Genomic DNA, 174470 nt, shown 5'->3' on the forward strand with positions numbered 1-174470 from the left:
AGTTGGCAGGAACAGAAGCGTTGGTCGGTCGGTTTCATAAGGTCGGAAAAGATCAAAGGACCGCAGCTGGCTGGTATCGAATCATTGCATATATAGGCTTCCTCGCAACGGCCATATATATGGCATATACAGTATATGTCACTCAACAAGGCGGATATAATGGCACTTTGCTAGAAGCAATGATCGCCAAATCTCAATTGGCGCTATTTCTTCTCATTCCGTCGACTTTTCTCGCAATTGAGCTGCGCCGATTAAACCGAAGCCAAGCTCGCTTACAAGAACTTGAGTTGCTTATCTCAGCTTTTGGTCCTTTCGTTGACGATCTGCCAACAGAAGAAAAGAATAGGCTGAAGCAAACTATGGCACCTGTCTTTTTTAAAGCAGACAGCTCGAAACCCGACACAGAGCCATCGATAACAGATGAACAAGTCAAGCTATTCAAAGAGATATTCAAAATTGGGAAATCTTAAGGCGAACGCATTGTTGATCCCGAAATCGTAACCCAACATCCCGCGCGCAAGCCGGTGGGTATCGCTCCGCTCAACCCACCCTACGCATACATCTCAAAACTTCCCCTTCAGCTCCACCGTAAAAATCGGCCCGAACGCGCGGGAATATTCCTCCGTGCGCACCAGGGGGCCGTTGCGGTCGCCAGCATAGACGCGGCGCCAGTAGGTGTCCTTCTGGTTGGTGAGGTTGCCGAGGGCCACCGTGCCGGTCATGCCGGCGATGTCCTTATGCTCCAGATAGGCCATCAGGAAGGGCGGCTCATTGCCCGAGAGCTGTGTGTCGGAAAGCTGATAGAACGGCTCCTGCTTGAAGCCTTCCAGCACCATGCCCCAGGCAATATCCGTATTCGGAACGTCCTGGCGCAGCTCGATATTATAGTCCCAGATCAGGTGGCCATTGATCGAGCGGCGGATGCCGGTCACCGGATCGTCGGCTTCCGTATCATAATACCGTCCCTTGGCGGTGATCTCGGCGCCGGTGAAACCCAGCTTTGAGAGCTTCAGCGTCGATTCGGTTTCCACCGCATAAGCCTTGGCGCTGTCGATATTGCCCGGCCCCGCCCCCTGCCCGATCGGCACCTGGTCGATCACATCTTCAAGGTCCACATAGATGAAGCGTATGGTGGACGCGCCCCATTCGCCGAAATTCTTCTGCGCCTCCAGCGTATAGCGCCAGGATTGGTTGGGCACGATATTCTGGTTGCCGGACTGGCCATTGCCGAGGTCAAGGTCCACCGAGGAAATGAAGTCATAGAAATTGAGCTGGCCCACGCGCCGCTCCACCTTGCCCACCAGTTTCAGCGTATCGCTCTGCTGCCAGGAAAGGCTGGCAATGCCCTTGGGCCGGGTAAAGCTGCGCTTGTTTTCCGCGTCGCCGGTCTGTTCGAGCTCGGAATATTCCATCCCGCCGGAAATCTGCAGATTGAGCTTGGGGGTGAGTTGGCGCCCATGGGTGAGGATCACCTCGCCCCGGCGTTCCTCCACGCGGCTGTTGGCAAGGTGCAGCGGCACCGGCAGCAGCGGTCCGCCGCCCACGGCCTCTTCCAGCGCGGTTTCGGCCTCCAGGAAGTTGAACGCGCCCTCGGCGGAAATCTGCCAGTCGCGCCCCTTCCCCGTCTGCAGGGCATATTCGCTGCGCAGGATGTATTCGCCCTCGTCAACGCTCTGCTCGAAATTGGACGCATACTGACCAGACCCGTCGAGCCCGCCCATCAGGAACCAGTCTACAAACGGGCTGTGCTCATGCCGCACCAGGCCGATCAGCTTCAACCGGCCCGGCCCGAAACCGAATTCATAGTCCCCGCCGATCTCGGCGTTCCATTCGTCTTCGGACCCCTTGAAGAGGCGCCGCCCCTCCACCCCGCCCAGCGGATAGGTCTTGGAAATCTGCTTGCGGTCCACTTCCCACACGCCGAGCTTGGCGTTGAGATTGGCAATGTCTCCGCTCGCCGGCTTCCAGGAAAGCGACCCGGCGAGCGACACGTCCTCGATCACGCGGGTGAAATCCTCCCGGCGCTGTTCCAGAAGGTTGCCCTGCCCGTCCTGAATGAGGCGCCAGCCCGCGTCGCCCGCCCGTTGCGGCGCGCTGCGCCCTTCCACGCTCCAGCTCAGCGCGCCCTGGCTGCCTGCCAGCGTCACCGTGCCTTCGTTCAGCGAGGGCGGCAGGTTTTCCCGCAGGCGGATCTTGTAGCGCCAGGTGCCGTCCATCGTGCCTTCGCCGTCTGTGATCACGTTGACCACCTTGCCGGTCAGGCCCGGAATATCGGTCTGCGTCCCGTCCAGCACTTCGATGCGCACCACCCGGGCTGCCGCGATCCGGCCGAGTTCAGCTTCGGCCCCGTTCGCCTTGGCAGAGACGCGCTGGCCGTTGATCAGCACATTGCCGCGCGCCTGGCCAAAGCCGCGATTGCCGCTGTCATCGCGGATGATCGCAAAGCCCGGAATACGCCGCACCATGTCCAGCGCCGTCACCGCGCCATATTGGGCAAAATCCGCCGGCACATATTCGGAACGGATCGTTCCGTTTGTGGCGGCGGAGCTGGCATCCGGCACGACGTCCACCGCCGTATCGGCGCCCGCAGGCCCCATCAGCGCCATCACGGCAAGGCTTCCCATCAGCAGCGGTTTCATCGGCATTGGCATTTCCTCCACACTCTCCGAGCAGGCCTGCTTGACAGCGCCGCTCAAATGTCATTTCCGTTTTTCGGTATCGATTTCTCGATCTTCAATAAGATTGAGGCGTGGTCTCACAAGACTACAGATGTAGTCAATAGCTATTTCGATGCGCTCTTGAGGGTCATTCGCACAGGATTGGCCCGCCCTCTGGCGGCCGGGGCGCCCGAACGCCCTGTTTTCAGGGCAATCGGCCGCCGCCCTGCCCGCCCCGCGCCCAAACATGATATTTCGGTAATCCGCCGCAAAACCGCCCCGCCCCCGCCTGACAGCCGCCGCGCCCCGCGTCTTAAGTCGGTGTTCACCGTGTCAGGCCATGAACTAGGCGGGCGCGCGGCAGTAAGCGGCAGAAGGAATTTCCCCATGAAACGGCCCATGAAACGGGTAGCAGTGATCTATGGCGGCTGGTCTTCGGAACGCCCCGTCTCCTTGTCCTCCGGCCAGCAGATGGCCGCTGCCGCCCGCAAGGCCGGCTATGACGTCACCGAGATCGATGTCACCCGCGACCTCGCCGCCCAGCTTGCGCAGGCCAAGCCCGATGCCGTCCTCAACGGCCTGCATGGCCCCTGGGGCGAGGATGGCTGCGTGCAGGGCGTGCTGGAGGTGATGGGCATCCCCTACTCCCATTCCGGCGTGCTCGCCTCGGCCCTCGCCATGGACAAGCTCAAATCCAAAACCGTCTATCGCGGCGCCGGTCTTGATGTGGCCGCCGACAAGCGCGTCACCCGCGCAGAGGCCGCCGCCGCCCATGCCCTGCCCCCGCCCTATGTCATCAAGCCAGTGAACGAAGGCTCGAGCTTCGGCGTGCTGATCGTGCGCGAGGGCGCCAACGGCCCGCCCCAGGAGCTGACCGGCCCGAACTGGCGCTATGGCGACTATCTGATGGCGGAAGAATACATCCCCGGCCGCGAGCTGACCGTCGCCGTCCTCGGAGACCGCGCGCTCGCTGTCACCGAGATCACGACCTTAAGGGACTATTACGACTTTGATGCAAAATACGCGGCTGGTGGATCAAGGCATGTGATCCCGGCAGAGCTGCCCGCGCAGATAACGAAAGCGGCAATGGACGCCGCGCTCGTTGCGCATCAGGCCCTTGGCTGCCGCGGAGCGACACGGTCTGACTTCCGCTATGATGAAGAGAAGGACCGGCTCGTGATCCTCGAGACAAATACCCAGCCCGGCATGACGCCGACCTCGCTCGTCCCCGAGCAGGCCGCGCATGTGGGCATGGCATTCGAGGACCTCGTCGCCTGGATGATCGAGGACGCCTCATGCCAAAGATAGAGCGTAACCAGACCGTTCCCGGCCGCCGCCGCGCGCCGCCCGCCACGATCATCGATGAGACCACGGGCGAGGAAGTGCGCGTTTCGTCGGTGATTTTCGGCATCGTGCTGCTGGTCGCCATCCTTGTCGCCACCGCCGCCTGGATGGGCGGGTCGATGTCGCAGATCGGCTCGCGCTTTGGCGGCTTCATGGATGACACCGCCCGCCTTGCCGGCGTGGACGTGCGCTCGGTCTCGGTAATCGGGCTCGAGCTCAACCCGGCGCTGGCCGATGAAGTGCGCGCCGCCGCGATGATCGAGCCGGGCGAGAACATGTTCCGCGCCGACCCCTATGTCATCCGCCGCCGCGTCGAATCCACCAAGAAAGTCCTGAACGTCCGTGTACACCGCCTCTGGCCCGGCCAGGTGGTGATCCTCGCCGAAGCCGCCGAGCCCGTCGCCCTCTGGCATGACGGGCGCGACTGGAAAGTCGTCGATGGCCTCGGCCGCATCCTGCCGGATGCAAAGGCCGAAGATCATGGCGACCTGCTGCGCCTTGCCGGTCTCGGCGCGCCCGCCGCCGCGCCCCAGCTCACCCGCGCCCTCGCTTCGTCTCCTGACATCAGCGACCGCGTGGCCGTCGCCACCCGCGTCGGCGAGCGCCGCTGGGACATGCGTTTCGTCAGTGGGGTGACGGTTCGCCTGCCCGAAGACGAAGCGCTCGAGCCCGCCCTCGACCGCCTCGCCAAGCTGCAGGTGCGCACCGCCCTCACCCAGCGCCCGCTGGAAATGATCGACCTGCGCTCGCGCAGCCGCGTCTATCTGCGCGCCACCAAGGAAGCCCAGCTCGCCCATCCCCTCACCCCGGCCGGCGAGCGCACCTGATGGCAAACCTGTCGGCCAAACGCCTCGCCCGCCTCCAGAACCAGCGCGCCGGCACCGTCGCTGCCCTCGATATCGGCTGCTCGAAAACCACCTGCCTGATCGGCCGCCCGGATGGCTCCGGCCCGCGCCGCATCCAGATCCTCGGCGGCGGGCGCCAGCAGACGCGCGGCTTCAACGGCTCCGGCATCACCGACATGGAAGGCCTCGAGCGCACCATCCGGGTTGCCGTCGAAGATGCCGAGCGCGAAGCGGGTGAACCGATCAGCGAAGTCATCCTCGGCGTCAGCGGCCCGCAAGTCACCTCCTGCCTTGTCGAAGCCCAGATCGAGCCGGGCGGGCGCGCCGTCACCTCCCGCGATGTGCGCCGCCTGCATGCCCAGGCCATGGCCCGCGTGCCGCAGAAGAATTCGGATATCCTCGCCGCCTGGCCGGTGGTCTACACGATTGACCGCGCCGCCGGCCGCGTGCGCCAGCCCGTCGGCATGATTGCCGGCACGCTGCATGTCCGCATGGCGGTGATCACCGCGCCCAAAACCATCGTCCGCAATCTCGTCGAATGTGTCGGCCGCGCCCATCTCGGCGTCACCAAGCTTGTCCCCTCCTCCATCGCGTCCGGCCTTGGCACGCTGATCGAGGACGAGTTGGAAAACGGCACCATCTGCATTGATATGGGCGCCGGCATCACCGCCGTTTCGGTCTTCCTCAACGGCGCCCCGGCCTGGCTTGGCCTCGTGCCGGTCGGCGGCCAGCATGTCACCGCAGACCTCGCCCAGGGCCTTGGCACCACCTTCGCCGCTGCCGAGCGGATCAAGACCGTCTTTGGCACCGCAGACCTTGAAGGCCCCGGCCTGGCAGAGCGCGTGGAAGCGGCCCGCCTTGGCGATGATGGCCGCCTGCATGCCACGCGCACCGAGCGCGGCGAGATCGCCCGCATCATCGCCCCGCGCATCGAGGAAACCTTCGAACTGGTCGCCCAGATCCTGGAGACCAGCGATGTCCGCAAGGTGCTCCCCCACCGCGTCGTTCTGACCGGCGGGGCCAGCCAGCTTCCCGGCATCCGCGAAGTTGCCAGCCGCTATCTGCGCGCGCCCGTGCGGCTCGGCAAACCGGTGATTTCTGAGTTTCTCGGCGAGACACTGGCAACACCGGCTTTCTCCACCGCATCCGGCCTGATACTCTATCCCGAGTTGGGGTATGCAGATGCGGCGCGGGCTGGCGTGGCATCAACAGAGGATGCTGCCGGATCGGGCACCTGGGTGAATGCCGCACTGCGCTGGCTGAAGGAAAATTTCTAGCGGAATTTCCCTGAAAAGTTTCTGGCGCTATCCACATTCACTTAAGCGTTTTTTAGCCCCGCCACGCGATGGTGGTCGCTGATATGGCCCGGCTGGACGCGAGATTGTGAGAATAGGCACTCGATGACTCAAGAACTCAGACCCAAAATCGTCGTTTTTGGCGTAGGCGGTGCCGGTGGCAACGCGGTCAACAACATGATTGAGGCAAACCTGCAGGGTGTGGAGTTTGTCGTTGCCAACACCGACGCTCAGGCCCTTGCCCGGTCGCAGGCCGAATTGCAGCTCCAGCTGGGCCTGGAGACCACCGGCGGTCTCGGCGCTGGCGCGCGTCCCGAAATCGGCGCCCGCGCGGCTGAAGAATCGCTCGAGGAAATCCGCCTCCACCTGGAAGGCGCCCATATGGTGTTCATCGCCGCCGGCATGGGCGGGGGCACCGGCACCGGCGCAGCCCCCGTCATCGCCCGCGCGGCCCAGGAACTTGGCATCCTCACCATCGCCGTGGTCACCAAGCCCTTCGGCTTTGAAGGCAGCCACCGGATGAAGCTCGCCGAGGAAGGCCTCGCGCGCATCCGCAGCCATGTCGATACGATGATCGTGGTGCCCAACCAGAACCTCTTCCGCATCGCCAATGACCGCACGACCTTCGCCGACGCCTTCCGCATGGCCGATGACGTGCTCTACAATGGCGTGCGCGGCATCACCGACCTGATCGTCATGCCGGGTCTCATCAACCTCGACTTTGCAGACGTCGGCGCCATCATGCGCGGCATGGGCACCGCCCTGATGGGCATGGGCGAAGCCAGCGGCGAAGGCCGCGCGCTGGAAGCGGCCCGCCGCGCCATCGACAATCCCCTGCTCGATGATGTCACGATCCGCGGCGCCAAGGGCGTGCTGATCAACATCACCGGCGGCTATGACATGACCCTGTTCGAGCTGGACGAGGCCGCCAACGAGATCCGCCGCGAGGCCGATCCTGAAGCCAACATCATCATCGGCTCGGCCTTCGATACCGCGCTGGAAGGCACGATCCGCGTCTCCGTGGTTGCCGCCGGCCTGGATGAAGCTGCCCGCCGCCTGCCCGCTGCCCAGCCGGCCACCGCCAGCGTGCGCCAGCCCATCGCGGCCCCGGTCGAGGAAGCCCCCGCCCAGCCCGAGCCTGAGCCGATGCTCGCCGAGCCGGAAATCGAAGACATGCTGGAAACGGTGGCAGAGACGGCCGCCGCCGAAGAGGCCCCCACCCCGGCCAGCAACGCAGAAGACGACGACCGCCCGGTCGTCATCACCCGGCCCCAGCCGGCCACGCGCGCCGTGATCATCGATGACACCGCCGATGCCTCCGATGAGGACGAGGCTGTCACGCCGATGCCGTCGGTCTTCTCCAGCCGCAAGGACGCGCCCTCTGCCGACAGGCCGGCCCGCGAAGCGCCCTCGGCCGGCTTTGCCAACCTCTTCGGCTGGCGCCGCCCCACACCCCAGGGCCAGAACGACACGGCCGATGTTCCGGCGGTGCCCAGCCAGATCGTCACCTCGCCGGACGACCATCCCAAGCCGGCGCCGTTTGACGATGCCGATCTTGAAATCCCGGCCTTCCTGCGCCGGTCGGCCAACAACTGATCTGCCTTCCGAATGTGGCCAGCGCGCGCCCGGACCTCGTCCGGGCGTGTCCGTATTTGTCCGGAAGTGTCCGGATTTGTCCCTTATCTGTCCGAAACTGTCCCGGTGTGTCCCTTCGGTGACAGCTTTTGTAACAGAAATGTCCGTTTATTTTCAGCGTACTAGAACCAACACCCGCCCCATTTTGTAACAACACGCAATATCCCGTGTTTTGATGCTGGCCCCCTCCCTTGCCAAATGAATTCCGAAGGCTGCGCCAGGTGCAGCCGCAGTTCAGGTTGTTGGTTCAATGGTTGATATGCAACACACCCTCGCCAAGGCTGTCAGCTGCGCCGGTGTCGGCGTGCACAGCGGCGTGCGGGCGCGCCTCACCCTGAAACCGGCCCCCACCGGCACCGGCATCGTCTTCGTCCGCACCGATGTGCCAAACGGCACCGGCACCGTGCCCGCCCATGCCGAAACCGTCACCGACACCCAGCTCGGCACCACGATCAGCAATGAACACGGCGTTTCCGTCGCCGTCGTCGAACACCTGCTGGCCGCCATCGCCGGCCTCGGCATCGACAATCTCATCGTCGAGATCGACGCCCAGGAAGTGCCGATCATGGACGGCTCCTCCTCGGTCTTCTACGAGTTGATGATGCTCGCCGGCCTCAAGGCCCAGGGCGCCCTGCGCCGCCGTATCCGCGTGCTGGAACGCGTCGAAGTGGCCGATGGCCCCAAGCGCGCCTCCCTCTCCCCGGTCGCCGATGACAGCCTCACCATGCGCGCCCGCATCGAATACACCGACCCCACAATCGGCGTGCAGCAGATGGCCCTGCGCCTCCTGCCTGGCAGCTTCGCCCGCGATCTCGCCTTCGCCCGCACCTTCGGCTTCGCCCGCGATGTCGACATGCTGCGCGCCATGGGCCTGGCCCGCGGCGGCTCGCTCGAAAACGCCGTGGTGATCGACGATAACGGCATCATGAACCCGGAAGGCCTGCGTGTGGAGGATGAGTTCATCCGCCACAAGATGCTCGACGCTGTGGGCGATCTGATGCTTGCCGGCGCCCCGATTGCCGGCGCCTATGACGCCGTCCAGCCCGGCCATGGCATCAATAACAAGCTGGTGCGCGCCCTGCTCGCCAATCCCTCGGCCTGGTGCTGGGAAGACGCCGGCACTTCCGCCAGCGTGACAGAAGACGTCCGCGCCGCCGTCTGAGCTTTCACCGGATGGCTCTGGCGCTGCCTGCGCCTCAGGCCTGCCCGCTGATCCCGCCATTGGCCGCAGGCCGTGCAGGCTCCGTCCCACTGGCAGCTTCAACCTCACTGTCCGGGTCGGGCCCGCCTGACAGCGTCCGCATCAGCGCCATAAGATGGCTGCGCACGCGGTCGTCCTCGATCCGGGAAAAGTTGCGCACCAGTTCGATCACCGCCCGTGACGAGCTGCCCGGCTCATCTGCCGCCTCGGCCGCGCCAAAGAACCAGCCGGGCAAAACCTCCAGCACTTCGGCAATCTGGGCCAGCCGCCCGGCGCTGATCCGGTTGGCACCGGTCTCGTATTTTTGGATCTGCTGATAGGATATGCCGAGAGCATCGGCCACCTGGTCCTGCGTCAGCCCCAGCAATATCCGCCGCCGGCGCATGCGCTCGCCCACCTGACGGTCCACCTGGTTTGCATCACTCAGTTTGATCGGTCTCATGGAGTTTACCTGACTGCGCCATAGGTTGCGGTTGACCCACCCGAAAACCGGGTTCCGGCGCGTAAAGAAGAACCCTTATACCCGGGGAGCTAGTCCGCAACACCCTTAAGACAAGGCCGCCCTTCCCTGCCGCATGCGCGCAGATGACAAACGGTCTTGGAAACCCCGCACAATCCGGGCTAATCAAGCTGACGAAACGTTCTGAGAGCGCGAGGCCGCACCGCATGTCGAAACTGACGCCCCTTCCCCTCGTGATTCTTGCCAGCGCCCTTGTGGTGACGGCGTGCGCCTCGAGCCGCCGCAATCCCGAGCTTGCCTATGTCGAGCGCCCGGTGGAGCAGCTCTACAATCAGGGCACCGACCGGCTGGACCGCCGCGATTACACCCGCGCCAAGCTGTTCTTCGAGGAAGTCGAGCGCCAGCACCCCTATTCGGAATGGGCCCGCCGCGCGATGGTGATGTCGGCCTATGCCTCCTATCGCTCGCGCGATTACACCACCTCCATCTCCGGCGCGCAGCGGTACCTCTCGCTCCATCCGGGCGGCTCGGAAGCTGAATACGCTTATTACCTGATCGCTCTGAACTATTTCGACCAGATCACCGATGTCGGCCGCGACCAGGCGACCACCGAAAGCGCACGCAACGCCTTTCTGGAGGTCATCCGCCGCTATCCCGACAGCGAGTATGCCCGCGACGCCCGGGTCAAGCTCGACATGGTCAACGACCAGCTCGCCGGTAAGGAAATGACCATCGGCCGCTGGTATCTGCGCTCCAACCAGACGCTGGCCGCCGTCAACCGCTTCCGCCGCGTGGTCACCGAATATCAGACCACCTCTCACGCCGAGGAAGCGCTCCACCGCCTCGTTGAAGCCTATCTCACCCTCGGCCTGCGCGATCAGGCGCTCGCCGCCGGCGCCACGCTCGGCCACAACTATCCGGGCAGCGACTGGTACAAGATGAGCTACCAGCTGCTGACGAATGAGGGGCTCAACCCCGAGACCGTCGACGAGACCACCCGCCGGTCCTTCCTTCAGCGGCTGATCCCCGGCGGCAAGTAACCGCCGGGCCGCCGGCCCGTCAGGCCTCGCCGATCAGGGCGAGCCAGTCGTCTTCCGTCATCACCGTCAGGCCAAGCTGCTCGGCCTTGGCCAGCTTTGAACCAGCGCCGGGCCCGGCGATGACGATATCCGTCTTGGCCGACACCGACCCGGCGACCTTTGCGCCCAGCGCGCTCGCCCGCGCCTTCGCCTCGTCGCGTGTCATCTTCTCCAGCGTGCCGGTGAACACCACTGTCTTGCCCGCCACCGGGCTGTCGGTCGCGGCGGGTACTTCGTCCTCCACCTCGACTTCCTGAAGCAGCGCGGCGAGCATCTCGCGGTTATGCGGCTCGCCCTCGAACGCCATCAGCGCGCGGGCCGCCGCCTGGCCGATGCCGTCAATGCCGATCAGCTCATTGTAAGCCTCGCTGCCCACGCCGCCCTCTTCGGCCGCCCTCACCGCCGCCCAGAAGCTCTGCCAGCTGAGGAAACTGCGCGCAAACTGGGAAGAGGTCGTCTGCCCCACATAGCGGATGCCAAGGCCATTGAGGAAGCGCGCGAATGCCACCTTCCGGCGCGCATCAATCGCGCTGTAAAGCTTCTTCGCAGAGGCCGCGCCAAAGCCTTCCCATTCCTCCAGTGGCGGCAGGCCGGCAGCTTCGATATTCGTCTTCAAGCGGAATATATCCTGCGGCGCCTTCAGCACGCCCTTTTCGAAGAACAGCGCCACCTGTTTCTCGCCCAGCCCGTCAATATCCAGCGCCTTGCGGGACACGAAATGTTTCAGCCGCTCCACCGCCTGGGCCGGACAGATGAGCCCGCCGGTGCAGCGCCGGCGCACATCCTCGCGGCCTGCATCATCGATCTCGCGCACCGCCGCCGAGCCGCAGACCGGGCACGTGTCCGGCATTGTCCAGACCGGCCCCTGCCCGGCTTCCACCACGCGCAACACCTGCGGGATCACATCGCCCGCCCGCTGTACCTCCACCCGGTCGCCCGGCTTCACCCCAAGGCGCGCGATCTCGTCCTCATTGTGCAACGTGGCATTGGAGACCACCACGCCCCCGACCGTCACCGGCTCCAGCCGCGCCACCGGCGTCAGCGAACCGGTCCGCCCCACCTGAATATCGATGCCGAGCAGCCGCGTAACCGCCTTTTCAGCCGGAAACTTGTGGGCAATCGCCCAGCGCGGCGCGCGGCTGACAAAGCCGAGCCGCTGCTGCCAGTCCAGCCGGTCCACCTTGTAGACCACCCCGTCAATATCATATTCAAGGCCCGCGCGTTCGGCCTCGATTTCGGTATAATAGGAGAGGACTTCCTCAACCGTCTCGATACGGATCATACGCGGATTGGTAACAAATCCCCAATCGGCAAAAGCGCCAACCGCCTCAAACTGTGTCTCCGCAAAAGGCGCGCTCGCCGCCGCCCAGGCATAGGCAAAGAAACGCAAGGGCCGCGCCTTGGTAATCTCCACGTCCAGCTGACGCAGGCTGCCGGCCGCCGCATTGCGCGGATTGGCGAAGGTCTTGCGCCCGGCCGCCTCTTCGCGCACATTCAGCGCGGCAAAGTCGGACTTGGCCATATACACTTCGCCCCGGATCTCGATGCTATCCGGCCAGCCTGAACCTTTCAGCTTTGCCGGTATATCCTTCAGGGTACGGGCATTCTTGGTCACGTCCTCGCCCGTCTGCCCGTCCCCGCGCGTTGCCGCGCGCATCAGCTTGCCCTTCTCATAGGTGAGGCTGAGCGAGAGGCCGTCAATCTTGGGCTCGGCGGTAAAGGCCACCACCTCTTCGGCCGGCAGCCCGAGAAAGCGGCGGATGCGGGCGGCAAAGTCGGCCACATCTTCATCCGTGAACGCATTGTCGAGCGAGAGCATCGGCGCACTGTGGCGGGCCTTGGCAAAGCCGTCGCCTGCCTCGGCGCCCACCCGCTCGGTCGGGGAATCCTCGCGCTTGAGCTCCGGGAAACGCGCTTCGATGGCAAGGTTGCGCTGGCGCAGGGCGTCATAGTCGGCGTCGGTCAGCTCCGGCGCGTCATTCTGGTAATAGGCCGCATCCGCATCCGCGATCGCCCTGGCGAGGCGTTCCAGCTCTGCGGCCGCTTCTGCCGGCGTCAGCGCCTCGACCGGTTTTTCCGCGCTCATGCATCCTCCATCAGCCTCCCTGCCGCCGCGCGCGCCTCATCGGTGATTTCCGCGCCCGACAGCATGCGGGCAATTTCTTCCCGCCGTCCGCACGCGTCTAGCAAGCTGAGCTGGGTCTCGCCAGCCTCCGGAAGCTTCTCGATCAGCCAGTGATTGTCCCCGGCGGCGGCCACCTGCGGGCTGTGGGTCACGGCAAATACCTGCCGCGTGCGCGCCAGATGCTCGAACCGCTCGCCAATGGCGGCGGCGACCGCCCCGCCCACGCCCTGATCGGCCTCGTCAAAGATCAGCGTGCCCGCGCTGCCGGCCTCGGCGAGCGCGCATTTCAGCGCCAGCGACACCCGCGCCAGCTCCCCGCCCGAGGCCACCTTGCGCAGCGCGCCAAAGCCCGCGCCCGGATTGGTCTCGGCCTCAAATTCCACCCGTTCGGCCCCGGCCGCGCCAGCTTCCTCCTCGGCGAGTGGCACCAGCGCCACCCGGATCGTCGCCCGGCCGAGCTTCAGCGGTTTGAGCTCCGCCGCAATCGCCGCTTCCAGCCGCCCGGCGGCGCCCTTGCGCGCCTGCGTCAGCCGGTGGGCCGCGCCATGCCAGCGGGCCCGCGCCGCGTTTTCCGCCGCCTCGGCCGCCTTGAGGCCGGCGTCGCCCGCCTCCACCAGGTCGAGCCGCCCGCGCAGTGCCTCCAGCCGGGCCGGCAACAGCTCTGCCTCCCCGCCATATTTCCGCGCCGCCGCGCGCAGCGCAAAGAGGCGCGCCTCCACCGCGTCGAGATCCCCCGACGCTTCGGGCAGCGCCGCCAGCCGCGCCACGGCGAGTTCTGCCTCGCGCACCTCGATCAGCGCCCGCTCGATCGCCTCGGCGGCGGCCCGCGCGGTTTCGGCCAGCTGGCCCTCCCCGCTTTCAAAGCCCGGCAACCGGCAGATCCGCTCGGCCGCCCGCGCCGCCTTGCCGAGCGCGGTTTCAGACCCGCCCTTGGCGAGCGCCTCTTCAGCCTCGGCAACCGCTTCCTGGATACGCTCGGCCTGCATCAGGCGCATCCGCTCCTCGGCCAGCCTTTCGGCCTCGCCCGCCTGCGGCGCCAGGCGTTCCAGCTCCTCGACCGATGCCATCAGCCATTCGCGCGCCTCCCGCGCCGCGTCCTGCTCCGCCTTCAGCCGCGCCCGCTCGGCCCGCGCGGCGTCCAGCGCCTGCCAGGCGGCGGCGCATTCGGCCAGCAGCGCCTCATTGCCGGCAAACTGGTCCAGCAGCCGGCGATGGGAGGATGGCCGCATCAGGCTGGACGCCGCATGCTGCCCATGGATCTCCACCAGCAGGTCGCCCGCCTCGGCCAGCAGCGACGCGCTCACCGGCTGGTCATTGATGAAGCCGCGCGCGGGCCCCTGCGCCCGCACCACGCGTTTCAGCGTCAGCGTCTCGCCCGCCTGCGCCGCCACGCCCTGCCCGGTCAGCAGCGCCCAGACCGGATGATCTCGCGCCACCTCAAACTCGGCCGCAACGCTCGCCTGCCCGGCGCCCGCGCGGATCACGCCCCGGTCAGCCGGCCCGCCGAGGGCAAGCGCAATGGCGTCAAGAATGATGGATTTGCCCGCGCCGGTTTCCCCGGTCAGGGCGGTGAAGCCTTCCCCCGGCGAAAGATCGAGCCGGGAAATAAGCACGAAATCACGGATAGAGACTGAGAGCAGCATGAAGGGGCTGATACCACGAGAACAAAATGAGAACAACCAGAATCATGGGCTTGCGCGCAGAGGCCACTTCGCCCCATCTTCGGCCCCGGCGCTGCGGGGCGCATCAGGAGGCGGGGTGCAGATAAGGCGCGCGCAGATCATGGCAGGCTTCAAGGGCGCGGGGCTCGCCATCGTCGCGCTCCTCATCCTCTGCTTCTGGTATCTGGGCGCGGCCTGGCTGTCGGGAAAACTGCCGCTCGGCGGGCGGGCCCAGGCCGAGGAGCCGGGCGCGCCGGTCACCTATCTCTGCGAAGCGCCCTTCCACACCGACATCGCCCTCCCCCTCCACGACCCCCTGTTCGACTGGGCCGCCGAATTGAAAGACGAGCTGCCTGCCTGGCTGCCGCCGGACACCTACGTCCTCTTCGGCTGGGGCGACTTGGTCTTCTTCACGCGCGTGCTGCAGCCCGAGGACATGACCCCCGGCCGCGTCCTCAGCGCGCTTGCCGGGCTGAACGAGACCGCCGTGCGCATCGTGCCGGTGGATGGCGGCTCGGTGGACGAGTTCTGCGCGCCCATTCAGGTCGACAGTGAAGGCCGCGCCGCCCTGATCGCGCATATCCGCGAGACCTTCGAGCGGGACAGTGCCGGCGAGCTGCAGATGATCCCGACGCCGGTGCCGGGCGAAATCCTGGTCCGTGCCCGGGGCCGCTACAGCATGTTCAACACCTGCAACCAGTGGACAGCCGCCGCCCTCGGCAAGGCCGGCCTGCCGCGCGCCCTCTTCGCCCCCTTCGCATGGAACGTTACGTCACCCTTGCAAGCCCGGCTGGAGACGGATACCGAGGAGGTAACTCTATACAACTAGATTAATGGGAGGAGTTAGAATGATTGGTCCGAATGGCCGCCCCTGTCCGGAATGGTTCGCCAAGCCCCAGCTCGGCATCTTCATCCACTGGGGCATGTTCACCATCCCCGCCTGGGCCCCGCGCGGCCGCGCCATCCACGAGCTTCATGGCGACGACTATTATATGAGCGCGGTGATGACCCCCTATTCGGAATGGTATGACAATGCCGTCCGCGTCGAAGGCAGCGAAACGCGCAAACGCCATCTGGAGCTTTACGGAGACAAACCGTACAAGGACTTCTTCCCCGAATTCGATGCCCAGTCGCAGAAGTTCAATGCCGATGAATGGGCCGATTTCTTCGTCGAATGCGGCGCCACCCATTGCGTCTTCGTCACCAAGCATCATGACGGCCTCTGCCTCTGGCCGACGGAAGTTGAAAACCCCCACCGCCCCGGCTGGCATACAGAGCGCGACTTTGTCGGTGAGCTCGCTGATGCCGTGCGCGCCCGCGGCCTGCGCTTTGGCCTTTATTATTCCGGCGGCCTCGACTGGACCTTCCGCGACACGCCGATTGCCAATCTCGGAGACATGTTCGCCTGCGTCCCCACCGAGCAGGATTACCGCGACTATGCCCTCGCCCAGGCGAAAGAACTGATCGATCGCTACAAGCCCTCGATCTTCTGGAACGACATCGCCTGGCCCAATGGCGAGGATGTGCCTGTGCTGCTGGACTATTATTACAAGGCCGTGCCCGATGGCGTCACCAATGACCGCTGGCTCGGCGCGCACGACTTCTTCAATTCCCTGCGCCATGACGAAACCCGCAAGGGCTTCAACGACATGATGAAGGAACGCTCCGCCGGCGGCGCGCAGGAAGAAACCCCCGCGCCGTATGCGGATTATCGCTGCGTCGAATTCGGCCTCGGCGTCGTGCCCAGGGAACACAAATGGGAGGCCTGCCGCGGCCTCGGCCTCGGCTTTGGCTACAACTCGGCGGAAATCCCGGAAGACTATATGACCAGCGGCGAGGTGATCGCCCTCTATAAGGACGTCACCTCAAAGCGCGGCAACCTGCTGATCAATATCGGCCCCCTCGCCGATGGCACGATCCCGGACCTGCAGAAAGCCCCGCTGCGCGCATTGGGTCAGTATCTGAAGGGCTGACGGCGGCGGGCTTAGCCCGCCCGCTCCACCACATCGGCCACCGGCCGGCGCCGCGCGCCGTGCCGGCCCTTGAAGCGCACCTTCTGGCCCACCCGCACATGCGCCCGCCCCGGCGCCAGCCGGAACTGCACCGGGCTTTTCACGCGGTCACACCGGATAAGGCCCACGGCCCTCTGCCGGTCGAGATGGATCACATTGCCTGACACCCATTCGTCCGGGTCCAGGTCTGGCGCGCGGGCCGGGCCGGACGCTACCTGCGCCAGCATCACCATGGCCGGGCCATCCGACAGCGCCCCCGTCACAGCCCCCTCTGCCGCCAGCGGCCCCTTCGCCCCGCGCCCGCCCGCCAGCCGCGCCACCAACACAACCGCCAGAACCAGGATCAGCGCCCCCGCCAGCCCCACCACGAGCATCCGCGCCGTCTCATCCCACGCCGCCGGCAACAGCGATGTCACCGGCCTCAGTATTTCCTGAATATCCAAGTCTGCCTCCCTCAAGCCCCAACAAGGATTAGATCGCCGCCCGCCCCCGCCAAGCACCGCCGCAATTTTCCGCAATCGGAACCTTCCCGCTGCCTGAATTTTGGGCAGCTTGTTCGCGCCCATTGCCGGGCAAACAAAAACGCCCCAGCCTTGCGGGCCGGGGCGTCTGGGTCTCGTCTGTGGCGGCGAAATCAGATCTTCGCGCAGGCTTTCTTCAGCCAGTCTTTCACCTCGCCGTCGAGCTTGCGGCCGAGCAGTTTCAGAACGCGCTTGTGATAGTCGTTCACATATTTGCGCTCCTCCTTCGTCAGCATCTTCACATCGATCAGGTCACGGGCCAGCGGCGCAAAGGTCAGGCATTCAAAGCCGAGCATCGCAATCTCCCCGCCCGGAATATCCTCCGCAGGCGTCACATATTGCAGATTCTCGATGCGGATGCCGTATTCCCCGGCCTTGTAGAAGCCCGGCTCGTTGGAAACGATCATCCCCGGCATCAGCGGCACCGGGTTCCACGGCTTGGCAATCCGGTGGGGCCCTTCATGCACGCCGAGATAAACCCCCACGCCATGGCCGGTGCCATGCTGATAGTCGAGCCCCGCCTGCCACAGCGCATGGCGCGCCAGTACGTCCAGATGCGTCCCCGTGGTGCCCGGCGGAAAGCGCACGGTCGCCAGCGCAATATGCCCCTTCAGCACGCGGGTATAGTTCGCGCGCATTTCCTCCGTAGGCGTCCCGATCGGCACGGTGCGCGTCACATCCGTCGTCCCGTCAAGATACTGGCCGCCCGAATCGATCAGGAACAGAGAGCCGCGCGCCAGCTTCCGGTCAGAGGCCGTGGAAACGCGGTAATGCGGCAGCGCGCCATTCGGCCCCGCCCCGGAGATCGACGGGAAGGAGAGATCGTTGAGATTGCCGAGTTCCTCGCGAAAGGCTTCCAGCTTCACCACCGCGTCAATCTCGGTCACCTCCCCGCTCTGCGCCTCGGTGTCGAGCCAGTGGAGGAAGCGCGTCAGCGCCACCCCGTCGCGGATATGCGCCGCCGTCGTGCCCTTGATCTCCGCTTCATTCTTGCACGCCCGCGGCAGTGCCACCGGGTCGCGCTGGCGCAGGATGGTGGCGCCCGCCTCCTTCAGCGCATCAAAGAACCAGGCCGAAGCCACATCCGGATCAAGGCTCACCGTCTTGCCCGAAAGGCCTTTAAGTCCCTCGTCCAGCTTGCTCAGCGGGCGGAGCGTTACCCGGTTGCCAAGGTGCCGGCGCAGCGCCGCGTCGGTCTTCTCCTCATCGATGAACAGCTCTGCCGATCCATCCGCCTTGAGGATCGCCCGCCCCAGCGGCAGCGGCGTACAGCTTACGTCCCCGCCCCGGATGTTGAATGCCCAGGCAAGCGAGGCCGGCGAAGTCAGCACCGCCGCATCCGCCCCGTCGCGGGCGAGCTGCGCGCCAACCGCTTCCAGCTTGTCGGTATGCGCCACGCCCGCATGCTTGACAGCCTGCGGAACAACTTTTGCCATCGGCTGGGGCGGGCGGTCTTTCCAGGCCGCATCAATCGGGTTCTCGGTCACCGCCACCAGCTCGGCCCCGGCCTTCGCTGCGGCCGCTGCCAGCGCGGCCACATCGTTCGGGCTCATCAGGCGCGGGTCATACCCCACCTTCTTGCCCTTCAGGCTCTGCTGCGCCAGCCAGCCAAACGCGCCGGGGTCGGGAATGCCCACCACCTCGAACAGCGCCGGGTCCGTCTGGTCGCCGGCCTGCAGCGTGTAGCGTCCGTCGGCAAACAGCACCGCCCTGTCGGTAAACACGAAGGCGGAGCCGAACGAGCCGGTAAACCCGCTCACCCAGGCCAGGCGCTCATTCGCGTCGGGCAGGTATTCGTTCTGATATTCATCGTCATGGGGCACGTAGAGGCCATCAAGGCCCTGGCGTGCGAGTTCACGGCGAAGCAGCGGAAGATGGGCCCGGCCGTCCTGCGGCCCACCCTTGATGTCGAATGTCTGTCTCATGCCCCTTCATAGCGCCAACTGGCGCTGCCGGAAAGCAAGCAAGCTATGCAAATAAGCATGGAAAAACGTCACATTCCATACTGTTTTGTTTAGCTCGCACCCTATATAGGCCGCACACAAACATTGCTGCGCCGCAGCAAAATGATAATTAACAAGGTATTAAAATGAAAACCGAAATTAACCTCTCGCCGTCGGCCGATATGGTGATCGAGAGCGTCCTGCGCCCGGCAATGGACACCCAGGCTGCGCCCGCCGCAGCGCCTGCCGCGCATGAAAGCGCCCGCGACGCCCTCGTCCGCCTCAACATCCTGGCCCGCCGCCAGCAACGCTGGGATCGCCGCGCCGCCCGCGCCTGATCCGTCCTTATTCGCCTGCCGCTCCACACCCTCCCATCGGGGGCGGCAGCTGAAGATCGCCCGGCCAGGCGTCCTCCCCCCACGCGCCGGCGCGATCCCCTCCCCGCCCATCCCTCCCCAGGGATGGGCCGGAGGGCCAAGGGGGCTCTTCTAAAATTGGATTGGGGCCGAACCCCTCACCCCTTCTTCCGGAACACCAGCGTTGACCAGCCGTCGCGCTTGATGCGTTTCTGGAAGAGGAGGTTGTGCCCCTCATAGGCAGCGCGCACCGGCCCGGCCTGATGATGCAGCAGCCCCGAAAGGATGATCGTCGCCCCCGGCGCCGACAGCCGCTCGATCTCGCCGGCAAGGCCGATCAGCGGCTTCATCAGGATATTGGCAAATACCGTATCATAGGGGCCTGCCTGCCGGATCGCCGGATTGTTGGCGCCTGCCACATGATGCACGAAGAAACGGCTCACCTGGTTCTTCTTCGCATTCTCGCGCGCCACGAATACCGAGTCCCGGTCAATGTCGCTGCAGGACGCCATCTCCGCGCCGACTTTCAGCGCCGCAATCGCCAGCACGCCCGATCCCGTGCCGAGATCCAGCACGCGCCCCGGCTTGCGATAGCGCCGCGCCTGCGCCAGTGCCAGGAGGCAGCCCAGCGTCGTGCCATGATGGCCCGTGCCGAAGGCAGGGCCCGCTTCGATCAGTACAGAGATTTTCCCGGGCGAGGACTGGGCCAGCGCATGGCTGCCCGCCACCACGAACGGCCCGGCATTCACCGGCGGCAGCCCTTCCAGCGACAGCGTCACCCAGTCGCGCTCGACAATCTCCTCGATCCGCGCGGTCAGCTCCGGGGCGGCCGCCTCGATGAGGGCGACGCATTCTTCGGCCTCTTCCATCGTTTCGCAGAAGGCGTCGATCCGCCAGGCGCCGCGCGCATCTTCCTTGGCATCGACCGCGCCTGCGGGCGAAGGGTCCGCCCAGGCGAGCGCGTCCCATGCCGTTTCCACTGGCCCCCGCGGGCCTCTTGCCGTGATCTGGTACATGGCGGCGCGCTTAGCAGGCCGCCCCCGCCTTGGGAAGCGGGCAAGGCGCGCCGCGCGGGCCCCATCCTAACAAAGTTTAACACAACCTCTGCGGGCCCGCGGCGTTGTAACGGGACAGCAACCCCAAAAGGAGACGATCCATGCCGACACCCTCCGGCCATACCAGCGCCATTCCCGCAAGCCGCACCATCGGCACCTCCGTCTACAACACTGCCGGCGACAAGATCGGCAAGGTCGAAGACGTGATGCTCGACAAGATGGACAATTCCATTCTCTACGCCGTTGTCGGCTTCGGCGGCTTCCTGGGCATGGGCGAGAAATACCATCCGGTTCCGTGGTCCACGCTGGACTACAGCAAGGAGAAGGATGGCTATGTCGTGCCCTTCACCAAGGAGCAGCTGGAAGCGGCCCCGGCCGATTCCATCGACGAGCTGACCAAGAATGACGGCCACGCCGCGCGCGACGCCGCCTACAACTACTACAAGGTCCAGCCCTACTGGCTCTGATCCCCTGCCAGTAAAGCCTGGACAAGAAGGCGGTGGCTTCGGCCGCCGCCTTTTCGTTTGGGGAGTCCCCCGGACTCAGAAAATTACCGTTTTTCGATAAAAACTACTGGAAACGCCCCCACCGGTTCCTATATGATAATCGATAAGACAGCAGAGGAGCCGAGCAATGGCCTTCACCACCGAAGACATGATCCTGATCGAGCAGCGCGCCGCCAATGAGAAGAAGAGCGCCGGCGCCGCCTATCTGCTCTGGTTCTTCCTGGGCTGGATCTCGGCGCACCGCTTCTATCTCGGCAAGCCGGTCACGGCGATCCTGCAGATCGTCAGCTATTTCTTCCTGATCGGCTTTGTCTGGTGGGTGCTGGACCTCTTCCTCATCCCGGCGATCATCGACCAGAAGATGGACGCCGCCCGCTCCGACGCCGCCTGGGCCATCCGCCGCAGCCGCTACGCCTGACACTTGAACACCCCGGCGGCTGCCCTCCTCCCACAGCCGCCCCCAAGGCCCCGAAGCGCTCCCCCGCTCCGGGGCCTTCTCGTTTCACCGCCCCCGTCAGGGCACGGCTATCTGCAAGGAAAACCTGTCTTCCGCCCCGAGCGTGTCGGTGATGACCATCACGCGGTCCCCATCCCCGGAAAAGAAGACCCGGCGCGGGTATCCGCGGGCAGTGCCCACCGACAGCGGCACATGCTCCATCTCAAGGACGCCTTCGCGTTCGAGCCCGGTATCGGAATAATAGACAACCTTGCCGGCGATCGAGGGGTCGGACTGCGATATGTTCACCGCAAGCGCCCAGACACCCCGTTGCGAAGAATGTTCGGCCCACATCAACTGCATGTCCCCATCGACAGCCTGGATAAACACCATGTCTGTCGCCGGATCGTCAGAGGAATGGAACAGTTCCGCCCGCCGCGATATCATGACCGCCCCGTCTTCCCTGAACCAGGGCGGCCCCTCGACATCGCGCAGTTCCGGTTGCGGCATGCTTCCGACAAAGGAGATGGGCGAGGTCGTCAGATCCCATCTGTCAAACTGGAACCTCCCGGACCGGCGCGTCGCCGTGTACAGACGGTCTCCATTGGGATGCATCCGCGTGTCATCTCCGCGCGTCGCCCATCCTGCCTGCACCTCCGTGCCAGCGTCCATGTCCACCGAGACAATCGCGTTCCAGACCCCATATTCATTCGGCATATGGGCAACGCCGCGGCGATCGAGCACAATATCGCCAAAGCTGGTCGATATCTGCTGGGTCGCAATCACCGCCGCCGTTTCCAGATCAATCCGGCTGATCAAGCCCGTATGGGCCACATAAGCCTGCCGCCCGTCAAAGGACAGCCCGATCCGGTACCCTTCCCTGGACAACGGCACACGCGCCTCCCCCAGCCCGTCCAGCCGCAGGATGCGCAGCTCGCGCCGGTCCGGCGAAAAGTATGTGAACAGATCAAGGGCTTTGGAATACTCTCCATCCTCGGCTATCCCGTCGAGGCGAAAGACCACCGGCTTTCCCGGCGCAGCCACATTCACGGTTATCTGCTGAGGCACGCCGGTGCGCACTCCATCATCGGCGTTCATCGAGAAGACATAGGTTCCCGCCACCGCTGGTGTAAAGTTCAGCGCGGCGCTTCTCATGTCGGCAATCACCAGAGAACTTGCAGCCGGCTGGCTGACGATTGTCCATGCAAATTGCAGGGGCCGGCCCTCAGGGTCGAAACTATCGCCCGCATCCAGCCGGATGCTTTCCCCCACCCGGCCTGCGGAATATTTCTGCAGGGTCAGCACGGGAGGAAGGTTCATCCCGCTGGGGCTGGGAAGGGAGTATTTCAGAATGTAATAGGCCTGCGGCTGCGTCAGGTCATCCTGCGCCAGGATATAGCTTTCGTCGCTCGCCTGATCGGACCAGACATATTTGGCATAGAGTTGCCGGCCCTGCGCGCCGCCGATGCGCGGCATCGGCAGGACACTGGCAGGCTTACCACCCCCGGCGCCGAACAGGCTCGCCTGCGTGGCGAGACCGTTCGCATCCCCGGTCAGAACGCTCCAGTAGTTCGTAAACTGATTATAGGAAGCGTTCGTGATGTTGACAGCATCAATCATCGCCAGGAAGCGCATGTCGGTGGCCGGGTCCGAACTGCTCTCAACAATGACGCCGCATGCCGTCAGGATCGATCTCCCGTCGCCAGCCAGCCATTTGTTTCCGCAGAAACTATACTGCCCGTGATAGGGCGAATCCCGCACGCCCAAAAAATGCCCGGCACTCACACTGATACGCCGGATATCGTCGGGAAAAAAACTCCGGTCATCGACCGAGTAAAGCCCCTCTCCGGAAGGGTGCATCTTCAATTGGGACCCCCGGAAAATACTCGTCAGGTCTGACTTCAGCCCCGAAGGACTGATGGATATCACCTTGCGGAAAATATCGCCTTCTGACTGGACAGCATAAACATACCCATCGTCCGCAATGCTGATATTGGCGGAAGCCCCATATGCCGGAAGGGTCCACACGATCTCGTAGGAAGACAGGTCAACAACACTGATCGATGTCTCATGGCCAATTGCAGCGAGGTGTCCGTTCGGCGAAACCGCAATCGAAAGGCCCGGCAGGGGAAGGCTGGTAACAGCCGCTTCCCGCCCCCCTCTCAGCACCATGAGCGATCTCTCGTGCAGAGCTGCGACAACTCCCTCACCCGCTGACCCGGCGACCATCCGGAACGGCGCGTTCAGTGGCCGGATGGTATACAAGCTTGCCTGGATAGGCCCGGTCGTTGCCGTCGTGACGGCATATCCGTCACTTACGGAAACCTCGAATGTGTATTCGCCCTCGGCGTCGAACTCTATCGGCACCACGGCGCCCTCAAAGCTCGTCTGAAGGGCCGAGGCAGAAGGCGCACTTGTCAGCCGCCAGGAATAAGTGAGCAAATGGCCATTTACGTCATTTGAACCACTGGCATCCAGCAGCACCTCTTCCCGGATGGCAGGCATCGCCTCAGAGGCAACCACAGACACCACCGGCGCATCATTGGTCAGCGTTACCGTTACCGTGTCGGCGTTCTCCGCGCCCGCCGGATCCACCACGCGGAGACGGATGACATAGTCGCCCGGAGCCATGGCCATAAGGCGCGCGATCGGCACGCTCTCGCCGCTGATCGTGGCATTGGCCCCTGCCGGCTGGGACACGATGGACCAGACATAGGAAAGCGGATTGCCATCGGGATCGGTGCTGGCGCTGCCGTCGATCTGATAGCCGGCCGGAAGGATGGCGGCCGTGAAGTCCGGTCCGGCAGCGGCGACAGGTGGGCGGTTGGCAGGTGGCGGCGTGCTGCCGCCGCCTCCATTTCCGCCGCCGCCCGGCGCGCTTCCGGTGCCGCCACCGCCGCCCCCGCCTCCACATGCAGCCAACAGGAAACCGAGCGCAGCAATCGCTGCCGCAATACCAACCCGCACAGAAAGCCCCTCTTTTAGATTGCGGCATCCTCCCCAATAGTTGCCGGTGCCGCAACCCCAAATTTGTGAAAGTATCGTGGCAACACACTGGTGGAATTGAAAAAATTAATCATTCCCCGGCGAGGCGAACTTTCCGGTGCCCGCACCCCAGAATTGCCGCAGCCGCCCTCATCGGCTGCTTGATCCGGGCCCGGAAGACTTTGAGTGAGGCGCGCAGGACTTGACGAGTTATTTTCAATATCGTAGAAATATTATCAATAAACGGAAGGAAATGCAGATGTCAGATTATGCGCGCGGCAAGGGCGTCTCCAGCGCCGTCACCTATGTGGACCCCAATGCCGCTTTCCGCTGGCTGGAAGACGCCTTCGGCTTTGAGCCGGTGATGGTCATCCTGGATGAGAATGAGCGCATCGCCCATTCGGAGATGGTCTTTGGCAACGGCCTCATCATGGTCGGCGGCGAATGGTCGGAAAATCATCGCAGCCCGAAAAGCCTCTCCGGCGTCAACACCCAGTCTGTCCACTTGCAGCTTGGCGATGGCGAAGACATCGATGCCCATTGCGCCCGCGCGCAAAAGGCCGGGGCCGAAATCCTTCAGATGCCGGACGATCAGTTCTACGGCGACCGTACCTATCGCGCCCGCGACCTTGAAGGCCATATCTGGACCTTCGGCGTCACCGTGAAAAAGCTGAGCCCGGCCGAATGGGACAAGGCCTCCGGCGGCAGCCTTCACACCCGGACGCGCCTGTGAGCAAGCCCGCCCGCCTCGATACCGTCTTCGCTGCCCTCGCCGATCCAGGCCGCCGCCGCGCGGTGGAACTGCTGGGGCAGAAGCCGCGCAGCGCCGGCGAGCTGGCCAGCGCCCTCGGCCTGGCCGCCCCCGCCATGAGCCGCCATCTGCGCCTCCTCAAACAGGCCGGCCTTGCGCAGGAAACCCATCCGGAATTTGATGCCCGTGTACGGATCTATTCCCTGAAGGAGGGCGCCATGGCCGATCTGAAGCTCTGGCTGGCAGAGACCGAAGCCCTCTGGACCGGCCAGCTCACCGCCTTCAAGGCGCATGTCGAAGCCAGGGCAAAGGCACCGAAAAAGCCGTGAGCGCCGTGATCGTCTCTCTCCGCGTGCCTGCCCGCCCGGAGGAGGCCTTTGACATCTTCACCGGAGAGATTGCCGCCTGGTGGCAACCCTCCGCCCTCTTCCAGCTCACCCCGCGCGGCGATGGCACGCTGAGCTTTGAGGGGGAGACCCGCCTCATCACCACCCTGCCCAATGGCAAGGTGTTCGAGATCGGCCGCGTCACCGCCTGGCAGCGCGGCGCGCGCCTCGCCTTCTCCTGGCGCCAGGCGACCTTTGCGCCAGATCAGCTCACCCATGTCGACATCCGCTTCGAGGCGGCCGGCGAAGACACCCGCGTCACGGTCACCCATCGCGGCTGGGACGCCATCCCGCAGGACCATGTCGCCCGCCACGGCTTTCCCCTCGCCGCCGCCCAGATGCGCTTGGCCGAATACTGGCGCGCCCAGCTCGCCGCCTTCAGCCAGGTCCGTAGATCGCCCTGAAGTGATCCCACAGCGCAGCCCGCGTCGTGTTGAACCCCTCCACCACCAGCGCGTCATCGGCGGCCACAGAATCGGGCGCTGCCTCATCGATGAAGATGTGCGACGTCGGGATCGCCCAGCCGGGCGCGTCCAGCGTTCCGGCACAGAGGATGACAAGGCCGGGCGCCACATCCGGCCCATGCCACAGCCGCGCGCCGCAATGCCGGCAGCGATAGATCGAGATCTGATTGCCACTGCCCCCGGTGCGCCGGAAAAGGTCGAGCTGCCCAGCGGTCACCTCAAACCCGGCCTTGGCCACATGCAGGTAAACGGCGACCGGTCCCCCCGAAAGGCGCTGGCAATCCCTGCAATGGCAGGCATTCACCGCCATCGGCCGCGCGCTCACCCGGTAGCGCGCCCGGCCGCAATGGCACCCGCCTTCCAGCGGCAGCGGAGGCAAAGGCGGGCGGGCAACAGCAATCCGTTTCATGCCCCAAATCCTGCCCTCCGCCCCGCCCGCAGGCAAGCCGGGCCTCTGCATGGCTCCCTTTCCCGGAAATCCCCCGGCAATTGACGCGGGCCGCCCCCTCGCCGACAGTTGCACGCATGAAACGCGCTCTTTTTGCCTCCGCCGCCCTTTTCTGTGCCGCCTGTGTCACGGCCAGTCCGGTTTTGTCCAAAACTGTCCCGGAATTGACCGGGCCTGTCCCTGGCTGGCGCGCAGTTGACCCGGAAAATCTCATCCTTGTCACGCTGGAAACCGGCACCGTGGCGATCGAGCTTTTCCCTGAAGCGGCCCCCGCCCATGCCGCCCAGATCCGCGAAGCCGTCCGCGAAGGCTTCTATGACGGGGAGTATTTCTACCGCGTGGTCGAAGGCCATGTCGCCCAGGCCGGCCGCGAATTCGACATGGCCATCGCCGCCTGGCCCACCCTGCCCTTTGAGGCCGAACGCGAAGCCTCTGCCGAGGGCTTTGCCCCGCAGGGCAGTGCAGACCTTTACGCGCAAGAAGTTGGCCACAGACAAGGCTTTGCGGTTGGCCGGGAGGGGGATAGCGAATGGCTTCTCAACTGCCCCGGCGCCCTCGGCATGGCCCGCGACACAGATCCCGCCAGCGGCTCCACCGAGCTCTTCATTCCCCTCCAGCCGCGCCGCTATCTTGACCGCAACTACACCGTCTTCGGCCGGGTGATCGACGGGATGGAGTTCATCCACCGCCTGCCCCGCGTTGATCCGGCCACGGAAGAAGAAACCAACGCCCTGATGGGCGAAGACGCCGAGCTTGCCCACCAGATCAGCCAGTATCGCCGCTCGAAACTGGCGGATAACCAGATCCAGTCCGCCCGGATGGCCGCAGATATCCCCGTGGACAGCCGCCCGGCGTATGACGTCATGATGACGCCCTCTGCCGAATGGGAAGCCCTCAAAACCTCCAAGCGCGACTATGCCGGCATCCCCGCCCTCGCCTATACTCCGCCCAAGGTGCTGGACGTCTGCTCGCTGCCGGTGCCTGCTCGGCGGGCGGGCGAGTGATGCAAGGATGGGCATTGCCCGGCCTGAAGCCAACCTTACGCATTTATAATCTGGCGCGAATCCATCCGGAAACAGAGCACTAGCGCGCGGCTTCTCCTGCCGGGCGAACCGGCGGCCCGCTCCCGTCTTGCCAGTCTCGCCGGGCCATAGTTTCGTTTTGCTTCGGGTGCCCCGGACTGCCGGTCCGGGCGGGTGGGTTTTGCGCTGCGCCAGGGGGCGCTGCAATGGCTTCGAGAGGCAGGGCGTGTGAGCATGGCGTTCGAGGGAAAGTCGCAGGGCGAAAGCCGCCCCGCCGAGACCGAAGGCAAGACCCAGACCGGGCGGCGCTGCTTTGTCATCCTCCCCTATCCGGCCGGGGAAGAGGCAGCCGCCGGGCCGGATTTCGACGCGGTCTATGAAGACCTTATCCGCCCCGTTATCGAGGACCTCAACCTCGACATCATCCGTGCCGACCGGGTGAGCCGGTCCGGCCTCATCCACAAGGAGATGATCGAAAACCTGCTGGAAGCCGACGTTGTGATCGCCGATGTCACGCTCGGCTCGCCGGATGTGTTCTTCGAACTCGGCATCCGCCAGACCGCGCGGCGGGCAGGCACGGTGATCCTGCGCCATGCCAAAAGCGCCGTGCCGCTGCCCATCTCCGGCATGCGGGCGCTCGACTATGATCTGGACGCGCGCGGGGGCATCTCGCGCCAGCAGGTGATCGAGGATTGCCGCATCCTCCTGCGCACGCATGTGAAGAACAGCCTCGACAATCCGAGCACGGACAGCCTCGTCCACACGCTGATGCCGGGCATGGAAGTCTCCCTGCCCGGCCGCCTCATTCCGGAGCGGCGCTACATCTCCTACCGCGTCGGCCCGCAGGGGCCCAAACCCTCGAAGCTGATCGAGCTTGTCACCGGGGACCTGGCCGACATTGACGACATGGATGTGTGGGTGAACCCGGAAAACACCCGGATGGAATTCGGCCGCCTGCACGAAGCCTCCATCTCCGCCACCATCCGCTATCTGGGCAGCCGGCGCGACCGGCACGGCTTTGTGCGCGACGACATGATCGCCCGCCTGCTGGCCCAGCGCGCGGGCGGCCATCAGCTGCGCACGGGGGTGGAGCCGGCCACCGCGCTGGTCACCGAAGCGGGCATGCTGCGGAAGACCAACAAGGTGCGCCTCCTCGTCCACACCGCCGCGTATCAGGGCGAGCCGGGGCGCGGCTACCGGCTGATCGGGGCCTATCGCAAATGCGTCAGCAATGCGCTGGCCGCCATCGACGCGGAAAACCGCCGCTTCGGCATGAGCCCCAAGCGCGCGCTGAAATCGGTGCTGTTCCCCCTTCTGGGCACACGCAGCGGCGGGGAAAGCCCGCATGAACGCGCGCAAGGCCTGATCCAGACCGCCCAGCAATACCTGCTCAACTGGCCCGATTCCCGGATCGAGCGGGTGGCCTTCCTCTGCCACACCCAGGCCGATCTCGACCTTGCCCAGGCCGCCCTCTACCGCATCGGCCTGCGCGCGGTTGCCGTGCCGAGAGGCGCGCGCTAGGCAGGCGGGGCGGGTCTTTTTTGTGGGATTCGCGGGGGTGCGGCAGATGCACATCTTGCGGTATTAACCCATTTAAAACACTATATGTGGTGTGTTGAGTGTCCGAACCGGCCGGATTCGCCGGCCTTAACCGACCTGATGAATGGAGCCTGCCCCATGGCAAACGTAAGCAATGATCGCCCCGGCCTGCTGACGCCGAGCCTTGCCTACAAGCCCTTCCGCTATCCCTGGGCGTATGAGTTCTGGAAGAAGCAGCAGCAGGTCCACTGGATGCCCGAGGAAGTGCCCCTCGGCGAGGACTGCAAGGACTGGGCCGTGAAGCTCTCGGACGCCGAGCGCAACCTGCTGACCCAGATCTTCCGCTTCTTCACCCAGTCGGATGTCGAAGTCGGCGCCAACTATATGGAACACTACATGCCGCTGTTCAAACCGGTGGAAGTGTCCATGATGCTGTCGTCCTTCTCCAACATGGAGACGATCCACATCGCGGCCTATGCCCTGCTGCTGGAAACCATCGGCATGCCGGATTCGGAATTCTCCGCCTTCATGGAATACAAGGAGATGGCCGCCAAGCACGACTATCTCGGCCAGTTCGACACCAAGACCGATGAAGACATCGCCGTCTCGATGGCCGTGTTCGGCGCCTTCACCGAAGGGCTGCAGCTGTTTGCCAGCTTCGCCATGCTGATGAACTTCCCGCGCTTCAACAAGATGAAGGGCATGGGCCAGATCGTCACCTGGTCGATCCGCGACGAGAGCCTGCACTGCGAAGGCATGATCAAGCTGTTCCACACCTTCTGCGCCGAGACCGGCGTGATGAATGATGCCCTGCGCGAGCGTATCCGCGAATGCTGCCGCACGGTGGTGAGCCTGGAAGACAAGTTCATCGAACTCGCCTTCGAGATGGGCCCGGTGGAAGGCATGACGGCGGACGACATCAAATCCTATATCCGCTACATCGCCGACTGGCGCCTCAATCAGCTCAAGCTCGAACCGATCTACGGTATTGCCAAACACCCGCTGCCCTGGCTGACCGAGATCCTCAACGGGGTCGAGCATGCCAACTTCTTCGAGCAGCGCGCGACGGAATACTCCAAAGGCGCCACCAAGGGCGACTGGCACGGCGATGACGGCGTCTGGAGCCGCTTCGACCAACGCCGGAAGACCGCAGAGAACGTGCCGGCGGAGTGAAACCGGAAAGAATTGAGAGAAGGTCCCGGATAGCAGCTGCGCTGCTTCCGGGATGACATCCTCTTTTGATCCCGCTCGAAAAAACCCGTGTCATCCCGGCCAAGGCCACGCAGTGGCCGCAGAGCCGGGACCTGCTCTCCAAAATTCGCGCGCCTTCTCAACAAGGTCCCGGATCACTGCTTCGCAGTGTCCGGGATGACACGGGCCATGCAGGCCCCGCCCGACACAAGATCACCATACAGATCAATCCAGCCGGGATTGAATTTGCCGATCAGCTCATCCTTCCAGGGGCGGCGCCAGCGTTTGAGGCGCTTTTCGAAGTTCAGCGCATCGTCCACCTCGGCAAAATCCTCGAACCAGACGAGGCGGTGGATATGGTGTTTCTTTGTATGCCCACTGAAGGCTCCGCGGCGATGCTGGGACACGCGCCCGAGGAGATCACTGGTGACACCCACATAAAGCGCGCCGTCCTTTTTTGAGGCGAGGATGTAGACCCAATAGTTTTTCATATGCGCCCCCCCACATAAAAGAACATAACATGAACATTATTCTACGTCAACCCTCTCCCGTGTCATCCCGGACGGCCCAGAGGGCCGATCCGGGACCCTGTTGAGAGGGAGCACAGAGATTGAGAGAAGGTCCCGGATCACCGCTTTGCGGTGTCCGGGATGACACGAGGGGGTGGTGGGGATGACACGCGATACTCTCCGCGCCGTTTAAAGCCCTTTGCCCTTCTGCCCCTGCCCCGCTAAGGTCCGGCGATCCATGAGCGCAGACGATTCCTCCACAGGCGATGATGCCACGGGCGCCCTCTTTGGGGGCGGGGAGGCGCCTGCGCGCGGCAAGGCCTATGAGGTGCTGGCGCGGAAGTATCGCCCGCGGCGCTTCGAGGACCTGATCGGCCAGGAAGCGATGGTGCGGACGCTTTCGAACGCGTTCGAGACGGGCCGCATCGCGCATGGCTTCATGCTGACGGGCGTGCGCGGGGTGGGCAAGACGACCACGGCGCGCCTCCTGGCCCGGGCCCTCAACTATGAGCCGAAGGCCGATGCCAAGGGGAAGAAGGGCAAGGCTTCAGGCCCGAGTATCCACCTCGACCCGCCCGGCGAGCATTGCGACGCGATCATGGCGAGCCGGCACCCGGATGTGCTGGAGCTTGACGCGGCCTCGCGCACCGGCGTGGCGGATATGCGCGACCTGCTGGATTCGGCCCGGTATGGGCCTGTGTCGGCGCGCTACAAGGTCTATATCATCGACGAAGTTCACATGCTGTCGAATGCGAGCTTCAACGCGCTGCTGAAGACGCTGGAAGAACCCCCGCCGCATCTGAAGTTCATCTTCGCGACGACGGAAATCCGCAAGGTGCCGGTGACGGTGCTGTCGCGCTGCCAGCGGTTTGATCTCAAACGCCTCGATAGCGCGGAGCTGGCAACCCATCTGGGCAATGTGGCCCGCAATGAAGGGGCGAATGTTTCTGAAGAAGCCCTTGCGCTGATTGCGCGGGCGGCCGAAGGCTCTGTGCGCGACGGGCTTTCCCTGCTGGACCAGGGCATTGTTCAGACCACGGATGGCGAGGAAGTTTCGGGCGCCGCCGTGCGCGCGATGTTGGGCCTGGGCGACCGGGCGCGCCTTCTGGACGCGGTGGAGAAGGCGGTTTCGGGCGACGCCAAGGGCGCGCTGGCCGAAGTGCGCGAGCAGGTGGCGAGCGGGGCAGACCCGGCGGTGATCCTCAAGGACATCCTTGATATTGCGGCCGATATTTCCGTGGCGCAGGCGACCGGAGACGACTGGACCCCGGCCGGGCCGGCCGACTGGGCAAACCGCACGAAGGCGCTGGCCCAGCGCCTGACCCCGGCGCAGGCGGCGCGCAACTGGCAGCTGCTGCTGTCGGGCTATGGCGACCTGCAGGTGGCGCCGGACCCGGCCACGGCGCTGAACATGGTGATCCTGCGGCTGGCGGCCGCCTCCACCCTGCCCTCGCCCGAAGAGGCCGCGCGGATGATTGCCGAGGGGGCCCGGCCGCCGGGAAAGGATAGCCCGCCCCTTAAGGCCCCGCCGCAGGTGCCCGGCGGGATACACAGCTTTGCCGACATGATTGCGATGATGGACGCGGCACGCGAGGTGGCGTTGCAGGTGGATACCGAACGGTTCGTGCGGCCATCGAGCTTTGAGCCGGGGCGGCTGGCCTGCGCGCTGGCGCCGGGGGCACCGGCGGGCCTGCTGGGGCGGCTGAAAACCTTCCTCGAAAGCTATAGCGATCTCGACTGGACCGTGGAGGAAGCCGAGACCGATGCTGAATCCATGCGCGAGCGGGAACGGCGGGAGAAGGCCGAGCGGATCGAGGCGGCGATGCAGCATCCGCTGGTGGCGGCAACCCTTTCGGCGATCCCCGGCGCGGTGATCCTGGATGTGGGCCAGATGCCGCCGCCGCTTGAAATCGAGCCCTCGCAGGACGATGTGGCCAGTAACGTTATTCCTCTCAAAACCCGCCGGCCGGCCTGACGGAGACAAGATCCCATGAAAGACCTCGCCCAGATCATGCAGCAAGCCCAGGCCATGCAGGCCAAGATGGCCGAAGTGCAGCAGAAGATCGAGAATACCGAAGCGGACGGCGTGGCGGGGGCCGGCCTTGTGCGCGTGAAGCTGCGCGGCAAGGGGGAGATGGTGTCGGTGACCATCGACCGGAGCCTGATGGGGGACGATCCGGAAATCGTGGAAGACCTGATCAAGGCCGCCCATTCCGACGCCCGCAAGCGCCTCGACCAGGCAATGGAAGAGGCGATGAAATCAGCCACGGCCGGCTTCGGCGGCCTGCTGCCGGGGTTCAAGCTGCCGTTTTAGCGCGGTCTGGCTCCAACTGCCATATATCCTATCAAATCAAGGAGGCGGGGGAGGACGCAAACCGGCCGGTCCCCGTTACGCCTCCCCAATTACTGCAGCTAACGGAGTTAAGAGCTGTATTGAATATATTTTTGCCAGAAGAAGTGCGCAGATTGGATAACGTCTTCACTGGCTTTTTTTGCGATGAGATAATCGCTGAGTGCTGCCCAGCTTTGCGGCTGCGGAAAATCCTTATCTCTTTCCACTGACCAAACGAAGCGCTCGTGTTTCTCTCTCCAAGCGCAGCGAGTTTTTACATATTGCCTAAAAGTTTGCATGCCCTTCTCCTTTTTGTTGAAGGCACGAGAGAATTGAAGCATCGCGCCCGCTCTTGGAACGCACCGGAAAATTCCCAAATTCATAAGGCGTCATGATCCGAATGAGGCGCCGAGGCTGTAAGTCCCGGGCCAAATGTTCGTCACGCTCGATGGCCGGCAGGCCATCTGAGCGCCCAGCTCCTTTTCTCTCCGCTGGAAGCAACGGCGCTGGCAGGAGATGGGCCCTCAGATGCGCTTTGCGCATCGAGGGTGACGAAGGACAGAGGCTGCGCATCTTCCGGGATGACACGGAGCGCGAAGTGCGCGAGGAAAACGGCCATGTCACAGCGTTCTGCCGGTCCTGAGCTTCTTCGACTGATTGATCTGATTGCCAAGCTGCCGGGCCTGGGGCCGCGGTCGGCGCGGCGCGTGGCGCTGCATCTGCTGAAGCGGAATGACACGCTGCTGAAGCCGCTGGCCGAGGCGATGGCCGAAGCGGGCGCGAAGATCCAGAAATGCACGGTCTGCGGCAATTATGACACCGTGCAGCCCTGCGCCGTATGCCAGATGCCGGGGCGGGACGAGGGCGTGATCTGTGTGGTGGAGGATGTGCCAGACCTGTGGGCGCTGGAACGCGGGGGCGCGTTCCGCGGGCGCTATCATGTTCTGGGCGGGACGCTCTCGGCCATTGACGGGATCGGGCCGGAAGACCTGGGCATTGCAAGCCTTGTGGCACGGATCGATGCGGGGGGCATCCGCGAGGTGATCCTGGCGCTGAACGCGACGGTGGATGGTCAGACCACGGCACATTATGTGGCCGACCTGCTGGCCGGGAAAGGCGTGGATGTGACGCGGCTCGCGCACGGGGTTCCCGTGGGCGGTGAGCTGGATCATCTCGATGATGGAACATTGGCGGCGGCGCTGCGCGCGCGGCGCGGGCTTTAGCCGGTATCAAGCCGCATCTGCAGCAGGGCGCCGTCAACGAGGCCCTGCACCTGGCCCAGCAGGCGGAAATTCACGGCATTGTCACTGGCCGCGCGGGCCGCGTCATAGCCCCGGCGCGACAGGATTTTTTCAGGGTAAGGTGCCAGCAGCCGGCGCATCCGCAGAATGTTCGCCTCCGGATCAAGGAAGACCGTTTCCAGCGCCCGCAGGCGGCGAACGAGCCGCGCGCTGGGCAGCAGCGTATCTTCGGTGGGGGGCGGCGCGGCGGCAGCGGCAGGATGGGGCGTAGACGGAGGAGCTGCCTTGCGGCCAATGCGGACGCGCGCGGCAGGCTCAGTCAGGCGGAACAGCGGGGCGCGGGCGCGGCCCGAGGCGGGCGCTGAAGGCGCGGCGGGCCCTGCAGCGGGGCGTGCTTTTGGCGGGACGGACGGAGCGACCAGCGCGCCGCGCGCGGCGGCAATGAGGAAGAGGGCGCGGCGCACCATGGCTTCGATGAAGGTCAGCTCGGCGGCGACCGCCTCATGCGCGGGCCGGGGCAGAAAAACCGTGAAGCCGAACCGGCCAAGGCCGAGGCGCGGGACCAGCGTGACCGCCAGCATCTCTGCCGCAACCTGGGCAAAGCGAATAAGGCTGATGGCCATGGGGGCGAAGACGGCGCGCATGGGGGAGAGTTTAAAGCCAGGCACGGGCGTGTTGGATAAGACGGGGGCGCGGGAGGGGAAAAGCTGTTTCCGGTCAGGGCGTTGGCCGGGCAGAAACCTGCGGGTTTGGGCGCGCCTGTCCCTCATTCGGGGGGTGACAGAACGCGGACAAATCCGGACAGTTTTGGACAGGCCCGGACACTCCATGGACAAATCCGGACAGTTTCGGACAAATCCGGACAGTTCCGGACACGCCGGGACAGGGCCCGGCGCCCCCCTCCCCTGATCCGGGGATTGGCGGGGGCGCGGGATGTGGCAGGAGAGAGGCAGGCAGGGCGCATATCAGGGGAGCCATCATGAAGGCAGGGGTGAAGCTGATGGGCGCGGCGCTGGCCGCCAGCCTGGCCAGCGCGGCAGCGACGGCGACGGCCCAAGGCGCGGGCTGGAATGTGATGCCCTACATCAGCAGCCTCTATGAGGAATGCCTCGACAGCGCGCTGAGGGATGACACGCCGGACATGCAGCTGGTGATCTGTGAGGACAATCTGGCGGCGCTGGAGGCGGTGGAGACCGACCTTGCCGGCTGGGCCCCGGTTTCCGCCGAGATGAACCATCTGCACTATGCCATGGCCCTGCTGCTGGACAGTGTGGGCGAGGCCAATGCCCTTCTGGCGGGCGACGCGCTGAGCCAGACGCGGTGTGGCTATGTCGAGACGGCGCTGACGCGGATGACGCAGATTGCGCCGGAACTGAGCGCGCAGGACGACGCGGATTTCTATGGCGTGATCCATCGCGGCTTTGAGGACAAGGCGCGGATGTGCCGGATGCGCTGGGGCGCGCCGGAGAGAGCCCCGGTCCTTCCCGAGGAGTGAGGCTTCAGAAGATTATCTGCCGGCGGATCACTGATCCAGATCAGGAAACTTGTCTCGCAGGTTGACCGTCATGCGGCTGAGGAAGTCTGCATTCTTGTCAGCGTCACTGCCGCGCGTGGCGGGGGCAGCGCGGCTGAAGGCGGCGGCATGGGCGAGCGCGGCGCGGGCATGTTTGCGGGCCTCACCGGGGCGGAACTCGTTGGCATAGGCGGCGCGGTTGAAATAGGCCGCCAGCGCCCAGTCGAAATAGGCCGCCCGCTTCGGGCAGGCCGCCTGCAGGCGCAGGAGGCGGGCGGAGATGGCGCCCACCGCGCCCGGAGCGGTAGACGCCCCGGAGAGGCCGCGGGCCTCATATTCCACGCCGCTGCCGCGATTTGCCGTATAGGGATAGGCGGCCAGCGGGGCCTCTTCGGCAAAGATCGGGTGGACCCGTTCCCTGCCGGGCGTGGTGGCGAGAATGGCGAGTTGCGGGATGATGACCGATTCCAGCGCCGTGAAGACCGGGCCGTAGAGATAGAGTTTCACCTCTGCGCCATCCCCGCCGGTGACGGCGGTGCCGGTGCCGCTGTCGAACGTGTGGTCGGTGCGCAGGGCCGCGTCATAGGCCTTGCTGAAGAGGGTGAGCTGGGTGTCTGGATCTTCCACGGCGCCGGCGAGGGAGACGAACAGGAGGGCGGCGAGGCCCTGAATGTCGCTGCTGCCGGGACAGCGGGTGGCGGCGATTTCGGCCGTCTCATAGACCTTTTCAAGGGCGGTCGGGACGCCAAGCTCGATCGCGGCGTGCATGTTGAAGACGATCTGGGCGGCGTTTTCGGGGCAGGCGATGGTCTCGGCGGCGCCCTCCCCGGCTTCGGCAAGCGCCGGGGCGGCGGCCAGGCTGAACAGGGCGGCGGCAAGGCGCGCGCGAATCATGGGGCATCTTCCAGATGGGTGCCGCCCGATTGTGGCGGGGGAACCGGGCCCCCGCCAGCCCCTGTACCGGGGGGCGGATTTCAACGCCTGTTCAAAGATTGGGCAGGTTTGCCTGCCCCCGTGGCAATGAGCAGTGAACAACGGTGATTTTGTTCAGAAGCGGGCCGGTTGTCATTGCTTTGTCGCACCTGCGAGGTAATTGTTGCAATGCAGCATGAGCTGGGCCGCTCCGGTCAAGGCCATGGCGCGAGGCACCCCGTCCACCGGGACCCCGCCCCATACCGGAGCAGGATAAGCCCCCGGACGCGCTGCGGGAGGAGTTTTCCTGCCGGCGCGCCCGGCGCTAACTCTGAAGGACTGATCCAATGCTGAAAGCTACCTCGATGATCCTGGCCGCTGCCATGGCTCTCACCCCCGTTGCTGCTGCAGAGTCGCTGAAGGAAGTGACCCTGAAGATGGACTATGATCCGGCCCTGCTGACCACCGAAGCCGGCGTCGAAACGCTGGTTTCCCAGCTTGAAAGCAAGGCCCGCAAGCTCTGCTCGCAGCGCGTGCCGGCGCTCGGCGCCATCTATGTGGACGCCGATTGCTCCGCTTCCCTCGTGAAGGCCGCCGTGCAGCAGATCCATGCTGACCAGGCCAGCAGCGTTGAACTGGCACCCACCTTCCAGCGCCTGGCCGCTGTGGACTACGCGCTCGCCAACTGAGCCCCCCGATTTTCCGGAACAACGCCAGACCAATGTTTCCTCCCGGTCCGCGGCGTTGGAGGGGCCATCTGAGGCCAAGGGTGGCCCCTCACTCCGGCTTTGCCTGAGACCATGACTGAGACTTGACCTGAACGCAGGCCGCCCGGCTTTCACGCCGGGATTGCGCCTTTCTCCACTTTGCTCTTGACGCAGCGTCAGGCTTCCCTAGCGCAAGGCATGGGCAGCGAGGGGCTGCCTGCTTCCGGAACCGGGCCCGCAGAGCCCGGCCGGACACGGCCCGCAGAGGCGGGCTGCAAAGCTGGAGGAGGAATGACATGATTTCCATGAATACCGGGCCATACCGCCTGTCGCTGGCCACGCTGCTGGCGGCGCCGCTGGTCTATGGCCTGTTCTTGGCGGCCAATGCGCTGATCACGGTGCGCGAGGTGACCCTGGTGGTGAGCCCGCAGCGGGTGCTGGAAAGGGTGACGCCGGAGATTACCGAGCCGGGCAAACCCCGCACCAAGCAGAGGCCCGTGCCCCTGGAGGCGGCGCAGAAGCCCCCGCCGCCGCCGCGCCCGGCTGTGGCGAGCGAGGGCCTCGTTCCCACCGGCCCGGTCTGGGGCGGGGAGGCGCCGGAGCGGTTTGACGTTGGCAAGATCAGCTTCGGCGCGATCTCTGCCAGCCCGATTGACGGGCGGGAGCTGGTGGCGGTGCGCCCGCCGGTGCCCACGATCCCGGCCGCCGCCGTATCGCGCGGAATTTCAGGCAGCTGCAACGTGACCTTTGACGTGGATACGGCCGGGCGGCCGCAGAATGTGGCGGCGCAGTGTACGGATAATGTGTTCCGGGCCGAAGCCGAACGGGCCGTGCGGCGGGCGGAATTCCTCCCCGCCATCCGCAACGGCCAGCCCGTGATCCAGAAGAATGCGGTCTACCCGATCGAATTCATCGTGGAGTGACGGGCTGCCGGGGCGGGCCTGCCCTGCCCCGGCCCTGCGGCTTTGCCCCACCCTGCCGGTGTTGACCCCATGGGCAACGCCGCCAATATTGCGCCGGGGTCGACAAGCGGGGCCAACCCATGGGTTTTGTATCAAGACGGGCCGGCTTTCTGGCGATGCTGTGCGCGCTGGCGCTGATGCCGGCGGCCGCGCAGGCGGCGGGCGCGGAGCGTGCCGCGCTGGAAGCCGGATGCGGCGCGGGCGATGGCGAGGCTTGCCTGACGCTGGGCCACATATTTGCGCGCGACGAGGACGCAGAACGGGCGCTGGCGCTTTACCGGGAGGCCTGCGCGCTGGAAAGCGGCGCGGGATGCCATGCGGCCGGCGCGCTTCTCTATGCCGGGCGGGGGGCGGCGGCAGATATTCCGGGAGCGGTGGATCTGTTCGCGCAGGGCTGCGGCCTTGGCGACGGCGATGCCTGCCTGCGCCTTGCCGGCGAGCTGGAATTTCCCGACTTTGGCGAACCTGACAGCGAGGGCGCTCTGGCCGCCTATACCCGCGCCTGCGAGGCCGGGAAGCCGGAGGGCTGCGAGCGGGCGGGCATCGAGGCGGCGCCCGCGCCCGTGGAAGCCGCCGGCGCGCCGGTGGCCCCTGCCGATGCAGACAAGGACGCCGCCGTGATCGTGACGGCCTATACGCTGCCTGCGGAGGATGAGGCGCCAGCAAGGGGCGGCCCGAGCTTTGCAGCAGAGGCCCTGCCCGACCTTGATTTCGGGGCGGCGATTGCCGGGCCTGATGATCTGGCCGAGGGCGAGGAGATGACGGCGGCAGATGAGGCGGCCGGGGATGTTCAGCCCTCGGAGGAAGACCTGGCGCTGGCCGAGGAGCGGAGGGGCATGGCGGACGCCTGCGGGCGGGGCGATCTGGAAGCGTGCGAGATCTTTGCTGCCTGGCTGCGCGATGGTACGGGCGGAGAGGCAGACCCGGTGCGCGCACGGCGGATATTCTCCGTGATCTGCACCGAAGGGTCAGTCAAGGGATGCTATGAGCTGGCCTGGATGATGTATGATGCCGGGCAGGAAGCCGAGGCGAGCCCGCTGGAGCTTTCGCGCGCGCGGTTTCTGTTTTCCGAAACCTGCAAGGCTGGGGTGATCGAAGCCTGCCTGCAGGCGGGCGACCTGCGCCGGGAGGGCATTGGCGGCCGTGTGGATGAGGCGGGCGCCGGGCGGCTCTATGCGGTAGCGTGCGACGGGGGGCTGGAGCCAGCCTGCACGCTCGCCGCCAGCATGGCGCTGCCTCTGAAGGAGACCGCCACGCCGGAGGAAGCGGACAATGAGGCGGCGGCCCCTTCAGAGGACGATCTGGCTGCGGACGAGGCCGAGGCGACCGAAAGCGATCCTGTTTCCGGCTGAGGGCGAATTATTCGCTGGTGGGCGTCTGGTCTTTCTGGCGCGTCTTGCCGACGCCCACGACCATGCCGAGGCCGAGCAGCGTGACGGCGCCGACGAGAATCCAGGTGAGCGCGACGCCCAGAAGGAACGCGCCATAGGCAAGGCCGCCGATGAACAGCAGAAAGCCGATCAGATAAATCGCAAAAGATGACATGACGAACTCCAGACTCCTTATGATCAGGAGTCAAACGGCTGCCGGGGCCGTTGGTTCCTTTGGGGGTCCAAAGGAGCCTGGCGGGCGGCGCTTGACGGCAGCGCCTGCCGGGATACACTTTCCCCCGGAGGTGGCGCGCATGAACCGCTTGACGTTACTGATCGCCGCAGGCCTGGTGATGGCGGGCTGCACCACGCGGGTGGCCCCTGACCCTGAGCTGGCGGCGGTCTGCCCCGTGCCGGCAATGCCCCTGGTTTTTCCGCACCCGTCCTATCCCGAACACGAGGCCGAAAATGGCTATGAGGATCGCTGCACGGTGCGCTTTGATGTCGATGCGGCGGGCACGCCGGTAAATCTGGCGGCGCGCTGCACCTACAAGGCCTTTGCCGAGTCCGCCGAAGCGGCGATGCAGGAAGCGCGGTTTGACCCGGCGCTTTCCAAGACCCTCCCTCCCGGCGCCCAGTGCGCGGGCTTCAACTTCGAATACAGCCTGGAGCCTCAGCCAGAGGCATTCTGACCGGAAGAAGGACGGCATAAAAAAGCCCTCCCCGGCTGGAGAGGGCTGTTTTGGAGAGAGGGTCCCGGATCAGCGCGGTACGCTTTCCGGGATGACACGGGCGGATCAGGCGTCGGCGCTCTGTTTGGAGCGGCGCTTGCGCTCGTTGGGGTCGAGGTAGATTTTCCGCAGGCGGATGTTTTTCGGGGTGACCTCGACGAGTTCATCATCCGCGATGTAGGCGAGGGATTTTTCCAGCGTCATCATCAGCGGCGGGGTCAGGCGGACGGCTTCGTCCGAGCCCGAGGCGCGCATGTTGGTGAGCTTCTTGCCCTTGAGGACGTTCACTTCCAGATCGTTGTCGCGGTTGTGTTCGCCGACGATCATGCCGCCATACACCTTGTCGCCGGGATGGATCATCATCGGGCCACGGTCTTCCAGGTTCCAGAGGGCGAAGGCGACGGCTTCGCCCTGCTCCATGGCGATCAGCACGCCGGTGTGGCGGCCCTGGATCTTGCCCTTGTGGGGGGCGTATTCGTGGAAGATGCGGTTCATGATGGCGGTGCCGCGGGTATCCGACAGAAGCTCGCCCTGATAGCCGATCAGGCCGCGCGTCGGCGCGTGGAAGACAAGGCGCGTGCGGCCGACGCCCGAGGGGCGCATGTCGAGCATCTCGGCTTTGCGCTCATTCATCTTCTGGACGACGATGCCGGAATGTTCGTCATCCACATCGATGATGACTTCCTCGACCGGCTCGAGCTTTTCGCCATTCGGGCCTTCCTGCATGACGACCTGCGGGCGGGCGACGCCGAGCTCGAAGCCTTCGCGGCGCATCGTCTCGATCAGGACGGAGAGCTGAAGCTCGCCGCGGCCGGAAACGGTGAAGGCCTCGGCATCAGTGGCGCGCTCGACTTTCAGGGCGACGTTGCCTTCGGCTTCCTTCTGCAGGCGGTCCCAGATCATCCGGGAGGTGACTTTGGTGCCTTCGGTGCCGGCCAGCGGCGAATCATTGACGCGGAAGGTCATCGAGATGGTCGGCGGGTCGATCGGCTGGGCGGCCAGCGGCTCGGTGACCGAGGGGTCGCAGAAGGTGTCGGCGACGTTGGCCTTGGTCATGCCAGCGAGCGAGACGATGTCGCCTGCGGAGGCTTCGTCTACCGGCACGCGGTCAAGGCCGCGGAAGGCGAGGACTTTGGAGATGCGGCCCTGCTCGACGAGGCCGCCTTCGCGGTTCAGCACCTTGATCGACTGGTTCGGCTTGATCGAGCCTGACAGGATGCGGCCCGTCAGGATGCGGCCGAGGAAGGGGTCTGCCGAGATGGTGGTGGCGAGGAAGCGGAACGGGCCTTCGGCCACTTTCGGCGTCGGGACGTGATCGACCACCAGCTGGAACAGCTCGTCCATGTTGGCGGTGGGCGTTTCATATTGCTTGGACATCCAGCCCATCTTGCCCGAGCCATAGAGGACGGGGAAATCGAGCTGTTCGTCGGTGGCGTCGAGATTGGCGAAGAGGTCGAACACTTCGTTGAGCACTTCGTCCACGCGGCGCTCGGCCTTATCGACCTTGTTGACGGCCACGATGGGGCGCAGGCCGACTTTCAGGGCTTTGGAGACCACAAACTTGGTCTGCGGCATGGGGCCTTCAGCCGAATCGACGAGCACGATCACGCCGTCCACCATGTCGAGGATACGCTCCACTTCCCCGCCGAAGTCGGCGTGGCCGGGGGTGTCGACGATGTTGATGCGGTAGCCGTTCCATTCGACCGAGGTGGTCTTGGCGAGGATGGTGATGCCCCGCTCTTTTTCCAGATCGTTGGAGTCCATCATCCGCTCGGCCGTCTTTTCGTTGGCGCGGAAGGTTCCGGACTGTTTCAGGAGTTCGTCAACGAGCGTGGTCTTGCCATGGTCAACGTGGGCGATGATGGCAATGTTGCGCATCTTTTCGAGCGGCGTGGTCATAAGTATAGGCTTTCCGGCGGGCGGCGTTCGGGAGGAAAACGGGCGCTGTCTGGTGGATTTGGGCGCCCCCTAGCAGACATGCGGCGTTTTGCATATGCCGAAGCGGCAGGTTTTGATGGGGCCGATGCAGCCCGAAGCGGGTCTTGACGGGGCCGCCGGGGACCGGCAGCAGGGGGAGCATGAGCCCGCCGCTGACCTCTGCCCCCCTGCTCGCCGGTATTTCCGGGCTAAGCCATGGTTTCTTCGGGCGGCGCGGCGGGGTTTCCGGCGGGATTTATGACAGCCTGAACTCCGGCGAGGGATCGGCGGACGATCCGCGCAATATTGCCGAGAACCGGGCGCGGATCAGCGCGGCCATCGGGGCAAAATGGCTGCTTTCCTGCTATCAGGTGCATTCGCCCGGCGTGGTGCGGGTGACCGCGCCCTGGGATGAGCGCCCGCAGGCCGACGCGATGGTGACCGACCGGCCGGGGCTGGGGCTCTGCATCCTTTCGGCAGACTGCACCCCAGTCCTTTTTGCGGACCCAGATGCGGGCATCATTGGCGCGGCCCATGCCGGCTGGAAGGGCGCCATTGCGGGCGTTCTGCTGCGCACGCTGGAGGAGATGGAAGCCCTGGGCGCCAGGCGCGAGCGCATCCGCGCGGCGATTGGCCCGACGATCCAGCAGGCAAGCTATGAGGTGGGCCCGGAATTCCGCGATCAGTTTCTGAGCCAGGACGCGGGCAGCGACGACCTGTTCATTCCCGGCAAGGGCGACCGGTTTCACTTCGACCTGCCGGGCTTCTGCCAGCGCCAGCTGATCACCGCCGGGGCGGGCGAGGTGTTCAATCTCGGCCATGACACCTGCGCGATGGAGGAGACCTACTTTTCCAACCGGCGGCGCAACCTGCGCGGCGAACCTGATTATGGGCGGAATGCTTCGGCGATTGTCATTCTGCCCTGATATACTGCGGATTCCAGAATCCTGTGGCTTGCGACTCGGGCCGCCCTGTTACAAAAGCGTCGCGAACCCCGCCCGGTCAGAGAGAGCCCTCCCATGAAGCTGATTTCCTGCAACGCAAACCGGCCTCTGTCCGATGCCATCGCCGACTATCTGGACATGCGGCTGACCCGCTCGGAGGTCAAAACCTTCGCCGACCAGGAAATCTTCGTCCGGATTGATGAGAATGTGCGCGGGGAGGACGTGTTCGTCATCCAGTCGACCTCCTACCCGGCGAACGACAATCTGATGCAGCTGTTGATCATGATGGACGCGCTGCGCCGCGCCTCGGCCCGGCGCATCACCGCCGTGATCCCCTATTTCGGCTATGCAAGGCAGGACCGCAAAACCGATGGCCGCACGCCGATTTCGGCAAAGCTCGTGGCAAACCTGATCTCGACCGCCGGGGCTGACCGCGTGCTGACCGTTGATCTGCATGCCGGGCAGATCCAGGGCTTCTTCGACATTCCGACCGACAACCTCTTCGGCGGGCCGGTGATGGTGGACGACATCAAGGAACGCTACGGCAAGGAGAAGATCATCGTGGTCTCGCCCGATGTGGGCGGCGTGGTGCGGGCGCGGTCCCTCGCCAAGCGGCTGGACGATGCGGATCTGGCGATTGTCGACAAGCGCCGGCCAGAAGCGGGCAAGTCCGAAGTGATGAACATCATCGGCGATGTGAAAGGTTGCCGCTGCATCATGCTGGACGACATGTGCGACTCAGGCGGCACGCTGGCCAACGCCGCCGCCGCGCTGAAGGAGCATGGGGCAAGCTCTGTCTCCGCCTATGTGACGCATGGCGTGCTTTCCGGCAGCGCCGTCAGCCGGATCGAGAATTCGGTGCTGGACGAGCTGGTGATGACCGACACCATCCAGCCCTCGGAAGAGGCGCTGAAGTCCAAGAATATCCGTGTGCTGCCGATTTCGCCCCTGCTGGGCGAAGCGATCCGCCGGATTGCGAATGAGGAAAGCGTGTCGAAGCTGTTCGACCGCTAGCCAAGGCCGCCCGCGCGCAGGGCGCGGGCTTTGCCAGGACCTTCAGGCCGGATTACGCCGTGGCACGGGCCAGGGCGCAATGGGACCAGAGCTCTGACAGGGCCTGGACGAGGTCTTCTATATCGGCATCGGTATGGACCGGGGACGGCGTGATGCGCAGGCGCTCTGTGCCTTTCGGAACCGTGGGATAGTTGATCGGCTGAACATAGATGCCGTAGCGCTCCATCAGCCAGTCCGAGATCATCTTGCACTTGACCGGATCGCCGACCATCACCGGGACGATATGGCTGGGGTTTTCCATCGCCGGGATGCCGATTTCGCGCAGGCGGCGGCGGACCTTGCGCACCCGGTCCTGCTGCTGCAGCCGCTCCCAGCTGGAAACCTTCAGATGGCGGATCGATGCCTGGGCGCCAGCAGCGATGTGCGGGGGCAGCGCGGTGGTGAAGATGAAACCGGAGGCAAAGCTGCGGACGAAATCGACAACCGCCGCCGAGCCGGCGATATAGCCGCCCACAACGCCGAAAGCCTTGCCGAGCGTGCCTTCAATGATGGTGAGCCGGTCCATCAGGCCTTCACGCTCGGCAACGCCCCCACCGCGGGGACCATAAAGGCCAACCGCGTGGACTTCATCGAGATAGGTCATCGCGCCATATTCATCGGCAATGTCGCAGAACTCCGCTATCGGAGCGATGTCGCCGTCCATGGAATAGACGCTCTCGAAGGCGATCAGCTTGGGCACGTCCGGGTCGAGCGCGTCGAGCTTGCGGCGCAGGTCTTCCGGGTCGTTGTGGCGGAAGACCTTGCAGGTGGCGCGGCTGTGGCGGATGCCTTCGATCATCGAGGCGTGGTTGAGCGCGTCCGACAGGATGATGAGGCCAGGTATCCTGGCGCCGAGCGTGCCGAGGGTGGCCCAGTTGGAGACATAGCCGGAGGTGAAGAGAAGCGCAGCTTCCTTGCCGTGGAGGTCTGCCAGCTCCTGCTCGAGCAGGACATGGTAATGGTTGGTGCCGGAGATGTTCCGTGTGCCGCCGGCGCCCGCGCCGCAGTTTTCCAGAACCTCATGCATGGCCGAAAGCACTTCGGGATGCTGGCCCATGCCGAGATAATCGTTCGAGCACCAGACCTTGACGGGTTCTTCCCCGCGCTCGCCGCGGAACACGGCCTTGGGGAAAGCCCCCTTCTCGCGCTCGATATTGGCGAAGACCCGGTAATTGCCTTCCTGGCGCAGAGCGTCGAGCTCACTTTGGAAATGTGCTTCGAAATCCATGGGTTATCCCCTCCACTTCTCTTTGTTTTCTGTGCGTGTGTGTGCGTGTTCGTGAACGGAAGGCTTGATGGCCCACCCCCACAGCGATGGGTCCCGCAGGGGCAGGACAAGAGCCCAATGCTCGATCAGGGCAAGGACGGTAATGGCGGTGAGCAGGAGGAAACCAGCCGATTCGAAACTGCCCGGCGCATGGCCAAAGGCTTTCAGCGCCAGCCAGGCCGAAGCGCTGGTGATGACGATGACGGCGGCCGCAAAGACCGAGCCGGGCGCCCGGCGGCTGAAATAGGTTTTGAGATAATCCAGATGCCGCGGCATGAACTGGTCTGTGATATTCGGCGCGCCGGAGAAGACGACCAGCTTGGCACAGATGCGCGCGCCCCAGAGCACGAGATATACCCAGAAAGCAAACTGATTGGCCGCGCCCCAGCTGATCACACCGAGAATGACCGCGTGGACGGCAATGGCAATCTCGTGATGAAGGACGGTGGCAAAGGCGGCGCGGAACCGGGCCATGCCGGTGAGCCCTTCCGGGCAGGCCGCGCGCGAGGAGCCGGTGAGGAAGCCGGTGAGGAACATCACCTCATGCCAGGCCCAGAGCAGCAGCCCCGCGCCAAAGCCGAGATAGGCGGCCTCTACGCTCGTCTGATCGCGCAGGGCGATGACCAGCAGGGTGGCGCCCGCCAGCACGGCGGTGGCGCCCCAGGCCGTCCAGACATGTGTGCGGCGGGGCAGACCGATCAGGAAGAAGATCGCGCCCGTGCTCAGCCACCAGGCGAGCGCCGCAAATATAACCGGGGGCAGATAATCCCACATCCGCGCGCTACCAGACCGGCTGAAGCCGGACTTTTTCCGGCAGCGTGTTTTTCCGGACCGGAAGGAAATACAGCTTCAGGAAAGTTGCGCCCGCCGCAAGAGCGAGGCCTTTTGAATGTATCCAGCCAAGGACGCCGCGGCCTTTCACTTCGTCAATCCTGTCTGCAAGGGTGCGCAAGCGCTCAAGCCCCCTGCGGAAAGCCGGGGCTTCAATGTCGATCTCGACCGGGAAAACCTGGCGGGCGATCTCATTGGTGAGGCCGAAGACCTTGTAATCGTACTCTGTCGGGTCAACGCCCAAAGCGGCGTGGAAGGCGGGCCGGCGATGGTCGCGGACATACATGGTGGCGTAGACAGCCAGCAGGAAGAAGCGGATCCAGTAGAGGTTTCCGCCCTTCAGGAGGGTGGGGTCTGCCCGCATGATGAGGGCGAAGGCCTCGCCATGGCGGAACTCGTCATTGCACCACTGTTCGAACCATTTGAAGATCGGGTGGAAGCGCAGTTCGGGATGCTTCTCCAGCTGGCGGAAGATGGTGATGTAGCGGGCATAACCGATCTTCTCGGAGAGATAGACCGAGTAGAGAATGTATTTCGGCTTGAAGAAGGTGTATTTCTTCTTGCGCGTCAGGAAGCCGAGATCGACGCCGATACCGAAATCCTTGAGGACGAAATTGATGAATCCGGCATGGCGGGCTTCGTCGCGGCTGAGATATTTGAAGAGGGCGGCCATGTCCGGATTGCTGACCTGGCGGGTGATCTCGCGGTAGAGCACGCAACCTGAGAATTCAGACGTCAGGGAACTGACGAGAAAATCGACAAACTCTGTGCGCAGCTCCCGCGGGAGGGTGTCGAGGATATTGTCGAACTCGGTGGTGCGCTTGAAATGGGAGCGGTTGGGATCAGCCGCCATCTCGGCAATCAGCGCGTCCCACTCCTCGCGGACGGGGGAGATGTCCATCGCGTCGATGGCGTCAAAGTCCGTCGTGTAGAAACGCGGGCTGAGCATGGTTTCCTGGAGGGCCAGGGAGTTGGTGTCGAAGGCGCGCGGGGGCGCCTCAAGGGCGCGCATCTCATCGGCGGTCAGTGTGGCGTCCATAGTGGTCATCGGTCAGACCCTCCCATCGCTGAAGCTCACTTCGTAAAGTTCGGTGAGCAGAAACATGGCGTGCAGGCGGGTCAGCGCCCGCTCGATAAAATTGGCGCGCGTGAGCGTGGCGACGCGGCGCAGGACGAGGCGCTCGCCGAACGGTACGGAGACGGGCGCGCCGTGGACATAGACGCGGTCACCGATGCCGGGCTGAAGGCCGCCATCGAGTTCGACATGCGCTTCCAGGGAATCAAAAGTGTGCTCGATGCGGAGCGTACACGGAACAGTCAGCTTGCGGGGGATCATCGCGCGGCCCTCCCCTCTTCGAAGAGGCGGGCAAATTCGGCAACATTATCCTTGCCGAAGGCGTCGAGGCTGATCCACTGGCCGGTGGCGGGATCTTCCAGGATGAAGCGGCCATTGCCGGTAAGGTGAAGGGAAAAGGGCGGGCCCGCGCCGATGCCATCCCGGGCGCGGTCCAGCGCCAGGGACCGCAGCGATGTGCGCACGAAGCCGCCGGTTTCCGGCGCCCATGTGTGGACGACTGCCCCGGTATCGGCATCAATCGCGAGGATTTCCCCGCCTTCGCCATCCACAAACTGGAAGGAAAGCGTATCGACGGTGAGCGGGCGCCAGTCAGACGTGTGGGTCGAGCCGGTGAGCCGGACCACGGACACACCCAGCAGGGCGAACACGACCAGGGCGGCGCAGGCCATCAGCAGGGCCCTGGGCGGGCGGCTGTCATGAGCGTGCGGGACGGCGGGCGCGGCTGGGGCGGGCATGATCAAACTCCTTAGGACAGGCTGGGGGCGGCTGCCGGTGGCAGGGAGGGGGCGGCTTTTTCGCGCGCCGGGATGGCGCTGATGCTGACCCGGTCTGGCGCATAGGTGGCGATGGCACCGGCGAGCACGCGGGACACGGCCGTCACATCCTTGAGGCAGCGCAGGACAGGGCGCGGACGGGAAAAGCGCAGCGGCCGGGCATGGGGCCAGAGGCGCAGATAGCTGAGGCCACCGGAGGCGGACAGGACCAGCTGGACATCGCCCTTGACGCGGCCATGACGCTGGAAGTCTGCCGAGGTGATCTTTTCAAATGGCAGGTTCACATATTTGCGGATGGCGACGCCGTAGCGGAGCACGACGCGGCGCGAGGTGATCGTATAGACCGTCGAGCGGGCCATGGCCCAGGCCAGGAGGAGGATCAGCCCCCCGCCGATGGCGAGCCCCATGAGCGAGCTGATCAGTATACCGGCAATCTCGCCCGGCGCCCCGGCCGAAGCCGCATTGGTGGCGCGCCAGGCGCCCACGGCGAGGAAATAGGCGAAGACGAAGCGGATATGGAAGACATGAATGGCGAAGGCGGCAATGTCCGGGCTGCCCTGCCAGAGGAGGCGTTCGCCTTCCGGCAGTTTCTCGGGAAGGCCGCGGACGGGCTCGCCCTTCTCGTCTTCTTCATCATGAAAGCCGATCATAGCAGGGGCTCCAGGCGTTGGGGCGTGGCGTAGAGCGTGCCGGCGCCGTAATAGGCGCTGACCATGTCTTCTTCCAGCCGGGTGATCTGGTCGGGATTGCGCAGTTTGGGAACGTCCGCAAAGTGGACGGCCTTGATGGCTTCCACCTCCACGCGGCGGCGGCTTTTCGAGATGTTGCAGAACGGCACCGGCAGGAGCACGCGCTCGCCCGTACCTGTCAGCGTAACCTCGAAATAGCGGATGATCGCTTCGGCCCGGTCAACCCAGAGATCTGTCACCGTGCCGGCCGTGACGCGGTCGAGGCCGACGACGGGAAGGCCGCGCGGATCCAGGTCTTTCCCGGAGACGGTATATTCCGGGTGGAGACGATAGGGCTCGATCCGGTTGGAGCCGTCCCAGTTGAGGTCGGGCTCGTCCAGACGCTGGGCGTAAGAGCCGGGGCCGACGGCCGAGGTCATCGGATCGCCCTCAGGCTCCATCGGCGCGCCCGGCCAGGGAGCCGTGCGGCGCAGGGGATGGGCGCGGGTATCGGCCGGGCCATAGCTCATCTCGATCGAGCCTCGGCCATTGGGGAGGTTGAAGGTTTTCTTCGGCGGGAAGAAGAAGATGCCGGCGCCCTCGGAGCGGCCGGTGGTGTCTTCCTCCAGCGGGTAGCCTTCTCGCGCGCCTTCGCGGAGCAGATAGTAGATCAGGATGAAAAAGAAGATCGTGAACGCCCAGAGGCAGACATCCACGAGATCTACGCCATTTACGAATTCACCACGGAATAACATGAGCGGTCTCCTTCAATGGACGGGTCAGCCTGGATAGGCTGCCAGACCAAACTTTGTGGCTTGGGGTGTGGAACTGGTGAGAGAATGGCGGGCGAGCGGGCCAACCACAGCGAGAGTTGCAAACAGGAGGAAAATTTCGAGCACATAGACCGTGGTGTAACCCGCGGCCGGACCGGCGAAGGCGGGGCCAAGATGGCCCTCCGCCCCCAGACGGTTGATGATGTCACGCAGCGCGCCGCCGAGGGAGACGGCAACACCGGTGGCCGTGGCCGTCACCGCGCCCCAGGCGCCCAGCGCAATGCCGCTTTCATGGCGCCGGGCAATGGCCATCATGGCTGTCAGCGTGCCGACGGAAAAAAGACCGCCGCCAAAACCGATCAGGAAGGCCCCCATAAGGAACACGCCCATGACACCCATGGGTTCCGCCAGGATGATCAACGCGAAGGCGGCAATGCCCGCAACCGCGCCGAGGCCGGCAAGCCGGTGGGGCTCCCCTCCCCGGCTGAGCTGGCGGGAGCAGAGCGCAAAACCGAGCAGCGCGCCCAGCGCCCAGAGGGCCGTGAGCCGGGTGGTTTCCGACACGGTCATGGCGAGCATTTCAGCGCCGTAGGGCTCCAGCAGCACGTCCTGCATGCTGAAGGCGGCGACGCCGAGGCCGGAGGCGGCCAGAAGGCGGGCGGTGGTGGCATCGGCAACGAGGCGGCGCCAGGTTTCGCCGAAAGCGGGGCGCACGCGGGCGGGGTCTGTCAGCGCGCGGTTGCGGGTTTCCTGTTTCCAGAGGGCGATCAGATTGAGCGCCATCGTGACGACGCCGGCGCCCTGGATCACCTGGATCAGGATCATGGTATTGAAATCATGCAGCAGCCAGCCGAAGACGATGGAGCTGACCAGCATGCCGAAGAGCAGCATGATATAAAGAAGCGCGACCACGCGGGGGCGGGTTTCATCCGTAGCCAGATCGCTGGCCAGGGCGAGACCGGCGGTCTGGGTGATGTGGATGCCGGCGCCGACTAGGAGGAAGGCAAGCGCGGCGCCTGCCGGGCCGACCCAGGCCGGGCCGGTGCTATCCCCCGAGAGGAGGATCAGCGCGAAGGGCATCAGGGCGAGGCCGCCGAACTGGAACATCGAGCCGAACCAGATATACGGGCCGCGCCGCCAGCCGAGGACGGATTTGTGCATGTCCGAGCGGTGGCCAATCAGGGCGCGCAGCGGCGCGAACACCAGCGGCAGCGCCACCATGAGCGCCACCAGCCAGGCGGGCATGCCGAGCTCGACGATCATGACGCGGTTGAGGGTGCCGGTGAGCAGCACCATGGCCATGCCCACCGACACCTGGAACAGGGAGAGCCGCAGCAGCCGGCCGAGCGGAAGCGTGTCGCTCGCCGCATCGGCAAAGGGCAGGAAGCGGCTGCCAACCGCTGTCCAGACCTCTGAAATGGGGCGGCGCTGGGGCTTCATGCGCGCACGACCTCCATGGCTTCGGAGAAATAGAACCCCGAACTGATGCGCTGGCGGCGGGCCACGCGGAAGGCGCCGCCCGAGGCGCGCTCGATGCGGCGGGCGAGGCTGGCGCCGGAAACGGGAATGATGGCCGGGGCGCGGTCTGACCGGGGGAAAAGCTTGCCAGCCGCATGCATGGCGCTGAGCAGCGCGGTGCGGGGGGCATGGGTGAGGATCAGGCTGCGCCGGATGCGCGGCAGGATGCGCGAGACCATCGCTTCCATATCGGCTTCTTCATAATGGATCATGGAATCGAGGGCGACGGCATGATCGAAGACGCCAAGGTCAGGATGGGTCATGTCCCCTACCCGCCAGGTGATGCGCGGTATGAGCTGGGGATCGGCGAGGCGGTTTGCGGCGATCTCCACGAGCGGGCCGGCGATGTCGATGGCGAGGACTTCTGCCCCCCGGCCCGCAGCGGCGACCGAGAAGGTGCCCGTGCCGCAGCCCGCATCGAGCACGGTTCGGCCGGTCAGGTCTTCGGGGAGCCAGGAGAGGATGGTTTCGTGCATCGCCTCACGCCCCGCCCGCACGGCGGCGCGGATGCCGCTGACAGGGGCGGCGGAGGTGAGCTTTTCCCAGGCAGCCGCAGCGGTGTCGCCGAAATAGGTCTGCAGCTCCATGCGCCGGGTGTGGTAGGCAGTATCCATCAGTCAAACCCCAGAAAATCGAAAATTTCGCGGTCCTTCATCGGGATCGCATCGACAGGATCGCTGCCCAGCCAGAGCGCGGCAGCCAGGCGCAGATATTCTTCCTGCACGGCGGCAAGCTCCGGCGAGGCATCCATCTCGAAGATGGTGGACTTCTTCAGGCGCGAGCGGCGGATGACATCAAGGTCCGGGAAGTGGGCGATGCGGCGCATGCCGGTGGCGTTGCAATAGCGGTCGATCTCGTCGGTTGCCTTGCTGCGGTTGGCGATGACGCCGCCGAGGCGGACAGCATAATTCTGGGACTTGGCCCGGATGGCGGCCATGATGCGGTTCATTGCGAAGATCGAGTCGAAATCATTTGCCGTCACGATCAGGCCGCGTTCGGCATGCTGGAGCGGGGAGGCAAAGCCGCCGCAGACCACATCGCCGAGCACATCGAAGATGACCACATCGGTGTCTTCCAGAAGGCGATGCTCTTTCAGGAGCTTGACCGTCTGCCCGACGACATAGCCGCCGCAGCCTGTGCCCGCCGGCGGGCCGCCGGCCTCGACACACATGACGCCGTTATAGCCTTGAAAGACAAAATCTTCCGTACGCAGCTCTTCGGAATGGAACTCGACCGATTCGAGCACATCAATGACCGTCGGCATCAGGCGCTTGGTCAGCGTGAAGGTGGAATCATGCTTGGGATCGCAGCCGATCTGCAGCACGCGCTTGCCGATCTTGGAGAAGGCCGCCGAGAGATTTGACGAGGTGGTGGATTTTCCGATGCCGCCTTTTCCGTAGACGGCAAATATCTTGGCATGGCCCGTATCGAACCGGGCATCGAGCTTTACCTGCACGCTCCCCTCGCCGTCTTGATGGCGGGCACCGGGCCTGTTGAGGGTGAGTGAGGTCATGCGGCGGCTCCTTGTGCGGGGAAAATCCCCTCGAGGCGGTCTTCGATTTCTGCGCTGGCGGCATGGAGCGCGGCGAGCGTCTCCGGGTCCGGCGCCCAGTAATTGCGTTCCGACGCCTCGATGAGGCGCCCGGCCACCTTTGCGGTGGCGGCGGGATTGAGTTCCATGAGACGGCGGCGCAGCGCTTCATCCAGCACGAAGGTCTGCGTCATTTCCTGGTAAACCCAGGAGGCAACCTGACCTGTGGTGGCCGACCAGCCCATTGTATTGGTGACCTGGGATTCGATCTGGCGGACGCCCTCATAACCGTGGCGCAGCATGCCTTCATACCATTTCGGGTTCAGCGTGCGCGTGCGCGTTTCGAGCGAGACCTGTTCTGCCAGCGTACGGACGATGCCATCGCCGCGCGTCTGGTCGCCGACATAGACTTTGAGTTCTTCGCCCCGCGCGCGGGTGGCGGCGCGGGTTATGCCGCCCAGCGTATCGAAATAGTGGTCAATGGTTGTGAGGCCCGTCTCGACCGATTCGAGGTTCTGATAGGCAAGCTCCACGTCTTCCAGCAGGCTGCGGAAAACATCCGGCTGGGCGGTGGGGATGCCATTGCGGCCATAGGCGAAGCATTTGCGGTGGGAATAGGTGTCTGCGAGTTCGTCTTCCTTGTCCCAGGCGCCGGACGTGACCAGCATGTTCACATTGGCGCCATAGGCGCCTTCGGCATTGGAGAAGACGCGCAGAGCGGCGGTTTCAAGATCCACGCCGAAGCGCTGCTGGCAGGCGAGCGCATGCGCGCGGAGGAAGTTCTGCTCCAGAGGCTCGTCCGCGCTGGCAGCCGCGAAGGCGGCTTCCGCCAGCATGCGCACCTGAAGGGGTAGAAGATCGCGGAAGATGCCAGACAGCGTGACCATGACATCAATGCGGGGGCGGCCGAGGGTTTCAAGCGGCACCAGCTCGGCCCCGCAGAGCCGGCCATAGGAGTCAAACCGGGGGGCCGCGCCCATCAGCGCCATGGCCTGGGCGATCTGGGCGCCTTCGCTTTTCAGATTGTCCGTACCCCACAGAACCATGGCCATGGCAGACGGAAGCGCGCCGGTATCGGAGACGTGACGGGCGAGGAGCCTGTCTGCCTGGCGGCGGCCATCGGCGAGCGCAAAGGCGCTGGGCAGGCGGAAGGGATCAAAGCCATGAATGTTGCGCCCGGCGGGCAGGATTTCGGGTGTGCGGATAAGATCGCCGCCCGGCACAGGCGGGATATAGCCCGCCTCCAGCGCATGCAGGAGGGCGGGCAGCTCATGATCTTCCGTCATCAGGCGGCGGGCGCGGGAAAGACGGGCAAGCCCAGGATGGGCGGGGTCGATGCAGAAACGCTGCGCAATGGCGGCGGGCGCCTCTCCCTCGGCGATGGCGCGGATAACCGGCTCGCTCAGCGCGGTTTCCCCCGGCCCTTCCGGCATGGCGGACAGCAGGCCCTGCATCGCGGCCCGGTCTGGCGCCCGCCCGGCCACATGCAGGCCTTCGGGAATGAGCGCGCCTTCAATCTCCATGAGCCGGAGACGGATCTTTTCAATAGCTGCCTGCGGCGCCGGTGCGGGTGTCTCGCCGGCAAGGTCCAGCTCTGCGGCAAGGCTGAAGATCAGCGCTTCGAGATCGGCGCGCTCAGTCTCCCGGTCCGGCGCGAGTTGGCGCCAGCGGTTGATCGTATCGGAGAGATCCGACAGGCCCTTATAGAGGCCGGCCTCGGCGACGGGCGGCGTGAGATAGCTGACGATGGTGGCATTGCCGCGGCGCTTGGCGATGGCGGCTTCGGAGGGGTTGTTGGCGGCGTAGAAATAGATGTTCGGCAGATTGCCGATCAGATAATCGGGCCAGCAGCTGCCGGAGAGGCCCGCCTGCTTTCCGGGCATGAATTCCAGGGCGCCATGGGTGCCAAAGTGGACGACAGCATCGGCTGCGAAATCTTCCCGCAGCCAGGTATAATAGGCGGCAAAGGCGTGCGTAGGGGCGAAGGCCTTCTCGAAGAGGAGCCGCATCGGGTCGCCCTCATAGCCAAAGCCTGGCTGGAGACCGACAAACACGTTTCCAAACCGCGCCCCGAGAACCAGGAGGGAGCGGCCATCCGTCAACTGACGGCCAGGCGCGGGGCCCCACTGGGCTTCAATCTCGGCCAGGCGCGCTTCACGGCGGACATGGCTTGCGACAGGAATGTGGACCGCGACATTGGCATCGGTTCCATACTGTTCCCGGTTTCCCTCCAGCAGCGCGTCGCGCAGCGCGTCCACGCTGGGCGGAACGTCGACGCGGTAGCCATCGCGCGCCATGCCGGCGAGCAGGTTGTGCAGCGACTCAAACACGGCAAGATGCGCGGCGGTTCCTGCGGCGCCCGAATTGGGAGGAAAGTTGAAGAGCGTGATGGCGACCTGGCGATCGGCAGCCGGCTTCCGCTTCAGCGCGGCCAGCCTGGCGGCCCGGGCCGCCAGCATCCCTGCCCTTTCGGGGCATGCCTGCATCCTGCGGCCATTCTCGGCAAACTGGCAGTTGCGGCTGCATCCGGTGCACTGCGTGCCGTGATCGGCGCGCCCGCCGATGACGATGGACCCCGTGGCGCCATCAAGCTCCGGAAGGGCGACCATCATGGTGGTTTCAACGGGGGTGAGCCCTTTGGGATTGGCGCCCCAGTCTGACAGGGACTGAAACTCCGAGGCGGCGGCGCAGATATACGGCACGTCCAGTGCCTTGAGCGTGTCGACGGCGGCCTCCGCATCATTGAAGGCAGGCCCGCCGACGAGGGAGAAGCCGGTGAGCGAGACCAGAACGTCAATCGCCGGGCGGTCGCCTTTCATGAAATAGCGCCGGATGGCGCTGCGCGCGTCCAGCCCGCTGGCGAAGGCGGGAATGACGCGCAGCCCCTGCGCCTCCATCGCCGCGATGACGCCGTCATAATGGGCCGTGTCGCCTGATGTGATGTAGGAGCGCATGACCAGAAGGCCGACGGTAGGCTGACCGGCCGGCGCTTTCGGCAAGGCTTCCAGCCGCTCGGCAATGCGGGGCGAGATGCGGGGATGGTAAAGCCCGGTTTCGGCGTATTCTTCCGGCGGCTGAGGATTGAGGGTGCCGCGCAGATGCGCGCGGGGGCCGGCGGCGTAGCGGTCAATGAGGTAGCGGACGGCATTGACGATGTTCGTTTCCGACCCGGCAAGCCAGTATTGCATCGTCAGGAAATAGGAACGGACATCCTGGGCCACGCCGGGGATGAAGCGCAGGATCTTGGGCAGGCGGCGCAAGGTGCGCAGCTGCTTCTCGCCGGCTTTGGCCTTATCTCCGGACCCACGCAGACGCTTCATCAGCGCGATGGGGCCAGAGGCGGGCTTTGACATGTCGAACCGGTCAAGCCGCGTGAGCTGGACGACTTCAGCCGCAGACATGCAGCCGACAATCGCGTCGCAGGCCGGCCGCCGGGCCAGAAGGTCCGGCATGATGGCGCGGATATGGTCCTCAAGGAACAGCATCGAGGCGAGGATGAAATCGGCAGAGGCGATATCGTCCCTGGCCGCCTGCAGGGCGCCGGGCTTGCGGTCCCACTCCGAGGCAGCGTGGAAAGCGAGCTTCAGGCCCGGGATCTGGCGGCGCAGCACGTCTTCGGCGCGGGTTATCGCGGCGCCAAGATGGGAATCCAGCGAGATGATCACGACACGGACTTGTGTCTGGTTCCGGGGGGCGCCACTATCGGCCATAACGCGCCTTTGCATCGTAAAGGATGTCGAGGGTGACGGTGTCGAGCATCTGATCCCGGGCAAAGGCTTCGGTATTGCGCCGGGCCTTGCCGCGCACGAAGAATGGGATCTTCTTCAGTTCGTTTTCCGCGTCATGGGTCCAGACGAGGGTGGGAACACCCACTTCCAGCGCAGCTGGCGCGGTTTCCTGCGGCACCGCCGCATGGCCACCCAGATGGGACGCGCCGGCTTCATCATGAAATTCGAAATCATCCCGGAACATGCCGAGAAGATGTTCCTCCAGCCCCATCAGCAGCGGATGCACCCATGTGTCGAAGAGGACATTGGCGCCCTCAAACCCCATCTGCGGGGCGTAGCGGGCGGGGAAATCCTGCACATGGACCGGCGCGGAGATGACGGCGCAGGGAATGCCGAGCCGCTTGGCGATATGGCGCTCCATCTGCGTGCCGAGGATGAGTTCGGGCTGCAGCGCCGTAATGGCCGCTTCCACTTCCAGATAGTCATCCGTAATCAGAGCTTCCACGCCATGAGCAGCGGCAGCTTCGCGGACCGGGCGGGCAAATTCACGGCTGTAAGTGCCGATCCCCACGACCGTGAAAGCAAGTTCTTCCGCCGCCACCCGGGCGGCGGCGATGGCGTGGGTGGCGTCCCCGAACACGAAGACGCGCTTGCCGGTGAGGTAGTTGGAATCCACCGAGCGCGACCACCAGGGGAGATTGCTCAAATAGTCCGACAGGTCGGGCGCCGGAACACCCGCGAGCGCGCAGACTTCGGCGACAAAGTCTTCCGTTGCGCCCACACCAATCGGAATGGTGCGGGTGTAGGGCTGGCCGAACTCTTTCTCCAGATAGCGCGCGGCGGCTTCGGCGATTTCCGGATAGAGGACGACATTGAAATCAGCCACGGGCAGGAATTGCAACTCGGACGGCGAGGCGCCCAGCGGGGCGACGATGTTCACGGCAATGCCGCAATGGGCAAGAAGACCCGTGATCTCGCGCACATCATCCCGGTGGCGGAAGCCGAGCGCCGTGGGCCCGAGAATGTTGCAGACTGGCCGGCCGGCGCCGTTCTTCTTGGGCCGCAGCGACGGCTGGGCCAGCCCCCTGACCAGCCGGTAAAAGGTTTCCGACGCGCCCCAGTTTTCCTTCTTGGAATAGGAGGGCAGCTCCAGCGGAATGACCGGCACATCAAGGCCAAGCGTGCGGGCAAGGCCGCCGGGATCATCCTGGATCAACTCTGCGGTGCAGGAGGCCCCGACAATGATCGCTTCGGGCTGGAAACGCTCGACCGCATCGACGGCGGCGCGCTTGAATATCTCGGCCGTATCGCTGCCAAGATCCCGGGCCTCGAAGGTTGTGTAGGTGACCGGCGGGCGCTGACCGCGCCGTTCGATCATTGTGAAGAGAAGATCTGCATACGTATCGCCCTGCGGCGCGTGGAGGATGTAGTGCAGGCCGGTCATCGCGGTGGCGACGCGCATGGCGCCGATATGCGGCGGGCCTTCATAGGTCCAGACTGTAAGCTGCATCAGACCGCGAGCCTCCCCTTCCGCATCAGGGGCCGGGCGATCAGCTCGGCGAGATCGCCTGCCTGGTCGTAGCCCTGAATGGGTGTGAATACGAGTTCGATCGACCATTTGGTGGTCAGGCCTTCCCGCTCGAGCGGATTGGCGAGGCCCATGCCGCAGACCGATACGTCTGGCCGCGCAGCGCGGCAGCGGTCCATCTGGCGGTCGACATCCTGCCCTTCGCTGAGCTGGACATCCGCGCCGAGCAGGTCGAGCTCAGGCTTCATATGCGAGGCGTGAAGATAAGGGGTGCCGACTTCGCAGATTTCCATGCCCGCCTCGCGCGACAGGAACCGTGCCAGCGGAATCTCGATCTGTGAATCAGGGAAGCAGAAAAGCGATTTGCCAGACAGCAATGGCAGATAGCGCTGAAGACTGCGGGTGGCGCGGGCACGCGGCATATCGGTGACCGCCGCAAAGCGCGCGGCACTGACACCCCAGGCATCTGCCGCCGCCTTCAGCCAGGCGGTGGTGCCTTCAGCCCCCAGAGGGAATGGCGCGGGCAGATGCACGGCGCCCCGGTCTTCCAGGGCGCGTGCGGTATCCTTCAGCCAGGGCTGCGCCAGGAGGAAGCGTGTGCCAGGGCCCACGGCGGGCATCTCGCCAGCCTTGCGGCCCGGCAGGAAGCTGACATTTGCAATGCCAAGCTGCTCAAGCAGCCTGCAAAACTGGTCTTCCACGACATCGGCCAGCGCGCCGGCAATCAGCAGCGAAGGCGCGCCGGGAAGCGTTTCCGGCAGGCTGGGCACAAGGGCCGCCAGGCAGGCATCTTCCCCTTGCGTGAAGGTCGTTTCGATGCCGCTGCCGGAGAAATTCAGGATACGCACATGCGGCGCGTGTACCTGAGAGAGCCGCTCGGCAGCGCGGCCAAGGTCGAGCTTGATGACCTCCGAAGGACAGGACCCGACGAGGAAGAGCAGGCGGATGTCCGGCCGGCGCTCCAGCAGGCGCGCCACGGTGCGGGCGAGTTCCTCATTCATGTCGGCCATGCCGGCCAGATCGCGCTCTTCAATGATGGCAGTGGCAAATCGCGGCTCGGCAAAGATCATCACGCCCGCCGCCGACTGCATGAGATGGGCGCAGGTGCGCGAGCCGACGATGAGGAAGAAGGCATCCTGGATCTTGCGGTGGAGCCACATGATCGAGGTGAGCCCGCAGAAAACCTCCCGCTGCCCCCGTTCGCGCAGCACAGGCACAGACGCAGGCAAGTCACCAGGGCGCATCGCCCCTGCGCGCGGGAGGAGGGTCGTCATGACGCCGCCTCCATTCTGGCGACAGGCTCAAGGCGCGCCAGCCGGAGCTTCCAGAGGAATTGTCCAGCATTGATGACGTAAACGAGATAGCCCGCGAGTGCGACCCAAAGCTGGGTTTCAGGCGACCCCATCCGGCCGAGCAGCATCACGATGTAGGCCGTATGCAGAGCAATGACGATCATGGAGACGGCATCTTCCCAGAAGAAAGCCGGAGCAAAGAGATGCTGTCCGAAGACTTCTTTCTCCCAGATCGCGCCAGTGATCATGATGGCGTAGAGGCAGAATGTCTTCAGAACCACGGAGGCCGTCGCCATGGCGAGACCGCTGCCGGTGAGGAAATAATAGGCCACCAGACCCGTGCTGCAGAGGAAAACAAGAAACTGTATCGGCGCAAGGATGGCCTGAACCAGGGTCCAGCGTGAGGCGTCGCGGCGCAGGCGTTGTTCGCGCGTATAAATCGCCACACTCCTCCCCTGTCTGATGGGTTGTTTCAACATGGCGCTCTGAACCGCCGCTCCCATTCCCTGTTTATCGGAAGAACATATCAGCGAGCGGCAGAGTGTCAACGAACGTTTACGTCAATTTGAATTTACAAGTTCGCGCTTTACAGATCGCTCAATAAGAGAGAGAATGAGATGCAAGCCAAAGCGGAGCTGGAAGTTCCGTCTGGTCGAGGACTATAATGCCCTGCGGACCCAAGTACGCGCCAACTGAAACGCCAAGAACACAAGTCAGGGCGCGCCTGCCAACTGCCTCCCCGGGTCTCGCTTCCTCCCCAGCGCGCGCTCGTTCTGGAATGATCGAGCAGAAATTCAAAAAATGTTTCTACACGGACGGTTCGTGTGGTTTCAACTCGAAGGATGTTCAGAAGCGGCGATCACAAGCCCGCACTGCCCGTCCATTATTGGGAGGCACAAGTGTCATTGGAACGCGACAGGGAGAGCACCACCGGAAACTCCGGAGGCAAGGAACTCGCCAGCTTCGGTAACCTGATAAATTACTGGGCGCAGGGCCCGGGAGGCCAATCGGTGCGGGCTGAGCAGGTGTTCACCGCCATACAGGCGGAGATCATCCCGAGGCTCGTCCTCGCCAGGCAGAGTTATCAACGAACCCGCCCTGCCCCTTCGCTCTTACCCCACCCCATTTCGGACGCCGACAGGGAAGTGTTCCTTGAGCATGTGCTGCAGGGCGGCGCCGCCGAAGCCGCGGCGCTGGCCAGGGGGCTCATTGCGCGCGGCACACCTGTGGAGTCCGTCTTTGTCGATCTTCTGGCATGGTCTGCGCGGCGGCTCGGCGAATACTGGACTGAAGACCTCGCCACCTTCACCGACGTGACCATCGCCCTCTGCCGCCTGCACGAGATCCTTCATCAGGTCAGCGAGGCGAGCGCGCCCTCTTCAAAACAGGCGGCGCTCTCAGCCAACTCCATCCTGGTCAGCAGCGCGCCGGGCGATCAGCACGTGTTTGGGGCACTCATGGTCGCCGAAAGCTTCCGCCGTGACGGCTGGTTCGTGCGCTGCGAACCGGGGAGCGACGCGGATACGCTGCGCACGGCGGTGGCCAGGGAATCGTTCAATGTCGTGGGGCTGTCCTGTGCGTGCGACCGGGACCGGTCGGACCTTTCGGACACGATCCGGACACTCCGTACAAATTCCATCAATCCGGAAACCATCATTATGGTTGGCGGACGCCTGTTTTCCGAACATCCCGAGCTAGCCGGAGAGGTGGGCGCCGATCTGCTGGCTTATGACGGGGCATCGGCGGTTGAATTGGCACGGAATAGGTTGGCAAACACGAAGGGTGACTGCTAAGGGCTTATACAACCGTAATTTCAGCTTCTGGAAAAAGACATGGAAGCCACGTCGGACCAATCCCCAACCAGACTGCCTTTTAGAGACGCAGAAGACAGCTTTTCGGGCCTGGATGCCGATACTATTGCCGCTTTGGTGGTCAATGCTTCCGACATTGCCCTTATCATCGAAGACGGCCGAATCAGGGATGCATCGGTATCCCTTGAGGACCTTCGCCGGTCCGGCGTCGTGGAAAGCTGGATCGGCAAGGAATGGGCCGATACGGTCACGGTGGAAAGCCGCCCCAAGATTTCAGCGCTCCTGAGCGGCCAGGGCTCTCAGCCCTCCCAGCCCGCCCGCCAGGTGAACCATCCGACCGGGGGCACCAAGGAACTGCCGATTGCCTATCGCACCGTTGCCACCAAGCAGGGCAACCGGATGATCGCCCTTGGCCGGGATCTGCGGACGGCGGCCGAGCTGCAGCAACGCCTTCTCAAGGTGCAGCAGGAGCTTGAGCATGATTATGCCCTGATGCGCCAGGCGGAGGCGCGGTATCGCACAATTTTCCAGGCCGTCAGCGAGGCGATCCTGATCGTGGATGCCGACCGGTTGACCGTCGAGGACGCCAATCCAGCCGCCGCAACCCAATTGCAGATCAGCCTTGAAGATATCGCCCAGGGCTCGCTGACCAGCCTGTTTGATCCCTCCAGCGCCCGCGCCCTGGAACGCATGATCGCGCAAGCCGCCGTGAACGGACAAGCCAGCTGTACGACCGTGACCGGACGCAAGGGCGAAAAACTCAAAGTGCTCGCCGACACCTTCCGGCAGAACCGCGAGATCCGGGTGATCTGCCGCATTCTGGACCGGAAGACCAATACGATCATTCCGGAAATGGCGGGCGCGCCCCTGCTCAGCATTCTGGAAGACCTTCCCGACGGCTTTGTCGTTGCCGATGGCGACCTGCGGATCATCACGGCCAACAAGGCCTTCATCAACATGACGCAGCTGATGAGCCGGTCTGCGATTTCCGGCGCGCGGCTTGCCGATTATCTCGGCCGGTCGACGACCGATCTGAACGTCCTGGTCTCCGCAATCCGGACAAACGGGTCAGCGCGCAATTTCGCCACCCTCGTGCGGGACCGGTTCGGGACCGAGGAGGAAGTTGAGGTGTCGGCCGTCAATTCAGGCGAAGACGGGCGCGCGCTTTACGGATTTTCGATCCGCAATGTCGGACGCCGGCTGAATACGGAGCCGCCGATCCGGGAAGAACTGCCCAAATCGGTTGAACATCTCACGAGCCTGGTTGGCCGGATGCCGCTCAAGGACATTGTGCGGGATTCAACCGCCCTGATCGAGCGGCTCTGCATCGAAGCGGCGCTTCGTCTGACCGATGACAACCGCGCCTCGGCAGCCGAAATCCTCGGCCTGAGCCGCCAGGGGCTTTACTCAAAGCTGAACCGGTTCGGCTTCGAGGACAAAGAATAATCTGATCTGATTTTGTCAAATCGAGTTGACACTATTGAGTGTCAATCTTACGATTTCTCATGGTCAGGATGCCTGCAACCGCCGTTGGAAACCGACTGCCGCAACCCGCTGCAGTTCTGGAACTCTTCAAGCCTGTCACCTGGTTTGCGGCGATGTGGGCCTATATGTGCGGCGCTGTTTCGAGCGGCCAGCCCCTCCCGGGAAATCTTCACCTGCTGCTGGGCGGCATGTTGCTGGCGGGCCCCATGGTCTGCGCCTCCAGCCAGGCGGTCAATGACTGGTTTGACCGGCATGTCGATGCGATCAATGAACCCGGCCGGCCAATCCCCTCCGGCCGCATACCGGGACAATGGGGCCTCTATCTCGCTATCCTCTGGTCCGCGCTGTCATTGCTGCTGGGACTGGCGCTTGGCTTCTGGGCATTCATGGCGACGGTTGCCGCCGTTTTCCTGGCCTGGGCCTACAGCGCCCCGCCGCTGCGCCTGAAGCTCAATGGCTGGTGGGGAAATGCAGCTGTCGGCTTTTCCTATGAAGGCATAGCCTGGCTGACCGGGGCCGCCGTGATGCTGGGAGGCCTGCCGAACGGTTTCATTTTCTTCCTCGCCATCAGCTATTCGATTGGCGCCCACGGGATCATGACCCTCAATGATTTCAAATCCATCGAGGGCGATCAGCAGATGGGGGTTCGCTCACTGCCCGTACAGCTCGGACCGGCACGTGCCGCAAGGCTTGCCTGTGTCATGATGGCCATACCTCAGATGGCAGTAATCCTTATGCTGATTATTCTGGGCAAGCCGGTGCATGCCGGTATCATTACCGGTCTTCTGGGCGCGCAGGTCTGGCTGATGGGAGCCCTGCTGGCCGACCCGCGCGGCAAGGCTATCTGGTACAGCTCCACAGGGGTCACGCTTTACGTGCTCGGCATGCTGGTCAGCGCCCTTGCCATTGCCCCCTGGAGCCTTTCATGACCGCAGCCCTGCCTGCATCAAACTTCGGCTGGTTTGGCATTTTCCGGCTGGGGCTTGTGCAGACTTCTCTTGGCGCGATTGTCATCCTCATGACATCCACCCTCAACCGGGTGATGGTGGTCGAGCTTGGCCTGGCCGCCGCCATTCCTGGCCTGCTGGTCGGCCTGCACTATGCTGTGCAGCTCTCCCGCCCCCGCTGGGGCTTTGGCGCCGATACCGGGGGGCGGCGGTCTCCCTGGATCCTTGGCGGGATGAGCGTCCTGGCAGCCGGCGCGGTTCTGGCATCGATCTCGGCGGCGCTCATGCAGACAAGCCTTGCCGCCGGACTTGCCCTTTCCCTGCTCGCCTTTGGGCTGATAGGGGTGGGTGTGGGCGCCGCAGGCACGAACCTGCTTGCCCTGCTTGCCATCCGCACGCCGCCAGAACGCAAAGCGGCCGCCGCCGCCATTGTCTGGATCATGATGATCGCTGGCTTCATTCTGACCGCCGGCATTGGCGGGCAGTTGCTGAAACCCTTCACCTTCGAACGGCTGATCCTCGTGACTGCAGGCACCGGCATGTTGGCAGTGACCCTCACGGGCCTGGCTCTGTTCCGGCTCGAACCTGCAGCGCCGGCGCGCCCGGCCTCCCCTTCCCCAGAGCCCCGGTCAATCGATTTCCGGGCGGCCTTGGCGGAGATATGGGATGAGCCCGAAGCGCGGCGGTTTACGGTGTTCGTTTTCGTGTCGATGCTGGCCTACAGCGCGCAGGACCTGATCCTGGAGCCCTTCGCCGGGATCGTGCACGGATACAGCGCCGGCGGCTCCACCCAACTTGCTGGCATACAGAATATCGGCACCCTGATTGGCATGATCGCTGTGGCGCTGGCCGGAACGCTGGCTGGCAAGTCCCGCCCCGGCTTCATGCGCGCCTGGACGATCGGTGGGTGCCTGGCCTCGGCGGCAAGCCTTCTGGCCATGGCCATCGGAACCCAGACGCTCGGCGCCAGTTGGCCCCTCCTGCCAAACATTCTCGCCCTTGGCGTGGCCAATGGCGTTTTTGCCGTATCCGCCATCGGATCCATGATGACGCTGGCCAGCACGGGGCGCGCATCCCGGGAGGGCACAAGGATGGGCCTGTGGGGCGCCTCGCAGGCCATCGCCTTCGGCCTCGGGGGACTTGCCGGGGCGGTGTCGCTTGATGTTGCGCGCCTGATCTTTGCAGACGCTGTTTCGGCGTTTTCGATTGTGTTTGCGGTCGAAGGCGCGCTGTTCGTAGCGGCGGCCGGCCTGGCTGCGCGCCTGACCTATGGATCTCGTGATACCTCGCGGGTGCCCCTGCTTCCGGCAGGCGAATTCCGGCTGGCTGAAGGGAGAAAGTCATGAGCCCGGCATACCTGGAGACGCCGCACATTTTTGATGCGGTCATTGTGGGCGGCGGGCCTGCGGGCGCGACGGCGGCGCATGATCTGGCATCGGCCGGGCGCAGCGTGCTGCTGCTGGATAAATCCGGCCGTATCAAACCCTGTGGCGGCGCCATCCCGCCGCGCCTGATCGAGGATTTCGACATTCCCGCAAGCCTGCTTGTGGCGCGGGCAAGCCATGCCCGGATGATCGCGCCTTCTGGCCGGAGCGTGGATATGGCCGTGCAGGGCGGGACCGTGGGCATGGTGGACCGTGAGCATTTCGATGAATGGCTGCGGGAACGCGCGGCGCAGGCCGGGGCGCAGCGCCGGGACGGCTTCTTCACCCGCTTTCTGCGCGATGAAGACGGCGTCGCGGTTGTCGAATATGAGCCCAAGGAGGGCGGCGCGGCTTTACGCGTGCGGGCACGTTGCGTGATCGGCGCAGACGGCGCGCGCTCCCGCGTCGCGGCCCAGGCCATTCCGGGCGGCGGCGAGACACGCTGTGTCTTTGCCTATCATGAAATCATCCGTTCACCCCAGCCGGGTGAAAACGGCTTTGATCCGGATCGCTGCGAGATTTATTATCAGGGCCATCTGTCGCCTGATTTCTATGCCTGGATCTTCCCTCATGGGGATACGGCCAGTGTGGGCGTCGGCAGCGCGCGGAAGGGATTTTCCCTGCGTGACGCCATCCGTACCCTGCGCAAGGAAACCGGGCTGGAGGGAGCCCAGCTCATCCGGAAGGAAGGCGCGCCGATACCGCTCAAACCTCTCAAGCGCTGGGATAATGGCCGGGATGTCATCCTCGCCGGGGACGCCGCAGGGTGCGTCGCGCCAGCCTCTGGAGAGGGCATCTATTATGCCATGCTCGGCGGGCGGGAAGCGGCCAGTTCGGTGAAGGAATTTCTGGAAACCAACAATGCCCGCGCGCTGGCCGGAACCCGCAAGAGATACATGAAGGCGCATGGCCGGGTGTTCATGATCCTGGGGATCATGCAGCATTTCTGGTATCGCTCCGACAAGCGCCGGGAGGGATTTGTGGCCATGTGCAATGACCGCGATGTCCAGCGGTTGACCTGGGACGCCTATCTCAACAAGCGGTTGAGCAAGCCGGACCACATGGCACACCTGCGGATATTCCTGAAGGACACCGCACATCTGCTCGGCCTTTCGCCAAGCCGGCCCAGGGAATCGTGAGCCTCGCAAAGCATCGCTGGCGGCCTCTTCTGATTGCGGCGGGCGCAGCGCTTCCCACAGCTTTTGCCGGCGGATCCATGACGAAGATCGACGCCTGGTACCGGGGACTTGAAAAGTCTTCTCTCAATCCGCCTGACTGGGTGTTCGCACCGGCCTGGACCCTCATCTACACGCTGGCTGCCCTTGCCGCAGCGGCGGGATGGCTCAATTACAAGGTTGTTGAACTCAACGGACCCTTCGGCGCAGGATCATGACGATCACCCCCGCTCATATCGATCTGATCATTCTTGCCGTAGGCGGAGAGTTTCTGCTGTTGGCCTGGCTGCTCCTGCGGGCGGGGGCGCGCAGCTGGATCTTGCCGGCCTTCTGGTTTCTGGCGAGCGGCGCCCTCCTGATGGGCGCGCTTCGATTGGCACTTGCCGGCAGCAGCAGCGGTGTGATCGCCCTTCCCCTGCTGGGCAGCCTTGTCACACATCTGCTGCTCATCCATGCGGCCTGGCAGCGCATAAAAAAGGCCAGGCCCTGTGAGCGGACCTGGCCAAGTTTGGGATAGCTGAGAGGTTTCAGCTACTTAGAAGCGCGCAAAGCCATTCTCCGCGCCCCACAGGAACCAGTTATCAACAACCGTTCCGGTGAGCAGTACGCCGATCCCGCCGGTGATCGGGCAAAGGATGGCAAACCACCAGGCCCAGCGGTGGATCGACTCCATCGAGGCATTGAAGCCCATCGTCCAGCGCCAGAACAGCGCGGCCCGCTCCGAGGCTGTCCCCCGGTCCGTGATCTGCTCGATCTCACGCTCACCGCCATACCGGCCAACCGCCAGAATGGTTGCCGCGTGCATCGCGAACAGAAGCGCTGACCCGTAGAGGAACGCAATCGAGAGCATGTGGAAGGGATTGTAGAAAAAGTTCCCGTAGAGCAGGGACAGATTGTTCGTCCAGTCCAGATGCGAGAATATCCCGAAGGGCACCGCCTCCGACCAGCTTCCCATCATCACGGGACGGATGAAGCCGCAGACCAGGTAAAGCCAGATGGCTGCGGCAAAGCCCCAGCAGATATGGGTTCCCAGGCCAAGCTGGATCGCGCGCCGGTAAGATCGCACCCACCAGAGAATGATGGAAGACGTCAGGAAGAAACCCGCCATCAGCCACCATCCGCCTTCATGCAGGGGCATGAAGAGGGTGAGTCCATGTTCCGGAAGAGGCTGATCAAGTGACAGCCAGGGCAGCTGGCCAAAAAACTTGATCGGATCCCATCCCACACTGGCCCACATGTTGAGACCGATGATCTCGATCGCGATGAACCCGCACAGAAGCGAGGCAATGCCCGACCAGCCGAGATAGAGAGGCCCGATCTGCGCATCCCCAATCCGCCCCAGAAGGTGGCTTGTCGACGTGATGCGATAGCGCGGCTCGTCTCCGGGGCCCTCAACCACACCGTAGTCGATATGGCCGCGGACCTGGGTTTGGGTGAAAATATTCTGATAGTCTGTCATCGGACTGGACCTTTACATGCGCCAGATCGGGAAGTTCTTCCACGCATTCCACCAGTCGATCCAGGAGCCCTCATAGAAGGGGCCGGAAATGACAATGCAGATCGCGCTCCATATACCCGCCGAAAGGGCAAGGAAGAGGCCCACGCGGTGGATGCCGAGGGTGCCCACCGAATAGCCGATGAAGTCGCGGAAGAACGCGTTCTCGTGCTCGGGGGTTTTGACGGTTTTTCCGCGGCCGGGATTGGTGGCCGACAGGACGAGACCGCCATGCAGGGCCAGAGCGAGTGTGGTTGTGAAGAAGAAGGTGATCGCCACCATATGGGCGGGATTGTAGTGAAAGTTTCCGTAGGCATAGCCCGTGTTGGAAACCCAATCGAGATGGCTCATGATGCCATAAGGAAACCCATGACCCCACGCCCCCATCAAGAAGGGCCGTATGACCACCAGTGTCACATAGGCAAATATTGCCACGCCAAAGGCAATCGGAACGTGCAGACCCATGCCGAGCTTCCGTGATATTTCGACTTCACGCAGGGCCCAGGAAACAAATGCGCCGATGGCGCAGATCGTTACGATTTGCCAGATACCCCCGTCCGCCATCGGAGCAAGTTGCAACCCATACTCTATGGGTGGCGGATCAATGCTGATAAGCCAGGGGTTCCAAGTGTCCTCCATCGAAGCACCAAGGAAGATCAGGGCTGTTCCCAGGAAGGCGAAGAAAGCGGCAGTTACGCCGAAGAATCCGACATAGAAGGGGCCGATCCAGAAATCGAACAGATCTCCTCCGAGCAGCGTTCCGCCGCGGATCCGGTACTTTCGTTCAAAATTTAGTAGCGCCATGTTGCAGCTCCATCCTCCGGCGCCGCCCGCTATGCTGCTGCGGACTTCAACGCCCCAACTCGAATTGCAAGTGTATTCCGGGCGGATGGTCAGCCACCCGCCCGGAACGCTGTCAGGCTTGCTGAACCGGGGCTTCGACTGTCAGCTCTGCCACAGCTGTCGGCGCAGTGCCGAGCCAGTTGAAGCGGGGTGAACTGAGCAGAATGAAGTGAATCAGCAGCGCGAGCACGAAAAGAAAAACAGATAGAGCCACCAGCACGCGCCGGGGATCGAAAAGGAGCCAAAGTCTCCACATGTCTCAGTCCTCCTATCCTTTGAGACTTACGAATGATGTCGCAAGTCTCAGCCCATCTTCAATCATGGCATATCCGCCGGGTCCGGGGATCCAGGGTCGCCATGACCAGACCAGGGCGTGAGCCACAATTGCAATCAGTGTAAAGAGCAGGAAGCTCATTACAAAGATCTTGTGGAACTCTTGGGCCTCGGATGCCGTCAACCCTGTCAGCGACCCAGTCCTTTCATTTGTATTTTCGGCCATTCACAATCTCCGTTCATGGTCCTAGGTCAATGACCGCAGCAGCACCCTGCCGCGGCCCAATTGACGCCCGGTTTTCCGGAACGCCAAAAGCTCTTCAATTCCACTCAACACGCTCCGCTAACGGAACACGTAAAACCATGGAACGATGCTGTGGGTCAAATCAGATGCCTCGGCGACAACTGACATCCCTCTGCGGCGTTCATTGCCAGGGCTTCCAGGAAAGACTCGTCCTGCGAGCGCGGTGAGCAGGAGAACAGGAAACAGAAGGCGCTTCATGAAGGCCATGCTGCGTTTGTCGCGTTCCCGCCAGTCCAGTATGTCTGCGCTGCGAATTTCCATGATGTTCATCTCCTCCTTGAGCCAGGCGCCTGTATTCAGGCCGCCCTTCCCCTTTCAATTTCCAACACTGTGCGGGTAACAAGATCTGCCGTAACCCGGCCTTCGGCGTGTTTGGCTGCGGCCGCCTCCGCATGATCCCTGATCCGTTTGGCGGCCGATATCCGTGTCAGGACGGATTGGCGCTCCAGATAGTGATCCAGGGCTTCGCTGGCCTGATCATCCCAGACAACCTGCGCCGCCATGACGCGCGCCGGCGTCGCATCAGCCATGTCGAGACTGGTTCCCAGCGGCAGGATATTGAACAGCGCGTCAAACAGGGCATTGCAATATTCCTGAACGATGTAGACCGCCCCGGAATATCCCATGAAGGGCGTGCCCGTATGCCGGCGTATCAGCGCCCCTGGAAAGGACGCCGGAACCCAGACCGATTTGGCGCCGACTTCCTGAAGATACATTCGTTCATTGTAGCTGCCGAACACGACGAGCGGAGGCGCCGCATGAATGGCCGCGCGCACTTCATCATTGTTTGTCTTCTGACCGGCCGATCGGGTGAACCCGAAAGCGCAGCTGATGCCGAGATCATTCTCCAGGAAATTACGAAGGCCCTTGGCATGCGTCTCATTGGCCACAATGCCGAAACTTGCCGTGGCAAAGAAATCCTGGGTAACTGACCGCCAGAGATCCCAGAGCGGCTTCAGGGTTGAATGCTTTTCCGCTTCAATGAAGGGCTCCGGATCAAGCCCCGTCAGCTCGCCGAGTGTCCGGAGGAAACGCGTCGTGGAGTGTAGGCCGACCGGGGCCTGCAGATAAGGCGTTTCCAGCGCTTCGCAGAGCGCGCGGCCAAACTCCCGGTACATACAGATATTGACGTCTGCATTCAGGAGATTTCGCACTTCGGACACGTGGGCGCCCAGCGGAAAGACCAGATTGACCTCTGCCCCAATGCCTTCGACGAGCCGGCGGATTTCGGCGAGGTCGGAAGCAAGGTTGAACATCCCGTAGGACGGGCCGATGATGTTGACCCGGGGCTTTGCGCCCTCTTTCCGCGCAGGCTTCTTCGGATTGCGGCCTTTGGTCTGGGCGAACTCTGTCCACAGCCAGAGGAGCGCGCGATCCGCGCTCTGCCACTGATCCTCATCAATTGTGCGCGGAAGGAAGCGCTGGATGTTGGACCCTTCCGGCGTCACCCCGCCCCCGATCATCTCTGCGATGGATCCGGTGACCACGACCGCCGGCAAGGCTGGATCCAGCACCGCGCGCGCCCGCTTCATGGCCGCCTCGGTGCCATGCTGACCAAGTTCTTCTTCGCCGAGCCCGGTAACGACGATTGGCAGCTCATGCGGCGGCAGAGCATCCGTATAGTGAAGAACCGACGTTACCGGCAGGTTCTCGCATCCGACGGGTCCGTCGATGACAACCTGAAGGCCCTTGATGGCGGTGAACACATACACCGCGCCCCAATAGCCCCCTGCCCGATCATGATCCTGTATCAACATCCTGTGGGTGCCTCCAGATTGGCAGCCTGGCGCGCACGCGCCGCCAGTTTGCGGTTCTGATGGGCGCGGAACTCGGCATGGGCTGCAGGCTTTCCCTGCCAGATGCCTGCGGTATCGCCTGTGCCGACGCCTTCGAAGAAGGACTTCATCTCGTCAAAGCGCGCCTGTCCCGCGATGGCTGAATTGACCACGTCTGCCAGAGAGCCCGCGCCTGCAGGCCCCATCAGGGGGCGCGCGGAAATGAGATTGGTGAAGTAGAGCGCCGGAACAGCCGCTTCCTTGGCCTTCTGCACAATGGGCGTCGTGCCGATGGCCAGATCGGGGCGGAACTCGTGGAATGCGGCAAGGTCCTGTTCAAGCGAGGCCCGGAACTGGATGTGTACGCCTTTTGCCTCAAGCCATTCGCGGTCTGGGTCTGACCAGCGCGTCCTGGGGAGGGCCGTGCCGACATAGCGGACATCCGCGCCGCTCTCGATCAACAGCCGCGCCACGAGAAGCTCGGAACCTTCGTATCCGGAAAGTGTAATCCGCCCCCGGATCGGCTTGGACGCAACCGCGCCAGCGATGATACGCCCGAACATGTTGCGGGCAGCGTCAATCCTGGAGGCGGGCACGCCTGCGGCTTCCCCGATGGATTTGAGCCAGGCATCCGTGCCTTCAGCGCCCACCGGCGCGGAGCCTACAATTGGCCTGCCAGCGGCCTCGAACTCCCGAATGGAGGCTGTATAGAAGGGATGGATCGCCGCAACCACGGCGCCATCAAGCGCAGTGTAAAGCTCGCGCCATTCGCGCGTTGGCACCACGGCGCCGGCGGCAAGCCCCAGAGGCTCAAGCAGGCGGCCGATCACAACCGGGTCTGCCGGAAACATTTCCCCCAGAAGCGTGACCTTGGGCAGGTTGGCGGTATCGCCGGATGCCCGCCGGACGGGACCCGCCTCAGCCTCCTTCCGGGCGTAGGACAGCATCGCTGCTGCCAGAACGTCCTTTGCCTCAGCGTGCGTGGGCACACCAAAGCCCGGCACATCTATGCCGATGATGCGGACGCCGTTGATTTCATCCGGCAACAGACGGAGCGGAACCCCGGATGCTGTCGGCACACAGAGATTTGTTATCACGATGGTGTCGTATTTCTCGGGATCTGCGGTTTTCTCGACGGCTTCCTTGATGTCTTCGAACAGCTTTCCCGTGACCAGGGTTTCGGAGTTGAAGGGGACGTATCCGACCGATCGTTTGGCGCCATAGAAATGCGACGTGAATGTCAGACCATACACACAGCAGGCCGATCCCGACAGAATTGTCGCCGTCCGGCGCATACGCAGGCCAACCCGCAGCGAGCCAAAGGCCGGGCACATGCTTTGAGGCTGGTCGTGCGGCCCCTGGGGATAATCCCTCGCATATCCGTCGAGCAATTCGCTGTTGCCAGCCGCTGCCGCGGCCTTGCGCAATTCGTCCTTACCCGCATGACATCCGGAGGCTTCCGCCGGCGCCGATGCTGGTTCAGCAGGGGCCACCTTCGGCGGCGCCGCGCGGTCCCGGTTCTGGAGAAGTGTCACACGCTGGCCGGCCATGGAAATCAAAGCTCCTCGTAGATGACTTCGAGGGAGCGTTTCTCAACGAGCTCCACCCCACACATGTCAGCGAATGTCGCGGGCTCAAGAATGATGTCGCCGCCGGTGTCCTTGGAGGAAAACAGCGACAGCAGGCCATCCTGTACCAGCGGCGCAGGCCTGTTGGGCACGGAGGTTCCGATATTCTCCGCCAGCTCTGAGAAAAGCGCGCCCCAGGGAGACGAAGCCGTGCCGACAATCTGGTAGTTGGCAGACTTGCGGCGAATGTCTTCATTGGCCGGAATTGTTGCGAGCACCGGGATCCCGACAGCGTTGGCAAAGGCCGCCGCCTCCCCCGTTCCGTCATCCCGGTTGATGACCATGCCGGCCACGCCGACATTGCCGCCCATCTTGCGGAAATATTCGACGGCGGAGCAAACATTATTGGCCACATAAAGCGATTGCAGATCGTTCGATCCCACGACGATCACCTTCTGGCACATGTCCCGCGCGATCGGCAGGCCAAAGCCCCCGCAGACGACATCTCCCAGGAAATCGAGCAGCACATAGTCAAAATCCCAGTCATGAAAGCCGAGCTTCTCGAGCAGTTCGAATCCGTGAATGATGCCCCGTCCGCCGCAGCCCCGGCCCACTTCGGGGCCGCCCAACTCCATCGCGAACACACCATTCCGCTTGAAGCAGACATCGCCAATGGTGACTTCCTCACCTGCAAGCTTCTTCTTTGAAGATGTTTCGATGATGGTGGGGCAAGCCTTGCCGCCGAAAAGGAGCGAGGTTGTGTCCGACTTCGGATCGCAGCCAATGAGCAGGACGCGCTTGCCCTGTTCGGCCATCATGCAGCTGAGATTGGCGAGGGTGAAACTCTTGCCGATGCCGCCCTTTCCATAGATCGCTATGATCTGTGTTTCTTTCCGGACGGGCCCGGATACTACTTCTTCCGGCTCGATGGCCGCCTCGGCGCGCAATGCATCATCATACGTGTCCTGAGTATTATGAAGTGTGAACCGGATATCATCAGCCATGGAAACCATCCCAATTAAGTATCATCTTGAGGCAAGCCGGATCAGAGAACGCCGTGCGATAGGCTTCCCCTGCATCTTCAGCCGCCAGGCTATGGGTAATCAGTCCTGCGAGAGAGAGCGAACCCTCCGACACGAGGGACAAGACCGCCACGAGATCTTCCGGCCGCCATTCTGCGGCAATCCGCAGGCGCATTTCCTTCATGAAGGCTGCCGGAAACGCAAATGAAGGCCGCTCAGCGTAGAAGCCGGCCAGAACAATCTCAGCTCCGCGCGCGCAATGGGGCAATACCTTGTCGATGATGAGCGCATCGCCGCTGAGATCGCAGACGGATCGATAGGTGCGGCACGGATCATCTTCAGGCGAGATCACATTATAGGGCGCGGGTTGCCGGCGGGCCGGATTGGTTTCCCAAACCACAGGCCGGTCACCCCCGAGCGCAATTACGATCCGAGCCGCAAGACGGCCAAGGACGCCGTGCCCCACAATAAGGTCCGGCAGCCCCTGCCCCGCAACGGCGTGATGGGCCGTTGCCGCCAGCGCAAGCAGAACGCCCTCGCGGGGATCAGCCAGATGCACCGTATGCGCCCGGCTTCCCGCCGTGATCAGATGAGAGGCGGCGCCTCCAAAAAGCCCGCTGGCCGCACGAAAGCAGCGCGCGCCTGGAACAAACACGATCTCGCCGATCCGATCGGGCGCGTCCGGCGCACAAATGATCCGTCCGATCGCCTCATAGCCCGGCACCAGTGGATAAGAAAGACCGGGAAAGGGCGGCATGTCGCCTGACCACATCAGACGCTCAGTACCGGTACTAATTCCCGACCAGAAAACTTCCACAGCCACATCGCCGGCTTCCAGCGCTTCCAGTTCCAGGCGGGCAAGGCGTACCGACCGGTTGCCATCGAACAGCACAGCCTGGGCACATCCGGGAGGCTTCATCCGCGCGTCCAGAGACACTGCCGATGCGGGCTGAGCGGGACGGAACCCGCGAGAGTCGAAGACGCCCGTTTCCATATGTGTAACTTTAGTTGGACATATTAAAGTGTCAATCTTAATTTACGAAAACCGAGATTGACACTCGGGCTGGCCCGGCGAAAGCCGCGTCACCGCGCCTCGATCGCGCACGTCAACAGGGGCGCGCGCGTCCGCCTTGTGACGATTTTCGTGAACCCTGCCCGGCGCAGCATGGCGGTGATTTCGTCAGACGTCCTTGGCCGGCCGCGGCCCATTGCCCAGAGATACATGCCGAAATATGCGTCCCCCATCCTTGCTGCGCCGCGCGCATTGGCCATGGGTTCGGCCAGCACCAGGCGCCCAGACGGCGCCAGGGCCGCCCGGATATTGCGCAAAAGGCGCTCTGCAGGCTCATCATCATGATCATGCAGCACACGGATCAGTGTGATCAGATCTGCTCCGTGCGGCAGGGGCGCGGCGTGAAAATCAAGACCAAATGTTTCCAGGCGTTCCTCCAGAGGACTGCCCTTGAACCTTTGCCTCGCCTGCACCACGACTTGTGGAAGGTCTGCGAGGCGAAGCGCCAGATGGGGGAAGCGTGTTCCCGCTCTCTCGAGAAAAGCGCCTGCGCCACCCCCCACATCCATCAGGCATTTGCTGCGTCCCATCCTGGCGACCCGGATCACTTCAGCCCCGATCAGCGCCTGGGTTTCCGCCATCAGGGCGGAGTACGCACCCGCCGAGTCCGGCTCAGCTTCAGCGCGATACGCCCAGAACTGTCCAAGCTCTGTTTCCGCGGTCCGCAGGCGCAATCGGCCCATAATGTCTTCAAGGTCGCGGTAGAGGACCTGATGATGACGGATCATCGCAAAGACCGAAGGGTTGCCGAGGAGCGCCGCCCCCATTTCTCCGATCGCGAACCGGCCATCAGATTGCCTGCGCAGGAGCTTGAGCGATGCGGCTGCCAACATCAATCGTTCAGAACCAGGCACGCCGAGACCTGATGCCTCGGAAAATTCTTCGGCTGAAAAGGCGCCTTCGCAGGCCCGCCGGATCAGGCCCGTTTCCACCGCAGCCGCAAGGATCTGGGAATAAACAAATCCCGCCACAAGATCGAAGCTTTCAGCCGCCTTGCGGTTCGCCACAGGCCGGGTGAGCGGATTGCTGACGGCAAAGGCCTGAAAGGCCGGATCGGCAATCAGACGGTTTTTCCAGGCGGCCAGCCGGTCCGACACACTCATCCCGGCCTCCCTGGTCCCGTCGCAGCTCAGGCGACGCGCTGCATCAGGCTCTTGGGGACCAGCCTTGCCGCCTGCGCGGCCACGATCTGCCTGAGGAAGGGAGCGCCCGCACAATCAGGAACAGCGGCAGCGGCGGCCTCAACCGATTGGCTGAAGAGCCCGAAAGCGCCCTCAAGCCCGAAGGCTTCGACCGCGCTCGGCCGGCTGTGAGCCTGGTCCTGCCCCGCCGGTTTGCCCAGAACATCTTCACCGAGCAGCACATCGCGCAGATCATCGGCGATCTGATAAGCTTCGCCCAGACGGATGCCAAGCCCGCGCCAGCGGGCGGGGTCTGCCCCTGCCGAGGCGGCACCCGACATGGTCGCGGCAACAAACAGCGCCGCTGTCTTGGCCTGATGATAGGCGGTCAGATTGATAACTGGTTCGCTTTCCCAGGCCTGGCCGGCAACGATCCCGCGGGGCGATCCCGTCATTTCGGCAAGGATGCGGCACAGCTGCAGGCAGGCCAGCGGATTGCGGGCGCCCTCCCTGACAAGGGTTTCAAACGCCATCACAATCAGCGCGTCTCCGGCAAGGATCGCCATCGGCTCGCCGAATGCTGCGTGCACGGAAGGATTTCCGCGCCTCAGCTCGGCGGCGTCGAATGCCGGAAGATCGTCATGAACCAGAGAGCCGCAATGCATGAGTTCGATGGCAGCGCCCGCCGCAGCGGCAAGCGGCAGACAGTCCGCCTCACCACAGGCGGCGGCGACCGCAACACATAGCCGGGGGCGCACCCTGGCCCCGCCGGGAAAAACCGCATGATGAATGGCTTTAGCCAGCAAGGGCGGGGCTTCACCCGTGGAGGCAAGGCTTACCGAACGCTCAAGCACCCATTCGATCAAAGCATCTGTATCCATGAGCGGCCTCCATATGTCATAGTACCTTGTCATATTGATGTGTCAATTTATATTGACGCCCATGGAGCACTGAATGACCGGGCTGACCCAAGGCATCGCCGCAGCAGGATCAGGTCTGTTTGACCGGAGCGTTCCGCCGAAAGGGTATGCCTGGTGGTATATCGATGCCATCAGTGATGATGGCGAGTTTGCCCTGACCCTGATCGTCTTTGTCGGCAGCGTGTTCTCTCCCTATTATGCCTGGTCCGGACGGAATGATCCGCTCAACCACTGCGCCGTGAACGTTGCGTTATATGGCCGGCGCCACCGGCGCTGGGCGATGACGGAACGCGGCCGCCGCCGGGTCCGTCTCGGTCCGGATGAAATCGCGATCGGCCCGAGCCACGTTCACTGGGACGGAACGAGCCTTACCGCAAACCTGCGCGAAACCGGCATGCCCCTGCCCCACGCCGTCAGAGGCAGGGTGCGCCTGACGCCCAGGGTCATGAATGATCGCTTCTTCGCCATTGACCGGGCCGGAGCCCATCAATGGCGGCCTGTAGCGCCGATGGCCGATGTGGAGGTGAATTTTGACGCGCCGGCCCTTTCCTGGCGGGGCACCGGCTATTTTGACATGAATTTCGGAGACGCCCCTCTCGAAGACGCTTTCCGTTACTGGGACTGGTCGCGCCTTCATCAGAAAAACGGGATCACTTCGCTGAGCTATACGGCCGATCTTCGCTCGGGCGAGCAGACAAGCCATGCGCTCCGCTTTCATCCTGACGGGCGGCTCGAAACTGCCACGCACCCACCGCCTACCGATCTTGGAGCAACGCGCATCTTCGGTATCCGCCGGCGAACGCATGCGCTCGACACCTCCCCCATGACCCTGGGCGCAACCCTGGAAGATACGCCCTTCTACAGCCGCTCCACTCTCAGTACACGGATAGATGGGCAATGGGCGTCCGGCGTCCATGAAAGCCTCGATGCTGACCGTCTGCGCAAGACGCTCGTCAAGCTGATGCTGCCTTTCCGGATGCCGAGACGCGCCTGAACCCGGCTGGCCTAGTCAGGCATTTCGGCAGACCGCGCCGCCTCTTCGGCGGCCCTCGTCTTCTTGATGGCTTTGTCTGTTTGCCACAATTCCCACAGGCCCCAGGCAATGGCGGCCCCGCTGAAAACGACGAGTTCCAACAGGAAAAGGGCGTGAAACTCCGGCATGGGATCCGCCCTATTCCATCACCGATCCGGTTTCCCGGCGGCGTTCCATCTGCAGGAAAAGATCCATCACCCACGGCCATCCGGCCAGGCCGTCCACCACCGGGCGGCCAGGAAGGGGGCGGCGGGCGACCGCCTCAATGAGGAAAAGGCCTGCCCTGTCTGTCTCGAACGAGCCGGCACCGGCCGGTTTCAGAGTGAGGGCGCGCAAGGCAAGTTGCAGCTTCCGGTTCTTGGAAACGGCCGCGCGCTGGCTGACGGAGTCAAACTCCTGGGCGGCGATCACCCGGCCAATATCCTGATAAATCAGGGCAGCTGCACGGATCGCGGCCCGGCAGTCCGGACGCAGATAGTCTGTCCCCGCAAGACCGGAGATATAGAATGTATCGGCGGCCCGAAGGAGCCTCCGCACCAAGGCCCGGATCGTCGGGTCCGCTGTCTCCGCCGCCAGGATAGCCGCCCGCGAGATGCCGGCCTGCATGAGCCAGTCTTCCGGAAGATAGCAGCGCCCTGCCCTTGCATCCTCGCCAACATCGCGCGCGATATTGGTCAGTTGCATGGCAATGCCGAGGTCTATGGCGCGGGCAAGCGCCACAGGCCGCCGCTCGCCCATCACCAGCGCCATCATCACGCCAACTGTGCCGGCGACCCGGACGGCATAGGCTTTCAGATCCTCGAAGGACTGATAGACCCGGCCCTCCGCATCCCAGGCAAAACCTTCCAGCAGAGCCTCAGGCACCGCGCGGGGAATCGCATACTGGCCGATAACCCAGGTAAACATCCGGTCCACAGGATTGTTCTCCGGCCGCCGGGCATAGGCGCCTGCAAGACGGCGCCGCAGGATGGCAAGAGCCGCCTGCGGATTGCCGCCTTCATCGATCCTGTCGTCGGCGACCCGGCAGAACGCATAAAGCGCCCGCGCGCCCTGGCGAACATCGGCAGGCAATATCAGGGAAGCGGCATGAAAACTCTTAGACCCCTCGCGGATCAGCCGGGCACATTCTGCAACATCTCCGGAAGCGGGCAGGTGATCAGGCTCATCGGGCAGCGAGTGTGTCCACATGGTTTGACATTAAGACCTGTCTGAATGATTTTCGCAAGCGCGATGCGAAGACAGGTGATCATAATCGGCGCAGGCGCCGGCGGGCTGGCGGCCGCAATCCGCCTGTCCGCCGCCGGATTTTCCGTCACCCTGCTGGAACGTCATGGCCATGCCGGCGGCAAGATGCGGCGGGTTCAGGCGGGACCCGCCCAGATTTCCAATGGCCCAACGGTTCTCACCTGGCGCCATATCGCCGAGGATCTGCTGCGCCAGGGCGGGGCCCTGCCCACAGACGAGCCGCTGTTTCTTCCCTGCGAGCGGCTTGCGCGGCACGCATGGCTGGACGGCACGCAACTCGATCTTTTTCCGGATCCGGACGAGTCGCGCCGCGCCATATGCGACGCTTTCGGCCAGAAGGAGGCCGAAGGCTTCCGGCGCTATTGCGAAGCGATCCATTTCATGACGGACACCTTGCGGGACAGTTTCATGCTGGCCCCGAAGCCAGACCCGGTTTCCCTCGCTCGCCGCATGGGGCTGCATAATCCTGCCGCGCTGCTGGCGACGCGGCCTTTCAGCCGGCTGGCAAGCGAGCTCAGATCCTTCTTCAACGATCCCCGGCTGATCCAGCTGTTTGGCAGATATGCCACCTATGTAGGCTCGTCGCCCTTTCTGGCGCCCGCAACGCTGATGGTCATCAGCCGGGTTGAGCAGGAAGGTGTTGCCATCGTGCGCGGGGGCATGCCGGCTTTGGCGGGCGCTCTGCTTGCGGCCGCCGAAAGGCTCGGCACGGTTTTCCGTCCGGACACGTCTGTTCGCTGCATTCTGACAGACGGTGGCCGGACAACCGGCGTGCAGCTCGCCGATGGCGAGAGGCTTTCCGCAGATATCGTCCTCTTCAATGGCGACGCTGCAGCATTGAGCGCCTCCCTGCTGGGCAGCGCGGTCCGGAAGGCTGCCCCGCCCCTGCCCCGGAACCGGCGCTCTCTTTCGGCCATAACCCTGTGCGCCCACGCCCAGACCAGAGGATTTCCGCTGGACTATCACACCGTGCTCTTCGGCAATGACTATGCAGACGAGTTCAATGCCGTTTTCCAGCGCCGCAGGATTACCGCTGAGCCGACAGTCTATATCTGCGCTGAGGACCGTGCCGGCGGTGTACCATCTGAAAAGGAGCGCCTCTTCTGCCTGATCAACGCCCCGGCTGATGGGGATTTGAAGGCCCCCTGGTTTGACGCCGATGAATATCCCGGCTGGCTTGCCGGCTATCTCGGCAGGTTCGGGCTGGAGGTGGAGTTTTCCCGGGGCGCGACGGTCCTGACCCGCCCGGAAGAGTTCGCCCATGATTTTCCGGGCGCTGGCGGCGCGCTCTATGGCGCGGTCAATCATGGGCCGTTCGACAGTTTCCGGCGGCCCGCTTCCCGGTCTCCGGTCAGAGGGCTTTATCTCGCGGGCGGCTCTGCCCATCCGGGCGCAGGTGTGCCCATGGCGCTTGTGTCGGGCATGCTTGCCGCAGACGCCATCTGTCAGGATACGGATAGAGCCGCGCCGGGCTGATAGGCGGCTGCATCGGGCAGGAGGTCAGCGACAATCTTGGCTGAAGACAACACCCCCGGCAGCCCTGCCCCCGGGTGAGTGCCCGCCCCGACCAGATAGAGCCCGCTGGCCTCTTCACTGAGATTGTGGGGGCGGAACCAGGCGCTCTGGAACAGTTTCGGCTCAAGCGAGAACCCTGCCCCCAGGGGAGAAAGGTAGCGTGTTTCAAAATCGGCAGGGGTCACGAAATGCGAGGAGATAATCTCCGCGCCGAGCCCGGGAAGAACGGTGTCTTCAAGTCTGCGCTGAACCCGTTGCCGGTAGGCTTCGCCTTCGCGCGCCCAGTCGGTTCCCGATGCGAGATTGGGAACCGGGCTCAGCACATAGAAGGCGTCGTGGCCCGGCGGGGCAAGCGACGGATCGCTCGCAGTCGGGCGATGCAGGTACAGGCTGCAATCATCGGCAACCGTCTTGCGGATGAAGATATCGTCGAGCAGCCCCCGATATCGCGGGCCCATCAGAATGGTGTGATGGCCAACCGTTTCAAACCGGCGGCGCGTGCCGAAATACCAGACGAACAGGCCCATTGAATAATCCGCAGCCGCAATCTTGCGATCGGTCCAGCGCTTTCGCGGCGCCTCTGACATAAGCCGGCCATAGGTCCAGCCTGGATCGGCATTGGAGACAACGATATCGGCCTCCAGGCTTTCACCGCTTGCCAGTTTCACGCCGCAGGCTTTTCCGTTCTTCGTCAGGATTGTCTCGACTTCGGCGCCGCAGCGTATTTCGCCGCCATTTTCCCGAAGCACCCGCACAAGCCCGCGGATCAGCGACCCCATACCGCCCTCGGCATAATGGACGCCGAATTGCCGCTCCAGATGCGCGATCAGGCAGTAATAGGCCGTCGTGGTGAAAGGGTTTCCGCCAACCAGCAGGGGATGATAGCTGAACACCGTCTTGAGATGGGGATGCTTGAAATAGCGGGATACCATTCCGTAGACGGACCGGTATCCTTCCAGCCGCACAAGGTCTGCCATGGCTGCGGCTGTAAACGGAATGGAATGGAACGGTTTGTCGGCCAGCGCCTCGAATGCCACCGAATAGATGCCCGCGCTTTTCTGCAGGAAGCGCTGGTAGCCATCCACATCTTCCGGTGAAATCCGGGCGACTTCGGCAAGCATGGCGGCCGGGTCGCCGCTGTAGCGGAACACTTCGCCATCGGCAAAACGGATCGTGTAGAAGGGATCGCACGGCCGGAGAGTGGCATCGTCGGAAAGTTTCGCGCCTGCGGATGCCCACAACTCTTCGAGCATGAAAGGCGCCGTGATGATCGTGGGCCCGGCATCAAAGGTGAACCCGTCCTGCCGGAAAACCGAGGCCCTGCCGCCAGGGGCATCCAGCCGTTCGAGCACGGTGACCCTGTATCCCTTCCCGGCAAGGCGGACGGCAGCGGCCAGCCCGCCGAAGCCGCTGCCGATGACAACCACCCGGGGAGCGCCCGTCGCAGGGCCTTCAAAGCTCCGGAAATCAGATCCGTCCATTGGAGTTTTTCCCGCCCTTCATGGAGTAACCGTTGGAGTTTTTTTGTCCTCGCGCCCGGCCAGTTCGCGCCGCGTTCGCCAGACACCATAAACCGCCAGACCCAACGCGACCGGCACCGCCAGACCCATTGCAAACTTGGGGTCTACAGCCACGCCCAGCGCCGCCAGCCCCCCTGTAAAATACCCGACCACTCCCACCATGTAATACGTGATCGCCGCCACCGAGAGGCCTTCAACCGTCTGCTGAAGACGCAACTGCAGCTCCGCCCGCGTGTTCATGCTTTCCAGAATCTGCCGGTTCTGCAGCTGCAACGCCTTGTCCACCTTGGCAGACAGAAGCTGGGCAGCGCGGTCGACGCGTTCGGACAGGGCTGATTGCCGGTTTGATATCGAAATGCAGGTTTCCATCGCCGGCGCGAGGCGGCGCTCGGTAAACTCGTGGAAAGTCTGCATGTCTGCGAGGCGCACTTCCCTGAGTTCGCCAATGCGCCGCTGGACCAGGGCATAATACGCGGCGGCGGCCCCAAACCGGAACTGGGTCTGGGTGTGGCTTTTTTCGATGGCGGCCTCCAGCGCGGTAAGGCGGTTGAGAAGGCGGGCTTCATCATCTGTGCCAGCGAGCGTCATGGCGTCAGTGATTTGCGACAGTTCTGCCTCCCAGGCGGACAGTTTAGGGACCAGCGCCTGCGCGACCGGCAAAGCCAGCAGAGCCATGATACGGTAGGTTTCGATCTCCAGAAGCCGTTGCACGATGCGCCCTGCATGCCACGGCGTCATGTTCCGGTTCAGCAGCAGAAATCGTGAAAAACCATCTGCATGCAAACGGAAATCCGTAATGGTTACGCCCGCGTCTCCGGCAATTGCTGCGCCGATGAGCGCATTTGCACTGAAATACTGTTCAGAAAGGGCGCCGGGCGCGGGTATTTCGCCTTCGGCGGGAAGGAGGGCCGCATGGGTTGCCACGATAAGCTCCCCTGGAAGGGATTTGAGCCAGTCGGCCGGCGCCGCGCTGATTGCCGAGGGAGAAAACGCGTCGCCATTCCTGGCCGGCACAATAAAGGTATACCGGGTGAACTCCGTATGCCGTTCCCAGATCAGCCGGAAATCTTTCAGGTCAACGCTGTAATGCTTGACCCCGGGCCCAGGCGGTGTTGCCCCGTAGCGGCGCGTCAATTCGGCGACGACCTGCTGATCCTTGTCGGAATAGGGCCAGCTTGTTGTCAGCGCGATACAGGACAGCTTGACCCCTCCGATGAGCGGCTCCGGCGGACGGGCGTGCACCTCGTTGCTGAGATGGAAACGCTGCTCATGGTTTTCCGGAAGCGGTATCATGCCCGGGCTCTTTTTCCCTCGAACTGACGATCTCCGATCAGGGCGAGGAGTGCCTCGAAAATGCGTTCGGGATCTTCTTCATGGGCTAGATGCCCCAGCCCTGTCAGTGGCAGATGGTGAACGCCCTTATAGCGGCTGGCAAACTCCGCTGCCTCGGCTGGCGAGACTGCCTGATCAAGATCACCGGTCATCAGCGCAAGCGGGTACGGCGCGCGGCGGATGTCTCGGTCTATGTCCGACACGTCCCAACCCGCCATCATCCGCAGCGTTCCCCGCACATGTGCGGGATTTGCAAACAGCTTTGCGTAGATGCCAAGATACGGTTCTGACGGGGTCGATCCTGTCGACCGGATCAACCTCGCTATGCGGTCCCGGTCACAGGCGCGGCGCGCAATCAACCTTGCCATCAGGGGGCTGACGGTCATGGCTCTGGCAATAAACGGCCCAGCAAGGCCTGCCATTCCACCAAGTGGGCGCAGGGCGGCATTGAGCCCGATAACGTAAGCGGGCGGCTGCGCCAGATTTGCGGCCAGCCGGATCGCGATCGCCGCCCCGGCTGAGTGCCCGATGAGGATATCTGGCTGAAAGCCGGTCTGGCCGATAAGCTGGCTCAGCCCGGCGGCCATTCCCGGCAGCGATGTCTCTGCCGCCTCCGTGGCGCGCGTGAAGGCATGGCCGGGCAAATCCGCAGCCAGAACATCACATCTGGCCGCAAGCAGCGGGAACAACCCCGCCCAGGAATGGGTTGAGGCGCCGGTTCCGTGGATCAGCAGAACCCTTGGACCTGCGCCCGCCCGCTGAATGTGCCAGCGGCAGGCGCCAGCATCCACAAACCGGCTGAACCGCCGGTTGGGCCAGTTTGCGCCGTCCGTATCCCAGACAAGAGATGGGGTCATTCAGCGGCCCTCAACTCAGCAGCGTTTGCCTGACAGTGTCGGAAACCGACTTCCCGTCAGCAAACGGCAATGGACGATAGACCGCTCCCATTTCGTCGCTCAGACGCCGCGCGTCAGCGTTGGGGCGGCGTGACGTATCCAGAAACAGGATGGGCAGGTGTGCACCTTTGAGCCGGCGCGCCATCCGGCTGGCGTCCGCGCCGCCCCCTTCGCGCCCCCCGGCCCCATCCAGCCCGACATTGGCCTGGCCATCTGACAGGAAAACAATATAGGGGCTGCGCCGCCTGCGGAGTTCCTGCTCGCTCATTACCTGCGCGGCGGAGATACCCGCTGCCAGCGGCGTGCCGCCGCCGCCGGGAAGCCCGGCGAGCGAGCGTTTGACGCGCGTGAGGGAGCGTGTCGGCGGGAGCAGAACTTCCGCCGACTGACGGCGGAAAGCGAGAACCGCAACAGATTCGCGGCGCGCATAACAGCCGCCGAGCAGAAACTCCACCGCGCCTTTGGCTTCGGCAAGGCGGTTCATTGCGGTGGACCCGGACGCATCCACCGCAAAGATGACTACCGCTTCAGACCTGTGCCGGAATCGCTTCAGCCGGAAATCCGCCGCCCGGATGGCAATCGGCGCGCCGCCTTCCCGGCGCGGCCTGATCTTCTGCCAGGGCGCCGCGGCCCTCAAGGTCGCGATCAGGTCAAGGCGTCCCTGCCGCCGGGGGTCGCCTGCGCGGGCATCGATCCTCGACCCACGCTGCCAGGAGTCCACCATTTCCCCGGATTTGCCACTCGCCACTTCACCCTTCATTCGTTTACGGACTTTTTTGCCCCTGGCCGCAGCGTCAATCTGCGCCGAAAAGCGGGCTGCTGCGACAACGAGTTCTGCCAAATCGTCTACAGACTGACCATCCCGGCCCTTGTCCTGCCCCTTGGCCTCATCGGGAGGCGGCTGGGGTGGCTGGTCCATTTCCATTTGCGGCGCGGCACGCGCACCAAGCACGAGGCTTGCTGCCAGCTCGGCATGGGCCTCCTGCACGCAAGGCTCGCCGGAAAGCGCTGCAAGGCCGCGCATGCTTGCGCATGCGAATGCCAACACTCGCGGATCGCCAATGCCGAGCGTCTCGCACGCCACTGCCATCGCTTCAATGAATGGGTCGGGCAAATCCACACCCGGCGCGCGGGCCCTGGCCTCACAGATATCCTTTGCAGAGAAGAGAGGCGCCCATTGCGCCGGAAGAAAAGCGCCTGGCAGGCGGAAGGCAATCCGGGCATTCAGGATCTCTGGCACCGCTTCACTCGCATCGGCTGGATCCGAAAGCAGGAGCGCGGCGAAGGTTGAGGGTGTACTGCAGGACACCCCCTCTCGCTCTGTCATGACTATGGAGCAATCAAGGGCCCGGCTGATCTGAGCAGCGGTCTGGCGCGGCAGGCGCTCCGCCATCGGAATAACGAGGCAGCGGCCATCAGCGGCCGAAAGCAGCCCCGGCTGGATCACCGGCCTGCCCACTGACAGTGTGGCGGCAAGGTCGAGACCGCCCAGGAGCGCATCATCCGAAATGCCGGGCGGCAGACGAACCGCGCGCCCGCCGCCCGTCATCCAGCCAGAGAGTTGCTGAGTGAGATGGGCGCTTGCGTCCGGCGACGCCGCCTCGACGAGAACGCCGCCCAGCCGGGACGGCATAAGCGCCGCAAGGGCCAGCATATAATCTGCCCGGCGGACCATCTCGGCTTGCAATGCGGCCAGCGATTCCCGGCAGAGCCCTTTTTCAGGAACGGGAGCGCCGGCGGAGATCATGAGACGAGAACTTCGGTCATCGCCCGCTCGACCCTGACGGACGCATCCGTGTCGTCGAGCGGATCCTTGCGCAAGCGGTGACGAAGAGCAGACACCGCAACGGACCGCAGGGCAGCTTCGGTGACCGTATCTTCCCCATCCAGCGCTGCGCGGGCCCGCGCGGCGCGAAGCAGCGTCAACTCCCCTCGCAGCCCGTCTGCGCCCAGCTTGCAGCAAAGCTCGACCGCCTTTTCGAGAACGGCTTCGGGCACTTCGACCCGGCCCATGGCGCCACGCGCCTGGACAATCCGGGCACGAAGCTCCTCTGTCGCCTCCGCCCAATCCTCTACAAAATCATCCGGGTTGCGCTCATAGGCGTCTCTTCGCCGGACGATCTCGATACGTTCCTTCACTTCAGCGGATGTCCGCACATCCACGCAAAGGCCAAACCGGTCCAGAAGCTGCGGGCGCAGATCCCCCTCCTCCGGATTGCCACTGCCGACCAGCACAAATTTGGCAGGATGCCGGACGCTCAGCCCTTCGCGCTCCACCACATTTTCCCCTGACGCAGCCACATCCAGAAGAAGGTCGACAAGATGGTCGTCCAGCAGATTGACTTCATCGATATAGAGGAAGCCGCGATGCGCCCGCGCCAGCAGTCCGGGTTCGAACTGCTTTTCGCCATGGCCTAGTGCGCGTTCAAGGTCGAGCGCGCCGGTGACACGGTCTTCCGTTGCACCGAGAGGCAGGTCCACCACGGGCGCGGTCATCCGGCAGGTCGCCCTGCGGCCTGGCTTGGAGCAGGCTTCGCACATTCCGTTGCGTGCGCCGGGCGCACAATTGAAGCGGCACCCTTTCACGACATCAATGGCAGGCAGCAACTCTGCAAGAGCGCGGATGGCGGTAGATTTTCCCGTACCCCTGTCACCGAGCGCCAGCACACCGCCGATCGACGGCTCGATGGCCGCCATGATGAGCGCGTCCTTCAACGCCTGCTGGCCTACAATGGCAGCGAAGGGAAACAAGGTCACGAGCCCGCCTTTCGTCAATCCAGATTGACACCAGCGTACGTCAAGTTTTGAAACAAAGAAAGCCGCCTGACGGGATCAGGCGGCTTTAATTTTTCCAGCTTGATCGGATTATAAGGCGTCAGGTCGGATTTTTGAGATAGGCAATCACGTCTGCACGGTCTTGAGGGTTACGCAGTCCGGGGAATGCCATGATGGTTCCTGGAATGTAGGCCTGCGGATTTTCCAGATACTCGAACAGGTTTTCCTCTGTCCACACGACATCAGAATTCTGGTTTGCCGCAGAGTATTTGAACCCCGGAATGGTGCCAGACTCGCGCCCTACAATCTGGTAGAGAGAGGGGCCAACATTATTGCGACCCTCCTGGACGGCGTGGCAGGTCATGCACTGGGCGAAGACGCGCTTGCCCTTGACCGGATCACCGGTATACGCCGCGTAACCTGTAGCCCCCGCAGCAGGCACTGCCGCTTCCGTGGTCTCAGGCGCCGCTTCCGGAGCCGCTTCAGCCGGTGCGGGGTCAACAGCGGCAGGCTCGGCCGGGGCCGTTTCCGCCGGGGTGGCAGCCGGGGCTGCCGCAGGCGCGGGTGTTCCCGTATCCGATCCACCGCAAGCCGCAAGAATGACTGCCAGGCCGCCCAAAGCCGGGACCGTCAGTCTACGTATTAAAAGGCGCATTTCGTTCCTCCGTTATTTCCTCATTACCAATGAGAACTAGGTTGCTCTGTTCTGCCGCCAAGAAGATGCTGGCAATTAAATGCGATCCCTCCAGAAGCGAAGCGCGTCTGCATGGCGATGCAGGTAGTGGCGCAGCCAGACAGCGTACCGATCGGGCCGGACGCGGGCGTCCTCCTCCAGCGCGTCCAGCGTCACCCAATCAATATCCTCGATCTCGTCTGTGTTGGGATTTGGCGGCGCAGAAGTGCGCCCAAAAAACAGGTGGGGAATCTCATTTTCAATCATCTGATTGTCGAGCCGGGCGGTGTAGCGGCTCTTGAACCCGTAAACCAAGCGCACCTTGAGGCCCGTTTCTTCAGTGAGCCTGCGTCCTGCAGCCTTCGCCGTCGGCTCTCCCGGCCTGGGGTGACCGCAGCAGCTGTTCGCCCACTTGCCGGCAGAATGATATTTGCCGGACGCACGCTTCTGGATAAGGCACTCTCCGGATGAATTGAAGACGAAGATCGAGAAGGCCCGGTGGAGCAAGCCATCCTCGTGGATCTGAAGCTTTCCACCATGGCTGAAGGCCCGATCGGCTTCATCGACGAGAATTACTTGTTCAGCCTGGTCGTTCATCAGAACGTTCTCCGGAACGTTTTGATGAACATGTTCATTGACACCATAAAGTGTCAATTGGTTTTTACTATTCGACCGTCCAACCGCGTGGCGTGCGGCGGGCTTCCAGCGTAATGGCGCTCTCGGCCATTGCCGATGCTCTCGAAGGGTTGCCCCGGCGCGCCGCAGTGAGCCGCATGGCGATGGCAGCCGCCGCCAGGGTGATGCCGGCAATCGCCGTGACCAGGGCCACAAGGCCTGCCACCAGCACCAGCATCAGCCCCGCAAGCACCTGAACGGTGAGGGCAACGCCCACCCGCAAGGCGGCGAGCAGGCTGGCAATGGGATCAGAAGGGGCGCGTGTCTGTACCATGTATGTCACTTTCACCCTTCAAGATGGCGCGATGATGGCGGAGCGTCAACGCTGGTGAGGCAATCTGTGTGCCAACCGGGGCAGCAGGGCTAATCCTGGCGCACCAGCAGTCCTCGTTCGGCCCGGATCTGCGCATAAGCCGCCGTGATCGCCGCCGCCTTGGCATGCACGCTGGTCTCAAATTCCCTCGGCGCGCCCTTCTGGACGATCAGGTCCGGATGGTGGTCTGCCATCAGGCGGCGATAGGCCGAGCGGATCACCGGAAATTCAGCGTCATGGGGCACGCCCAGGACATGATAGGGATCGTCCCGGTCCGGCCCCAGATGGCTGGCGCGGATGCGTCGGAAGGTGGCTTCGTTGAAGCCGAAGGCATCCGACACCGTACGCAGATAGGTCATCTCCGGCTGGGTGATAACGCCGTCAGCGCCCGCGATCTGGAACAGGCCATCGAGCACGCCTTCCAGCAGGCATGGCCGGTGGCTGTAGCGCCGGCCAATGCGGCGCGCATAGGATTCGTAGCCCTTGACCGTCTGCCGGGCGAGATTGAACACGCGGCGGACATTCTCCGCCTCTTCCGGCGGGGCACGGAAGACGCGGGCAAAGACCATGATTTCCTGATCGGTGACATGGCCATCGGCCATCGCCATCTTGGCACCGAGGCCGACGACCGCAGCCGTGAAGCCGACATCATTAGGATCTGGCGCGCAGCCGTCTGGGCCCGGCTCCGGGTCGGGATCAGGTCCGTGGTCGAACAACCGGCGACCGCTATCGAGAAGAGTGGTCCATAAGCTCATGAGCAACCTTGAGTATAGCAGCCCTTCCCCGGACTTGGACAGAGACCGTTTCTGACAAGAGCGTGAAGTAAACTCATGCATCCCCCGGTATACGGGCACCGCTGGAGATGGTTGCACGCGGGCAGATCATTAAAGTTCGGTCATCAAGTGAGCCATTTCATATACGGCTCCGTATACGAAATCAGCTGAGGAAGACTTCAGCGCGACTTTTCCAACTGACAGGACCGACGACCCATGAAGATGTTTGCCTCCGCAGCCGCTGCTGCCCTTCTGATCGCCCTTCCCGCCGCCGCGCATAATCATGGCGACAAGCCCGCCGCCGAAAAGGCGGAGAAGGCCGAGTATGCCAAAGCGAAATCCGACATCGTGGACACCGCCGCAGCTGCCGGTTCCTTCACCACCCTGCTGGCCGCCGCCGAAGCCGCCGGACTGGTGGACGCGCTGAAGGGTGAAGGCCCGCTGACCGTGTTTGCCCCGACCGATGAAGCCTTCGCGAAACTGCCAGAAGGCACGGTCGCCTCCCTGCTGCTGCCGGAGAACAAGGACCAGCTGGCCGGTATCCTCAAGCTGCACGTGATTGCGGGCAAGGTGAAATCGAAAGATCTCGCTGGTCAGCAGATCGAGGCAGAGACGCTGAACGGCACCGTCTCGATTGACGGGACCGACGGCGTGACCGTGAACGGCGCGAAGGTGATTTCCGCCGACATCAAAGCCTCCAACGGCATCATTCATGTGATCGACACGGTTCTGCTGCCGGCAGGCTGATCTCCCCCTTCCTCCCAAACCCCTAACCTCGCCTGGGCAGCCCTTCTGCTGCTCAGGCCTTTTTTTGCCGGGACCGGGCCGGACGAAAATTAACCATTTTGAAAGAATCCCGGCTTGCTCCGGGAACGAATCTTTCCGCGCGCCGTTTGATCTTCATCGAACAGAAAAATCCACCCCGTGCTTGCCGGAGGATTGAAGATGAAGACCTTTGCCGCCGCTGCCCTTGCCGCGCTGATGATCAGCCCGGCCGCCTTTGCCGACGCTGACCAGGCCGCGCCCGCCAGCGCCAGCCTGCAGCTTGGCGCTGCCCGCGCCGTGGCCGCCATGCCGGCTCCCAAGGGAGAGCGCGCGCTGGAGAAGGCATCGAAAACCGGCCGTTTCAACACGCTGATGGCGGCGATTGATGCCGCCGGCGTCCGCGATGATCTGGGGCAGATGGGCACCTACACCTTCTTTGCACCGACCGACGCAGCCTTCGAGAAACTACCCCCCGGCGCGATGGAGCGCCTGATGCGGCCGGAGAACCGGGACCAGCTGATCAGCCTGCTGCGTATGCATGTGGTGGCGGGCGAAGAACTGACGGCTGAGCGGATGCGCGGCCTGCAGATCACCGCAGAAACGCTGAACGGCCCGGTCGCGATTGACGGAACCGATCCTCAGACCGGTGTGTGGGTCAATGCCGTAACCGTCAGCGGACCGGATATTCGCGGGGCTGACGGGGTGTTTTTGGGCATCGACACGCTGCTGCTGCCCGCAGGGTGACCGGCGCCCATCCGCCGGCGGCCGGGAGGCATTAAAGCTTGGTCATATCGGGGAACCTGAAGGCGGCTCATCCGTCTTTAGCACAACATGTTCAATTCAGTTTCTCAGCCAACGCCCGGAAAGGCGCGATCCATGAAGAGCCTTCTTCCGCTTGGTGCAGCCTTCCTCCTTTTGACGCTGCCTGTGATGGCGGCGCCGCAGACAGAGGGCGAGGCGCCCGCGCAGGAGCGCGCGAGCATAGGTAATCAGCCCACGAATGATCTGATTGATGTGGCCAACCATAGCGGCGCCTTCCGCACGCTGATGGAAGCCGCCGCTGCGGCCGGGATTGAAGACGACCTGCGCGGAGAAGGCCCGCACACGATCTTTGCGCCGACCGATGCGGCCTTTGCCAAACTGCCCGCCGGCACAGTTGACCGGCTGATGGAGCCGGAAAATCGCGGCGAGCTGGTGAGCCTTATCCGGATGCACGTGATTGCCGGGGAAAAGCTGACGACGGCCGATCTTGCCGGGCAGCAGCTGACGGCGCAGACGCTGAATGGCCCGCTGGCGATTGATGCCTCCGACGCGATCACAGGCGTCCGCGTCAATGATGCCTCCGTGACGCTGACCGATATTGAAGCTTCGAATGGCGTGATCCACGCCATCGATACCGTTCTCCTGCCGGCCAACTAGGCTGAAGGGAGAGTACCCCCGTGTGTGGGCCCCGTCTGGAATTCAACTCCAGGCGGGGCTTGGTCGGAAGGGCTCAGTCTGCTGCCGTTGTGGTGTCAGACACGATCTGCCACTCGCCGCCGGCCTTGCGCAGGACAAGCGTGTAAAGGCCCCAGGGCTGTTTGCCCTGCCAGTCGAGCTGCCATTTGCCATGGGCGATGGCAGCGTCGGCCGAGAGAATTTCGATTTCGTGATCGCTGGTGGTCAGCGTGCCCATTTCGGCGCCCGTGCCATAGCGCGCCTTGTAGCGGGCGAGCGTTTCATCCCAGCCGCGCGTGATATTGCCGCCCGAGGCAAAGCGCAGGTCCGGCGAGCGCAGATAGCCGGCCATGAAGCCTTCGATGTCGCCCCGGTTCCAGGCGGTGTCCTGGGCTTCGAGCAAGGCGAGGATGGCGGCTTCATCATCAGCGCGGGCCGCCGGGCTGACACCGGAGGTGGCGCAGGCGGCGAGCAGCAGAAACGCCGCGCCCGCCAGCACGCCAGAAAATGCGCCTGAAAGTCTAGTTGGTACGCTGAGGATCATGGTCATGCGCCGGGCTTTCCAGTTCCTCGGTGGGCTGCTCGTCCGTATTCCCGTAGCTGGCAGGTTGCGGGGCGGGCTCCTGATAGGCTGCCTGCTGCGCAGCGGTGTCTTCCTCAGGGCCCGGATCAAAGGCGGCGGGCGTGAGGTCTGCAACCTCGTCTTCCTCATACACCTCTTCTTCCTTCTTGCGGCCAAGGCCGAAGAGGCCGCCCTTGCCGGCCGGTTTTTCCTTCTCCGCCTTCTCCGCCTTCTCTGCCCGGCGGCGACCCAGCGGCCCGCGCGCATCGGCATGGCGGTCATACTGCATGGAGTAATATTCCCAGGCAGTCATCGTCAGCGGGCGCGGGGTCAGCGCCAGCCCGTAAAGGCGCAGGCGCTCAACCACCTCATCGCGCAGATGCATGCCGGGGAAGGCATCGGCGCGGAAATTCTTCGCCTTCATCCAATCACGCACCGACCAGCTGCGCACCCGGCCAATTTCGGCGGGCAGCGCGCCCTTGTGGACTTCCCAGATATAGAGCGCCGCGATGCCGTTGATGGCAGCGTCCATCGCATCGTCCAGCTCGGTCTCCGGCGCCCTGCCCTGGGCGAGGACGGCGCGCAGGCCAAGCTTGCGGGCCTCCATCTCCTGATAGGTGGAGCCGAGCACGGCAATGCCGTTGCGGTTTGTGTTGATCAGGGACCGGTTGACCCCATCGAGCTGCGGGCTGCGGATCGGCAGCAGCACATCCGGGCCGACGCCGGGATGGTGGGCGACCTGCGACAGCTCGCTGATCATCCGCTGCAGGTTGATGCGCAGCTCATGGGCAACCCCTTCCAGCGCCGAAGCGCGGCCAGCGCTCGCCTCTTCTCGCATGCGCCAGAGATTCCAGGCCACAAGCGTCAACAGGGCGATGGCCAGGGCCAGGCCCCCGGTCAGGAAAGTATAAAATTGTGCTTCGCTCATTCTGAGTCCCCCTGCGACTAGGCCCGAAAGGGGCAGCGCGCGCCGGGCAAGCGCCAAGCGTTACCAAGTTCTAAACGCCGAGCGCGCGGCCTGCAATCGCCTGCAGCTTATCAATCATGACAGGATCCCGTAGCTGCGGCGCCGTGATCAGGGCAGAATCCAGACAGGTTTCAATGCCCTGCGGCGAAGGTGTACGTGGCGTACCGTTCAGACGGCCGGCCAGCTCCAGGATGGCGCGCCGGGCAAGCACGGTATTCTGCGCCATGATTTCAAGTACATCGGTGACCGTGACGGCCTCGGTATCGGCGCGCCAGCAGTCATAATCGGTGACCATGGCGAGGGTGGCGTAGGGCAGCTCGGCTTCCCGCGCGAGCTTGGCTTCGGGCATGTTGGTCATGCCGATCACATCGCAGCCCCATTGCCTGTAAAGGCGGCTTTCAGCGCGGGAGGAAAAGTGCGGGCCTTCCATGGCGAGATACGTGCCGCCGCGATGCACGGTGCCGCCAGCCGCTTCCATGGCATCGGCTGCCAGGGCCGACAGGCGGGCGCAGACCGGCTCTGCCATCGAGACATGCGCCACAAGGCCCGCGCCAAAGAAGCTGGAGGCGCGGGAAACCGTGCGGTCAATGAACTGGTCCACGGCGACTGTGTGGCCCGGCGCATAAGCCTCCTGCAGGGAGCCGCAGGCGGAGATCGAGAGGATGTCGGTGACACCGGCCATCTTCAGCGCGGCGATATTGGCGCGGTAGGGCACGTCACTGGGCGACAGCCTGTGGCCGCGGCCATGGCGCGGCAGGAAGACAAGCTCCACCCCGCCGATCCGGCCGGAGACGAGGCTGTCGGACGGGGCGCCCCAGGACGTTTTGACCTCTGTTTCGCGCCGGTCTTCCAGCCCCTCCAGCGCATAGAGGCCGGAGCCGCCGATAATCCCGAGTTTCCAGCCGCTCATGCCGCGCTCCCCTGCCCTCAGAACCATCTCCGCATGCCGATGGGCGGTGGCGAGCGGGGGTTGGGCGTTGTCAGCTCAACATCCGGCGCCAGGAGGTAGCCAAGACCGGCATAGAAGTCGATCAGGCGCGGCTGGTCCGCGCGGATGGCAAGCTGGGCGCCTGCCAGGGCCTGCGCCCGGCCCATTTCTTCGAGCGCCTCGAGGATCCGCGCGCCATAGCCGCGCCCGGTGAATTCCGGCAGGATACCGATGCGTTTGACTTCCATCCAGCGCCCCTGCCCCTGCGGGCCGGGCACGGGAACCCAGCGGCCTGACCCGATGGGTATCTCCCCTGCCTCGAGGATCACGGCGCCGCCTTTGGCGATCTGGGCGGCGACGGTTTCGGGCGTTTCGCGGAAGACCGTGGATTCGGCCGAAACCCGGCCTGTCCAGATGCGGCGCGTCAACGCCTCAACGAGAAAGCCATCCGAAGGGGTGGCCCTGCGGATGGCTATCGGTAGGTTCATGCTGGACGGGTGAGGCTAGTGCTCAACCTTCCGCCAGATCTGCTTGTAGGAGAACCACAGCAGCGTGCTGAGGATCAGCAGGAAGACCATGGTGCCAAGGCCCGTGCGCTTGCGCGCCTCAAGCTTGGGCTCAGCCGCCCATGCCAGGAACTGGGCTACGTCATAGGCCATCTGCGAGGTCGTGGCTTCAGTACCATCGGTATATTCAACCCGGCCATCGGGCAGCTGTGGCCCCATCGCCAGGAAACCGCCCGGCGGTCTGTGGCGCGGATCGCCCTGGAAGTTGGGGGTCGTGTCACCGGCCATGTAGGGGTTGTAATACTGTCCGGCAGGCTGGATCAGATAGGCCGGGCCGTGATCAGGCTTGTAGCTGCCGAGCTTTTCGAACTTCGACATGTCGATAACGGTCTGGTAGATCGTCTCGCCATTCTCTTCGGTGATGAGGTCTTCATACAGCGAGAAGTCCGGATAGCCGGTCATCAGGCTGTAGATATAATCAGCCCCATAGTGCCGGGCCTTGACCATCACCGAAAGATCCGGCGGCAGGGCGCCGCCATTGGCCGCGCGGGCGGCCGCATCGTTCGGGAAGGGCGAGCGGAAACGGTCTGCCGGCATGGCCGGGCGGAACTCGTATTCGCCTGCCTCATTGGGCTCGGCATTCATGACTTCGTTCTCGGCCGCCAGCGCCTTCACGAACGGGTTGTCGTTCGGGTTGGGATATGCCGGATCGTAGAACGGGCCGCCGGGCTCACCAAGGTTGCGGTAGCTCAGCAGTTTCATGCCGTGGCAGCTGGAACAGACCTGTTTGTAGACCTGATAGCCGCGCTGGACGGACGCCTTGTCATACTGACCCGTGACGCCTTCGAACGGCCAGCCCGCTTCAGGGCCGTGCGGGTGCTTGGCGCCACCTGCGGCATGGGCGAGGCCCGCAAAGGCCAGGCCAGCAAGACCGGCAGCGAGGATGCGGAAGGTTTTCATGTTCTTTCTTTCCCCAGCTTGCATCTTACTCAGCCGGCACCGCGTTGCCCGTATCCTTGGACTTACGCTTGAGCACGGATTTATGGATCGATTCGGGCAGAGCCTTCGGCTTCTCGGTCAGGCCGATGAAGAACAGGGCCACAAAATAGCCGAAGTACAGGAATGTCAGGATCAGCGACAGGTGGCGGAAGGCGAAGGTCGGTGCCGGAACAGCCGAGAGGCTGGGGTTGGCACCGGCCGGCAGGCTGGCCATGAAGGCCTTTGCCTGCTCGAAGGCTTCTTCCCCGCCTTTATAGCTGGCCGTCGCAGGGGCGCCTTCGACCGTATAGCTGACCACGAGGCTCGGATCGCCCTGCAGGGCCGGGATCACCGCGTCATCCGGGTTCGCTGCGCCGCACCAGCCGAGCAGGAAGCAGACCACGACAAAGCCGAAGAAGAACTGACGGGCCACCGGACGGTAGCGCATCGATTTGACCTTCGACGTGTCGAGCCAGGGCAGCACGAAGAGGACGGCAATGGCGGCGAACATGAAGATCACGCCGAGCAGTTTCGCGTCGATCGGGCCGAGGTCGAAGGTGATGGCGCGCAGGATCGCGTAGAAGGGCAGAAGATACCATTCAGGCACGATATGGGCCGGCGTCACCAGGGCGTTGGCCTCGATATAGTTGTCGGCATGGCCCAGAACGCCCGGGGCATAGAAGACGAAGACAGCGAACATGATCAGGAAGATCACAATGCCGAAGGCATCCTTCACCGTGTAGTACGGGTGGAAGGGCACGGTGTCTTTCTCGACTTCCTTCACCTCAACACCGGTCGGGTTGGTGTTGCCGGGAACGTGCAGCGCCCAGACGTGCAGGACGACAGCGCCGGCGATCATGAAGGGCAGGAGATAGTGCAGCGAGAAGAAACGCTGCAGCGTCTGGTTGCCGATCGAGGGACCGCCCATCAGCCAGGTCTGGATGCTTTCGCCGACCAGCGGGATGGCACCGAAGAGGCCGGTGATCACGTTCGAGCCGTGATAGGACATCTGGCCCCAGGGAAGCATGTAGCCGAGGAAGGCGGTGGCCATCATCAGCAGGTAGATCACGCAGCCGATGATCCAGAGCACTTCGCGCGGCGCCTTGTAGGACCCGTAATAGAGGCCGCGGAACATGTGGATGTAGACCGCGAGGAAAAACATCGAGGCGCCGTTGGCGTGGATGTACCGCAGGAGCCAGCCATAGGGCACGTCGCGCATGATGCGCTCGACCGAAGCGAAGGCGCCATCGACGCTGGCTTCGTAGTGCATGGCCAGGATGACGCCGGTGATGATCTGGATGGCAAGGCAGACAGCCAGGATCGCGCCAAAGATGTACCAGTAGTTCAGGTTTTTCGGCGTCGGGAAATTGATCATCGTGTCATTCGCGAAGCGAATGATCGGAAGACGGGTATCAAGCCAGCGCTCAAAGGCTGAGTTCGGCTTGTAGGTAGACTCATGTCCGCTCATCTAAAGGTATCCTTCTCAGAGGGAGATGTTGACGACCGAGTCGGAGACCCAGCGATAATTGGGAACCGGAAGATTCTTCGGCGCAGGACCTTTGCGGATGCGGCCGGAAGTATCGTAGTGCGAGCCGTGGCAGGGGCAGTACCAGCCGCCATAATCACCCGTATTGCCCTGAGAGGGGCCAACGGGCACGCAGCCAAGGTGGGTGCAGGAGCCGGAGGTGACGAGGATCGCCTTGTTCAGCGTGCCATCGCCTTTCGGACGAAGACGGGCTTCATCCGACTCTGGGTCCGGCAGGATCGAGATGTTGACCGATTCGGCGGCAGAGATTTCAGCCGGCGTGCGGTGGCGCACAAAGAACGGCTTGCCGCCGATCAGGATGCGGATCTCGCCGCCCAGCGGAACCTTGGATACGTCGACGTCCAGCGCCGAAGCCGCGCGCGTGTCAGCGGCCGGATTCCACTGGTCCACCAGCGTCCAGGCGAACATGGCGGCACCGCCGAGGGCTACTGAACCTGTGGCGATATGAATAAAGTTGCGGCGGTCTTCATCGACCGCCTCGGCGTGGGTCTCTGTCGTCACGTTTCTATCCGTCCCTGGTGCGTGGCGTTAGCCGCTGTCTTTACTAAAGCTGCGCGGGCCGCACATTGCGGCAAGTGGGCGCGGGGCGCGGCAGAAACGGCGCGTCCTGCCCCCAGTTGGGTGAGGGCGTTACCGCCGTTCCGCCCCTGTGACAACTGGGGACTTGCGAGGCAAAGGCCTAAAGCGCAACAGTTTGGCATGATCAGCGACACTCAGACTGCCGAGTTTACGGCGCGCAAGGCGCGGGCAAGCGCCTGGTTCCGCGCCCTTCAGGAAGATATCATTGCCCGCTTCGAGGCGATTGAAGACGCTGCCCTGCCCCCACTTTATCGCGGGGAAGCGGGGCGATTCGAATTGAAGCCCTGGCGCCGGGGCGATGGCAGCGAAGACCTGGGCGGGGGCCGGATGGGCCTGATGCGCGGGAAAGTGTTCGAAAAGGTGGGGGTGCACTTCTCCGAAGTGCACGGGACTTTTTCGGAAGCCTTTGCCGCCCAGATACCGGGGGCGGACAAGTCTGGCGGGCAATTCTGGGCAAGCGGGATTTCGCTGATTGCCCACCCCCTGAACCCGCGCGTGCCAGCCGCGCACATGAACACGCGAATGCTGGTGACCAGTGAAGCCTGGTTTGGCGGGGGCGGCGACCTTAACCCACTCCTCGCCTATCAGCGCGATCAGAGCTTTGAAGATACGGTGGATTTTCATGCCGCAATGAAAGCGGCCTGCGATACCCATCCCGGCGCCGATTACGCGCATATGAAAGACTATTGCGATACCTATTTCCACCTGCCCCATCGCAACGAGCCGCGGGGCACCGGCGGCATCTTCTATGACCGGTTCAATACCGGCGACTGGGAGGCCGATTTCGCCTTCACCCAGGAAGTCGGCCGGAAATTTGCCGATATCTATCCAGCCCTCGTCCGCCGGCGCATGAGTGAAGCCTGGAGCGAGGCCGAGCGGGAGGCTCAGCTGATCCAGCGCGGGCGGTATGTGGAGTACAATCTGCTCTATGACCGGGGCACGACCTTTGGCCTGAAGACCGGTGGGAATATCGAGAGCATTCTCTCATCCATGCCGCCGGTGGTGAAATGGCCCTGAAAAATCAGACTTTTTCGCAAGACCGGCGGAGCCAGGCGGCGTAGACTTCTTCGGTGATTTCGCTGGCGGCCAGCTGCAGCGTGTAGGCCAGACGCTCTGCCATCGGCGCGGCCATCTTCCAGCCATTGGCCTCCAGGAAAAGCAGCGCGGCGAGGAAGCCGATGCGCTTGTTGCCATCCAGGAAGGGGTGGTTCTTGATGAGGCCGCCCGCATAGAGCGAGGCGAGCGTGAAGAGATCCGTCTCGCCATAGGACCAGGCATTCAGCGGCCGGGCCACGGCGCTTTCAAGCAAGCCGGGATCGCGCGTGCCAGGAAGCCCGCCATGCAGCTCAATCTGCCGGTCGTGTAGACGCACCAACAGATCCAGCGGCAGCCAAACGGGCTCGCTCATTTCGCCAGCGCCCGCAGGACCTCGCGGTTCTCCTCCATGATCCGCTCGGCCATCTGCATCAGCTTGTCGACCTCTTCATCGGAGATGGAGAGCTTCACGCCGGTTTCAGTGGGAACGACATCCAGCGTGTCGCCCTCTTTCACCTTCAGCTGGTCCAGCACTTCCTTGGGCAGCACGACGCCGAGAGAGTTGCCGATCTTGCGGATTTTCAGCTTGGTCATGGGGGCCTCCTGATGGAATAACATGCGTTATAACATGGGGGCGCATTTCTGGGAACCAGGGGCGCCCGGCGCGGTCATCTGGCAGCCAATTCCGGACACCTAATGGACACTTCCGGACAGTTTCGGACATTCCCGGACAAAACCGGACACGCCCCGCGTCACTTCAGGCGCGAGAGGAGGTCTTCGCGGGACAGGCGGAAGCCGGATGCGATCCAGGCCTCTTCCAGGGTGTGGAGCCGCTTGCCGATGTCGGGGCCCTTGAGCCCGGCGGCGAGGGCATCATCGCCGCCGATGGGGAAGACCGGGCGCGTCCACGCGGACTTGTCCTGCAGGATTGGGGCGAGCTTGTCCTCTCCCCCGCTGGCCGCCTCGATCAGGGCGCGGTCGAGCACGGCCTGGGGGGTGAAACGGTAGAAGGCTTCCCGCCGGGCGCTCTGGCCGAGGCCGAGCATGTGGCCGAGGGCTGGATCGGCCCAGGCGTGAAGCCGGGCGGCTTCCTGATTGGAGAGGCGCAGGGCGCTGGCCGCCTCCGACATGTTGCTTGGGCGGCGGGGCAGCATCGCCATCAGGCGCTGCATCGGATCTGCGGCCAAGCCATGGGCGGCCTCGACTTCGATCAGCCCCGGCAGAAAGGCCGCTGTGGCGCCCGGCAGGAGGATGCCCATCACGCCGGCCTCTTCCATCGCCATCAGGGCGGTTGACGGGTCGGGGGCCGCGAGGGTGCGCTTCAGCTCCTTCCAGATCCGTTCGGCGGCAATCTTCTTCAGGCCTTCGCGCTGGCGGGCGCAGGCCGCCTGACCGGCCTCGTCAATGCCGGCGCCGTACCAGGCATTGAAGCGGTAGAAGCGCAGGATGCGCAGATAGTCCTCGATCAGGCGCTGATCGGCCTCGCCGATGAAGATGACGCGCCCGGCGATGGCGTCCTCGATCGAGCCGGGGACGACTTCGTAAAGCTGCCCCTCCGGCCCGGCATAGATGGCGTTCATACGGAAATCGCGGCGGGCGGCATCCTCTGCCCAGTCTTGCGTGAAGGCGACCACGGCGCGGCGGCCATCGGTTTCGACATCCCGGCGCAGGGTGGTGACCTCGATGGGCACGCCCTTGTAGAAGGCGGTGACGGTGCCGTGTTCGATGCCGGTGGGGATGACGCGGATACCGGCAGCCTCCAGCGCGGAAACGGTTTCAGGCGGTGTCAGCTGGGTGGCGATATCGACATCATCAGCAGGCAGGCCGCGCAGCGTGTTGCGCACCGACCCGCCGACATAGCGCGAGGCGTCTTTGCGGGCCGCTTCCAAAGCGGCCATCACGGCCCGGCTTGACGGCGCCTCCAGCCAGTCTGCCGTGATCCGCTCAGCTCGGGTCATCGGCAGGCGGGGTCTCGGCGGGCTTTGCCGGAGGGGTGAGGCGTCCGCGCTGCAGACCGACATCTTCGGTATGGCGCTCGCACGGATAGGTGCGCTGGGGGATCAGCTGGCCGTTTTCAAAACGCGCAGGCTCCACACACATGTCACGCTCGCGCGGCTCCAGCGCGATCAGCACGAACCAGGCGATGGTGGCCAGGCCGAGGCCGATGGCGAACAGCATCTGGATTGGCCATTTGCGCTTGCCAGCCTCTTCGGCCGAGCGGGTCGCAAGCGTGTAGATGCCGAACACGAGGAAAGGCAGCGAGAATATGAAGACTTCAAACAGCAGGCGTCCGGCCATGTCGGTGCTTTTCCCCGCAACTCTTCCAAGGCTTACATAAGGCGCTGAAGGAGTTTGAGAAACCCTGAAGGGGGCGGCGGGGCCGGCATAAGGCGCTCAACGGCGCTCAATTTCGTGCCGCGCCGCTTCCACCAGAAAGGCAGACCGGGTCAGGCCACGCTCGCGGGCAGCCGCATCAATGGCCTTCAACATGCCTTTGTCGAGGCTGATATTGGCGCTGACCTGACGGGCTTCGTTTTCGATGAAGGGGACAGAAATAAGATAGCCGCCTTGCAATATCGCCCGCCGGATATCCGGGTCCGCAGTCATTTCAGCTGCGGAACGCGCGAGCGGCGCAACGCCGCCTTCCAGATGCAGGGCCAGCGCTTCAATGGCGTTTTTCATGATGTCTTCTTCAACGTCAGCAGCGGAGAAGCAGCCGGGAACATCGGGAAAGGTAATGCCGAAGGCAGAGCCTTCCTCTTTTTCCACGAGGGCGAGATAGCGCTTCATATGTCATTCTCCTCTAGCCATCCTGCCGCTCTGGCGATGGCACGGGCCGTGCCTGTCGGCAGGTCTTTCTTTGGGTGCGGCACCGTCAGGGTCTGGCCGTCTTTCGTAAACTGATGGTGGGAGCCGCTGGTCCGGGCGAGTGTCCAGCCCTCTTTTTGAAGGCGCTGGAGAATTTTCCGGCTGTTGCGCTCTATCCCCATGCGCAGAATATTGCGCATAGAGAGTCAAAAATCAACTATTTTGCGCAATTATATGCGCAAAATGATCAGTCACTTTCGTAGAGGGTCTGGTAGAGGCGGCGGATGATGCCGGCGGTGACGCCCCAGATACGGTAGCCATTATACGGCATCTCGTAATATTCGCGGTGGATGCCTTTGTAGAAGGCCGTGCCGGTCTGGTAGCTCTTGGGGTTCATCAGGAGTTCGAGCGGCGTCTCGAAGATGGCGGCAACCTCGCCCGGCTCTGCAACGGGCACGAAATCATGCGGCAGCAGGCCAACGACCGGGGTGATGCGGTAGCGCGTGCCGGTGATGTAAGGCGAGGCCTTGCCCAGTACATCGACCTCTTCGCGCCGGGCGCCGACTTCTTCTTCGGCCTCGCGCAGGGCGGCGGCCACTTCATCCAGATCAATCGGGTCCACCTTGCCGCCGGGCAGCGCGACCTGGCCGGCATGGTCTGCCATCGTGGTGGGGCGCAGGGTGAGGAGCGCGGTGGGGCCTTCCTTGCGCGGGATGACGCCGAAGAGGACAGCGGCCGGGCGGATGATGGCGACTTCCTCGGGTGTGAGGAAATCCATGTCGCCCATTTCGCTGAGGCGCCCCTGCCCCGCAGGCGGGTCGAGCTTGGCGGTGACGCGCTCTACAAAGTCATCAAGGTTGCGAAAGGACATCGGGGGCCTATGCCGCAGGACCGAGCGGAAAGAAAACCCCTTTGCTCCAGACGCCGAGCAGGTTCTCGTTGTCCGGGGCGGGCTCGGCCAGCTCTACCAGCTCATAGAACACAGGCCGCGCGATCTTGGCCTCGAGGCGGCCGCGCACGAGGACGTAAGGCGCAGGCTCGCCCGTTTCGGGGTGTGTTTCGACGCGGATGGGGCGGTCCGGCCCGGCAATGCTTACGTCGCCCACCGTGGTGACGAAGCCGATTTCCTGCTGCCGGCCCGGCGTGCCCAGCACATCCATGCGGCCGGCCAGGAAGGGCGCGTCTTCGACATGCACGATCACTTTTTCGTATGGCGTGACGAGGAAAGTCTGCCCATCGCCGTCCTTGCGCAGGATGCGGGCGAAGAGTTTGACGAGGCTGGCGCGCTTGATTTCGCCGCCTTCATGCCACCAGCTGCCATCGGCGCGGATTTCCATGCCGATATCCTTCACCCCGGCGGGATTCCATGTCTCCACAGGGGGTAACTCAGCACCAAACTTGCCTTCCGGCAGGATGGCCTTAAGCGTTTCCTCAACGCTCAGAATTGTGCCGGGACTGGATGTCACATCTTTCTCCGCCAAAATGACGCCTTAGACATAGGGCTGATAGCCAGAGACGTGAAGCCGGAGGCACCTCTACACATGGCCGATACCACAGTGAACACCGAAAGCCCCGTAGCCGACGCAGAGGCCGCCGCCGAAGCCCTGGGCCGGGTGAAGGCCGAGATCGGCAAGGCCGTGTTTGGCCAGGAGAAGGTGGTGGAGCTGTCGCTCGCCGCCGTGCTGGCCGGCGGGCATGCCCTGCTGATCGGCGCGCCGGGCCTCGCCAAGACGCGGCTGGTAGAGGCGATGGGCACCGCGCTGGGCCTGGCCAATCAGCGCATCCAGTTCACGCCTGACCTCATGCCGTCTGACATTCTCGGCTCCGAAGTGCTGGACGAGAGCCCTTCGGGCGAGCGCAGCTTCCGCTTCATCAAGGGGCCGGTGTTTACCCAGCTTCTGATGGCCGACGAGATCAACCGCGCCTCGCCCCGCACCCAGTCTGCGCTGCTTCAGGCGATGCAGGAGAAGCATGTAACCGTGGCCGGCGCCCGGCACGATCTGCCCGCGCCCTTCCATGTGCTGGCCACCCAGAACCCGATCGAGCAGGAGGGCACCTATCCCCTGCCCGAAGCCCAGTTGGACCGGTTCCTGCTGAAGGTGGACGTCGCCTATCCTGACCTCGACACCGAGCGGCGCATCCTGATCGAAACGACCCGCGGGGGCGAGGCGCCGGTGAAGGCGGCGCTGAACGCCGCCGAGCTTCTGAAGATCCAAGCGCTGGTGCGCCAGATGCCGGTGGGCGAGAAGCTGGTGGCGACGATCCTGACGCTGATCCGCGAGGCGCGGCCGGAGCAGACATCGGATGCGCGCGTGAAGCGGCTGGTCGATTGGGGGCCATCGCCGCGGGCCGGACAGGCGCTGATGCTGGCGGCACGCGCGCGGGCGCTGCTGCGCGGGCGGCTTGCCCCGTCGATGGAGGATATTGAGGCGCTGGCTGATCCCTGCCTCGGGCACCGGATGGCGATGCGCTATGACCCGACCGGGGACGCGCCGAAACTCAGTGAGCTGATCAATGATCTGGTGAGGAAGGCTGCATGAGCTTTCGTTTTGCTGCGGGGGCCATCGCGGTTCTTGCGGCATCTTGCAGCGCCACGCCACCGTTCCCGGAGGCAGCGCCGGCGGTAAGCCGTACCGACGCCATTGCCTGCAACGCCGTTCTCCTCAGAGCGGCCAATGAAGCCGACGCTCTGGCCGAACGGCGAGTGGAGCGGATGATGGTGATGCGGTTTGCCTCCTCTGAAGCTATGCAGGCCTATGAAGACGAAACACGCCGCCTGCGCCTTGCTGCGCTGCGTATGGGAGCCGCAATAGTGGACATTTCCAATGCCGCAGGCATGGAGCCCGATTATCGCTATGCGCCCGCCCATGCGATGGATGAAGAGAGCGTGTGGAGCTTGATAAAATCAGGCGATGCTTGCGCGTCAGAGCTTTTGAAATGACCCCTGCCGCCGACCTTCGCGCAGAGGCCGAGAGCCTGGCCCGGCAATTGCCGGGGCTGAACTTCAGGGCGGAAGCTTCTGAGGCCGCGCATATCGGCTCGGCCGGGCGGCGGCGCGCGGGGACGGGCGAGAATTTCTGGCAGTATCGCCGCTTTACCCAGGAAGACGCGCCGGGTCGGATCCACTGGCGCCGCTCGGCCAAGGGCACTGATCTTTATGTGCGCGAGAGCGAGCTGGAGACGGCGCGCACGGTCTTGTTCTGGGTAGATGACGCGCCGGGCTTTCGCTGGAAGGGCGCGGGCGACCTGCGCACCAAGGCGGAAGAAGCCACCCTCCTGATGCTGACGATGGCGATATTGATGTCCAAGGATGGCGAGCGGATTGGCGCGCTCGGCTCTGGCCGGACACCCAGCTTTGGCAAGCGCGCGGTGGACCGGCTGCTGGACGATCTCTCGCGCGGCACCAAGGGGCAGTTTCCGCCCCCACCCAAGGCGAGCGCGACGATGGTGGTGGCGTCTGACTTTTATGATCCGCCCTCTGAATGGCAGGCACGGCTGGGGCCGCTTGCCGGGCGCTGCCCCGAGGGCGTGCTGCTGGCGGTGTCGGCTCCGGTAGAGATTGCGTTTCCCTTTGAGGGGCGCACGAAACTCTCCCGACCCGGCAGCGGCGAGGAGCGCATTCTTGGCCGGGCCGAGACGATGCGCGAGGAATATATGCGCCGGTTTACCGAGCAGCGCGAAGCCCTTTCCAGCCTTGCCGCGCGGATGGGCTGGGCGCTGGTGACGCATGTGACCGGCAGCCCCGCGCTGTCCGGTGCCTCGCGCCTGAAGGCGGAGATTGAACGCTTCGGAGTGGCGCGGTGATGAGCAGAATATCTTCTGCCAAAGCCCCCTCTCCCTTTAGGGAGATGGGGTTGGGGGTGAGGGAGACGCAACGCTTCCCCATCACGCGACAGGTGTCGTTCTTTCCGAACGATTCGCGCAGAACCGCGCCGTCGCGCCCCCTCACCCCTACCCCTCTCCCCCAAGGGAGAGGGGATGAAGGACGGGTGGCCGCACCATGACAGCCATCGGACCTTTCCTGCTGGGCGCGCCGCTGGCGCTGTTTGCGCTGCTGGCGCTGCCGCTGATCTGGTGGGTGCTGCGGGCGACGCCGCCCGCGCCGAAGGAGGCCGAGCTTCCCTCGCTGCGCCTGCTGGAGGGGGCAGAGCCGGTGGAAGAGACGCCGGCACGCACGCCCTGGTGGGTATGGCTGATCCGTACACTGGCGGTGATTGCGGCGATCCTCGGCCTCTCCCAACCGGTCTGGGCGCCGGGGGCGCGGACGACCGAGACCGGCGGCGGGCCGCTGCTGATCGTGATCGACAATGGCTGGGCCTCTGCGCCGCGCTGGAGCGAACTGACCAATGCGGCGAGCGCCACGCTCGACGCGGGCGACCGCGACGGGGCGGTGCATCTCTTGCTGACCGCGCCGCGCCAGCTGAATGTGGACCCGGCCGAGCGCCTTTCCCGCGCCGACATGGCCAAGCGCCTCGCGAGCCTTGATCCCCAACCCTGGGCAACCGACCGGGCCGATGCCCTTGCCCAGCTGGATGCCTCAAAACTTGTTCCGGCACGGATATTCTATGCCAGTGACGGGCTGGAGACTGAAGGTGGCGCGGCGTTTGCGGCAGCGCTGGCCGCGCGCGCGCCGCTGACCGTGTTTGCCGCCCCACCCGAAGGCCCGGCCGTGATCACCGGGCTTTCAGCGCAGACCGATGCGGTGACCGTGCGCCTGGCGCGGGCGGGCACGCAGGGCAGCGCGCGGGCCTTTGTCTCGGCGCTGACGCAGGACGGCTCGGCGCTTGCCTCTGCCGAGGCGGTGTTTGCCGACGGCGAACGGGAGGCCGAGGCGCAGTTTTCCATTCCCGCCGCCGCCCTCGCCCGGATCGCGCGCTTTAATGTAACCGGGCGGGCGGGCGCGGGCACGGTATGGCTCTGGGATTCGGCCGAACGCACCCGCCGGGTTGGCATCGTCGACACCGGCACGGCGGCCCAGCCGCTGCTCTCCGACATGCATTATATCCGCAAGGCGCTGGAGCCATTCGCTTCGATCTCCACCGGGGATATCGAGACGCTGGTGGCGACGGCGCCGGACGCGATCATTCTTTCCGATGTCGGACAGATCCCGAAGGCTGATACCGAGCGGCTGACGCAGTGGGTGGAAAATGGCGGGGCGCTGATCCGCTTTGCCGGGCCACGCCTTGCCGCGCAGGGGGATGATCTCCTGCCGGTGGTGCTGCGCCGGTCTTCCCGCGCTATTGGCGGCGCGCTCGCCTGGGAGGAGCCGCAGGGCCTCGCCCCCTTCCCCGAGACTTCGCCCTTTGCAGGCCTGCCCGTGCCGGGCGACGTACGCGTGCGCCAGCAGGTGCTGGCGCGGCCCGAGCCTGACCTGGCGCGCAAGACCTGGGCGCGGCTGACTGATGGCTCCCCCCTCGTCAGCGCCGACAGCCGGGGCGACGGGACGCTGATCCTCTTCCACATCACCGCCGGGCCGGACTGGGGGGATCTCGCCTATTCCGGCGTGTTCGAACAGATGCTGCGCCGGGCCATCGCCGCCGGGCGCGGCGAAGCAGTGGAGGATGGCGACGGCACCTATATGCCTCAGCTTTCACTCGACGGATTTGGCCGTCTGACGCGGGCGAGCCCGAATGCCGCGCCGGTCAAGGCTTCCGAATTTGCCGGGTTGAAGCCCTCCGAAATCCATCCGCCGGGACTTTACCAGGGACCTTCCGGATCGCGCGCGCTGAACATTGGCGCAGGCGCCGCGCCGCGCCTGATGACGCAATGGCCAGCCTCGGCACGCCTGCTAGGGGACGCCGAAGCGCGCTCCCTGCGCCTCGCCGGGCCGATGCTGGCGATTGCGGCGGGCCTGCTGGCGCTGGACCTGTTCATTGCATTGTTCGTGGCCGGACGGCTGCGCGGGCTGACCCGCCGGGGCAAGGCGGCGGCCAAGACGACGGGTGGCGCGGCCGGCGCGCTGATCCTGGCTTTTGCCTTCCTGCCGGGCGATCCGGCCGAGGCGCAAGGCTATGAGTTGCGCCCGGATGGCAGCTATCGCGCGATCCCTTCACCCTCGACCCGCGTGGTACCCCTGCCCGCCGGCAAGGCGAGCCAGAAGGAAATCGAGGCGGCGCTCACGATGCGGTTTGGCTATGTCGAGACCGGCGACCGCGCGCTGAACGAGCGCACGCGGGCAGGCCTGCGCGGGCTTTCCAACATTCTCAACATGCGCACCTCGGTGGAGCCGGCAGAGCCACATGCGCTGAACCTGGAAACCGACGCGCTGGAGCTTTATCCACTGATCTTCTTCGTGGTGCCGGAAAATGCCGCGCCCCTGTCAGACCGGGCGGTGACGCGGCTCAACGCCTATCTGCGCGCAGGCGGGGCGCTGGTGATCGATACGCGGGCGGGCGGCGACCCGGCCGCGCAGACGGATGTTTCCCGGCTGGAAACCCTGCTGGCAGGCCTCGACGCGCCGCAGCTGCAGACCGTGCCGGACAATCATGTGCTTTCCCGCAGCTTCTATCTGATCAAGGATTATCCGGGCCGGTTTGCCGGACGGCGGCTCTGGATCGAGAAGACGGGCGAGCCCGGCGCCACGCGCGGCGACGGCGTCTCGCGCCTGTTCATTGGCGATGCTGACTGGGTGTCTGCCTGGGCCGTGGATGAGAATGGCCGCGACCTTTATTCCGTTGACGGAGGGCCCCAGCAGCGCGAGACCGCGCGGCGCTTTGGCGTCAACCTCGTGATGTATGTTCTGACCGGAAGCTACAAGGACGACCAGGTTCACATTCCCGCGCTGCTGCAGCGCCTGGGCGAGCCGCAGAATGGCACGCCCGAGCCACGCCTGCCCGGCCGCGTGCTGGATGGGGGGCCGCAATGACCGAAGCGGTGCGCCTCAGCCTTGAGCCTTTCCTGGGCTGGCCCCTGATCTGGGCGCTAATCGCGCTGACGGTGGCGGCATGGACGGCGTATTTTTTCCTGCGCGGGCGGGCCTGGCTGACGCGGGCGGTGGGCCTGCTGGTCGTATCCGCCGCCCTGCTCAACCCCACGCTGGTGCATGAGGAGCGTGAGCCGCTGCCGTCTGTGGCCGCGCTGATCCTCGACAAGTCCGAAAGCATGCAGTTTGGCGAGCGTGACCGGGCGGCGGCCGCTGCTTACGAAGCGCTGAAGGCAAAGCTCGCCGAGGATACGAGCCTGGAAGTGCGCACGCTGGAGACGAGCCCCGGCGACGATGGCACCTATCTTTATGGCGCGCTGGAAGGTCTGATGGCGGACGTTCCGCGCGACCGGATTGCCGGGGCGATCCTGGTGACAGATGGCCAGGTGCATGACCTGCCCGACCCGGCGCGCGTGGAAGCAATCATCGGCCCGCTGCACGGCGTGATCGCGGGGGACGAGGATCTGGGCGACCGGCGGATCGAGATCGTCAATGCGCCGAATTTCGGCATTGTGGGCGAGACAGCGACCCTGATCGTACGCGCTGAAGACCCGCGCGGCGGCACGATGGACCTCTCTGTTTCACTCAATGGTGGGGCGCCCGAGCGCGTGCGCGTGGAGGCGGGCAAGGATACGCCGGTGCCCATCGAGATCGAGCGGCGGGGCGAGAACATCGTCGTGATCGAGGCACCGCCCGGCCCGGAGGAGCTGACGCTGGCCAACAACCGCGCGGCCACCTCCATCGCCGGCGTGCGCGACCGGCTGCGGGTGCTGCTAGTGACGGGCAAGCCCAACCAGGCAGGGCGCGTGTGGCGCGACCTTCTGAAATCCGATCCGTCCGTGGACCTCGTTCACTTCACCATTCTGCGCCCGCCCTTCAAGGTGGATTATGCGCGGCCTGACGAACTGGCTCTGATCGAGTTTCCGACCGAGGAACTGTTCGAGCAGAAGCTCGCCGAGTTCGATCTCATCATCTTCGACCAGTATGAGCGCCAGGGCGTCATCACGCAGGCCTATCTTGCCAACATGTCCCGCTACGTGGCCGATGGGGGCGCGCTACTGATCGTGGCGGGGGAGCAGTTTGCCGGGCCGGCAAGCCTTGCGCGCTCGCCGCTCGCTTCCGTGCTGCCCGCCTCCCCCACCGGCGTGATCCGCACCGGCGAGTTCGTGCCGCAGCTGACAGGGCCGGGCAAACGCCATGCCGTGACCGCGCCGCTGGACGGGCAGCAATGGGGCGGCTGGATGCGCTATATCGAGGCCAATGCCGTGGGCGGCGATGTGCTGATGAGCGGGCCGGACGGGCGGCCACTGCTGATTGTTGACCGCGTGTCGAAGGGGCGCGTGGGGATGCTGATGTCTGACCAGATCTGGCTGTGGGCGAGCGGGCATGATGGCGGCGGGCCGTTTGCCGAGCTGATCCGCCGCGTGGTTCACTGGATGATGAAGGAGCCGGAGCTGGAAGAGCGCCGGCTGGCCCTGACCATCGAGGCCGGTGAAGCCAAGATCGAGCTGCGCACGCTGCTGGACGCGGCCCCGCCGCTGGAGGTGCAGACGCCGGAGGGCGAGGTGCTGACCCCGCGCTGGCGCGCGGCCGGGCCGGGGACGTTTACCGCCGAAGCGCCGGTCGAGGAGCTGGGCATCTACCGCGCGCGCTCGGGCGGGCTGGAGGCGATTGCACTGAGCGGGCCGGAAAACCCGAAGGAATATGCCAATCTCGAATCCACCACGGCGCTGATCGCGCCGGTGGCCGCGGCAACCGGCGGGGGCGTGTTCCGGCTGAATGAGGCGGGCACGAACATTCCCGACATTCGCCGGGTTGGGCCTCGTGGCAATGCCGCCGGAAACAACTGGCTGGGCCTGCGTGAGCGGGGGGCGTATGCTGTGCGCTCCTCCACCAGCCAGGGGCTGGTGCCGGGCATTCTGGCGGCGGGCCTCTTGGTGATCTTCCTGCTGCTGGCCTGGCGGCGCGAGGGGCGCTGAGGCCCCTTCTCTGCTCTAGGGCGGAAGCGCTGCGCCTGCCTGCTTCATCCGCTGGCGGACCATCCAGATGAGGATCAGCGGCGGGATGGCGGCCAGCGGGCTCAGCGAGAAATAAAGAGCAAAGCCGCCCATGGAGGAGCCGGACACACCCTGCAGCGCGGTGACCCCGAGCCCGGCAAAGCCGCCGAGGAAACCGCTGAGCAGAGACATCAGCGAGGAAAGCAGGGCGAATTGCGCGGCGGTGGCGATGGGATTGGTCAGGCGGCTGGCCCAGGCGACGATGGCCGCCATGGCGAGGCCGCCGCTGAAGCCTTCCACCACAGTGACACCCGCCCAGATGAGCTTCGAGCCGCCCGACAGGGCAAGGATGCAGAAACCGAGATTGGACAGCGCCGCGAGCGTGACGCCGATGGCCATGGCCGCCACCGTGCCAAAACGCAGGCCGATGAGCCCTGCGGCCACCACCCCGCCCAGCGTGGCGGGAAAGCCGATGGCGGTGCGCATGCCGGCAATCTCGGCGGTGGAAAAGCCAAGGTCTATATAAAGGGGCCCAACCATCGGGACGATCAAGCCATCGGGCAGGAAGAACAGAGCAATCAGCGGCAGGAAGACATAGAGGTTGCGGCCATGATCCTGCCAGAAAACCTTCACGGGACGGACGAGCGCGCCGCCGACAGACGCAAGGCCCGTCATCGGCTCGAAATGGCGCGGTTTCTGGGGCTCGCGCGCCAGCAGAAGCGCTGACAGGCCTGCGATGCCGCCGAGCGAGGCAAAGGCATATGCCATCTGCCAGCCGACGATGCCGGAGGCGGCCAACAGCGGCACATTGCCGAGGAAATAGCCCGAACGCAGGCCGAGGATATAGGCCGAGGCCATCAGATCCTGCTCTTCATCCCGCGCGCTTTCGATGCGCCAGGCATCGACCGCAATGTCCTGCGTGGCGGCGGCAAAGGAAGTGAGCATGGCAAAGCCGGCAAACACCGCGAGCCCGCCGGAGGGCCCGGTGAACGCCATGCCGAGAATGCCGAGGGTGACGAAGATCTGCCCAAGGAGCATCCAGGAGCGGCGATGGCCGAGCCGCTTACCGATGATGGGCAGCCGGATCCAGTCCACAAAGGGCGCCCAGAGGAATTTGGCGGAGACGAAAATTCCGACCCAGCCCATGAAGCCGATGGCGGTGAGCGCGATGCCTTCCTGCCGGAGCCAGTAGCCGAGCGTGACCCCGACCATCACCGGCGGCATGCCCGTGGCAATGCCGAAGACCATCGCGATGGCGACCTTCGGCTGGCGGAGTGATCCCAGAACTTCGCGCAGGCCGGCCTGTGGCCGTACCGGCTCGTCCTGGCCGGTCACAATGTCGGCCATACTTCCTCCCGAAGCGCAGCCGGCCAGCCCCTCGCCTCATGGGCGGGCGAGGTTTTTATGTGCGGTCTTTTGCGCTGGAGAAGAGTGTGTCAGCGGCTTTGAAAGCCTGCAAGCAGAAATCAGGGCGCCGTGACGAGGCCTTCGAGCAGGCTGGCATCACCTGCCAGATCGCGGATCATGACGCGCGACGGGTCCTGAGGGCCGGGGAAAGTCAGGCGGCCGCGCGGGGCGACGGTGAAGCCAACCTTGCCGAAGAGGCTGTGGGCACCGATCAGAATCGCAGCCGGCCAGCCAGCTTGCCTGCCGGCCTCGAGCGCGGCTTCGGTAATCTTCAGGCTGAGGAAGCTGCCGCGATAGGCCGGGTCCACGGCGACCGGGCCATAGAACAGCGCCGGCATGCGCGCGGGCCCGACGACCAGTGGCCAGACGCGGCAAACGCCGATCACTTTACCGTTGTCGAGGGCAACACGGTTCACCTCCGGCAGCGAGTGGGAATACTCGCGCAGGCGCTCTGCCGTCTTGGCAAAGTGGCCAGGGCCGAAGGTGACATCGAAGAGGGCTTCGATCGCCTCGGCATGCTGGCTGGGGGTTTCCGGTACAATCTCGATCATGGCGGCGCGCTCTAGGGCGCATTTGCCCGCCCCGCAAGCGCCTTGGTGTGAACGCCCGCCTGCCTTTGGTTTACGCCGGGCGGAAGCGCGCGTCGCGGTTCTCCAGAAGGGCGTAGGCGACATGTGCCTTCAGCGCTTCGGTCACGGCGACGGGGTCTCCGGCCAGCACCTCCGGCGGAATGGTCTCGCCAAAGGTCATCCGGAAACGGGCGCCGCGCTTGTTGAGGAGTTCGTTGAAGAGGGTGATGTCGCGCAGCTCGCCCGAGAGCTGAGAGAAAAGGTAGAAAAGATCGGAATTGCGCGCATCGAGATTGAGCGGGATGACCGGGGCGCCCTGCTTGCGGGCGAGGGCGACCACGGTGGGAAACCACGCCTTCTCGATCATCTGGCTCCCTTCCCTCCGCGCGAGCCGGCCGGAGGGGAAGATGACGACGCATTTCTCCTCGGCAAAGGCGGCGGCCGCGCGCTTCAGGGTTTCGCGTGTCTTGGCGGGCGAGCGTTTCTCCGCCACCCATTCGACCGGGATGATGACATCCTCAAAGCGCGGATTGACCCTTATCGCGTCCGCATTGGCGAAAAAGACGATATCCTGGCGCTTCTGTTTCAGGAGATCCCAGACGGCGATGCCGTCGGCGAGGCCGGTGGGATGATTCGCGGCAATGATGCAGCGGCCCTGCTGCGGCAGGCGGTCGAGGCCATCGGCGGAAATATTGAACGCCAATTGTTTTGAAAGCCGGTCAAAACTTTCTCTTCCCGTCAGCTGAACGAGCTCATCGGCCATCCGGCGGGCCTTTCCGTAACCCAGGATAGAATAAAGCAGCGGCCGGGCCACCGGCCAGGCCGGGCTGGCGCGCAGGCGGGGGCAGCGTTCCTGGATCAGCACATCGACGATATGCGTGTCATTGCGCCCTGCTTCGGGCAGAAATGCCGATTGTGCAGCAGGCGCAACAGGATGGGGGACCGGTTCGTCCGTCATAGAGCGTGAGTTTCCTTCCACCCCAAATAGGTGTGCGGGAAGCATAGAGCCGCCCGGCGAAATCGGAAAGATGGAGGTTTTTCGCGGTCGCCAGCCCTGAAATCCATCGGAATTTCAATACTTCGGAAAGTTTCGCTTTACCAAGACGCAAGACGAGCGTGGCATTGTGAACATCAGACGGGCAGCGGCTTAACACCTCTTACCCCGCTGCCATTCAAAAACATCCAATGGGGTTGAGTTTCATGAAGGTGCTTTGGATCGAAGATCACGAGCCGGTGCGTACGATGCTGGCGCATGCAGCCGACAAGGCCGCGCGCGCGCGTATTCCGGTGGATCTTGTCATGGCGGAAGGCCTGCTGGCCGCTGAGCGCCGCCTGCGCCTTGAGCGCTTTGATCTCGTGATCGTCGATCTGCAGCTGCCGGAAACCGGCGATGATGTGGATATGGCGGTCGCCCGCGTGGCCAATATGGGCAAGCACCGGATCGCGGTTGCCTCTTCCCGGCCGGAGCGCGACGAGGTGGTGTCTTCGGCAGCCCGCTGCGGCGCCAACATCCACCCGCAGGCGGTCTTCAAGGCGGGCCTCAACTTCAACCGCTTCATCCAGCGCCCTGAATCCTTCGAGGATTTCCTGCTGGAACTGATGCCGGCGGCCGGCGCGCGCAGCACCGTTCGCGCCGCCTGACGCGGCTGGGCGCTTGCCGCCCCATGGCCAGACTTGCTAAGCCGCCCGAAGGCCCTTCGGGCGGTTTTTACATCTGTTGGGAAAGACAAGCGGCGCATGGCAGACATCTTTTCCTACCCGGCCACACTGTCACTGATCGTGCTCAACGTGTTTGCCAGCCTGATTGCGCTGCGCAGCCCGGCCTTCAACGCGCAGAACATCCTGTGGGTCGGCCCGATGCGCGACCAGGGGGAATGGCACCGGCTGATCAGCTCGGGTTTCCTGCATGTGAACGGGTTTCACCTCTTCATCAACATGTACGGCCTCTACATGTTCGGCCCGGTGATCGAGCATGTGCTGGGGGGCGTGAACTTCCTGATCATCTATCTGGCCGCGCTGATCGGCGGCAGCGTCTGGGCCTATCTGTGGAACCGGTCCAATCCGGAATACCGCGCGGCGGGCGCTTCGGGCGCGCTATCGGGTATCATCCTGGCCTTCTGCATGATCGCGCCCTTCTCCACCCTCTTGTTTCTGTTCATCATTCCGATGTGGGGCATCGTGTTTGGCGTGGCCTTCGTGGTGCTGAGCTATATCTTCTCGCAGCGGGCCGACCGGATCATTGGCCATGAGGCGCATCTGGGTGGGGCGGTGGTGGGCATCGTGACAACCCTGCTGGTGGCGCCGGAAGTGTGGACGCGCTTCATGGCGCAGGTCGCCCAGAAGTTCGGCTGAAGGCGGCAGGGCAATGGGCGGTGTGCGCGCGAAGTATGAGGCGAAGGTGGCGAGCGGCGCGCTGTCGGTAGACCCCGCGCAGGCCGAGGCCGCCAATATCCTGGACGAGTTGGCAGCGCGCCTGGCCAATCCGCCAAAATCCGGCCTGTTTTCAAAGCCTCAGCCGATCCGCGGGGTGTATCTCTGGGGCGGCGTGGGCCGGGGCAAATCCATGCTGATGGACCTGTTCTTCGGCGAGGCCGTGACCCGGCCCAAGCGCCGGGTGCATTTCCATGAGTTCATGGCGCAGGTGCATGAGCGCCTCGGCATCTGGCGCAAGATGACGGACGCGGAGAAGAAGCGTTCGCCCTGGCGGGTGAAATCGGCCGGGGATGACCCGATCCCGCCGGTGGCCAAGCAGATTGCGGCAGAGGCGAAGCTGCTGTGCTTTGACGAGTTTCAGGTGACGCAGATTGCCGATGCGATGATCCTGGGGCGGCTGTTCGATCAGCTGTTCCAGAGGAATGTGACGGTGGTGGCGACGTCCAACCGCCACCCGGACGAGCTTTACAAGGATGGCATCAACCGACAGCTTTTCCTTCCTTTTATCAAGGAGTTGAAGGAGCGCTGCGCGGTGCTGGAGCTGGTATCGGCGCGCGATTACCGGCTGGACCGGCTGGTGGAGGCGCCCGTCTGGTATGCTCCGCTGAACGCCGCCAGCGCCGCCGCGCTGGACAAGGCCTGGGACCGGCTGACGCTGGGGGCCGAGCCGCAGCATTGCGTGCTGACGGTGAAGGGCCGCAAGCTGGAGGTGAGCCGCGAGGCCGCCGGGGTGGCGCGGTTTACCTTCGAGGAGCTGTGCGCGCGGCCGCTGGGCCCGATCGACTACCTTGCAATTGCTGGGACTTTTCACACGGTGATTCTGGAGGGCATCCCCCTGCTCTCTCCGGACAAGCGGAATGAGGCGATGCGCTTCATCAGCCTGATCGACGCCCTCTACGAGGCGAAGGTGAAGCTGGTGGCGAGCGCGGAGGCAGAGCCGGGCGCGCTTTACCCCGAAGGGGACGGAGCGTTTGAATTCGAGCGGACGGCGAGCCGGCTTTTTGAGATGAGATCGAAAGATTATTTAAGCCTCGAACGCCAGGATGTTGATCTGAGCTGAATGCTTTGAAAAACAAGGACATTTTTGGGACTTTCCGGGACCGGGGCGGGACAGGCCGTGACACCGGATGGACAAATCCGGACAGTTTTGGACAAATCCGGACACTTCCGGCACGGTGATGGCCACAACTTGCACTGCGCGGACGGTTTCTTACATTCCCTTCAGGACCGGCCCCAAAGTGCCCGGCCCGGAGCAGACAACACGAAGGTGTGAACCCGGCGGGAAACCCTTGGCCGGCCCTCTTCCACATGCCTGCCGCAATTCCTATTTATGCATCTGCGCGATGAATGAATTGCGCGCGCCTGGAGGCGACGCCGCCGCTGAGCGGGGCTAAGGTTTCAGGTGAGCCCCAAGGATGGGAACAGGCCGCCGCTCAAGGACGGGGCCGGTTCCGAGAAGGAGGAATGAACATGGCGAATGCGAACGCAAAAAGCTCCGTTGCCCTCAGCCCCGAACAGGGCATGAGCCGGTATCTGAGCGAAATCCGCAAATTCCCGATGCTCGAGAAGAATGAGGAATTCATGCTGGCGCGCCGGTGGCGCGACCATGAAGACACCGAAGCGGCCGAGAAGATGGTGACCTCCCACCTGCGCCTGGTGGCGAAGATTGCCATGGGCTATCGCGGCTATGGCCTGCCGATGGCCGAGGTGATTTCCGAAGGGAACGTCGGCCTGATGCAGGCGGTGAAGAAATTCGATCCCGACAAGGGCTTCCGCCTCGCCACCTATGCGATGTGGTGGATCCGCGCGGCCATTCAGGAATACATCCTGCGCAGCTGGAGCCTGGTGAAACTCGGCACCACGGCCGCGCAGAAGAAGCTGTTCTTCAACCTGCGCCGCCTGAAGGGCGAGATGCAGGCGCTGGAAGAAGGCGACCTGAAGCCCGAACAGGCCCGGCTGATCGCCGAGAAGCTGAACGTCACCGAAGACGAAGTGTATTCGATGAACGGGCGGATGAGCGGCTCTGACGCCTCGCTGAACGTGCCGATGGGCGCGGACGGCGACATGGAATGGCAGGACTGGCTCGCCGATGACGAGCCGGGCACGGCTGAAACCTTCGCCAACCGCCAGGAACTCGACGCGCGGATGGACCTGCTGACGCAGGCGATGGAAGACCTTTCCGAGCGCGAGCGCCACATCCTGACCGAGCGGCGCCTGATCGACGAGCCCAAGACGCTGGAAGAGCTGTCGGAGCAGTACAATGTCAGCCGCGAGCGCATCCGGCAGATTGAAGTGCGCGCCTTCGAGAAGCTGCAGAAGGCGATGAAGCGGATGGCCAAGGAACAGGGCCTGCCTGTGGGGGCGTGACCGGCGCTTTCCTTTTTGGAGATTGTCTGAAGCCGCGCCTCCTCAAAAGGGGCGCGGCTTTCCAATTGGGTTGAACTTTCCCTTGAAGTGACATATATGTCATGCACATGCTTAGGAGATTAGGGGCATAGCCCCGCCGCGTTCACGATGGTTATGCGGGGTCTCTGATGCGGACAGAACATTATGTGGATGAAGACGGCGAAGACCAGTTCGGCAAATCAGTTGATGCGCTTTCATCCCGTGCAAGACGGCGCGTATTGGCTGCCATCGAGCGGATGGAGGACGGCAATTTCGGCGACTGGAAATCACTGGGCGGCCAGTTGCGGGAGCACCGGATACACGCTGAAGGCGGGCTGAGAGTTTATTACGCCATCCAGAATGACGAAATTATCCTTCTGCTGATTTCGGGCATGAAACGTTCGCAGGACAGAGACATCAGGATCGCGAGAGAAAGGCTGTCGGATCATGAAAACAGACAAAAATAGAATTGCCCCTTCCCGCGCTCATCTGGACTATCTGCGCGAGCTCTATGCCAATGATGAGGAAGCAATCGGCATGCTTGCCTATGCCCTGGAACAGATCGCGGCCGGGCAGGACGAAGAAGGCAAATATGCCCTTCGCAGCCTCATCAAGGGTCGACTCGGATTTGAAGAACTCTCGCGCCGCACGGAAATCCCGGCGCGCAGCCTCAACCGTATGCTCTCAAGCGAGGGCAACCCTTCGCTCTCGAACCTCTCCCTGATCATCCGGCAGTTGCACGCCGAGCTGGGCGTTGAACCCAACTGGACCCTCACCGCGGCAGCCTGACGGGCTTCCCCCCGGAACCTCTCTCCCTGCTCCGGCGTTGATCGGGAAAGGGAAAGAGGTTTCACAATGTCATTCAAGCTTGTCATTCCGTTTCTGGCCGCCGCGCTTGGCGCGGGAAGTTTTGCGTTTGCCGACCCGCCCCACCGGCACGGCCATGACCTTCCCCCCGGCCTTGCCAAGCAGGGGAAGATACCGCCCGGCCATGCCAAGAAGATGTGGCGCAAGGGCGAGTATCTGCCCGTGCATTACCGCGAAGTGTATGTGCGCGATTACCGCTATTACGACCTGCGAGAGCCGCCGCGCGGCTACCGCTGGGTGCATGTGGATCAGGACGCCTATCTCGTGGAGATTGCCAGCGGCCTGATTGCCGAAGCGCTGGTCAACGCGCTGTCCAACTGAGGCGGACGCCCCCAATCCTGGCGGGCGCGCCCCGCCGGGAACCGGAGACGGGACAAGCGCGTTGCCTCTTTCAGAAGAGGAGCTCAAGACCATGTTTGTCCGCCCCATGATCATTCTGCTGGCTGGCGCCGTGGGCGGAACGCCTGCCATGATGGCCGAGCCGCCCGCGGCAGGCGACGCCGGCGCGCCGGAAGAATTGGCCAGCGCGCTTCCCGGCGGCGACGATTTCGACCAGGGCGACCCGCCGCTGATCAGCCGCGACCGCAGCCTGATGTGGGGCAAGGGACAGCGCCTGCCGCCTCAATTCCGCCAGGCCGAATTCAGGGACTGGAAATCCTACCATCTCACGCCGCCGCCCGAAGGCTATCGCTGGGTGCGCGTGGATCGCGGGGCTTACCGCGTGGATATGCGCGATGGCTATATTGCCGAAGCGGTGTTTGGCCTGCCCGGCGGCTGAAGTGGCGGGGCGGCGCTATTCATCCGCCCGCGCATCCTGCATCGTGAAATCATCGACATACCAGGCGCCGCGCTGGCGGACCCAGACGACTTCGACCAACCGCTGAACATTATTCAGGAAATCTGCTTGGGCGAGGCAGGTGACGAAGTCCCCTTCCTGTTCCTCCGTGCCGCGATAGGAATGGGCGGTACAGCCCGGCTTTGTGATGAAGAGGGCGCCGCCGGTTTCAGCAATCTGGGCATTGAGGCGGGCAAGCGCTTCGGGGGAGAGCCGGGCACCTTCTGCCAGGCGGGGATCGCCCGCCGGCGCGAAGCCGCCCTCCGCCGTGACCGAGAGGATCAGGGCGCGGGTCGGCTCCACCCGCTCCAGAGAGCTGGCGAGGAGGCCGCCGAACAGCCAGGCGCAGCCGGCAAACATCAGGACCATCAGACCAAGGAATACCAGGGCCGTTATTTTCAGCACCCTGGGAAAGCGCACGGGCGGCCGGCGAAGACGGTGGAAGACTTCCGGCTTCGGACGATCCGGCAGGCTCATTGCGGCGCGGGCTCAGGCGCTTCTTCGCCCGCCTCGATCCGGTCGAGCTTTTCGGCCTTGTCGATCAGCACTGTATTATCGCTGAAATGGGTCTGGAAATCGAGGAGTTTCCAGGTCTCGTCCTCCCGCACCCAGCGCACGGCGATGGTGACGGGGGAGAGCTCTGCCTTTGCTGCAAGCGTGCAGTTGGCGAAGGTGCCCGACTGGGCAGGATCGGAATGCGCGCTGCTGACAATGTTGCAGGCGGCGGGGGTGAATTCCGACACCTTGCCGAACTGTTTCATGAACCGGTTCAGCGAATCGAGCGAGGCCTGATCGACCCCGGCGCGGCGGGCATAGACCGGATCATCCGCAGGCGGCAGACCTTCGGCCATGAAGCGCTGGGCGAGCATCTCTGTGGCGGCGTTGCGGGCGGTGACGGCCTTGTAAAGATCGATGCCGCCCTTGACGCAGCTGCCCAGAACATAGAGGAGCAGCGCGCCGCCGCCGATGATCCACCAGAGCCGGCGCGACTTGCGCGGGGCTGGCGTTTGCTCATAAGGCTGCGTAGCGTCCGGCTCCGACATTTTCCCCGCTCCGTAAGGTTGCCCGAGAGACAAGCAGATGAAGCCCGAACAGGCAATACGCATTGAGCGCCCCGATGACCCGCGCGTGGAAGCCTATGTCTCGATCCGCGAGCGCGACCTGACGGGCGGGCATGGCGGGCGGTTTATCGTTGAGGGCAAGGTGACGCTTGAGACGCTGCTGCGGCGGGGCCGGTTTGAAGTGGAAAGTCTCTTCCTGTGCGAGACGCGGCTGGGGCCGCTTCGCGATCTCCTGGCGGAAGTGCCGGAAGGCGTGCCGGTGTATGTGGCCGCGCAGGGCGTGATGGACGCGGTGGCGGGGTTTCCGATGCACCGGGGGGTGCTGGCGTGTGGACGCAAGGGGGCGAGTGTTCCGCCTGCGGAGTTTCTGACCTCGCGCGCATGCGGGTCTCTATCCTTCGACTTCGCTCAGGATGAGCCCCGCTGTTCGACGTTGTTATTGCTGTCAGAGCTTTCCAATCATGACAATGTGGGGGCGTGTTTCCGCAATGCGGCGGCGTTTGGGGCGGACGCTGTGCTGCTCGACGGCGCGTCCTGCGATCCGCTTTACCGCAAGGCGATCCGGGTGTCTTCCGGGGCGGCGCTGTGGCTGCCTTTTGCGCAAGGTGGCACGGGGGCCGGGCTGATCGCGGCGGCGGAGGCGGCCGGGCATGAGGTGTGGGCGCTGACGCCGCGCCGGGATGCCGAGCCCCTGCCCGCGCTCAAGGTGCCCCCGCGCGTGGCGCTGCTGATGGGGGCTGAAGGGCCCGGCCTGCCAGCGGAGATGATCGCGCGGGCGCGGCCGGTGCGTATTCCGATGACGGAGGGGTTTGACAGCGTGAATGTGGCGACGGCGGCGGCGATTGCGCTTAGCTCTGTGTTTGCGGGGCGGGGGTGAAGCTGACCTAGCTCATGGTGAGCGAAGTCGAACCATGGGCGAGCGTGGGGAGCCCGCTCTATCCTTCGACTTCGCTCAGGATGAGCTCAAATGCGGAGCGCCCCACAAGCAAGGCGCAGGCGCAGCGGCGCTGAGCCCGAAGGGCTCAGCAACAGCCGCGATCCCGGCTCAATCGGCGGCGGAGCCGCCTTTGGCCGGGATGACAGTTTTTAAGGAATTAAAAAACCCTTGGCCGTTCGTTGCGGTCTACGTGGAGGCCGCATTCGGTTTTCTGCTGGCCGGCCCAGCGGCCGGAGCGGGGATCGCTGGGGTCGGCGGCCGGTTTGGTGCAGGGCCAGCAGCCGATGGAGGGGTAGCCCTGCGAGACCAGCGGGTGGCGGGGCAGATCTTTTTCGGCGAGGTATGCGTCGACATCCGCCTGCGTCCAGCTGGCGAGCGGGTTTACCTTGTAGCGGCCATCGGCATATTCAAATACCGGCAGGCTCATCCGGGCGCCGCCATGGAAGCGTTTGCGGCCCGTGATCCAGGCGCCGAAGCCTTCCAGCGCGGGTTCCAGCGGGCGCACCTTGCGCAGGGCGCAGCAGGCGTCGGCATCGGTTTTCCAGAGCATGTTCTTCGGATCGAGCACCTTGCGCTCGGTCTCGGAAGGGGTGATCTCGCGCACGCCGGTGAGGCCGAGGCGGGCGATCACCTCGTCCTTATAGTCCAGCGTCTGGGGGAAATGCATGCCGGTGTCGATGAAGACGATCGGCAACGAGGGGTCGACCTCGGCAATGAGGGCGAGCATGACGACGCTTTCGGCGCCAAAGCTGGACACATAGGTCAGCTCGCCGGGCCATTCACGGGCAATCGCGGCCCGAAGGATATCCTGCGCAGAGGCCTGGCGCAGCTCGCTGTTGAGGCGCGCGAGCCGGGCTTTGGGCTCTTCTGGGATCTCGGTTTCAAAGGCCATGGGCCGGGGCCCTTCCTGCGGGTCAGCTGCGTCTGCGGAAGGCCGGGACCGACGGGTCTGCTGCGGGCTGGTAAACCACGCTGTATTCGTTCAAGGCTTCCACCACTTCAGATAGGCCAGCGCGGCGGGTCTCGTAAGCATCGAACCCTGAACGGTGCATGTAGAATATCTGATCCCTCAGCACATGGCCGACCGCGCGCAGCTCTCCGTCATACTGATAGCGGCGGCGCAGGAGCTGGGCATGGCTGTAGCCGCGCCCGTCGGTGTAGCGGGGGAAATCGACCTCGATGAGGGAAAGCTCCCCTAGATAAGGCTCCAGATCCTCGGCCTTGTCGGCAGGGGCAAGGCGCACGCCATCGGGCAGCGGGCCGTTCTCCTGCCCCTGTTTCAGGGCGAGGAAGCGGCCAAGGCTGACAGAAAACTTGCCCGTTTCCGGCAGGGCTTCGCCATTAGCCACGAAGGTCCACTCATTGGCGATCTCTGCGCCGTTCTTAATCAGCGGCATAGAGCGCCTCCTGGAAGGGCTGGTGGCCGAGGCGTTCCAGCGTGTCGATGAACTTCTCGTCCCTGGACGTGCGCTGGGCGCGGTAGAATTCCACGACGCGGTGGATGGCGCCGGGCACTTCTTCAGCTTTCAGGCCAGGGCCAACGATATTGCCGAGGGCGGCTTTCTCGTCTGCGCGGCCGCCGAGGAGGATCTGGTAGAATTCCTCGCCCTTCTTGTCGACGCCGAGGATGCCGATATGGCCGACATGGTGGTGGCCGCAGGCATTGATGCAGCCGGACACGTTGATGTGCAGGCGGCCGATATCTTCCTCATAGGCGGGGTCTGCGAAGAGTTTCGAGACTTCCAGCGAGACCGGGATCGAGCGGGCATTGGCGAGGTTGCAATAGTCGAGGCCGGGGCAGACGATCATGTCGGTGATGCGGCTTTCGTTTGCCGTGCCGAGGCCGGCGGCATCGAGGGCAGCGTAGATTTCCGGCAGATCATCCAGCGCCACATGCGGCAGGATCAGGTTCTGCGCATGGCTGACGCGGATATCTCCGTGGCCGTACTTTTCGGCCAGGTCTGCGACGAGTTCCATCTGCGTGTCGGTCGCGTCGCCCGGCGCCACGCCCTGCGGCTTCAGGCTGACGGTGACGGAGGCATAGCCGGGCGCCTTGTGGGGGTGCAGGTTTACCCGCGTCCAGCGCGCGAAGGCCGGGTCTGCAGCTTTGGCGGCCTCCAGGCGTTCGGAGACGGCGGGTTTGGCGGCGAGCTTCGGCGGGGCGAAATAGGCATGGATGCGGGCGATTTCGTCCGCCGTCAGCGCAATCTTTTCGTGCGGGCGCTGGGCGGCGTATTCTTCCTCGACCTGACGGATGTATTCGGCTTCGCCGAGCTCGGTGACGAGGATCTTGATGCGAGCCTTGTACTTGTTATCGCGGCGGCCATAGCGGTTATAGACCCGCATGACGGCTTCCAGATAGTCGAGGATCTCGCTTTCCGGCACGAAGGGATTGACCAGCGTGGCGATGACGGGCGTGCGCCCCTGCCCGCCGCCGACCCAGACTTCAAAGCCGGTGACGCCGTTCTTCTGCAGGATATGCAGGCCGACATCATGCACGCGGATGGCGGCGCGGTCATGCTCGGCCGCGGTGACGGCGATCTTGAACTTGCGCGGCAGGGCGGCAAATTCGGGATGGAAGGTGGACCACTGGCGGATGATCTCGCACCAGGGGCGCGGGTCGAGGAGTTCATCCTGCGCGGCGCCGGCGAAATGATCCGTAGTCGTATTGCGGATGCAGTTGCCCGAGGTCTGGATGGCGTGCATCTCGACCTCGGCGAGCTTTTCCAGGACGTCCGGAATGTCTTTCAGGGCGACCCAGTTGAACTGGATGTTCTGGCGGGTGGTGAAGTGGCCAAAGCCGCGGTCATAATCGCGGGCAACCTCTGCCAGGCGGCGGAGCTGGACGGGGCTGAGTTGGCCATAGGGAATGGCGATGCGCAGCATGTAGGCGTGGAGCTGGAGGTAGACGCCGTTCTGCAGGCGCAGCGGCTTGAACTCGTCTTCCAGAAGCTCTCCGGAGAGGCGGCGGGCCACCTGGCCGCGAAACTGGGCGACGCGCTCGGCAACGATGCGGGCGTCGAACTGGTCATATCTATACATCAGACTAACAACTCCTGCGCATGGGGGATGCCCAGCGCGACTTCTGTTCTCTGCACCCAGTTTGCGACAGCCGGATAAAGGCGCAAGTCAAAGCCGCCCTCATGCGCGACGCGCGTATAGGCGACAAGGGCGATATCGGCGACCGAAAGCGCGTTTCCTGCAAACCAATCGCGGGCTGTGAGACGCTGTTCCATGACGGCGAGCGCGTTGTTGCCGCGCACCAACAAAGCGGGGTCGATCTCGGTGTCGGATTTTTTCAGATAGTGTTTCTGGAAGCGGCGCACGGCGATGGCGGTTTCATGGGAATACTGTTCCCAGAAGAGCCAGCTCATCGCTTCGGCGCGCGCAAACGCGTCAGCCGGGATAAGGCTGGAACCTTCGGCCAGATAGAGCATGATGGCGTTCGACTGGGGCAGAACGCGGCCATCGGCCCAGCGCGCCACAGGCACCTGGCCGGCGGGGTTCATGGCGAGGAAATCGGGCGTGCGGGTTTCACCCTTCACCACATCGATATCCACCCAGGTATAGGGAATGCCGAGCAGGCCGGCGGTCCATTTGGGTTTCAGGCAATTGCCGGAGACGGGATCTCCGTAGAGGGTGAACCCGCCGAGATCAGAGGCTGACATCAGACGGTTTCCTGCGTGCTTCCGGACGTGGCGAGGCCGCCAGCGGAGAACTGCGCGCGCAGCGATTCGCGCAGGGTTTCCCGGCCGGTGATGGCGCCTTCTGCGGTGACTTCCATGAAATAGGGATCGGTGACGAGACCTTCCTGCTTCAGCGCGCTGGCGAGCGCGGCTTCCGCCGCGTCGCCCGTGAAGACGCCGAGCTGGGTGATATCCTCCGTCCACGATCCATCGGCCTTCAGCCAGACGGTTCGGCCGGTGGCGGTTTCCCAGGCGGTGATGGATTTGGGGGTTTCGGGCTTAAGCTTGGGGCGAACGGAAGTCATGCGGCGGACTCCTTGAAGGTGTGCTGGCGGGCGTCCGGGCTGAACCAGGCGAGGCCGGAGGCTTCGGTGACGATGGAGGCGATGCGGCCCTGCTCTGCAGGAAGGCCGGCAACCTCGCCGATGATCAGCAGCGCCGGGCCGGTGATGCCTTCTTCCTCGACCAGGAATGGCAGCTCAGCCAGCGTGCCGAAGACGCGCAGCTCGTCAGCCCGCGTGCCATTCTCGATGACGGCGACGGGTGTGGTGGGCGCGCGGCCGGCGGCGATGAGTTTTTCGGCAATTGCCGGGGCGGTATCGACGCCCATGAAGACCACAACTGTCTGCGCCGGGCGCGCGAGGGCCTGCCAGTCCAGATCGGGCACGCCGCCTGCCTTGGCATGGCCGGTGACGAAGGTGAGCGTCTGGGCATGGTCGCGGTGGGTGAGCGGCACACCCGCAGAGGCGGCACATCCGAGGGCGGAGGAAATGCCCGGCACCACATGCACCTCGATGCCTTCGGCGCGGACGGCTTCCAGCTCTTCCCCGCCCCTTCCGAAGATGAACGGGTCCCCGCCCTTGAGGCGCACGACGCGCAGCCCTTCGCGGGCAGAGGTGATGAGACGCTCATGGATTTCGGTCTGCGGGACGGAATGATCGCCCTTCGACTTGCCGACCGGCACGCGGGCGGCGTCGCGCCGGATAAGGGAGATGATCTCCGGGCTGACGAGGCGGTCATAATAGACCACATCGGCTTCCTGGATGAGGCGCAGGGCCTTCATCGTCAGCAGCTCCGGATCGCCGGGGCCCGCGCCAACGATATGCACCACGCCGCGCGCGCGGCCAGAAGCGCGGGCCTGCTGGCGCAGCAGGGCTTCGGCGCGCTCAAGGTCTCCGGCATAGGCAGCCTCTGCGGCGGGACCGGAGAGGGCGCGCTCCCAATAGCGGCGGCGGGCGGATTTGTCGGGGATGGCCTCGGCCACAAAGCCGCGCAGCGAGCGAGCGAGCGCGGCGAGGTCTCCGATACGCTGGGGCAGCAGCGCTTCGAGCTTGGCACGGATCGCCTTGGCGAGTACCGGCGCAGCGCCGCCCGAGCCGATGGCGGCGACGATCTCGCCCCGGTCAAGGATCGAAGGAACCGTGAAATCGCAATCCTCGGGATGGTCGACGACATTGGCCGGGATATTGCGGGCGCGGGCGGCGGCGAGGGCCTCGGCCCGGTGGGCGGGGTTTTCTTCGGCGATGAGGGCGAGGCGGGCGCCTTCAAGGGCAGCGGCGGTCTGGCTGCGCGGGAGGGTGTCCACCCAGCTGTCAAACTCGGCCGCCAGCCCGGCCTCGTCAAAGCCGCCGACAAGCACGGCCTCAGCGCCCGAGGCATGGAACAGGCGCAGCTTGCGCGCCGCTTCCTCACCGCCGCCAAAGACGACGATCCGGGCACCTTCAAGGTTAAAGAAGGCCGGGAACTGGCGCATGGGCGCTATCTTTCTTATTAGTGACACTACAAGGACGGATATAGAAAACCTCCTTGACGCTTCAGACGCAACGGGCAACCCCTACAGCGATCATTTAGAGAAACTATTCATGTCTGACGCCTCCGATCGCCTTCCCCCACTCAACGCGCTGCGCGCTTTCGAGGCAGCTGCGCGCCGCCTGTCCTTCACCCAGGCGGCCGAGGAGCTGAACGTTACGCCCGGCGCGATTTCCCAGCAGATCCGCCAGCTGGAGGACTTTGCCGGCACGCCGCTGTTCAAGCGTACGGGGCGTTCCGTTCTGCTGACCGACGCGGCGCAGGCGAGCCTGCCGCTGGTGCGTGAGGCGTTCGAGCGGATTGCCGAAGCCGGCCGCGTGATGCAGGCCCCTGCCCGCAAGGGGCGGGTGATGATTTCCTCTGCCCCCTCCTTTGCCGCCAAATGGCTGGCCCCGCGCCTGGAGCGGTTCCAGCAGCAGAATGAAGGCATCGAAGCCTGGATTTCAGCCGACATGTCGCTGACCGACTTCAACACCGCCGATGCCGACATCGCCATCCGCTATGGCCGGGGCAATTATGAGGGGCTGAAATCGGAAAAGCTGCTCGACGAGATGGTGCTGCCGGTCTGCTCGCCGCGCCTGCTGGAAGGGCCGAACGCCATCCGCAAGCCCGAGGACCTGCTCCATCACACGCTGCTGCATGACGAAAGCTCCGAGAATGACCCCTCCTGCCCCGACTGGGCAAGCTGGCTGCGCGCGCATGGCGTCAGCGGCGTGGACGGCAACCGGGGGCCGCGCTTCAATCAGGGCATTCTGGTGATCGAGTCGGCCGCCGCCGGCCGGGGCGTGGCGCTCGCCAAGCAGGCGATTGCCGCAGCAGACCTCGAAGCGGGGCGCCTGGTGGCGCCATTTGCCAACGGGTCGATCCCGATTGATTTTGGCTATTGGCTGGTCTGGCCAAAGGGGCGCCACCTCTCGCCGGATGTGCGCGCCTTCATCAAATGGATCAAGGAAGAAGCCGCCGGGACAGAAGTGGTCGGCGTTTAGGCTTCCGGCCTAGAGCGCGGCGTCCAGCATCAGGAAAGCGGCAAGGCGCGGGCTGGCATTGCGGCTGGTGCTCTGGGTCTGCTCCAGCGCCGCGAGCGCGTCGGCACGCTCAAAGCGCACGAATTGTTTGGCCATGTCCATCAGGCGCGGATCCCCGCGCAGGCGCTGGACGACCCGGTCAAACTGCTTGCCGCCCTGCTCGATAGTCGCGGCGTGGCGATCCTTCTCGCCGCGCTGGGCCGCTTCGGCGATACGGCGCTTGGCTTTCGGCTTGAAGGCATCCGACAGCGGAATGCCGGAATTCTGCAGGCGCTCCACCACCGCTTCAGCAATCGTTTCCCGGTCTGCCTGCGGCGGGGCCTGATCCTTGCTGATATCGGAGATGATTTCGCGCCAGGGCGCCGGGCCGCTGCCATTGCTGTGGCTGTGGCTGTGGCCGTTGCCGTTGTGGCCGTTGTAACCGCCTGAACCATTGCTGCCGCCATTGGAGGACGGGGTGGGCGCATAATCCGACGCGCGGCGGCGCGGGGGTTCGGGCGGGGTATCATCATGCCGGCGGCGCAGGGTGACCGGCGGGGGATCCTCATTGCGGGCGGGCGATGCCGGCGCGGGCCGGGCCGAGATGGCCGGCAGAGGATCGAGAATGTCGTGATCTCCCCCCGCACGCGCTGCGGCGATCATGGCCTCGGCACTTGCCTCGAACAGATCGTCATCGACGCTGGGGCGCGAGGGCGCTGCCGGCGGCGTCATCGCGCTATTTCCGTAGGCGGAGGGACGCGGGGATTGGGCGGGCCCATTCTGGAAGGGCTGGGCCTGCTGGAAAGGCTGAGGCTGCTGGGGCGCAGAAATCGGCGTACGGACGGCTGGCGGCGTCAGCGGCGCGGAAGCGGCGGCAGACCCAGCGGGCATATAGGGCCCGGCCAGACGGTCGAGCGCTTCGCTTTCAAGACGGGCGGCAAGGCCGGCGGCGCGCAGGGCATAGGCCGCCTGCTCGCCGGTTTCGCGCAGCTTGGTCAGCGAGCGGGCGGCTTCTTCGGCGGCGGCGCGGGTGGCCGCATTGATTTCGGCATTGGCATGGCGGGCGCCCTCGATGGCCGAGGAAACCGCATTCTTCAGCGCGTCGCCCGTGGTGGCGGCGGCGGCGGCGGCCACTTCGCTGGCGCGGACGGCCGCGTCCACCGTGCGGCGGGAATGTTCGAGCTTGTCCTCGACGCGGCTGATCGAGAAGGTCAGCGCTTCGGTGCGGCCGGAGGCGTCGCGCGCCAGATCGTCGAGCGATTCCATGCGGCGGGTGAGTTCTTCCCCGGCATGGTGCATGGCGATGAGGCGCTGCTCCAGCGCGGCATCGGCACGGCCGACTTCCTCGCTGGCGGTGCGCGCGGCGGTGACCATCAATTGCGCCTGGCGCGGAATGGCTTCGTTCATGGCGGTGACCTGCGCGCGCAGATCCCGCGCCAGGGTTTCGAGCGCATGACGCTCCTCACCCAGACGTTCTGCCAGGTCGCGCGCATTGTCTGCCGCCGCATAGGAAACAGATTCAAGCCGCAGCCGCTCATCCCCGATCTCGCCCGCCATCGCCTTCATGGCAGAGAGGGCGTGGGCCATCGCATGGTCGATCTCGGCGGCGGACTGTTTCATCTGTTCGGCAAAGGTGATGCCTTCATGGCCCGCTTCCCGGGCCGGGGCCATCAGGCGCGCAGCCGCTTCCAGCACCAGCGCATTGGCCGCTGCCGCCCGGCGATTGGCGCGGGCCATCTGGCCGGCCGCCACCATCAGCAGGGCGGGGATGACGGCGCCAATGGCCGCCGCGACGATCAGGGCGGGATGATACTGGCTGACGAAACCGATGCCGCCCAGCCCGATCAGGGCGGCGCCGAGACCGGCGAGCCAGAGAAAGGCCGAGACATAAGCGAGCGTGACCATCCAGCCGCCACCATGTTGCGCAGTTTCAAAATTCTGCGAGGCCTCGTGTCGGACGAGGTCGTCCCGGCCGGACCGGCGCGCAGAGGGGGCTTCCGTCATATTATCTGTATAACCCGCCTTACGGGTTCCTGCGAGTGCTGATTGCACGCCGGCGGAGGGCTAATGCCCTGTTTTTTCGAGTCAGGGCAGCAGGAAGAGGGTTACCGATGAGTCACCCTTGTCCTCAGGTGCCTTTTCGGGGGTCTGCGGAGCAAACTGCAGGCCGATCAGAGCGAAGATCGCGGCCAGCACAAGATTGCGGACGAAAATCAGAAATTCGGTCATGATCGTAAAACCCAAAGGCGCGTGGCCGTTTTTACCCTTGCGGCGCTATTATCAGAAACAGGCCGGCCCGGCAATCCGCCGGGGTTGAAAGAATCTTTCTGACGAGACGGGGTTAACGCCCTGCTAACCGCGCCAGATCAGGCTTGCCCGGCCCATAGGAGCCCCTGATGCCCGCCGACACTCCCCTGCCCGTTCTGGACCTCGATCACCTGGCCGCCATGACGGGGAATGATACCGCCCTCTCACTGGAAGTGATCGGCATCTTCCGGGAACAGGCCCAGCTCTGGTCGCGCCTGCTGGACCCGATGAGCGAGGCAAGGCAGTGGGCCGACGCGGCCCATACGCTGAAAGGTGCGAGCCTCAGCATCGGCGCATTGAAGCTGGCAGCGGCCTGCGAGCGGGCAGAAAAGGCCGGCCGGGGCGAGACCGCGCCCAGCAAGGCGCATGCCTCGGTGCTGCTCAGCGATGTGAAGGAAGCCCTTGGCGAGACGCTGGAAGCGGCCGCCCGCGCTGCTTACGACTTGGCCTCTGCAGCCAGGCGCAGCGCGTCATAGCTTTCAAACTCATAGGCAATGCAACGGTCGATCAGCGTGCGCCAGACAGGCTCCGCTATCGCCGGAGAAAGGCCGTGTTTTGCGCATTCAGCCTTCACCTTGGCGATCACATCCTCGATCCTTGCCCGGTCATGCACGGCCGCACGGGCGCCCTTGATGCGGGCGGCAGCGTCCATCATTGACTGGCGCTCAGCCAGGATCTCAACCAGCAGGCGGTCGATCCGGTCGACCTCATAGCGGACATCCGCCATCGTCTCTGCGGTGTCGGATGTGTGCTTGCGTGCGTCGGAAGTATAGGTCGTCATGCGGCCTCTCAGCTCTTTCGCCCTGCCCTATATGGGCATCGGCCCCGCCGCAAGGGAACGGGGCGCTGCGCCGCAGCTTCAGGCCTTGAGTTTTGGCAGCCCGGTTTCCGCCCTCAGCCGCGCGATCATGGCGGGCACGTTGCGCCCCGCGATATAGCCCCAGGGGGTCTGGAAGGCGGTCGCCCCGATGGCCGAAAGGTGGGGTTTCAGACGCACCTTGTCCCGGAAGAGGGTCAGCAGCACGGCGAAATTATTGTGGGCAAAGCCCGCTTCGGCAAAGGACAGCTCCGGCCCGGCGGTGAAACGTTGCCGGAACTGGTCATCCAGTCCGGCAATCTCGGCCCGCAAGGCATCGGACTTCACCTTTTCGCGGAAGGCGGCGACTTCGGCCTCATTGTCATTCATGGCGGTCTGGTAGAGCCATTCCTCGATCCAGGCGCGGGCCTTCAGCGCCAGGAAGGACGCGTTCGGCGCCCCGTCCATGGCATTTTCCGCCGCCGCGTGCATTTCCCCGACGCTGCCATGCCATTTGGGGGCGAGATAATTCATCCGGGCCAGCTCGGCGAGCACGTTGGCCTCGCCCGTGGCGCGCAGGTCTGCCGTGGCCGCTTCAAAGCCGCCCGCCGGGGCGCCGGTCAGCATCATGGCGCGGAAGCGGAAGCCGTGCAGCGCGCTGTCACCGGGCGTGGCTTGGGCAGCTGCCTCCAGCAGGTCTTCGGCCACGGCGGCCATCTCGGCCATGTCCGTCACCTGGGCATCGCTGGTGCGGTCTGCGGTGGCAAAGCCGCGCAGCCGGTGGGCCCAGACATAGTGCAGGCCGCCGGCAAGCGCATAGAGCGCGGGATGGCCGCTGAGCGGGGGCAGCGGCGCGCCGATCTCCGAGACCTGCCCCAGCCCGTCGAGGAAATGCAGCCGGTCTGCCGGGGCAAGCCCGGCATAAAGCTCCGCCAGCTCCCGCCCCTTCCCGGCCTCCAGCAGGGCAAGGCTCGGCAGGACATGCCGGTTGCCCTCGGTCAGATCGAACGCGGCTTTCTTCTTCCCGAACAGTCCGAGCACGGGCCTAGCTGCCCGGTTGCAGCTTGTCCTGCGTCCTGGTGTCGAAGTCGCTGGCGTCATGGCGTTCCCAGAGCTGGGATTCCGGCTTGCCGAAGGTGCGGTTGACCATCCGGCCGCGCTGCACGGCGGGGCGTTCGGCAATCTGCTTCGTCCAGCGCTGGACGTTCTTGTAGCTCTCCACTTCGAGGAATTCGCCCGCCTCGTAGAGGATGCCCAGCGCGAGGGCGCCATACCAGGGCCAGATCGCCATGTCGGCAATCGTGTATTCGTCGCCCGCCATATATTCATGCGCGGCGAGGTGGCGGTCGAGCACGTCCATCTGGCGCTTGGCTTCCATGGCATAACGGTCGATGGCGTACTGGATCTTGACCGGGGCGTAGGCATAGAAATGGCCAAAGCCGCCGCCCAGGAAAGGCGCCGATCCCATCTGCCAGAACAGCCAGCTGAGGGCCTCCGCACGCTTGGGATACGCCTTCGGCAGGAAGGCGCCGAACTTCTCGGCCAGGTACATCAGGATCGCGCCGGACTCGAACACGCGCACGCCCGCCTCGGTGGAACGATCAAACAGCGCCGGGATCTTGGAGTTGGGGTTGATGTCGACAAAGCCCGACGAGAACTGGTCGCCATTGCCGATATTGATCAGCCAGGCGTCATACTCGGCGCCCGAATAGCCGAGCGCCAGCAGCTCCTCGAGCATCACAGTGACTTTGACGCCATTGGGCGTGCCGAGCGAATAGAGCTGCAGCGGGTGCTTGCCGACGGGCAGGGCCTTCTCATGCGTCGGCCCGGCGATCGGGCGGTTGATGTTGGCGAACCGGCCGCCCGCATCCTTGTTCCAGGTCCAGACTTTGGGCGGGATATAATCTGAATCGCTCATGGCGGTCCTCCGGTGGGATCTTTGTCTTGTTCTTCCAAGGTCATGTTTAAACGGCATTTTACAAGGCCGAAACCTTCAAGCGCGCGATCAACCCTTGCCGGCACCGGCAAAAGGCCATACGAGGGGGAGCTGTTTCGTAACTAACGGAGTTTCATATGAGCCATCCCCGCCCGTCCCTGGCGCTTTCGGGCGCGTTTACGGAAGACCATGCCAAGGCCTATGATACCCAGTTCTCCGCGCTGAGCGGAATTCAGGCCTGTCTCCACCTTCTGACCGATGCCTATCTCAGCCAATTGCCGGAAGACGCGCGCATTCTGGTGGCCGGGGCGGGCACGGGCGCCGAAGTACGCTACCTTGCCCCGCGCCATCCCGGCTGGCGCTTCACGCTGGTGGACCCCTCCGCGCCGATGCTGGCCATTGCCCGCCGCCATGCCGAGGCTGAAGGCTTTGCAGAGCGCTGCAGCTTTCACGAGGCCTATGTTTCGGAAACGCCGCTGGAAGCCCATGACGGCGCCACCAGCCTGCTCGTGTCCCATTTCCTCACCGATGCAAGCGCCCGCCAATCCTATTTCGCAGACATCGCCGCCCGCCTGAAACCGGGCGCACGCTTCATCAATGTTGATCTGAGCACGGATAATGATGGCCCCACCTTCGAAAAGATCATGGGCCTCTGGACGGATATCTTCCGCCTTGCGGGGCAGACGGAGGAAAGCCGGGCCAATTATCGCAAAGCGTATGGCAAGCAGTTTGCCGCCCATGGGCCCGGCGAGGTCGCCCAAATGATTGAGGCGGGAGGCTTCACGCCCCCCGCCCCGGTATTTCAGGCCGCGCTGATCCGCGGCTGGACGGCGACGCGCGCCTAGACTTCCAGCAGCATCCGCTCGGGATCTTCCAGCGCCTCTTTCACGCGGACGAGGAAGGTCACCGCTTCCTTGCCGTCGACGATGCGGTGGTCATAGCTGAGGGCAAGGTACATCATCGGCTTGATGACGATCTGGCCATTGCGGACAATCGGGCGGTCCTCGATGCGGTGCATGCCCAGCACGCCGGACTGCGGCGGGTTGAGGATCGGGGTCGACATCAGCGAGCCATAGATGCCGCCGTTGGAGATGGTGAAGGTGCCGCCCTGCAGGTCGCCGATGGTGAGGGCGCCGTCACGGGCTTTCTTGCCGAGATCGGCAATGCCCTTCTCGATGGCGGCCAGCGACATCTCGTCAACACCGCGCAGAACGGGCGTGACGAGGCCCTTCTCCGTGCCGACGGCGACGCTGATGTCGTAATAGTTCTTGTAGATGATGTCCTGGCCATCAATCTCGGCATTGACTGCCGGAACTTCCTTCAGCGCGTTGGCCACTGCCTTCACGAAGAAGCTCATGAAGCCGAGCTTGATGCCGTGGCGGGCCACGAACACATCCTGATACTTCTTGCGCACATCCATGATGGCCGACATGTCGACATCATTGAATGTCGTCAGCATCGCGGCCGTATCCTGGGCTTCCTTCAGGCGGCGGGCGATGGTCTGACGCAGACGCGTCATCCGTACACGTTCTTCACGGGGGCCAGTTTCGCGCGGCGGCTTTGCAGCGGTGTCGGACATGGTCGAGGAGCTTGCTTTCGGTTGATTGACGTAAGCCAGGGCATCAGCCTTGGTGGCGCGGCCATCGCGGCCCGTGCCGGGAATTTCGGACGGGCTGACGCCGGCCTCGGTGGAAATGCGGCGCACGGACGGTGACACCGGGCGGTCGCCCGTGGCGGCGGGTTGAGCCGCCGCTTTCGGGGCTTCAGCCTTGGCCGGCGCCTCGGCAGCCTTTGCCGGGGCCGCGCCGGAGGCGCCGATCCGGGCAATGACGGAACCGGGAGTGACCGAGTCGCCTTCCTTCACCAGCCATTCGAGGATAACCCCGTCAGCCGGCGCGGGCACTTCCAGCGCCACCTTGTCGGTTTCGATCTCGGCGATGGTCTCGTCTTTCTTGACACTGTCGCCGACCTTCTTGGTGAAGCTGGCGATCGTGCCCTCGGCAACGCTCTCCCCCATCACCGGAACTTTGACATCCGTGGCCGCGCCGCCAGAGGCAGCGGCGGCAGGCTTGGGTTCCGCCTTGGATTCGGCCTTTGCCGGCTCCTTGGCCGGGGCGGGCTTGGACACGGACGCGCCCCCCGCATTCAGCCGGCCGAGCACCGCGCCGATATTCACGGTATCGCCTGCCTTGGCGACGATCTCCGACAACACGCCGTCTTCAGAGGCCGAGACCTCGACGGATACCTTGTCGGTTTCAAGTTCGACGAGGACTTCGTCCTTCTTCACCGCGTCACCCGCCGATTTCAGCCATTGGCCGACGGTGGCTTCGGTAACGCTTTCGCCGAGTGTGGGAACAACGATGTCTGTCATGTGTCGTGTCCGTCTCTTCTTATGGATTATCAGGGAGAAACGATCCGGTCATCGACCGGGTCGGGCGAGAGGGCTGTCTTGATCAGGTTGGCCTGTTCGGCCTGGTGCTTGGACAGGAGGCCCGTTGCCGTTGCCGCAGACGGCGGGCGGCCGGCATATTTCGGGCGCGGCTGCTTGTAGCCGGCCTGCGCGGCGCACCATTCGATCTCGTCACGGATGAAGGTCCAGCCGCCCATATTGCGCGGCTCTTCCTGGCACCAGACAAGCTCGGCCTGCGGGAAGCGCTTCAGTTCGGTGATCAGCGACTTGCGCGGCACCGGATAGAACTGCTCGACGCGCAGCAGGTAGACATCGTCCTGGCCGGAGGCTTCGCGGGCCTCGAACAGGTCGTAATACACCTTGCCCGAACACAGCACGACGCGGCGCACCTTGTTGTCCTTGGCGAGTTTCACCTTGCCTTCGCGGCCGGGCGTTTCGGCGTCATCCCAGAGGATGCGGTGGAAGGTGGACTTGGTGTTCATGTCGTCCAGCGTCGAGGTGGCCAGCTTGTGGCGCAGCAGCGATTTGGGCGTCATGATGACCAGGGGTTTGCGGAACTCGCGGTGAATCTGGCGGCGCAGGGCGTGGAAATAGTTCGCCGGGGTCGTCAGGTTGCACACCTGCATGTTGTCTTCGGCGCACATCTGCAGGAAGCGCTCGAGGCGGGCTGAGGAATGCTCCGGGCCCTGACCTTCATAGCCATGCGGCAGAAGGACAACCAGACCCGACATGCGCAGCCATTTGCGCTCTGCCGAGGAGATGAACTGGTCATAATAGACCTGCGCGCCGTTTGCGAAGTCGCCGAACTGGGCTTCCCAGCAGGTCAGCGTGTTCGGATCGGTCAGCGAGTAGCCGTATTCGTAGCCGAGCACGGCTTCCTCGGAGAGGAGCGAGTCGATGACCTCATACGGCGCCTGGCCGTCGCGGATATGGTTGAGCAGGGTCACGCGGTCGCCGGTCGTCTGGTCGACGAGATGGCTGTGGCGCTGCACGAAGGTGCCGCGGCCACAGTCCTGGCCGGAGAGACGCACCGGGAAGCCTTCGTCCAGCAGGCTGGCGAAGGCCAGATGCTCGGCGCCGCCCCAGTCGATGTCCTTGCCGGTTTCGTAGCTCTCGCGGCGGCGGGCGATCACGCGCTCCACCGTCTTGTGAACGTCCACGCTTTCCGGAATGCGCGTGATGGCGTCGCCAAGTTCCTTCAGGCGCGTCTTGGACACGCCGGTCTTGCCGCGGCGGTCATCGTCCAGCGGCAGGCCGAAGCCCGACCATTGGCCTTCCAGCCAGTCTGCCTTGTTGGTTTTCAGCGTCTTGCCGGCCTCGAAGGCGCGGTCGAGGAAATCCTCGAACTCCTTCACCTGCGCGTCGACATCGGCTGCCGTCAGCAGGCCTTCAGACACGAGGCGCTGAGCATAGATTTCGCGCGTGGACGGACGATCCTTGATGACGCGGTACATCACCGGCTGCGTCATCGTCGGGTCATCGCCCTCATTGTGGCCGAAGCGGCGGTAGCAGAACATGTCGATGACGACATCTTTTGCAAACTTCTGCCGGTATTCGGTGGCCACCTTTGCGGCATAGACAACCGCTTCAGGATCATCGCCGTTCACATGGAAGATCGGCGCCTGCACCATCAGCGCCACATCCGACGGATAGGGCGAGGAGCGCGAATACATCGGGCTGGTGGTGAAGCCGATCTGGTTGTTGACGATGAAGTGGATCGTGCCGCCGGTGCGGTAGCCCTGCAGGCCCGACAGGGCGAAGCATTCGGCCACGACGCCCTGCCCTGCGAAGGCAGCGTCCCCGTGCAGCAGCAGGGGCAGCTTGTGCGAGCGGTCGAGCTTGCCGGTCTGGCGCGATTCCATGAACTGCTTGGCGCGCGTGCGGCCGAGCACGACCGGGTTCACCGCTTCAAGGTGGGACGGGTTCGGGTTCATGGTGAGGTGGACGACATTGCCGTCAAACTCACGGTCAGACGAGGCGCCGAGGTGGTATTTCACGTCGCCCGAGCCGAACTCGCCGGCCCCTTGTGTCGAGCCGCCCTGGAATTCGTGGAAGATCTTCTCGTAGCCCTTGCCCATCACGGCCGCGAGCATGTTGAGACGGCCCCGGTGGGGCATGCCGACGACGATCTCGTTGACGCCGAGGGCGCCGCCGCGCTTGATGATCTGCTCCAGCGCCGGAACGGCCGCCTCGCCGCCATCCAGGCCGAACCGTTTGGTGCCGGGATAACGCTTGTGCAGGAAGCGCTCGAAGCTTTCCGCTTCGATCAGCTTGCGGAGGATTGCCAGCTTGCCCTCGCGGGTGAAGGCAACGCCCTTGTCGGGCCCTTCGATCCGCTCCTGCAGCCAGGCTTTCTCTTCCGGGTCGGAAATGTGCATGAACTCGATGCCGAGCGTCGAGCAGTAGGTGCGCCGCAGGATGTCCAGCATCTGCGCCGGAGTGGCGTGCTCGAGGCCGAGATAGCCGTCGATATAGATGCTGCGGTTCATGTCTTCGGGGCCGAAGCCATAGCTGGCCGGGTCAAGCTCGGGCTGGTCGCCGAAGCCGGAAAGGCCGAGCGGATCGAGCTGGGCGGCCAGGTGGCCCCGAATCCGGTAGGCGCGGATCATCATCAGGGCCTTGATCGAGTCCGTCACCGCGCGGGTGACTTCCTCGGCGCCCAGCGCGGGGCTGGCGGTTTTGATCTTCTTTTCGAGCTTGGGCTCGATCAGCGCCCAGTTGCCGTCAAAGGCGGCAATCTGCTCGCTGGCGGCCGGGCGCGGCCAGTCATTGCGTTTCCAGCTGGCGCCCTTCGCGTTCTGGGTGGCGCTTGCAGCTTCATCGCCGAGTTCAGCGAAAAAGGCGCGCCAGCTCTCAGGCACGGAATTGGGGTCTTTGGCGTAAGCCGCCTGCATCTGTTCCAGCCAGTGGGCAGAGCCCCCGTACAGGAACGCAGTATCCAGCATTGCCGCATTGCCCGTGCTGCGGGGACCATTCACCGGGCTGCCATCGTCGGCCATTTAATGTCCATCCTTCCAGAGTTGCCGCCCCCGGCGACTGATATAGGGACGGACCGTACCCCCTGCCCCTACGTGAAGCAGGTTATGCTGCAACGCCCGCCCCAGGAATACGCCGGGAGCGGGCGTCACGAATCTATAACACTATAAGGTCTTTCTAACCCTTTAGCACCTCGACAAGTGTGGTGCCGAGACGGGCCGGGCTGGGGCTGACGCGGATGCCCGCCGCCTCCATCGCCGCGATCTTCGACTCTGCATCGCCCTTGCCGCCGGAAACGATCGCGCCGGCATGGCCCATGGTGCGGCCAGGAGGCGCTGTGCGGCCCGCGATAAAGCCGGCCATCGGCTTCTTGCGGCCCTTCTTGGCCTCGTCGATCAGGAACTGAGCGGCTTCTTCTTCGGCAGAACCGCCGATTTCGCCGATCATGATGATCGATTTGGTTTCATCGTCGGCCAGGAACATTTCCAGGATGTCGATGAATTCGGTGCCCTTGACCGGGTCGCCGCCGATACCGACCGCGGTGGTCTGGCCAAGGCCAGCATTCGTGGTCTGGAACACGGCTTCATAGGTCAGCGTGCCCGAGCGCGAGACGATACCCACCGAGCCCTTCTTGAAGATGGAGCCCGGCATGATGCCGATCTTGCACTCATTGGCCGTGATGAGGCCGGGGCAGTTGGGCCCGATGAGGCGCGACTTGGACTTGTTGAGCTTCGCCTTGACGCGAACCATGTCCATCACCGGAACGCCCTCGGTGATGCAGACGATCAGCGGGATCTCTGCGTCGATGGCTTCCTCGATGGCGGCAGCTGCGCCAGCCGGCGGAACATAGACCACAGACGCGGTGGCGCCGGTCTTTTCCTTGCCTTCGGCGACGGACGCGAAGATCGGGAGTTCCTGGCCGTTATCGGCCTTCCACATCTCGCCACCCTTCTTGGGGTGAATGCCGCCCACCATCTGGGTGCCGAAATAGGCCAGCGCCTGATTGGTGTGGAACGAGCCGGTGTTGCCGGTCATGCCCTGTGTCAGGACTTTCGTGTTCTTGTCGATCAGAATGGACATGGAACTTAACCCCGCACCGCTTTGACAATTTTCTGGGCTGCATCGTCGAGATCGTCGGCCGGAATGACGTTCAGGCCGCTCTCGCGGATGATCTTCTTGCCGAGATCGACGTTGGTGCCTTCAAGGCGAACCACCAGCGGAACCGACAGGTTCGTTTCCTTCACGGCTGCGATCACGCCTTCGGCGATGACATCGCATTTCATGATGCCGCCGAAGATGTTCACGAGGATGCCCTTCACGTTGGGGTCCTTCATGATGATCTTGAAGGCGGCCGCCACCTTCTCCTTGCCGGCGCCGCCGCCAACGTCACAGAAGTTGGCCGGCTCCTCGCCGTAGAGCTTGATGATGTCCATGGTCGCCATGGCCAGGCCTGCGCCGTTGACCATGCAGCCGATGGTGCCGTCGAGGGCGATATAGGCAAGATCCCATTCAGCCGCTTCGAGTTCCTTGGCGTCCTGTTCGGTTTCGTCCTTCAGGGCCTGAACGTCGGGATGGCGGAACAGCGCGTTGCCGTCGAACGAGACTTTCGCGTCGAGCACGCGCAGATGGCCGTCCTTCATGACGATCAGCGGGTTCACTTCCAGCATCGCCATGTCTTTCTCGACAAAGGCTTTGTAGAGGATCGGGAAGAGTTTGAGGCCATCTTCTGCTGCCGTGCCGGTCAGCTTCAGGGCGTCGTTGATCTTGGCCGAATCAGCTGCGGTCACGCCGGTCAGCGGATCGATGCCGAGGGTCAGGATCTTCTCAGGGGTCTCATGGGCGACCTCTTCGATGTCCATGCCGCCTTCGGTGGAGACAACGAACGAAACTTTCGAGGTGGAGCGGTCAACCAGGATCGAGAGGTAGAGTTCCTTCTCGATGTCGGCGCCATCTTCGATGTAGAGGCGGTTGACCTGCTTGCCGGCGGCAGAGGTCTGGGCGGTGACGAGGTGACGCCCAAGCATCGCTTCGGCATGCTTTTTCACGTCTTCCTTGTTGAAGGCGAGGCGGACGCCGCCTTTTTCACCGGCTTCCGGCTCGATGAATTTGCCCTTGCCGCGGCCACCTGCGTGGATCTGGCTTTTCACGACCCAGAGCGGGCCGGGGAGCGTGTCGATTGCCTTCTGCACATCGGCGAGCGAGAGCACAGGCACGCCTTCTGCCACAGGCGCCCCGAAGGATTTGAGCAGCGCCTTGGCCTGGTATTCATGGATGTTCATGGAGTGGTTTCCCTGTCCGGCCTCACGGCCCGCCAGCATTCCGCCGGTTACCGTTTCCGTTCCTCTTTGACAGGGCGGCTATATACACGCCTGAAATGATGCTGCAACAGGCTGAGTACCAAGTCGCGTACTTAGCTTTGCTCTCCTTCCGTGGGGTCACGGGGCATGATTTCAACGCTCGCCAGCGGGCTGGGCAGGATGGGGCCACGCTCCCCTGCCGGGGGAGACTCGGCCGGGGCGCGCTGGCGAACCCGCACGATCATGTAGAGCGCCAGCAGGCCCAGCATTACGCCGGCAAACCCAAAGAGCCCGACCGCGCCCGCCAGCCGCATCACGACACCGGAAATCAGCGGCCCTGCAATCGATCCGGCGGCCCAGACAAATAACAGGCCCGACATCACCTGCGGCACCTGTCCCTGCGGGGTGCGGTCAATCGCATGGGACACGCAGATGCCGTAGAAACAGAGCGCCCCTGCCCCCCAGACACCGATCAGCACCAGCACGCCGGTTTCGCCGATCACCGCGCCGAAGACGGCAATCAGGATGGCCGCCGCCCCGGCTATGCCGGTCAGCCCCGCGACAACCAGCCGCCGGTCGATGATGTCGGAGAGACGCCCGGCCGGCCATTGCACGATCAGGCCGCCGATCCAGGCGATGGCAATGGCGATGGCGGCCGCGGCCGTGCCTCCGCCTGCCAGCTCGAACTTCTCGAAATAGACCGGCAGCAGCGCCAGCGTGCCGGTATTGACGAGCCCGGCGCCAACCACCCCGATGACGGCGGCGGGCGCAATGTCGAACAACTGGCCGAGCGGCATGGCTTTCCGGTCTGGCGGCGGGGGCTCTTTCAGCTTTGTCAGGCAGGTTGGCACCAGCGCCAGCGCCAGGAACAGGCCCGCCCAGATATACGACCGGCTGTCGAGCGGGGAGAGCCCCGCCAGAAAGAACGGCCCGACGATCAGCGAGAGCTTGGCGGCGGTGTGATAAACGCCCATCACATTTCCGCGAGACCGGGCGGGCACCGCCTCCCCCAGCCAGCTTTCGATGCTGGTGAACATGTAGGCAAACGCCACGCCCTGCAGCACGCGGATCAGCGCCCAGAACGGCGCCTCCTGGATCAGGGCCAGCGAGAGAATGCCCGCCGCGCTGACCCCCGCCCCGGCCGCGAAGAGACGGATATTGCCGACCAGGGCGAGCGCCCGCGGCGAGGTCCACGCCCCCAGCATGAAGCCGGCCGCATTCATCGCCGCAACAAATCCGATCAGCGAGGCATCAACCCCCAGCTGCTCAAGGCCGAGCGGCGTCAGGATGCCGGTCAGCCCGCCCGCCAGCTGCAGGATCATCACCGACAGGATCAGCGCAAGAACGGAGCGGGTGTCGGTCATGGCCTCGTCTCGGCGGGCCGGGCAGCGGCGCGCGTCTTACTCTCCGGCGGCACCCCGGAATGGCGCAACCACTTCATTCACGGTGTCGCCGGTGTCGCTCTTGATGGCAAGACGGACCGTACCGCTTTCCCAATCAATTTCGATGGCGCCGAAATTGTTGGGGGCATAGCCCGGCCCGATCTGCGCGCGGTCCACCTCATCAGAGGTATCCCGCATCGAGACATTCATCGAGGAGGCGGTGATCTCGTAGGCGGGATAAGGCAGCGCGGCGTCGTCCTTGTAGAGGAAAGCCGTGTGCCGGTCGCCGGAAACGAACACGACGCCTTCAGCCTCGGTTTCGGCAATCAGACGGTAGAGCCGCTCCTGCTCTGCGGGCAGGCGCGACCAGGCCTCAAAGCCATGGCCGTCAGTCGTCATCACCTGGATCGAGGAAACGATGAGGCGCAGGTCAGCCTCTTCCTGAAGCTGGTTTTCCAGCCAGGTCCACTGGTCATTGCCCAGCATGTCCTGCCCTTCAGAAGAAGACGGAACGTACCGCTCCTTACCTTTGGCGCCCCATTCGTCGGTGGGTTCCAGCGGCGAGCGGAAGAAACGGGTGTCCAGCATGATGATCTGGACGCGCTGACCTTCAGGGCCAAAGCTGCGGGCGTAATAGGTGCCCGGCCAGGCGCCGACATCCTGATTCTCAAGACCCCAGAAGCGTTCATGAATCCGCTCGGCCAGGCGGCGGAACGGGAACTCGCGGCCCGCATCATTGGCGCCGTAATCATGATCGTCCCAGGCCACCATCATCGGGTGCTTTGCGCGCAGGGCCAGGAATTCGGGGCGCGCGGCCAGATCGCTGAAGCTCTCGCGCAGCTCATCCAGGGTCGCCTGATTGCTGATATAGGCCCGCCCGTCCATGTCGCCGTAGACATTGTCGCCGATCATCAGGAAGAGGTCGGCGTCCTGCGCGGCGACGGTCGACATCGCAGTCCCGTCCGGCGTCTCTTCATTGAAGCAGGAGCCGACAAGGATGCGGGTGAGCACATCCTGATCGCCGGGCAGCGGGAGACCTCTGGGCGCGCGGGGGAAGAAGTCATCCGGCAGCGTGCGATAGTAGAATTCCAGTGCAGCTTCGGCGCTGGCGGGAGACAGGAGTTCGTCCGGCAGAACCGCTACCTGACCGGTGACCAATCCGGCAGCAGGCGCCGGCGCCGGGGTTTGACACGACGCCAGCGCCAGGATGGCGGCTGGAATGACCGAAAGTGTTCGAAACTGTCCCATTTTGTCCTCCTGATGACCCTCGGAGGAACTGTAACGGCGCTTTGTGACAGGTTTAAAGCCCCGATTGCCTCACACGGCAAAGAACAGATGCCACATCAGTCTTCCGGGCAGGAAGCTGAACAATCCGGCCACCACAAGCCCTCCGACGAAGAGGCCGGTCATTTCCTTACGGTGTTTGGAAATGTTCTTCCGCCGCGCCGCAGCCAGCCCCATGGGCAGCACGATCATCGTCCAAGCCGACAGGGCATGGATGAGGCTGAACCCGCCCGGATTGATGCTCTGCAGGAAGAAGGAGCTGATCGCCGTGATCGCCATGGCCGCCACCCAGACATAGCCAAGCGTGCGATGCATGGCCCGCCCCTTCACCCCTGCCAGCAAGACGCAACCGATGGCGAAAGCCAGTAAGGCTCCGCCCACATGCGCCTGCAGCACCAGCGGGGATTGCAGCAGCGGTGCCAGATCCACCCGGACCCTGACCGGCCCCTCCCCTTGGAGCATCACATGGCTGAGCCCCCAATAGACGCCCAGCGCAATGGCAAAGACGATCTTGTTGGGGTGGCGCTGGCGCAACCGGCGAAGCGGGTTCTCGCGTTGGGCGGCGGCGATCGAAATCATGGTGTTGGGCTCCAGAAGCAGAATGTTTGGGTTGGATCAGGGCCGCCGGGCATGCCCCTCTGGCTCTGATGCCACCAATCTGCCGCCCCTCGCTGGCGCCGCCACAGCGCGTGCGTGTCCGGTCTGGAATCCTTCGTGAAATGCAGCCAAAACAACTCACGAAGCGCGAAATGCGAGGGGATTTTCGGTTGGGAAACGCGGGTGACTGGACACGGCGCCTCCGGGAGATCGGCATATATGCCGTGATCGGCGCGTTCCTGACGATCATCAGCCCCTATAACGCTTCGGGGAGCCTGCCGCTCTGGGCGGCCTATCTGTACTGGACCGGCCTTGTCCTCACCGGCGGCCTCTCTGCTGAGACGACGCGGACCGTCATGGAACGATCTGGCCAGAAGGTTCCGGTGCCGGCCATGATGGCGATCATGTCGGTGACATCCGCCCTGGCGGTCACGGCCATGATCATCCTCCTGGAAGCCGTGATCTCGGGCCGGGCTATTCCGCCGGGCTATCTGCCCCGCCTGTTTGGCCTGGTCTGGGTCCTCGCGGCAGCGGTGACCGCTGTGGGCTTCATGATCGAGCGCACGGTGCTGGCACCGGTGACTGAGCCAGTGAAGGGCGCCAGCCCCGAGGAAACCTTCCTCTCCCGTCTGCCGGTAAAGTATCGAACGGCAAAACTTTATGCCGTCAGCGCGGAGGATCATTACCTGCGCATCCATACCAGCCATGGCGAGGAGCTGATCCTTATGCGGCTGGCCGACGCCATGCGCGAACTGGCTGGGGCAGATGGCCTGCAGGTTCACCGGTCCTGGTGGGTGGCGAAGGATGGCGTGCGCGACACCCGCAAACTGGGTGGCAAGCTGAGCCTGGTGCTTCTTTCAGGCAAGGAAGCCCCCGTCTCACGAACGTTTCAGGCGGAGGTAAAGGCGGCCGGCCTTGCCGCCTGACCCTACATCGTGACGCCGGTGACCGGCTCGCTCGACACGAGCAGCTGTTTCACGAACTCTATATGGCTGCGCAGGCGGTAGAGATCGTCGGTGTAGGACAGCGGCACTTCCAGCTTTCCCACCTCGATCTGCAGACGCTCGAGCTGTTTCTCGACGCTGAGCCGGGCCGCGCCCTTCGGCAGCGCCCTGCCCTGCGCCTCAAGTTCCCGCAGATCCTTGTACCACACGTAAATCTTCCGGCGTACGCGCCAGCGATAGATGGGCGGAGCAGCCCGCACCAGCGGGAAGGCCAGCGTCAGCAGCGGGATGGCCAGCACCCAGGCCCGGTCAAGAAAATTCGCCACGCTGAACGGGAAATACCGGCGCAGGAATGACGGGCCATCCTGATAATAGCGGGCGACCTGCTTGCTGACCGGCAGATCCACATTCGTCATGTTCGGAAACTGGCCGCCCTTGTTGAAGAGGCTCGGCTCGGAATGGATCAGCATCGCGGTATCCAGCAAGACTGCTTCAATGGCCGGGTGAATGTCCTTGTGAACCGTCAACTGCGCAATGGCTGCCACCAGGGGCACGTCTTCGGAGGGGATGTCGGCGCCGACATCGATCACTCCGCGGATCAGCGTTACCGCCGAGAGGGACTCTTCTCGCCGGGCCAGCGCTTCGGCCCGGTCGAAGGGGAGAAGCCGCACCTCTGCGGACCGCATCAGCGCCTGGATATAGGCAGCCCCCGGGGAGGCTGCAAAGGCGGCCGCGTCGATCTCGCCAGCGAAAAGCGCCGCCTGGGAATCCGTGCTGCCGAGCGACTGGCGCGCCGCCTCTGGCCAGACACCGCCATATTGCTGCTGGATCGACTGCGCGAGGGCCCGCGTACCAGAGCCTTCCGCCCCGATCGACAGGCGCGCATCGCGCAGATCCCCGAAACTTTCGGCCGGGTAATCGGCGCGGACGAATACCCAGAAGGGCTCTTCGAAAATGCCGCCCGCCGAACGCAAAAGTTCGGCATCCTTGCTGTTGGCAAGGCCGCCCTGGACGATGGCGATATCCACCTCTCCGGCTTCCAGCATCCGCAGATTGTCGATGGAGCCCTGGGTATCGATGAGGTGGACCTCAATCCCCTGTTCTTCGAGCAGGCGCTGATATCGTTCGGCATAGGCGTAATAGGCCCCGCCAGGGGCGCCGGCAGCAAAGCGGATGGATTTGGGCGGGGCGGGATCCATCGCCGACAGCGCCCAGATGAAGCCGATCAGCGCCACGGCGATCAATGGGCCGTAGATTTTCCAGAAGTCCCTGCCCGGCATTCGTCGTCCTGTCCCGCTCATGCTGACACCCCTGTTCCAGCAGGCGTCATTAGAACCGGCAACGCCGCGAGTGCAACTGCCGAAGCGGTCAAAGCCACGCTTCCGGCCTGGGATCAGGCCTTGTGATAGGGCGTGCCGGCAAGGATCGTCAGGGCCCGGTAGATCTGTTCGGCCAGCATCGCGCGCACCAGCCGGTGGGGCCATGTCTGCACGCCGAAGGCCAGCGTCTGCGGCGCGGCCGTGCGCACCTCCGGCGAATAGCCTTCAGCACCGCCGATCAGGAAACAGGCGTCGCGCATCCCATCGTCTCGCCAGCGGGACAGGCGGGAAGCAAAGGCATCGGATGTGAGGTTCTCCCCGCCCTCGTCCAGGCGGATGATGCGCGCGCCTTCGGGGATACGGGCAAGCAGGCGGGCGCCTTCGGCTTCCATGCCGCCGCCGCTGGCGACTTCGGCTTCTTCGGGACCGCGGAATCCAAGACCGCGCGCCATGGCAGAGGCGCGGCGGAGATAATCATCGGTGAGGTCGCGCTCCGGCCCGTCCTTCAGACGGCCGACGCCGAGTATCTGGAGGCGCATGCCTCAGGCCGGGCTGGCGCGGTGGACCGGCTTGTCGGAAACCCAGATCTTCTCGAGATTGTAGAATTCACGCACTTCAGGACGGAACAGGTGGACGATCACGTCGCCGGTATCGATCAGCACCCAGTCAGCATTGGGCATGCCTTCGACGCTGGGTTTGCGCCCGGTGAGCTTTTTCACTTCCTCGGCGACATGCGTTGCCAGCGCCGCCACATGGCGGCCCGACCGGCCAGAGGCGATGATCATGAAATCGGCGAGAGAGGATTTGCCCTGAAGTTCGACCAGGATCAGGTCTTCAGCTTTATCGTCTTCAAGGACTTTGCAAAGCGCATCAGCGACCGATCTGATCTCTTCGATCGTAACGCTTTTCGGGGGCTGTGCGCGGGATGTGGCGGATGACAGGGCAAGGGCTCCTTTGGCTACTGGGCCTTGAAACTATCATGCAAGGCCGGTTTCAACCAGCAAAAAGCCCATAGGGACCGATCAGGACAGCTATCCGCCCGCCTGCCCGCCTCTCAAGGCTTGCAGCCTCGTTCAGCAGGGATACAGGGAATTAAATATAGTTTGCCGGAAAATCGCCGTATCTTTCGGCAATGTAATCGGAAAATTCCGCCGCCATTCTCAGGAACCCTCATATGCGTGCCCCTTTCCTCCTTCTTCCGCTGATTGCCCTTCTCCCGCTTTCCAATTGCGCGGTGGCCGCTGTCGGGGCCGTGGGCGCTGCCGGCTTTGCAGCCTCAAAGGACCAGACGGTCGGGCAGACCATCGATGACATCGGCGCCTCCAACGAGATCAAGGCCCGCCTCTTGTCGGAAAGTTCCAGCCGGTTCGGTGAGGTGGCCGTGGAAGTCTCCGGTGGCCTGGTGCTGCTGACAGGCCGGGTTTATTCGGCCGAAGACCGCACCCGCGCCGAAGGCATCGCCTGGACATCGGTTTACACCCAGGATGTCGCCAATGAACTGGCCATCGAGCAGCCGGGCGGCTTCTTCGCCAATGTTGCCGATGAGCTCATCAGCGCCAGGGTCCGCTCGCGCCTGATCGGCTCCAGCACGGTGAAGAGCATCAACGTCAATGTCGAAACCTATAATGGCGTAGTCTACCTGATGGGCATCGCCCGCTCTCCGGAGGAACTGCGCAGGGCCGCGGAGGAAGCAAGTGTGGTTGGCGGGGTGAAACAGGTGGTTTCCTATATGCGGCTGGTCGAGGACAACCGCCGCCCTGCTGCGCCGACGACGCAGATGCCCGTTTCTCCTTCTCCCTCTTACCAACCGGTGCCGGACACGTCATATGACAGCCAGGCGCTGCCGGAACTCCGCGGCGCAAGCTATTGAGCCGGAAGCGGGCGCAGGGGCTCAACGCCCCTGCCCCTCCTTCCGGGAACACCGGAAGGGACTGACGCGTGACGCTTCGCATTGCCATCCAGATGGACCCGCTGGAGCGGGTCAATATCGACGGGGATACAACCTTTGCCCTCGCCGAAGTGGCGCAGGCGCGCGGCGCGAAGATGTTCGTCTATGGTCCCGGCGACCTTTCTTTCCGCGAAGGCCGGGTAATCGCCTGGGCGCGGCCGGCAAAGGTTCAGCGCGTGCGCGAGACGCCGGGTATCTTCGGGGCCCACCAGAAAATCGACATTGCGCGTGACGTGGATGTCGTCCTGATGCGTCAGGATCCGCCTTTTGACATGGCCTACATAACGGCCTGCCACCTTCTGGAAATGGTCACCAACCAGACGCTGGTGGTCAATGATCCGGCCGGAGTGCGCTCCAGCCCGGAGAAGATCTTCCCGCTGCTGTTCCCGGAAATCATGCCGCCGACGCTGGTGAGCCGTGACCGGCAGGTGATCGACGCTTTCCGCGAAGAATACCGGGATATCATCGTCAAGCCGCTCTATGGCCATGGCGGCGCCGGCGTCTTCCGCCTCAAATATGATGATTCCAACCTCGACTCCCTGCTGGAGCTGTTCTTCTCCCGCTCGCCCGAACCGGTGATGGTGCAGGCTTTCCTGCCTGCGGTTTCTGAAGGCGACAAGCGCATCATCCTGATCGATGGGGAACCGGTGGGCGCCATCAACCGGCGGCCAAAGACCGGACAGGTCCGGTCAAACCTGGTCGTCGGCGGGACCGCTGCAGCCACCGAGCTTTCCGGCGCGGACCGGAATATCTGCGAAGCCATCGGGCCGGAATTGCGCCGCCGGGGGCTGACGCTGACCGGTATCGATGTGATCGGGGGGCGCCTCACTGAGGTCAACGTCACCTCGCCCACTGGCTTGCAGGCCCTCAAGCGGCTGTCAGGCATTGATGCGGCTGCCAAATTCTGGGACGTTGTGCAGGCAAAGCTTGCTGCCGGCTGACGCCTGCGCCATTTACGGAGAATGATCATGAAACCGCTGACCGCCGCGCTTCTCTTCTCCTTCGCCCTTGCTGGCACTGCCTGCTCGGACCCGGCAAAGTCCTCAGCTGAGGCAACCCCGGCCGCGCCCGTGGAAGGGGAAACACTTCCCATCGACACCGCCACGGCAAGCGCCGGGAGCGAGCTCAGCGGCACGCTGAACCTCAATATCGGCCAGCCGCAGGACAGCGGAACGCGCCTGCTCGGATCCGGCGGCCTTGGCGGCTCCGGTCAGGGCAGCACCGTGCTGGGCGCGGGCGGACTTGGCGGCGGCAATTTTGGCGAGAGCCTCGATCTCGGCATCAATCTCGATGAACTCGCAGATCCCTCAGCCCCACTGGCTGATCCTACCCTGCCCATCAAACCTTCCGATGAAGACGAGATCGTCCGCCTGCCCAACTGAGCGCGGACTACCCGCCCCGGCTGAGTTCCTTCAGGCGATAAACAAGCTGCAGGGCCTCACGCGGCGTAAGGTTGTCCGGATCGGCTGCCGCCAGCGCTTCAATCACCGCTGAGCTTTCCTCGGAAAACTCCGGGGCCGGATCTTCGGCGACCATGGCAAAGAGCGGCAGGCTTTCTGCGGCCGCAGGGCCTGCCTCCAGCTTCTTCAGGATTTGGCCTGCGCGCGTCACCGCCGAGCGCGGCAAGCCGGCAAGCCGCGCCACCTGCACGCCATAGGAGCGGTCAGCCGGGCCGGGCTGAACCTCATGCAGGACGATCAGTTCCTGCTTCCATTCGCGCGCCTTGAGCGAGGCATTCGCCGCTGCAGGCAGGCGCCCGGCAAGGTCTGTCAGCTCATGATAATGGGTGGCGAAGATGGCGCGGCATCTGTTCGTATCGTGAAGATGTTCGGCCGCCGCCCAGGCAATGGCGAGGCCGTCCCAGGTGGCCGTGCCCCGGCCTACCTCATCGAGGATAACAAAGCTTTCCGGCGTTGCCTGATTGAGGATCGCTGCGGTCTCGACCATTTCCACCATGAAGGTAGACCGGCCACGGGCGAGATCGTCCGAAGCGCCCACGCGGGAGAAGACCCGGTCGGCGAGGCCCAGCCGCAGCGAGGCGGCGGGAACAAAGGCTCCTGCCTGCGCCAGGATCACCGCGAGCGCCGACTGGCGCAGATAGGTCGATTTACCCGCCATGTTCGGGCCGGTAACCAGCAGGAAGCGGGCGCCTTCATTTCCGTCCGCATCCAGAACAAGATCATTTGCGGTAAAACCCTTGCCTTCCCGGCGCAGCGCCGCTTCGACCACCGGATGGCGCAAACCCTTCGCCTCGAAGACCGGGCGGGGATCAAGCTGCGGACGCACCGCGCCAACCTCTGCGGCCCACACAGCATGGCTGGCTGCTACATCGAGTTCGGCCAGCGCAGCGGCGATGATCGCCAACGGGCCGGCAAGCTCCTCTACTTTGCGGCAGAAGGACTCAAACAGTGCTATCTCGCGCGCCCTGGCTTCATCTTCGGCCCGGCTGATGCGGCCGGCCAGATCGGCAAGCTCATGCGTGGAAAAGCGCACGGCGCCTGCCATTGTCTGGCGATGGATGAAGTCTGACGAGAGCGGCGCGCGCAGCATCGGATCGGCCTTGGCCGCCGGCACCTCGATGAAATAGCCCAGCACATTGTTGAATTTGACCTTCAGCGCAGAAATGCCCGTCTGGTCAGCATACTTCGCCTGCAGCTCCGCAATCACCCGGCGGCTGCCATCCCTCAGGGCACGGACTTCATCCAGCCCCGCGTCCCAGCCCTCAGCGATGAAGCCGCCATCACGCGCCAGCATCGGCGGCGCTTCAGTCAGCGCGCGCAGCAGGTCTTCGGCAAACGCCCACACCGAGGGCGCGCCCGTGAGGCCCAGCGTCTCTGCCACATCGGCCAGACGCGGGGGCAGCCCCTGCCCCAGGACCGCCGCCGCCTCAGCGCCCGAGAGCACAGCCTTGGAAATCGCCAGAAGATCACGCGGGCCACCGCGCCCGAGGCTGAGGCGCATCACGGCGCGCTCAAGATCAGGGGCCGCCTTCAGCCGGGTGCGGACATCTTCGAGCAGGCCAGTATCGCCAAGCAGGTGGGAAACGGCATCATAGCGGGCTGTGATCTCCGCGATGCTTCTGGAAGGGCGCGCAAGCCGGGCGGCAAGCAGGCGCGCGCCGGGCGCTGTCACCGTCCGGTCAATCACCGCCAGCAGCGTGCCTTCGCGCCCGCCGCTGATGCTGCGGTCGATCTCAAGGCTGGCCCGTGTGGCCGGGTCGATCAGCAGGAGGCCGCCCGCATCGGGCCGGCGCGGGGCGCGCAGGCGGATCGGCGCACCGGCCTGGGTCAGTTTAACGTAATCAAGCAGCAGCCCGGCAGCCGCTAGCTCCACCCGGCTGAACTCACCGAGGGAATCGAGCGCAGCAATCCCGAACACTTCCTTGAGTAAGGCTTCGCCGGTTTTGGCGCTCGCCGCGCGGCCGGGACGTTCGGTAATCGGCGCGCTCAGAAACCCGCGCGCTTCCAGAATGAGCGGACGGTCGGCATCTTCCTGCGCAATCACCAGCTCGCTCAGCGGCCAGGCAAGCAGCGCCTCGCCCAGCCGCGCTGCCGGGATGGCGGTCAGATCAAACGCGCCGGTTGAGACATCACAGACGGCGAGGGCCGCCTCCCCCGTTCCGGCAAAGGCAATTGCCGCCAGCGCCTGCCCCTGCCTGGCGGGCAAGAGAGCATCCTCGGTCAGCGTGCCGGGCGTCACGATCCGCACAACGCCGCGCTGGACGATGGATTTGGAGCCGCGCTTCTTCGCCTCTGCCGGAGTTTCGATCTGCTCGCAGACCGCCACCCGGCATCCGCCCTTGATCAGCCGGGCGAGATAGCCCTCTGCCGCGTGATAGGGCACGCCCGCCATCGGAATGGGCTTGCCGTCATGTTCGCCGCGCGCTGTCAGGGTGATGTCCAGGATACGGGCTGCCTCTACGGCATCGTCGAAGAACAGCTCGTAGAAATCGCCCATGCGGAAGAACAGCAGCGCATCGGGATGCTGTGCCTTGATCGACAGATACTGCGCCATGAAGGGCGTCGGTTCTGCGGCGGCGGGAGGACGGGCGGTGTCTGGCATGGCGCGGCAAGCTAGCCCGCATCCAGCAGATTCGCAAAGCAGTGCGGCACCTGCGCACGCCATTTCACTGTTGGCAGGGGCCCCGGGGCGGCCTAGACGGGGACTGATAGAGACAACAACAACAAAACAACCGTCCGAGCGAACCTGAGATGACCACGCAGCGCCCGAGCTTCACTGACCAGGAAGCCCTTGATTTCCACTCCCACCCGACGGCCGGCAAGATCTCCATGATCCCGACCAAGCCGATGGGGACCCAGCGCGACCTCTCGCTCGCCTACAGTCCCGGCGTGGCCATCCCCGTGCTCGCCATCGCGGAGAACGCTGACAGGGCTTATGATTACACCTCCAAGGGCAACCTTGTGGCGGTGATCTCCAATGGCACGGCAATCCTCGGGCTCGGCAATCTGGGGCCGATGGCCTCAAAGCCGGTGATGGAAGGAAAGTCTGTTCTTTTCAAACGCTTCGCAGATATCGACAGTTTTGACGTTGAAGTTGACACAACAGATGTTGAGGACTTCATCCGCACGGTGCGCAATATCGGCGCGACCTGGGGCGGCATCAACCTGGAGGACATCTCCTCCCCCGCCTGCTTCATCATCGAGAGCCGCCTGCGCGACGAACTCGATATTCCGGTCTTCCATGACGACCAGCACGGCACGGCCATCATCGCCGCTGCCGGCCTGATCAATGCCTGCCACATTACCGGGCGCGAGCTGAAGGACGTGAAGGTTGCGGTTTCCGGCGCGGGCGCCGCCGGCCTGTCGGTCGCCGGCCTCATCCGCCATCTGGGCGTGAAGCGCGAAAACATCCTGATCTGCGACACGGGCGGCGTGGTCTATGAAGGCCGCACCGAAAAGATGGACCAGTTCAAATCTGCCTTCGCGGTCAAGACTGCGAAGCGGACCCTGGCTGAAGCCATGGACGGCGCCGATGTGTTCCTCGGCCTCTCGGTCAAGGGCGCGGTGACCAAGGACATGGTCAAGTCGATGGCGAAAGACCCGATCATCTTCGCCATGGCCAATCCCGACCCGGAAATCACACCGGAAGAAATCAAATCCGTCCGCAGCGATGCCATCATCGCCACCGGTCGCTCCGACTATCCCAACCAGGTCAACAACGTTCTGGGCTTTCCTTATATTTTCCGCGGCGCCCTGGATGTGCGCGCCCGCGGCATCAATGAGGAAATGAAGGTCGCCTGCGCCCGCGCGCTGGCAGAGCTGGCCCGCGAGGACGTGCCCGATGAAGTGGCCGCCGCTTATCATGGCGCGCGCCCCAGCTTTGGCCGCGAATACATCATTCCGAGCCCGTTCGATCCGCGCCTGATCAGCTTCATTCCGCCCTTCGTGGCGCAGGCCGCGATGGATACGGGCGTGGCCCGCAAGCCGATTGCCGACATGGACGCCTATCGCCGCAGCCTCGTGCGCCGGGCTGACCCATCGGCGGCCTTCCTGCAGGGGGTCCAGGCCCGCGCCCGCGAGACCCAGCGCCGCATCGTGTTTGCCGAAGGCGAAGAGCCCGCCGTTGTGCGCGCCGCTTTCAGCTTCAAGAACCAGGGTCTTGGCCATCCGATCCTGATCGGCCGCGAAGCCCAGGTGGAGCGGGCGATGGAGCAGATGGGCATCCCCCTCGGCTCACTCGACATCATCAATGCCCGCCTTTCGGACAAGAACCCGATCTATGTGGACATGCTGTATGCCCGCCTGCAGCGGCAGGGCTATCTCAAACGGGATGTTCAGCGCCTCGTGAACCAGGACCGGAACGTGTTCGGCAGCTGCATGCTGAAGAATGGGGATGCTGACGGCATGGTGACGGGCGTGACCCGGAATTACGATGCCGCCCTGAAAGACGCTATGCTGGTGCTGGACCCGATCGGTGGCCAGGCCGTTATCGGCATGTCGATGGTGATCAATCTCGGCAAGACGATCTTCATTGCCGACACCAGCGTGCATGAACTGCCCGATGGGCCGACGCTGGCCAATATTGCGCTGGAGGCGGCCCGCGCGGTGCGCGGACTTGGCTTCACCCCGCGCGTTGCCTTCCTCTCCTACTCCACCTTCGGCAACCCGATGGGCGAGCGCGGAGACCGCGTGCGCGAGGCCGTTGCCATCCTTGATCAGTGCAAGGACGTTGATTTCGAATATGAGGGCGACGTCAATGCCGATGTGGCGATGAACCCGCATCACCGGCTGATCTACCCCTTCTCGCGCCTCAGCGGCCCGGCCAATGTGCTGGTCATGCCGGCCATCCACTCCGCCTCGATTGCAACCAACCTGCTCGAAGCGATGAGCCGGGCCACCGTGATCGGCCCGATGCTGTTCGGTCTGGAAAAGCCCGTGCAGATCGCCTCGCTGGGCGCCACGGTCGGCGACATCGTGGACCTTGCCACCATCGCCGCCTACGATACCGACCGCGTCTAAGCGCCGGAGAATTCAGACTATCAGGCTCCGGTCTCGCTCAGCGGGACCGGAGTTTTCTGTCTGGCCATGCGCAGCCATTCGAGGAGGGACAGCACAACCGCGACCCCGCCGAGCCAGAAGGTAACGATGAACACGGTATAATATCCGTGGCGCTCGATCATTTCGCCCAGCCAGGGCCGCCCCAGCGTGCCGATCAGCATGGTCAGCGAGCCGAGCAGCGCATATTGAACGGCAGCAAAGCGCGGGTTCACAACCGATGTGAGGTAAGCCACAACCGCAACGCTGGCAAAGCCGCCAGCGATGTTTTCGCCCCCGATCGCCAGCATCAGTCGCGCCATCCGGGCGCCTGCCTCGGCGCCCTGCCCTTCCGGAGAGATCGACGCGGCCCAACCGGCAAACACCCGGATCGGATCTGCGAGCCTTGTCCATTCCAAGAAGGCATCAATTGCCATGCCGCCGCGCGCAAGGTCTGCGAAGAGAAGATTGGTGGCTGCGGCCAGAACAGCGCCGATCACCAAGACGGGCATGCGCCCGATGAGGCTGATGATAACGACGCCGATGGCTGCGCCCGCCATTGTCATCAGAACGCCAAAGAATTTCGAGGCCACCGCAACATCTGCCATCGTGTGGCCGATCGCTCCATAGTCCGTACCGAGATAGAAAGGATAAGCAAACGCCCCCCAGACCGCGTCGGCAAACCGGTAGGTCAGCGCCAGCAGCAGCACCAGAAGCGCGCCCCAGCCGAGACGGCCGATCATTTCCATCAGCGGGTCAAAGATGGCCCGGAAGAGGGAATGCACGACACGTACTGCCCGGCTGTCTCCGGCCTTGTCAGGCACGGCAATGCCCGGCGTGCGCCCATGGCGCCACAGAAGGTAAGCGGCCAAGGTGGCTGGCACCATAACCGTCAGGATCACGATAATCGGCCCCTGCTCGCGAACAAACGCGCTGCCACTGGGTGGGGGCACCTGGGTGAGCGAGGCAAAAACATGCCAGGCAATCATAAGGATGGCGAGGCCCCATCCAGCCGCTACAAAAACCGTGAAGATACGCAAGGGCTTTTCCGGCACCGTCGCCTGAAAGCTTTCACGCGCCTCAGCGGGCTTGCCCGAAAGCTCTGGCTCCGGCGCAATGAACGTTCCGGAAATTGCCAGCACCATCATCAACGCGATCAGGCCATAGACCATCTGCCAGCCGATATACTCGGCCAGCAGCAGCGCCATGAAACCGGTAATGAAAGTCGAGGCGCGATAGCCGAACTGGTAGAGCGCGGCCATCAGATCCTTGTCTTCATCGCTGCGCGCGACCTCGATGCGCCAGGCGTCGAGCACCGTGTCATGCGTCGCCGAAAGCAGCGCCACGCCAAGGGCAACCAGCGCGATCAGGCCAATCTGGCTCGCCGGATTGGAAAAGGGCAGGATCAACAGCAGGACCGCAATCGGCACCTGCAGCGAAATCAGCCAGGTGCGCCGGGGGCCAAGAAACGGCTTGGGATGGCGCGCCACCTGAAAGGCAGGCGACCAGAGATATTTGAACGCATACCCAAGCGTGATGAGTGACAGTGTGCCGATGGTTGAAGGCGTCACACCCTCCACCGTCAGCCAGGCATTCAGCGTGCCAAGTACCGCGCCAAAAGGCAGGCCGGCGGCCAGCGAAAGGAGCAGCATCGCCGCCATGCGCCGGTCGTTCAGGGCCCGCAGCGCGCGGATGAAACGCGGCGGCTTCTTGGCCTCAGCCGCCAATACGGTCTCTGTCATGCGGCCCCCGCAACGGCGCCGGAGCGGCCTGTCCAGCGCAGGGCCAGACGGCGCAGGGCTTCCGCGTCTAGTGGCTTGGCAGCGACGCCGTCGGCGCCTGCGTCTCGCGCCCGGCGCTCGATATCGGGATTGATCTCGGCAGAAACCGCGATGATCGGCCCGGGGAACCCCTCGGCGCGCAAACGGCGCATCGCTTCAAACCCATCCATGACCGGCATTCGCAGATCCATCAGCACAAGGTCTGGCTCCATCCTGGCGGCAGCCTCAAGCGCTTCGCTGCCCGTTGCCGCAACTGTTACGGTAAATCCGGCCGATTCCAAGGCACGGCGCGCAATCAGGGCGTTTACAGGATTGTCATCTGCGATCAGCACGCGGCCCGCCCCGGCGATAGCTTCCTGCTCCTCCACCGCATCTGCGCCGGACCGCGCCAGCAGGATGCGTTCGGCCACCGACCCCATACGCAGCGGGCGGACAAGCCAGCCGACGCAGCCAAGGGCGCGGAAGCGGGCGATGGCACCCCTGTCTTCCGGGCGCAACACGACCAGGGAAGCCGCCCGCCGCGCGAGCGCGGCAACGATCCCTTCGGGAAGGTCGGCCCCGACGAGCAGGACATCGATCCCCTCTGGCAGGGGCGCCGCGCCGGTATCGACGAGAAACACCTCGGCGCCCATCGCGGCCAGGCTGGTGCAGAGAGCCAGGCTCGTCGCGGGGGGCACTCCGGCAAGCCCGACCCGGCCCCCGATCACCGGCAGCGGCTCCAACGGTGCCGCCCCAGACCTTTGCAATGGAAGGAAGACGCTGAACCGCGCCCCCTCCCCCAGCGCAGAGACGACTTCAATGCGCCCGCCCAGAAGGTCTGTCAGGCGCTTGACGATGGCGAGGCCAAGGCCAACCCCCCCATCGCGATACGCGTCCCCGGCGGCAGTCTGCCGGAAAGCTTCGAATAGGCGTGCCTGATCGGCCGGCGAAATGCCCGGCCCGGTATCGCGGATATGAAAGGCGAGCCCGCCGGGCACGATCTCCGCATCGACCAGCACCGCGCCGCGCGTGGTGAACTTCAGCGCATTGCCGACAAGATTGAACAGTATCTGCCGGATGCGGCCCGCATCCCCCAGAAACCCCGGCATCGGCGAGGGCAGAGACCGCACCGCCAGATCGAGCCCGGCCGCATGAGCGCGCGGGCTCAGCAGTTCGACCACCTCCCCGCAGAGGCGCGCCGGGCAGAAAGCCTCCGCCTCGATCTCGACGGCGGATGCGTCCAGCCGGGCATAGTCGAGCACATTGTTGAGGAGATCGAGCAGCCGCGCGCCGGAAAGCCGGATGGTCTCGGCATATTCTCGTTGCGCGGGCGAAAGCTCGGTCTCCAGCAGCAGGGAGACCGTGCCCAGAATGCCATTGAGCGGCGTGCGGATTTCATGGCTCGCCGTGGCGAGGAATGTCTGTTCCGGCGTCTCGGCGCCGTCCGGGCGGGGCGTATCCTGGGTCATGGGCCGGCAGCCTAACGGAAAGCCTTAAGCAGAGGCTTAACCGTCTCTCTCTTCTGAAACCTATCTGGCAAGCGCGCCGGCGCCCGGCTGGGACGCCTCCGCCACCGGGCGGTGCCGGTAGCTGAGCGCTTCAGCGAGGTGTACGCGGCGGACGCCGTCTACCCCATCCAGATCGGCAATCGTCCGCGCCACTTTCAGGACGCGGGTGTAGCCGCGCGCGGTCAGCCGCAGCTTTTCCGACGCCTCCGACAGGAGCGCGGCGCCCGCAGTATCCGGCATTACAGCCTTGTCCAGCGCCCCGGCCGGAATATCGGCATTGACCGGGCGCAGCGTCTCACCGAGGCCGCCAAGACGCTCCGCCTGTACCGCCCGCGCCTGCGCCACGCGCACGCGCACCTCCGCCGAACCTTCAGCGGGCGCCGGCAAGGCAAGGTCCATCGCCGTAACCGGCGGGGTTTCATAGAAGAGGTCCACCCGGTCGAGGAAAGGCCCGGAAATCCGCGCCTGATAATCGGCCGCGCAACGGGGCCCGCGCGAACAGGCCGCCGCGCCGGGTCCGCCCCCGCACCGGCAGGGGTTCATTGCGGCAATCAGCTGAAACCGCGCCGGATAGCGCACATGGCGGTTGGCCCGCGCGATCATCGCTTCGCCCGCCTCCAGTGGCTGGCGCAGGCTGTCGAGCACCTGGGAGGAAAATTCCGGCAGCTCGTCCAGAAACAGGACACCGTGATGGGCGAGCGACACCTCGCCCGGCTTGGCACGGATGCCGCCGCCGACCAGCGCCGCCATCGAGGCTGAATGATGCGGCGCCCGGAACGGCCGGGCACGTGACAGCGCCCCGCGCTGCAGGAGGCCGGCAATCGACTGGATCTGCGAAACTTCCAACAGCTCCCGCGCAGACAGCGGCGGCAGGAGCCCCGGCAAACGCTGGGCCAGCATCGACTTGCCGGACCCCGGCGGGCCGCAGAAGAGAAGATTATGCCCCCCGGCGGCTGCAATCTCCAGCACGCGCTTGGCCCCTTCCTGCCCCTTTACATCGCGCAGGTCCGGGCCGGAAACCTCTTCCTCCAGCTCTCCCTTTTCAGGCGGGCGCAGCACCGCGCGGCCGGAGAAATGATTGATGAGGGCAATGAGGCTGGGTGCAGGGAGAATGTCGCCGCCCGACCAAGCCGCCTCTGCCCCGCCTGCTGCCGGGCAGATGAGGCTGAGCCCCATCGCTTCGGCCGCCATCGCGGCGGGCAGCACACCGGCAGTTACCCCGAGACGCCCATCCAGTGACAGCTCCCCCATCGCGGCGTAACGTGCCAGCTGATCCTGCGGGATCACCCCAAGGATCGCCAGCAGGGCGAGGGCAATGGCAAGATCATAATGGCTGCCCTCCTTCGGAAGGTCGGCCGGCGCGAGGTTCACGATTACACGTTTTGGCGGCAGCGCCAGGCCAAGCGCCATCAAGGCGGCGCGCACCCGCTCCCGGCTTTCGCCGACCGCCTTGTCCGGCAGGCCGACCACATGAAAAGCCGGATTGCCGCCCACCAGCTGGACCTGGACATCGACCGGCTGGGCCTCAACGCCCTCGAATGCAAAGGTTGTTACCCGGCAAACCATCCCGCGCGCCCCTTCTCCCAACTTGGAAAAGGTTAACACGATGATACGAACAAAGAAAGAACAAATTTAACCCGCCAGCGCAGCGCCCTCAACCGCGCCGAGCGCGGCGCGGAGCACGTCGAGCCCCGCCCCCTTCTTCACGCCCTGCTCCGAGAGGATGCGCCGCCATTGGCGCGCCCCGGGCTGGCCGGCAAACAGGCCGAGCATATGCCGTGTCATCGCATGCAGGCTGACGCCTTCCGCGAGGCGCGCGGCGATATAGGGCTCGTAGGCCCGTACCGCGTCTCCCGGCGCCAGGGGCGCGCCCTCACCGAACAGCGCCGCATCCACCTCTCCCAGAAGGCCCGGCGTCTGATAAGCCGCCCGGCCGAGCATGACGCCATCGAACACCTTGGCGTGCTCCCGGCACTGATCAATCGTCGAAATACCGCCATTGAGAATAATGACCAGCTCAGGCCGCGCCGCCTTCAGCTCTGCCACGAGACCATAGTCCAGCGGAGGAACCTCCCGGTTCTCCTTCGGGCTCAGCCCCTTCAGCCAGGCCTTGCGTGCATGTACGGTGAACACGGAGCATCCGGCCGCCGAGACCTTGTCGACAAAGGTAAACAGTGTTTCGCGCGCGGGTAGATCATCAATCGCGATCCGGTTCTTGACTGTCACGGGAATCGAAACCGCGCCGCGCATCGCCGCCACACACTCGGCCACCAGATCGGGCTCTGCCATAAGGCAGGCGCCAAACGCGCCCGATTGCACGCGCTCGGACGGACAGCCACAATTGAGGTTCACCTCATCATAGCCAAAGTCCTCGGCAATCCGCGCCGCTTCAGCCAGCTTGCCCGGCTCCGACCCGCCCAACTGGAGGACAAGAGGGTGTTCAACCTCACTATAACCGATCAGCCGCTCCCGGTCCCCATGGATCACAGCGTCCGCCGTCACCATTTCCGTCCACAGCAGGGCGCGCTTCGTCAGCGTGCGATGGAACGCCCGGCAATGCCGGTCGGTCCAGTCCATCATCGGAGCGACTGAGAATCTATAGTCTTGTTTTTTCAACATTTTTTATGTACTATCAAGGGACTAAAGCACGAACATGTGCAGTCTGTGTGCACCGATTTGCACCCTTTTGTACCGGATTTGATCTGTCTGTGCACATGGAGCGCACATAAATGTCGAGCATTTTTAGACTTCCAAAGGGTGATTGGCGCGCCCAGGTGAGACGCAAGGGTCGATATGTCTCCCAGAGCTTTGTGCGCCGCAAGGATGCTGAAGAATGGGCGCTCAAGATGGAGCGCCGGGTCGACCGGGGTGAAAGCGTCTCGAAGAACATCCCGGATGATCTCTCGACCTTCTCTCACCTGATCGACCTGCACATCGCAGACATGCTGGAAGTCGGCAAGGCATTGCGCCGGTCCAAGACCTACACGCTCGAAAAGCTGAAGGAGAAAATTGGTACTGTCAGGTTCGACCTTCTCGACCGTGAACGGATCATCCAGTTCGCGCGTGAGCGCCGCGCCGAGGGCGCAGGTCCGCCCACCATTTCGGCTGATATCTCTTATATCAAGACCATCCTCATCCACGCCTCGGCGGTCCACGGCATATCTGTCAGCCCCGAGCAGGTTGACCTTGCACGCGTCGCCCTGAAACGGCTCGGCCTTGTCGGCAAGGCGCAGGAGCGCGACCGAAGGCCAACGCAGGAGGAGATTGACCAGCTCATTGCATACTTTGATAGCAACTCCCGGCAGAAGTCTCCGATGTCACGGCTTGTGAAGTTCGCGGTCGCGACGGCGATGCGCCAGTCGGAGATCTGTTCCATCGAATGGCCTGACATGGACGAACGCCGACGCACGGTGACCGTCCGTGACCGCAAGGATCCGCGTAACAAGGACGGCAATGACCAGCGCGTACCGCTCGTTGACCTGACCGGATATGATGCCTGGGAGTTATTGATGGAGCAGCGCCGGAGCACGACGAACAAGGGACGTATCTTCCCCTACAATCCCCGCTCCATAGGGACTGCGTTCCACCGGGCCTGCATGGAACTTGGGATTGAAGACCTTCACTTCCATGACCTTCGCCATGAAGGCACCAGCCGCCTCTTCGAGGCCGGGTTGCAGATTGAGCAGGTTGCCCTCGTCACCGGTCACAAGGACTGGAAGATGCTGAAGCGCTACACCCACCTCTCCCCCGACACGATTGTTCGCATAGCCCGGGACAGGAAATTGGGATGACATGTGCCTGGATATGCCGCTCGTGCGTAGCTCCGAAAGTCATTTGTCTATAAATATAATGACAAATTTCGAAATTAGTCTATATTTTTATAGACATAAAAACTATATTCGTCTATATATAAGTAGACAATATCGTCGAAACCGTCTGCATATATATAGACAAATGAGCGTCAAAGACACGGCCCGCCGCCAGATTGCCCGCAAGATCAGCGAGTCAGCGCGCAATCCCGCAAACACATTGAGAACCCCGCCTGGGGGCTGGATTGCCAATGTTCGCAAAGCCCTCGGCATGTCCGGAACGCAGCTGGGCAAACGGCTTTCCCTGACACGTGGGCGCATTTCGCAAGCCGAGCTTGCCGAAGCCGAGGGAGGCGTGACGCTCCGCACGATGCAGGACATGGCGGAAGCCATGGGCTGCCGATTTGTCTATGCAATTGTCCCGGCGAGCGGCGAGTTGGATGACCTCATCGAAGCTCAGGCTCGCCGAAAGGCGACCAGGATCGTCAGCCGGGCCGCGACACATATGGCCCTTGAACAGCAATCGCTTAGTGCGGAGCAGAACAAGGCTGAGATTGATCGGCTCACCCGCGCGCTCGTTGCCGATCCCCCTTCTCACTTCTGGGACTAGCCATGAACGGGATCATGGATGAACCCGAAGGCGCGACGCCGCTCGATCCGGATGAACTGGAAGGTTTGAGACAGAAGCACATCACCACGCGTGGAGAGCTGAACGAACTCGAACAGGCCAATATCGAAACCGGGCTGCTCTGGCTCGCCGGCAGGCGCCAGACCGCAATCCTGACAGACGAGTTCCTGCGGGAGCTGCACAGGCGCCTGTTCGGCGATGTCTGGCGCTGGGCGGGCACCTACCGGCTGCGTGAGAAGAACATTGGGATCGATCCGCGCTTGATCAGCGTTCAGGTCCGCCAACTCCTGGGAAACGCGCAGTATTGGGCGGAAAACAAAGTCTATGCACCATTGGAAGCTGCCGCCCGGCTCCACCACGAACTTGTCAGGATCCATCCGTTCCCAAACGGAAATGGCCGTCACGCGCGCATCAGCGCAGACATTTTCCTCGCTGAGGCATTTGATCATCCGCCGGTCGACTGGGCGCGTGGCGCCGACTTAGCGAACAACAGTGCAAGGCGCACCGCATACATCGCTGCGCTGCGAGCAGCGGATGCGAATGATTTTGATCCCATACTGAACTTTGTGAATGCCTCGATGTGATGACGCAAAGTGGTAGCGTCCGGCGATATCCATCTCCGTTGATTCTGGTCACGGTATCCATGTTCACAACGGCAGGTGTTCACACCACCGAGGCTTTAATCCCATCCGGAGGAAAGTTCAGTGGCAGGCCGCGACATCGAGCAACTCATCGCGTTGGGCATCCTGCAAAAAGACGAAGCTGGCGGGCGCAGCACATCCTACTCGCCAGGCGCAGAATAGAGATCCTCCCGATGCCGCTCATCCAAAGACAGAATCAAGGTTGACGATTCTTGAAGCGGCGTTCATTCCGCCGCCTCCACATAGCAAGGCGGCATGAACGCCGCGAGCAGGATGGCTTTGCGGCAGCTAGCACTACCTGGAGCGCGCGCAATCAATCGGCGCTGAGTACTGACGGCTTGCTTCGCCTCAGACCTTTGCCTTGTTCAGCTCACGGAGAAATGGACTGCGGCACCACTATTTTTTCCGGAGCCGAACCCCATGCGCATCGCCGTTCGTGAACTCGATGCCTTCTTTGGCGAAAGCCTTGGTGATTGCGCTCAAGGTCGAAACCTTTGTCGCATCCAGACTACCTTCCATCCTCTCCAAGCGTTTGATCGTCTCGACGGACAGCTCCGCCCGTCTGGCGAGTTCCGACTGACTCCAGTTGAGCATCGCTCGGGCAGCTCGCAATTGCGCAGGGATCATAACTACCCTTTTTATGTCTTTTGTTGCACTATTTAGGTTGACACTTTCAGGGCGTTTCATTACCCATAAAGTGTAACGCCATTGCTAACAGATTCTGGTCGCGCGGACCAGTTTTCATGCACGCCTTCGGTTGTGCACGAAGTCATCGCCGACCGGGCTGACCGCACGATCAGACAGGCAGCCGCAAGCGCACGTTTTATCCGCCCGAGTGCTGCTCGGTTTTAAATGATGACTGCCAAAAGTTCGCAGGAGAATTCAGATGGCAAGGAAAGCATTGAACAAGGCCCAAGAGCCGCCGGAGCCAGCCAGAACATTCGACGACATCAGCTCAGACGCCGGGGATGCCCTGATTGATCTTAGCGGAGCACTGACGGCCGGCAGGGCCCTGGTGGACCTCACACTTGCTGATGGGGGCTCCGCAGATGCTCCTGTTCTCTACAAGAGACTGAACGCCTTGGAGTTCGTGCTGCGCCAAGCAGGTCGTGCAGAAGACATCCTGTGGGTCGCTATCGACAAAATGAGCATGTCATTCGAAGAGAAGTAGTGTGACCACGTTTCTCAAATCGCTCAGTAGTCACTCTCCAGAATTGATGAATGGCGCATCGCAAACGCAGTCACCTTCTGATCACAATAACTAATCTCCATCAACTCTACCCCCAGCTTTGTGCAGATCCTTTACGCGAAGGCGCCAACACATTTGGAAGAAACGGCACCGGTTGCTTGGACCAATCCTAGGGTCAGCTCGATCCTGACGCGGGCCGATAGGCGAGCAATCGAAGGGCGTTCCCTACCACCAGAAGAGTAGAACCTTCATGCACGAACACAGCAGGGCCGATCCCAAGGCCCAGCAATGTAGCCGGAATGAGCACCGCAACGATACCAAGGCTCACCCAGAGGTTCTGCCTTATAATTCGCCGCGTCGAACGACTAAGCCCCACAGCAAAAGGCAAGGTGCGCAAGTCGTCTCCCATGAGTGCCACATCCGCCGTTTCGAGAGCAACGTCCGATCCTGCCGCCCCCATCGCGATGCCGACTGTTGCATTCGCCATCGCCGGCGCGTCATTGACGCCGTCTCCCACCATCGCCACACCGCGACCTGCTGAGAGCTCTGCAATCTTTCGGACCTTGTCTTCTGGCATCATGTCGCCAAATGCCACGTCCAACCCGACATGTTTGGCAACCGTATCGGCAACAGCCTGATTGTCGCCGGAAATCATCATCATACGGGAAACACCCAACTGCCGAAGCTGCTCAATGACAGGCCCAGCTTCCGGTCTCGGCGTATCCATCAGGCCGATCGCTCCAAGGAAGCGTTCCGCCTTGAGAACGACCATCATGGTTTGCCCTTTTGCCACCATATCGGCCACATCTGCGGCCAGTTTTGACGGCATCTCGGGCGTATCAATGCCATCAAACATCGAAGGCTTGCCAATGATAACAGTCTCGCCGTTGACCGACGCCGATACGCCGCGTCCGGTAAGGCTCTCAAACTTTTCGGCAGTGAAAGGCCTGCTACCTAGGCGCTTCTCCGCATCACGTGCAATTGCGCGGGCCAGCGGATGATCACTCAGAGCTTCGACGGCGAGCGCTATCCCGAGCAGCTCGTCTTCAGAAACACGCTCATTGAGAGTGATATCCACCAACCGAGGCCGTCCCTCAGTAAGCGTGCCGGTCTTGTCGAAAGCGATGGCATCCAGAGCGCCAAGCGACTCCAAGGGTGCGCCGCCTTTCACAAGCACACCGCCGCGAGCGGCGCGCGCCACTCCGCTCAGAACCGCACTGGGTGTCGCGATTGCCAAGGCACACGGACTGGCGGCAACCAGAACGGCCATCGACCGATAGAAGCTCTCGCTGAAGCTTTCATCAAATACGAGCCAGCTGAATGAAACGACCAATGCCAGCAGTATTACAGCCGGCACGAAGATCTTCTCGAACTTTTTTGTAAAACTCTGAGTAGGTGACTGCCGGGTTTCAGCCTCACTCACCAATTTTACAACACGGGCCAGCGCTGTCTCGCTTGCCAGACGCGTCACCTTGATTTCAAGACTGCCGGATCCGTTGATCGAGCCGGCATAAACCCGGTGTTCAGACGGGACATTGTCGGAATTTTGTTCCGCAACCGGAATAGGTCTCTTGTCGACGGGAACACTCTCACCTGTTATTGGCGCCTGATCGACGCTGCTCTCTCCGGCAATGACGACTCCGTCCGCAGCCAATCGCTCATTGGAGCGCACGATCACGATGTCGCCCAGACCCAGCCTTGCGACCGGGATTTCTTCCTCACGGCCAGCACGTCTAATACGCGCCGTCTCAGGAGCGAGTTTTGCCAGAGCTGTAATCGCGTTGCGCGCACGGCTCATTGCATAATTCTCAAGCGAATGCCCGATACTGAACAGGAAGAGAAGCAAAGCACCCTCTGCCCACTCCCCCAGCAGGGCGGCACCAGTTGCAGCAACAAGCATCAGAAAGTCTATTTCGAACTGCCCCTTCACGAGCTTTCCGACGACTTCCCGGAGAGCGTAGTAGCCTCCAAAAAAATAGGCCATGACATAGCATGTCAGGCTGAACATTTCCCCAGAACCGGCGAACACCTTGGGCACAATCCAGCCCACCAGGAGCAACACGCCGCACGCAAGTGAAAACACCAGCTCAGCGCGCCCGGCCAACAAGCCATTGAAAAAATCGCTGTGAGCGTGATCATCGTTGTGTGAACTAGACATTCTCATTCTCCGCTAGGCCCCGCGGGTCGCCCTTCTGGGACACTCCGTACTCTGAACGCTTCTCTTGCCACCAGATCTCCTTAACCTAGTGGCCGCCGTGCGCTTCGCCATGCCCGATTTCAATGTCACTGCACCGCACACGCGCGCGCTCCTGGCCTTCTGAATTCCTGGTCGTGAAAACCGTGTCACTGAGTTTCACAACCTCCAAACTGATCGCAGGTTTTGACTCCCCGGAGGCCGTGAGGGGAAGATCATTGTGCGTCATCGTCAACGTGCTGCCGTCCATGGCCCAAACTCCAAGCGAATGCAGATCTCCGCTTTCTGAGGTGAAGATCGCGACCACACCGTCAGACATGAACAGCGTGAGAGGGCCACGTGCACAATTAGCAATATCATCGCCGCCAACCCATACGCCGACAGGTGAGGAAGCAGGCTGAGCCTGCGCCGCCAGAGGTGCGAAGCCTGTACCGAGAAGTGCAAACATGTATGCGAGTTTCATAGTGCCATTGTCTCCTGATTGATGAGCCCCAGCTGAATGAATACAGATCGGGCCAGCTGAACACTTGAGATGCAGACAGGCCGGAAGCGACTTTGCTACCGGCCTGCCGCCATGTGAAAGTTTACTCCTCCAGCCCCTCTGATCTGTACCGCATCGTCCTTGAAGCAAACGTCGGCAGGACAATCAGAGTGAGCAGTGTTGCTGTAATTAGGCCGCCGATCACAACGGTTGCGAGAGGTTTCTGGACCTCAGCGCCAGCACCGTGTGCAATGGCCATCGGGATAAACCCGACAATAGCGACCATGGCTGTTGTCAGCACCGCCCGAAGTCTGCTGGATGCCCCCTCAAGCGCCGCCTCCATTGGAGACTGGCCTTCCTGCAACCTTTCCCGGATTGCCTGCATCAGTACGAGACCATTGAGGGTCGCAACACCCGACACCGCAATGAATCCGACTGCAGCAGAGACCGAAAATGGCATTCCACGCAGCCAAAGTGCCAAGGCTCCCCCAACAAGAGCCAATGGGACACAAGCGAAGACAAGGCCGGCCTCGCGGAACGAGCCCAGTGCCATGAACAGCAGTACACCGATCATGACAAACACTGCAGGTGTCACTACACTGAGCCTTTGCTCCGCACGCTTCAGGTTTTCAAACTGGCCACCCCATTGAATGGAGTAGCCGGCAGGCAAAGTGACAGCCTCGGCAACCTTGGCCTGTGCCTCGGTCACAAAGCCACCCAGATCCCTGCCTCGAACGTTGGACTGGACCACCATACGGCGGCTGCCATTGTTGCGGCTGATCTGATTCTGACCCTCGGCCACCTGAATATTGGCGACGGATGACAAAGGCACCACAACGCCGCTTGCCGTGACAATTGGCAGGGACGCCAGGACTGCAGGGTCGTTGCGGTCGTTTTCCGAGAGACGAACCATCACGTCAAAACGCCGGTCTCCTTCGAAGATCTGACCTGCCTCACCTCCGCCAACTGCAATGCTAACGACCTCGCTGACGTCGGCTGCTGAGAGACCAAAATTGGCTGCAGCAAACCGATCCACTGAGATCGTAAGTGTGGGCATGCCTGACGCCTGCTCAACCCGCACATCAGCTGAACCATTTATAGACCGCAGTACGGCGGCCACCTGGTCTGCAGAGCGTTGCAGCTGCGCAAAATCATCGCCGTAAACGAGAACGGCGAGGTCCGTGCGCACACCCGAAATGAGCTCATTAAACCTCAGCTCAATCGGCTGACTGAACTCATAGGCATTGCCAAGCTGTTGGGAGGCTGCCTTGTCGATTCGCTCAATCAGCTCCTCTTTGGGCAGCTTCGGATCCGGCCACTCCTTCCGGTCCTTCAGCTTGATTACCGCGTCGGAGATATTGGGAGGCATTGGATCAATAGCCGCCTCAGCCGTACCCGTACGTGCAAATACGGTTTCAACTTCCGGCATTTCCAAGATGGCACGCTCAAGAGCGGTCTGCATGATCTTCGATTGCTCGAGAGACGTCGATGGAACGCGCAGAGCCTGCATGGCGATGTCACCTTCGTCCAGGGTCGGGATAAATTCCCTGCCCAGGCTCATGAACGCAGTGGCGCCCACAGCGAGAGCGGCAATCGCCGCGACAAACACTGTCACGGGCCGATCAACCGTCTGCCGTATCACCGGCACTATGCCCCTGCGAGCAATGCGGATGAGGAAGGTTTCATGCTCTTCGGCTTCACCCTGCGCGTTGATGTGAACGTTCTTCGGCTCCCGCACCATCAAAGCTGTCATTGCGGGCACGAAGGTGAAGGAGAAGATGAAGGCACCGACGAGGGCGAGCATGACTGTCGCACCCATCGGAATGAACGTCTTGCCTTCCACGCCTTCCAGCATGAGCAGTGGTGTAAAGACCAGAAGAATGATGATCTGGCCGAACGCTGCCGGTTTGATCATCTTGCGTGCAGCCGCGCCAGCGACCTCCAGGCGTTCCCTGGCCTTGAGAGTACGTCCCAGCTCTACTCGTTTCTGACCAAGCATCAGGAGCGTATTCTCGACAACGACAACAGCGCCATCGACAAGCAGACCGAAATCCAAAGCCCCGAGGCTCATGAGATTTCCGCTTATGCCGAACTTGTTCATCCCGATGACCGCAAAGAGAAAGCTGATCGGGATCATCAGAGCTGTAATTGTTGCTGCACGGATGTTTCCGAGGAGCAGAAACAGGACCGCGATGACCAGAAGCGCACCTTCGGTAAGGTTCTTCGCGACCGTACTGATAGTAGAGTTCACAAGAACACTGCGGTCCAGAACGGGCTCAGCCACAATACCCGGTGGCAGGCTGGCGCCAACTTCCTCCAGCTTCTGTGCCGCCGCCTGAGCCACTGTCCGGCTGTTGCCACCAGCAATCATGAGGGCGGTGCCGACAACGGCCTCGTGACCATCATGGCTGGCAGCGCCGAGTCGAGGAGCCTGACCAACAGCGACGGTTGCGACATCAGCGACGCGGATAACCAATCCGTTGCGATTGGCTACTGGAGCCTGGGCAAGGTCTTCAGTCGTATATGCAAGCGCATTGCTGCGTACCGTCAACGCCTCCCCTGCTCTCTGGATGAACCCGGCACCGGATTGGGTATTGGCCCGCTCGAGAGCCTGTACCAGTTCAGCAAAACTCAGTCCGTAGCTGGCAAGTCGCGCAGCATCCGGCTGTACGGCATACTCCTTGACATAGCCTCCATTGACATCAACCCCGGCAAGGCCCTTTGCCGTGCGCATGCGCGGCGTGATGATCCAATCCTGTACGGTGCGCAGGTAAGTCGCGCGGTCGAGTTCAGTCGCAAGACGATCACCCTCCGGCGTCAGGTAGGCACCGTCCGATTGCCAACCCGGCTGCCCGGGTTCTGCAAGCTTGCGCCCAGTTTCCTTCTCAAAATCGACTGTCCACATCAGGACTTCGCCGAGCCCCGTCGTGATGGGCGAAAGAGCAGGCTCCACACCTTCAGGCAAGCTTTCCCTTGCCTGTGTCATGCGCTCGGATACCTGCTGGCGCGCAAAGTAGATATCGGTCTGGTCGGTGAATATTACCGTGACCTGACTAAACCCGTTCCGAGTGAGAGAGCGAGTGCTCTCAAGGCCGGGAATTCCAGCCATCGCCGTTTCCAGAGGGAAGGTTACCTGCCGCTCCATCTGTTCAGGCGCGAGCGCCGGAGCGACCGTATTGATCTGAACCTGCCGGTTGGTGATATCCGGGACAGCATCAATTGGGAGGCGCAGGAGTTCAGACAATCCGAACCCGGCGACCATAAGCGTGATGAGTACGACGAACCAGCGGAACTGGACCGACGCCTCAATGAGGGATTTGAACATCGGTATCTCCTAGTGTGCGTGGTCCGCCTCGCCTTTGGCGAGTTCGGCCTTGAGAAGGAAAGCATTCTTGCCGGCAATTTTCTCACTGCCGGTAAGTCCCTTGACGATCTCGGTTCGGCCACTGGCCTGACGACCGAGAAGGACCGGAACTGCCTTGAAGCCTTCTTTGGTTTGCACAAATACTGCAGAACTACCGTTCACGGTCTGCACGGCGTCGCTGGGAACAAGAATACCCCCATCACTGCCCCCGGTGACTATCGACCCGGTCACAGGTGACCCGGAAGGAAGCAGCTTGCCCCCCTCTGCACGTGCGCGAACAATAGCAGCACCGCTCTGTCCTGCTCCCGCGTCGGCGGCAATGCCGGTCACAGTCGCATTGAATTCACCGGCAGGACCAGTGACCCGCATCGTGGATCCGACCTTCGCAGAGCTGACGAGCAACGGAGGCGCACTGAATACGAGTTCAACGCGCTCCGGATTGGTCACCTCGGCAACAACGCTGCCCTGTGCAAGAAAGCCACCTGGCCCCACCTGAACAGAACTGACCACGCCCGAAATGGGGCTGACAATCCGCAGTCGCCCGGATGCGTCCGGCTTTCCCGCTGCTGCCGCGCGCGCTTCAGCCGCCCGCGCTACCGCGTCAGCACTTGCCGACTCCGCTGTGAGCGCTTCGACTTCCTGACGCGCAACAATGCCCTGATCGTAGAGGTTCTGGCTACGTTGAAGCGCCTGGCGTGACGCCTGTGCCAAGGCACGCGCGGCATCTACGTCTGCTCTTACGGCGGCGGCATCACCACTGATGACGATCACCAGAGGCTGCCCCGCCTTGACAGAGTCCCCCGGCGCAACAAGCACGCGCTCAATCAATCCATTTACAGACGCGCCAACCGCCGCCCTTGCATCAATCATCGGGGTTACCCGGCCGGAAAGACGAGTTTCTGCGCCCCCACCAAGCGAGATGGATACGACTTCAATCCCGGCAGCCTGCATTTGGGCTGGCGTCAGGTGAACAGCGCCTTCCTCATCGCCCTCCTCCCCCTCAGCATGACCATGGCCGTCATCCTCCGCCTTTTCTGCAGGCTCAGGTTTTTCGTCGTGGTCATGGTCATCATGGTCGTCGTGAGCGTCTGCGTTTTTGTCGGCTGCAACAGCGCCAGCACTCTTCTTTCCTTCGCCATCATGGTCATGATCGTGCTCGTGTTCATCCTTGGCAGGACTGTCCTGCGTCACTGCGGAAGCGTCCTGACCGGAACCGCATGCCGCGACACTCCCGAGAAGCACCACGGCGGCTGCCGCGCTCATCAGGAAGTACTTGTTGGTGAAACCTGCTGGTTTGGTCATTTTTGATCCCCTTCAAATGGAGTGCGCCCTTCAAGTCGGGCAAGGTCTATTTCTGCGCCAGCGCGGGCAAGACGGGCATCAACCGCCGCCGTCCGCGCACTGATGAGTGCTGACCGCGATGTAAGGAGTTCGAGTTGCGAAATGCGACCGGACTCAAAGCCAATCCGGGAAAGCTGGTAGGCTTCTTCTGCGGACGCGACCCCGGCATCTGCGGCGGAGACACGGCTGGCGGAAGCTTTTAGCCTGGCAACGGCTGCTCCCTGCTGGGCGCGAACATCCTGTCGTGCTGCTTCGAGCCGAGCTTCCGTTGCTCGCAATTCCGCTTGGGCAGCCTGAATGTTCCCACGGTTTTGATCAAAGAATGGAAGTGGCAAACTGAAGCCAAGCGTGAACGATGTTGCATCATCCATTTGCGAACGGCGAACACCGACATTCGCCGTTACGTCGGGGCGACCGAGCGAGCGCTCGACCCTTATACGCCGCTCTGCTGCCAGCCGTTCCGCTTCGGCAGCCTTGATTGCCGGCGCTTGCTCATTGGACGGAGCAGTCAAGACTTCCGTCCGATCAAGAAGGCTATCGGCTACAGCGGTCACCGGAGAGGACAGCATGGCCATGACCGTCAAACTCACAAAGGCTGCATCCATATCTGCACGCGCTTCATCAAGCGTTGCCCGTGCCGATGCAGCCTCCGCTTCGGCCTGAACCGCGCGGAGCCGAGGCTGGCGCCCCTCCTCCACCTGAGCGAGCGATGCGTTGGTGTCTGCGAGCGTAAGTTCCAAGGCCTCTTCAGCGAGCTGGAAACGGCGCTGCGCGGCCTCGGCCTCGGCATAGACTGTTGCGAGCCGTCCGACAGCGTCTGTAACAGCAAGATCGCGCCGGACAGCTGCTGCATCCGCTTCAGCCCGCGCCGCGCCAATACGAACGCCGCGACGATTCCAGAGCTCAAGATCCTGCGACACCGAAAGGGTTGTTTCTGCGTTGCTGAACCCGGAGTAAAGCCCGGACCCGAGCACGTTCTCCGTCTCTATCCCGATGATAGGGTTTGGGCGCGCGCGCGCCTGCAAGACACGTGCACTGGCAGCGTCCTCCAGCGCAGCCGCTTCACGGCTGGCTGGGGCCTGCTCTATCTGCTCAACGAGCTGCGCGAACGGCGGAGCCGGTTCAGCCCATGCGGGCCCCATGGTTGCGGCCATCAGGCCCGCCCATGCACAGCTCACCGCGAGGCGCGGTGGCCGCATAATTTTGAATGACATGAAATTCTATTCCCAGAAAGTTGACACGAGAAGACAGCGCCGCACATCGCAGCGCAGCAATCGCGTCAGGCTCTGGGGGGCCTCTCAAGGCCATCTGGTACAAAGTGTGACCAGCTACCTGCGTACCCAATTCTGGGCATTCCTGCGTCCACAATCAGAAGCGCAAATGCAGTATCACTATCAACACGCCAAGCCATGTTGGTGTGGCTATGACCGTGGTTGCAAAGACCGTGCTTCGCCTCGCTGTCACCATGAACGCGAATGCCAGCATCCGCCCTTTCATCGGCAACCACTGCATGTGCCTGCTGGCCACCTGACACAGCTTCGGAAGAACACGCCAAGGCATCGGCTGCCGGTGCAATCACCAGGGTAGCCGCAATCATGACAATAAGAGCCATGAAAATGTTGGGCATTTTATCGAAGAACGCCATGTTCCCGATGACCTTCACAAAGACGAGTATATCGGATGTAGCACTTCATTGGTTAGCTTTCAATTTAACCGATCTGCTTCAATTCCGCACAATCAATTCATTGTCAGAGACTGGCATCTGATTGCTTACGCTTCATCTATGCGGCCTCCGTGGCGCCGTCCGAACCATCGTCCCACTTTCGCGACACACCGCTCGTAGGCATCCCCGTGTGCTGCCGTCAAAGCCTCCTCCTCGATACGGACTTGCATCATTGTCAAAGTCCAACCGGCCGCCAGGACTGCTGCGGACATAACTGTGGGGCTCCAAAGAAGTAGCGCGATCAATGCCAAGAGCAGCCCAACGAAAACCGGGTTGCGCGACCAGCTAAACAAGCCATGCGTCACGAGTTTGCCGAGCCCCTCTTCGGGCACGCCCACACGCCATGACGTTCCCATCTGCGTCTGAGCGATAGCAACAATTGCTACAGCCACAGCGAACAACACGGCAGAAAGCCATCTGACAGGTGCGGAAGAGGCCCAGTCCGCTCGTCCAAGTACGTCTTCCCAGTGCGGGACCTGCCAAGCAATTGTTGCAAGAACCAATGCGGAAATCACTGTGATCCGCCAAATCCGCTCCGCGACACCTTGGATCTCCGCATGGCGGCCAAAGCTGTAGGCATCATGGCCGGTATGACGCTTAACTGTCCTAAGCCGCAGCGCTGACATTCCGATGATCAGCATCAACCCTGCAATTGGAATCCATGACGGGGGCATTCGAGAACTCACGATTGAACGCCGCCGTCCTAAATCCTCCAGTAACTAGAGGATCAAGCGCTATTTGTAGTTTTTCCTCAAGTCGTTTCACACGAGTATTATGCTAATTCATGCTGGGGCTTTCTCGCGAACTCTCAATTGCGGATGCAGAATAGCTGCGCCATATCCCTAGCCTTGCAGATATCTGCAATCGTCGAATTCTGGTCAATCGCTGCCAAGGGAGTTGGCCGATGTTCACCATTGGTGAAGCTGCTCGGAAGACAGGGCTCAAGGTGCCAACGATCCGATTTTATGAGCAGGAAGGCCTTATCAAGCCACCGGCGCGGACAGAAAGCGGGCGCAGAGTGTACTCTGATCGTGACTTGCGCCGCCTGTCCTTTGTTCGGCACGCTCGCAAACTCGGCTTCGAGTTACCCGATATCCGTTCTCTCCTGAACCTAGCTGACCATCCCGAGCGCCCCTGCCATGATGCAGATCGTCTGGCACAGCAAAACCTCGAAGCCGTACGTCAACGGATAGAACAACTTCGAGCGCTTGAGCACGAACTAACTCGAATGGTGAGCTCCTGTGCTGGCGGCACCTCTGCGGATTGTCAAATCATTGAGTCGCTGAACGATCACACTCTCTGCTCTCGCGACCACGCTTGACGCGTCGTTGTCTCCGGACATGATTCTGGAACTCAGCCCGCCAGATCGTCCGATTGGGATAGAGTTCCAAAGCAGCTCAACAGAACTGATGCACTGGGACGATATCTTGCCGCGGCTCACCCACCTTTGCGCCCTGTAGGGCGTACTACCTCCACGCTCGCTCGCAGCACCACTTCTCAGGTCACGATGGAGTGGTCGTCACGAACGGCATCTGCATACCTCTCCTGCGTTACGCAGTACCCGCCCGCCTGCCGCAGATACGCTGAATCACAAAACCATGAAGAGCACAGCCCCCCGCCCGCTTAGAAGATGGATACACCGTCAATGCAGAACAAAGTCAGGTAGCGTTCGTCGGCACCCCCAAAAGGGATGGCGCCAGCCGAAGCTGCAGCAAATGCTACGGGATGCGCAAAACCCGGCGTCTCGAAGCCGTACAACGGGCGCCGAAAAATCGATGTGCAGACAAGGCGTTACCCAAGGGGTGGCGCCATTGCTTTTATCTTGCCCTACCGGGTCCGCCACCAACCCTGTTGCCGCTTACTGCACCGCATTGCGCGAACTTGCGGCGTCGCACATTTCTAAACGTCTGTAGGCCGCTGGAATCCATCGCCCTATTCTCAGACAATTGCTGACAGAAACACAATCATCAATCAGCTGAAGTGTGAGGCGCCCAAGGACTGCTAAAGCTCCTTCAAAGGGCAAAGTTTGCACAAGGAAT

Annotated in this window: 174 protein-coding genes; 68 read left to right on the forward strand and 106 right to left on the reverse strand. The window is 63.6% G+C overall.

All coding sequences use genetic code 11. The features are described 5' to 3' along the window. Positions 1-470 (forward strand): hypothetical protein (locus tag C0456_RS04640; protein WP_291048870.1); only part of this gene is annotated, 470 nt, incomplete at its 5' end. A 93-nt stretch (positions 471-563) separates the two neighbouring features. Here the strand turns inward: C0456_RS04640 and C0456_RS04645 are convergent. After that, positions 564-2645: a TonB-dependent siderophore receptor gene (locus tag C0456_RS04645; RefSeq protein ID WP_291048872.1), complete on the reverse strand. Its 2082-nt coding sequence runs from the start codon at positions 2643-2645 to the stop codon at positions 564-566. 411 nt (positions 2646-3056) lie between these two features. On the opposite strand from C0456_RS04645, the gene C0456_RS04650 reads away from it, so the two are divergent. The 5 genes from C0456_RS04650 (at position 3057) to lpxC (ending at position 8938) form a co-directional block, all read left to right on the forward strand. Further along, on the forward strand, positions 3057-3965 hold the full coding sequence (locus tag C0456_RS04650; protein WP_291048874.1) for a D-alanine--D-alanine ligase: 909 nt from the start codon (positions 3057-3059) through the stop codon (positions 3963-3965). Continuing rightward, positions 3953-4828: a cell division protein FtsQ/DivIB gene (locus C0456_RS04655; RefSeq protein ID WP_291048876.1), complete on the forward strand. Its 876-nt coding sequence runs from the start codon at positions 3953-3955 to the stop codon at positions 4826-4828. The genes C0456_RS04650 and C0456_RS04655 overlap by 13 nt, the downstream gene beginning before the upstream one ends. Then, positions 4828-6123, forward strand: coding sequence for a cell division protein FtsA (gene ftsA, locus C0456_RS04660; protein ID WP_291048878.1), 1296 nt, complete (start codon positions 4828-4830; stop codon positions 6121-6123). Before C0456_RS04655 ends, ftsA begins: the two co-directional genes overlap by 1 nt. 123 nt (positions 6124-6246) lie before the next feature. After that, entirely contained in the window at positions 6247-7737 is a 1491-nt protein-coding gene (gene ftsZ, locus C0456_RS04665; RefSeq protein WP_291048880.1) for a cell division protein FtsZ, read from the forward strand. Between the two features lie 289 nt (positions 7738-8026). Next, positions 8027-8938 carry a UDP-3-O-acyl-N-acetylglucosamine deacetylase gene (lpxC, locus tag C0456_RS04670; protein ID WP_291048883.1) on the forward strand — a complete coding sequence of 304 codons (912 nt, stop codon included), beginning with the start codon at positions 8027-8029 and terminating at the stop codon, positions 8936-8938. Between the two features lie 34 nt (positions 8939-8972). On the opposite strand, the gene C0456_RS04675 is transcribed toward lpxC, so the two are convergent. Further along, entirely contained in the window at positions 8973-9419 is a 447-nt protein-coding gene (locus C0456_RS04675) for a helix-turn-helix domain-containing protein (RefSeq protein ID WP_291048885.1), read from the reverse strand. Positions 9420-9643: 224 nt separating this feature from the next. On the opposite strand from C0456_RS04675, the gene C0456_RS04680 reads away from it, so the two are divergent. Further along, entirely contained in the window at positions 9644-10477 is an 834-nt protein-coding gene (locus tag C0456_RS04680) for an outer membrane protein assembly factor BamD (RefSeq protein ID WP_291048887.1), read from the forward strand. A gap of 19 nt (positions 10478-10496) precedes the next feature. Here C0456_RS04680 and ligA read toward each other — a convergent pair whose 3' ends face one another. Together ligA and C0456_RS04690 are read right to left on the reverse strand one after the other, a co-directional pair. Further along, positions 10497-12602 (reverse strand): NAD-dependent DNA ligase LigA, encoded by a 2106-nt coding sequence (gene ligA, locus C0456_RS04685; protein ID WP_291048890.1) that lies wholly within the window; start codon positions 12600-12602, stop codon positions 10497-10499. Continuing rightward, positions 12599-14284 carry a DNA repair protein RecN gene (locus tag C0456_RS04690; protein WP_291048892.1) on the reverse strand — a complete coding sequence of 562 codons (1686 nt, stop codon included), beginning with the start codon at positions 14282-14284 and terminating at the stop codon, positions 12599-12601. Before C0456_RS04690 ends, ligA begins: the two co-directional genes overlap by 4 nt. A gap of 115 nt (positions 14285-14399) precedes the next feature. On the opposite strand from C0456_RS04690, the gene C0456_RS04695 reads away from it, so the two are divergent. Continuing rightward, on the forward strand, positions 14400-15131 hold the full coding sequence (locus C0456_RS04695) for a DUF2459 domain-containing protein (protein ID WP_291048894.1): 732 nt from the start codon (positions 14400-14402) through the stop codon (positions 15129-15131). A 19-nt stretch (positions 15132-15150) separates the two neighbouring features. Next, a complete protein-coding gene (locus tag C0456_RS04700; RefSeq protein WP_291048896.1) occupies positions 15151-16275 on the forward strand; it encodes an alpha-L-fucosidase in 1125 nt (374 codons plus the stop codon). A gap of 11 nt (positions 16276-16286) precedes the next feature. On the opposite strand, the gene C0456_RS04705 is transcribed toward C0456_RS04700, so the two are convergent. Then, complete coding sequence (locus tag C0456_RS04705) at positions 16287-16730, reverse strand: hypothetical protein (RefSeq protein WP_291048899.1); 444 nt, start codon at positions 16728-16730, stop codon at positions 16287-16289. A gap of 218 nt (positions 16731-16948) precedes the next feature. Continuing rightward, the gene (locus C0456_RS04710) at positions 16949-18760 is read right to left on the reverse strand and encodes an aminopeptidase P family protein (RefSeq protein ID WP_291048901.1); all 1812 of its coding nucleotides are present in this window, start codon (positions 18758-18760) and stop codon (positions 16949-16951) included. Positions 18761-18924: 164 nt separating this feature from the next. Between C0456_RS04710 and C0456_RS04715 the strand changes: the two genes are divergently transcribed. Further along, positions 18925-19116 (forward strand): hypothetical protein, encoded by a 192-nt coding sequence (locus C0456_RS04715; protein ID WP_291048903.1) that lies wholly within the window; start codon positions 18925-18927, stop codon positions 19114-19116. 176 nt (positions 19117-19292) lie between these two features. On the opposite strand, the gene C0456_RS04720 is transcribed toward C0456_RS04715, so the two are convergent. Then, positions 19293-20114, reverse strand: coding sequence for a 50S ribosomal protein L11 methyltransferase (locus tag C0456_RS04720; protein ID WP_291048906.1), 822 nt, complete (start codon positions 20112-20114; stop codon positions 19293-19295). A gap of 176 nt (positions 20115-20290) precedes the next feature. Between C0456_RS04720 and C0456_RS04725 the strand changes: the two genes are divergently transcribed. Both C0456_RS04725 and C0456_RS04730 read left to right on the forward strand, forming a co-directional pair. Next, positions 20291-20656, forward strand: a complete 366-nt coding sequence (locus C0456_RS04725) for a PRC-barrel domain-containing protein (protein ID WP_291048909.1) — start codon at positions 20291-20293, stop codon at positions 20654-20656. Positions 20657-20822: 166 nt separating this feature from the next. After that, entirely contained in the window at positions 20823-21113 is a 291-nt protein-coding gene (locus C0456_RS04730) for a TM2 domain-containing protein (RefSeq protein WP_291048911.1), read from the forward strand. A gap of 96 nt (positions 21114-21209) precedes the next feature. On the opposite strand, the gene C0456_RS04735 is transcribed toward C0456_RS04730, so the two are convergent. Continuing rightward, positions 21210-24098: a hypothetical protein gene (locus C0456_RS04735; protein ID WP_291048914.1), complete on the reverse strand. Its 2889-nt coding sequence runs from the start codon at positions 24096-24098 to the stop codon at positions 21210-21212. A 277-nt stretch (positions 24099-24375) separates the two neighbouring features. Between C0456_RS04735 and C0456_RS04740 the strand changes: the two genes are divergently transcribed. From C0456_RS04740 to C0456_RS04750, 3 genes are read left to right on the forward strand one after another with little or no spacing between them, the layout of a single operon-like run. Then, the gene (locus C0456_RS04740; RefSeq protein ID WP_291048917.1) at positions 24376-24849 is read left to right on the forward strand and encodes a VOC family protein; all 474 of its coding nucleotides are present in this window, start codon (positions 24376-24378) and stop codon (positions 24847-24849) included. After that, positions 24846-25196 carry a helix-turn-helix transcriptional regulator gene (locus tag C0456_RS04745; protein ID WP_291048920.1) on the forward strand — a complete coding sequence of 117 codons (351 nt, stop codon included), beginning with the start codon at positions 24846-24848 and terminating at the stop codon, positions 25194-25196. Before C0456_RS04740 ends, C0456_RS04745 begins: the two co-directional genes overlap by 4 nt. Then, positions 25193-25657 (forward strand): SRPBCC domain-containing protein, encoded by a 465-nt coding sequence (locus C0456_RS04750; protein WP_291048922.1) that lies wholly within the window; start codon positions 25193-25195, stop codon positions 25655-25657. The genes C0456_RS04745 and C0456_RS04750 overlap by 4 nt, the downstream gene beginning before the upstream one ends. Here C0456_RS04750 and C0456_RS04755 read toward each other — a convergent pair. Beyond that, positions 25632-26126, reverse strand: coding sequence for a GFA family protein (locus C0456_RS04755; protein WP_291048925.1), 495 nt, complete (start codon positions 26124-26126; stop codon positions 25632-25634). The two genes, C0456_RS04750 and C0456_RS04755, sit on opposite strands and share 26 nt — an antisense overlap. 203 nt (positions 26127-26329) lie before the next feature. On the opposite strand from C0456_RS04755, the gene C0456_RS04760 reads away from it, so the two are divergent. The 3 genes from C0456_RS04760 to C0456_RS04770 all read left to right on the forward strand — a co-directional run bounded on the left by C0456_RS04760 (position 26330) and on the right by C0456_RS04770 (position 29899). Next, positions 26330-27169 carry a peptidylprolyl isomerase gene (locus C0456_RS04760; RefSeq protein WP_291048928.1) on the forward strand — a complete coding sequence of 280 codons (840 nt, stop codon included), beginning with the start codon at positions 26330-26332 and terminating at the stop codon, positions 27167-27169. 252 nt (positions 27170-27421) lie between these two features. Beyond that, complete coding sequence (locus C0456_RS04765) at positions 27422-28708, forward strand: hypothetical protein (protein WP_291048931.1); 1287 nt, start codon at positions 27422-27424, stop codon at positions 28706-28708. Between the two features lie 156 nt (positions 28709-28864). Then, positions 28865-29899 (forward strand): ribonucleotide-diphosphate reductase subunit beta, encoded by a 1035-nt coding sequence (locus tag C0456_RS04770; RefSeq protein ID WP_291048934.1) that lies wholly within the window; start codon positions 28865-28867, stop codon positions 29897-29899. 173 nt (positions 29900-30072) lie between these two features. Here the strand turns inward: C0456_RS04770 and C0456_RS04775 are convergent, their stop codons facing one another. Next, a complete protein-coding gene (locus C0456_RS04775; RefSeq protein ID WP_291048937.1) occupies positions 30073-30408 on the reverse strand; it encodes a GIY-YIG nuclease family protein in 336 nt (111 codons plus the stop codon). Between the two features lie 256 nt (positions 30409-30664). On the opposite strand from C0456_RS04775, the gene C0456_RS04780 reads away from it, so the two are divergent. Together C0456_RS04780 and C0456_RS04785 are read left to right on the forward strand one after the other, a co-directional pair. Continuing rightward, complete coding sequence (locus C0456_RS04780) at positions 30665-32401, forward strand: DNA polymerase III subunit gamma/tau (protein WP_291048940.1); 1737 nt, start codon at positions 30665-30667, stop codon at positions 32399-32401. A gap of 15 nt (positions 32402-32416) precedes the next feature. Continuing rightward, complete coding sequence (locus tag C0456_RS04785; protein ID WP_291048943.1) at positions 32417-32740, forward strand: YbaB/EbfC family nucleoid-associated protein; 324 nt, start codon at positions 32417-32419, stop codon at positions 32738-32740. Between the two features lie 107 nt (positions 32741-32847). Here the strand turns inward: C0456_RS04785 and C0456_RS04790 are convergent, their stop codons facing one another. Next, positions 32848-33099: a hypothetical protein gene (locus tag C0456_RS04790; RefSeq protein WP_291048945.1), complete on the reverse strand. Its 252-nt coding sequence runs from the start codon at positions 33097-33099 to the stop codon at positions 32848-32850. 276 nt (positions 33100-33375) lie between these two features. On the opposite strand from C0456_RS04790, the gene recR reads away from it, so the two are divergent. Beyond that, positions 33376-33981: a recombination mediator RecR gene (gene recR / locus C0456_RS04795; protein WP_291048947.1), complete on the forward strand. Its 606-nt coding sequence runs from the start codon at positions 33376-33378 to the stop codon at positions 33979-33981. Here recR and C0456_RS04800 read toward each other — a convergent pair. Then, complete coding sequence (locus tag C0456_RS04800) at positions 33978-34622, reverse strand: hypothetical protein (RefSeq protein WP_291048949.1); 645 nt, start codon at positions 34620-34622, stop codon at positions 33978-33980. The genes recR and C0456_RS04800 overlap by 4 nt on opposite strands. A 356-nt stretch (positions 34623-34978) precedes the next feature. On the opposite strand from C0456_RS04800, the gene C0456_RS04805 reads away from it, so the two are divergent. Beyond that, a complete protein-coding gene (locus C0456_RS04805; protein WP_291048951.1) occupies positions 34979-35494 on the forward strand; it encodes a hypothetical protein in 516 nt (171 codons plus the stop codon). Between the two features lie 27 nt (positions 35495-35521). On the opposite strand, the gene C0456_RS04810 is transcribed toward C0456_RS04805, so the two are convergent. Then, on the reverse strand, positions 35522-36406 hold the full coding sequence (locus C0456_RS04810) for a hypothetical protein (RefSeq protein WP_291048953.1): 885 nt from the start codon (positions 36404-36406) through the stop codon (positions 35522-35524). 365 nt (positions 36407-36771) lie between these two features. Here C0456_RS04810 and C0456_RS04815 point away from each other — a divergent pair, with 365 nt between their 5' ends. The 3 genes from C0456_RS04815 (at position 36772) to C0456_RS04825 (ending at position 39445) form a co-directional block, all read left to right on the forward strand. Next, positions 36772-37113 carry a UrcA family protein gene (locus C0456_RS04815; protein WP_291048956.1) on the forward strand — a complete coding sequence of 114 codons (342 nt, stop codon included), beginning with the start codon at positions 36772-36774 and terminating at the stop codon, positions 37111-37113. Between the two features lie 314 nt (positions 37114-37427). Then, entirely contained in the window at positions 37428-38054 is a 627-nt protein-coding gene (locus tag C0456_RS04820; RefSeq protein WP_291048966.1) for an energy transducer TonB, read from the forward strand. A 119-nt stretch (positions 38055-38173) separates the two neighbouring features. Continuing rightward, positions 38174-39445 carry a hypothetical protein gene (locus tag C0456_RS04825; protein WP_291048969.1) on the forward strand — a complete coding sequence of 424 codons (1272 nt, stop codon included), beginning with the start codon at positions 38174-38176 and terminating at the stop codon, positions 39443-39445. Between the two features lie 7 nt (positions 39446-39452). On the opposite strand, the gene C0456_RS04830 is transcribed toward C0456_RS04825, so the two are convergent. After that, on the reverse strand, positions 39453-39638 hold the full coding sequence (locus C0456_RS04830) for a hypothetical protein (protein ID WP_291048972.1): 186 nt from the start codon (positions 39636-39638) through the stop codon (positions 39453-39455). Between the two features lie 139 nt (positions 39639-39777). Here C0456_RS04830 and C0456_RS04835 point away from each other — a divergent pair, with 139 nt between their 5' ends. Next, positions 39778-40155 (forward strand): TonB family protein, encoded by a 378-nt coding sequence (locus tag C0456_RS04835; protein WP_291048975.1) that lies wholly within the window; start codon positions 39778-39780, stop codon positions 40153-40155. Between the two features lie 105 nt (positions 40156-40260). On the opposite strand, the gene typA is transcribed toward C0456_RS04835, so the two are convergent. Next, on the reverse strand, positions 40261-42093 hold the full coding sequence (gene typA, locus C0456_RS04840) for a translational GTPase TypA (RefSeq protein WP_291048978.1): 1833 nt from the start codon (positions 42091-42093) through the stop codon (positions 40261-40263). Positions 42094-42272: 179 nt separating this feature from the next. On the opposite strand from typA, the gene pgeF reads away from it, so the two are divergent. Together pgeF and C0456_RS04850 are read left to right on the forward strand one after the other, a co-directional pair. Beyond that, positions 42273-43037, forward strand: a complete 765-nt coding sequence (gene pgeF, locus C0456_RS04845) for a peptidoglycan editing factor PgeF (protein WP_291048980.1) — start codon at positions 42273-42275, stop codon at positions 43035-43037. A gap of 93 nt (positions 43038-43130) precedes the next feature. Beyond that, a complete protein-coding gene (locus C0456_RS04850) occupies positions 43131-44069 on the forward strand; it encodes a ribose-phosphate pyrophosphokinase (protein ID WP_291048987.1) in 939 nt (312 codons plus the stop codon). A 52-nt stretch (positions 44070-44121) separates the two neighbouring features. On the opposite strand, the gene hemA is transcribed toward C0456_RS04850, so the two are convergent. The 14 genes from hemA to bchF are packed head-to-tail and all read right to left on the reverse strand — an operon-like array spanning position 44122 to position 59574. Then, positions 44122-45336 carry a 5-aminolevulinate synthase gene (gene hemA / locus C0456_RS04855; RefSeq protein ID WP_291048990.1) on the reverse strand — a complete coding sequence of 405 codons (1215 nt, stop codon included), beginning with the start codon at positions 45334-45336 and terminating at the stop codon, positions 44122-44124. A gap of 3 nt (positions 45337-45339) precedes the next feature. Then, positions 45340-46149, reverse strand: coding sequence for a putative photosynthetic complex assembly protein PuhE (puhE, locus tag C0456_RS04860; RefSeq protein ID WP_291048997.1), 810 nt, complete (start codon positions 46147-46149; stop codon positions 45340-45342). 7 nt (positions 46150-46156) lie between these two features. Next, positions 46157-47218, reverse strand: coding sequence for a magnesium-protoporphyrin IX monomethyl ester (oxidative) cyclase (gene acsF, locus C0456_RS04865; protein WP_367179211.1), 1062 nt, complete (start codon positions 47216-47218; stop codon positions 46157-46159). A 39-nt stretch (positions 47219-47257) separates the two neighbouring features. Further along, positions 47258-47542, reverse strand: coding sequence for a hypothetical protein (locus tag C0456_RS04870; RefSeq protein ID WP_291049012.1), 285 nt, complete (start codon positions 47540-47542; stop codon positions 47258-47260). Continuing rightward, positions 47539-48018, reverse strand: a complete 480-nt coding sequence (gene puhC, locus C0456_RS04875) for a photosynthetic complex assembly protein PuhC (protein WP_291049014.1) — start codon at positions 48016-48018, stop codon at positions 47539-47541. The genes C0456_RS04870 and puhC overlap by 4 nt, the downstream gene beginning before the upstream one ends. Before the next feature lie 11 nt (positions 48019-48029). Then, entirely contained in the window at positions 48030-48707 is a 678-nt protein-coding gene (gene puhB, locus C0456_RS04880) for a photosynthetic complex putative assembly protein PuhB (protein WP_291049016.1), read from the reverse strand. Further along, positions 48704-49480 (reverse strand): photosynthetic reaction center subunit H, encoded by a 777-nt coding sequence (gene puhA / locus C0456_RS04885; protein WP_291049019.1) that lies wholly within the window; start codon positions 49478-49480, stop codon positions 48704-48706. Before puhA ends, puhB begins: the two co-directional genes overlap by 4 nt. A gap of 24 nt (positions 49481-49504) precedes the next feature. Beyond that, positions 49505-50938, reverse strand: coding sequence for a BCD family MFS transporter (locus C0456_RS04890; RefSeq protein WP_291049021.1), 1434 nt, complete (start codon positions 50936-50938; stop codon positions 49505-49507). Further along, complete coding sequence (gene bchM, locus C0456_RS04895; RefSeq protein ID WP_291049023.1) at positions 50935-51630, reverse strand: magnesium protoporphyrin IX methyltransferase; 696 nt, start codon at positions 51628-51630, stop codon at positions 50935-50937. Before bchM ends, C0456_RS04890 begins: the two co-directional genes overlap by 4 nt. Then, a complete protein-coding gene (gene bchL / locus C0456_RS04900) occupies positions 51630-52529 on the reverse strand; it encodes a ferredoxin:protochlorophyllide reductase (ATP-dependent) iron-sulfur ATP-binding protein (protein WP_291049025.1) in 900 nt (299 codons plus the stop codon). Before bchL ends, bchM begins: the two co-directional genes overlap by 1 nt. Then, a complete protein-coding gene (locus tag C0456_RS04905) occupies positions 52526-56257 on the reverse strand; it encodes a magnesium chelatase subunit H (RefSeq protein ID WP_291049027.1) in 3732 nt (1243 codons plus the stop codon). Before C0456_RS04905 ends, bchL begins: the two co-directional genes overlap by 4 nt. Continuing rightward, positions 56247-57785 carry a ferredoxin:protochlorophyllide reductase (ATP-dependent) subunit B gene (gene bchB, locus C0456_RS04910; protein WP_291049029.1) on the reverse strand — a complete coding sequence of 513 codons (1539 nt, stop codon included), beginning with the start codon at positions 57783-57785 and terminating at the stop codon, positions 56247-56249. The genes C0456_RS04905 and bchB overlap by 11 nt, the downstream gene beginning before the upstream one ends. Beyond that, the gene (locus C0456_RS04915; RefSeq protein WP_367179212.1) at positions 57785-59047 is read right to left on the reverse strand and encodes a ferredoxin:protochlorophyllide reductase (ATP-dependent) subunit N; all 1263 of its coding nucleotides are present in this window, start codon (positions 59045-59047) and stop codon (positions 57785-57787) included. Before C0456_RS04915 ends, bchB begins: the two co-directional genes overlap by 1 nt. Before the next feature lie 26 nt (positions 59048-59073). Then, positions 59074-59574 carry a 2-vinyl bacteriochlorophyllide hydratase gene (gene bchF, locus C0456_RS04920; RefSeq protein ID WP_367179210.1) on the reverse strand — a complete coding sequence of 167 codons (501 nt, stop codon included), beginning with the start codon at positions 59572-59574 and terminating at the stop codon, positions 59074-59076. Between the two features lie 420 nt (positions 59575-59994). Between bchF and C0456_RS04925 the strand changes: the two genes are divergently transcribed. From C0456_RS04925 to C0456_RS04955, 7 genes are all read left to right on the forward strand, one after another. Then, positions 59995-60888, forward strand: a complete 894-nt coding sequence (locus tag C0456_RS04925) for a B12-binding domain-containing protein (protein WP_291049035.1) — start codon at positions 59995-59997, stop codon at positions 60886-60888. 39 nt (positions 60889-60927) lie between these two features. Continuing rightward, entirely contained in the window at positions 60928-62352 is a 1425-nt protein-coding gene (gene ppsR / locus C0456_RS04930) for a transcriptional regulator PpsR (protein WP_291049038.1), read from the forward strand. Between the two features lie 68 nt (positions 62353-62420). Further along, positions 62421-63320, forward strand: coding sequence for a chlorophyll synthase ChlG (gene chlG, locus C0456_RS04935; protein ID WP_291049041.1), 900 nt, complete (start codon positions 62421-62423; stop codon positions 63318-63320). After that, complete coding sequence (locus C0456_RS04940) at positions 63317-64684, forward strand: BCD family MFS transporter (RefSeq protein WP_291049043.1); 1368 nt, start codon at positions 63317-63319, stop codon at positions 64682-64684. The genes chlG and C0456_RS04940 overlap by 4 nt, the downstream gene beginning before the upstream one ends. Further along, on the forward strand, positions 64681-65901 hold the full coding sequence (locus C0456_RS04945; RefSeq protein WP_291049045.1) for a geranylgeranyl diphosphate reductase: 1221 nt from the start codon (positions 64681-64683) through the stop codon (positions 65899-65901). Before C0456_RS04940 ends, C0456_RS04945 begins: the two co-directional genes overlap by 4 nt. Next, positions 65898-66155 (forward strand): tryptophan-rich sensory protein, encoded by a 258-nt coding sequence (locus C0456_RS04950; protein WP_291049047.1) that lies wholly within the window; start codon positions 65898-65900, stop codon positions 66153-66155. The genes C0456_RS04945 and C0456_RS04950 overlap by 4 nt, the downstream gene beginning before the upstream one ends. After that, positions 66152-66454 carry a hypothetical protein gene (locus C0456_RS04955; RefSeq protein ID WP_291049049.1) on the forward strand — a complete coding sequence of 101 codons (303 nt, stop codon included), beginning with the start codon at positions 66152-66154 and terminating at the stop codon, positions 66452-66454. The genes C0456_RS04950 and C0456_RS04955 overlap by 4 nt, the downstream gene beginning before the upstream one ends. 18 nt (positions 66455-66472) lie before the next feature. Here C0456_RS04955 and pufM read toward each other — a convergent pair whose 3' ends face one another. The 11 genes from pufM to C0456_RS05010 all read right to left on the reverse strand — a co-directional run bounded on the left by pufM (position 66473) and on the right by C0456_RS05010 (position 76291). Next, entirely contained in the window at positions 66473-67396 is a 924-nt protein-coding gene (gene pufM / locus C0456_RS04960; RefSeq protein WP_291049051.1) for a photosynthetic reaction center subunit M, read from the reverse strand. A 12-nt stretch (positions 67397-67408) separates the two neighbouring features. Beyond that, complete coding sequence (gene pufL / locus C0456_RS04965) at positions 67409-68236, reverse strand: photosynthetic reaction center subunit L (RefSeq protein ID WP_291049053.1); 828 nt, start codon at positions 68234-68236, stop codon at positions 67409-67411. A gap of 112 nt (positions 68237-68348) precedes the next feature. Continuing rightward, positions 68349-68531, reverse strand: coding sequence for a light-harvesting antenna LH1, alpha subunit (pufA, locus tag C0456_RS04970; protein WP_291049055.1), 183 nt, complete (start codon positions 68529-68531; stop codon positions 68349-68351). Positions 68532-68543: 12 nt separating this feature from the next. Next, positions 68544-68774, reverse strand: a complete 231-nt coding sequence (gene pufB, locus C0456_RS04975; RefSeq protein WP_291049057.1) for a light-harvesting antenna LH1, beta subunit — start codon at positions 68772-68774, stop codon at positions 68544-68546. 117 nt (positions 68775-68891) lie between these two features. Next, the gene (locus C0456_RS04980; protein WP_291049060.1) at positions 68892-69113 is read right to left on the reverse strand and encodes a hypothetical protein; all 222 of its coding nucleotides are present in this window, start codon (positions 69111-69113) and stop codon (positions 68892-68894) included. Between the two features lie 35 nt (positions 69114-69148). Then, positions 69149-70609, reverse strand: coding sequence for a chlorophyllide a reductase subunit Z (bchZ, locus tag C0456_RS04985; protein ID WP_291049062.1), 1461 nt, complete (start codon positions 70607-70609; stop codon positions 69149-69151). Further along, a complete protein-coding gene (bchY, locus tag C0456_RS04990; protein WP_291049066.1) occupies positions 70603-72177 on the reverse strand; it encodes a chlorophyllide a reductase subunit Y in 1575 nt (524 codons plus the stop codon). The genes bchZ and bchY overlap by 7 nt, the downstream gene beginning before the upstream one ends. A gap of 5 nt (positions 72178-72182) precedes the next feature. Continuing rightward, the gene (locus C0456_RS04995) at positions 72183-73199 is read right to left on the reverse strand and encodes a chlorophyllide a reductase iron protein subunit X (RefSeq protein ID WP_291049070.1); all 1017 of its coding nucleotides are present in this window, start codon (positions 73197-73199) and stop codon (positions 72183-72185) included. After that, complete coding sequence (gene bchC, locus C0456_RS05000; RefSeq protein ID WP_291049073.1) at positions 73192-74211, reverse strand: chlorophyll synthesis pathway protein BchC; 1020 nt, start codon at positions 74209-74211, stop codon at positions 73192-73194. The genes C0456_RS04995 and bchC overlap by 8 nt, the downstream gene beginning before the upstream one ends. Before the next feature lie 89 nt (positions 74212-74300). Continuing rightward, positions 74301-75392, reverse strand: a complete 1092-nt coding sequence (locus tag C0456_RS05005; protein WP_291049076.1) for a methyltransferase — start codon at positions 75390-75392, stop codon at positions 74301-74303. A 26-nt stretch (positions 75393-75418) separates the two neighbouring features. Then, positions 75419-76291, reverse strand: a complete 873-nt coding sequence (locus C0456_RS05010) for a polyprenyl synthetase family protein (protein WP_291049083.1) — start codon at positions 76289-76291, stop codon at positions 75419-75421. Positions 76292-76364: 73 nt separating this feature from the next. Between C0456_RS05010 and C0456_RS05015 the strand changes: the two genes are divergently transcribed. Continuing rightward, positions 76365-77324: a carotenoid 1,2-hydratase gene (locus tag C0456_RS05015; protein ID WP_291049085.1), complete on the forward strand. Its 960-nt coding sequence runs from the start codon at positions 76365-76367 to the stop codon at positions 77322-77324. 11 nt (positions 77325-77335) lie between these two features. On the opposite strand, the gene C0456_RS05020 is transcribed toward C0456_RS05015, so the two are convergent. Beyond that, complete coding sequence (locus C0456_RS05020) at positions 77336-77491, reverse strand: hypothetical protein (RefSeq protein ID WP_291049087.1); 156 nt, start codon at positions 77489-77491, stop codon at positions 77336-77338. 10 nt (positions 77492-77501) lie between these two features. Next, entirely contained in the window at positions 77502-78551 is a 1050-nt protein-coding gene (locus C0456_RS05025; protein ID WP_291049089.1) for a phytoene/squalene synthase family protein, read from the reverse strand. A gap of 24 nt (positions 78552-78575) precedes the next feature. Between C0456_RS05025 and C0456_RS05030 the strand changes: the two genes are divergently transcribed. Further along, on the forward strand, positions 78576-80084 hold the full coding sequence (locus C0456_RS05030; protein WP_291049092.1) for an FAD-dependent oxidoreductase: 1509 nt from the start codon (positions 78576-78578) through the stop codon (positions 80082-80084). Here the strand turns inward: C0456_RS05030 and C0456_RS05035 are convergent. The 9 genes from C0456_RS05035 to C0456_RS05075 all read right to left on the reverse strand — a co-directional run bounded on the left by C0456_RS05035 (position 80054) and on the right by C0456_RS05075 (position 89062). Continuing rightward, positions 80054-81604: a phytoene desaturase gene (locus tag C0456_RS05035; RefSeq protein ID WP_291049094.1), complete on the reverse strand. Its 1551-nt coding sequence runs from the start codon at positions 81602-81604 to the stop codon at positions 80054-80056. The two genes, C0456_RS05030 and C0456_RS05035, sit on opposite strands and share 31 nt — an antisense overlap. Before the next feature lie 18 nt (positions 81605-81622). Continuing rightward, positions 81623-82936, reverse strand: a complete 1314-nt coding sequence (locus tag C0456_RS05040; RefSeq protein WP_291049096.1) for a DUF3422 family protein — start codon at positions 82934-82936, stop codon at positions 81623-81625. Beyond that, complete coding sequence (bchO, locus tag C0456_RS05045) at positions 82933-83832, reverse strand: alpha/beta fold hydrolase BchO (RefSeq protein ID WP_291049099.1); 900 nt, start codon at positions 83830-83832, stop codon at positions 82933-82935. Before bchO ends, C0456_RS05040 begins: the two co-directional genes overlap by 4 nt. Positions 83833-83842: 10 nt before the next feature. Further along, on the reverse strand, positions 83843-85618 hold the full coding sequence (locus C0456_RS05050; protein WP_291049102.1) for a VWA domain-containing protein: 1776 nt from the start codon (positions 85616-85618) through the stop codon (positions 83843-83845). Next, a complete protein-coding gene (gene bchI, locus C0456_RS05055) occupies positions 85615-86628 on the reverse strand; it encodes a magnesium chelatase ATPase subunit I (protein ID WP_291049104.1) in 1014 nt (337 codons plus the stop codon). Before bchI ends, C0456_RS05050 begins: the two co-directional genes overlap by 4 nt. A 118-nt stretch (positions 86629-86746) precedes the next feature. Continuing rightward, entirely contained in the window at positions 86747-87301 is a 555-nt protein-coding gene (locus C0456_RS05060) for a cytochrome c family protein (RefSeq protein WP_291049107.1), read from the reverse strand. A 75-nt stretch (positions 87302-87376) separates the two neighbouring features. Next, on the reverse strand, positions 87377-87916 hold the full coding sequence (idi, locus tag C0456_RS05065) for an isopentenyl-diphosphate Delta-isomerase (RefSeq protein ID WP_291049110.1): 540 nt from the start codon (positions 87914-87916) through the stop codon (positions 87377-87379). Positions 87917-87983: 67 nt separating this feature from the next. After that, positions 87984-88268: a hypothetical protein gene (locus C0456_RS05070; RefSeq protein ID WP_291049112.1), complete on the reverse strand. Its 285-nt coding sequence runs from the start codon at positions 88266-88268 to the stop codon at positions 87984-87986. Between the two features lie 89 nt (positions 88269-88357). Beyond that, positions 88358-89062, reverse strand: a complete 705-nt coding sequence (locus tag C0456_RS05075) for a molecular chaperone DjiA (protein WP_291049115.1) — start codon at positions 89060-89062, stop codon at positions 88358-88360. A 234-nt stretch (positions 89063-89296) separates the two neighbouring features. Between C0456_RS05075 and C0456_RS05080 the strand changes: the two genes are divergently transcribed. The 3 genes from C0456_RS05080 to C0456_RS05090 all read left to right on the forward strand — a co-directional run bounded on the left by C0456_RS05080 (position 89297) and on the right by C0456_RS05090 (position 91264). Beyond that, positions 89297-89827: a fasciclin domain-containing protein gene (locus C0456_RS05080; protein ID WP_291049118.1), complete on the forward strand. Its 531-nt coding sequence runs from the start codon at positions 89297-89299 to the stop codon at positions 89825-89827. A gap of 198 nt (positions 89828-90025) precedes the next feature. Beyond that, the gene (locus tag C0456_RS05085) at positions 90026-90589 is read left to right on the forward strand and encodes a fasciclin domain-containing protein (protein ID WP_291049121.1); all 564 of its coding nucleotides are present in this window, start codon (positions 90026-90028) and stop codon (positions 90587-90589) included. 132 nt (positions 90590-90721) lie between these two features. After that, positions 90722-91264 carry a fasciclin domain-containing protein gene (locus C0456_RS05090; protein WP_291049124.1) on the forward strand — a complete coding sequence of 181 codons (543 nt, stop codon included), beginning with the start codon at positions 90722-90724 and terminating at the stop codon, positions 91262-91264. A gap of 73 nt (positions 91265-91337) precedes the next feature. On the opposite strand, the gene C0456_RS05095 is transcribed toward C0456_RS05090, so the two are convergent. From C0456_RS05095 to petA, 7 genes are all read right to left on the reverse strand, one after another. Further along, positions 91338-91832 carry a nuclear transport factor 2 family protein gene (locus C0456_RS05095; RefSeq protein ID WP_291049126.1) on the reverse strand — a complete coding sequence of 165 codons (495 nt, stop codon included), beginning with the start codon at positions 91830-91832 and terminating at the stop codon, positions 91338-91340. After that, complete coding sequence (locus C0456_RS05100) at positions 91804-92772, reverse strand: hypothetical protein (RefSeq protein WP_291049129.1); 969 nt, start codon at positions 92770-92772, stop codon at positions 91804-91806. The genes C0456_RS05095 and C0456_RS05100 overlap by 29 nt, the downstream gene beginning before the upstream one ends. Before the next feature lie 70 nt (positions 92773-92842). Beyond that, a complete protein-coding gene (mtnP, locus tag C0456_RS05105) occupies positions 92843-93721 on the reverse strand; it encodes an S-methyl-5'-thioadenosine phosphorylase (protein WP_291049131.1) in 879 nt (292 codons plus the stop codon). A 17-nt stretch (positions 93722-93738) separates the two neighbouring features. After that, positions 93739-94227, reverse strand: a complete 489-nt coding sequence (locus C0456_RS05110) for a GNAT family N-acetyltransferase (RefSeq protein WP_291049134.1) — start codon at positions 94225-94227, stop codon at positions 93739-93741. Positions 94228-94242: 15 nt separating this feature from the next. After that, positions 94243-95205, reverse strand: a complete 963-nt coding sequence (locus C0456_RS05115) for a cytochrome c1 (RefSeq protein WP_291049137.1) — start codon at positions 95203-95205, stop codon at positions 94243-94245. Between the two features lie 25 nt (positions 95206-95230). Further along, on the reverse strand, positions 95231-96691 hold the full coding sequence (locus C0456_RS05120; RefSeq protein WP_291049139.1) for a cytochrome b N-terminal domain-containing protein: 1461 nt from the start codon (positions 96689-96691) through the stop codon (positions 95231-95233). A 15-nt stretch (positions 96692-96706) separates the two neighbouring features. Next, on the reverse strand, positions 96707-97270 hold the full coding sequence (petA, locus tag C0456_RS05125; RefSeq protein WP_291049141.1) for a ubiquinol-cytochrome c reductase iron-sulfur subunit: 564 nt from the start codon (positions 97268-97270) through the stop codon (positions 96707-96709). A 198-nt stretch (positions 97271-97468) separates the two neighbouring features. Here petA and hemF point away from each other — a divergent pair, with 198 nt between their 5' ends. Next, positions 97469-98365, forward strand: a complete 897-nt coding sequence (hemF, locus tag C0456_RS05130) for an oxygen-dependent coproporphyrinogen oxidase (protein ID WP_291049143.1) — start codon at positions 97469-97471, stop codon at positions 98363-98365. A 4-nt stretch (positions 98366-98369) separates the two neighbouring features. On the opposite strand, the gene C0456_RS05135 is transcribed toward hemF, so the two are convergent. The 8 genes from C0456_RS05135 to C0456_RS05170 form a co-directional block, all read right to left on the reverse strand. Then, positions 98370-98756, reverse strand: a complete 387-nt coding sequence (locus tag C0456_RS05135; RefSeq protein WP_291049145.1) for a type II toxin-antitoxin system death-on-curing family toxin — start codon at positions 98754-98756, stop codon at positions 98370-98372. After that, positions 98753-98977, reverse strand: coding sequence for an AbrB/MazE/SpoVT family DNA-binding domain-containing protein (locus tag C0456_RS05140; RefSeq protein WP_162546045.1), 225 nt, complete (start codon positions 98975-98977; stop codon positions 98753-98755). Before C0456_RS05140 ends, C0456_RS05135 begins: the two co-directional genes overlap by 4 nt. Positions 98978-99135: 158 nt before the next feature. Next, the gene (locus C0456_RS05145; RefSeq protein ID WP_291049147.1) at positions 99136-100341 is read right to left on the reverse strand and encodes a CCA tRNA nucleotidyltransferase; all 1206 of its coding nucleotides are present in this window, start codon (positions 100339-100341) and stop codon (positions 99136-99138) included. Beyond that, the gene (locus C0456_RS05150; protein WP_291049150.1) at positions 100328-100681 is read right to left on the reverse strand and encodes a DUF6111 family protein; all 354 of its coding nucleotides are present in this window, start codon (positions 100679-100681) and stop codon (positions 100328-100330) included. Before C0456_RS05150 ends, C0456_RS05145 begins: the two co-directional genes overlap by 14 nt. Positions 100682-100777: 96 nt before the next feature. Next, positions 100778-101173: a type II toxin-antitoxin system HicB family antitoxin gene (locus C0456_RS05155; protein ID WP_291049152.1), complete on the reverse strand. Its 396-nt coding sequence runs from the start codon at positions 101171-101173 to the stop codon at positions 100778-100780. Further along, entirely contained in the window at positions 101170-101391 is a 222-nt protein-coding gene (locus C0456_RS05160; RefSeq protein WP_291049154.1) for a type II toxin-antitoxin system HicA family toxin, read from the reverse strand. The genes C0456_RS05155 and C0456_RS05160 overlap by 4 nt, the downstream gene beginning before the upstream one ends. Positions 101392-101438: 47 nt before the next feature. Further along, on the reverse strand, positions 101439-102062 hold the full coding sequence (locus tag C0456_RS05165; protein ID WP_291049156.1) for a CoA pyrophosphatase: 624 nt from the start codon (positions 102060-102062) through the stop codon (positions 101439-101441). A 7-nt stretch (positions 102063-102069) separates the two neighbouring features. Continuing rightward, positions 102070-102657, reverse strand: a complete 588-nt coding sequence (locus tag C0456_RS05170) for a DUF1285 domain-containing protein (protein ID WP_291049158.1) — start codon at positions 102655-102657, stop codon at positions 102070-102072. Between the two features lie 75 nt (positions 102658-102732). Between C0456_RS05170 and C0456_RS05175 the strand changes: the two genes are divergently transcribed. The 5 genes from C0456_RS05175 (at position 102733) to C0456_RS05195 (ending at position 110092) form a co-directional block, all read left to right on the forward strand. Continuing rightward, the gene (locus C0456_RS05175; protein ID WP_291049161.1) at positions 102733-103731 is read left to right on the forward strand and encodes a MoxR family ATPase; all 999 of its coding nucleotides are present in this window, start codon (positions 102733-102735) and stop codon (positions 103729-103731) included. Then, complete coding sequence (locus C0456_RS05180) at positions 103728-104132, forward strand: hypothetical protein (RefSeq protein ID WP_291049163.1); 405 nt, start codon at positions 103728-103730, stop codon at positions 104130-104132. The genes C0456_RS05175 and C0456_RS05180 overlap by 4 nt, the downstream gene beginning before the upstream one ends. Continuing rightward, positions 104129-104995, forward strand: coding sequence for a DUF58 domain-containing protein (locus tag C0456_RS05185; RefSeq protein WP_291049165.1), 867 nt, complete (start codon positions 104129-104131; stop codon positions 104993-104995). The genes C0456_RS05180 and C0456_RS05185 overlap by 4 nt, the downstream gene beginning before the upstream one ends. Before the next feature lie 196 nt (positions 104996-105191). Continuing rightward, positions 105192-108056, forward strand: a complete 2865-nt coding sequence (locus C0456_RS05190) for a DUF4159 domain-containing protein (protein ID WP_291049167.1) — start codon at positions 105192-105194, stop codon at positions 108054-108056. After that, positions 108053-110092: a hypothetical protein gene (locus C0456_RS05195; protein ID WP_291049170.1), complete on the forward strand. Its 2040-nt coding sequence runs from the start codon at positions 108053-108055 to the stop codon at positions 110090-110092. The genes C0456_RS05190 and C0456_RS05195 overlap by 4 nt, the downstream gene beginning before the upstream one ends. A gap of 15 nt (positions 110093-110107) precedes the next feature. Here the strand turns inward: C0456_RS05195 and C0456_RS05200 are convergent, their stop codons facing one another. From C0456_RS05200 to C0456_RS05210, 3 genes are all read right to left on the reverse strand, one after another. Beyond that, on the reverse strand, positions 110108-111457 hold the full coding sequence (locus tag C0456_RS05200) for an MFS transporter (protein WP_291049173.1): 1350 nt from the start codon (positions 111455-111457) through the stop codon (positions 110108-110110). Positions 111458-111576: 119 nt separating this feature from the next. Then, entirely contained in the window at positions 111577-112068 is a 492-nt protein-coding gene (locus C0456_RS05205; protein WP_291049176.1) for a GNAT family N-acetyltransferase, read from the reverse strand. A 70-nt stretch (positions 112069-112138) separates the two neighbouring features. After that, positions 112139-113044 (reverse strand): GNAT family N-acetyltransferase, encoded by a 906-nt coding sequence (locus C0456_RS05210; RefSeq protein WP_291049178.1) that lies wholly within the window; start codon positions 113042-113044, stop codon positions 112139-112141. A gap of 242 nt (positions 113045-113286) precedes the next feature. Here C0456_RS05210 and C0456_RS05215 point away from each other — a divergent pair, with 242 nt between their 5' ends. From C0456_RS05215 to C0456_RS05250, 8 genes are all read left to right on the forward strand, one after another. Next, complete coding sequence (locus tag C0456_RS05215; protein ID WP_291049180.1) at positions 113287-113727, forward strand: response regulator; 441 nt, start codon at positions 113287-113289, stop codon at positions 113725-113727. Between the two features lie 96 nt (positions 113728-113823). Then, positions 113824-114438, forward strand: a complete 615-nt coding sequence (locus C0456_RS05220; protein WP_291049182.1) for a rhomboid family intramembrane serine protease — start codon at positions 113824-113826, stop codon at positions 114436-114438. Between the two features lie 13 nt (positions 114439-114451). Then, entirely contained in the window at positions 114452-115579 is a 1128-nt protein-coding gene (gene zapE, locus C0456_RS05225) for a cell division protein ZapE (RefSeq protein ID WP_291049185.1), read from the forward strand. Positions 115580-115989: 410 nt separating this feature from the next. After that, positions 115990-116886 (forward strand): RNA polymerase sigma factor RpoH, encoded by an 897-nt coding sequence (gene rpoH, locus C0456_RS05230; protein ID WP_291049187.1) that lies wholly within the window; start codon positions 115990-115992, stop codon positions 116884-116886. Positions 116887-117053: 167 nt separating this feature from the next. Then, positions 117054-117371 (forward strand): type II toxin-antitoxin system RelE/ParE family toxin, encoded by a 318-nt coding sequence (locus C0456_RS05235; RefSeq protein WP_291049189.1) that lies wholly within the window; start codon positions 117054-117056, stop codon positions 117369-117371. Then, a complete protein-coding gene (locus C0456_RS05240; RefSeq protein WP_291049191.1) occupies positions 117352-117693 on the forward strand; it encodes a hypothetical protein in 342 nt (113 codons plus the stop codon). Before C0456_RS05235 ends, C0456_RS05240 begins: the two co-directional genes overlap by 20 nt. Positions 117694-117759: 66 nt before the next feature. Continuing rightward, a complete protein-coding gene (locus tag C0456_RS05245) occupies positions 117760-118092 on the forward strand; it encodes an RcnB family protein (RefSeq protein ID WP_291049193.1) in 333 nt (110 codons plus the stop codon). A gap of 91 nt (positions 118093-118183) precedes the next feature. Beyond that, the gene (locus tag C0456_RS05250; RefSeq protein WP_291049196.1) at positions 118184-118549 is read left to right on the forward strand and encodes an RcnB family protein; all 366 of its coding nucleotides are present in this window, start codon (positions 118184-118186) and stop codon (positions 118547-118549) included. 15 nt (positions 118550-118564) lie between these two features. Here the strand turns inward: C0456_RS05250 and C0456_RS05255 are convergent, their stop codons facing one another. Both C0456_RS05255 and C0456_RS05260 read right to left on the reverse strand, forming a co-directional pair. Then, positions 118565-119083: a hypothetical protein gene (locus C0456_RS05255; RefSeq protein ID WP_291049198.1), complete on the reverse strand. Its 519-nt coding sequence runs from the start codon at positions 119081-119083 to the stop codon at positions 118565-118567. Continuing rightward, complete coding sequence (locus C0456_RS05260) at positions 119080-119649, reverse strand: hypothetical protein (RefSeq protein ID WP_291049200.1); 570 nt, start codon at positions 119647-119649, stop codon at positions 119080-119082. Before C0456_RS05260 ends, C0456_RS05255 begins: the two co-directional genes overlap by 4 nt. A 37-nt stretch (positions 119650-119686) precedes the next feature. Between C0456_RS05260 and C0456_RS05265 the strand changes: the two genes are divergently transcribed. Next, positions 119687-120544, forward strand: coding sequence for an RNA methyltransferase (locus C0456_RS05265; protein WP_291049203.1), 858 nt, complete (start codon positions 119687-119689; stop codon positions 120542-120544). A gap of 217 nt (positions 120545-120761) precedes the next feature. Here C0456_RS05265 and C0456_RS05270 read toward each other — a convergent pair whose 3' ends face one another. The 6 genes from C0456_RS05270 to cysG are packed head-to-tail and all read right to left on the reverse strand — an operon-like array spanning position 120762 to position 126043. Further along, positions 120762-121496 carry a phosphoadenylyl-sulfate reductase gene (locus tag C0456_RS05270; protein ID WP_291049205.1) on the reverse strand — a complete coding sequence of 245 codons (735 nt, stop codon included), beginning with the start codon at positions 121494-121496 and terminating at the stop codon, positions 120762-120764. 22 nt (positions 121497-121518) lie between these two features. After that, positions 121519-122001 (reverse strand): DUF934 domain-containing protein, encoded by a 483-nt coding sequence (locus tag C0456_RS05275; RefSeq protein ID WP_291049207.1) that lies wholly within the window; start codon positions 121999-122001, stop codon positions 121519-121521. After that, positions 121988-123646, reverse strand: coding sequence for a nitrite/sulfite reductase (locus C0456_RS05280; RefSeq protein ID WP_291049210.1), 1659 nt, complete (start codon positions 123644-123646; stop codon positions 121988-121990). The genes C0456_RS05275 and C0456_RS05280 overlap by 14 nt, the downstream gene beginning before the upstream one ends. After that, on the reverse strand, positions 123646-124272 hold the full coding sequence (locus C0456_RS05285; RefSeq protein ID WP_291049213.1) for a glutathione S-transferase family protein: 627 nt from the start codon (positions 124270-124272) through the stop codon (positions 123646-123648). The genes C0456_RS05280 and C0456_RS05285 overlap by 1 nt, the downstream gene beginning before the upstream one ends. Next, entirely contained in the window at positions 124272-124595 is a 324-nt protein-coding gene (locus C0456_RS05290) for a DUF2849 domain-containing protein (protein ID WP_291049215.1), read from the reverse strand. Before C0456_RS05290 ends, C0456_RS05285 begins: the two co-directional genes overlap by 1 nt. After that, positions 124592-126043, reverse strand: a complete 1452-nt coding sequence (gene cysG / locus C0456_RS05295) for a siroheme synthase CysG (protein ID WP_291049217.1) — start codon at positions 126041-126043, stop codon at positions 124592-124594. The genes C0456_RS05290 and cysG overlap by 4 nt, the downstream gene beginning before the upstream one ends. Positions 126044-126152: 109 nt before the next feature. Between cysG and gcvA the strand changes: the two genes are divergently transcribed. Next, a complete protein-coding gene (gene gcvA, locus C0456_RS05300) occupies positions 126153-127085 on the forward strand; it encodes a transcriptional regulator GcvA (protein ID WP_291049219.1) in 933 nt (310 codons plus the stop codon). Between the two features lie 9 nt (positions 127086-127094). On the opposite strand, the gene C0456_RS05305 is transcribed toward gcvA, so the two are convergent. Together C0456_RS05305 and C0456_RS05310 are read right to left on the reverse strand one after the other, a co-directional pair. After that, positions 127095-129107, reverse strand: a complete 2013-nt coding sequence (locus tag C0456_RS05305; RefSeq protein WP_291049222.1) for a hypothetical protein — start codon at positions 129105-129107, stop codon at positions 127095-127097. An 81-nt stretch (positions 129108-129188) separates the two neighbouring features. Continuing rightward, complete coding sequence (locus C0456_RS05310; RefSeq protein ID WP_291049225.1) at positions 129189-129332, reverse strand: hypothetical protein; 144 nt, start codon at positions 129330-129332, stop codon at positions 129189-129191. A gap of 167 nt (positions 129333-129499) precedes the next feature. Between C0456_RS05310 and C0456_RS05315 the strand changes: the two genes are divergently transcribed. Beyond that, positions 129500-129886: an Hpt domain-containing protein gene (locus C0456_RS05315; protein ID WP_291049228.1), complete on the forward strand. Its 387-nt coding sequence runs from the start codon at positions 129500-129502 to the stop codon at positions 129884-129886. On the opposite strand, the gene C0456_RS05320 is transcribed toward C0456_RS05315, so the two are convergent. The 3 genes from C0456_RS05320 to yghU form a co-directional block, all read right to left on the reverse strand. After that, positions 129847-130191 carry a chorismate mutase gene (locus C0456_RS05320; RefSeq protein ID WP_291049230.1) on the reverse strand — a complete coding sequence of 115 codons (345 nt, stop codon included), beginning with the start codon at positions 130189-130191 and terminating at the stop codon, positions 129847-129849. The two genes, C0456_RS05315 and C0456_RS05320, sit on opposite strands and share 40 nt — an antisense overlap. Before the next feature lie 78 nt (positions 130192-130269). Then, positions 130270-131247 (reverse strand): hypothetical protein, encoded by a 978-nt coding sequence (locus tag C0456_RS05325; RefSeq protein ID WP_291049234.1) that lies wholly within the window; start codon positions 131245-131247, stop codon positions 130270-130272. 4 nt (positions 131248-131251) lie between these two features. Then, entirely contained in the window at positions 131252-132124 is an 873-nt protein-coding gene (yghU, locus tag C0456_RS05330; protein WP_291049237.1) for a glutathione-dependent disulfide-bond oxidoreductase, read from the reverse strand. A 155-nt stretch (positions 132125-132279) separates the two neighbouring features. On the opposite strand from yghU, the gene C0456_RS05335 reads away from it, so the two are divergent. Continuing rightward, positions 132280-132987 (forward strand): class I SAM-dependent methyltransferase, encoded by a 708-nt coding sequence (locus tag C0456_RS05335; protein ID WP_291049240.1) that lies wholly within the window; start codon positions 132280-132282, stop codon positions 132985-132987. On the opposite strand, the gene odhB is transcribed toward C0456_RS05335, so the two are convergent. The 7 genes from odhB to C0456_RS05370 all read right to left on the reverse strand — a co-directional run bounded on the left by odhB (position 132984) and on the right by C0456_RS05370 (position 143070). Next, positions 132984-134513 carry a 2-oxoglutarate dehydrogenase complex dihydrolipoyllysine-residue succinyltransferase gene (gene odhB / locus C0456_RS05340; RefSeq protein ID WP_291049243.1) on the reverse strand — a complete coding sequence of 510 codons (1530 nt, stop codon included), beginning with the start codon at positions 134511-134513 and terminating at the stop codon, positions 132984-132986. The two genes, C0456_RS05335 and odhB, sit on opposite strands and share 4 nt — an antisense overlap. 29 nt (positions 134514-134542) lie before the next feature. Continuing rightward, the gene (locus C0456_RS05345) at positions 134543-137551 is read right to left on the reverse strand and encodes a 2-oxoglutarate dehydrogenase E1 component (RefSeq protein WP_291049245.1); all 3009 of its coding nucleotides are present in this window, start codon (positions 137549-137551) and stop codon (positions 134543-134545) included. A 154-nt stretch (positions 137552-137705) separates the two neighbouring features. Continuing rightward, a complete protein-coding gene (gene sucD / locus C0456_RS05350; protein ID WP_291049247.1) occupies positions 137706-138608 on the reverse strand; it encodes a succinate--CoA ligase subunit alpha in 903 nt (300 codons plus the stop codon). Between the two features lie 5 nt (positions 138609-138613). Then, positions 138614-139807: an ADP-forming succinate--CoA ligase subunit beta gene (gene sucC, locus C0456_RS05355; RefSeq protein WP_291049249.1), complete on the reverse strand. Its 1194-nt coding sequence runs from the start codon at positions 139805-139807 to the stop codon at positions 138614-138616. Between the two features lie 131 nt (positions 139808-139938). After that, on the reverse strand, positions 139939-141189 hold the full coding sequence (locus tag C0456_RS05360) for an MFS transporter (RefSeq protein ID WP_291049251.1): 1251 nt from the start codon (positions 141187-141189) through the stop codon (positions 139939-139941). Between the two features lie 36 nt (positions 141190-141225). Then, positions 141226-142455 carry an alkaline phosphatase D family protein gene (locus C0456_RS05365; RefSeq protein ID WP_291049253.1) on the reverse strand — a complete coding sequence of 410 codons (1230 nt, stop codon included), beginning with the start codon at positions 142453-142455 and terminating at the stop codon, positions 141226-141228. 69 nt (positions 142456-142524) lie between these two features. Next, positions 142525-143070: a DUF2306 domain-containing protein gene (locus C0456_RS05370; protein ID WP_291049255.1), complete on the reverse strand. Its 546-nt coding sequence runs from the start codon at positions 143068-143070 to the stop codon at positions 142525-142527. Between the two features lie 170 nt (positions 143071-143240). Here C0456_RS05370 and C0456_RS05375 point away from each other — a divergent pair, with 170 nt between their 5' ends. Next, on the forward strand, positions 143241-144014 hold the full coding sequence (locus tag C0456_RS05375) for a LytTR family DNA-binding domain-containing protein (protein WP_291049257.1): 774 nt from the start codon (positions 143241-143243) through the stop codon (positions 144012-144014). 2 nt (positions 144015-144016) lie between these two features. Here the strand turns inward: C0456_RS05375 and C0456_RS05380 are convergent, their stop codons facing one another. The 3 genes from C0456_RS05380 to rsfS form a co-directional block, all read right to left on the reverse strand. Further along, a complete protein-coding gene (locus C0456_RS05380; protein WP_291049259.1) occupies positions 144017-145333 on the reverse strand; it encodes a TAXI family TRAP transporter solute-binding subunit in 1317 nt (438 codons plus the stop codon). A 92-nt stretch (positions 145334-145425) separates the two neighbouring features. Then, complete coding sequence (gene rlmH, locus C0456_RS05385) at positions 145426-145890, reverse strand: 23S rRNA (pseudouridine(1915)-N(3))-methyltransferase RlmH (RefSeq protein ID WP_291049261.1); 465 nt, start codon at positions 145888-145890, stop codon at positions 145426-145428. 3 nt (positions 145891-145893) lie between these two features. Next, positions 145894-146247, reverse strand: a complete 354-nt coding sequence (rsfS, locus tag C0456_RS05390; protein ID WP_367179213.1) for a ribosome silencing factor — start codon at positions 146245-146247, stop codon at positions 145894-145896. Positions 146248-146525: 278 nt separating this feature from the next. Here rsfS and C0456_RS05395 point away from each other — a divergent pair, with 278 nt between their 5' ends. The 3 genes from C0456_RS05395 (at position 146526) to C0456_RS05405 (ending at position 148681) form a co-directional block, all read left to right on the forward strand. Beyond that, on the forward strand, positions 146526-147221 hold the full coding sequence (locus C0456_RS05395) for a BON domain-containing protein (protein WP_291049264.1): 696 nt from the start codon (positions 146526-146528) through the stop codon (positions 147219-147221). Between the two features lie 68 nt (positions 147222-147289). Continuing rightward, the gene (gshB, locus tag C0456_RS05400; RefSeq protein ID WP_291049266.1) at positions 147290-148240 is read left to right on the forward strand and encodes a glutathione synthase; all 951 of its coding nucleotides are present in this window, start codon (positions 147290-147292) and stop codon (positions 148238-148240) included. Between the two features lie 27 nt (positions 148241-148267). Continuing rightward, a complete protein-coding gene (locus C0456_RS05405) occupies positions 148268-148681 on the forward strand; it encodes a hypothetical protein (protein ID WP_291049268.1) in 414 nt (137 codons plus the stop codon). 7 nt (positions 148682-148688) lie between these two features. Here the strand turns inward: C0456_RS05405 and mutS are convergent, their stop codons facing one another. After that, positions 148689-151361 (reverse strand): DNA mismatch repair protein MutS, encoded by a 2673-nt coding sequence (gene mutS / locus C0456_RS05410; RefSeq protein WP_291049270.1) that lies wholly within the window; start codon positions 151359-151361, stop codon positions 148689-148691. A 149-nt stretch (positions 151362-151510) separates the two neighbouring features. Here mutS and C0456_RS05415 point away from each other — a divergent pair, with 149 nt between their 5' ends. Next, positions 151511-153778 (forward strand): NADP-dependent malic enzyme, encoded by a 2268-nt coding sequence (locus tag C0456_RS05415; protein ID WP_291049272.1) that lies wholly within the window; start codon positions 151511-151513, stop codon positions 153776-153778. Between the two features lie 20 nt (positions 153779-153798). On the opposite strand, the gene C0456_RS05420 is transcribed toward C0456_RS05415, so the two are convergent. The 4 genes from C0456_RS05420 to dusA all read right to left on the reverse strand — a co-directional run bounded on the left by C0456_RS05420 (position 153799) and on the right by dusA (position 159680). After that, entirely contained in the window at positions 153799-155535 is a 1737-nt protein-coding gene (locus C0456_RS05420) for a hypothetical protein (protein WP_291049274.1), read from the reverse strand. Further along, positions 155532-157022, reverse strand: a complete 1491-nt coding sequence (locus tag C0456_RS05425; RefSeq protein ID WP_291049276.1) for an ATP-binding protein — start codon at positions 157020-157022, stop codon at positions 155532-155534. Before C0456_RS05425 ends, C0456_RS05420 begins: the two co-directional genes overlap by 4 nt. A 60-nt stretch (positions 157023-157082) precedes the next feature. Further along, a complete protein-coding gene (locus tag C0456_RS05430) occupies positions 157083-158627 on the reverse strand; it encodes a YifB family Mg chelatase-like AAA ATPase (RefSeq protein WP_291049277.1) in 1545 nt (514 codons plus the stop codon). 66 nt (positions 158628-158693) lie between these two features. Next, positions 158694-159680, reverse strand: coding sequence for a tRNA dihydrouridine(20/20a) synthase DusA (gene dusA, locus C0456_RS05435; protein ID WP_291049278.1), 987 nt, complete (start codon positions 159678-159680; stop codon positions 158694-158696). Positions 159681-159790: 110 nt separating this feature from the next. Here dusA and C0456_RS05440 point away from each other — a divergent pair, with 110 nt between their 5' ends. The 3 genes from C0456_RS05440 (at position 159791) to C0456_RS05450 (ending at position 162082) form a co-directional block, all read left to right on the forward strand. After that, on the forward strand, positions 159791-160852 hold the full coding sequence (locus C0456_RS05440; RefSeq protein WP_035598934.1) for a site-specific integrase: 1062 nt from the start codon (positions 159791-159793) through the stop codon (positions 160850-160852). A 163-nt stretch (positions 160853-161015) separates the two neighbouring features. Then, positions 161016-161480 (forward strand): mobile mystery protein A, encoded by a 465-nt coding sequence (locus C0456_RS05445; protein ID WP_035598932.1) that lies wholly within the window; start codon positions 161016-161018, stop codon positions 161478-161480. A 14-nt stretch (positions 161481-161494) separates the two neighbouring features. Beyond that, on the forward strand, positions 161495-162082 hold the full coding sequence (locus C0456_RS05450; protein ID WP_291049285.1) for a mobile mystery protein B: 588 nt from the start codon (positions 161495-161497) through the stop codon (positions 162080-162082). 453 nt (positions 162083-162535) lie between these two features. Here the strand turns inward: C0456_RS05450 and C0456_RS05455 are convergent, their stop codons facing one another. Beyond that, positions 162536-162826 (reverse strand): helix-turn-helix transcriptional regulator, encoded by a 291-nt coding sequence (locus tag C0456_RS05455; protein ID WP_241767906.1) that lies wholly within the window; start codon positions 162824-162826, stop codon positions 162536-162538. 199 nt (positions 162827-163025) lie between these two features. On the opposite strand from C0456_RS05455, the gene C0456_RS05460 reads away from it, so the two are divergent. Further along, positions 163026-163310: a hypothetical protein gene (locus C0456_RS05460; protein ID WP_035598924.1), complete on the forward strand. Its 285-nt coding sequence runs from the start codon at positions 163026-163028 to the stop codon at positions 163308-163310. A gap of 193 nt (positions 163311-163503) precedes the next feature. On the opposite strand, the gene C0456_RS05465 is transcribed toward C0456_RS05460, so the two are convergent. The 7 genes from C0456_RS05465 to C0456_RS05495 form a co-directional block, all read right to left on the reverse strand. Then, positions 163504-165492, reverse strand: a complete 1989-nt coding sequence (locus C0456_RS05465; RefSeq protein WP_035598921.1) for a heavy metal translocating P-type ATPase — start codon at positions 165490-165492, stop codon at positions 163504-163506. A 79-nt stretch (positions 165493-165571) separates the two neighbouring features. Beyond that, a complete protein-coding gene (locus C0456_RS05470; protein WP_035598918.1) occupies positions 165572-165985 on the reverse strand; it encodes a hypothetical protein in 414 nt (137 codons plus the stop codon). 121 nt (positions 165986-166106) lie between these two features. Then, entirely contained in the window at positions 166107-169328 is a 3222-nt protein-coding gene (locus C0456_RS05475; protein ID WP_291049292.1) for a CusA/CzcA family heavy metal efflux RND transporter, read from the reverse strand. 9 nt (positions 169329-169337) lie between these two features. Further along, positions 169338-170669 carry an efflux RND transporter periplasmic adaptor subunit gene (locus C0456_RS05480; protein WP_035598912.1) on the reverse strand — a complete coding sequence of 444 codons (1332 nt, stop codon included), beginning with the start codon at positions 170667-170669 and terminating at the stop codon, positions 169338-169340. Continuing rightward, positions 170666-171922 carry a TolC family protein gene (locus C0456_RS05485; protein ID WP_035598909.1) on the reverse strand — a complete coding sequence of 419 codons (1257 nt, stop codon included), beginning with the start codon at positions 171920-171922 and terminating at the stop codon, positions 170666-170668. The genes C0456_RS05480 and C0456_RS05485 overlap by 4 nt, the downstream gene beginning before the upstream one ends. A gap of 65 nt (positions 171923-171987) precedes the next feature. After that, a complete protein-coding gene (locus C0456_RS05490; RefSeq protein ID WP_157532797.1) occupies positions 171988-172353 on the reverse strand; it encodes a hypothetical protein in 366 nt (121 codons plus the stop codon). A 125-nt stretch (positions 172354-172478) separates the two neighbouring features. After that, positions 172479-173072: a methyltransferase gene (locus tag C0456_RS05495; RefSeq protein WP_291049297.1), complete on the reverse strand. Its 594-nt coding sequence runs from the start codon at positions 173070-173072 to the stop codon at positions 172479-172481. A 263-nt stretch (positions 173073-173335) separates the two neighbouring features. On the opposite strand from C0456_RS05495, the gene C0456_RS05500 reads away from it, so the two are divergent. Further along, the gene (locus C0456_RS05500; RefSeq protein ID WP_084324291.1) at positions 173336-173752 is read left to right on the forward strand and encodes a helix-turn-helix domain-containing protein; all 417 of its coding nucleotides are present in this window, start codon (positions 173336-173338) and stop codon (positions 173750-173752) included. A 537-nt stretch (positions 173753-174289) separates the two neighbouring features. Here the strand turns inward: C0456_RS05500 and C0456_RS05505 are convergent. Continuing rightward, positions 174290-174470 (reverse strand): hypothetical protein (locus C0456_RS05505; RefSeq protein ID WP_291049301.1); only part of this gene is annotated, 181 nt, incomplete at its 5' end.

Origin of the sequence: Hyphomonas sp. (genome assembly GCF_013823385.1) — a bacterium.
Classification (GTDB): domain Bacteria; phylum Pseudomonadota; class Alphaproteobacteria; order Caulobacterales; family Hyphomonadaceae; genus Hyphomonas.

Excerpts from the sequence above, each read along its gene's own strand:
- C0456_RS04765 (WP_291048931.1), top strand. The coding sequence starts at position 27,422 with ATGGCGTTCGAGGGAAAGTCGCAGGGCGAAAGCCGCCCCGCCGAGACC.
- pufA (WP_291049055.1), bottom strand. The coding sequence starts at position 68,531 with ATGTGGAGACTTTGGCTCCTTTTCGATCCCCGGCGCGTGCTGGTGGCT.
- puhB (WP_291049016.1), bottom strand. The coding sequence starts at position 48,707 with ATGATCGGCTTTCATGATGAAGAAGACGAGAAGGGCGAGCCCGTCCGC.
- C0456_RS04715 (WP_291048903.1), top strand. The coding sequence starts at position 18,925 with ATGAAAACCGAAATTAACCTCTCGCCGTCGGCCGATATGGTGATCGAG.
- C0456_RS05090 (WP_291049124.1), top strand. The coding sequence starts at position 90,722 with ATGAAGAGCCTTCTTCCGCTTGGTGCAGCCTTCCTCCTTTTGACGCTG.
- C0456_RS05360 (WP_291049251.1), bottom strand. The coding sequence starts at position 141,189 with ATGACCGACACCCGCTCCGTTCTTGCGCTGATCCTGTCGGTGATGATC.
- C0456_RS05475 (WP_291049292.1), bottom strand. The coding sequence starts at position 169,328 with ATGTTCAAATCCCTCATTGAGGCGTCGGTCCAGTTCCGCTGGTTCGTC.
- C0456_RS05365 (WP_291049253.1), bottom strand. The coding sequence starts at position 142,455 with ATGGGACAGTTTCGAACACTTTCGGTCATTCCAGCCGCCATCCTGGCG.
- C0456_RS04835 (WP_291048975.1), top strand. The coding sequence starts at position 39,778 with ATGAACCGCTTGACGTTACTGATCGCCGCAGGCCTGGTGATGGCGGGC.
- C0456_RS05025 (WP_291049089.1), bottom strand. The coding sequence starts at position 78,551 with ATGTGGACACACTCGCTGCCCGATGAGCCTGATCACCTGCCCGCTTCC.
- mutS (WP_291049270.1), bottom strand. The coding sequence starts at position 151,361 with ATGCCAGACACCGCCCGTCCTCCCGCCGCCGCAGAACCGACGCCCTTC.
- C0456_RS04850 (WP_291048987.1), top strand. The coding sequence starts at position 43,131 with ATGAAGCTGATTTCCTGCAACGCAAACCGGCCTCTGTCCGATGCCATC.
- C0456_RS04810 (WP_291048953.1), bottom strand. The coding sequence starts at position 36,406 with ATGATTCGCGCGCGCCTTGCCGCCGCCCTGTTCAGCCTGGCCGCCGCC.
- C0456_RS04755 (WP_291048925.1), bottom strand. The coding sequence starts at position 26,126 with ATGAAACGGATTGCTGTTGCCCGCCCGCCTTTGCCTCCGCTGCCGCTG.
- C0456_RS05425 (WP_291049276.1), bottom strand. The coding sequence starts at position 157,022 with ATGACCCAGGATACGCCCCGCCCGGACGGCGCCGAGACGCCGGAACAG.
- C0456_RS05460 (WP_035598924.1), top strand. The coding sequence starts at position 163,026 with ATGGCAAGGAAAGCATTGAACAAGGCCCAAGAGCCGCCGGAGCCAGCC.
- C0456_RS05245 (WP_291049193.1), top strand. The coding sequence starts at position 117,760 with ATGTCATTCAAGCTTGTCATTCCGTTTCTGGCCGCCGCGCTTGGCGCG.
- C0456_RS04825 (WP_291048969.1), top strand. The coding sequence starts at position 38,174 with ATGGGTTTTGTATCAAGACGGGCCGGCTTTCTGGCGATGCTGTGCGCG.
- C0456_RS05220 (WP_291049182.1), top strand. The coding sequence starts at position 113,824 with ATGGCAGACATCTTTTCCTACCCGGCCACACTGTCACTGATCGTGCTC.
- C0456_RS04710 (WP_291048901.1), bottom strand. The coding sequence starts at position 18,760 with ATGAGACAGACATTCGACATCAAGGGTGGGCCGCAGGACGGCCGGGCC.
- dusA (WP_291049278.1), bottom strand. The coding sequence starts at position 159,680 with ATGTTGAAAAAACAAGACTATAGATTCTCAGTCGCTCCGATGATGGAC.
- hemF (WP_291049143.1), top strand. The coding sequence starts at position 97,469 with ATGATCAGCGACACTCAGACTGCCGAGTTTACGGCGCGCAAGGCGCGG.
- C0456_RS05465 (WP_035598921.1), bottom strand. The coding sequence starts at position 165,492 with ATGAGAATGTCTAGTTCACACAACGATGATCACGCTCACAGCGATTTT.
- C0456_RS04680 (WP_291048887.1), top strand. The coding sequence starts at position 9,644 with ATGTCGAAACTGACGCCCCTTCCCCTCGTGATTCTTGCCAGCGCCCTT.
- C0456_RS04815 (WP_291048956.1), top strand. The coding sequence starts at position 36,772 with ATGCTGAAAGCTACCTCGATGATCCTGGCCGCTGCCATGGCTCTCACC.
- C0456_RS05495 (WP_291049297.1), bottom strand. The coding sequence starts at position 173,072 with ATGCTGATCATCGGAATGTCAGCGCTGCGGCTTAGGACAGTTAAGCGT.
- cysG (WP_291049217.1), bottom strand. The coding sequence starts at position 126,043 with ATGCGCCAGTTCCCGGCCTTCTTTAACCTTGAAGGTGCCCGGATCGTC.
- C0456_RS05310 (WP_291049225.1), bottom strand. The coding sequence starts at position 129,332 with ATGACCGAATTTCTGATTTTCGTCCGCAATCTTGTGCTGGCCGCGATC.
- C0456_RS04995 (WP_291049070.1), bottom strand. The coding sequence starts at position 73,199 with ATGGCTGATGATATCCGGTTCACACTTCATAATACTCAGGACACGTAT.
- C0456_RS04830 (WP_291048972.1), bottom strand. The coding sequence starts at position 39,638 with ATGTCATCTTTTGCGATTTATCTGATCGGCTTTCTGCTGTTCATCGGC.
- C0456_RS05030 (WP_291049092.1), top strand. The coding sequence starts at position 78,576 with ATGATTTTCGCAAGCGCGATGCGAAGACAGGTGATCATAATCGGCGCA.
- C0456_RS05020 (WP_291049087.1), bottom strand. The coding sequence starts at position 77,491 with ATGCCGGAGTTTCACGCCCTTTTCCTGTTGGAACTCGTCGTTTTCAGC.
- C0456_RS05450 (WP_291049285.1), top strand. The coding sequence starts at position 161,495 with ATGGATGAACCCGAAGGCGCGACGCCGCTCGATCCGGATGAACTGGAA.
- C0456_RS05265 (WP_291049203.1), top strand. The coding sequence starts at position 119,687 with ATGAAGCCCGAACAGGCAATACGCATTGAGCGCCCCGATGACCCGCGC.
- C0456_RS05050 (WP_291049102.1), bottom strand. The coding sequence starts at position 85,618 with ATGATCTCCGCCGGCGCTCCCGTTCCTGAAAAAGGGCTCTGCCGGGAA.
- bchL (WP_291049025.1), bottom strand. The coding sequence starts at position 52,529 with ATGACCTCACTCACCCTCAACAGGCCCGGTGCCCGCCATCAAGACGGC.
- C0456_RS04820 (WP_291048966.1), top strand. The coding sequence starts at position 37,428 with ATGATTTCCATGAATACCGGGCCATACCGCCTGTCGCTGGCCACGCTG.
- C0456_RS04740 (WP_291048917.1), top strand. The coding sequence starts at position 24,376 with ATGTCAGATTATGCGCGCGGCAAGGGCGTCTCCAGCGCCGTCACCTAT.
- C0456_RS05190 (WP_291049167.1), top strand. The coding sequence starts at position 105,192 with ATGACAGCCATCGGACCTTTCCTGCTGGGCGCGCCGCTGGCGCTGTTT.
- C0456_RS05110 (WP_291049134.1), bottom strand. The coding sequence starts at position 94,227 with ATGAACCTACCGATAGCCATCCGCAGGGCCACCCCTTCGGATGGCTTT.
- C0456_RS05195 (WP_291049170.1), top strand. The coding sequence starts at position 108,053 with ATGACCGAAGCGGTGCGCCTCAGCCTTGAGCCTTTCCTGGGCTGGCCC.
- C0456_RS05380 (WP_291049259.1), bottom strand. The coding sequence starts at position 145,333 with ATGAGCGGGACAGGACGACGAATGCCGGGCAGGGACTTCTGGAAAATC.
- C0456_RS05370 (WP_291049255.1), bottom strand. The coding sequence starts at position 143,070 with ATGATTTCGATCGCCGCCGCCCAACGCGAGAACCCGCTTCGCCGGTTG.
- C0456_RS05115 (WP_291049137.1), bottom strand. The coding sequence starts at position 95,205 with ATGAAAACCTTCCGCATCCTCGCTGCCGGTCTTGCTGGCCTGGCCTTT.
- mtnP (WP_291049131.1), bottom strand. The coding sequence starts at position 93,721 with ATGAGCGGCTGGAAACTCGGGATTATCGGCGGCTCCGGCCTCTATGCG.
- C0456_RS05165 (WP_291049156.1), bottom strand. The coding sequence starts at position 102,062 with ATGTCCTTTCGCAACCTTGATGACTTTGTAGAGCGCGTCACCGCCAAG.
- C0456_RS04800 (WP_291048949.1), bottom strand. The coding sequence starts at position 34,622 with ATGGCCATCAGCCTTATTCGCTTTGCCCAGGTTGCGGCAGAGATGCTG.
- yghU (WP_291049237.1), bottom strand. The coding sequence starts at position 132,124 with ATGAGCGATTCAGATTATATCCCGCCCAAAGTCTGGACCTGGAACAAG.
- C0456_RS05455 (WP_241767906.1), bottom strand. The coding sequence starts at position 162,826 with ATGAAACGCCCTGAAAGTGTCAACCTAAATAGTGCAACAAAAGACATA.
- C0456_RS05285 (WP_291049213.1), bottom strand. The coding sequence starts at position 124,272 with ATGTCAGCCTCTGATCTCGGCGGGTTCACCCTCTACGGAGATCCCGTC.
- pgeF (WP_291048980.1), top strand. The coding sequence starts at position 42,273 with ATGAGCCCGCCGCTGACCTCTGCCCCCCTGCTCGCCGGTATTTCCGGG.
- bchM (WP_291049023.1), bottom strand. The coding sequence starts at position 51,630 with ATGGATACTGCCTACCACACCCGGCGCATGGAGCTGCAGACCTATTTC.
- C0456_RS05210 (WP_291049178.1), bottom strand. The coding sequence starts at position 113,044 with ATGACGGACGAACCGGTCCCCCATCCTGTTGCGCCTGCTGCACAATCG.
- hemA (WP_291048990.1), bottom strand. The coding sequence starts at position 45,336 with ATGGATTTCGAAGCACATTTCCAAAGTGAGCTCGACGCTCTGCGCCAG.
- C0456_RS04700 (WP_291048896.1), top strand. The coding sequence starts at position 15,151 with ATGATTGGTCCGAATGGCCGCCCCTGTCCGGAATGGTTCGCCAAGCCC.
- C0456_RS04790 (WP_291048945.1), bottom strand. The coding sequence starts at position 33,099 with ATGCTTCAATTCTCTCGTGCCTTCAACAAAAAGGAGAAGGGCATGCAA.
- C0456_RS05135 (WP_291049145.1), bottom strand. The coding sequence starts at position 98,756 with ATGAGCGAGCCCGTTTGGCTGCCGCTGGATCTGTTGGTGCGTCTACAC.
- rlmH (WP_291049261.1), bottom strand. The coding sequence starts at position 145,890 with ATGCGCCTCCAGATACTCGGCGTCGGCCGTCTGAAGGACGGGCCGGAG.
- C0456_RS05315 (WP_291049228.1), top strand. The coding sequence starts at position 129,500 with ATGCCCGCCGACACTCCCCTGCCCGTTCTGGACCTCGATCACCTGGCC.
- C0456_RS05260 (WP_291049200.1), bottom strand. The coding sequence starts at position 119,649 with ATGTCGGAGCCGGACGCTACGCAGCCTTATGAGCAAACGCCAGCCCCG.
- C0456_RS05060 (WP_291049107.1), bottom strand. The coding sequence starts at position 87,301 with ATGCGCCTTTTAATACGTAGACTGACGGTCCCGGCTTTGGGCGGCCTG.
- C0456_RS05255 (WP_291049198.1), bottom strand. The coding sequence starts at position 119,083 with ATGAGCCTGCCGGATCGTCCGAAGCCGGAAGTCTTCCACCGTCTTCGC.
- zapE (WP_291049185.1), top strand. The coding sequence starts at position 114,452 with ATGGGCGGTGTGCGCGCGAAGTATGAGGCGAAGGTGGCGAGCGGCGCG.
- C0456_RS05320 (WP_291049230.1), bottom strand. The coding sequence starts at position 130,191 with ATGACGACCTATACTTCCGACGCACGCAAGCACACATCCGACACCGCA.
- C0456_RS05420 (WP_291049274.1), bottom strand. The coding sequence starts at position 155,535 with ATGACAGAGACCGTATTGGCGGCTGAGGCCAAGAAGCCGCCGCGTTTC.
- C0456_RS05140 (WP_162546045.1), bottom strand. The coding sequence starts at position 98,977 with ATGACCAAGCTGAAAATCCGCAAGATCGGCAACTCTCTCGGCGTCGTG.
- C0456_RS05070 (WP_291049112.1), bottom strand. The coding sequence starts at position 88,268 with ATGGTACAGACACGCGCCCCTTCTGATCCCATTGCCAGCCTGCTCGCC.
- typA (WP_291048978.1), bottom strand. The coding sequence starts at position 42,093 with ATGACCACGCCGCTCGAAAAGATGCGCAACATTGCCATCATCGCCCAC.
- C0456_RS05010 (WP_291049083.1), bottom strand. The coding sequence starts at position 76,291 with ATGGATACAGATGCTTTGATCGAATGGGTGCTTGAGCGTTCGGTAAGC.
- C0456_RS05150 (WP_291049150.1), bottom strand. The coding sequence starts at position 100,681 with ATGGCCGGACGCCTGCTGTTTGAAGTCTTCATATTCTCGCTGCCTTTC.
- C0456_RS05445 (WP_035598932.1), top strand. The coding sequence starts at position 161,016 with ATGAGCGTCAAAGACACGGCCCGCCGCCAGATTGCCCGCAAGATCAGC.
- C0456_RS05500 (WP_084324291.1), top strand. The coding sequence starts at position 173,336 with ATGTTCACCATTGGTGAAGCTGCTCGGAAGACAGGGCTCAAGGTGCCA.
- acsF (WP_367179211.1), bottom strand. The coding sequence starts at position 47,218 with ATGCGCGCCCTTGAGGCGCCCCCGCGCGCCTTCGACACCAACTCCCTG.
- C0456_RS05040 (WP_291049096.1), bottom strand. The coding sequence starts at position 82,936 with ATGATACCGCTTCCGGAAAACCATGAGCAGCGTTTCCATCTCAGCAAC.
- chlG (WP_291049041.1), top strand. The coding sequence starts at position 62,421 with ATGCCTGCAACCGCCGTTGGAAACCGACTGCCGCAACCCGCTGCAGTT.
- pufB (WP_291049057.1), bottom strand. The coding sequence starts at position 68,774 with ATGGCCGAAAATACAAATGAAAGGACTGGGTCGCTGACAGGGTTGACG.
- puhC (WP_291049014.1), bottom strand. The coding sequence starts at position 48,018 with ATGCCCGCCCCAGCCGCGCCCGCCGTCCCGCACGCTCATGACAGCCGC.
- bchF (WP_367179210.1), bottom strand. The coding sequence starts at position 59,574 with ATGTTGAAACAACCCATCAGACAGGGGAGGAGTGTGGCGATTTATACG.
- C0456_RS04805 (WP_291048951.1), top strand. The coding sequence starts at position 34,979 with ATGAAGGCAGGGGTGAAGCTGATGGGCGCGGCGCTGGCCGCCAGCCTG.
- sucD (WP_291049247.1), bottom strand. The coding sequence starts at position 138,608 with ATGTCCATTCTGATCGACAAGAACACGAAAGTCCTGACACAGGGCATG.
- C0456_RS05080 (WP_291049118.1), top strand. The coding sequence starts at position 89,297 with ATGAAGATGTTTGCCTCCGCAGCCGCTGCTGCCCTTCTGATCGCCCTT.
- C0456_RS05015 (WP_291049085.1), top strand. The coding sequence starts at position 76,365 with ATGACCGGGCTGACCCAAGGCATCGCCGCAGCAGGATCAGGTCTGTTT.
- C0456_RS04980 (WP_291049060.1), bottom strand. The coding sequence starts at position 69,113 with ATGGAAATTCGCAGCGCAGACATACTGGACTGGCGGGAACGCGACAAA.
- C0456_RS05205 (WP_291049176.1), bottom strand. The coding sequence starts at position 112,068 with ATGATCGAGATTGTACCGGAAACCCCCAGCCAGCATGCCGAGGCGATC.
- C0456_RS04905 (WP_291049027.1), bottom strand. The coding sequence starts at position 56,257 with ATGGCCGATAGTGGCGCCCCCCGGAACCAGACACAAGTCCGTGTCGTG.
- C0456_RS05430 (WP_291049277.1), bottom strand. The coding sequence starts at position 158,627 with ATGGTTTGCCGGGTAACAACCTTTGCATTCGAGGGCGTTGAGGCCCAG.
- C0456_RS05155 (WP_291049152.1), bottom strand. The coding sequence starts at position 101,173 with ATGAAGCGCTATCTCGCCCTCGTGGAAAAAGAGGAAGGCTCTGCCTTC.
- C0456_RS05075 (WP_291049115.1), bottom strand. The coding sequence starts at position 89,062 with ATGAGCTTATGGACCACTCTTCTCGATAGCGGTCGCCGGTTGTTCGAC.
- C0456_RS04870 (WP_291049012.1), bottom strand. The coding sequence starts at position 47,542 with ATGATCCCCCGCAAGCTGACTGTTCCGTGTACGCTCCGCATCGAGCAC.
- C0456_RS05280 (WP_291049210.1), bottom strand. The coding sequence starts at position 123,646 with ATGTATAGATATGACCAGTTCGACGCCCGCATCGTTGCCGAGCGCGTC.
- ppsR (WP_291049038.1), top strand. The coding sequence starts at position 60,928 with ATGGAAGCCACGTCGGACCAATCCCCAACCAGACTGCCTTTTAGAGAC.
- C0456_RS04655 (WP_291048876.1), top strand. The coding sequence starts at position 3,953 with ATGCCAAAGATAGAGCGTAACCAGACCGTTCCCGGCCGCCGCCGCGCG.
- puhE (WP_291048997.1), bottom strand. The coding sequence starts at position 46,149 with ATGTGGGATTATCTGCCCCCGGTTATATTTGCGGCGCTCGCCTGGTGG.
- puhA (WP_291049019.1), bottom strand. The coding sequence starts at position 49,480 with ATGTTATTCCGTGGTGAATTCGTAAATGGCGTAGATCTCGTGGATGTC.
- bchC (WP_291049073.1), bottom strand. The coding sequence starts at position 74,211 with ATGGAAACGGGCGTCTTCGACTCTCGCGGGTTCCGTCCCGCTCAGCCC.
- C0456_RS05415 (WP_291049272.1), top strand. The coding sequence starts at position 151,511 with ATGACCACGCAGCGCCCGAGCTTCACTGACCAGGAAGCCCTTGATTTC.
- bchO (WP_291049099.1), bottom strand. The coding sequence starts at position 83,832 with ATGACCCCATCTCTTGTCTGGGATACGGACGGCGCAAACTGGCCCAAC.
- bchY (WP_291049066.1), bottom strand. The coding sequence starts at position 72,177 with ATGGCCGGCCAGCGTGTGACACTTCTCCAGAACCGGGACCGCGCGGCG.
- C0456_RS05305 (WP_291049222.1), bottom strand. The coding sequence starts at position 129,107 with ATGACGGAAGCCCCCTCTGCGCGCCGGTCCGGCCGGGACGACCTCGTC.
- C0456_RS05485 (WP_035598909.1), bottom strand. The coding sequence starts at position 171,922 with ATGTCATTCAAAATTATGCGGCCACCGCGCCTCGCGGTGAGCTGTGCA.
- idi (WP_291049110.1), bottom strand. The coding sequence starts at position 87,916 with ATGAACGACCAGGCTGAACAAGTAATTCTCGTCGATGAAGCCGATCGG.
- C0456_RS04725 (WP_291048909.1), top strand. The coding sequence starts at position 20,291 with ATGCCGACACCCTCCGGCCATACCAGCGCCATTCCCGCAAGCCGCACC.
- ligA (WP_291048890.1), bottom strand. The coding sequence starts at position 12,602 with ATGAGCGCGGAAAAACCGGTCGAGGCGCTGACGCCGGCAGAAGCGGCC.
- C0456_RS05375 (WP_291049257.1), top strand. The coding sequence starts at position 143,241 with ATGCGAGGGGATTTTCGGTTGGGAAACGCGGGTGACTGGACACGGCGC.
- rpoH (WP_291049187.1), top strand. The coding sequence starts at position 115,990 with ATGGCGAATGCGAACGCAAAAAGCTCCGTTGCCCTCAGCCCCGAACAG.
- C0456_RS05405 (WP_291049268.1), top strand. The coding sequence starts at position 148,268 with ATGAAACCGCTGACCGCCGCGCTTCTCTTCTCCTTCGCCCTTGCTGGC.
- C0456_RS05250 (WP_291049196.1), top strand. The coding sequence starts at position 118,184 with ATGTTTGTCCGCCCCATGATCATTCTGCTGGCTGGCGCCGTGGGCGGA.
- C0456_RS05005 (WP_291049076.1), bottom strand. The coding sequence starts at position 75,392 with ATGAGTGTGTCGGACCGGCTGGCCGCCTGGAAAAACCGTCTGATTGCC.
- C0456_RS05490 (WP_157532797.1), bottom strand. The coding sequence starts at position 172,353 with ATGGCGTTCTTCGATAAAATGCCCAACATTTTCATGGCTCTTATTGTC.
- C0456_RS04890 (WP_291049021.1), bottom strand. The coding sequence starts at position 50,938 with ATGAAGCCCCAGCGCCGCCCCATTTCAGAGGTCTGGACAGCGGTTGGC.
- odhB (WP_291049243.1), bottom strand. The coding sequence starts at position 134,513 with ATGACAGACATCGTTGTTCCCACACTCGGCGAAAGCGTTACCGAAGCC.
- C0456_RS05095 (WP_291049126.1), bottom strand. The coding sequence starts at position 91,832 with ATGACCATGATCCTCAGCGTACCAACTAGACTTTCAGGCGCATTTTCT.
- recR (WP_291048947.1), top strand. The coding sequence starts at position 33,376 with ATGTCACAGCGTTCTGCCGGTCCTGAGCTTCTTCGACTGATTGATCTG.
- C0456_RS05240 (WP_291049191.1), top strand. The coding sequence starts at position 117,352 with ATGAAAACAGACAAAAATAGAATTGCCCCTTCCCGCGCTCATCTGGAC.
- C0456_RS05200 (WP_291049173.1), bottom strand. The coding sequence starts at position 111,457 with ATGGCCGACATTGTGACCGGCCAGGACGAGCCGGTACGGCCACAGGCC.
- pufM (WP_291049051.1), bottom strand. The coding sequence starts at position 67,396 with ATGACAGACTATCAGAATATTTTCACCCAAACCCAGGTCCGCGGCCAT.
- C0456_RS05480 (WP_035598912.1), bottom strand. The coding sequence starts at position 170,669 with ATGACCAAACCAGCAGGTTTCACCAACAAGTACTTCCTGATGAGCGCG.
- C0456_RS04770 (WP_291048934.1), top strand. The coding sequence starts at position 28,865 with ATGGCAAACGTAAGCAATGATCGCCCCGGCCTGCTGACGCCGAGCCTT.
- ftsZ (WP_291048880.1), top strand. The coding sequence starts at position 6,247 with ATGACTCAAGAACTCAGACCCAAAATCGTCGTTTTTGGCGTAGGCGGT.
- C0456_RS04955 (WP_291049049.1), top strand. The coding sequence starts at position 66,152 with ATGACGATCACCCCCGCTCATATCGATCTGATCATTCTTGCCGTAGGC.
- C0456_RS04780 (WP_291048940.1), top strand. The coding sequence starts at position 30,665 with ATGAGCGCAGACGATTCCTCCACAGGCGATGATGCCACGGGCGCCCTC.
- C0456_RS04915 (WP_367179212.1), bottom strand. The coding sequence starts at position 59,047 with ATGCGCCCTGGTGACTTGCCTGCGTCTGTGCCTGTGCTGCGCGAACGG.
- bchZ (WP_291049062.1), bottom strand. The coding sequence starts at position 70,609 with ATGTTGATACAGGATCATGATCGGGCAGGGGGCTATTGGGGCGCGGTG.
- ftsA (WP_291048878.1), top strand. The coding sequence starts at position 4,828 with ATGGCAAACCTGTCGGCCAAACGCCTCGCCCGCCTCCAGAACCAGCGC.
- C0456_RS05235 (WP_291049189.1), top strand. The coding sequence starts at position 117,054 with ATGCGGACAGAACATTATGTGGATGAAGACGGCGAAGACCAGTTCGGC.
- C0456_RS04650 (WP_291048874.1), top strand. The coding sequence starts at position 3,057 with ATGAAACGGGTAGCAGTGATCTATGGCGGCTGGTCTTCGGAACGCCCC.
- C0456_RS05290 (WP_291049215.1), bottom strand. The coding sequence starts at position 124,595 with ATGACTTCCGTTCGCCCCAAGCTTAAGCCCGAAACCCCCAAATCCATC.
- gcvA (WP_291049219.1), top strand. The coding sequence starts at position 126,153 with ATGTCTGACGCCTCCGATCGCCTTCCCCCACTCAACGCGCTGCGCGCT.
- C0456_RS04645 (WP_291048872.1), bottom strand. The coding sequence starts at position 2,645 with ATGCCGATGAAACCGCTGCTGATGGGAAGCCTTGCCGTGATGGCGCTG.
- C0456_RS05270 (WP_291049205.1), bottom strand. The coding sequence starts at position 121,496 with ATGGCCTTTGAAACCGAGATCCCAGAAGAGCCCAAAGCCCGGCTCGCG.
- lpxC (WP_291048883.1), top strand. The coding sequence starts at position 8,027 with ATGGTTGATATGCAACACACCCTCGCCAAGGCTGTCAGCTGCGCCGGT.
- C0456_RS05180 (WP_291049163.1), top strand. The coding sequence starts at position 103,728 with ATGAGCTTTCGTTTTGCTGCGGGGGCCATCGCGGTTCTTGCGGCATCT.
- C0456_RS04785 (WP_291048943.1), top strand. The coding sequence starts at position 32,417 with ATGAAAGACCTCGCCCAGATCATGCAGCAAGCCCAGGCCATGCAGGCC.
- C0456_RS05395 (WP_291049264.1), top strand. The coding sequence starts at position 146,526 with ATGCGTGCCCCTTTCCTCCTTCTTCCGCTGATTGCCCTTCTCCCGCTT.
- C0456_RS05160 (WP_291049154.1), bottom strand. The coding sequence starts at position 101,391 with ATGCGCAATATTCTGCGCATGGGGATAGAGCGCAACAGCCGGAAAATT.
- C0456_RS05275 (WP_291049207.1), bottom strand. The coding sequence starts at position 122,001 with ATGCCGCTGATTAAGAACGGCGCAGAGATCGCCAATGAGTGGACCTTC.
- C0456_RS04775 (WP_291048937.1), bottom strand. The coding sequence starts at position 30,408 with ATGAAAAACTATTGGGTCTACATCCTCGCCTCAAAAAAGGACGGCGCG.
- C0456_RS05035 (WP_291049094.1), bottom strand. The coding sequence starts at position 81,604 with ATGGACGGATCTGATTTCCGGAGCTTTGAAGGCCCTGCGACGGGCGCT.
- C0456_RS05440 (WP_035598934.1), top strand. The coding sequence starts at position 159,791 with ATGTCGAGCATTTTTAGACTTCCAAAGGGTGATTGGCGCGCCCAGGTG.
- C0456_RS04940 (WP_291049043.1), top strand. The coding sequence starts at position 63,317 with ATGACCGCAGCCCTGCCTGCATCAAACTTCGGCTGGTTTGGCATTTTC.
- C0456_RS04690 (WP_291048892.1), bottom strand. The coding sequence starts at position 14,284 with ATGCTGCTCTCAGTCTCTATCCGTGATTTCGTGCTTATTTCCCGGCTC.
- C0456_RS05335 (WP_291049240.1), top strand. The coding sequence starts at position 132,280 with ATGAGCCATCCCCGCCCGTCCCTGGCGCTTTCGGGCGCGTTTACGGAA.
- C0456_RS05100 (WP_291049129.1), bottom strand. The coding sequence starts at position 92,772 with ATGAGCGAAGCACAATTTTATACTTTCCTGACCGGGGGCCTGGCCCTG.
- C0456_RS05120 (WP_291049139.1), bottom strand. The coding sequence starts at position 96,691 with ATGAGCGGACATGAGTCTACCTACAAGCCGAACTCAGCCTTTGAGCGC.
- C0456_RS05085 (WP_291049121.1), top strand. The coding sequence starts at position 90,026 with ATGAAGACCTTTGCCGCCGCTGCCCTTGCCGCGCTGATGATCAGCCCG.
- pufL (WP_291049053.1), bottom strand. The coding sequence starts at position 68,236 with ATGGCGCTACTAAATTTTGAACGAAAGTACCGGATCCGCGGCGGAACG.
- bchB (WP_291049029.1), bottom strand. The coding sequence starts at position 57,785 with ATGCAGCTTACAGTCTGGACCTATGAAGGCCCGCCGCATATCGGCGCC.
- C0456_RS04945 (WP_291049045.1), top strand. The coding sequence starts at position 64,681 with ATGAGCCCGGCATACCTGGAGACGCCGCACATTTTTGATGCGGTCATT.
- C0456_RS05145 (WP_291049147.1), bottom strand. The coding sequence starts at position 100,341 with ATGACCCGAGCTGAGCGGATCACGGCAGACTGGCTGGAGGCGCCGTCA.
- C0456_RS05185 (WP_291049165.1), top strand. The coding sequence starts at position 104,129 with ATGACCCCTGCCGCCGACCTTCGCGCAGAGGCCGAGAGCCTGGCCCGG.
- C0456_RS04730 (WP_291048911.1), top strand. The coding sequence starts at position 20,823 with ATGGCCTTCACCACCGAAGACATGATCCTGATCGAGCAGCGCGCCGCC.
- C0456_RS05215 (WP_291049180.1), top strand. The coding sequence starts at position 113,287 with ATGAAGGTGCTTTGGATCGAAGATCACGAGCCGGTGCGTACGATGCTG.
- C0456_RS04675 (WP_291048885.1), bottom strand. The coding sequence starts at position 9,419 with ATGAGACCGATCAAACTGAGTGATGCAAACCAGGTGGACCGTCAGGTG.
- C0456_RS05470 (WP_035598918.1), bottom strand. The coding sequence starts at position 165,985 with ATGAAACTCGCATACATGTTTGCACTTCTCGGTACAGGCTTCGCACCT.
- C0456_RS05345 (WP_291049245.1), bottom strand. The coding sequence starts at position 137,551 with ATGGCCGACGATGGCAGCCCGGTGAATGGTCCCCGCAGCACGGGCAAT.
- C0456_RS05175 (WP_291049161.1), top strand. The coding sequence starts at position 102,733 with ATGGCCGATACCACAGTGAACACCGAAAGCCCCGTAGCCGACGCAGAG.
- sucC (WP_291049249.1), bottom strand. The coding sequence starts at position 139,807 with ATGAACATCCATGAATACCAGGCCAAGGCGCTGCTCAAATCCTTCGGG.